This is a genomic window from Methylobacterium sp. CM6257 (genome assembly GCF_054611515.1).
Genome location: NZ_CM137735.1, coordinates 6868387 through 7090269, shown reverse-complemented (window position 1 = coordinate 7090269; position 221883 = coordinate 6868387). Strand labels below are relative to the sequence as shown.

Genomic DNA, 221883 nt, shown 5'->3' with positions numbered 1-221883 from the left:
GTGTTGCCGTTGCCGTTCAGGTTGCCGTTGAAGGCACCGAAGTTGAAGTTGCCGTTCCCGTTACCGTTGAAGGCGCCGGTGTTGCCGTTGCCGTTGCCGTTACCGTTGCCGACACCGACGTTGCCGTTACCGTTGCCATTGCCGCTTCCAATGGAGAAGGCGTAACCCGTCGAGGGCAGAGCAGCGAGCGAGAGCGCGGTGACGGCCGAGAGCAGAATCTTTTTCATCAGATGCCTCCGTTGATGAAATTTCACGGCCTGTTTCGACCGTTTGCGCCGGCGCTCATGGGCGAGATCACGCCATGGCACGACCGACGCACCAAGCATTCACGCTCGCTGTGATGATGTTAATACTGACAAAGAGACTAGTCACATTGGACTAATTCCGCCGCTCTCGACGGCGCAAATTTCCGTTTCCGGTCAATCGCTTATTCTGCGACAACTGTTTCGCGTGGAAATTTGAAAATCAGTATGTTATGGTCATCCCCGTACGAAAAAGACCTGACTTCGGCCGATCTATAGGTAAATTATCAGTCCTTGAGCCGAAAATTTTAAGATCACAGCGGCTTAGATTTGTCTGATTTATTCGATACACAGCGCAACATTCGTGATCGGGAGCACATCATGGGGGCAAGGCCGCTCATACACTTGGTGGACGACTGCGCCTCCATGCGCGCCAGCACGGCATCTCTCCTTGAGGCTGCGAGCTTCGCCGTCCGTGAACATGCCAATGTCGGTTGGATCCTTACCGAGATGGCGCAACTGGATGGCGATTGCCTCCTGACCGACATGCGCATGCCGCGGATCGACGGCCTCGAACTCCTCACGCGTCTCCGCGCGGCCGGCTCCACGCTCCCGGTCGTTGTCATGACGGGATACGCCGATGTCACCACGGCGGTGCGCGCGATGAAGCTCGGGGCCCATGATTTCATCGAGAAGCCGTTCCCTCCGCAGGCTCTGCTGAGGGCCGTCCGCTCAGCCATCCGCTGCCGCCGTGCGCACGGCTATGACGTGAAGCAGGCGATCATCGCGGAGCGCCTCGGCCGCCTGACGAGCCGTGAGCGGCAGGTGCTCGACCGGGTCCTGCTCGGCCGGACCCATCGCGATATCGGCGACGAACTCGCCATCAGCCCTCGCACCGTAGAGGTGTTCCGGGCGCGGATCATGACGAAGATGGAGTGCGAGACGGTTCAGGACCTCGTCCGCGCAGCCCTCGAGGCCGGGGCAGCCTGAGGGTCGGGGCACCGGACCTGCCTGCACCCCGGTGCGCGGCCTAAGGGTTTCCTCGTACGAGCGAAGCCGTACGGTCGCGAGCGAATTTCGGCCGCGGCTCCAGTCTGACACAACTTTGATCGGACGTTTGGCGCAACTCAAGACGCCATCGAACCATCGCCCGCCCGGCTGGGAAACGCCGCGGGCGCAGGAGGCTGGCCATGGGACGCTGGTTCATCAGCACCCTGTGCGCGCCCGCCGTCGCCAGCGATCTGGCTGTCGGCGCGGCGGACACATGTCCGGACGCCTTCCCTTCCGCGGCCGTCCGGACCCAAGAGGTCGGTACATCGGCCGCTGATGAAGGTGCGCCTCGCGATGGCGCCCGATCGGAATGCGACCGGATCGTCGCCGGGCGGGCCGATGCGGCTGAACCGACCCGCTTCCTCGGAGACGGGCTCGAGCTATGACGGAACGCGTCGTCAGTCTCTCCGCGGTCAACCGCACATTCCGGATGGGCGACATCAGCGTGCCCGTTCTGCACGACATCACGTTCGACGTCTTCGACGGCGAATGCGTGGCCGTGGTCGGCCCGTCCGGCTCCGGCAAGAGCAGCCTGATGAATCTGGTCGGGCTTCTGGACCGGCCGACCTCCGGGCAGATCATCATCGAGGGCGTGGATACGGCGCGGTTGTCTGCCGACCGGCGCGCCACGCTTCGCAACCGCCGCATCGGTTTCGTCTTTCAGTCCTACAATCTCCTGGCGCGCAACACCGCCTTGGACAATGTCCAGTTGCCGCTCATCTACGCGGGCGTCGGGAGAGCCGAACGACGCCGGCGCGCGGAGATGGCCCTCGCGGCCGTAGGAATGTCGCATAGGGCCGATCATCTGCCCTCGCAGCTCTCCGGCGGCGAGCAGCAGCGGGTGGCGATCGCCCGCGCCCTGGTGACGGATCCCAGTATCGTCCTTGCGGACGAGCCGACCGGCGCCCTCGACAGCCGAACCGGCATCGAGATTCTCGCGCTGTTCCGCAGCCTGAATCTAGCGGGACGGACTGTCCTCATGATCACGCATGATCTCAGCGTCGCCGAGCGGTGCGGTCGCATTGTCCGATTGCAGGACGGGCGCATCGTCTCGGATCGCCCCAACGTGACGTGCGGTCGGGCGAGGGCCTCGGCCTGATGGTCGCTCAGGCACTTCTGATGGCGCTCCACTCCCTGCGTCTGAACCCGATGCGCAGCTTTCTGACGATGCTGGGCATTGTCATCGGCGTGGCCTCGGTGGTGACGGTCCTGGCCATCGGCAGCGGCGCGCAGGGGCGGGTCGCCGACCAGATCCGCGCGGTCGGCGCCAACGTCCTGATGATCAATCCCGGCACCGCCCGGAAGGACGGCGTCCGGCTCAAGGCGGGGACCCGGCTGACGCTCACCGAGGGCGATGTCGAGGCCATCCTCGCGCAGGTGCCGCAGGTGCGCGCCGCGGCCGGATCGCTGTCGGGCACGGCCCAGATCGTGCGCGAGAACCGGAACTGGAACACCACCGTCAACGGCACCACCAACGGGCACTTCCTCGTGCGCGACTGGCTGCTGGCGCGCGGCCGCAGCTTCAACGGCACCGAGCAGACCACCGCCGCCAAGGTCGCCATCCTCGGCAGCGTCGTGGCCAAGGAGCTGTTCGGGCGCGACAACCCGGTCGGGGCGGAGGTGCGGATCATGAGCGTGCCCTTCGAGGTGGTGGGCGTGCTCGATCCCAAGGGGCCGGACCAGGACGACGTCGTGTTCGTGCCGCTGGAGACGGCCAAGCTGCGCTTCCTGGGCAGCGCCAGCGGGGTCAACCGCGACGCCGTCGCCTACATCATCGCCAAGGCCGTCTCCGAAGAGGCGATGGGCCGAGCGCGCACGGAGATCGAAGGGCTCCTGCGCCAGCGCCACCGCATCGCCGAGGGCCAGGAGGACGACTTCAAGGTCTCCGATCCCGCCGCCGCCATGGATGCCCAGCGCGGCGCCACCCGCACCATCGCGCTGCTGCTCACCTCGGTGGCCGGCGTCTCACTGCTGGTGGGCGGCATCAGCATCATGAACATCATGACCGTCACCGTCACCGAGCGAACCCGCGAGATCGGCATCCGGCGCGCGGTCGGCGCGCGAGGCCGGGACATCCGCCTGCAGTTCCTGGCCGAAGCCCTGGTGCTCTGCCTGCTGGGCGGCCTCATCGGCGTCCTCGTCGGCACCGCCGTCTCGCTGACCGTCGCACGCTCCGCCGGTTGGACGACGATCATCGACCCGAGTGCGGTTGCATTGGCTGTGACCTTTTCCGCTATCACGGGACTCTTCTTCGGCTTTTACCCTGCCCATCACGCGTCCCTGCTCGATCCGGTGGAGGCACTGAAGGCGGAATGACCAGGGGCGGCACTTCTTGGAGAGGCATTGGAGGGAGGCGCAAATGACTCTTACCGACGGAAGACGTCCGGCGATGCAATTCAAGACGCCGATACGTGTCCGGCGTGTCAGACAGGATGCCACCAACCGCCCTGTCGACGCTCCCACCGCCCGCGAGCGCGAACTGATCACGCACATCGCGAGCGGCCTTCCGAATAAACTGATTGCTTACGAAATGAGTATTTCGCCAAACACTGTCCGCGCCCACATCAGCAATGTCATGCGCAAGTACAAGCTGCAAAATCGCACACAGATTGCCACGATGCTGATGCCCATGCTCCGCTCCAGGCTCGATCTCGCAGCGCGCACCAGCCGCTGACGTCCAATCTGGAGACGAGGCAAGAGAATCTAGAATGTCCGTGATGGGCGCGAAGTGGCCGACCGGATATGGCCGGAACAGCGGTCGGGCCGCCCTCCAGCTCACGTCGGAATCTCACATGTTGGGTCCGGCCGCCTCGGTCGGGCTTCGACGATCGAGGCGGCCGCCCCACCCTACGGCACCGCGCAATAGAACGGGCATGGGGCTATGTCAGGCCCCATGGAGGGCTGCCTTCACCTTGGCCGGCGTGAACGGCACGGACCGCACGCGCACGCCCGTCGCGTCGAAGATCGCATTCGAGACCGCCGCCGGCACGATGGCGGCGGACGGTTCACCCGCTCCCCAGGGCTTCTCGGTCGGCCGATCGATCAGGTCGATCACGACTTCGGGCACGTCCGGGAAGGTCAGGATCGGGTAACTCGACCAGTCGAGGCTCGTGACGGCGCCGCGATCGAAAGTGACCTCCTCCATCAGCACCCGGCTGACGGTCTGGATGACGTTGCCGTCGAGCTGGTTGCGCACGCCGTCCGGATTGATGATCTGCCCGCAATCCTGGACCACGAAGAAGCGCGGCACCCGCACCTGCCCCGTGCTGCGATTGACCTCGACCTCGGCCACCCCGGCCACGTAGGTGCGGTTCAGCTCATACTTCACATAGGAGATGCCGCGGCCGCGCAGCACGTCGCCGGATGCGTCCTTCACCGGCGAGGGGCGGGCCTGCCACTTGGCGAGGTCGGCAACCCGCTTCAGCACCTCGATGCCGCGCGGATCCTTGAGCGCGCGCAGGCGGTACTCCAGCGGGTCGGCGCCGGCCACCGCGGCGCATTCGTCGAGGAAGGCTTCGTTGGCGTAGGTGTTCTGCATCCGCCCGGGTGTGCGGATCCAGGAGGGCCGGAGCGGTGTCGAGGCCAGACGGTGGCAGACCGTGCGCACGTTCGGAAAGGCGTAGGGCAGCGCCGAGTTGCCGATGATGTTGCCCGGCGCCATCGTGGTCTCGTGCGGCAGGTCCGCCAGCGAGGCCGCCACCAGCGGCACGTTGCCGGCCGCACCTTCCGGAATGTGGAACTGCGAGGACCAGGCGGCGACGTTGCCCTGCTGATCCAGCCCGGCCTTCAGGTCGATCAGGGTCGGCGGTCCCTTCGGATCCCAGCCGTGCTCGTCCGCACGCGACCACTGGACCCGCACGGGGCGGCCGACCGCGCGGGCGAGGAGCGCCGCATCGCCTGCCGCGTCCTCGTGGCCGTTTCGTCCGTAACAGCCCGAGCCCTCGACGTAGATGCAGCGCACCGCCTCCGGCGCGAGGCCGGTCATCGCCGCGAGCTGCTTGCGCAGCGCGTGCGTCATCTGCGAGGCGGTCCAGCAGGTGAGGAGCCCGTCCTTGAACTCCGCTATGGCGCAGGAGGGCCCGATCGAGCCGTGGGTGTGGATGGCGAAGTCGTAGGTGGCTTCGAGCCTCCGGGCAGCCTGGCCGAGGGCCGCTTCGGCATCGCCCGTGCTGCTCGTCACGTCATCCTTGGTCACCTTCGTGGCGCGCACGTGCTGCCAGAGCTTGTCCTGCTCGGGCAGCCCCTCCCACTTGGACCACGTCGCCTGGAGCTGCTTGGCCGCCTTGATGGCCGCCCATTCCTTCTCGGCGACGACGGCCAGGAAGTTGCCCTGGCGCACGACCGTGATCAGGCCCGGGATGTTCGCGACCGACGCCTCGTCCACGCTCTGCAGATCCGCGCCGATGGCCGGGGGGCGAACCACGCGGGCATGCACCATGCCGGGCACGCGGTAATCCTGCATGTAGGTGAAGCGGCCGGTCATCTTCTCGGGGATGTCGATCCGCGCCACCGACTTGCCCACGAGAGCGAAGCGCGCCGGGTCCTTGGTGGTGACGGCCGGATCGACCTTGAGGTCGAGGCGCCCGTCCTTCACGAGTTCGGCGTAGGAGAGACCTGCGCCGCCGGCCTTCGGCCGCACGGTACCCGCCTCGGTCACCAGCGCGTCGGCCGGCACGCCGAGCCGCTCGCTCGCGCTCTGCACGAGGCGGGCGCGGGCCGTCGCCGCCGCCTGCCGGATCTCGACGCCGCCCTTCTGGATCGAGAGGCTGCCGTAGGTCGGCCCCTGATCCGGCGTCAGCGCGGTGTCGCCCTGAACGATGGTCACGCGGTCGAGCGGCAGGTCGAGTTCCTCGGCCGCGATCTGCGACATCGCGGTTTCGACGCCGGTGCCAAGGTCGACCTTGCCGGAGAAGATCGTGACACGGCCATCGGCACCGAGCGCCAGGAAGCTGTCGACCTGGTCCGGCGCGACGGGCTTCGAGAAGCCGTTGGTCGCGACCGCCGCGAAGGTCTGCGCGCGAGCGCCGCGGCCGGACAGCGAGAAGCCGACTACGAGGGCACCGCCCTGGAGGAGCAGGCTGCGGCGGGAGAGGAGGGGCGCGTTCATGGCAACAACCTCCGTCAGAGCGTGCCGGCCGCGCGCTGGACGGCGCGCACGATCCGCAGGTGGGTGCCGCAGCGGCAGAGGTTCTGGGCCAAGGCCTGCCGGATCGCGGCCTCGTCGGGCTTCGGCGTCTCGTTGAGCAGGGCGGCCGACTGCATGATCATGCCGTTGATGCAGTAGCCGCACTGCGCCGCCTGTTCGGCGATGAAGGCCGCCTGCACCGGGTGCGGCTTGTCCGGGCCGCCGAGACCCTCGAGCGTCACGATCTTGGCCCCCGCCTTCAGGCTCGAGACCGGGGTGACGCAGGAGCGCACCGCCTGCCCGTCGACATGCACCGTGCAGGCGCCGCACTGGCCCAGCCCGCAGCCGAAGCGCGGGCCATGCAGGCCCAGATCGTTACGCAGCACGTAGAGGAGCGGCGTATCGGGATCGTCCACATTCACGTGCGCCGCGTGCCCGTTCACGTCCAGCGATATCGGCTGTGCCATCGGGCGTCTCCCTGGAACCATTCTGGGGTGCCCGCCCTATACCCGGCGTAGATCCGGAGCAACGCGGCGGCGTGACAGCGATCCCCATTCGCTGCCCGTGGCCATGCTGCCCCCGGCGCCGTCAGGAAAGCGCATGCCCTCGCAGAACCGCAGCCGATACACCCTTGCTCTCGTTCTCGCGCTGTCCGTCAGCCCCACATGGGCCGCCGAGCGCATCGCGCAGGACTGGCCCGAGCCGTCGCAGAAGGCCGCGGAGGCCATGGCCAACAAGTACGGCGCACCGCAGGAGCAGACGGCGACCCTGCTGATCTGGCATCGCAACGGGCCATGGATCCGGACTGTGGTGCATAAGGTCGGAGCCGAGCACGACTTCCCGGCCAAGCACAGCGACGTGCTGGAACAGAGCCTGCCCTACAAGGTGCCGCTCAACCTCTTCAGCGCGGTCGCGACGTTCAACGGCAGCGTGATCCCGGATCGGACACGGGGCACCCTCACTGCCTACGGTGCCAGCGAGGCCGAGAACGTCCTGAGCTTGAACTTGGCCCGCGCGGTCGTGCGGGGCGAACTGACGGTCGAGCAGGCCCGTGAGAAACAGGTCGCGGCAGCCCAGCAACTGGCGAAGGGGCAGGTTCCGGACCTTGCCGCCACGTTGACGCTCGACCAGCAGCAGGAAGGTGATGTGTCCGATCCGGATACGGCGATGATCCTGCCGGCCGGCCGAACACCCTAGCCGCTGGGCCAGTCGGTCCGGGCCCAGTGCCGAACCGGCGTTGCAGGTCTCTCGAAACGGCTCGACGGGCGGCCGCTATGCGGCGGCAGCCCCGTGAGGTGTCGACTCGTCAACGGCGACCGCTTCGCTTTCCCCGCCCGGGGGCAGGCCCCAGCCCTTCACGAGCCCGTAGACGGCGGGGATGACGGCGAGGGTCAGCACGGTCGAGGACACCATCCCGCCGATCATCGGCACGGCGATGCGCTGCATGACCTCGGAGCCCGAGCCGGTACTCCAGAGGATGGGCAGGAGCCCCGCCATGATGGCGACCACCGTCATCATCTTCGGGCGCACCCGCTCGACCGCGCCGACCATGATGGCCCGCCGCAGGTCACCGCGGGTGACGGGACGGCCCGCGTGCACGCAACGCGCCCGGACCTCGTCCCAGGCATGGTCGAGGTAGACCAGCATGATCACGCCGGTCTCCGCGGCGACCCCGGCCAAGGCGATGAAGCCGACTGCCACCGCGACCGACAGGTTGAAGCCCATCCACCAGAGCAGCCACACCCCGCCGACGAGGGCGAAGGGCAGCGACAGCATGACGATGAGCGTCTCGGTCAGACGCCGGAAGTTCAGGTAGAGGAGCAGGAACACGATCAGCAGCGTCAGGGGCACCACGATCGTCAGCCGTGCCTCGGCCCGCTCCAGGTATTCGTACTGCCCGCTCCACTGCAGGGTCGTGCCCTGCGGCAGCCTCACCGCGTCGGCTACCGCCTGGCGCGCCTCGGCCACGTAGCCGCCGAGATCCCGGCCTGCGAGGTCGACGAAGATGTAGACAGCGAGCTGGCCGTTCTCGGTGCGGATCGCGGTCGGCCCCCGCGTGAGCACGACCTTGGCCACCTCGCGCAGCGGCACCGTGCCGCCCGCCGGCAGCGGCACCTGCACATCGTCCGCAATGGCCCGTGGGTCCGAGCGGAAGGCGCGCGGGTAGCGCACGTTCACGGTGTAGCGCTCGCGGCCCTCGACCGTGGTGGTCACGGCCTGCCCGCCGAGCGCCGTCGCGACGACGTCCTGCACGTCGCCGACCGTCAGGCCGTAGCGCCCGAGCGCCTCGCGGTCCGGCGTGATGTCGAGGAAGTAGCCGCCGATGACCCGCTCGGCATAGGCGCTGGAGGTGCCCGGCACGGCCCGGATCACCGCCTCGACCTGGCGGGCGACGCCCTCCATGGCCGCCAGGTCGGTGCCGAGCACCTTCACGCCCACCGGTGTACGGATGCCGGTCGAGAGCATGTCGATGCGGGCGCGGATCGGCTGCGTCCAGGCATTCGACACGCCGGGGAACTGGAGCGCCCGGTCCATCTCGGCCCTGAGGCTCGCCAGCGTCACGCCCGGGCGCCACTCCGCCTTCGGCTTCAGGGCGATGACCGTCTCGAACATCTCCATCGGCGCGGGGTCGGTCGCGGTGCTGGCGCGTCCGGCCTTGCCGTAGACCGAGGCCACCTCCGGGAAGCTCTTGATGATGCGGTCCTGGGTCGCGAGGAGTTCGCCGGCCTTGGTCACCGAGATTCCCGGCAGGGTGGTCGGCATGTAGAGCAGCGTGCCTTCGTCGAGCTCCGGCATGAACTCGGAGCCGAGCTGCCGGGCCGGCCACACGGTGGCCGCCAGCACGCCCAGCGCGAGGAGGACGGTCGGGATCTGCGCCCGCAGAACCCCGGCGATGAGCGGCCGGTAGAGCCAGATCAGGAGCCGGTTCAGCGGGTTGCGGTGCTCGGGGACGATGCGCCCGCGCACGAACAGCACCATGAGGGCCGGCACCAGGGTCACCGACAGGAGCGCCGCCGCGGCCATGGCGAAGGTCTTGGTGTAGGCGAGCGGCCCGAACAGGCGCCCCTCCTGGCTCTCCAGGGTGAAGATCGGCAGGAAGCTCACGGTGATCACGAGGAGCGAGAAGAACAGCGACGGCCCGACCTCGGCGGCGGCCTCGACCAGGATCTCGACCCGCGGCCTGCCCGGGGGCGCCCGCTCCAGGTGCTTGTGGGCGTTCTCGATCATGACGATGGCGGCATCGATCATGGCGCCGACCGCGATGGCGATGCCGCCGAGCGACATGATGTTGGCGCCCAGCCCCAGAGCCCTCATGCCCGCGAAGGCCATCAGGATGCCCACCGGCAGCATCAGGATGGCGACCAGCGCGCTCCTCACGTGAAGCAGGAAGACGATGCAGACGAGGGAGACGACGACGCTCTCCTCGGCCAGCGTGTGCCGCAGGGTGTCGATGGCCGCGTCGATGAGCTGCGCGCGGTCGTAGACCGGCAGGATCTCGGTGCCGGCCGGCAGGCTTTTCGCGACCTCCGCGAGCTTCGCCTTGACGCCCTCGATGACGGTCAGGGCGTTCGCGCCGAAGCGCTGCAGGACGATGCCGCCGGCGACCTCGCCCTCGCCGTTCATCTCGGTGATGCCGCGGCGCTCGTCCGGCCCGAGCTCGACTCGGGCCACGTCCCGGACCCGCAGCGGCGTGCCGCCCGAGCTCTTCAGCACGATATTCTCGATGTCGGCGCTGCTCTTCAGGTAGCCGCGCCCACGCACCATGAACTCGAACTCGGAGAGCTCGACCGTGCGGCCGCCGACGTCGGCGTTGCTCGCCCGGATGGCGTCCCGGAGCTTGTTGAGGCTGACGCCCTGGGCGCGCAGGCGGTTCGGGTCGACCACGACGTTGTACTGCTTCACGAACCCGCCGACGCCCGCGACCTCGGCAACGCCCTCCGCGCGCGAGGCCCCGAAGCGGATGACCCAGTCCTGCAGGGACCGGAGCTCGGCGAGCGTCCGCTCCTTCGCGACCACCACGTACTGATAGACCCAGCCCACCCCCGTCGCGTCGGGCCCCAGCGTCGGCGTGACCCCGGCCGGCAGGCGGCTCGCCGCGCCGTTGAGGTATTCCAGCACCCGGGAGCGGCCCCAGTACGGGTCGGTGCCGTCCTCGAAGATCACGTAGACGAAGGACACGCCGAAGAACGAGAAGCCGCGCACCACCTTCGCCTTCGGCACCGTCAGCATGGCGGTGGTCAGCGGGTAGGTGACCTGATCCTCCACCACCTGCGGTGCCTGACCCGGATACTCCGTGTAGACGATGGCCTGCACGTCCGAGAGGTCGGGGATGGCGTCGAGCGGGAGGGTCCTGAGCGCCAGGATGCCCGCCGAGACGGCGAACACGGTCCCGACCAGCACCAGGACGAGATTGCGGGCCGACCATCCGATGAGGCGCGCGATCACGGCGTGCCCCCTGCGTTCGACGCCTGTCGGCCGTCCTTGGGGGCGGCCAGGGCCTGGAGCGCGGCCTTCAGGTTGCTCTCGGCGTCGATCAGGAAGTTCGCCGCCGTGACCACCCGGTCGCCGGCCGACACGCCCGCGCGGATCTCCGTGTAGCCCCCGCCGCGGATTCCGACCTGCACCGCCTTCGGCTCGAAGCGGCCCTCGCCACGGTCGAGCAGCACGACCTGCCGCTCGCCCGTGTCGATGACGGCGTCGTCCGGGACCGCCACCACGGGCTTGGCGTCGCCGGTGGCGATCTCGACGTCGGCATACATGTCGGGCAGCAGCGCGCCGTCCGGGTTCGGCAACTCGATGCGCACCCGCGTGGCCCGGGTCTCAGGGTTCACCTGCGGGTAGACGACCGCGATCTTGCCGGAGAACGTCCGGCCCGGGGCCGAGCGCAGGCGCACGGTCACGGGCTGCCCCACGCGCACCCCGGCGAGGTCGCGCTCGGGCACGTCGGCCAGGACCCATAGGGTTGCGATGTCGGCGATCCGGAACAGGGTATCGCCGGCCGCGGCCTTCATGCCCTCGACGGCACTCCGCTGCAGGACGAGCCCGTCCCGGGGCGAGGACCACGTGATGGCCATCGGCACCTTCCGGGTGCGCTCCATCGCGTCGATGACGTCTTCCGAGACGTTCAGGTTCTGCAGGCGCCGCCGGGCGCCGTCGAAGCCCGGGTTGGCAATGAGCTGGGCCGCGGCCGCATTGATCTCCGGCGAGTAGACGTGGACCAGGGGCTGCCCCTTGCGGACGCGGTCGCCGGTCGTGACGTTCTCGACGTGGTCGACATAGGCGTCCGAGCGGGTCGCCACGACGGTGACGCGCCGCTCGTCGAGCGCCACGGTGCCGGGTACGCGCACCGGCTGGGCCACCACCTGTTGCTCCGCGACCGCGGTCCGCACGCCGGTGCGCTGGACCTTGCCGGGCGAGACCGTCACGACGGTGCCGCCCTCGTCCTCGCCCGCGTAGACGGGGATGTAGTCCATCCCCATCGGGTCCTTCTTCGGCACCGGCGACGTGTCGGGCAGACCCATCGGATTGCGGTAGTAGAGGATCCGACGGGTGTCGCCGGCAGCCTTCGCCGTCTCGCCCTGCGCCATGCCGTGACTGGCCGTGTCCGCCGGCATGGCCTCGCCATCATCGGCGACGTCGAAGCTGACGTCCTCGCCGGCCTGCACCGCCCGGAACGCGCGCCCGTCCTCGGTCACCATCTGCGACGCCGAGTAGACCGGCTTTCCGTCCGGGTCCTGGTAGTAGACCACGGGTCCGTTCGCCTTCGCGGGGGCCGGGGCGGGTATGGCCGCCCGGCCCGTGCCGGCGGGAAGCCACTCGGCGAACTGCGCCTGGGCGCGCGCGACGAGGGCCGGGACAGGGTTCTCCCCGTGCCCGGCGACGTAGCCGACGCCTCCCGCCGCGAGCGCGGCGAGGGTCCCGGCGAGCCATGGCGACCGGCTCATCGGATGGCCTGGAAGACCAGCTTGTCCTCGACCGTGCCGGTCTCGCCCTGGACCTTGGCCCCGAGCGACAGGCGCCAGCCACCGGCCATCGAGAGCTTGGCCTTGAAGCGGTAGATGCCGGGCTCGGTCGAGGGGATCTGCTCGATCCGGGTGACCATCTCTTCCATGCTGTCCGGGGCCATGTCGAGGCGCTTGGCGAAGATCACGGCGTCCGGCACCGGCTTGCCGCTGCGCTTGTCGACGAGCCGCACGGCGACGACGGTCTCGCCGACCTTCGCGTCCTGCTGCACGAGCTGGAACTGGTAGTCCTTGATGTCCGCCAGGGCGGGCACGGTCGCCGCCGACAGGACGGCGCCGAGCAGCGCGGCCGGCAGGGCGCGCGCGAAAGGGGTCTGGGTCACGGGTGTGGTCTCCTGAACGCGAGGGAAGGCGACGCGCGAGGGCGCGTCACCGGGCCGGCGCGCGCGCCGGCAGCATCGGGTTCAGGCTCGGGGAGGCTCGGGTAACGGCGCCCCGTGGACGCTGGCAAAGGTCGCGGGATCCGGCCAGGCAACGCTCACGCGCCGCGCGGCGGGCACTGGGACCGGGATCGCGGCCGGCAGCAAAGAGGCCACGCTCGCCAAGCACAGGGCCATCAGCGGGCAGCCCTTGGCGCAGTCCGGCTTGGCGGTCTCGGCCTTCGGGCAACACGGCATGTCGTCCATGTCCATGCCGGTCATGTCGGCGGCCGCAGCGTCGTGATGCCCCACATGGGCATGGTCCATCCCGGGGCTGCGGTGGTCGCCCAGGGCCGCCGCGTGATGGCCGTGGGCCATCGAGGCGTGCATGCCCGTGGTGGCCGCGGGAGCGGCCGCCGGCGTCAGGGCGAGACTGAGAACCGCCAGCAGCGGCAACAGTCGCCGGAGGGCGAGCCAGAAGTTCACGACGCCAAGATGCCAAATTCCGGGCCGGCGCGGAAGCCTGCCCGACAGGTCATGGAACGGCGCGCACCGGGTAGCCGGCGTCGCCGATGGCTCGGGCAATCCGCTCGGACGGCCCCACAGCGCCGGACACGGTGACGAGCTTGGCCCCGAGGTCGACCTCGACGCTGGCATTCGGCTCGATGGCCCGGACGGCCCGGGTCACGGACTTGGCGCAGCCGCCGCACCCCATCTTGTCGACCTTGAAGCGATGCATGACGCACTCCCTTTGGCTGGCGTCCCGACCAGATGGGGCTTCCCACCGTTGGAAGGTCAAGGGCCGATGGGCGGTGAGCCAGCGTGGTTGCCTCAGCGATACGATCCTGATCGGGTGCGGCGGCAGGCGGCGGGTTTGAACAAGGGGCACCGTCCCGAAGTCCGCCTCATCCTGGGTGGGCTACGCGCTCACGCCGCCGAGTGTGGGAGGTGCCGCTTGAGGAAGCGCGTCACGCGCGCGGCTGCATCGAGTTGCGCAGATCCCGTGAGCCCGTGGCCCTGGCCCTCGTAGATCCTGATCTCGTGCGCCGTGCCCTGCTCGAGGAGGAGTCGCTCCAAGGCCCGTGCCTGCGAGACCGGCACGATGGGATCTGCGCCGCCGTGCAGGATCAGTGTCGGGGGCAGGCGCGGGCGCACTCGCGCGAGCTCGTCCGGCAGGGGGCCAAAATAGTCGATGATCGCGCGCACCCGCGGCTCGGTCGCGGCTGCCGCGAAGGCCAGCGCTGCGCCCAGGGAGATCCCGACGATGCCGAGCCTCTGCGCGTCGGTGCCCGGCCGGTTCGCGAGCCAAGCGACGGCATCGCGCACCGTTTCCGTCCAGACTGGAAAGTCCTGCCGCAGGCGTGCGTAGGCAACGCGCTGATCGCCGGTCCGATCGAGGTAGTGCACGAAAGCCACGTGGTAGCCCGAAGCGGCCAGTGTGCGAGCGGCCAGCCGGTAGCCATCGGCAGAGGTCAGGCCGTCCGCACCGTGCAGCAGCAGGAGGGCAGGCCCGATGGCGCCTTCCTCCATCTTCCCGGCAGAGCCGCCGAAGGCTGCAAACCATTCCACGCCGATCCGCCGCCCGCCACTCGTGAAGTTCTGCATGTTGGGATCTTGGGTCCAGATCTCGGCCGAGCGCCGGTGAAGAGGGAGGGCATCGCCTCCTCGCGCATTGGCCGTGGTCGCGATGGGCCGGTCGAGGGAGATCTCCGTCCCCTGCCGGCGGCCCTAGCGCGGCAGCACCCTCGCCTCTTGCAGGCGTCGAATGGCGGCCACCAAGGCTTCGACGCTGTCGACGCTCTCTCCGAACCCAGCGCGCCGGATCTTGCCCATGTCGGAGACGAGGTCGAAGTCGCTGTGGAACACGAAGTCGCCGAAGCCCCATCCGACCGCCCTCTCGTAGGGCATGTCGCTCAAGCCCTGCTCGAAGACCAGTCGCTTCCATACCGCCCCCTTGTCCGCCATGTGGGTGGCCAGGCGCATCGGAACCGGTGGCCCCAGCGGCAGATCGAGCGCTGCGGCAAGCTTCTCCCAGACACGCCGCCACCGGAAAGGCTCGTGCACGTAGTTGAAGGCCTCGCCGCGCGCGGCGTCGGACGTCGCGGCCCAGAGGCTCGCCCGGCCGAGGGCGCGGGAGTCTGTCACCTGGGCAAACACCCCCTCGTAGACGTGCGCCGGCCCCGGAAAGCGGAACGCCGCCCCTTCCGCCCGGCACAGGGCCGCGTAGGCGCCGATCACCATGGCGATGTTCATGGCGTTACCGGCTGCGTCGCCGACCACCACATCCGGACGCAGGATCGACCAAGCCGCACCCCCGCGATCCGCGCGCGCCCGCAACTCGTCCTCCTGCGTGAAGTAGAAGTTCGGCCCGATGTGGCGCGGGTTCTCATCCTCGTAGAACGGGGCTGGAACCGGCCCGAGATGGACACCGTAGACCTTCGCGCCCTGATACAGCACCACGCGCTCCAGCGGCGCGCCGACGGCCTCAAGCCCGTCGAGGAGGTTGCGCAGCATCGCGCCGTTCACCCGGTCCTCTTCGGCGAGGCTCGGCTGCGGCGCGAGAGCGGCGTAAAACAGATGCGTGGTGTCGCGAGCCTGGACGAGCGCGGCTCGAGTCGCTTCAGGATCCGTCAGATCCGTCGCGATGGCCTCGCCCGATCCGTGCGGCCGACGCGAGAGGGCCCGCGCGTGCCAACCTCCCGCGGCCGCGAGTTCCTGCATCAACCCCTTGCCGATGATGCCGCTTGCGCCCGCGACCAGGGCTGTTCGGAACTCTGCCATCTTCGCTCGTAGGGTGCTTTGGGAATGAAGGGCCTTGCCGCGCCCCTCTGGTCCAGGTGGGACCCGGGGCTGGCGTGCGGTCAACCCACCGGAGCGCGGTCTGTTCGGGTGCCGGCATCGCCCGGCGCCTCACCGCGGAAAGCGCGGACCGGGGCAGACATCCTGCGGGCCGGCTTCGTGCACCGCAAAGGGCAGCCCCATGATCGGGAGCGGATACGGGTCTGGGCTGCAGATGGCCGGCTTCCACGACGTCCCCCTCGGCACGACCTGAAGGTCGAAGACGATTCAGAAATTGCTGATCTCTGGACCGAAGCGCGTTTCGCCGTCGGGCGGTCCTGCGGTGGCCGACTGAACCGGCCACCGCTGTGATCCGCGCGGCGCTCACTGCCGCGTGACGATGACCTCCAGATAGGCGCTGGGTACGACGACCGATGCATCACCCGATCGGTTGAAGCGCCCGACGAGTTCGACGATGTCTTGCGCCAGTGCTTCCTGGCTTGTGGCGTCGAGTGCCTCGAAGGTCTTGAGCATGGGACCGTAATAGGTGCGGAAAACATCCAAGAAGTGCTGCGCTGAGCGATAGCGGAACACAAAATGGCGGGACTGCGCGATCAGCGTAGACGCTTGGGCTCCGAAAGCTTTCTCGATCCACTCTCGGGTGCCCCACAATGCCGGAGATTTGAGGCCGGCGGGCGGCGGACGATAGCTGCCGATGATCTTAAACATTTCGCCGATGAAGCCGTCAGGCGTCCAATTCGCGAGCCCGATGCGCCCTCCCGACCGGCACACCCGCAACATTTCGTTGGCCGTACGGCTCTGGTCGGGACTGAACATGGCACCGAAGGTGGACGCGACCGCATCGAACGCCTCATCGGCGAACGGGAGTTCCTCGGCGTCGGCCTTCTGAAATTTCACCGCGAGGCCCTCGGCTTCGGCTCGCAGCCGTCCATGGTCCAAGAGGCCTTCAACGTAGTCCGTCGATGTCACGTCGCACCAGCGCCGAGCGGCAGCCAGCGTAAAGTTGCCGTTGCCGGCAGCGATATCGAGCACCGCCTGACCAGCCCGCAGATCCATCGCCTCTGCGAGTTGCTCGCCGACGATCTGAAGCGTTGTGCCGACGACGGCGTAATCTCCCGACGACCAAGCCAGTTGCTGCTTGATCTTGATCCCGTTCAGATCCGGGACGCTCGCGGGGGGGCGGCAGTCGATGACGACAGTCATGTTACCTCCGACGTCGATGAGTAGCGACTTGCCGCGAACACGACAGGGCTCCATGTCGCGGCGCACTATCCACTACTGCCGCTGAAGAGCGGATCGAATGACTGCGCTACCGGAGTTCTTGCTCAGGCGTCCAAAGCGATTAAGGTCTGCCGGAAGTCCGATTCGAGGCGTCGTTTCCGAGCGGCGGCCATCTCGGGTTGCGAGGCGGTGAGAGGCTGATGGCCATGACGGCCGACGTCCTTTCGGAGGTCCTATCGGCAGTTCGGTTGACCAGCTCGGTCTTCTTTGACGTTGCAGCAGCGGCCCCCTGGGTCGCGGAGGCCCCCCCGTCTGCACAGATCGCAGATGCTATCTATCCCGGGGCCCAGCACGCGATCGAGTATCATGTGCTTGCTCGCGGATCCTGTTGGATATCCATTGTCGATGGTGCGCCGTTTTCGCCAGTTCGGCTGCATGAAGGTGACATCGCCATTCTTCCGCACGGCGAGCCGCACGTCGTCTCCAGCACACCGGGCCTGCGCGCCGAGCCGAATTTGGATGTCCACCGCCGGCCGAACGATGACAGCCATCTGCCCTTCAGGCTGAAGACCGGACCCGACGGTGGGAGCGATGCGCACCTGATCTGTGGCTTCTTCACCTGCGACGTACGGCCGTTCAATCCTCTGTTCCAGGCCCTGCCGCGGTTCATGCGTCTGGGGCGCGAGACATCCCCGGCGACCAACGGCCTACTGAGCCAATTTCTCCTTCTGGTTTCGGAAGAAGCCAGAGACCGGCGCGCGGGCGCGCAAAGCGTCCTCAACAAGCTGTCCGAGCTTATGCTGGTTGAGGCGGTCCGAACCTACATGGATTCGCTCGATCCAGAGGCGGCCAGTTGGTTGTCTGCGCTCCGCGATCCCCTGGTCGGGCGTGCCCTCTCCCTGTTGCACGCTGAACCGGCCCGGTCCTGGAGACTCGACGAGCTTGCTGCGGGATGCGGCGCGTCGCGTTCGGCGCTCGCTGACAGGTTCACGCGCATGACGGGCTACCCGCCCATCCAGTATCTCACCCGCTGGCGGATGCAGCTTGCCGCCAAGCACCTGACTGAGCGGGATGCCAAAGTCGCCGCTGTGGCTCAAGAAGTCGGCTATGAGTCCGAGGCCGCGTTCAGTCGCGCGTTCAAGAAGTTTTCCGGCCTGTCACCGAGCGACTGGCGATCCTGATCGTGCGCCCGACGGAGGCTTTCCCCCGGGTAACAAATCGAGAGCGGACTGGACGGGACGACTGGTTCTGTCCCGGACCGGAAGTTCAAGGAGCGCCTCCATCGGTGCGGTCTCAAGGTCGACGAACGGCGTGTGGCACCAGCGCCCGATGCTCCAGCGGGCATGTCCTCGGACTCGCGGGGCGTCCAACCTTGGCCTGCTGAGGGATCGTCCTCTCTTGGTCTCGGCTGCCGTGGCCCGAGCTTGCTGAGCAGCAGCCCACACGGCCAAAGCCTCTTGGAACGCCCGGCAGCGTCCATGCTCCAGCTCCGATACAGTGCACGTTCGCGGACTGCGGGAGTGTGCTCGGCGGTTTTGCTGGACGGACCACCGCCATCGGACGGTGATCTGTGATATGCGTCCGTGACAAAGCCTCTGTTTGCGCTGATACGACCGTCACGCGCAGCCGCGACCGCAGGAGGAGCAGATGGGCTTCTACGAGCGGCACATCGGTCCCCGTTTCGTGCGTTGTGTCTGCGCAATGGCTAACATTGCCGCCGAGCGCGAGAAGATCGTGCCGCGTGCAACGGGCACGGTGCTCGAGATCGGCTTCGGCCCCGGCCTGAACCTGCCCTTCTATAATCCTGCCCGGGTCTCGCGCGTGATCGGCGTCGATCCGAACGAGCCGTTCCTGAAGCTCGGCGCGGCGCAACGACGAGCGGCCAAGATTCCCGTCGAAATTCGGTGTGTGCCGGCGGAGAGCCTGCCGCTGGAGGACGCCTCCGTCGACACGGCAGTGATCACCTACACGCTCTGTTCCGTGCAGGATCCTATGAGGTGCCTGTCGGAAGTGCGCCGCGTTCTCCGTCCTGGCGGCCAAGCGCTGTTCCTGGAGCACGGGCTGTCAAACGACGCGAAGGTCGCTCGCTGGCAGCATCGGCTGAACCCGCTCTGGCGGCCGCTGGCGGTCGGCTGCAATCTGAACCGTCCGGTCGCCGCCGCCTTCCGAGCAGGAGGCTATTCGCTTGCCGAACTGGAGGAGTACTATCTGCCTCGTACGCCTAAGCCGGTGGGCTTTCTGAGCCGTGGTGTCGCACGCGCCGTCTAGAGGATAACCGAGCAAGCCGAAGCGCGCGTTCAACCCGGCCCAGGTCAAGTGACGCGAGGGCGCGGCCCCACAGGAGATCGTGCGTAACGTCTGCCACGCAGCGATGGGTATCAGCGGGGTGACCACGACCACCACCCACGTTGCGAGCGCGACGGAGGGAACCGGAGCGGCAGCCAGTCAGGTCCCGGGGGCGACCTCCGAGGTGTTACGCCAGTGCGAGCAGCTCGCAGCGGAGATGAGCCGCTTCCCCGCACCATTCGCCGGGCTGAGGTTGCTATGGCCGAGATCCACATCCGGCCCGCTCCCCCTTTCCGGTGCAGCCCCCTTCCACACGGACTTGATCGGCTGCGGCTCACAGGACCACTTGAGGCCAGCAGTCCGCATGTCACTTGTCCGACGGTGCGCCACTTGCGGACCTTTGCGTTCAACGTGCTCGGGTTCAGCCAGCGCGTTCCGCCTTCTCGTGCGGCTGCGGAACGCGCGGCCGGCGCGAGCGGCTCGGGCCGCCACGTCTCGCCAAGGCACAACAACGCAGCCTCGACCTCGTCGAGCCGGGAAGCCCCTGCCTCCGCCATACCTTCAGACGGAATTCATTGCCCGATCATCCGGAGTGCAGGACATTCGCCACCCAATCGAGGCCACGCTCGACCATGAAGTTGCGTCGCGCCATACTCTAGATGATCAGCCCCCACCGCATGGAGGCTGATCAGGTAACGCCCCCAGATCGGCACATTCGATGGCCATTGCGGAGGGATCTGCCCCGATCTGCTCTGCGGTCCGTACGCGGGTATCCCCCCTGGTTTCCGGTTCGAGGCCGCGACATCAAATCGCCCAACAATCACCGATAGCAGTATAACCACATCCGCCATTTTCATCTGTCTGTCGGGCACAGGGGGTCATCCATGCTTGCGCCATCATAAATAAATCACTATTCACTGCTGATATGATGGATGCAAATGGCTAGGTACATTTTACGGGCGTCCGAACCTCTTTAGTGGTCCGGCATGCTGAGGTGATCAAATATCAGAGCGGTCCGGTCGGCGCTGAAACTGCATGGTTCCGGTTCGCATCATGGAAGGTGGGCTTGCGGATAATGACTGAGGCAGAGGTTATACGGTTCCTGAAGGAGGATCTGGCGGTGCGTGAGCCGAGTATAAATCGGTCTACATCATTATTCGCCAGCGGTATCATTGATAGCTTCTCCCTCATCGCCCTTATGTCGGAAATTGAAAACAGGTCCAACATAATGATTTTGCCGGAAGAAATAAATCTTGATAATTTTGACTCCGTCGAGCGCATCATATCGTATATCAGCAGCAAAACGAAATAGATAATATTCCGATGGCTGCGTCGAGTTACTCCCGGGACGTAAGCCATCTTTGAAGCTGGGTGACTGCCCTGAGTGGAAAGATGCTGGAAGATGTTCCCGACGAATCCGAAATTCTGCCTCGTCAGCAATCGGAATTTGACGCAATTTATTTCGGCGGCCATTATGGGACCATTCACCGGCCCAAAAATTTACCCGAATCCGGCCTGACGGTTGTTGTCGTCCCGCCGATCGGCAGAGAGGCAACCTGCGTCTACCGGCCGTTCTTCGAATGGGCGGAAACACTGGCCGCACGCGGTATCCGGGTCTTGCGGTACGATCCTCTCGGAGAGGGAGACTCGCTGGGGGTCGCACCCGATACCGAGCAATGGACCTGTTGGCTCAACGGACTGGAACAGGCGGCCGCGGTCGCTCGCCGCGAGACAGGGGCACGATCCCTGGTCCTCGCAGGTATGCGGATCGGCGCATCGCTCGCTCTCGCAGCCGACGCGTCCGTGAGGCCCGATGCACTGATCCTGTTCGCCCCGATCATGGATGGAAGAAGTTGGTTGCGGGAGCTGAGGCTTTCCGCCGAGCTACAAGGTCAGCCAGTCCAATCGGACGGGATATGCATCGACGGCGTGAGGCTCAGCGCGTCCACGGTGCACAGGCTGTCGAGCCTCGACCTTACGGGGCTTCAACCGACGGGTCGCAACGTGTTCCTGGCCGGCACATACAGTAGAAAGCAGCTGTCCGGCTTTTGCGAAAGCACGATCCGGTCAATGCCGTTCGATGGATACAGCAAGCTCTTCAGAGACCCGCATCTGAACGAGAATCCGCATATTGTCCTCGGCGCCGCGACGTCATGGCTGGAGGACCTTGGTCGCACGAGTCCCTCCGCTGCGGCTGACACGAAGTCTGCTGCCGCCCCCGAGAGGCCCCCCGCCACGCGCCTGCTCCAGGCCGAGTGGAGCGAGGAGCCGGTCACCTTTGGCGCGGGCCTGCGCGGCGTGCTGACCCGTCCGCGACACCCGAGCGGTTCGCAAGCGGTGATCTTCGGCAACACCGGTGGCGATCCGCGGGCCTCGTGCGGAGGATTTACGACGCTCGCCTGCCGCGCCCTGGCGAGCCGCGGGATAGCGGCCCTGCGCTTCGACTTCCGCAGCCTCGGCGAGAGCGGGCCGGTCGGGAGCGCGCGGATCCACGTGTACGAAGCCTGCCATGTGGAGGAGTACCGCGCTGCAGCGGGCCTGCTCGCGCAGTACGATCTCACGGACATCACCCTGGTCGGGGTCTGTACGGGCGGCTACCACGCGCTGCGCGCCGTGCTCGCCGTGGACGAGTTCCGCCACGCGATTGCGATCAACTCCTGGCTGGTCTGGCGTCCCGGTACGCCCCTCGGCTTTCGCGCCGTTCGGATGAGAGACGTCCTGCACTCCAAGAAGTGGGGGGATCGGATCAGACGCCTGGCTCGAGGAGAATTCGATCTTTCGGCAAAGCTGTCCGGCATTCTATATCGACTCAAGCAGATACAGAAGATCTACTTCGAGGACGCTGTGTGCCGAGCCGTGCGGCTGGATCTCGAGCGGGCGTCGAAGCGCGGGAAGACGTTTGACCTTCTGATCTGGGATCAAGACCAGGTGGCGGATGATCTAAAAGCCGATTTCGGCCGAAATTTCCGTCGGCTCGCCCATATCAAAGGTTTGAATATCGGCCTAATCCCAAATATTGACCACTCAATGCGCTCTGATGAGAGCAAGAGAGGCGTACTGACTGAACTCGTTAAGGTCTTGCGCATCCGAGATGTTCAGGGCGAGCGAACGAACGCTGACGAGGCAACCGACCGCGTGAGCAAGACCGGTGGAACGGCAGGACACGCCGCGGATTCGAAACGCGTCCAATCGCCTGTGATTTCCGTCCGAGAGTCCCCCGCCCCGGTTTGGAACGCGGGTGAAACATAGTCCTTTTGATCGAGAAATGTGGATCCATGCTCGACATGTACGATGACCTGCTCGCGACCGCGGCGGAATTCGGAACTCCAGTCTACGTGTACGACATGGATGCGATCGTCTCGCGAATTGGCGAGCTCCGATCGTTATTTCAGGGGCAGTTCGGAATCAGCTACGCCATAAAGGCCAATCCGAACTTGGAATTGTTGCGCCGCATGGCGTCTCACGTCCAGACCTTCGATGCATCCTCCTATCAAGAGGTCGTCCGCGCCCGCTCCATCGGATGCGCCGCCAGTCGGATCACGTTCTCAGGGCCGGCTAAGCGAAAATTTGAATTGGCCGGCGCGGTGGCCGATCGGATCGGGGAGATCGTGCTGGAATCGGTCGCCGAGGCCGACGCGGTCAACGAGATTGCGGCCGGCAAGAATGTAATACAGCGCGTGTTGATCCGTATCAATCCCACCAATGGACCCAAAAAATACGGCGTGAGCTTTTCTGGCCGCGCATCGCAATTCGGCATCGACGAGGAGGTCCTTGGCGAAGCGATAAGGCACGTGGCCGACCTGCCGCACCTCGAGCTCGCGGGGTTTCACGCCTACACGGGTACGAATAGTCTGGACATTGAAGCGCTGGAGGACAATTTCTCGATCTGCATCGATCTGTTCCGGCGTGCGGCCGAGGCGACAGAGCAACCGATGCGCAAGCTGATTTTCGGTGCGGGCTTCGGCGTCCCGTACGGCGAAAACGACGCGCCCTTGAACCTTCCTGCATTGGCAGCGGGGATCGTGCCGAAGGTCAGCGCTTTGCGGGAGGAGGCACGTTTCAGGGGCGTCGAATGCCTGCTGGAACTCGGTCGCTGGATCGTCGCTCCAGCGGGATGGCTGCTGACGTCGGTGGTCAGCGAGAAGCTAAGCCGCGGCACCGAATTTCGATTGTGCGACGCCGGCTTCAACAACCATCTTGCAGCCTGCGGAATGATGGGAACTGTGATCCGGCGAAACTGGCGGATCAAGAATGTGTCGAATGCAGGTGGTGAGAAGCAAAAATACACGCTCGTGGGGCCGCTCTGCACCAGCATTGATGTCCTCGCGTCGGGAATCCACCTACCCGAGACCCGGGTCGGGGACATCCTCGCCGTCGAAAATTCGGGTGCATACGGCCTCACTGCCAGTCCGACACGCTTCATCAGTCATCCTGAACCAGCTGAGGTGATGATCTCCGGCGGCCAAGCGATTGAAGTCTCGGAAGATCCGGGGAGCAGACCTCGCCCGCTCCGCGCCCCGGAGTGAAACCATCATGGAGCGGACTCTCTGGCAGGTCTTCGAGGATGTTGCGCGGCAGCGTCCCGATGTCGTTGCAATCGCCCAGGGGGAGCAGCGCGTCACGTTCGCCGAGCTTCGCGATCATGCCGTGCAGATCGCGTACGAGCTGATCCGTCATGGCGTCGCACCGGGTGACCGTTGCCTGATTTGGGCGCCGAACTCTCCCGCGCTCGCCGCGTCCCTCCTCGCGAGCTGGCTTGTCGGCGCGATCGTGGCCCTTGTGAATGACGAGGCGCCGATAAACCACCTCGTGCACGCCGAAACGGTGACAGAACCGATTCTGGCGCTTGTCAGTCAAGAGACCACCGACGCGGCCGCCACGGCCTTGAAGTGCCGCATCCTCCTGCCCCCGCAGCCCCGCGGCCGCCCCGTCGACCCTCTCACCGCGCGAGGGGCGACCGCGCGCGATCCGGCCTCAATCTTCTTCACGTCCGGGTCGACCGGCGCCCCGAAAGGCGTCGTGCAGTCGCATGGAAACCTCCTGGCTGGGTGCCGGATGGTCGCAGGACATCTCGGACTAGGACTGCAGGATCGGATCCTATGCCCGATACCGTGGTCGTTCGACTATGGCTACGGTCAGCTGCTGTCCACGGTGCTGCTCGGAATCCCGCAGGTCCTGCCGGCAGCGCGCAACCCCTTCTCGCTCTGCGAGGCGATCGAGATGCATCGCCCGACGGTGTTCGCTGGGCTTCCATCGATCTTCGCACTGCTTCTGCGCGGAATATCGCCGATACGTGTCACCGACCTGAGTTCGCTTCGCCTCGTAACGAACACCGGAGGGAGCATCCCCAGAGTCGTGTTCGAGGAGATGCTAAAATTATTTGAGCACTGCGACATCTCGCTGAACTATGGAATGACGGAGACTTACCGCAGTGCGGGCCTTCCGGTCTCGCTCGCGATCGAGCGCCCTGAATCCGTGGGATTCGCCTATCCCGGCGTCTCTCTCTCCATCATGCGCGACGATGGCACTGAGGCGGAGGCTGGCGAGGTAGGCGAGATCGTCCACCGCGGCGTCGGCGTCTTCCTCGGCTACTGGCGGGCGCCGGAGGCGACGCTGAAGACCCGACGCCCGGATCCGTTGAGGCCGGCGGGCACCAACGAAGCCGAACCGGTCGTCTTCACCGGCGATCTCGGCTGGAAAGACACTGACGGGTTCCTGATGATCAAGGGCCGACGCGATCGGCTCATCAAATCGATGGGCGTCCGTATCAGTCCGGATGAAGTCGAGGGGCTTATTCGGTCGTCGGGACTCGTTCGTGACGTGGCCGTGGTTGGCATTCCCCACGTCATCATCGGCCAGATGGTCGCGGCCGCAGTCGTCCCTACGTCGGATAATCCCGAGGCGTTGGAACAATTGAAGCTGTACGTGCGGCAGAACATGTCTGCATTTATGCAGCCGCGGCTCTTCCAGGCCGTCTCGTCCATGCCCCTCACACCTAACGGAAAGACGAACTACAGTGCAGTGAGCGAGTTGCTGGCGAAACGCCACGGTTCGTGAGGGTCGGAAGGGCGGTATTCTGCTGCAAGAGGACGTGATGATCTCATCAGAAACGCGTAACCCTGTCGAACTGGCACGAACGCTGGGCGTGCGCGTCGGCGTTGAACGGGGTCGATGTGATGAGAAGACCTACGTAGACGCGCTCCTAGCGCAGCTTCGACGGGACCGGTTGATCTGGGCGCCGGCCAGCACAGAAATCGGTGGCTTAGGCCTATCCGTCCGTGACTGCGCGCGCGTCAATTTCCACGTGGGGCGGCTCTCGGGATCTGCCGGCTTGATCTACGCGATGCACCTGTCACAGGCCCTGACGCTGATCCGCCATGGCAAGAAAAATTCTCATTTCTCGCGTCTTCTTACAGCGATGGTCGAGGACCAGAGTCTTGTCGCCAGCGGAACGTCGGAAATCGGCGTCGGCGGCGACATCTTCAGCTCGATTTGTACGATCGAGTGCGAAGGAGAAGATGATCTCAGGCTGTTCAAGCGGAGCCCGAATATTTCTTACCTTGATCAGGCCGGAGCCGTGCTCATCACGGCAATGCGCCGGATGGACGACTCAAAGGACGAACAAGTCCTGATCGCCTTACCGACGGAATCGATAGAGTTCTCTCCCGGATCTCAGGCCGGATTTGCCGGGATGAAAGGTATCGTGAATCGTCCATATGATATGCTGGCGCATTTTGGGAGCGATGCCATCTTCGAAGAGGCCTATCCCAAGATCGCCCGCGCGACAATGACGCCGGCGTGCCATATTTTCTGGGCGGCGCTCTGGAGCGGAATTGCCGCTCGCTTGCTGGATATTGCCCGACTTGCTGTTTTCAAGAAGATTTCGGGTGACGTACCGGGGAGCGAAGCCATGCGGCATGACTTCAGCCGGCTCGTCGATCAGCACCATACAATGAACGCCCTGATCCGCGACGCCGTTGCGGATTTCGACGCCGCTCAAGAGCCGTGCTCCGGGAGCGGACTTAACCTCAAGTATAGCGCTCGCATCAAACGCCTGAAGGTCGTCTGCTCGGAGCTTCTCTCGCAAATCGCCAACGGAGCGATGGGACTGGTCGGCATAAGCGGCTATGCCGAAGCTGGTCCTTTAAGCTTGTCAGAGCCGATACGCGACGCCATGAGCGCGCGCGTTATGATTTCGAATTACCGCCTGACGGCGGCGAATGTCGGTGTGGAGCGCTACATCGATGAGGAGCTGTGACACTCCTCGCAGCGCGCGTGGCCAGCTCGGATCGATGACCGGCTTCGGCGAACAAACTTGGCTTCGGCGGGGACGCGGCCTGTTCCGCTTCGCGCGCCTCACAAGCCGGATCCGTCTCTACTCTACGGCCGCTGGGCCCGCTCCTCGCGAGCGCGCACGGCGTCGCGGGCTGTTGGGGCCCTATTCGCGATAGGAGGACACTGCGCGTGCAAGGACTTATCGTCCGACCCGCTTGTGACGGCGACATCGGCTTTCTGGCCGACGTCATGCATGCGGCTACGGTGCCTGGACCCGGCCGAGGCCTGTTCGACTCGGTGCTCGAGGGAACGGGGACCGATCCCGTAGACTTCAACAAAGCCCTGCTCGCTTCCGCCGCCAGCAATTGGGGTCAATTGGATTCGTTCCTCGTACTACAGGATCACGAGCGGGGGCCTATCGGGGCGGTGGGAGGCTTCACCTCGGATCGCGCTGATCTACGCCCCCTGACACCGGAAGGTTTGAGGGCAGTGGCGGCCTATCTGGGCTGGTCGAATGATACCGCTTCAAAATTCTGGAGGCGGTATGTGGGTGTCTTTGGTCTGTTTGGGAATGCGCCGCAACTGGCTCAGCCGGGAGAATATGTGCTGGAATATGCGGCGCTCCGCGCCGATGCACGGGGGCGTGGTCTCTACCGCCATCTCCTTTCCGCTCACTCTGAGCGCGCTCAGCAATGCGGATACCGAACGCTCGGACACGCAGCCATGATCGGCAATGATGCGGTCCTGAAGGCACTTTTGAAGTTCGGCTTCCACGAGCACAGCCGATTCGACGCCGCCTATTATCGCGGCCATTTCCCTGGCCTGATTCGGCTTGTCTATACGCTGTGATTTCGGGTTGTAATCTATGCAGTTTGTCCGGCCATTTCCGTGCGCCGCCTCTGATCGGGCTCCCCTGGAAGCGGCTCACCCTATCGACGGGACGCAGTCTCAATATCAAAAATTCCTCTGATCGATCTTTTGGCGCGGACAGACAGCGCTGCCGCGAGCGCTCCTGCCTTTATCTGATGCTTCTTCGGCTCCCAGCATCATGAACAGCTCAGAAAGGACAATCTGCTTGCTCTGAGGCGTACGGATCGGGTGGTCAATATTGGAGATGAGTCTTATATTGACCCCATTTATTGTCGACAATCTTTGAAATTTTGTCCCGAAATCGGCCCGCATATCATCCGCAACCTGATCCTGGTCCCACACCAGAAGATCAAACGTCTTGCCGCGCTTCGATGCTCGTTCGAGATCCAGGCGCACGGAACGGCTCGCGGCGTCTTCAAAAAAACTTCTCCATACCCGCTTAGTTCGGACTAATATTTCGGATGCTCTCGACCTGAAATCAATTTCGCCTTGAAGCAGGCGTTTGATGCGCCTCGCCCACCTGTCCGCCCACCTTGGAGTGTGGAGGATGCCCCTCCTCCGAACGGCGCGAAAGCCGAGGGGCGTACCGGGACGCCAGACCAGCCAGGAGTTGATCGCAATCGCGTGGCGGAACTCGTCCACGGCGAGCACGGCGCGCAGCGCGTGGTAGCCGCCCGTACAGACCCCGACCAGGGTGATGTCCGTGAGATCGTACTGCGCGAGCAGGCCCGCTGCAGCGCGGTACTCCTCCACATGGCAGGCTTCGTACACGTGGATCCGCGCGCTCCCGACCGGCCCGCTCTCGCCGAGGCTGCGGAAGTCGAAGCGCAGGGCCGCTATCCCGCGGCTCGCCAGGGCGCGGCAGGCGAGCGTCGTAAATCCTCCGCACGAGGCCCGCGGATCGCCACCGGTGTTGCCGAAGATCACCGCTTGCGAACCGCTCGGGTGTCGCGGACGGGTCAGCACGCCGCGCAGGCCCGCGCCAAAGGTGACCGGCTCCTCGCTCCACTCGGCCTGGAGCAGGCGGACGTCCGACGTTCTAGCGGCCGCGGCGGCGGGCGGGGTCGCGCTGGCAAGCTCCCTCAGCCACGTCGTCGCGGCCCGAAAGACGCCGTGCGGCGTTTCATTGAGATGCGGGTCGCTGAAAAACTTCCTGTACCCGTCGAAGGGGATTGCTTGCAGAGCGCCGCCTCGGAGGCCAGACACCTGCTCTTCGCTGTAGGATCCGACCAGGAGAGTATTACGGCTCGTGGCTCGAAGCTTCGATAGCTCCAGCCTTGAGAGGCGCCTCACGGTCGATGGATTAAGCGTGACCCCGTCAATGCATATGCCGTCGCCTCGCACCAGTTGGCCCTGCAGCGCGGCCGACAGTCTCAGCTCATTCAGCCAGGATTGACCCTCCATGATCGGCGCGAACAGGATCGAGCCATCTGGCTTCACGATCTTGTCCGCCGCGAGAGCCAGCGACGCGCCGATCCGCATTCCCGCGAGCACTAGCGATCGTGCCCCCGTCTCGTGTCTCGCGATTTCTGCGGCTTGTCTCAGCCCATCGACCCAACAGGACCATTGTTCGACATCGGGTGCTGTACCGATCGAGTCCCCCTCGCCAAGAGGATCGTAGCGCAGTACCTGAAGTCCATACGCGGCCAGGGCTTCTGCCCATTCGAAGAGCGCCCTACAGGCGCAGCTCGCTTCTCGGCCGATAGGCGGGACAATGACGACCGCGAGCCCGGATCTGGGCTTGGCCTTGGGTCGGTGGATAGTTCCGTAGTGACCGCCGAAATAAACAGACGTGATCTCTGTTTTCAAGCCAATCGAATCTCCGCATTTTATCCATTCTCTTACTGACATACAGCGCCTCAGAACATTCGACCGCCTGAGTCATATGGAAAACTTACTCGATTTCTTATTTATCACTTATAGCAGAAACCAGACCGATTTAATGAATCGATATCCAATAATTGTTCACGATTCAACCTCGCATTGATGGGTTCGGATCGGGATAATTATGATGATCTACCAGGACTGCGCACAGGTAAGTCCCGGAGGGATCTGCCGGCGCGCTACGACCCTGCCGGGTCTGTATCGAACCGGTTCTATCGGCGGCTTTGACGCTTCAGCGGCAGGTCACCATGAGGCCCGCACCGGATACACGGGGTCTTGCGAGCGAAAGTCAGTACAGCCTTTTCTTAAATTGAGAAATTGATACCTGAAATCACGACAACTGTTACGGACAGGCACCCCAACTGAATGTTATACGTCGAACCCCGCTGCAGATACTTCGGGCAGAATCCGGAAGCATCGGCTTCCCCAGTCCCCTCATCGTCAAGCACTTCGCTGGATCTGAAGCGGAGCTATAGCGGGTGTCCGCCACTCACCTGAGCTGCGGCATTCGCCGGCCGAACGCCCCCTGCAACTCCGGCAAGTTGTCGATTCGGGTCGCCTCACTGGTTACCCCGCCGCCAAACACGAGCAGCAGCTTCTCCATGAGATGCGGATCAACGAGCGCCTGCACCTGCACGTCGCCGTCCCGTATCATCCTGACCTGCGGTTCGCGGGCAGTATCACCGATCATCGCGATGATCTGATACACATCTGCACTCATGGAGATCACGTGCATTCATGGAGGTTACGAGCTCCTTGGGATGCATATCAGCCCAATCGCAAAGGCGTAGCGCAATGTCGCTACATATGGCCCCAAACCGTGCGCAAGCGCGCCTCGACGGGCGTCGACGGCCTCATGTGCTGCAGCGAACTTCCACTGAGGTTCGGGGTGCTCGCATTCACTCAGAAGTGCGCCACGCTTGCCGCTTTGACTGAATTGGTCCGTCGCGGCCATCTCGTCAGCCATAGGCGCGCGGTCGTTATCCAACTGATGGCCCTGATCGTTGCGGCCGGCTTCCTCACACAGCTTGGCGACGTAACGCTCGACGGACACAGTCAGCGGCATCTGAATCAGAACCTCCGCATGCGCCAGGGACACGGCGCTGCATGACGCGGCCCGTCGAAAGTTCGTCTCTGCGCAAGGCGCGCAGGACCTCGCCGAGGCCTCGTGCACTGACTCAGACGGATGGTGCAGCCTGGCTGTTTAGGATGGCAGCGGCGGGCTTGGTCCAGATGAAGGGATCAGGGTCCCCTCCAGCACGTTCAGCGCGGCAAACAGCGTCGTGGCGCCATGACGGACATGGTCGTGGGTGCGCGTGGCCGTCCTGGTGCGAGCGAGCGGTCGGGCCGGGTGCGCTCAAGAGCGTGGATCTGGCTCTTCTCGCCCACGGACAGCACCACCGCATGGCAGGGCGGGTCCACGGGGAGGCCGACGATATCCTCGGCCTCTTCGGCGAGGACAGGAGCAGCGGAGCGCTTGAAGGCAGGCGCCCGGTGCGGCTGCAAGCGGTGTTCCTGCCAGATGCGCTGGACCGAGCGCAGTAAGATCCCGGTCGCGGCAGCGACGGCACGATCGGTCCAGTGGGTGACCTGCCGGGCGGTTCGGAACAGGTGAGGGCCAGCACCTCCGCAACGGTGCCGATGGAATGGGGCGGCTTGCCGTGCGGGTCTTGTCGTGCCGCAAGCCGTCGACACCCGCCGCGGCGAAGCGCTGCTGCCGGCGCCAGACGGCGGGTCGGCTGGCGCTGGCCTGGCGGGCGACCTCGAGGACGGACAGGCGTTCGGCCGAAAGCAGGACGATGCGGGCGCGCCTGCCGAGGCTTGAGACATGCGATCCGCAGATGCGGGCATCGTGCGCCTCGATGAGTCCAAAGAAAGCCGGGACGATGGGGCAGCCGGACGAACACGGGAAGCGCTGTCAAGGTTTGTGCGATACCCCGCTGAGCATGATCCGGTCTGGAAAATGCATGGAACGGCCGGCCGACACGGCCGGTTCGGACCTCACGGCACGCCGCGTTGGCGAGCCGACGACCAGGGTTACCGCTATGGCTACCGGCACCGTGAAATGGTTCAATGAGACTAAGGGCTACGGCTTCATCCAGCCCGACGACGGCGGCAAGGACGTGTTCGTGCACATCTCCGCTGTCGAGCGCGCCGGAATGCGCAACCTCATCGAAGGGCAGAAGATCTCCTACGACGTCGAGGCTGACCGGCGCAGCGGCAAGGAGAGTGCCGCCAACCTGAAGGCGGTCTAAAGCGTAGCAGGCCTACCCAGAGAATGATGACGCCGCCTCAGCTGTGGCGTCATCCGGTGTGGTCTGGCATAGCATGCCGATGGCCGACGACGTCCCGCACCCCTACTCCATCGAGGTCTCGCCTCTCACCAAGCCGGAGGGCCACTTCCAGTGGGCAATCCGCCGGAGCGGCAAGTTGATCGAGCGCTCTGACCGCCCCTACCGCAGTGAGGCCAAAGCCTTTGAGAGCGCGATGGAGGCCGTCGAGCGGGCCATGAAGCCGGGAAGCGACTTCCGGAGGCGCTGATCGCGAGCCGCGACCGCGCCGGAAGAGGATCAGCAATTTGACAGGCGCCTGCGTCCTCCGGGTCCCCTGAACGGGGGATGCGGCCCAGCTTGCGCAACGCGATCGAAGGCGTTCCCGGGACTTGATGGGGGAGCTTCGCCTCATGTCTCCAGCCAAACGCGACGACAGCCGCTCGACCCGGCGCGGGTCCAAGTCTGAGCAACCGCCCGCTTCACGCCGCAGACGCGAACACCGGGTCGTGCGCTGGATAGGGGCCGCCAAGCGCCGGTCCAAGAAATCGACCGAGATCACTGCGGTGGAGACACGAACCGCTCACATCATCCGGCTGCGCTGTGCCGACACCTTCAGTCGCCCGGTACGCCTTGAGGTGGCCGTCGGCGGGGCACAGCTGCTGCCGTTTCAGGGTTGGCGTAGCGCTGACGGCAGCCCCCGCTGCGCCTGACCAGGGATCAGCCGTGCCTAGCGGCCTTCCTGGTCTTGCCCCGATTGGTGCGCCCGCCTGCTGACCCGAGGCCGATTGCCTTAGCGAGCGCAGAGCGGCGCTCGGCATAGCCCGGTGCCACCATCGGGTAATCGGCCGGCAGGCCGTAGCGCTCGCGGTAGCTGCGCGGGTCGAGCCCGTGGCTGGTCAGGTGGCGCTTGAGAGTCTTGTAGGTCTTGCCGTCGATGAAGCTGACGATCCCGTCGTGCCGGACCGACTTGCGGATCTGGGTCGTGCTTAGCTGCTCAAAGCCGTCGGTGTCGGCCACAAAGGCGGCTGCGCCTGTGCTCAGTCCAACGACGGTCTCGTGAACTTTTGCGATCAGCGCCGGCAGCTCGGCTGCCGGAACCGGGTTGTTCGAGACGTAGGCGGCGACAGTCTCAACCGCCATTTCTGTCGATTTCTGCACACTGCAGCGTTGTCACAAGCTAAGCGTCGCGCGATAGTTTGGAGTGTCTCTAGACTAAACAGGTTAGCCGTTGCGGCACCATCAGGAACGGTGTCCCGGCGCGCATGCCGAAAAGGGATACGCTTCACGGCGCGCAAACTGCGTCGCGTGAGGACTGCCCCACTCTCGCCGAGCCGCCGCTTCATGCCCCGCTTTTTCATCGACGTTCACGACAGCGCGGAGGTGGTCCGTGACAGGGAAGGCTACGAACTCCCCGATCTGGACGCGGCCGGCGCTCAGGCGGTGAGGATCATGACCCGGATCGCTCAGGGATTCACGGACAGTCCTGGGCGGCAGGATTATGTCGACGCCGTCAGCGATGCCGATGGTGCCGTGCGCTGCCGTTTCAGGGCGTCGCCCGACGCGGGGCCTGTCGGCCGATCGGGCCGTCCGCCGTGTGCCACAAAGCACTCCCCAAGCGTGACGCCCAGCCTACCCCCAGAGGCAAGACGCCGTCAAAGCCTACCAAGGCTGCGGTTTCCTTCTGGAGAGGATCATGATGATCGGCAGGAACGGCGAACGATTCGCCGACGTCGTGGCCGAGAACGTCGCCACAACCTGCGAGTGGTTCCGCGACGGGAGGCGGCTCCCCGAAGACGAGCGGACGCGCATCATCGCCAAGCTGGTGCGCGAGATCTCGGCCGCCATGCCGGACGGTTCCGGCGCGATCCTCGCGCGGGCCTGCAATCGCATTCTGTCGCGCGTACCAGATCGCGGGGTACCGGTGCCGCGAGTTGTCGGCACCGATATGGACGAAGGGCTTGTCAGGATCCGGCCTGCACAGGCTTCCTGAGGCTGAAGGACTGCGCCGCTGAGACCTGCGGTCTAGCTCACGGTGCGGCCTCAGTGTCATCGGACCGCACGCCCCCATCGAGATGGTTGGGCGCGGAGCACGATAGACGCCGCCCCGGGCAACCGGGCCGGCAAAGAATGAGTCAGGCCACTTCGTGCTTCCGGAGGCGGAATCGCAGGGATGCTGCGCGACGCTCTGTAAGCTGCCCTCATGTGAATGGCCCGCTGTCGAAACTGCAACACTGCGCGTCCGCTACGGAGGGGCGTACGAGGCTCTTTGAGTGACCGAGATGGGCGCAAAGCTGCATGTCGGCTTCGGGCGGCACCTCAGGACGGCTGCCTTGCCGCCGTCATCGAGGAGATGACCCAGCGTAGCGCGGCGATGTCACCGACCCGTTGGCCCGCGCGCTAGCTCAGCATCAAGGCAGCATGATTCCAAGGACCATACCTCTCCGCCAACAGTGCGGCCAGTGGCTTGAACGCCACAGTCGTTGAAACCTGTGCCACTTTCACTGGAACAAGGAGCGCTTGATAACAGCAACCAAGCGAAGTCATACGAGCGTAAAGTCGGAAATTCATCCCGAAGTGAGGTCCAAGCTGGTCCGCAAATCTTCGCAGTCGTTTATTGATAGGATGTCGGTTCTTTCGGGCAATATTCATAAGATTTCATTACAGAACCCGTCGGCGCGTCTTGGATGCGGGTTTTCACTCTTCACTGTCCTTGTACTGCGCACGTGAGCGAGGTCACAGAAGCTCACCGGGAAAGGGGGTTTCGTTCGCGCGCGGCCAATCAGGGCTGCGACTGCGGAGAACCACCATGACACTGCATCGTCCCCTCCTCGCCTTGGGCGTCGCCGTCCCTCTGGCGCTCACTGCGGCCGCTCCGGCGTCCGCTTTCGGATTCAGCGACCTTAACCCTGTCAAGATCGCGAAGGGCGTGGTGAAGGAAGCGAAGAAGGCCACCAAGACCGTTGGCAGGGCGGTCGAGAAGAGTGCAAAGGCTGTCGGCAAGACCGTTGAGAAGGGTGCGAAGGGCCTTGGTCGCGCCGCTGAAAGCGTTGGCCAAGATGCCATTAAGACCGTGAAGGCTGCGCCGAAGACGTACATGAAGGTCGCCAAGCCCGTCGGTGCGGCGATCTCAACATATTATCATCAGGCCGGGAAGGTCATCGAGAACACGCCTCTAAAGGTTTTCAAACCGCTGGCCGATGATGTCGCTAAGGCAGCGCGTACGAAGGAAGCCAAGATCGGCGCAGCGGTCGGCGTGGGCCTGCTCACCGCCGGCGGTGGATCGGCTGCGTTGCTGCACAGCGGCGGTACGGCTGCTGGAGCTGGCGCGATGACTGCCTATTACGGAAAGCAGGTGTACGAGAAAGGCCGCGAGGCCGCCAAAGACTACCGGCAGCATGGGATGAAGAAGGCCAGCGATACGGTCATGAACTCCTACGAGGAGCGGCGGAAGGAGATCAGAGGCATGCAAGACTACAGCCGGCGCTAAAGCGGTGCCGACCTAGCGGGCCCCTCGGAGAGCATCCGAGGGGCACTGCAGGCTACAGTTATTGTCAATAAACTGCTGATATGTTTTAATGACACGGAGCGGGTCAGTAAATTCACTGCCGGAAAATTAATCAAAGTGCCTATGGCTCGTCGTGGCTTTCCGTGCCGCCGGGCGCGTTGTGCTGTTCTGCGTGTTTCGGCGTCGAAATGACAAGGTGTGGGTGGGTCTGCGGATCGCACCCTGGTTCTCCCCGATCGCGGACCCGAGTGGTGCGAGGCTAACGCTTGGCGCCCGCGTTGTGCGGCCCGGATGATGCGATCCGGGCCTGCGGCCCAGACGAATGGCTTCGGATTCCGTCGTTCTCGGCGATGAAGCGTTCGACGGCCGCCTAAACCTCGACCAGTGATCCGAACACACCCTGTCGCACGCGGCACTTCGCGAACTCGGCAAACAAGCCCTCGACGGCGTACAGGCAAGCGGAGGAACTCCTGATGCCGCCTGTCCGCGGATCGGAACAAGCCTCAGCGGACAGGAGCTTAGTCCGTTCAGCGCCGGCCGTAGAGGTATACCCCAGAGGTCAGTAGCCCCTCTTTGGGATCGGCAGCCGTTCGCGGCTGAGGCGCTAGCGAGGCCTTCCGCACTTCGTCCGCGGAATAAGCCACGGGCGCTCGGCTTCCTCTTGTTGGTCAGGCGAGGATGCATGCACGACAACAGCGCCCATAATGTCAGCCCCCGACGTAACAGCGGGAGCTGGTTAGCTCCCGCCCTGATCGGGTCGGCAGCCGCCCTGGGAGCCGCGGCCGTCTATGCCGCGGCAAAGGCGCGTGGGGCGGAGCGCCGCTACCCACCCATCGGTCACTTCATGAGCGTGAACGGTGTGCGCCTGCACTACATCGAGCGTGGACAAGGTGAGCCCTTGGTGCTCATCCACGGCAACGGCACCATGGCCGAGGACTTCCTGGTCAGCGGCATCGTCGACAAACTCGCCGCGCGCTACCGTGTGATCATCATCGACCGGCCCGGCTACGGCTACAGTGAGCGTCCAAGGGCGCTCTGGACGCCACGGGCACACGCGACGCTCTACCAAGCAGCTCTGGAGCGTCTTGGCGTGTCACAGGCGGTGGTGCTCGGACATTCCTGGGGCAGTTTGGTTGCAGTGGCTCTAGCGCTGCAGGCGCCGCAACTCGTGAGGAGTCTCGTGCTCGCGTCGGGCTACTACTTCCCGACGCTTCGGGCCGACGTCTTCCTGTTCTCCCCACCCGCTATCCCGGTGGTCGGGGATGTGATGCGCTATACCGTGTCACCGGTGATCGCACGGCTGATCCTGCCGGGCGTGATAAAGGCCATGTTCGCGCCAGCCGAGGTGCCAGAGCACTTCGACCAGCTGTTCCCGAAAGCACTGATGCTCCGCCCCTCGCAGCTACGTGCGGCTGCCGAGGACGCGGCCCTGATGACGCCCGTCACCGTCGAGCTTCAGAAACACTACCGCGAGCTGAGGCTGCCGGTGGTGATCATCACGGGCGCGGACGATCAGATCGCGGATGTCGCCCGTCAGTCGGAGCGGCTGCACCGCGAGGTGGCGAGTAGCGAGTTCATCACCGTTCCGGGGGTCGGCCACATGATCCATCATCTTGCGCCCGAGGCGGTGATCAGAGCGATTGACCACGCGTCAGAGAGGGCTAGGGCTGTTTGAGAAACGCCTGGCTGTGCCAAGGGTGCAAACCCTTTACCCAGCCGCATCCCGCGCCAGCACCCGCTGGGCTTCATCAGCGTATCCGCAGCAACTCTGGTGAACACGGAGCGAATCGCCTGATCGGCACGCGTGCTGCCTGGGCGAAGCCGAACAAGGTGGAAGGGATCATTATCTGCCGGCAATCGGTGATCTTGTGATCGTTGTGATCGCCTCCTGTAGGGACGCCCTGAAGCAGGGACGTGTTCGCAACCGGAACTGTGAGTGAAGCCAAGGATGAGGCGAGCTACACGTTTGAGAGGTCTCGGTCTTGCTGCTTGTGCGCTTGCGCTGATGCACCCTTAAAGGGGATCCATACTTTTCCTCCAACGTGGGGGTGGCCTCGCGTGGTGAGTGCACACCAGCGATGCAGAAAAGGCCCATTTTCGTCAGCGATGGCGAGAGGGCGAAGGCGTTCAGGTACGACCAAGTCCCGCCGAAGTGTAGTTCATGCCTCTGATCGGACTCTGGATCGGTTCGGTTGCAGGAAGTCTGATCGAGCAGACCTGGGCGGCCGGGGCTGGCCGACAGCTGCCTGTCCACGTCGGAGCGACTGGGACGAAGAAGCGGACAAACTGGTTCCGATCCAACTCGGTGGAACTGGTGGCGATCGACGGCTCCTCATCGGAGTTCAGGTCCTCTTTGTGCGGTTCCCCACCAGGTCGCAGAGGACTGAGCCTAGACAAATGCGCTCGACTAGCGGCACCGCTGCCACGCCTACGGCGCGCAGGGGTACGGCTTGGACGAGTTCGCTCGCGGCGCCGGATGCTTCCACTGCCATGGCTCTCACGGAGCCTCATGGTGGCGGGGCGGAGGCGGCCGCGCGGCGTGCGGGTTGGTATCGTGGAGCGGCAGGATGCGGCCCGGTCCGCCCAGGCGGCGGGATCACCCCGCATCCGGACCGGGTCCGGTCGCGTTCAGGGATAGCGGACCGGCTTGGGGTCCTTGGGCAGCGGAATGAACTCGGGATCGCCCGGGACGCTGTCGAAGCGAGCCTGGCGCCAATCCTCCTTGGCCTGCTCGATCCGCTCGGGCCGCGAGGACACGAAGTTCCACCAGAGGTGGCGCGGGCCGTCCATCGGCTCGCCGCCGAGGATCATGAAGCGGGAGGCCTGCGTTGCCCGCACGCTGATGCGGTCTCCGGGCCGGAATACCAGGAGCTGCCCGGGTCCGAACCCGTCGCCGGCGATCTCGATCGCACCGGCCACCGTGTAGATCGCCCGTTCGTCGTAGGCCGGGTCGAGTGGCAGGACGGCGCCGGCGTCCAACGTCACATCGGCGTAGACCATCGAGCTGGACGTCCGCACGGGGGAGCGGACTCCGAAGGCCTCCCCGGCGATCAGCCGCACGGTCTTGCCCTCCCCCGTCAGGACCGGCAGCGCCGAAGCGTCGTAATGCTCGAAAGCCGGAGGGCTCTCCTCGTCCTGAGCGGTCAGGGCGACCCAGCTCTGGATGCCGAACAGCTTGGAGCCGGTCTGCCGGAGGTTGGCACCCGTGCGCTCCGAATGCGTGATGCCGCGGCCGGCCGTCATCCAGTTCAGCTCACCCGGACGAATGGGCAGCTCTGTGCCGAGGCTGTCCCGATGCATGATCTCGCCGTCGAACAGGTAGGTAACGGTCGAGAGGCCGATGTGGGGGTGGGGACGCACGTCCATGCCTTGACCGAGCAGGAATTCGGACGGCCCCATCTGGTCGAAGAAGATGAAGGGGCCGACCATCCGGCACTCCGTCGAAGGCAGCGCCCGCCGCACGGCAAACGAGCCGAGATCGCGTGAGCGTGGCACAATCAGGGTTTGGATCGCGTCACAGGAGAAGTGGTCACCCGGGATTGGGTCATCGGCACTGTGCCAGCTCATCGCGCATGCTCCTTCTCCGAACGGGACGCACCACGGCGAGCGGTCAGGGAGGCACCTTCGCACTGAAGGTTGGCCGCGTCCCGAAGCTGGTGCGTTGTCGGAGGCAATCTTGTAGCAGGAGCGCTGGCTAGGGAACTGAAACAATCGAAACATATCGTTTCGATTTTTGATACACCGGATCGCGACCAGCTTCGATGGCGCCCGAAACCGGGCCGTGCAGACCGCGATCCTGATCCCAAGCCGCCTCTAAGCTCCGCGTTCGAGCGGATCGATCGGGACGGCATGGGTCGGTCACGTCGCCGGCCTCCAAGACGTCATCCGCCGAGGGTAAGCGCCCTTCTCGGCCGATGATTGCAGCAACGACTTCGAGGCGATCGGCTACGCGGCGACGCTTATGCTTCACACCGGTAGGTGTCGGATCTAGGTTTGGGATGTGCGGCGAGGCCATAAGCGTCCTGAGGCGACTTCAGAGGTGAAGCGCCACGCTCCTCGGAAACTGGCGGTGTGTCGCACAGTGGAGTCCTATGGTCGGCTTGGGCCGCTGCGGACGGGGAGCAAGCGTGCGTAAATTGGCGCTTCCTGGCGGCCGCGAGGCATTACTCACTCTGGGATTGGCGCTCGTGCTCGTCCTGATGGCCGCTGCGGGGGCTCGTCTTACGCGCGCTTCGACCCTGACCATCGCGGTAGCCCCGAGCGGCGGAACCGAACCGGCTCTTCTGCGGGCCTACGCCGATGAACTCGTCCGTGGGAATGCTGGCATCCGGCTCAAGATTTTAGAATTCGCCGGCGTGCGCGAGAGCGCGGATGCCCTCAAGACCGGCGGGGCCGACCTTGCGGTGGTCCGGCCGGACGTGTCGATGCCCGGGAACGGGATGACCCTCGCTGTCCTACGTGAACTCGCGGCCTTCGTTGCGGCGCCCGCCAAATCCGGCATCGAGAGCGTCCCGGATTTGGCAGGCAAGCGGTTGGGCATGCTGGCGGGCCGAGATGCGGACAGGACGCTCCTGCGCGATCTGGCCACCCATGACGGGCTGGAACTCCTCACCGACCCCGTAACCGGTCCTGTGGCCGCCAAGGCCATCATCCTCGTCGCACTGGAGGAAGCGGACGTGGTGGCCGCGCTCGGCGAGGGACGCATTGACGCGATGGCGCTGGTGACGACACCGGCCTCGCCGTCTGCACGGCGGGTGGTCAGTCTCGTCCGCGACGCGAGCGCGGACGGCGATGTCGTGCTTCTCGGGGTTCCCGATGCCGCAGCCGTGCTGGCGCGCCGGCCGCGTCTTCAGGCGGTGACGATACCGGCCGCCCTGTTCGGCGGCAATCCACGCCTTCCTGCCGAAGACGTCGCGACCGTGGGCTCGTCCTACAGGTTGATGGCCCGCGCCGGCCTGTCGCGCAGTGTCGCCGCCGAAGTGACGCAGCATCTCTTCGAGATGCGTGCGGCGCTGGCCGAGACCGTGCCGGCCGCGGAGAATGTCACTTATCCGGCGTACGACGACACGGCGGACGCCACCACGGCCCGTTTGCCGATCCACCCGGGTGCCATCGACTACTACGAGCGTGAGCAGCAGACGTTCATCGAACGCTATGAGAGCTGGATCTACCTCGTGGCCATCCTGGGCGGGGGCGTCGGCTCGATGATCGCTTGGCTGCGGCAGCGCCTCGGGCGCATCCGTCGGCAGCGGATCGAGGTCGCGACAGCGCGACTGCTTGAACTCCGCTCGGAGGCCCGGCGCGAGACCGACCGGAAGCGTTTGGATGCCATCGCGGGAGAAGTGGATGATCTGGCCGCGAGCATCGCCCGTCATGCCCTGAACAGGCCGACCGAGCCTCGAATGCTCGGCGCCGCCAGCGTGGCCATTGAGGCCGCACGCTCGACGGTCCGGCGCGCCCTGGGCCGCAATGACATGCCGGCTTGCTGAAAGAACCCCAAGGAGGCGCTCTAGGATGCCGAGCCTTTACCGCCTGTCGGCGCGCCAGACATCGCGCTGAATCATCTACGCCGAACCGCCGCTTGCCGGACCCGCGGCCTTGCTCACCCCTGGTGCAAGCGTGGATTCTCGGTGTCCCGCCCGATCAAGCGACACGCGCAAAAACTGCCATGATGTGCAAATTTGATGGACTGAAGGCTGAACTGAGAAATCCTGAACATGGCAGATCATCGAGCGAGCCTGAATTTCCGAGCGGAATGCCCAGCACCCTGAACAGGAACTTCGACCCCGATCCGGATATTGCTCAAGATGACAGATCGAGTAATTTTGGACCTAAGATTGGATTTCTTGAACGATTTAATAAATTTAATTTCATATTTGAACAGTGTTTGAATCTACTCAACCGAACTCACTCGTGGTGAGTAGGGCGCATGCACAATCTACGGCCACAATCCACATCAATGAAGGCCGACGCAACGTCTTGGTCCGAAGGCCGCTTCGGCAGTCGGCTCCATAAATTTGGGCGTGGTCTATTTACGGAGCTAAAGCACATCAGTGGAATTTTCGCATACTTATGGATTATCTTCGGGATCCTGATTCTCCACGAACACGCCGTTTTGTCACGCCATGGCATTGCATACAAGTTCTATGGTCTGGCCTTCATCAATGCGTGGATTCTGGCGAAGATCATGCTCGTTGCCGAGCATCTGGACACCCGCCCGCATCTCCAGGGCAGGCCCTTGATCTATCCGATTATCGCCCGCTCATGCGTCTTCGCATTCCTCCTAGTCTGCGCCTACACACTTGAGGAAATGGCAATCGGGCTTTGGCGGGGAAAAACATTGGTCGGGAGCATGCCGGTGATCGGCGGGGGGGGCATCTTCGGCGTCGGGTCAGTGGTCCTCATCCTAACCGTGGCCTTGCTGCCATATTTCGCGTTTCGAGAGCTTGCCCGGGTGCTTGGCCCTGAGCGGCTGCATGCGCTCTTGTTTCGCGATGGGAGCCGCCTCGAGGTCCCGGCCCAGGGGGATGCCGGCAAGGGCTGAGGCATCGGGAAGGCAGGTACCCTCTTTGGGAAGGCAGGTACCCTCTTTCGCGACCGGCGCACCCGAACGGACCTGCCATCGCACGCGGCGACTCATTCGGAATGGTCGTTGACATTCGGAAGCGAGCCGAGCCGGGCCAATCCTGTATCAAATTGCGTGCAACGGGGACTGCGTTTCAGCCTGGGGGCGTCCCGCTCGATCAAGCAAAAAGCCTGGAAACTGCGAAAATGGTGCCCCGCAGCCTCATGAAGGTGCGGCGAGGCTCGGCCATGATCCGCTTGCTCCCTCTTCTGCTGGCTATCCTGCTGACCGTAGGCCTCGGCCCCTCGGTCCGCGGTGAGGGGGATCCCGGTGCGGTGCTGACGGTCGGAACGGTCACGGCGCAGCGCAAGGCTCTAGACAAGGCACTGGACTTCGTCGGCCGGGTCGAGGCGGTCGGACGCGTCGAGGTGCGCGCCCGCGTGACCGGCTATCTTGAGGCCGTGCTGTTCACGGAGGGCGATCCGGTCAAGGCAGGAGCCCCCCTCTACCGGATCGAGCGCGACCTGTTCGTGGCCGCGGTCAAGCAAGCCGAAGGCGCCCTGGAGCGCAGCAAGGCGGCTGAGGCTCTGGCCGCCATCCAGCTGCAGAGGGCGCAGGATCTGCTCGATCGGAATTCGGGGACTGTCGTTGCCCGTGACCAAGCACGCGCCGCGCTCGATCAGGCGAAGGGCGCCGTCACGGGCGACGAGGCCAATCTCCAGACCGCCCGCATCAATCTCGGCTACACGGACATCACCGCCCCCATCGCCGGCCAGATCGGCCGCACGAGCGTGACGAAGGGCAACGTGGTCGGGCCCGACAGCGGCGTGCTGACCACGATCGTCAGCCAGGATCCGATCTACGTCACCTTCCCGGTGAGCCAGCGCGAATTCCTGCGCTATCAGCAAGGCGCGAAAAGCCCGGATCGCAGCAAAGCCGGAGTCAAGATCCGGTTTCAGGACGGCTCGGAATACGGCCAGGTGGGCCGGGTCGATTTCGTCAACATCAGCGTCGACCGCACGACCGACACGGTCCTGGTGCGTGCCGTCATGCCGAACCCGGCGGGCGTGCTGCGCGACGGGCAGCTGGTCCGGGTCGCCCTTCAGATCGGCGAGCCCGAGCTGAAGGTCCTCGTGCCGCAGGCGGCGCTCATCGCCGACCAGGGCGGCGTCTACGTCTTCGTCGTCGAGGACGGGCGGGCCGTGATCCGGCGCGTCAAGCCCGGTTCCGGCGGTACCGGCCCGGACGCCGTCATCGACGAGGGCCTGTCGGGCGGGGAACTCGTCATCGTCGACGGGCTGCAGCGGGTGCGGCCCGGGATCGCCGTGCGGGCGAACCCGATCGCCCAGTCGGCCAGCAGGATCTGAGGCCATGTTCTCGGCGATCTTCGTCGACCGGCCGCGCCTCTCGGTGGTCATCGCGATCGTCACGGCGATCGCCGGCGCGCTGGCGCTGTTCACCATCCCGGTGGCGCAGTACCCCGACATCGTGCCGCCGCAGGTCTCGGTGACGACGACCTATCCCGGCGCCTCTGCCGAGGTGGTGGAATCCACGGTCGCACAGCCCATCGAGTCTCAGGTCGTGGGCGTCGACAAGATGATCTACATGAAGAGCGTCAGCGGCAACGACGGCAGCTACACGCTCACCGGGTCCTTCGAGCTCGGCACCGATCCGGACATCAACGCCGTCAACGTCAACAACCGGGTCCAGATCGCCCTGGCCAAGCTGCCCGAGGACGTTCGCAAGCAGGGCGTCACGGTCAAGAAGAAGTCCTCCGCGCTGCTGGGCGTGCTGGCGGTCTACTCGCCCAAGTCCGTGCAGGACCCGCTCTTCATCTCGAACTACGTGACGATCAATCTGCTCGACCGCATCAAGAGCACGCCCGGCGTCGGCGACGCGACGCTGTGGGGGCCGCAGGATTACGCGATGCGGGCGTGGCTGCGGACCGACCAGCTCACCGGCCTCAACATGACGACGGGCGACGTCATCGCGGCGATCCAGGCGCAGAACGTGCAGGCGCCCGTGGGGCGGATCGGCGCTCGCCCGATCTCCGACGAGCAGCAGCTCCAGCTCAGCATCCAGACGCAGGGGCGCCTGAACTCCGCGGACCAGTTCCGCAACGTCATCCTGCGCACCAACCCGGACGGGTCCGTGCTGCGGCTCGGCGACGTCGCCCGGGTCGAACTCGGCGCCGCCAATCTCGACCGGGAGACGCGACTGAACGGCAGCCCCGCGACGGTGGTGGCGATCTACCAATCCCCCGGCGCGAACGCCCTCGCGACCCTGAAGGAGGTCGAGGCCCGGGTCGGCGCCCTGGCCAAGTCCTTCCCCGAGGGGCTCGCCTGGAAGGTCACGTACGACCCGACGACCTTCATCACCGAGACGGTGCATGAGGTCCGCAAGACCCTGCTCGAAGCCTTCGTGCTCGTCGTGGTGGTGGTGTTCCTGTTCCTCGGCAGCCTGCGCGCGACGCTCATCCCGACGCTTGCCGTACCCGTGAGCCTGATCGGGACCTTCATCGCTCTGAAGGCGGTGGGCTACTCGGCGAACTCCGTCTCGCTCCTCGCCCTGGTGCTGGCCATCGGCATCGTCGTCGACGACGCCATCGTGGTCGTCGAGAACGTCGAGCGCGTGATGGAGGAGCATCCCGACCTCTCGCCGAAGGAGGCCACCAAGCGGGCGATGGCCGAGATCACGGCGCCGATCATCGCCATCACCCTGGTGCTGCTCTCGGTCTTCGTGCCGGTCGCCTTCGTGCCCGGCATCTCGGGCGAGCTCTTCCGGCAATTCGCGGTCGCCGTCGCGGTCTCGATGTTCATCTCGGCCATCAACGCACTGACCCTGTCGCCGGCTTTGTGCGGCGTGCTGCTGCGGCCGCATCACGGCCCCCGCCGCGGGATCATGGGCGTCATCATGCGGGCGATCGACCGGGTGCGCGACGGCTACGGCGCGGCCGTGGCGCGGATCGTCCGCCTCTCGGTGATCGGCCTCGTGCTCACCGGAGCGGCCGCCTACGGCACGCTGCAGCTCGCCAAGATGACACCCACCGGCTTCCTGCCGGAGGACGACCAGGGCGCCTTCTTCGTCGTGGTGCAGCTACCCGAAGGCGCCGCGGTCGGGCGTACCTCCGAGGTGGTCGCCAAGGCCGAGGAGATCCTGCGGCAGGAGCACGTGGTCGCCGACACGACATCGGTGATCGGCCTGAATTTTATCGACAACTATTCGCAAGGCAACGCCGCCTTCCTAGTCGTGACCCTCAAGCCCTTCGAGGAACGCACCGGCGCCGGGGACGGGGCGGCGGCCGTCATCGCGCGGCTGGGTCAGCAGTTCCGGGAGATCCAGGGCGGGACCGTGGTTCCCCTGGCGCCGCCGCCCATCATCGGGCTCGGCACCGGCGGCGGCTTCGCCTACGTCCTCGAGGACCTGCGCGGCGGTGATCCGAAGGAACTCGCCCAAGTCGTGCGCGGGCTGATCGTGGCGGCGAACGACGAGCCGAAGCTCAACCGCGTCTTCAGCACCTTCTCGGCCACCAACCCGTCGGTGTTCCTCGACATCGACCGCAACAAGGTCCAGATCCTCGGGGTACCGCTGGACAACGTGTTCCAGGCGCTGCAGGCCTCGCTCGGCGGCTACTACGTCAACGACATCAACCTCTTCGGCCGCACCTGGCAGGTGCAGGTTCAGGCCGAGGCCGCCGATCGCACGCGGATTGACGACATCTACCGCATCAACGTGCGCAACAAGGATGGCGAGATGGTGCCGCTGCGCTCGCTTGCGGAGGCGCGGATCGTGGTCGGGCCGCCGGCGCTGATCCGTTACAACAACCTGCGGGCGGTCACGGTGCAGGGCTCTCCGGCGCCCGGCGTCTCGTCGGGCCAGGCGCTCGCCGCCATGGAGGCGGTCGCCAGCCGGACCTTGCCGGCGGGGTTCGCGGGCGAGTGGACCGATACGGCCTTCCAGGAGAAGCGGGCCGAGGGCAAGACCGCCATCATCCTCGGCTTCGCGATCCTCTTCGCGTTCCTGTTCCTGGTCGGCCTGTACGAGAGCTGGACGATCCCCGTCCCGGTGCTGCTGTCGGTCACCGTCGGGATCCTGGGCGCCTACGCGGCGATGGTATGGGGCGGCCTGACCCTCGATCTCTACGCGCAGATCGGCATGGTGGTGCTGATCGGCCTGGCGGCCAAGAACGGCATCCTGATCGTCGAGTTCGCCAAGGAGCAGCGTGAGCGGGGCGTGCCGCTCCACGAGGCGGCGACCGAGGGCGCGCGCCTGCGCTTCCGCCCCGTGATGATGACCTCCTTCGCCTTCATTTTGGGCCTGTTTCCGCTCGTCATCGCAACCGGCGCCTCGCAACTCGCCCGGCGCAACGTGGGGACGCCCGTCTTCGGCGGCATGATCGCCGCGTCCTTCCTCGGAATTTTCGTCATCCCGCCCCTCTACGTGCTGTTCCAGAGCCTGCGCGAGCGGGCCTGGGGCCTCGTGGGCAGGACAGGCGCGCGGCGCGGCGCGCCGGCGGAGCCGGCCGGAACGCAGGAGCACATGCCGGCCGAGTGACCGCGTGCGGTCGTGCCGGGCAGGACGGGGAGGCCGAGCCATGATGGACGATGCAACGCGGATCCAGGAGCCCGAGCAGGACGACGAAGCCGTCGACGGCGGACAGGCGAACCCCAAGCTCAAGCGCAAGGCATACGAGCGGGAATTGCGCGCGTTGCAGATTCAGCTCTGTCATCTGCAGGATTGGGTCAGGAAGACCGGCGCGCGCATCATCATCGTCTTCGAGGGGCGCGACGCCGCCGGCAAGGGCGGCACGATCAAGGCCCTCACCGAGCGGGTGAGCCCACGGGTGTTCCGCGTCACCGCGCTGCCGGCCCCCTCCGACCGGCAGAAGACCCAGATGTTCATGCAGCGTTACATCGAGCACTTCCCGGCGGCCGGCGAGATCGTGATCTTCGACCGCTCCTGGTACAACCGCGCGGGCGTCGAGCGGGTGATGGGCTTCTGCAGCGACGCGGACCACCGCCGCTTCCTCGAACTCTGCCCGCAGATCGAGCGCTTCATCGTCGGCGGTGGAGCGCAGCTGATCAAGTTCTGGCTCGAAGTCGGCAAGAAGGAGCAGAAGCGCCGGTTCCTGGCCCGGATCGATGATCCACTCCGGCAGTGGAAGCTCAGCCCCATGGATCTCGAGTCTTATAGTCGCTGGTATGACTACTCGAAAGCGCGCGACGAGATGCTTGCCGCGACCGACATCGACGAGGCACCCTGGTACATCGTCCGCTCAGACGACAAGCGGCGCGCCCGGCTCAACTGCATCGCCCATTTGCTCCACCTGATCCCCTACAAGGAGATGAAGCGCGAGGCCGTGACCTTGCCGAAGCGCGTCAAGGACAACGCCTACGACGATACCCTCAACAAGGGCCATTTCGTTCCGGAGCTGCACTGAGGGGGCGACCCGCGCCCGAAGACCCGCGCCCGAAGACCGGTCCGTCAGAGCCCGAGCCCGGCCTTGAACTCCTCGAGACGGGCGATCGAGACGTCGAATCTGGCCCGCGTCGCCTCGTCGCGTGTCGCATCCCGCTGCGTCTGAAGCTGCAGGATCTCCGCGTCGATCTGATCGCCGGTCAGTTCCTCGACGGAGAGGACCCGCTCGGCGAGGATCGTCACCCGCTCGGCCGTGACCTCGGCCAGCGCGCCCCGTACGAAGGCCCGGCGGCCGGTTCCGGCGGCATCGATCGCGAATACGATGCCGGGATGCAGCGCCGTCACGAGGTGCTGGTGGCCGGGCATGATCGTCATGTCACCCTCGACGCCCGGAAGGACGACAGAGCGGACCTCGCCCGCGAAGACGACCCGCTCGGGAGAGATCAGTTCGGCGAAAAGGTCCGCCATCGTGCCCCACTCCGTCGCTCGCGGGCGCGCCGTCAGGCGCTCCGGTGCGCGTCACGCCATGATGCTGAGGCCGCCATCCACGTACACGGTCATGCCCGTCAGGTGGGCGGCGTAAGGGGTCGTCAGGTAGGCCGCGGTGAGGCCGACATCGTCGATGTCGACGAGATCGCCGATCGGTGCGCGCTGCACGGCCTCGGCCAGCAGGAGGTCGAAATCCTTGAGGCCCGAAGCCGCCCGCGTCTTGAGGGGGCCGGGCGAGACCGCGTGGACACGGATCGCCTGTTTGCCCAGCTCATAGGCGAGATACCGGACGGCGCTCTCCAGCGCCGCCTTCACGGGTCCCATCAGGTTGTAGTTCGGGACGACCTTCGTGGCGCCGTGGTAGCTCATGGTGAGGAGCGTACCGCCGTCCCGCATCAGGGGCGCGGCGAGCCGCGCCATGCGGATGAAGGAGTGACAGGACACGTCCATGGCGACCTTGAAGCCATCGGACGAACTGTCGACGAGCCGTCCCTGAAGGTCCTCCTTCGGCGCGAAGGCAATGGAATGCAGGGCGATGTCGAGGCCGCCCCAGGTCTCGGCCACGTGGCGGAACACAGCCTCGAGCTCTCCCTCCCTCTGGACATCGCAGGGGACTAGGATCGACGCTCCGAGCTCCCGCGCCAGGGGCTCGACGAACGGCTTCGCCTTCTCGTTCAGGTATGTCAGGGCAAGCTCCCCCCCGAGCTGGCGGAAGACCCTGGCACAGCCATACGCGATGGAGTGCTCGTTCGCGACGCCGATCACGAGGGCGCGCTTGCCGGCCAATGCGTTGCCGTCCGGGATCCGTGTCATCGGTGAGCCCTCTGCGACCTGCCCGGGCGGGTGTGGCGCCCGGGCGCATGCGTTGTGGCGCCGGCCGCGGCGACCGGCGCGGGAAGGGGTTCCAGCGCCAGCACGCGTCGGAACTCGGGCATCAGCGTCTTCTGCGCGCCAGCGAAGTCGACGTGCTCCACGAGCCGCTCCAGAATCTCCAGGAGCCGTCGACGTTCCTCGGCCGTGCGCACGAGGGTCGGGAGTGTCGCGAGCGCGCGTTCAGGCTCATGCTTGACGATGTAGGATTGCCGCCGAACGATCTGGCGTGCCTCGTCGGCCGGCTGACCGAGGAGGCCGATCTCCTGGCCGACGAGTTCGCGGATGCGTTTGGCGGTCGAGAGCCGCTTCTCGCGGCTCCCGCGGCGGGCGATGAGCAAGCCTGCCCGCACTGCGGCTTCGGCCAGTCCGCCCTCCTTGATCCGGACGAGCGCCTCCTCGACGGCCGATGTTCCTCCAGCGGCACCCGATTCGGGACGCGCTGCCGGTTCGGCAGGAGCCACGAGGCTGATCGGGCCGTAGACGTTGTAGAACGTGTTCTCGACCGCCGCGTCACGCAATTGCCGATACAGGTCCCACGCGGCCGACACGCCGGCCGCCACGAGCCGCTCGGTCGCGACGCTCGGACCGGCCTCGTCGCGAGGGGTCCGGTGCGCCCGCGCGAACTCCGCCCAGCCCTTCACGGGCGCCAGCCATGGATTCAGGTCCGAGATCGCCCAGCGGCGCGCCCGGAGCGGGTGGAACGCGTGCGCGAGCCGTGCCGTCTCCGGTGGCACGAGGGCCGAGAGCACCGGATGGGCGAACGTCTCGTAGAGCGCGGCATTCACGCGAGAGATCCGCTCCACCGCGCCGAACGGAATCTCGTCCTTGCGGGCGTATTTCTGCAGTGTCTGCAGATCTTCAACCCGCCGCTCTGTCAGCACCACATCGTACTGAGACGCTCCATTCGAGCGCGTCTCCTCGATCCGCATCCCGTACAGGCCCGGCGGCAGGTGCTCGATATATTCGAGCAGGTCGACGATCTGGGCATGCTCACGCCGCGCGACGCCCGCCGAGACGAAGATGCCGAGATGCCCGACGCTCTCGTGCATCAGCCCCACGATCACCTGACCGCTCGCCTTGAGGTCCTTCGTCGTCGGGAAGAGATCGGCGATCCAGTTGAAGGCCTGCTGGGGCGGCGTGATGTTGTCGCCGAGCGACGCGAACAGGATGATCGGCGAGCGGATCGCGCGCAGGTCGAACGTCCTGCCCTCGGCCCACTCGGCGCGGCCGGAGGCGAGCCGGTTGCCGACGAAGAGGTTGTCGACGATCCAGCGGATCTCTTCCCGGTTCATGAGGAAGTAGCCCCCCCACCAGCGCTCGAAGTCCAGGTAGCGCTCCGGTTCGGTGTCGATCTTGGAATAGAGATTGTAGTTCTTTCCGAAGAACGTGTTGGCCGGGTTCAGGTATTCGAAGTTCTCGACGAGGTAGGCCCCGTCGAACTTGCCGCCGCCGAGGTCGCTCGCGAGCAGCGCCGGCCAGCTTCCGCCGAGCATGCCGCCCACGTAGCGCATCGGATTCTCGGCATCATTGCCGGCCCAGTAGGACATCGGGGCGCCGTTCACCACGATGGGACCTGCACAATCCGGATCGAGCGCGCCCACCAGCATGGCGGCCCAGCCGCCCTGGCAATTGCCGACGATGACCGGCTTGCCGCGCGTGGAATGCCGTGACCGCACGATGCGCAGGAACTCGGCTTCCGCCTGCGCGACGTCGGCAAGAGTCTGCCCATCGACCGGATCGGGAAAGAAGATGACCACGTAGACGGGATGCCCCGCCTTGAGCGCCACCCCCACCTCGGACTCGGCCTTGAACCCCCCGATCCCGGGCCCGTGGCCGGCCCTGGGATCGATGATCACGAAGGGCCGCTTATCGGGATCGAGACGCGTGCCCGGCGGCGGCGCGATGCGCACGAGCGCGTAGTTGACCGGTCGCGCGAAGGTCCGGCCGTCGGCCACGATCTCCCAATCGAAGGCGAGGAGGGGCGGCTTGCCGGCCTTCTCGTGGTCCAGCCACATGTTGCCGCGCTGCCGGAGCGTGTCCCAGAACAGCAGCGACCGCTGCGAGAAGTCGGTCCAGTAGCGCGCGGCGTCGCTCCAGGCCTGAAGCGGCGAGTGCGGCCGGGCCGTGTCGAGCCACGTCTGAGCCGCCCGACCCATCGTATCGAGGTAGCTCTGCGCGGCGGCCATGCAGCGGCCCTGGTACACCTCTGCGATGTGTCTCTGCAGCCCGAGGAGACTCGGAAGTGCAGAGGGGTCGCGCGCATAGGCGTGGGTCGGTGTCTGCTCTTCGGTCATGATTGCCGTCCCGACCCCTCTTGGAAATCACACGTGGAGCTTTTCCCAGGTGAGGAAGAAGCCCACGTCGCCCGGCATGCCGTCCGGCCAATCGACGATCATCGCCGCCAAGCCGTACCCGAGGGGACGCAGACGCTCGCGCCAGAACTCGTAGGCCTGACGTGGTCGCCCGGTCAGGGTGTCGGGCCAGTCCGCCTCTGTGTTGTTGATCGCCCGCCCGCCGTCGCTGCACATCGCGTTCGGGAAGCGCATCACCAGCAACTCGTTCTTGCCCTGCTCGGCCGCGACCCGCAGCTTGTGCAGGAGCGGCCGCGTGATCTCCTGGACCTTCTCGGGCGTGAGCTCGATGGTCTTGGACAGAGTCTTGATCAGCTCGGCCCGCGCCTTGCTCGCTTGGTCTTCGGCCTTCAGGTCCTTCAGGGCCTTGGCGGCCTTCAACTTGGCCGTGTAGGCGCCGAGTTCTGCGGCGGACATGAAGGTCTCGTCGGCGAGTTCGAGGTCGGCCGGCGGTCTCGTTTTCAACGCTTCCATGGCGATCTCCCGTTGCTCATAGGGCCGGCTGCGGCCGGCTGCTGCCGTGCTGAGACAGCACCGCGCGCGTGCCGCGCGCGATCATCAGTTCCTCATCGGTCGGAATGACCCAGGCGGCGGGCCCGGGGCCGCGCGTCACGCGCGGGCCGCCGGCTGCGTTGGCCGCCTCGTCGAGGGCGAACCCCGCCCAGGCGGCGCCCCGCAGAACCTCGGCACGGGTGGCCGCGTCGTTCTCGCCGATGCCCGCCGTGAAGATCAGGGCGTCGACGCCGCCGAGCGCCGCCACCAGGGAGCCGAGCTCCCGTCCGATCCGGTAGACGAACAGGTCGATGGCCCGGCGGGCATCGGGATCAGTCGCCGCGACGCTGCGCAGAATGCGCATGTCGTTCGAGATCCCCGAGACGCCGAGCAGCCCCGACTGGGTGTAGAGCATGCGCTCCGCCTCGTCGGGGCCGAGCTTCATCTCGCGCAGCATGTAGAACACGACGCCGGCATCGAGGCTGCCGCAGCGCGTACCCATGGGCAGCCCGTCGAGGGCGGAGAAGCCCATCGTGGTGGCGACGCTGGCGCCGTGGTTCAGGGCGCACAGGCTGGCGCCGTTGCCGAGATGGGCCACGATCACGCGTCCCGCGGCAAGGGCGGGGTCGTACTCCGCCAGCACCGAGGCGATGTAGGCGTAGGACAGGCCGTGGAAGCCGTAGCGCCGTACGCCGCGCTCGATCATCGCGTGCGGCACGGCGAAGAGCCGGGCGATCTCCGGCTGGCTGGCATGGAAAGCCGTGTCGAAGCAGGCGACTTGGAGCACCTCGGGGAGGTTTCGCTGAAGGATCCGGATCGGCTCGAGGTTGTGCGGCTGGTGGAGGGGGGCCAGCGGCACGAGACGCTCCAGGGCTTCCAGAACGTCCGCATCGACGCGCACGGGCTCGGAATGGGTTATTCCGCCGTGGACGATCCGGTGCCCGACGGCGGCCAGTTGAAAGCCGCCGCTGTGCGCGCGCAGCCAGGCGGCCACCTGCAGGAGCGCCCCTTCGTGGCCGAAGGCCGCGCCGCTGCCGAATTCCTCGTCGGCCACAACCGCGCCGGTCCAGTCCCGGATCCGCAGATGGGGCGCGCCACCCAGCCCCTCGAACAGGCCGCGGAAGACGCGATGCGGATCATCGCCATCGCCGAACGCGAAGACCTGGAACTTGAGGCTCGACGAGCCCGCATTCAGCACGAGCAGGACCGGGGTCATCGGCTAGACCTCGGGCAGCAGACGCGCGGCCCGCTGCGCTGCGGCGAACAGGGCGGCGACGGCGCAGGAGGCGAGCCGCGTCAGGCGCGAGTCGGCCCGGCTTGTCAGGATGATCGGGACCCGCGCCCCGAGTACGATGCCGGCAGCATCGGCGCCGGCCAGGAAGGTGAGGCTCTTCGCCAGCATGTTGCCGGCCTCGAGATTGGGTACGACGAGAATATTGGCTTGGCCGGCCACGGGTGAGCGGATCTTCTTGATCCGCGCCGCACCGAGGTCGATGGCGTTGTCGAGCGCGAGCGGCCCGTCCAGTAAGGCACCGGTGATCTGGTCCCGGTCGGCCATCTTGCAGAGGGCCGCGGCATCGAGCGTGGAGGGCACCTTCGGATTGACGGTCTCCACGGCCGAGACGATGGCGACCCGCACCGTCTCGACGCCGAGGGCGTGCGCGAGATCGATGGCATTCTGCGTGATGTCGCGCTTCTCTTGAAGCGTGGGCGCGATGTTGATTGCGGCGTCGGTCACGATGAGGGGCGTCGCATGTTCCGGCACATCCATGACGAAGCAGTGGCTGATGCGCCGGGCGGTCCGCAGGCCGCTGTCCGGACGGACCACGGCGGCCATGAGTTCGTCGGTGTGGAGGCTGCCCTTCATCAGCGCCTCGGCTTGGCTGGCGCTCACGAGGGCGACCGCCTTGGCGGCGGATTCGTGGCTGTGCGCAGCCTCCACGCTGCGGTACGCCGTGATGTCTGCACCGAGGGACGCCGCGGCCGCACCGATCTTACCCGGCGGCCCCACCAGGATGGGCTCGATGAGCCCGAGCGTGGCGGCTTCGAGGGCGGCCCCGAGCGAGGCTTCATCGCAGGGATGGGCAACCGCCACCCGCAGCTTCGGCAGCGCCTTCGCGGCTGTGATCAGCCGGTCGTACTTCTCGTGGCGGCGCGTCTCGGCCGGTGGCGGCTCGGGAGCCAAGGTCGGCACGGTCATTCCTCCTGGCACAACGAGAGACGTACGCCGTTTCGGCAGCGGGTCTCTTGAGCGACATCAAAGGACCCAGCGCCCAAAGGACCCAGCGCCCAAAGGACCCAGCGCCCAAAGGACCCAGCGCCATTGCCGCCGAAAGCGCACCGCAGTGTATGGCCTCAGATGTTGCCCGCTTGATCGGGCGAGACAGCGTGTCGTCCCTATCGGCTCGCAATCCTTGTCCCAGGGTCGGTTTCGGGCGCAGCCGAAGCAGCGTCGCCGGCTTGCCCCGGATCTATGGCATTCGCGCGGTGCGCGAACGCCGCGCTGAGCGGGTTCGCGGTCAAGCCATGGGCAAGGATGCTGAGGACGATCGTGGCCGCGACCGTCGTCGTCAGGGTCTGACGTCCCGGAAGATCGGCGGCGAGCACGATGACGGCGAAGACGACGCTCGCAAGCCCTCTCGGGCCGAACCACCCGATAAACAGCTTGCCGTCCGTACCCAGGCTCGTGCCCGTCAAGGCCAGCCAAACCGGAACCATGCGGATCGCGGTGAGGCTCAGGACGGCGTAGACCACCACCGCCCAGGTCAGCCGCTGCGGGACCTGGGTGATCACGACTGCCCCGAAGAGGACCCAGGTCGACAGGGCCATGACGTTGCCGGCCCCCTCCGCCGCGAGCAGCAGCTCGTGCTTCACGACGCGCTGCCGGGCCATGCCACCGGCGACGAGGCCGCCCACGAAGGATGCGATGAAGCCGCTGCCGCCCAGCGCCTGCGCGGCCGCGAACGCCGTGAGGGCGAGCGCGACTGCGGGAAGTTGCCGCCAAGCAGAGGCGAGCCAGCCGTGATGGCCGGCAAACCGCATCGCCCAGACGCCCGAAACGGCCAGCCCCATACCCACGACGAGGCCGACTCCGATCTCCGTCCCGAAGTGGTGGAGCGCGAGGTCCAGCGTACGCCGACTGGGGTCGGACTCCGCGGCAAGCGCGAGGAAGATCAGGAGGACGGGGACGCAGATGCCGTCATTCAGGCCGCTCTCCACGTTCAGCCCCTCGCGGACCGGCCCGGGGAGGCCCGCGTTGGTCACCACCGCCTTTCCGAGCGCAGCGTCCGTTGGCGCCAACATCGTTGCGAGGAGGGCGCATCCGAGAAGGCCCAGTTCCGGGAATAGGAGGGCAGCGACCAGGAAGCCGAACAGGATCGTGAGCGGCAATCCGATGAGGAGAAGACGTCCAGGAATCGCGTAGGAGCGCCGCAGCACTCCGAGGTCGGCATTGGCAGCGTCCGTGAACAACACGAGTGCGAGGGTGAGTTCGGCCAGCCTCTGAAGGATCTGCGCCTGGGCGTTCGGCGTTATGATGTGCAACCCGGCCGGGCCAACAGCGAGGCCGAATGCCGCGAACATCAGAGCGCCCGCGATCGGGCTGCGCTCCAGCGGCACCGCCAAGAGGCTGTAGGCGAAGACGAATGCGAACAGGACAGCGACGGTTTGGTACATGGTCAAGTCCGTTGGGCTAGTCGTTTTCCTGCGACGCCAACCGCTTCCGCTCCACAATACGCACCTTTGAGCTCTAGATTCATCGCTCAATGAAGCGATCTTCTTGCAATATTGCATTGAGATAGATCAATGCTACAGCTCTACGCGCACCAGCACGACTTCATCCGTGCAATGGCCGAGCTCGACTGACTGCCGACCAGCACTTCCCCGCCAAATCGCGGTACGAACGCCATTGCTGCTGCCGAGGGGCCTAGCCGAGGAAGCGGACGGTTCCGGCCACCGTGAGCAGCGCGTCTCCTCGTGCGCTGAGGCATTCGGAGGGGTCGCGTCGGGCGTGCGCCATACGAGCCTGAGGCATGGCTCAGACTGTCTGCGTGATGCACAACGAGGCCGAGCAGGCACGGCTGCGCGCGATCAATGACGGCGACACTGACGACCAAACTTGATTTTACGACGCGGTGAAAAGGCGCCCTGAGCACCTCCGTCAACATCCTCCTGAACGCCGGATTGGCCGGTCGTACTCAGGAGAGGTTCCATGAACAGCAAGAGCGCTCACTCCATCGCGGAGGTCATCGAACGCGCCGGATCAAGTCGGACCACCATCTACGCGGAGATCGCCGCTGGACGCCTGAAGGCGCGCAAACTTGGCCGCCGTACCCTTATCGTCGACGAGGACTTGGAAGGCTGGCTGGCGACGCCGCCGCTCGCCCGTAAGTCTGCCGTATAACAGAACCGCCGCCGCCCCGAGAGTTCGGGAACCGGCAGCGGGCCTAAATACAGCACCTGAAGAACGCCGCATTAACTGACCCTTCGCGTCCGCACAACCGGATTCTCGGCCAGTATCTCATTCGAGGTACTAGAGGTGGGACGGATGGAACACTTTCTGCGCACGTCCGATGGGACAGTTGGGACGCATGAGACAAGTGGGACAGTGCAGAGAAATCGAGATGGCGCAGTCGAGGATCGCCGGCGCGGTCAACGCGACCTACGCTCGCTTTGAGGCCGCCACGCGTGAGGACGATGCTATCGTCGCCGGTTGGCCTGCCGCTCCTTTACCCGCTGACGGTGGGACGGGAACTCCGGCAGGTTCGAGGGGATCATCTCTGGCTTTTTAAGTGGCTCTAAGATGCGGAATGGCGGCGGTTCATCGCGTGGCGCGGATCTGGTGACAGTCTGAGCTTCGACGGGCCCCGCGTGTTCGTGCCGCCGCTGCCTGGGAATTACGGAGAACCCCAAGCAGAGGAAGATACTCGCCAAACCACTCAGGACGCTTGCGACCGACGGCCCTGGTTGGAGCATCATGAGAATGAGCCCGCCCAGGCCGGACATGGCCGCTGAGAGGCGAGGCATCGGGAGAGTCGAGGTCATCCCACGAGAATTGCCGAGGATGCTTACCGCCTCGTGAAAATGGGAGCGGCCCACCCTCAACCCGATTAGCTCGTCAGATTGCCAGCTATCGAGACGGCGAAGAACTTAAACGGGTCCTCGATTACCCTGCCCTGCGCATCCATGGCGTCAGCGCAGTGCTGGCTCTCAATCGGCGTCGAGAGCCGGTGTGTAAAGGTCGCATCCGGCGCCTCCGCTCTGGCGGTCTGGATCTGCTTTTCGATCTCGCCCTCATGGGTCGAATGGCAGAGCATCCACGGCTCGCCGTCCTTCTCGATGGTCACGTAGGCCATACCTACCTCCTCCGGTTCGGAGGGGGTAACGCAGCAGAACGTGATCGGGCCTCTAGCCCAGCCTCGGCTTTGCCCGCCGGTCCCTCAGCGGGCCTTGTTGCACCGGCTGATCTCGTGACCGACGTGCAAATGATCCCCCAAGGCCGCTGGATGGCGTACCGGGGCGCGCGCCATCATAGGTCTCGGCGTCACCGCCATCACCGGCGTATGTGGGGGAATTGAGCCTAGCTGGAGCAGCTTCGGCTGCTTCTTAGCGGCTCCCGGAGCTCTCGACCGACCGACACGGTGAGGGCAATGTTGGGACGAGATCTGCGACGAGATCGGTGGGCCCGCAGTTCCGTCTCTGATCGAGGTTCATGTCGGCTGCTTCCGCAGGGCAATTGGCCGCGGAACGACATCGAGCGGCGTCCCGTTCTGATGCCGGTCAGAACGGGAGATGATCCTTGCTCAAGAAGCTCATCGCAGCCGTCCCACTGCTTGCCCTTGCCGTCGCGCCCGTCTCCGCAACAGCGCCGGAGCACGGCAATAAAGAGCTTCAGCGGTACTGTTCTGGCGACGCTGCTACCTTCTGCGGCGACGTTGATCCGAGCAGCCCTAAGATGAACGCCTGCTTCAAGGCCAACATGAGCCAGCTCTCCGAGAACTGTCGCCGCGCGATCACGGCCTACAAGCGCGGCGGGCGGTGAGTAAGGCTGCTGGCGAGCGATTAATCTGTCGACAGCCGCTTCCCGAGGAAACCTTCTGACGGTGCAACCGTAACCTTAGCGTCGCTGGCTGGCGTGGAGGCAATCATGCTGTCGTTGGGAACTTTCTTTGTTGCCGCCGGTGCCAGTATGGCAGTCGCATCCCTGAACCTCCCCCGCTACCGCGCCGTCCTTGAAGTGATCGGCGGGAGCCTGTTCGTAGTTGGGCTCGGTTTGGCGGGTGCGATCCTGACCCTGGCTTGCTGATTGCCTCACGCGCGATCTTCAGGGTACGGCAAACAATAACGAAATGCATGAATTTCTGTTAAAATATATTTACCAATTCTACATTCCCGGATGAACCTGTAGATCGCAGAGTTCGTAATTACACAACTTAAAGGAGAGTGGGCATTCTGGAGGTAAATTGTGTCTCATTGCATCTTCGTCCGCGAATATGTTGGGCCTAAAGCACGTCCTCCCGTTTTGCTGGCACATGACATTCCCGACCGCACTGATGCAGAAGCGCTCGTGCAGAGCATCGCACGGTCTTACTCAGTCAACGGCATAGATCCCGGCAGGAATATTTACTGGTTCTATCAAGGGGGTAGGCGCCACGAGATCTATACGTGGCCTCAAGGTGGATCTGTTGCCGTAGCCGCCGGTTCATCCGCTCACCAAGTCGAGGAGCGCCACGCTGGCCGCCGTGAGCACGTTTCCGCGCCCACCGCAGGGCAGCGGAGACATGGGCTCCGTCGCCACTTCGGGTAGCACGGCCCCGGGCGCCTCTGCCTCGCGGTCTTGATCGTTCCGCACCGGATGCGCGAGCGCGTTTGTGGGGGTCAGCCCATTGGCTGACTGGTCAAGCTATACCGAACGGTCGAAGGTTTGCCGTGCTGGCGTTCTGCTGGCCTTCCACGCCCGCCCGACACCCCATGAAGCTTCACATGGGCGGGCGTGGGTGCCCTCGCCAGCTTGGCGAGCCCCCGGCTGACTATTGGGCTGAACTCGCACTCATGTTGTAGCGCCGATCTGCCGCGGGTCACGCCGACAGCAGTGGCGTCCAGATGCCCGCAGCATCTGCGGCCATCGCGCAGATCACCGCATCGTCGACCGAGCGGCGAACCTCGACGACGTGCGGTACCCCTGTAACTAGGGGCATCGCCCGGCCGAGATCAAAGTCATGACGGCCGTCACCCACCCCTGCCGCCGCAATGTCGGCCCGGTACTCTGCGGCCACGGTCATCGCCACGATCCGACCATCGACCACCATGTCCAAGCACACTGGAGCGTCAGGTTGCGCTGCGTCTTGGGCCCAGCCGGCCACGCGGGTGCCGTCACACCGATCAAGCCACGCCCGCACGGTTCCGAGTTGCATCGGTTCGGCCGACGGGCCCGCACGCAGGATCAAGCGCCTGCGCAGCGCGGCCAGCTCAGGGCCAAGTCCGATGCGTGGGGCGTCGGGTACGGCGGTCTCGTCCGCATCGAGGGCTTGGACACCGTCGAAGCCAACGCGCACGCCAGGGGCGGCCAGGAAGCTCTCCGCAGGAGTGTTCTCGGCCAGGAGCAACTCGTGGCTATCCAGTGCGATGTGCCAATAGGTGAGGTCCCGGATGATCTCTCCGCGGGTGATGCTCGTGCCGTTCACCAGATGGCCGGCAGCGACGAATAGGTCGTACAGCCATAACGCGTGGTCGGGCGAGACGAGTAGGTCGCGGGCAGGTACGCCGTCAGAGAGTGACAAGATCGACCAACAGGCGTTCGTCGCCGCGTCGCTTTCGGCAATCGCCAGTTGCTTTCCGCTCCCGACGACTGACGGCTTGGGCGAGGCCATAGCCGGCCGACCAATCCGATTTCGACGCATTCGCGGGTAGCGAGGTGCATGATAGGCTTCGACTTCTCTCGCCTCGTGGAAGAGGCCTTGAAGGCGAAGCGACCGTAGGGATGCGAGCATATGCGCTGGGGGCGAACGAAGCGTAGACTACCCGACAGCCTGACTCAGCACTTGTCGGACCCGAAGATCGTGGCCCTGAGGCCCCGAGCCCGTCGGCTTCGCCCTTATCAAGGTTCCGAGATGGCGAAGAAACTCGCTGTTTCAGCCGTGACCCTTATCGTCATCGTGCTGGCGGGTGGGCACCTAGTGCACGCTTGGTGACCCCATCCGCTGCTTCGCGAGAGAGCGGCCAGTCAGGGCTGTGTTGCCTGCGCGATACTCACAGATCCGTTATTCCCAGACACAGCCAGGAAACGATGCTCAACCAGTCTCGAAGCTGAGGGAGCTGATGGGTTTTCGGACAAAACACAAGAAACCCGTACCTGTGCGATTGATCGAGCGCTGCTCGTCGCGACCCTCATCGCACTCGGGTTCGGCATGGTCGCGATGGTGAGCGGACCGCTGAGGTAAGCAGCTCCGGTCTGAACCCATCCCCCGCCTCTTGGACGAGGCGCTGAACGCGAAGCGGCTATCAGGGGTTGGGAGTAGCTCTGGGAACGGCAGGGACGGATCGCAGCGGTCAAGAGCACGTCGCAGCCGGTGAGTGTCAGCGATCTACTCCAGGCCAAGACGATCACAGGGGCCGACCTCGTTGCCGCGGTCAACGCCTTCCTCGCCAATCCCAAGACTGGGCCGTTCGAGCTGAGGCTCGGCTGTTTCGTGAACCTTGCCGCAGCGGTGAAGGCAGATCGGCACGCGACAGCTATCCTCAAGAAACCGACCGCTCGGCTCGGCAGCAAGCGAGCTGCCGTCAGGTCCGCGCTCCTGCTGGCGCGACCAGTTGAAAGCCAAATCCAGCCTCGTTCGCCAAAAGCACCTCGTGGGAGAGGCACTAAAGGCGGGCGCCATAATTGCTCCACGGATCGGTCGTCTCCTCACCCGTGTTCACTCCCGGGAGGAGCGGTCATGCCTTATCTGCCGAGCCACCATCGGGGACAGCGGAAGACAAAGGCGGCCAGAGGGACAGCCCACCACGAAGGCGCGCAGAGCATCTGGGTGCGCGTAGAGGCTGAGCGGCGCGCGCTCGACGCTTGGACGATGCAGCTGAAGACGCTGCAACTGGTGCGAGAGAGCGCCCAGGCCTGACGGTGACCCACTCCAGCACCTCGAAGCGGCCGGCATCATCCTCATCGAGGAGAACGGCGAGGGGCCGGAGGTGATCACGGGCCCGCGGTTCCGCGCAGCACGCCTATTGCTCGATTGAGGTCCCACGGAACTTGCCAAGCGGGCGAAGGTGTCGCTCGGATCCGTGTTGGGAGCCGAGAGCAGCCCCGGTGAGCCGGTGATCACGGTCGCGCAGCCTAACGCCCTGACGCAGGAGCCGCGCGCCGCTGGCGCCAGCTTCCCGCCCGCTGAGATTGAGCCGGACGACAGCGAAGACCAGCCATGAACCGTGTTCCCGATATTCGCCCTGAGCCGTGAGCGAGCAACATCCGCGCCCCGTGCCACTCGACCCGCACACCCCTGCGGCGTCCGCGCCGGTGTGGCGCAGGAACATCCACGGGCGGCCCACGCTGTCAGGTTTTTGAGACAGGAGGTGTCATGTCCGTCCGGACCTTCGCTGTGGTGTCTGGTGTTGTGTTCCTGTTGGCCGGAGTGTCCGGCTTTATCCCGGGTTTGTCGCCCGAGCACGCGCACCCCGGCACGATCGTGACGTCCGAGTCTCGGCTCGCTCTCGGGCTGTTCCCGGTCAACGTGCTGCATAATCTTGTGCACTTGGCGTTCGGGGCCTGCTGGCTGCACGGACTGTGGCCAGCTCAGTCGTCTACGCCAGGGGTGTCGCCCTCATCTACGCCCTTCTCACCATACTGGGGCTGATCCCAGCCACGAGCACGACGTTTGGGCTCGTCCCGATCTACGGCAACGACGTCTGGCTGCACGCGGTACTCGCGACTGTGGCGGCGTACTTCGGCTTCGTCCACAAGCCTAACGCGGGCAGCTATTCGCGGGTCTGAGCTACGAGGCCGCACTTCGCGATAGGTCGGGCGGCCGCATCATCGCAGCTCGCCCGGCTCGCACAGAGAGACGCCACTCAAAATGACGGCCTCTGATCCATTTCAGCGCATCAGCCCCCGTCTGGCACATCAGCGCGTCCTGATCGCCGGCACCGCCCGAGCAGCCAATAGCGCGGCAGGGAAGCGGCAGGAAGCAGAGTATTTAAAATTTGCACGGTGGGACGCCACACATTCCTAACCCGGAGCTGTCATGAATCACTGTCGATTAGCGGCTCGCTTCAGGCAGAAAGTTGCATGCGTCCCAGGCGCAAGTTTAATGAAGACACCTCCGGAAGCAGTGCCGTTGAATTCGCACTTTTGCTGCCTATCCTGGTTACTATTATCTTCGGCATCATCGAGTTCGGCCTGATCATTTACACGCTGAATACCGCACAAAGCGCAGCCCGCGACGCAACTCGCCAGCTCGCGACCAATCGGATTACAGCATCTCAGGCATCGGGCGTCGTTCTACAGCAGTTGCCACGGTGGGTTACGGCTGGAACAAGCGTGTCGGTGTCGCAGACAGCCCCCTCAAACCCGAGCAATAATCTTTTCACCACGGACGTGTCTTTCGCTGCCAAAGCCGCAACGCCCACCAGTCTGCTGAGCTGGGCTTACGGCAGCACGATCCTGCACGCCAAAGTCAGCATGCAGCAGGAGCCTGGAACATGAGATCGTTCCTCAAGGACCGCTCTGGGCAGATGACGGTCATGGTGGGGATGCTTTCGCCCGTCGGGTTAGGCGTCGCAGCGTTCGCGGTGGACCTCTCGAATGTGAAGCTGATTGATAACCGGTTGCACATTGCGGCCGATGCCGCAGCGCTGGCAGCGGTTGCCGCCCTGCCGGACACGACAACGGCGCTCAATCGCGCGCTCTCCGTTGCGGCTGCGAACACTCGTCCGAGTGATGGGACGGTCACCACTGCGTCGGACGTCCAGTTCGGAACCTACGACGCAAACACGAAAATCTTCACCCCAAATGCGACGCCGACAAACGCCGTTCGCGTCACCGCATCTCGCACAAGCAACCGCGGCAACCCGATCACCCTAGCCTTTGCCAAGGCCCTCGGCTTCACGACAGTCGACCGATCCGAGAGCGCAGTGGCGGTGCGCTTCTCGCCTGCCTACTGCTTCCTGGTGCTCGATCCCACCGCATCGGGCGCGCTCAACGTTTCCGGCACGGGCAAACTGTCGGTTCCGAATTGCGGCGTACAGGTCAATTCGACATCCGCGACAGCTGCCACCGCCGGCAACAACAGCACCGCTCAAGCGCGTTCATTCTGTGTCGTCGGCGGCTACTCGGGGACGAGCTTTACGCCAACGCCCATCACGAACTGCGCAGCAGCACCAGATCCACTGGCGGCGCTTCCGGAGCCTTCTCCGCCCACAGCTGGCTGCTACTATAACGGGCTGAACACGGGCTCCAGCACGACGCTTCCATCCAACGTGACGTATTGCGGCAACATCACTTTGAACGGCAACGGAAATTTCTCACTCCAGCCGGGGCTGTACTACTTTCAGAACGCGACGGTGAAGCTGCTACAGAATTCCTCCCTGAGCGGCTCGGGCGTAACCATATTCCTCGATGCAAACTCAACGATCCAGTTCTCGGCATCCGGGACCGTCAATCTATCATCTCCCAGCACCGGAACTTACAAGGGCGTGCTGATCTTTCAGTCGCGCGGCGCAAGCGCGGCCACGACAAACGTTGTCCGCGGCAGCCCGAACATTTACATGGACGGCACTATATACACGCCATCCTCAACGCTGAGCATGACTGGCTCTGGGAGCATCAGCGACGTCGCAAAGACCGGGTATGTGATCGCCGGACGGGTTTATTACAATGGGTCTGTAACCTTCAATTTTGATGCTTACTCAAACGTACTTCCTGTTGGATTCAAGTACTCATCGGGACTTGTAAACTAGGAACGACCGGCTGCCCTCAGCGAATACCTCGAAGCGCGGTTTTACCATCCTTCGCATGATGCAAGCGCACCGCCGGGCGGCGCAGTGCTGCCATCATGCCGATCCGGCCCGGGCACCGCTTCTTCTGCCCTATCGATTGGCCGCAGCTCTCGGCTGTAATCCGATTCCGGCGGCTGGCATGTGCTGTGAGAACTGCCGACGGCCGCACGGGCGAGTGATCTGCCACCTCGGCGACGGGCCTGGTGAGACGCTGAGAGCGCCTCCTGGCGCGACGGGCGACGCCGGCGGATCCGGTTAAAGGCCGGGGCAGCCGACGTACTCCGGATGGCTCGTGGGACGCAGACGGCCTCGCCGACGCCCTTTGAACTCGTGTGCGGGCGGCTGCTGCGCACCCGCGCTGAGGACAGCTCGATTATGGCCGCCGCTGTTAGGCGGCCTCAGCAAGCATGTGCAGCCAGCCGAAATCCACCGGGTAGCCCAAGCTGTGCAGCATCTTCACCCGCCTCCACGAAGCGGAGCGGGCCGACGCTTCTGCGCGGCCGGCTTCAATCTCCGCAGCCTCCATGTCCTGCAGCTCACGGGTCAGCGCCTCGCGCAGGCCGTCCGACTTCATGTTGCCGAGCGCCGCCGTGAACGCCTGCTCGGTGGCCTTCACCTGATCGCAAATCTGACGTACGTCCATCGATTTTAACCCTGTCGGCGCAGCTAGACTGCCGTTGTATCAGTACGAATGTAGCAGCTTAGGGTGCCGCTAAGCCGGCGACGCTGGGACGCCGACAATTTTATCTAGGCCCTTAGTTAAGTCAGAAACTCAAGGCGGACCGCTGAAATGAGGTGAGGCGCCGAGCATCGTCGCGCGCCAGCTGACATTACCACTTTTTCACTCGGCAGTTAGCCTCTCTGAAACGCGGTCGGCTGCGTTCCACTTAGGAGAGCCCGCTGCAGGGGTTGATGCCGCGGCCGTCACCATCCTCGACCCGATTAGCGGGACGCTGGCGACGATTACCCTACCGCGTGCGCGTCCAACCGCTTGATCGTGTCCGGCCGAAACAGCCACCCGGCCTGATGAGGCGCGAAGTGACGAAGCGTCCCCGGATGGGTCTCACACAATCCGGGGTCCGGGCCGGGCGGGTGACCGCTCGGTTGGGCGATGCGGTCTGCGGCGGATCTGGAACGGCAGCTGCCGCCGCCAACGGCCTCTTGTCCGCTACCGTACCGCGCATGCCACTTCCAGAGTGACGCGGATGAGCGAGTGGCTTTCCGCCTGCTCTACCGCAGCGCCAAGCCGAAGCCGTCGTGTCCGAAGACAAACCTCAACCCGCCCGGTTCGCCGCGGCGGGCCTTTTCGTGCGCTCAGACGGCCAGATCGGCCAGTTCGATAACCTCGCAGGTATCGGCTCGCACCCGCCAATCGACGATGCTGGCGCCCGACAGAACAGCGCCTTGACGGCGTCGGCCGCGGCTTCCCCGTAGCGCGTGCACCCCAGTTCAAGCCCCCGTCGATTTTAGATCTGCGTAGGGCAGGCCGCCCTAATCCAGTGCAGGAACGCTGCCGCGTTGAACGCCGCCACAACGCCCCCGGCCGATCCGAGCGCCCCTTCCGGTTGCGGCAACCATCCCGCCCTAGCCCGGCCGGCATGTCCGACATCCCGCCCGCCGTCGCCTCCTGGCGCGATCAGTTTGACGCCCCGGCTCGGCTGGAGTGGAAAGCCAACCGGCCGACCATGCACACCAAGCTCAAAGCCTTTACGCGCCTCTCGCCCGAGGCGGGCCGCAACTACTTCACAGCTGCCGGCTACAAGGATGATGCTTGTGCTTCAGACTGATCGGGATCTGCTCTAGCCGCTGCCTCAGTTAGCGCCTATCTGCCGAAGACGAATGCGTCGTCAGCCGCTCCACTTAGGCTTCGCAATGGAGGAGCGCGAAGATGAGCCGGGCGAATATAGGTTTGTGCCTGATATTGTTTGGAGCTTTTCACTCCGGAGCGCTGGCCGCCCCATATTTTAGCCGGCAGTGTGCCGAATGCAAGAAGAACTGCGCCGAGACCCGCCTACGGATCAAGTCATTCTGCTGTACACACAATGGCGGAATACAGCGAGATCCGTATTCATGCTCCGATGTTAAGAACGAGTCTCAATATATACTGTGCCTCAAGGGCGGAGAAAGAGACGAAATAAGCTGCTCTGACGACTGCAATGTAAATCTCGAATGCAACGCCCGTTAATCACTGGCTTGTCGCGAACTTGAGATCGGGCTGCAAAAGGGCCTCTGCCTCTCCGCTTTCACGCCCTGTTCGAGACGGCAGATCCAAAGCAACACGCAAGCAACTGGTTCTGCTCACGCACGGTCCAGGCGCCGGCAAACACGAAGCCCTCGCGCAGCCGAAGCATGCCCTTGAAGCCACATTCTTAGGGAACCGGCCGCGTGTCAGCGGTGGATCTGGAACGGCAGCTCTCGCAGGCAACAGCACCTTGTCCGCCCCCGCACCGCGCATAGTGCCTCCGAAGGGACGCTGATGAACAAGTGAGTTGCCGCCCGTCCGGTTCGCCGCGGCGGGCTTTCTTTTGCACCCCCAAATGAATGATGCGCCCCAAACAAGGAAGTCTTAGCCTCCGCCATGTGATCGGCATGGAGAGGCAGATGTCAGATCTAACACAAATTGCAATCCTCCGCGAAGAGGCTAGGAATATTTTGAGCCGTGCCGAGGAAATCGTTCGAAATCTCGGCAGTGGCGGCGCATGTGAAGGGCGCAATTTGATGGCCGCTCAGAATATTGCAGCACTCAGACGCCTTAACCTGATCCTTGAAAGACATCACAGCCGCTTGGCATGTGAAGCTACTCCCGACGCTGTGGATCGGCCGCTTCCGATCCGGCGGCACTGGTGGTCCGCGCTGCGGTGGGGGATGAGAGGCCAGGGCCACGCCTTCGAGGCTCGCACCTGACCGAGTCGGAAACGTGTTCCCGGTCTAGGTCTGCCCTGCCGCTCGGCACGATGTTCTTGTGCAAGGCCGAGTATACTCGATCCGCCAATGCCAGAGAGAATGTCTTTCATAAGTTAAAATCAGCTGCAATCCTAAAGGACCCTCGTCATGCCATCGATAATTCGCATCGGTGAGGTTGCCACGTTTGCAGCAGGCGCAGCTGCGGTGGCCGCTGCCGGTCAAGTTCTGCTGATGCATCGGTTTCGCACATGGGAGGCTGAGCTCATCGCGGTGCTAATGCGCGAACTGCCGCGGTTATGATTTGTCCTGTTCTGGTCTGCGGCGACAAGATCCGCCTCAGGTTGCTCCTCAACACGCTTGCGTGAGATCAACGGTCCATTTGAGCTAGATCAATATCGGGCCGCACAATGGTGTCAGGCTGGAATGCCAGTTAGAATGGGGAAAGTGCTTTTTATCCCCCTTCACGAAGCGCCTTGGGCGGATCCACGAAAGCGGCCACGCCTGCAAAGACCCGTGGCGGGCTGAACTCGCAACTCGATGCCGCTCCACCAGCGACAGTCAGGCGTTGGCGAGCGTCGCAATGACCGCGAGGAGGCCCATCAAGGCCAGGAAGGCGGCTAGGTCCGGTGTGGGGATCGGCGTGTGCATAGGCGCCTCCGTGGGCTCTAAGGACAACGCGCTACTCGACGGTTCGGAACCGCGTCGGTGGTAAATCAGAATCAGGTGTCGTCGCATCGCGCCTATAGAAGCGCGGCCGGTCGCCGGTCGCGGCCTCAGACAGCCCGTCGATTGCGTCCACGATGGCTTCCGTGGCCTTGGCCGCCCCGGATTAGGTAGTCCGGCTGGTGGACGTTCGACGAGCATGGCCGTTGATATGATGGGATGCGGGATTGCCCCAGCTGCCGTTCGGCTCGGCTGTATGGGAGGGGGAGCTTTGCTCGCCCGCACCGCCGAGCCCTCTCCAAAATCCTGAACCGGTTCCCACGCCCCATCGGGCCAGCGCGGCTTCGGCCGGGTCCACACGGATGCCGCGAGCGGTCTGTCTGTGTTCGATTTCACTTGGAAGCGTGGCATCTACCGACGGGTTTACCGATCAGATATGAGAGTCTTCGTGGTCCAACGGTGAGCGGGCCGCCCTTATCATCTCCAGGGGGGCAGCCCGTTTCCGTATCTATGGCAGCGCCCCAACGCCCTTGACTCGGACCGCACCGATCACATCATACCCTCGCTGGCTGAGACGCTTGAGGAGGTGACGGCAGAGGCTCGCGAACGCTTGGCCGCCGCCGAGAGCGCACTCGTCGAGTATGAGCGCACCGTGCACGACGGGCTTCCCCTGTCGAGACGGCGGGGCCGTGGGCCCTTGGGATGCGCGTTCCCGGTCCCGCCAACCTACTCCGACCTGGCTTTCTCAGGCTCAACCCAGCTGAAGATACTCTGCAGCTGCATCTTTTTGAGTATCTCCCGAAGACGCTCTAGTTCCTTGGCATCTGGCATGCCACATTTCGTCTTTATGTACTGCAGGAAGTCAGCATCAGATTGGGTCACGGCATTCTCCCTTGTCGGACAATGCTCCAGAGACATGAGAACGAACCGGACGGGATGCGGTTGCATCAGATGTGAGACAGCCCCCGTTGCATCCAGATGACCTGCAATTGACCACCCTTGGTCGTCGGCTTCGCACGCTGTTGGTCCTTTTCCAGACGGAAACACAGTCTCGGCCGACCGGTTTACAAGTCAGGCATGGGTATCCTTGTCGTCAAACGGGCGAGCGGGCTGCCCTCGTCTCCTGGGGGCAGCCCGTTCTCGCGTCTAAAGCCGAGCCTCGACGCGCCGGACCTGCGTCGCGCTCCACAACCCGCGTTGCGCCGCCGGTATCCCGCGCGTTGAGCGCCACTGCGGTACCGCCGAGGCTCATGACGCCGACCTACGCGGGCACGCGGAAGCCCAGCAACTTCCTAGCGCCAGAAAATTTCTCCCCATTTCGTTTGGTTGACCCGACGAGGGAGAAGAATGCTCTACACACTTGGGCAAATGGCGGATGAGACGAGGCCGGCGCCTGAAACCGGCTTGCCGCGCGACAGCGCGTCCATACACACCTGAAGCAGAGCCTCCCTTCGCGGCGCAAACAGATGGAAGCGGCATAGCGAAGAACATAGCGAAGAAATCAGGCGATCTGTGTTTGAGACCGCTTGCGGTCCTCGAGCGACGCAGCAAGCGCCGTCACCATGGCCAGAGCTGCCAACAGGGTCATCACGTCGCTTGCAGCGCCCAACACGGCTTGCTCGCTCACTCCCACCGTACGTCCGTGAACACCCGTGGCCAGCTCCACACGCCATGCGAGCAACGCGGAAGCAGCCGCCACCCCTGTTGCCGTGCCGAATGCCCGCATTAGGTTCAACAAGCCGCCCGCCTGTCCAGCGTGCTCGGCCGGTGCGGCCGCCAGGGTGGCGCTGTTGTTCGGGGCGATGAACAAGCCGAGTCCCACCCCATACATCGCCAGCAACAGCATCATGGCCGGCTCACTGCTGGGACTTCCAGTGAGCGTTTGGCTCAGCCCGATAGCGGCAGCCGCGCACAGCCCCATACCGCCCTTCGTCACACGCGGCCATTGCTTCGCGAGATTGCCGCTGAATGGCGCCACCAATCCGAGCGCGGCGGGTATAATGGCGAGCCGCAGCCCCGCCGACAGCGGCGCGTCGTGGTAGCCGCGCACCAGAGCGAACGACATGGCAAAGAACATCCCGTACAGCATCGCGTAAGACAGAAGCACGGCCGCTGTCCCGCCGGTGAAGGCGCGCGACTGGAACAAGCCCAGGTCGATCAGTGGAGCCGGAGCCCGGTTCTCCCACCAGGCAAATCCTGCCAGCAAAACGACTGCCGACGTCGCGCAGGCGAGCAGCGCGGGCGAGAGCGGCCCCCAGGCATTCAGCTCGGTGAGCGTCATCATCAACCCACTCAGGCCTGGGATCAGCAGAAGTGCGCCCCGCCAGTCGAACGCAGTCTCCTTGCTGAGCCGCGTGCTCACCGGCACGAGTACCCAGCCCAGCACTGCCCCGAGAGCCGCAACCGGCACGGTCACCCAGAAGATCCAGTGCCAGCTGAGATTATTCAGCAGCAGGCCGCCGAGTGCTGGTCCCGTACTCACACCGATGGCCTGGGCACTGGCGAACAATCCCATCGCGCGTCCTCGCTGCGCTTGATCTGTGGCAGCCACAAGGATGACGATGCTGTTTGCCCCGAGCAGGGCTCCGCTCATGCCTTGCAGCACGCGAAAGGCGATGAGCCAGGGCAGGCTCGGCGCCAATCCGCACAGCGCGGAGAACAACCCGAAGAGCGCAAAGCCGAGGAGGTACATCAGCTTGCGCCCGGCGATCTCGGCCAGCCGCGCATAGGCAGGGAGCACGGCAGCGAACGCGAGGCTGTAGCCCACCGCGACCCAGCTTACCTGATCGAGCGACGCGTCGAAGGCCTGCTCCAGAGCTGGCAGCCCGAGCTGTACGATGCTGGCATCGACTTGGCCGGCAAACGCTCCGAGGCAGGTGATACAGACCACCAGCCAAGGGTAGACACCGAGCCGGGCAAGAGAGCTGATCGGAGCCGGCTCCCGTAAGAAAAACTTGGCGCGCTGGCCCTTCACTTCTGGAGCGACGGGAACCTGCCTCTCCATGCTGACCTCCCGACTCAAGCTCGGGCAGTAAACATCAAGAAGGCGAATTCCTCCAAGTTTGAATCCAGTGACAGCTTTCCATTATAGGCCCTGGAAAGGCTTCCGCGAGGTGAGGCTGAACCGCGGTAACGCGATGCAGCTCGCCTTCCGGGAAACCTAGCTAACGTTCTGAGGCGACCGCGGTCGGCCGTCGGGTCGATGTCGCACGAGGCCCGCGCCCCGCATCCGTCCTGGGGCGCGGGCCTTGTCGCGTCTGGATAGCGCCGGTGGCCTGACCGGAGTTAGGCCAAGGCTCGCCGGCTCACCATTCCGAGCCTCTCGGCAAGGACCGCGCGGGCTCGGCTGACCCGGCTCTTGGCCGTGCCGACCTCGCAGCCCATGACCTCAGCCGCCGTCTCGTAGGTCAGCCCCTGCGCGCCAACCAGCAGCAGCGCCTCCCGCTGCAGCGCAGGCAATCTGCCGATGTGCTGCCAGACCGTTTTCAAGTCCGAGCTGGGCTCCTGCCCCGCTGGAGCGGTCATCTGGGCCGCCATGACCCCGTCCGCGTCCTCCACCTCACGCCTGCGCTTGCGGATCTCGGTGTAGAACTGGTTGCGCAGGATCGTGCACAGCCACGCTTTCAGGTTCGTGCCCGACGCGAACTGCTCCTGCTTGGCCCAGGCTTTCAGCAGCGTCTCCTGCACGAGGTCATCGGCGCGCGTCTCGTCGGGGACCAGCGACATCGCGAACGCCCGCAGTCCGGGAAGCGCCTCGATCAAGCCCTGGCGGAAGGCTGCGGCACGGGTGCTGTCCTGGCCAGCCAATGCGCTGTCGAGCCGCGCGATGAGATCGAGCAGGCGCTGCGGCGGCTGAGCCGTGATCAGCGCGGCGTAGGCCATCTGCAACTGACGGCCGAGATGGTCCCGTACCCCGGCGGGCAGCGCGACTGGCCCTGCCTCCAGGTGGTCCGAACTAAGCTCCTCCGCGACGAGCATGTTCTTCAACCCATGGCCTTCTGCAGAGCGGTTTGCCCTGCCGTACGGAACTATAACTGTGCGGTCTAGCTTGCGGGTCCCTGACGGCAGGCGACGCTCGGCGCGTCACACTGCGTAGGGTAACTGAGCGGCTACCCGCATCCGCCAATTTCCGGTCTTGGAATGCCCGACGTCCTGAAGGTCCAGTGAACACTTAACCGCAACCATGGGCCGGATCGGTTGCTGCAGCCTGCACGTTGCGGGCAGCGTTTGTCGGCCAGCACAGGCGAGGTGATGGCAAGGCCGGTGACCTACAGCATCGTTTGCTGTCCAGACGGACGGTTCGCCGTTGTCGCTGAATTGGCCTCTGGTTCAGTGCACTGGCATGGGGGGCTGCTGACGCTTGCGGAGGCAGAGACGTGCGTTGAGACCCTGCGAGTCCTGATGGAAGCTTGCGGCGCGCCGCTGGTGCTCTGGGAAGGTGACATGTCCAGTACAGATCAAGCTCGCACCGGATGACGCATTCAGGGGCGCTCGCACTGCCCGAGCGGACGGCGCGCGCCCTGATCCCGTTGATCGCCGGCGGGCGGTCGGACGAGCAGCCCTCGGATTGCCGGCGTTCGCTGATATTCGTCGCAATTCAGCGAGGCCGTCGGGGTGATAGTTGGGGCGTCGCGCTTGCGAGCAACAAAAATGCCAAAAGTATCCGCTACTTAGCTGGATACACCGGCGGAGAGGGGGCGGGGACTGTACCCCCCAGTTCGCGCTTTCCCTAGGCAAACGGGGCTCGCGGCGCCCGTTTTCGGAGCCCGTGTGTACCACCGCCGTGTATCCCTCGCCAGCACGACGTTCATCGATCCACCGTTGGCGTGAGCCGGGGCGATGTCAGCCGACCAGAAGGCGCCGGAGCCTGACTTCGGTAAGCGGAACCTGCTCGGAGCCGTCGCCCTGCTCGCGGCGCAGCCGCCAGAAGGATGGATGACCGGCCAGCGCGACGCGCTGCAGAAGACGCTCACCGACGAGGTGCTGCCGCAGATTGCGGCGCTGGCGAAGATGGTGGGCGACCAGACGGTACCGCGCCATCTCGTGGGTCGCGCGGTGACGAAGGGCGCAGAAGGCAACTCGGGCTTGTCGGATGCCCCGTCAGCCGAGGCGACCCGCGATCATCTCTAAGATGGATCCGGAGGCGCGCAGACTTTCTGATCAAGATCTCGCATCAGAACCCGCAGCAACTGTCACTCGCACGCTGAGGCCGGCAGATCCGCCATTTCGCTGGACCTCGTCCACTTGGATGGCAGTGGACTAGGGCCTGTTGGGAATCATCTTGAGGCGATGACGGCAGCAGCCAGATGGATTATGGCTGCAAAGCTTCGATCGGTTTTATCTGCACGCATCGCGATGCGTTTGAATTCCTTCAGCTTGCAGAAGAAATTCTCGATCAAGTGTCGCCATTTGTACATCTCGCCATCAATGTCGCGCGGCTTGGTGCGGCATGGATGCTGTGAGATCACGATCTTGGCCCCCCGCTGATCGAGGCCCGCGACGATCGCGTTGCTGTCAAAGGCCTTGTCGGCGATCAGAGCCTCGAAGCTCACCCCGTCGATCAGAGGCGGTAACCCGACCGTATCGTGGCGCTGACCCGGCAACAGCACAAAGCGCACGAGATTGCCCAGAGCATCGGTCAAGGCCAGAACCTTCGTGGTCATGCCGCCCTTGGAGCGACCAATGGCTTGGCTTGAAGTCCCCCTTTTGCGCCCTGGCCGTGGCGATGGACCTTCACAATGGTGGCGTCCACCATCGCATACTCCATGTCTGGCTCGTCCGAGACCGCTTCGAACAGCCGCGTCCAGACATCGGCCCTCACCCAGTCGCGGAAGCGCGAGTAGATCGAGTCCCACTTTCCGAACCGCTCCGGGATGTCGCGCCAGGGACTACCCGTGCGCACCACCCACAACACCGCTTCCACGAAGCGACGGTTGTTCTCGCCACTGCGACCCGGATCCCCCGGCTTGCCCAGGCAGTGCGCTTCCATCTGTGCCCATTGGGCGTCCGTCAGTACGTCGCGGTCCATCGTGAGCTTGAATCACACGCTCACCCGCGCCAACAACCCTGATACCCAACAGGCCCTAGCGTAGGACGCCTTCGGCCAGTGCGCGCTGAATGCCCCGCACGTCCGCTCCCTTCTTCAAGGTCCGCTCGATCGGCTGCGCCGCGCCCGAGACCCAGATCTTCAACTCGGCGTCGAGATCGAACGTGCCGGCTGTCTCAACCGAGAAGCGCACGATTGCTCGGTACGGCACCGACATGAACTCGACCTTGCTCCCGGTGACCCCCTGGACGTCGATCAGGATCACGCGGCGATCGGTGAACACGAACACGTCCCGGACGATCTTGAACGCAAGCCTCGCCGTCTCGCCGTCGATCAGGATGCCTTCAAGCCGCCGCTCAAGTGAAGCCGCGTCAACGGCCGTGCCGTGTCCGAGCAATCCGTTCAGCAGGCCCATGACCGGTTGCCTCTTGCTGTTCTGCGTCGGAGCGGAGCATGCCGTTTGACCATCGGCGCGGCAACCGCCGGATGAATTTCGACATTGGTCCCGTTTGCCTGCGACCTCGAGCGGCCTTTCTGCTCCCGACCCATGTCGGCCGTTCAGCCGAAGTGCGTAGCATCTCCGAAGCGGACGCTTCGGCCGCGCAGGGATCCGGATGTCCAACGGATTTAAGTGTTCTGAGCAGATGTAACCGACGGTATCAAAGCGTCGAAGTCTCGCTCGGTGCCACTAAGGCACAGAACGAGAGGATACTGAAATGCGCTTTCCGTTCAGCGTGATCACAGCCCTCCTTGCCTCTACAATGGTCGTGGCTCCTGCCTACGCCGCTGAGTCGATGCACAAGGATGCCATGCAAAAAGATCCGATGAGTAAAGACGTTATGCACAAGGTTCCGATGAAGAAAGATTCTGTGGGGCAGGGTGCCAAGGGCAAGGATGCCATGAGCAAGGGCACCATGAAGAAGTAGAGTGGACCCAAAGCATGGGAGGTCGGCCATTTTCGGCTACCGAGCCCGTTCGGGTCGAGGCTGGCGGCCGCCGCAAGACGGCGCCCTCAGAAATGGTCGGAGATGTGCCGTCCGCGCTCGTGGAACAACTCCTGCAGCCGGCGCAGCGACACGCCCATCGCGGCGGCGAGCTGTGGCGGGTCCAGGTTCGGGTCGCCGAGGTTGGCCTCGACATAGGCCTTGGCGCGCTGGACCGTGACGTTGCCGTGGACAGAGCGAGGCACCTCCTGCGCCATCCGTTCGGCGAGGCTCGCCATGATCAGGTCGACGCCGATCGACGCCATGCGCGCGGCCGCGTCGGGGGGTGAGGCGATCGCTCATCCGGACCAGTTCCCGAATGTACGAGCCCGCCAGGGTCGTCGAGGCGAGGTCTGCTCCGGCCGTGAGTGCGATGAATAGCCTGGACGGACCCAGCTGGGCCTCGAGATGCTGGCGCGGCAACTCGATGACCAGCGAATCGCCGGTCTCTGCATCGAGCACGGATGCACTCGAGTCGAGCATGACGAGGTCGCCCGGCCGAGTCCTCGCTTCCCGGTCACCCTGCTGGACAGTATCCCGTCCGGAGAGCTTCAGGAGCGCGAAGAACTGATCGTGGTTCCCGTGGCGTCGCGCTGCGGCGGCCGTGACCTTGGTCCGCACCTTTGTGTGCCAGAAATGCCAGACCGGCACCGAGCCGATACGCGTCACCTCCAGGCGCCCCTGGAAGGGGAGACCGTCCGGAGTCTCGATCTCGGCCGGCACGAGCCGTTCGTTGACCATCTCCCGCCATCGGCGGATCGCGTTTCAAGGATCCAGGTGTCGATTGTATACAATCCGTCAATACAAAACTGGTTTACCAGGAATGGGCCCGGACGCGACGTCCGCATCCAAGTCCCGCGCGTCTCGGGCAAGGGCGGCATCCAGGCCGCGTGGTGGGCGATCACCGGCATCAACGTCTCCGGGATGCGCATCGGCGTCTCCGGGATGCGGACACGTGGTGGATGAACACCCGGAACACGCAGGGCCGGCTGATGTACCTGAAGGGGCCGGACGAGGCCTCGCCGACGCCGCAGTCGCGACAGAGCTGGATGGCGCACACGCCGGCCTCGGCACAGTCCGGGCCGGTGATGTCCGATGCGCCCGATCCGCAGGCTCTGTTCTGGAAGCCGGGCTCGCAACTGGCCCTTTTGGATACGGGCGCCGATGCGCGGCAGCTGGCCGCCGCCGAGGCCGAGGTCGTGGCTGCGGAGGCGGAGGTTGCCGCGGTTGCGGCCCGGGGCGGGGCGGCGGTCACCTCGGAGACGGAGGCGGGCGCTGCCGGGGCCGAACTCGGCCCGCTGGAATGGGGCCTTGCGGCGGTCGTTATCGGCGGGACGGTGGTCTACGGCGGGTACCAGCTCTACCGCGCCCGGCAGAAACTCGCGGAGGCCAAAGTCAAGCTGGAAGCTCTGAAGGAGAAGGAGCGAAAGCCGGCAGCGGTCGGACGGAGGGAGGCCGACGTCAACGTGTCCGGCACGACGAAGAGCGCCTGTGACGAGATCTGCGAGGTTGCGTGCCTATGTCGGAAGGACGAGGGAGATGCCCATACGTTCACGGCCTGCATCTCGGCGACGCTGCGTGAGAGATACTACGACCCGAACGGCCCGAAATGTCCCGATGGTTCGCCTCGCCGTCCGAGGGCGCCCGCGGCCGACGGGCCTCGACCGGAGGTGAGCTACAAGCAGGATGAGCATGGGATCTATGGTGGAGAGCACCAAGCGCTGGGCCGGACGGCTGGAAGCCTCTCATGGATCCTGCGGGCTGGGCGCGCTATCCGAGCCGGGTGCGGAAACGATGGACGATGCGTACTACTATCCCTGGCTGATGCAATATCCAGGCCTCGAATACGATGCCATGGGCGATTATTTTTCTGAGAGTTGGAAGAACGAAGGCTATAAACAGCCGCGTTCCTCGAATTCAGCTGATCCCCTGCGGCCAGGGCGTGCTTATCCGGACCAGTGAACTGCCCACCCTCGGCGACGCGGCCAATGTCGGTATCCCTGATGGCTACCGCACCATCGCCAGCATCATCAAGCAGATCCGCTTTGAGGGATATCAGTTCGGCGTGATCAAAGAGCCGATCCCGGTCAAAGGACCAGAGGTCACTTTGCAGTGGCTTCGCCGCTTTGATTGAACAGCCGCGGACGACGACACGCCCGCTCACGGCGTCGTCGCCCTGGCCGAGCGCGGCGACAGGGGCGCGCACCACACGCGCTACTCCGTCCTGGTGATGCCGGCGCTGCACCGCCTGCGCTTCGGCTCGGATTGCCGGATCTTCCAGGACAAGAGCGTGCCCGAGATCGTCGAGGCGGTGCTGAAGGAGAATGGCGTCACCGCCTTCCGCCTCGCGCTGACCGAGCCGCACGGGACGCGCGAGTACTGCGTGCAGTACCGGGAGACGCACCTCGCCTTCCTGGAGCGGCTCTTGGCCGAGGAGGGCATCGCCTACCACTTCGAGCACGCCGAGGGCGGCCACACGCTGGTGCTCACCGACGCCACCCGGCTCGCCCCGGACGCGCCGGGCGCCGAGGCGATCGAGTACAACGCGCTGCCGGGCGGGAGCGTGAAGGGCCCGCATGTCGGGCGGTTCACGTGGCGGGAGGTGGTGGCGCCCTCGGACGTGGTGCAGCGCGACCACTTCTTCCGCAACCCGACGGGAGCTGCGGCGAGCGAGCGCGGCGGGGTTCGTGCTGGAGAGCACCTGGGACGCGGCGGGCCAGCTGGTGCGGCAGGTGGGCGGCCGGGGTCGGGGGTCCGGATCCGGGGCGGGGAAGGCTGGGGCGGAGAAGGTTCTGGAGCGGGTGTACGGCTGGGACCGGGCGTACGCGCCGGTGTCGGTGGCCGACCTGCGCTGGGGCCGGGGCGGGTGCCGGTACGACCGCAACGGCCAGGTGGTTGAGGGTCGGCACGGGGATGGCGCGGCGGAGCGGTACGGCTACGACGCCGCCCTGAACGTGGCCGGGTTCGCGGAGGTGGAGGCGCCGGCGGGTGGACTGGCCCAGGCGGCGTCGTACGGGCGGGATGCAGCCGGCCCGATGCGGGCGTGGCGCTGTTCGGCCGGGGGGCGGGTGGAGGCTGCGCACGGTCCTGCGGGCGAACGGGTGGCGTACCGGCACGACGTCTGCGGGCGCGTGATCGAGCGGGTGGTGGAGCGGGACGGGTTCCGGCCGCGCGTGTGGCGGCATGCCTGGGACGGGAAGGATCGTCTGGTCGGCTGCACGACGCCCTCGGGGGAGCGCTGGGCCTTTGGCTACGACCTGTTCGGGCGGCGGCTGTGGAAGCGGCGCGAGGATCCGAGGGCGGACGCTGCGGCGGGCGGCGGTGTCGTCGGGACGGCGTATGGCTGGGACGAGGATCTGCTGAGCGCGGAGTCGCCGCTGGGGCCGGACGGGTCAGCGGACTGGGCTCGGGCGACAATCTGGCACTATGAGCCCGGGACGTTCCGGCCGCTGGCGCGGGAGGGCACTGATGAGTCGCTGGCCTGTGTGGTGACGGATCGCCTGGACCCGCCGCGGGAGCTCGTGGACGCCGAGGGCGCAGGGCACAGCCAAGATTGCAACAGGCAGTTAGCCCAGGATTGAAGTGGGGACAGCTCGTTAAACTGGCAACATCGGGAAGACGATGGTTTTTCAGGCACATAAACCTGGCGGGTTTGTGTGTCGGACAATCAAATTGTAGCGGGTCAAGCCAAGTCGGCTGGCCACCCTTCGCATAAAGTCGGCTTGCGGAACGTAGCACAGGGCGCTGGCGAGCGGCTGCTCGCGACCAAGCCCAATCACTCAACCGACTTGGACGACTGCCTGTAAACGGACGCTACTGGCCACACGCCCTGCCTGTACTCACGCGGGCTCATGCCGTAGCGATCCTTGAAGCGGCGGGCGAAATGCGCCTGGCTGCTGAAGCCGCAGCCGTAAGCCAGCATGCCGATGGATAGGTGTGCGCAAGAGGGGTCTGTCAGTCGCTTGGCGGCGGCCGCGAGGCGGCGCTCCCAGATGTAGTCGGAGATGTGCCGACCGCGCTCGTGGAACAGCTCCTGCAGCCGGCGCAGGGACACACCCGTAGCGGCGGCGAGCTGGGGCGGGTCGAGGCTCGAGTCGCCGAGGTTGGCCTCGACATAGGCCTTCGCACGCTGAACCACGAGGGTGCCGTGGATGGGCCGGGGTGCCTCCTGGGCAATCCGCTCGGCGATGCTGGCCACGATCAGGTCGACCCCGATCGACGCCATGCGCTCGGCGGCCTCGGGACCGAGCAGCCCGCCGACCTCGATCAGCTGCCGGAAGAACAACGTCGTCAGGCTCGCGGAGGCCGAACCTTGGCCGATCGTGACGGCGGTGAACAGCCGGCTCGGCCCGAGCATCCGCTCCATGCGATCGCGCGGCAGGTTCACCAGCAGGTGGGTGCTTTCCTCGGTCACGTACACGGCCGGCCGCTGATCAACCACGGTAAAATCGCCAGTCTGGCAGACCGCCTCCCGATCATCATGCTGCAACCATGATCGGCCTTCGAGATTGAAGATCACCCCAAGTCCGTCCTCGGCGCTACGACCGCGGGATGAGGCCTGGGCAGAGACGACGCGCATGGATCCATGGAACATCCGCCCGAGCATCAAGGGGCCGTACTGGGCTTGCTCCAGGCAGGACTTGAACGGCTTGTTACTAAGCATTTCAAGTTTGACGTCCGGGTAATACGTGCACATGGCGTCGCGCCAGCGCTGGAACCTGACCTGAGGACGCATATCGTCACTTGAAAAAATCGTCTTCATAGCAATGTATACTTTTATACAACGTCACGCCGCCGATATATTAAAATGCCAATTATCATGTATTGTCTACAATCGAAGGACTACGGAAAGGCCCTACTGGGTTAGGTCGCCAGCGATTGCTCGTGTCGGCCATTCGTCACGTCGCAAATTATGTCCGAGAAACAACGGCTTTCTCGACCTGCCCAAGCGGCAGATTTCGACCCGTTGCGGCCATTTGATGCCCACGACGGTACGCCCGTGAGCAGACGTTGGAAACGCCGCTACGCTTGATAGGCTGGCGGAATGTCTCTCCGCCTCACTGTCCCGGAAAGGCCCTCAGCGAATGACCGGGACGCCGTGCTTAGGCCGTTGATCGCTTTCAACGATAGCAGGGCAGGAGATCCCCGGGTTCAGCCTATCTCTATTTTGCTGACAGATAACAAAGGCAATCCTGTTGGCGGACTTTAGGGCAAGATCTCATATGATTGGCTGATCATTGAGCTTGTTGCGGTCCCCGAACAGTATCGAAAAGGCGGCTACGGTAGCAAATTGATGGTTCGGGCCGAGGAAATTGCCCGAAATAACGGCTGCGCTGGGATTTGGCTCGACACGTTTGAATTGCAGGCTCGAGGATTTTACGAGAAGCTTGGCTTCGAATTATTTGGCGAGCCACCAAACCATCCTAGGGGACAGAAGCGTTTCTTTCTGCGCAAAATTCTACGCTAACGGCAGGCTTGATCGAGCCAGCACAGCAAAGCGGACTGGCCGTTTTCCACCCTGAGCGATCATCCAGCTGTATCAACTGCTATGTACGGAATACGATCATTTTTCCGACGATCGCTGGGCACGCAGGTTGGACCACCAGATCCGGGAGTAGTCCTGTCGGAAAAACGTGCCGCCTATTCAACCATCGGTAAAATGGATGCCCTTGAGATCGATGGCGCGGGCGGGGCCACGTCCAGTTCAGCGCGTTGCGCCCCTGGATCCGGGCACACGGCTATCGACCACCTACTGCCGAGGTTCAAACGTCTGCTTCCTCGATCGTCCACTCGGGAGCAGCCAGTCGCAAAACCACCCTTAGCAGCCGTTCGCCCGGTCAACCCGATCGCGTTTGAGCCCCACCATGGCCGACGACATCCAAGTCCGCTTCGGCGGCGACGCGGGCGGCATCCGCACGGCGGCCGATCAGGCCAAGGGCACGATCCAGGGTTTCGCCACGACGGCCCGCGGCCTGAACGCCACCGCGCGCCAGAGCTACAACGAGCTGAAGGCCGCCATCGACGCGGCCAACGCCTCGCTGCGGCAGATCCAGGCGAGCGCCGAGAACACCTCCACGCTGGCCACGCAGGCCCGCGCCGTGACGGTGCCCTACTTCGACCCGGGCTCCAGCGCGACCATTTCGTCGGTCGCCTTCGAGGTCGTCGGGTGGCTCGCCGGAACCGCCGGCCCGCTCGGGCAGGATGCTGACTCGGCCGCTCTCGTCTCGGACTTCCTGGCCAACGCGCAGTATGGCGTTGGCCTGCCGGGCTCCGCGCTGAGCGGCGCGGCCCTGTTCGGCGCGTCGGGGGACGGCACCTACCAGACCTACTGTGCGGCCCTCGGGCTCGGGCTGAGCGCGGCGCTCACCGACGCCGAGACCGCCAGCGCGATCCTGGCACGCTGGCTGAGGCTGACCAACAGCGCGGCGGTGTGGTCGGGCGCACGGCTCAGGATCATCCCCTACGGCGGCCAGCCAGTGACCGGTATGACCCACTCGGGCGCCAGCATGACCTACGTGCCCGACGTCACGCCCGTCTACGACCTCACCGGCGACTTCCTGGTCGCGGACGGCGACGATCCGGTGCGCATCGCGCGCAGCGATCCCTACGGCCCGCCCAATGGCCAGCGCGTCGAGTGCTCCGATCGCAGCCGCGGCTACACCGCGACGACGGTCGAGGCGCGGGATCAGGGCGCCATCGAGCGCTACGGCCTGAAGGTCGGGGGGACCATCACGGCCCGGGAGATCTGCGCGTTCTCGATCGGGCGGCTCGTGGCGCAGCTCGCGCTGCAGCGCGCTCTACATCCGCAACATCTTCACGTTCCGCCTGTCTTGAGAGTTCTGCCTCCTCGAGTCGATGGACCGTCGTGACCCTGACCGACGCGGGGCTCGGCCTCGCCCGGGCGCAAGTGCGCATCACGGCCATTGAGGAGGACGAGGACGGGCTCCTCACCGTCACGGCCGAGGAGTTCCCGCGCGGTACCGCGACCGCGGCGGCCTACCCGGTGGTCGGCGCGACCGGATCCGCCATCGACCGCGACCGGGCGCCCGCGCCGGTCGACGCACCGCTGATCTTCGAGCCGCCCGCCGCGCTCACGGCGGGCGTGGCGCAGGTCTGGATCGCGGCGTCCGGCGCCAACGCCGACCCGTTCTGGGGCGGTGCGAACGTCTGGGTCTCGCGCGATGGCGCCGCCTTCGTCGAGATCGGCACGATCGCGGGCTCAGCCCGCCAGGGTGTGCTCACCGCGGATCTGGCCGCCCCGGCCGGGCCGAACCCCGATCTCGGCAACACGCTCGCTGTCGATCTCGGCCGATCCGGCGGAACGCTCGCCTCCGCCAGCGAGGCCGACGCGCGGGATGGCATCACCCTCGCCCTTGTCGGTCAGGAACTGGTGCCCTTCGCCACCGCGACGCTCACCGCGCCCCACGCCCTGACCTACCTGGAACGCGGGCTCTACGGCTCGCCGGCCGGCGCGCACCCGGCCGGGACGGCGTTCACCTGCCTCGACGAGTCGGTGTTCCGCTACAGCGTGCCGGCGGCCTATATCGGCACCCCGCTCACCCTGAAGCTGCAAGCGTTCAACATCTTCGGTGGCGCGGCCCAGGACCTCGCGACCTGCACGCCCTACCCGCTGACGCCGATCGGCTTGGGACGGTTCGGTCCGGTCGCCGAGACCCTGGCCGTCGGCAGCGGCCCGGATCTGGGACTCGCCTCGCAAGCCGCCACGCAGAGCGACAATTTCGGCCTTGCCTCCGACCCCTACCCCGACCTCTTCGATCTGGGGCTCGCCTCGTCATGAGCGTGCGCACGCAGTGGCTGAGGGACGCGTGGTCATTCCTCGCGACCTTCGTCGGCAAGCCGGGCGAGTTCGTCGTCGACACCACGAAACGGCGCCTCGTCGTCCACGACGGCACGAGGCCCGGCGGCCACCCGACCGTCTCCGCCGGCGACCTGAAAGCCGGTGTGCCGGTGCTGGGCATCAACACCGCCGCCGACACCACCAACCGCCTCGCGATGAAGTCCGAGGCCGCGCTGCTCTCCTGGGACGACGTCACCCCAGGGGCCGGCAACATGCGCCTGACCCTCGACAAAGGCTGCGGCCAACGACGGCGGCTTCCTCCTTCAGACCGGCTACGCGAGCCGGGTCCTGTTCGGCACGCTGGGCAGCGACGACCTGACCCTGAAGACGAGCACGGACGGTGCCGCCTTCCGGACGGCCCTGACGGTCGCGGCCGCAACGGGCTATGTCGGCCTGTCGGGGGTGACCGAACCGAGTGCGCCGCTGCACGTTCTGGGTTTCAGCGCACAGCCGATCGTCCAGTTCGAAGCTTACGGGGCGATGCGACCGGCAACCGAGGGCCGCTCGCCAGCTGCAGCGCCCGCGCCGCGCCGGGGGCACCGCTGCCGATCAGGGCGGCCGACCAGCTCTTCGGCCGGTTCGGCGCCGGCTACCACGCGGGCGGCGCGTACACGGCCGACGCCGTCGTGCTCCTGGGCGTCGCGGAGGAGGATCTCACGCCGACGGCGCAGGGCACCTGTCTCGACCTCCAGACCACCGCGCCCAGCACGGCCGCGCGTCGGTCGTGAAGGTCCGCGGCAATGGTGCGCTGGAGTTGCAACCGCTGGCAGCGGAGCCCGCGGGCGGCGCACAGGGCCAGATCTACGCGGACAGCACCCTGACGGCGCTCAGGTGGCACAACGGCGCCTCCTGGAGCCGTATCACCAACTTCGCCAAGGCCGCCGCGTCCACGAACCTCGACAACTACATTCCCGCGGATGCCTGGACGAAGGTCCAGTTCAACAGCACGGAGAGCAAGGACCAGGGCGCCTTCGACGCGGAGAACAATCACTTCGTGGCCCTCGAGGCCGGGCTGCACGGCTTCGACGTCTCGCTGACCTACAAGAGGAACGGGTCGAGCGCCCCGACGGCGCTGGAGGTGCAGCTCTACCGGAACGGTGCGGCGGCCGGGCGCGGGCGCGCTACCGCGAGCGGCGCGCTGGTCGATGGCGTCAGCGCGGTCAACCTCGCGTCGGTCCTCAAGCTGGCGGCGAAGGACACCGTCGAGGTCTTCGCTCGGTTCACCGGCGCCGACGGCTACGTGGCTGCGGCCGATTCCTTCTTCGGAGCCCGACAGCTGCCGTGATCGCGTCCAGCCGCGAATAGGGCACCAGTTCCCATCCGGCGCTGAAGCCCGGGCCCAGGCCACGGTTGCAGCCACGCCTAAACAGGAGTCTTCCATGGACCTCTCTCCCCTCTGACGCGCGGCCCTGGCGGCGAAGGCTGCCGGCTGCGCGCCTACCGCGACAGCGTCGGCGTCTGGACGATCGGTCGGGGCCACACCAGTGCAGCGGGGCCGCCCGCCGTGATGGACGGCCTGAGCCTGACCCAGGCGGAAGCCGACGCGCTCTTCGCAGCTGATCTCGCGCCCTACGTGGCGGCCGTGCGCGCCGCCCTCGCCAAGCCGGTGCCGCAGCCGTCCTTCGACGCCTGCTGCTCGCTCTGCTTTAACATCGGCCAGCCGAACTTCGCGCAATCCAGCGTCGTGCGCTTGGCCAATGCAGGCGACGTGCCGCGGGCCGTCGAGGCGTTTCTGATGTGGAACCGGCCGCCCGAGATCGTCACCTGCCGGCAGGATCAGCCGCACGACTGCATGACTGCCTTCAGGAGCGCGCTTCGTCTACACAGGAACAACAGCCGGGCGCATCGGCAACGAGGCATATCTGCAAGGCTTGAGCTGTAGGCGCTCTTGGTTGAGCCGGATATTCCAACCACCGAGCCTGAGCGTTCTGATCGGGAGGATGGTGTCGGCGGACTGGTCGAGGGCCAATCGATGTCCCTCGGCGCTGGCTCGCGCTGCGAGGCTCGATGGCGCGAATCGATCGGGTCGGTGCCTACCACTTAGAGCCGTTCCCGGTCAGGTAGTGACGGCCAAGTCGTTCTCGTAGCCGGCTGCGGTGAGGTCGTTGCGGCACTCCTGCGGAGTGAAGCGCGTGAAGGCCTGGCGGATCGCCGCCCAGAGATCCGGGATCGTGCGGGCGGCCGCGCTGCGCAACAGCGCCTTCAGCTTTGCGAAGGCCTGTTCAATCGGGTTGAAATCAGGGCTGTAGGACGGAAGGTAGAGCAGCCGCGCTCCTGCGGCCGCGATCGCGTCCTGCACGCCGGCGACCTTGTGGGCTGGCAGGTTGTCCATGACGACGATGTCGCCGGGCTGCAGCACCGAGACCAAGGTCTCGGTGACGTAGCTGCAGAAGCGCGTGCCGTTCGTGGGGCCGTCCAACAGCGCGGTCGCGCACAGTCCGCTGGTGCGCAGGGCGGCGGTGATGGTCGTTGTTTTATAATGCCCAAACGGGGCTGCGAGCCGGCAGCGCTCGCCGCGCGGGGCCCAGCCGTAGCGCCGCGCCATGTTGGTGGCCGCCGCTGTCTCGTCCAGGAACACCAGCCGATCCGGATCGAGCTCGGGCTGTGCCTCAAACCACGCCTCGCGCGCCGCCCTTACGTCTTCACGCCCCTGCTCAGCTGCGAACGTCGCCCCCTTTTCTGGTGATCGCGTGTCGGGCAAAGAAGCGCGACAGGCCGCTCGTGCTGGTCTACACGCCCTGCTCAGCCAACCGGTCGCGCAGCTCGCGCAGGAAGAGACGCGGCTCCTGCTCGGAGGTTGCGAGGATCAGCGCGGCATGCGCCTCAATGCGCTTCGAGGTGTGATCGCCGCCCATCGGCTTGGGCGCGACATGGCCCTCCTGGTGGGAGCGCTGCGACCAGCGGCTGGCGCTCGAGACGCTGACCCCGAAGCGAGCTGCGGCCCGATGACACGAGGCACCTGCCGCCACGGCAGCCACGACACGCTCGCGTAAGTCGACGGACAGAGGTGAAGGCATCGGCAAGCTCCTTCACCCGTCAACGCGCCACCCGCTAACCCGTCGCAAGCGGCTCGGGACGCGCTCTAGAGCGACACCTTCGCCGAGGCTCGGCGAGCGCGCCGATGGGCACGCCGCCGTAGGTGGTCACGCCTGCACAGCCCGAAGAAGCTGACGGACACCAGCGCCGAAGCTCCAAAGAATCGGAGCCCAGAGGAGCAGGTTTACGATGAGTGCCGCGGCGCGGAGCCAGAATGGAAGCCGGGCGTGCTGAAGGCGTAGCCCCCGGACGGGAACGGGCTCCTGCTCAGCGAGCCAAGCGTTGAACCGCGTTTCGGGCGTGGCTTTCGGATCGAGCGCCAGGGCTTCAGGGCTACGCTTGCCAACCCCATCCGCCCGATGGTTTACCATTCGCTGGTGCGGCGAATGGTGGGGTAAGTCACGCTTCAGCTGGAGAAAGTCTTACTAATCAGAGATAACTGGCGGAGAGGGGGGGGACCCTCTGCCATCGCGATCTAAGTATCTGATTTTTCAACAAGCTCTTGAAGACGCTTCACTTTGCCCGGCTTTCCGCTACAAAGTTTGCTACAAAATCGTGCGGGCGGGGAGCGATGGCGGGAAAGGTTCGGCACCTTCTAGAGCGAGGCGGACGTTACTCGGCGCGCGTAGCAGTTCCAGCAGCTCTGCGCGAGACCCTCGGAAAGCGCGAGCTGCTTCGCGCGCTCGGACCCGATCGGGTCCTGGCCCTGCGCAAATTGCCCGGCGCGGTCGCGGACATGCAGGCCGAGCTGGAGGCTGCACGGACGCACATGAAAGCGAGTAAGGCAGCTCGCCAGCCTGTGCGACGAGGAAAGCCGCTTTCGGCGCAGCAGATCGCCCAGCAGCATTACCGGGAGCAGATCGCCTTTGACGAGGAGATGCGCCAGGCGGACAGCCGATATGCCCAGGGCTTCGTAGACGAGTTTTACGTCGACGATCTCAAACGTGCCGTGTCCGGCGCCGCAAGCAACGACGAGTTGCGAGCCGTCCTGGGTCGTATCGTGGACCGGTTCCGCCTGCACGGACACACGACGGCCCAGCCCGGCGACACCGAATTTCGCAAAGTTGCGATGGCGCTTGCGGTCGCGGAATTGGAGAGCCTGAAGGTATCCGCGGCGCGCGATGAGGGCGACTCGGTTGCAGCTACAGCGCACCCGCTTCTCGTCAAGGAACAGCCCGAGCTAGGCCGCGCCCCGACCTCTCCGAGGATCCTGGGGCGACAAAGCACGCAACCGCTCTCAGAGCTCATACCGATGCTAGCGGAAGAGAAAGGCGCCCGCCCGGGCACGATCAATGAGTATAAAGTTGCAGTACGAATGTTCGAAGAGTTTATGGGCGAGCCTCGTGCCGCATATGCGATCACCCGACAAGACGTCATTGGCTACAAGCGCGCACTGATGGAGACTCCCGCGAATTATACTAAGAGGTTCCCGAACAAAACGCTGCCTGAAGCCATCAAGCTCAATAGAGCTCGCGCAGCACCGTTCCAAGCACTGAGCGCGAAAACAATCAATGACAAGTGGCTAACGCATCTGCGGGCAATATTAAACTGGTGCGTCAGAAACGACGTGATCCCTGATAGCCCCGCCTCTGGCGTGAAAGTCGAGCAAGTAAAGGCCACGTCCGCGGCACGCCTTCATTTCTCTCCAGGGGACCTGTCAAAGATTTTCGCGCCGCCGCTCTTCAGTTCGGCAAAGAACTACGGCGAGCGTCAGTGGATGTTGCTGACCGCGCTCTTCACTGGCTTCCGAGCAAGTGAAATCGCGCAACTCCGGCTTGATAGCATCCGGCACGAGCGCCGTGTCCTGGTTTTCGCAGTGGAGGAGGAGACGAAGAATCAAGCCTCCAAGCGACTGACGCCGGTGCATAGCACGCTCTTACGTCTCGGGCTGGAAGGCCGGGTGGCGAAGCTTCGCGCAGCTGGGGAGACACACCTGTTCCCAGAGTGGTTCAAGGCCGCCCAATCCATGCTTACGGCCGAGGATGGCCGCGACGTGAACCAGCCGTACTCGCAGTTTCTCCCGCGCTGGTTCAACCGCACTTACCTACCAAAGGTAGGCATCCACGATGAACGCAAGGTGTTTCACAGCTTCCGGCACACGCTCAAGACTGCCCTCGCTAGAGCCGGCGTGCCACGGTCGGTTAGCGATGAGATTACTGGGCACGACGACAGAACATCTGGCGCAAGGTATGTTCATGAGACCTCGATTGAAGCCATGGAGGAGGCCATCGAAAAAATTAATTTTGATGGATTCAATTTATAGGTACTATTTCATCAAGTTCTGGGAATGTTATATGCGTAGTATAGCATATGCATATAATCACGCTCAGGTCGAGAATAAAAATAAATATTGACCCGCAATTTGTTTTGAACTATTAAAAACTTTGCTCAAAGCATTTGCAGCAGCGATTTTGATACCCCAGCCTCTTCTGGAAGCAAGCCATCGCAACCGTCGCCGCGGGCTGCGCCGGGCTGCGTGGAACGCCACGCATCTTTTTTTGCGAGAGAACGCAAAACCCAGCGCCCGCTCGCTATAGCTAACCTGTCGAAAACAAATGCCTGTTGGAGCAACCATGACCTTCTCCTACCATTTCTCTGTCTGCAGTCTTGATCGCGAGCTTAACAAGGTCTCAGAGTTTCGCACAAAGTGGAAGGCTGAGATGATGCGCCGCGCTCTGGCGAACTATTACCGCCAGGGCGGGTCAGATTTCCCGTGTCCATATTTGTCACGCATTGTTGAGCACAGGAAGGAGCGCTATGCCTATTTGGCTAACTCACGCGGAACGCTTGCCGTTTACCGCATCAGGAGCGAGAATAGTTTCTATCGACGCGCCATGCGGTGGCCCAGGGCGATTGAAGAACAACCAGTCTCCCGGAGAGCTCTAGCATATTATTGCGCTCTCAAGCGGGCAGGACTTGTAGATCATCATAGTGGGACCCAATCGTTGCCGAGCAATCGCACCAACCTGGAGAAGGCGCAGAAGAAGGGCGTCGAGGCAAACACGGTATTTGCTCAGGAGCAGATCCGCGCGCCGGCGTCGGTCGTCCGAGGGCTGCGAGATGCCGGTTAGACGGCCGTGGAAGAGATTGGCGCGGACCTAAACTTGAAGGGCCTGCGCACGCCTCAGCGCAAGACCTGGACCGGCAGCAACATGCGAAACCTACTCGACAAGATCGCCGAGCTTGAGGAGGCTCGGAAGCCGGCAGAGGACCGCACGAACTCAAACTGGGGAGTTTGGTGATGGACCGCGGCAAGCCAGACGTCGAAGTCCTAGAAGATGCCGGGTCTGCCCAGAGCCCTGCCTTCTGGGCTCAAGCTGGATCCGCACCGGCCCTTGGGAGTGGACATCCTTGGGGGACAGGACTCTCCTCGGATCGCATTCGAGCGTCGCTGACCGGCCTTGCGCATAAGCTGGCCTCTACCGGCCCCTCATTGCCGCCTGGTCTCCCAGGCCCTTCCAGGCAGCGGCTGATCCTGTCCCGCATCTTGGCCGCGGCGGTCACGGGCGACGCGAAGAGCTTCACCGCGGATCTGGGCCTTATCAGCTGGGCCGGCGCCTGGCCCGAGCTCTTCCGCGAGATCGTGCGAGTAGGGTTCGTGCACCCCTCCGCCCGCGCAGCTTTCTGCGAAGCTTGGTGCGGCAGCGACGACATGGTCAGCGGCTCCGACATCCTTGCGAAGCGCATGGGCTGGTCCTTGACCCGGGACTTCGCTGGGCAGCCTGACCTGCTGGTTGCCGGCCTGCGGCTCTTGATGCCCGAGACCGCCGTCACACGCCCGGTATACGCGCTCTTCCGGGGGCAGAGCCTAGCTGAGCATCAGGCGGGTCGGCACGGCTGCTGGTGGACGCCCGAGCCGGTCCACGCCGAACTCTTTGCCCTGATGCCTAACCGCACGCGATCGGGGCCGGGCGCCGTGGTCGTCGCCTTCGCGCCCGAGGACGCTATCATCACCGCGCTCAACCGTACCGAGTTCCTGATCGATTCGCGCCGGCTGGAGAACATCATGCTCGTGGCCGAGCTGCCGCCTCGCCGACTGGCCGACGGCGAAGATCCTCTCCGGGCTTCTCAGCTCATTGGCATCCCATCCGGCTACAGCTTCGAGGACCTTGATGCGTGGCTGGCGGCCGGTTTCTCAGGGAGCGGGTTGGCTGCCTGAGGCGCTGCCTCCGAGTTTTTTCAACACAATCCGCTACGATCGGATCTTGGCTCACAGCCGCGAAGCGGACTTTCAGCTTCTCGCCCATCTTGGACATTCAACATTGCACTTCACGGCCCGCCTTCCACGCCACTTGCGTGGAAGGCGTCTCCGTTCGCATCAGCAGTCCACGCCCCGAAACCCCGACCGTCACGTGCTCGGCCGGTGGGCCCAGAACCGGCACAAGCTCGTCGGCATGCGCGCCAGCGTTGAAGGTGAAGTGGGCGATCAGGGGCAGGATATTCGAGAACGAAGGCAGTCGAGGCCAGCGCAATTGAGGCCCAGGAGGTTGGGTACCGGAACACACGACCGGAAAGCTGAGGGGAGTGGGCACGGAGATTGCGGCGGAGATGCCCGCCAAGGCGGGCCCGGATAGGCTTGCGACCTTCCGGGGCAGCGGTGTCAGTCTGAATTGAAATCCGTGTTGGTATCAGGACGGCTCTCCCTGCGGCGACCGATGGCGCCGAGGATGGCGGTGTCGAGCGCCCTCCATATCTCCGGCCGTTCGTGCTCGCACGCGGCGAATAGGGCTTGGATCTCCTGCGGCTGGGCGGCGCCACGCATCCGTTCGCCCACCTCGGTGAGGGTCCAGCCCACACCCGTCACGAAGCCGAGAGTCTTGGTCTGGGCACGGTCGAGCGCGTAGCGGCCGGCGAGGCCAGCGCGCACTTCATCCAGGATGGCGCCGTCCGGCGACGCGCTGTCCTCGCGCAAATGGGCGTAGAGCCATGCGTCCGCTGCCATCTCACGGCCATGCAAGGCGGCATCGAGTGCGGCTTCGAGCGAGCCAGCCGGCCACCCCCGCTCCGACTCCATGCCGATCAGCACGAGACTCGTTTTCGTCAAAAGCCCGAACAGCGCCTTGCTTTTACGTAGCTCGATCCGGAGCGTGCCGGCACGCTCGCTGCCTAAAATCGCTGCCTTCAGCATCGCCCTCGCGAGATGGTCGACAGCTACCTTCTCAGCGCCAGCGTAGGGCGCGTCGTTGCCGGGCAGCAGGCTCTTCTTGGAGAACAGAGGCGCGCCGAAGAGGACGGTCTCACTCGGGGTCGATGCAATATTGATGCTGGACGTGGCGAGCAGTGCGACAGTGGAGAGCGGCATGCGATTTCGGTCAAAGCAGAAGCGAGTGCAATGACGGTGCCACGTGGCCACCGAACGCGCAACAGCCAAGCTCCGTTGTTCATAAATGAATGCGCGAGAGGCGACATAACAAAAGTTTAAGGCAGGTCGGCACCAACCACACAGGTAATGTCCGCCGCTTCCTGCATTGCTCGCGAAGCGGACGGGCCGCAATCGGCCAGATGCGGTCCCATCAGCGAGCGTTGCTGAATGGCCGGACAGGGTGGGAGAACGAACCCGCTCGCGCGGGATGGGTGGCAGCTATGAGGTCCGCGGATTGATCCGAGCGCCCTGCGCCGATTGAGGGTCGCCCGACCTGAGCGGACGATCCCGGCTCCCTTCCTTCGAGCGGAGCCGTCCCATGACCGTCCTTGCCGTTCCCGCCGCTGCAGGCGGCTCGTTGCGCCAGCGCCTGATCGACGACATGACCCTGCGCCGGTTCTCCCGGGAGACACAGCGCAACTACCTCCGCGACGTCGGGCGGCTGGCCACCTTCCTGCGGCGATCACCCGATACCGCGACCGACGACGACCTGCGCCGCTTCCAGATCGCCCAGCAGGAGGTCGGCCTCGGCGTGCCGACGATGAACGCCATCGTCTCCGCCCTACGCTTCTTCTTCGTCCATACGGTCAACCGCCCCGATCTCGCCCGCAGGCTGGTCCGCCTCCAGCATCCGCGCGCCCTCCCTGATGTCCTGAGCGCCGACGAGGTCGGGCGTCTGCTCGATGCCACGGTCTGCCTGAAGCATCTCGCCGCCCTATCGGTCGCCTACGGCGCCGGACTGCGCGTGGCCGAAGTCGCCACGCTCCGGATCGGCGATATCGACTCGACCCGCATGATCCTGCGGATCGAGCGCGGCAAGGGCTGCCGCGACCGCAACGCCATGCTGTCGACCGATCTCCTGGACCTGCTGCGGCGCTGGTGGAGCGAGGGCCACCGGCAGGGCGTCCTGCAGCGCCAGGGCTGGCTGTTCCCCGGGCAGGACTTGGCACGGCCGATCAGCACGCGCCAGCTTCACCGCGTCGTCGTCGAGGCGGCGCGCTCGGCCGGGATCGGCGGCCATGTCGAGGGCTGCGACGCGTGCGGCCACCTGCGCGTCGCCTACAACTCCTGCCGCAACCGGCACTGTCCCCGGTGCCAGGGCGCGGCGGCGCGCGACTGGCTCGCCGCGCGCGAGGCCGACCTCCTGCCGGTCGGCTACTTCCACGTCGTCTTCACCCTGCCGGCCGAGATCGCCGCCATCGCCTTCCACAACAAGGCCGCCGTCTACGACCTGCTGTTCCGGGCGGCGAGCACCACCATGATGCGGATCGCCGCCGACCCGAAGCACCTCGGTGCCCGCATCGGGCTGACCGCCGTGCTCCACACCTGGGGCTCGGCCATGACGCACCATCCGCACGTCCACATGATCGTCCCCGGCGGCGGCCTCTCACCGGACGGGACCCGCTGGATCGCCGCGCGCCCCAGCTTCCTCCTGCCGGTGCGGGTGCTGGGCCTGCTGTTCCGCCGCCTGTTCCTCGAAGGGCTCACCGCCCTCCATCAGGCCGGGACGCTCGCCTTCTTCGGCACCCTGGTCCGGCTCTCGGACGCCGGAGCCTTCGCCCGAGCGCTCGCCCCGGTGCGCAAGAAGCGCTGGGTGGTCTACGCCAAGCCGCCCTTCGCCGGGCCGAAGGCCGTGCTCGCCTACTTGGCCCGCTACACCCACCGCGTCGCCATCTCCAGCCGACGCATCCTCGCTTTCGACGGGGCGAGCGTCAGCTTCCGCATCAAGGACTATCGGCGCGACGAAGCCGGACGGGCGCGGGTCATGACCCTGTCGGCCGCGGAGTTCATCCGGCGCTTCCTGCTTCATGTCCTGCCGCGCGGCTTCCACCGCATCCGGCACTACGGCTTCCTCACAGGCTCGAACCGGAAGGTCGGTCTGGCCCACATCCGCACCATCCTCGGCGTCCCGGCCCCGCCTCGCTCCACCGCCGACGCGCCCGATCCGCAGGACAGCCCCGGCAAAGCCCGGCCCCCTTGCCCCTGCTGCGGCGGTCCCATGACGATCGTCGGCTCCTTCGCGGGCTGGCATCAGCCCCGTGGGCCGCCGTTCCGCTCCACGTCGAGCCGGGCGTGGGCGCCATGACCCGGCACGGGATGACGCCGCCAACCACCCGAGGAACCGCTCCCCGGGACATGCCTCACCGTGTGCCGAACGCCAGGATGAGCCTCACAATCGAGGCCGTCGAACCCTGGGTCGCTTCGCCAAGCCCTGGCGACCCGGCAGTCCGGGAGCCTCCAGGCACTCAAACGACGAAGCCGGCCCGCCATTGATCCCCCCACTGGGGACCACGCTCAGCTCAAATCTCCATAGTGCACCGATCGCCATCCCGCGGGTTCATTCATCCACGACTTTCGTACGCCTCGCGGCGACCGAAACTCTTCAGGTTTTGCGACCGTCTGCTTTCGGACGCCGAATTCAAAAAGCGGACACGCAATGTAAACAAGGCATCTCCCCTCTGCTCGCCACACCCGTTTCGGTCGTTCAGGCCGGGTTTCGGGGCGTCGTCGGAAACTCTAGCGGGAAGTTGTTGAGCACGCGCCACAGCTCGTAGCCGAGCGAGACGGTCTCCATCCTGATCCAGCCCCGCACCTTTGCTCCCAGCGGAATGAAATCGATGTTGGGCCACGCGGTCCGGTCGGGGTCTTGCTCGACCAGCACGCGAAACAGGCCGCTCGACTGGGCCGAGGGGTCGACAGTTCGCACCCGACCATCGAACATGCCATGGGCCACCGAGGGCCAGCCGCTGAACTGGATCGCTGGCCAGCCCTCGAAGTCGAGGCGCACGCTCTGGCCGGGCCGGATCAGGGCGACATCCCGGCCGTCGACCATCAGTTCGACGACGCGGGCCGGCGCGAGCGGCGCGAGGGTGGCCAGGGTGTCCCCCGCGTTGACCAGCGTGCCGGCGGCCGCCGCGTTGATGTGCAGGATCCGGCCGTCCCTCGGCGCGCGAACGAGTTGCGCCGATTGGCGGTTCACGGTCACTTCGAGGCGGCTGAGCTTGGCCTTGGCCTCGGCCAGTTTTGCGCGCTGCTCCGCCACGCGGATCTGCGCGGCCTCGAAGTTGCGCCGGGTCACGAAACCCTTCTCTGCGGCCTCGCGCGTCTGGCTGACCTGGCCCTCCGCCACCTTCACGGCTTGATCGGCCGCCTCGATCTCGGCCTCGATCTGCTCCCGCTCGGCGGCAAGGCGCTTGAGAAGGAACGGGTCGTTGTCGACGAGGCGCGCGATTGGGTCCCCGGCGCGGACCCGCTGGCCATCCTCGACGTACCAATGCTCCACCCGGCCCTGGACTAGAGCCGTGACCGTCTGGACCCGGTCGGCTGGGTTAGGCGCGATGACGCGCCCGGTCCCGGCCGAGGTCTGCACCCAGGGCACGTACAGGAGGATCAGGACTGCGACGACGGTTCCGATCCCGATGATCCAGCCGAGGACGACCGCCGCACGCGGAGGCCGGATCGCGGTCAGGGTCGGAAAGCGATGGAGGTGTTCAGGCCGCGACAGCATGGGTCCTCTCCCGCAGCATCGTCTTATCGAGCAGTTCCTCACGTTCGGTGGCGCGCCCATAGCCGTGGGAGCCCAGCCGGATCTGGTCGTCGTGGACCCGCATCGGGGGGTGGCGGGTGACATGCAGCACCGTCGTGCCCGCCTCCCGGAACCCCGCGAGCGCTGCCGCGACACGATCCGGAGGCAACAAGTCGAGGAGCGTCGGCAAGACGACGAGCTTTGGCGGCCGCAGAAGCGCGGAGGCCAGCTTCAGGGCGACGGCCTCGCCCGTGGAGAGCGGCGAGCCGGACGCGGACAAGGGGGTGTCGAGGCCGGAGGGCAGGCTCCGGATGCGCTCCGCCAGCCCGACACGCTCAAGGCACTCGTGCATTCGAGCGGGGCATGACACGTCGCCGCCCGACAGGTGCTCGCGGATTGTTGTCTCGGCGAGCGTCGGCCGACCCAGGACGAGGATCTCCGACCGCAGCCCCTCCGGACCGAAGGCCGCGATGTCGGCTCCGCCGAGCATTACCAACCCGCGCTCCGGCCGGACCCTCCGCTCGATGAGGGCCGCAAGCGCCCGCTCGACACCTTCGTCGGCGGCCACGGCGAGGACCTCCCCGCTCTCGACAGAGAAGTCGAAGCGGAGACCGTCGGCCTCGACATCGCGCAGGCGCAGGTTCCCATTGGCGGGACTAGGGCCGTTCCACCCGTCGCCGTCAGCCTGCTCGATCCCCTCAAACAGCGACAGCTCGTGGAGCGCCGCGACGAGGTCGTAGAAGGTCCTCGCGTGGGAGCCCAGTTGCGAGATCCCGTAGAAGGCACTCGACAGGACGAGTTCCGCCGCCACGAGTTGCCCGAGCGATAACTGCCCTTGCAGGATCAGCCACCCACCCATCGCCAAAAGGCCGGCGCTCGCGACCGCGTAGACTATGAGGAATCCCACCGTCTGTGCGAAAGTGTGGCGGAAATGGCGGCGATGCACCCCCGCGTAGGTGGCGGTCAACGCCTCGGAACGGGCAAGCGCGGTCGTGAGCCGGCCACCGTGCCTGTAGAAGCCGTTCGAACTGCCGACGCTCTCAAGCCAGCGCGCCGTCTCGTGCTTGGCATGGCTCAGCGCCGCGCCGGACCGGACCGCCGGCCCCGCCCAGAGGAATGCGATGCCGACGAGCACGGCGGCCACCACCAGATTGAAGGCGAGGAAGAACGGGTGATAGAAGCTCGTCAGGACGAGGCCGATCCCTGATTGAAGGAGGATCGCGAAGCCGCCGACCAGAAGATGCGGGACCGCCTTCTGGACCGTCATGAGATCGAAGAAGCGGTTGAACAAGTCGCCGCGGCGGGCGTCCTCGAAATGCGGGTTCCTGGCATGGAGGGCGCGCAGGGTGATATCCGCGACGGTTCTCGCGAACACGCGCCGCTCGAACAGCGCCAGGATGTAGATCCGCGCGGCGCTCAGCAGGGCGGCGGCGAGCAGCAGGCCGAGGAGTAGCCCGGACAGGACGAACAGGGGCGTCGGCAGCGCCGTGTTGGCCACCGAATTGATCAGGAGCTGCACCGACACCGGCACGGCGAGGCCCAGGAGCGCCACGGCAATCCCGTAAACGACCGCCGTCCAGACGAAGCCGGCCTCCGGCCTGAGGAAGCGGCCGATGAGCCTGCTGGCTTCCGCGAGCGTCAGCGGCGTGTGTTTCGTCGCATCCATTGGGCGAGGACCTTCAGACCGGAACGAGGGCGTGCGAGGACGACGGTATTAGCCAGGGGCGGAGTGCGGCCCCGGAGAGAAGTGAAAGCCGTGGTGGCGCGTGTGGCGCAGGAACGCGGAACCGGCCCAGGGTGCCCGGCTTGGCGGAGCTCGATCCTCACGGGGTTAGATCGAAGCGATGGGGCGCCGCCGCTGGGCGTGCGGCGGATGCCCTGAAGGCCGGGATCGCAAGCGCAGTCCGCCATGAGTGGTGGCACGGCGGACCGCTTTGGCGACAGCGATTGCCGGCTATCCGGACGGCTGTCGGGTCGAGGCAGGGCACCCGCTTCAGCAGCGGTAGCCGCCCGACGTCTGGCCGTACTGCTGCACCGGGAAGTGCTGCTGATCGGCGTTGCCCTCCTGGGCCGAGCTCCGGCGGCAGCCGCCGACGGTGGGGGTCAGGATCTCAGCCGGAAGGATCGAACCGGTCGAGAGCCCGTCCCAAGTCGTCTGCGGGAGAGGCCGCGATCCTGGACCTACGCGCAGATCGGCGAACGCGGCGGAGAGCGGCGCGACGCTGAGCGCGGCCGCGACGGTCACGACGGATAACTTCTTCGACGCCTTCATCGCTTGTCTCCAATCAAGTTTGCGGTCGTGAGGACCTGTCCATGCATCAAAAGGCTGAAGCGAACCCGCATCTGCGGCTTTCGTTCGCCTCAGCCACGCAACTGATTTGGAGTAATGAGCGTCGCTTTACAATTTCCGTCCTTCAATGGAGATCATTGCAAAAACAAATGCCGCTCAATTCCGCGGCTATGAAACTGTCTGTTTAATCCTTATTCGCGACATCCGCTCAATAGGCGATGTGTGTTTCGTCACATAGCGCCATTACGATCCGTCCCGGCTTGGTGGATTCTCGATCCGGAAGCTTGAGATCCGGCCCATGTGACCTGACGTCAGGTCGATGCCCGGGCCGTCCTTGCCTTTCGACCTCGACCTGCTGCGCACCTTCGTCGCCATCGTCGACAACGGGAGCTTCACGCGCGCGGCCAGCAGGCTGGGCCTGACGCAATCGACCGTATCGCTGCAGATCAAACGGCTGGAGGACGGCCTCACACGTCGCCTGTTCGACCGTGACGGTCGGGAACTCAAGCTGACGTCCGAGGGCGAGGTGCTGCTCACCTATGCACGGCAGATCCTCAAGCTCGGCGCCGAGGTCCTGTCCAGGATCGTGACGCCGGAACTGACCGGCATCGTCCGGCTAGGCACGCCGGAGGATTTCGCGACCACGCACCTGTCGGAGGTTCTGGCGTGCTTCGCCCGCGCCCACCCGCAGGTCGCGCTCGAAGTGAATTGCGACTTCACGGTCAACTTGCTCGATGACTTCTCCAAGGGCCGGTACGACTTGATCCTGTTCAAGCGGGAGCCACAGGGACCGAGCGGCGGCACCAGGGTCTGGCGGGAGGTGCTCGACTGGGTCGCGTCGCTGCGTCTGGTCGCAGAAGGCGACGGTCCGATCCCGCTCGTTCTGTCACCCGCGCCGGACGTCTATCGCAAGCGCGCGCTTTCGGCGCTCGACGCCGCCGGCCGGGATTGGCGCATCGTCTACACCAGCCCGAGCCTGGCCGGATTGCAGGCCGCCGTGCAGGCCGGGCTCGGGGTGACTGTGTTGCCGACGGAGATGATCCCCGACGGCATGGTGTCGGTCTCGGCTCGCCTTCAGCTGCCGAAGCTCTCCGATACGGAGATCGTCCTCTACCAGGCTCCGGGCCACGTCTCGCCGGCGGCTGAGCTTTTGTCGACGACGATTGTCGCGGCGTTGGAGCGGCGCGTCGCCGTCCCTGCGACCGTCGTCCCCTGAGGTTGATTGGGCCTTCGCCTGTTCCGAAGGCTCACGGTCCACGCGCCGTCAATACGCCCCTTCATCTGGAATGTTCAGGATGTTGCCGCAGGCCTTGCAGTGCACGGCGTCCGGCTCGTGGCGCTGCAGTCCGCAGGCATCGCAGGGGAAGCGCACCTTGTAGGGGCGGAACACCACCTGCGCGAGACGGAAGAACAGCGTCACGCCGCAGATCATCACGAACACCGACAGCAGCCGGCCGGTCGGCCCCGGCAGGGTGATGTCACCGTAGCCCGTCGTCGTCAGCGACGTGACCGTGAAGTACAGCGCGTCGACCGGCGTCTGGATGGCCGGGTTGAAGCCGTGCTGCGTGGCATAGACGATGCCCGTCATCGTGAACACGAACACCACGAGGTTGGTCGCAGCCAGGATGGCGTCCTCGTTGCGGCGGAACAGGCCGCTGTCCTGCCGCAGGCGCTCCAGCAGGTGGTAGGTGCGCAGCAGGCGCAGCGTGCGCAGGATGCGCAGGAAGCCGACGCCCTCGACCAGCAACGGGGCGAGGAACGAGGCCACCGCCACGAGGTCCGTCCAGGTGCTGAGGTGCCGGAACTCGCGCAGCGGCGCGCGGCTGACGAATAAGCGGGCGGCGAAGTCGAGCAGGACGCACAGGCCCACCGCCACGTCGCAGGCGATGATCCAGGGGCTCAGCGGCAGGAACGAGGTGACGATCACGAAGGCGATTGTCGCCACGTCGAACACCAGCAGGGCATAGCGGAAGCGGTGCGCGCGTCCCGTGTCCTCCTCGTAGAGCTCGCGCAGCGTGGCGGTGGATGTCGTCATCGGTCGTCGGGCCGGAAGGGGGACAGACTCAGGAATCCCGCGTCAGCACGTACGCGGTCAGGGCGCCTTCGGCATCACCCGACAGCCACGACAGCAGCAACAGGACGCCCATCCCGAGGAGCAGGACCCCGGTGAGGGCGAGGACAAGGTCGGACAGACGCCCCTCGATGACGCCGGGGCGACGCCTTGGAAACTGACGAGGCATGATGCTTCACCCGGTTCTCGGAGGTCGAAGGAGGCGCCGCGCACCATCGAGGCGCGGCCGGTCCCGGCTCAGCGGTGGGACGGGCGAGCCGGGGCGAACCGTAGGACCAGCGCCCCGGCGCCCATGCAGGCGAGCGATCCGAGCAGCACGCCGACCTTGGTCTCGGCCTCAAGCTCGGGCGCGTTCGCGAAGGCGAGCAGGCCGATGAACAGGCTCATGGTGAAGCCCACGCCGCACAGGAGCGAGACGCCGTAAACCTGCCCCCATCCCGCATGAGCCGGCCGCTGCGCCAGTCCGAGCTTCACGGCGGCGAGGACGAGGCCGAACACGCCGACCTGCTTGCCAACGAACAGGCCGAGCGCCACGCCGAGCGTCACCGGGTCGAGGAGCATGCGCGGCGTGATCCCCGCCAACGACACGCCCGCGTTGGCGAAGCCGAAGACCGGCAGGATGAGGTAGGCCGACCAGGGATGGACCGCGTGTTCGAGGATGTGTAGCGGTGAGGTCGGGTCGTCCGGCTTACCGACGCTCAGGCGCAGCGGGATGGTCAGGGCCAGCAGCACGCCGGCGATGGTCGCGTGGATGCCCGACGCGAGCACGAACACCCAGAGGACGACGCCGAGCAGCAGGTAGGGCCACAGGCGCGCCACGCCGACCTTGTTGAGCCCGTAGAGCACGGCCAGCGTCACGGCTGCTCCGCCTAGCATCGGGAGTGACAGGTCCGCGGTGTAGAACAAGGCGATGATCAGCACGGCGCCCAAGTCATCGATGATGGCGAGCGCCGTCAGGAAGATCTTGAGGGAGACCGGCACGCGCGGGCCGAGCAGCGCCAGCACGCCGAGGGCGAAGGCGATGTCAGTGGCGGCCGGGATGGCCCAGCCCCGCAGCGTCTCGGGCGAGTTCCAGTTTACCGCGGCGTAGATGAGCGCCGGTGCGGCCATGCCGCCCAGCGCGGCCAAACCGGGCAGAACCCGGTCGGGCCATGTGCGCAGACGCCCGTCGAGCACCTCCCGCTTGATCTCCAGCCCGACGAGCAGGAAGAACACCGCCATCAGGGCGTCGTTGATCCAGTGCAGGACCGAGAGCGGGCCGAGATGGCTCTTCAGCGCGGCGAAGTAGGCGTCGCCCAGGGGCGAGTTCGCCACCACCAGCGCGAGCGCGGCCGAGGCCATCAGGACGAGGCCGCCGCCGGCCTCGCTGACGAGCATGTCGCGTAGCGCCGACAAACGATGGCGAGGGGGCCGCGGAACGGCATGGGAGTGCAACGACACGGGCACGGGTCTCCGGCGCTGGCGGCCCGACCAGCGCTCGACCTGCCGGTCCGACCGACGGACCACGCACCCACCGCGGGCTATCGCATCGAAATCGAGCGGCCACAACCCACGCCTGGGTGCGTCGCCAACGGGAGGAGGTCCAAAGGGCAACCTTCGACACGAGACCATCTGGAAGGAAGGTAGGGTCGAAAGGCAGTCGTCCGCCGGTCGCAGGTTTTGTCTGCTTTGGGGATGTCGGCGGGGGCCGCTCAGTGGCTGGGTTGGGTCGGAAGGAGGCTGTCCGCTTTTCCGGCCGGCCTTCTCCGAAGCGGCCATTCCGCTTACGGCCACTATCAGTCGCTCTGACCCACATAATTGGATCAGACCTCCCGGAAGTGGACGTTCCGATGGCCCGGTTCGGGTCAAAACTCGCCGGTCAATAAGGACCAATTCGCCAAAAGGCCGCGGCGGAGCAAAAGCCGAAATCAATTACAATAGGTCCCTAAAAGACCGCAGGACTGGTCTTTAGTTCATGTCGAGTGAGGGAACACGATCATGCCCACCTTCATTCGCATTCGCTTGCATGCCCACAAGCGACTCGACCGCGAGAGCCGCTCGAATCGCCTTAACAGCCCTAGGAACACGCCTAGCGACTTCGAAATCCATCCGACTCATGTGGCAGGCGTCGCGTTCTATGCCGAGTTCCCGGGCAAGCAGCTCATAGGCGGTGTCCCGATCGAGAAGGCCCTCCCTCCAGAGGGGATCGAAGAAGAGGTGAGCGTCCCGTCTAGCGCGGACGCGCGTGATATGAGCCCGATGACCAGCCTCGTCACGTAGCGGCTTGCTGCCCCTGGACCACAGACCACACGGTTCACAGCGGCTCTTCAAGCCCGTCGGCTTTAGCGTCTGGGTCGCCGGCTGACCACAACGAGGGCAGATCGGGATGGGTTTCACCACTTCCTCGCTCCTCTGACTTGTCCGACGGCCGGACATGCTGTCCCCCAGGCGTCCGCGCAGATCCAATACGACCAATTGGCGATGTACCCCAGATGTCCCCCTGGCGTCCCCCGGATGTCCCCTAGATGTCCGATTGATTCGTAATTTTTCACTGAAGCGGACAAATCGACAAAGCTTCGTGTGGAGGCATACACTAGGCGAGAATGCTCGCATACACCTATTCGCGTTTGATCGAATGCGAGAAAAACCTGTTTCGCCCGCCGCGTCGAACGTTGCGCACAACGAGCCCGGCGCTCGCCTTGGGGCTCAATCGAACCGCGTGGCCAAAGCTTGGTGATCAAATCTGATGCTTGCTAATCGCTCCCAAGGTCCGCAACGGGTGGGAAGCAGAAGCTCAGGCGGCATGTTTCGGATGTCTGGTCTGCTCTCGTAAGCGGTCCTTCGCTGATGAGACCCAGACGGCTGCTCAGACTCTGAAGCGGCTATGAAGTCAGGCTTGTTTAAGGCTCACCCGAAAAGCACCGCCTCGACCGGCCGAGTGGGGTGAAGAGCGGCCTTCGATCAAAACGGCAAAAATGGACGGTCAGAGTAGAGCCAGAGCGCTGGTTTTTGCGGCCGCCAACGCTGCGGACGTTCCCCCCTGATGAGGCTGGGTCGAGCGGTCTCAGCCGTGAGGATGCCCACCCCGGGCAAGCATCAAGTGATGTTCTTGGTGGTGCATGCCGTGCGTCATGACCCCGATGAACCCAAGCGCCCTGACTTTGGCCAAGTCGGATGCAGGGACAATAACAGTGAGCGATGCACCATCCTCCGTCTCAGCGGCGCTGAACTTCCAACCGTCCATGCCGTTCATGGTCGCTGCATGCGCGCTGACCATACGTCTGATCGAGTCCCGAACAGGCCCGCGCCCCCTCACCGTAAACTGAACGCCAGCCTCGACAGGAACGGCGGTCACATCCGCATCCAGGGTGACGTTGTTCATGTCGATCAGGTGCTGGCGAAGGCCCTCGATGTCTACCTTGGACCAGTCGGCATGAGGATCTGCTTCGAGTATCTGCACGATCTCCTGGATGGCCGCGAAGGCGGACTGTCCAGGCTCCTTCGGGACGGACGAACGGGCCTGAGACGCCACACCATGGCTCATCGCAGCATGATCGTGGTGCCCACCAATCTCCGCTTCCTGAGAGAATGCGGGTCCTGAGGCCAGCAGAAGGGCAGCGGCAGCAATCCGCAGCATTGGGCTACCTCCATTCACACTTGACCACGCGCTAAGCCATACCTGAAAGCAAGCCGCCCCGACAGCGCCACCCTGAAACGGCGGGCTCTGGTTTCAGAGCGCGCCAGATCAGTCCAGCGGTGGTCGCAAGCAGCCCCTGAACGTCCTAATCGGATGGGCAGCAGCGGTTCGGTGATGACGAGGCGAATGATCGGATCGAGAGCCGAAGCCGCCTCTCACGATCCGGAAACGGTGAGGTGAGAGCCGAGCTACAAGGACGTGGCTATCATGCGCACGGCCGAGGCCAGCAGCAGGGCCGCCAGCAAGAGCCGCAGGGTGCGCGGCCGGAGGTGACGCGCTCCTAACCACGAGCCAGCCAAGCCACCACCACCGCCACAAGCCAGCCAGAACGGCAAAGCCGCAGGTAGCGCAGGCATGGTCGCCCATGCTCCGGCGAGGGCGGCGGCTGAGTTGATAAGGTTGAAGGTGGCCGAGATCGCGGCTGTTTGCCGTGTGTCGGCCCAGCCAAGCGTCAGGATGGCGGGGGCTAGGAAGATCCCGCCACCGACGCCGGTCACACCCGAGACCACCCCAATCACGCCACCCATCAGAAGTGCCGCTAGGAAGGGCGGCGGGTGCAGCCCTGTTTTGTCGACTGCAGTTCGCGCTCCCCGCAGCATCTGTAACCCCGCCGCCAGCAGCAGCGCCCCGACGACGGGTTGGTAGGTGGCAGACGGCAGGTGCAGCGCTCCACCGAGCAGCGAGAACGGCAAGCCCAGGACCCCGAAGGGATAGCAGGCCCGCCACGTCAGCAGCCTCGCTCGGTAGAAGCGGATGCAGGCCAGCGCTGCCACAAGAATGTTGAGCGCAAGGGCGGTGGGCTTGATCGTCTCAGAAGCGAAGCCCGCCAGCCCCATCAGGGCGACGTAGCCGGTGCCGCCTGCTTGTCCCACAGCCGAGTAGAGCGCGGCGACAACCGCGATGGCAGCGGCAAAGGCAAGGTCGGGCATCGGCTCAGCTTACCATGCGCTGTGCCATGTCCGCTTCCCATCAACTCCGGTCATTGCGAGCGGCAAGCTCGAAGGTCCGAGTGGGGTCGGAAGCGGTACTTGGGGTGAGCATTAAGCCTCGGGGTCTAACTACTCGGGGCCTGCAGGTAAGTATAGTAAGTGATCATGCCTCCTGCCGTTTCGACGCCTGCTAGTGCGCTGATGCCAACAAAAGGTACACTCCGCGGGGCAAATTCCGACGTCTATCTAGCGGGCTAGCCGAAGAGTACGTGGTGCGTTCGTCCGCGTCTGTGCACTAGCCTCACAGCCATTTACATGGCCTCGGCACGCGCACCTCTATGTAGCGCAACTTGCAAGGGCGAACGGCACAATTTCACCACCCGTCAGGGCATCGGATGGCTTGAACCTCTGGTCGGGCAAGAGCGCGAAGCCCCCTCCCCTCAGTAAGTAGGCCTCTCCTCGTCCACCAAGCCCCAGCCTTTCGGCTGCCGAATGGATCTGTATGTCACGGCTGCTCAAGCAGCTTCGTCACGCCGCTGCGAATCCGAAGCCGAAGCCGAGTGCAGTTGGGCGCCAGACCATCTCCTGGTGTGTCACCTCAAATTCCACATTAGAAAGTGGCGTGCCTCCCATAAAAAATTTCAGAACATTCAGCGAACAAACTCGTCTAAGATGTTCTGGGCTTGTCACGCGCTTGGGCAACCTTCGAGCGCAACATAGCGGATTTCGTTCAACGGCTTGGCGGAACATGACGCCGGCTTATGAGGTGCCGCACCGAACGGGTATCAGCCCGAGCGCTCCCCAGCAGAGATGCTGGACGCCTCGAGCGGGTTGCTCCGGCAGTCAACACGGCTGCGAATGCACAAACTCAAGATGGAAGCTCTGCGTCGCCGCACCTTCCACTCAGCGCGCCGTAGACGGCTAGCGTGCGCTGAGGCATCAGGTTCACCTGATAACCGCGTGGTCCGCATGGACCGGGGATCGGAACTACCTGCTCGGTCAATGGACGCCACCGAGCTGCAGCCTTGGTCGGCTGCTGGGTTCTTCGCCACTTCGACGGGAAGTCGAACTCGTTCTCCTCCACCTACTGGTTCGACGAAGGGATTCGTCATTCCGGTCGTGGGGGAGAAAGCCTTCTCTGGGAAGTTCAGTCACGCTGGGCTTCAACACAAGGCGGCCGAAGCTCGAGGCGACGGGCGGAGCCCGGAGCGAGAGCTGAGAGCCGCCCCGAGCCGAAGGCGAGGTCTTCGGCGTGTCGAACGCCTGCGATTGCTGACGCTCAGCCTGGAGCTATGCGAGATGTTGGGCGACGAAGGCAGTCAGGCGGCGCGGTAATCAGGGCTCGCAGTAATCACGGTCCCGTCGCGGAAGATGACGCCGGCCATCACCTTCGGCGACCGGCTTTCGTCCTTCAAGCGTTACCAGGTTTTCGAGGCCGCAATCACGAGCTTGGACACCATCAGCTTGGCGCTCATGGACGAGAGCGCACCGTGAGTTCGCATCGTCTGATGCCGGCAGAGTGGCGAACGCGCTCTCGATTGGGTGCGAGGTGCGCAGGCGATCTCAGTGTTCGGCGTCGGAGTCGGAGAACGTCAGCGGCGCCTCTTGGTCTTTGGTGAATCAAACGGCGACGAGCGATTACTTCGCCCGCACTCCTCGACGAAGACACACAGGGCCACCTCGACCTTCGGGCGAATCGGCGCGCCCTGGATCTCGCGCAGATCTGGCTTCATCGCCGGCTGGACGGACTTCGGCACCCCCAGCGCCTGCCAGAAGCCGAGTGCGCCGGCGCCGACCGTGATCTCAGGAGCGAACGACGGCCCGATCCGCTTCACGTCGACGAGCAACTCCCGCCATCTCCGGGCACTCTCACGCACGCCGACTTGGAAGCCAACAAGGTCCTTCCTGCCCTCCGATGTAGCCCTGATGAACACGAGCATGCACTCGGCCTGCTCCTCCATCCGGGCCTGCAGGTGGCCAGCGCCGTCCAGCGTCAGCACGGCATGGACGCAGGGCGCAACGCTGCGGCTGATCTCGACCGGACGCTGGCTCGTCGCCTCACTGGCGCGGTGGGACACGACGATACCGGCGCCCTTGCCCTTGTCGGGACAGATCGCGCCGAAGGTGTAGGCGTAGGCCGCGTGCCGGCCCTGGGCTGCCTAGGACCGTGTCTGGCGCCCAGCGCCAAGGCAGGATGCTCTTCTAGCCGACGCGGGTCCCTCCTACCACCACAACTCAACCGCTGTGCTCGGCAGCAGATGCTTGCAGATCACCGTCACCGCAGCGGGCGCCGTAAGCTCGGCGCCAAAAAATTCACGTCTCAAAATGCGAAATCCCAACCCCTGGTCGCTATAGTCAGAGCACCCTGACAACAACGCGAGGAGAGAAGAGCCCATGTCGACCATCACGCCGGAGCAGAGCCAGGACCAGGCTCGCTTGGAAAGTCGTGCCCTTGCCGCCTATTACCGCGCTGGCGGAAGAGTACATCCCGAACACAGCTTGACCGGTCATTACGTGCTCGACAGCAAGCCGATAATTCTTGATGACGGCTCTAAGGTAGTCAAGGGCATAAGTTACATCCGTCTCGCCAATTCCAGCGGGACGCTGGCCGTATTTTCGGTGAATGATTGGGACGAGCTTAGGCGATTGAAGAGATGGCCTCAGTCTATAGAAAGCGGAACCGCCAGGACAGAAGCTCAGTTCAATACTGAAATTGATGAAATTCTAAATCAACCCGTCAATCGCAGTTCCGGAAGCAATGATGATGAAGCTGAGTCGATTTTGAACGAGCTCGATGGAGTTATTTACGACACGTAAACGCAAATCTCGGTCGCCACAAAGGGAACTGACGCAACAAATGAAGGAAATTCTCGTTATGCCCACGACCGTGCGGAGAGAGATGTACTCTCGAGAGTGGCATGAACGCCGCGCCCTAGCCGCTTACTACAGATCTGGTGGAGCGGAGCATCCCGATCACAATTTGACTCGCCACTACGTGATTGATCGAAACCCTAATGGACGAAACTTTTTCTCCTATGCGCTTGGATGCAACAAGTACATCAAGCTTGCGAATGAGTCCGGCACGCTGGCCGTGTTCGTGATGTATGATAAACATAAGCTAAGAAGGCTGGAGAGGTGGCCAGAAGCCGTCGAGAATGGAACTGCCGAGACGGAATCGAAGATGTGGGAAGATTTAGACGCTGAGTTAGATGCTGAAATTGCGGGCTGATCCACCCACACATGTGGCCATGATGCGGCTCGCAACTCGTCTGGCGGCAGGACCCGCGACCCAGAGGAAGCCGCTAAAATTCTCGCCAGACCCGCGTCCAGGCGGCATCGGGCCGGCGAGCCGCCGCCCCTCGCACTGGGTCCTTGAGCGCGTGGCGGCCCGCTCGGCGCGCCTGTCCCGCCTCGTCGAAGGTGGCGCGATCCGGATCGCGCTGGATGGCAAGCTGCAGCCGGCGGAGCTTCAGCGACACGCCGTCAGCGAGGCCGACCTCAACGAGGCTCTACGGCAAAGCGGGCTTGAGGATGCTACGGGCGCACGACGGGTCGTCTTGGAGCCGAGCGGCAGGATCAACGTGCTGAAAGCGGGCTGACCTGTGCTGACCGAACAGATCAAGCAACTGACGGTATTGCTGGCGACCGCGACCGAAGGCGTTGCCGGGCTTGTGATCGCGGTGGCCGTCATCGAGGCCGCGGCACGAACCGCCTTCGTGTTCGTGAGCTTCGCCAAACCCAGAGACGCGGTGGCGTCGCACGAAGCCAAGGAGGAGGTCCGGTTACGGCTCGGCCGTTGGCTTGCGCTCGCGCTGGAGTTCGAGCTTGGGGCTGACATCCTGCGCACCGCGGTCGCCCCGACCTGGTCCGAGATCGGACAACTGGCGGCGATTGCCGCGATCCGGACCATCCTCAACTACTTCCTGCAGCAGGAGATCGACAAGGCCGCGGTCCGGCGCGTGACGTCCGGCAGCCAGGCCGAGCCGCGCGTCTGACGATCTGCCTGTCGAACAACGGCGCACCCGAGTGGAAGGGCGGGATGGGCGCCCGGCGCGATACCTCCGTCCCCGCAGCCGGCTCTGAAAGACCGGAGCGCCGAACGCCGCCATGATGGCCAGCAGCTCGGCGACGCTGGGGGCCGCCTCTGCACGGGGCATCAAACCCTCGCGCCGGAATACCTTGTTCGGCGAAATGGTCGCCACGACGTCGAATCGCCTGTCCGGCTGAATCGCCTGTCTGGCCTGTCGGTCACGCGGCAGCTCACGGGTCTTCCCATCGTCCTCAATCCCGAATGTGGGAAGCCTCCTGCCGCAACCCTTCCATCCTCGGCGACACTGCAACGCGCTGTCGCCTCAGACGATTGCGTCAGCCCTTTGGATGCACTTCCCCAGGGTCCGCCGTGCGACGAACCCGAGGGTCGAGCCCTGGACGATGACGGAGAACAGGACGTCCGCCCAAGTCGTCGGCCGCAGGAACTCGCGCCAGCGGCGCGTCGACATGGCGAGGCGCGAGGCAAAGTCGGCGGCCACCGCCACTCCGATCACCACGTCGAGTCCCTCGACCAGCAGCTGCTGGGGCATGAACGAGGACACGACGATGAATGCGAGGGTCTTGAGGTCTAAGACCAGCAGGAGGTAGCGGAACCGGTGCGCGCGGTCGCTGTCGCCCTCGTACAGGTCCCGCAGCCTCTCGGTCAGATGTGTCATGCGCGAAGGAACGATAGCTCGAGATACGGACGCCGGAAATCTTACGTCCGACACGGTCCCTACGATCCGGCGCGAGCGAGGTCCCTGTCCTCCTTCCCGGAGATCGGGGGAGACGCGGGTTGTGCCTGCCGGGCTTCGGTGCGGTAGCCCGGGCAGGGTGCTTGGTCCATCAATCGAACCGGCATGTCGAGCGCTGGTCGGGCCGCCAGTGCCGGAGACCCGTGCCCGTGTCGCTTCATCCCCGCACCGTTTCGCTGCGCGCCCGCCCCGTGTCGGCTCTGCGTCAGCGGCATGGGATCAACCGCTCACCGTCCGGCAGGGCCCGCGGGCGCATGTGGTTCGTTCTCCATGGGAACGGGCCTCCGGTGTGAAGGGCTGGGTTGACACCTCGGCCGGCGCTCTCCCCCGCTTAGGGTCCGCCCCGGTCGGGCACCAGGTAGAGGTAGGCGACGACCGGCAAGCGTTCGCGAACCCGTTCGTAGGCTCCGGCGAACGTCGCGTCCCTGTCCTCGGCGCTTAAACCATCCCGGAAGGCGAGAACCATGGCGAGCAACACGCCGTCCGTGCCAATCTGAAGACTGCGCACGTCCACGATGCGCGCGATCCGGTCATCCATGCCGACTAGGTCGCGGGCCTGCGCCAGCAGGCGCGCGGAAGCACCCTCGCCGATGAGCAAGCTGCGCGTCTCTCGCGCGAGCACGACGGCGACGGCGACCAGCAGCACGCCGATGGCAAGCGAGGCCACGCCGTCCGCCCGAGTCTCTCCGAACTGGACCGAGACCGCGACGCCAATGGCGGCGAGCGCCAGGCCGGTCAGGGCCGCACCGTCCTCCAGGATCACAGTGAAGGTGCTCGGGTCCTTGGAGCGGCGCAGGGCTGACCACATCCCGGTGTCGGCATGCCGCCTGCGCATCTCCCGCCACGCGACGCTGAACGAGTAGCCCTCGAAGACGACCGCGAGGCCCAGGACCGTGAAGTTGACCCAGGCGCTGTCTATGGGCTCGGGGTGCCGGACCTTCTCGATACCCTCGTAGATGGCGAAGGCGCCGCCGAGGCTGAAGATCAGCAACGCGACGACGAAGGACCAGAAGTAGAGTTCCAGGCCGTAGCCAAACGGGTGGGCCTCGTCAGGGTGCCGCCGCGCTCGGTGCATTCCATAGAGCAGAAGCCCTTGGTCGACCGTGTCTACGAGCGAGTGCAGCGCCTCCGTGACCATCGCGCTTGACCCGGTGTAAAGCGCGGCACCGAACTTCGTGATGGCGATGGCGAGGTTACCCCCGAGCGCCGCGTAGACGACCGTGGTCGAGCCTTCCCGCTTCATGACGCAGCCGTCCGCATGGCCGACGAACCAAGACGAAATGCACGTCGCATGACTCCTCCTCAGGTGGCAGCGTCCTGCGGCCGATCCGAGAGGGTCTGGCGCGCGACCATGCCGAGGGTCGAGCCCTGGACGATGATCGTGAAGAGGACCACCTCGTAGGTCGCGGCCAGGATCGCCGGTTTCGCCCCGCTTTCCGGGACCGAAAGAGCCAACGCGACCGAGATGCCTCCGCGCACGCCGGCCCAGGTCAGGAACGGCACGTTGCGCGCCGAGAGGTAGCCGCCCCACTGAAAGGCCAGGAGCGGCGCACTGACGGCAGCAAGCCTTGCAACCAGCACGATGGGGACGGCGCAGGCCGCAAGCACCAGCCCATTCGCTTCGAAACGAAGCACCAGGACTTCCAGCCCGATGAGCAGGAACAGGACCGAATTGAGCACCTCATCGACCAGGGTCCAGAGCGAAGACACGTAACCCTGCGTGCGCTCGCTCATTGCGTCGCGCGGTGCTCGGTCGCCGACCAGCAGCCCGGCCGCGACCACCGCCAGGGGGCCGCTGGCCCCGAGCTTCTGGGCGAGCGCGTAGGTGCCGGCGACCAGCGCAAGGGTGATCAGCACCTCGACGGGGAAGTCGTCGATGGCCCGCATGGCGCGGTAGGCGACGTAGCCGGTCACCATACCGAGCGCGAGGCCGCCTCCGGCCTCCTGAAGGAGGAGCTTGGCAATCCCGCCTGCACTGGTCGCCTCGCCCCCAGACCCTGCCGCGAAGGCGAGCAACACCGTGAACAGCACGATCCCGATGCCATCGTTGAACAGGGCCTCGCCCTGCATCTCGACCTCCAATGCCTCGGGCACCTTCACGTTCTTCAAGGTGGCAAGCACCGCGACCGGATCGGTCGGGCTGATCAGTGCCCCGAAGACCAGCGCCCAGGGCAGCGGGACAGGTCGTCCGATGGCCTGGGCCGCTGCCCAGAAGGCGCAGCCCACCACGGCCGTCGAGATCAGCGTTCCGACGAGGGCCAGCGTCGCCACGGCCCAAGCCCGGTCGCGCAGTGCCCGCAGGTCGAGGCTCATTGCGCCGGCAAACAGCAGGAAGGCCAGCATGCCGTTCATCACCACCTCGGTGAAGTCGACTTGCCCGAGCACGCGCGTGAGGTCCTCGTAGAGGTGCTGCTCCGGGAACGCGAGGTCGAGGCCGACGAGGGCTAGAGAGGCGAATAGCCCCATGACCAAGAGGCCGATGGTGTGCGGGAGCCGCAGGAAGCGATGGTTGAGCCAGCCGAACAGGGCCGAGAGGGTCAGGAGCAGCGCGGCGAGGTCGAAGACGGAGATCACGGGCATTCCTTATCTGCGCGGCAATTGCCGGCGACGGATTGAAAGGGGATGGTTCAACGCCGCTCAATCCGCTCGGCCGCTCCCGCCGCGGCCAGCACCGTGTTGGCCGCATCGACATCCCCCTCCTGCTCCTGCGGAGGGAGCTTTCCGCCTCCGCTGGCCTGGCGACAGAGGCGGACGAGGTAGGGGAAGTGATCCGAACCGAAGGCCGCGAGACGTTCGACGGACATCGCCGCGAAGCCGCCCTCGTGAAAGACGTGGTCGAGTGGCCAACGCATCCAAGACGACTTAGCGTTCCAGGTTGCGACGTAGCCGTACCCGCGACGCGGGTCGGTTAGTCCGGCCAGCCGCTGTGTGCGCTCGACCGCGATCTCCCACGGCGTGGCGTTGAAATCGCCTGCGAGTACGCCTGGCTCGACCCGCTCGCGCAGTACGTCGGCCGCCGCGTAGAGCTCGGCATCCCTGCCGCGAGCGGATTGCCAGGGTTGCGGAGGCTTCGGGTGAACACCGACAAAATCGATGACCTCACCGGTGCGCAGGGTCACGCCGGTCACAACGGCCGGCGTGTCCTGTCCGGCGAGATGGCGGATCTGGGCGTTCGTCAGAGGGAGCCGCGAGAAGAGGTGGATGCCGTAGTACGAACCCGTGATCCGCTGCAGGGCGTGGGGCATCGACGCGAGCACGGGCTTCAGCGCCTCGTCCCACCAAGCGTCGGTCTCCATGGCGAGGAACAGGTCGGGCTCGACGCGCCCGATGGCCTGAACCAGCGGACGAGCATCGCGATTTCCGAGCTGAACGTTGGCGACCAGCACCGAAAGCCGACGCTCGGCTGGGCATTCGTCAACTGAAAAGCTTTGAGGCGGTAGATACGGCCAAAGGATCCAGGCGTCGACCGCCAGCGCGACCGCCACAAGGACGAGTGCCGCTGCAGCCGGTCTAGGGACTTCTCGAAGGAAGAAGAGGAGTCCGATGCCGGCCGCGACCAGCGCGGCGGCAAGCTGCAGGCGCGGGAAATCGAGCAGCCGGATCGCCCACCACTCGGTCGGGATCAGCGGGATCAGGCTCGCAGCCGCCAGGACCGCGGCGAGCAGGACGAGCGCCCAGCCGGCGACGGCCTTCACGACCGGCTCGGCATGGGCTGGCTCGCCTCCGGCCGCAGAACGCCGGTCAAGCCATCTCCCTGGTTGGACAGGGACTTGAGTACGCTGATCGAGCCGTCGGTCTCAAGCACGACTGCCGCGGCCTGCGAGAGGTCGTCCAGCCCTTCCGAGCGCAGCGCGGAGAGGACGTCGTCCCGGGTCATGCGCTGACGGCGCATCGCGCCCTCGACCAAGCACCCTCTGTGGGCGAGCAGGGTCGGCTCGGCTTTGACCAAAGCCTTGACCCTTGGCGACCGAACGCTCGACCACGTGATCAGGTACTGCAGCGCGATCAGCGTCGCGAGGGCGAGGATGCCTTCGAGGAGCGCCACCGACTTCGACAGGATGATGGAGGACAGCGTCGAGCCGAGCGCCACGGTCACGACAAGGTCGAAAGCGTTGAGCTTGGTCAGGGTCCGCTTGCCCGAGATCCTCAGGAACAGAATGAGGGCCACATAGGCCAAAGGCCCGACTACGACGACCCGCAGCAGGCCAGACCAGGTATCGAAGAACATTGCGGGCGTCCTCCTGGAGACGCTCGCCTGAGCGCGGCGACCGTCAACGCATGTTCGTGATCAGGCGCGCGACCCAAGCAGTCGGGCTTCCCTGGCATTCGCCAGCCGCCGAGCTGCCGGCCCGCCTGGGCATCGGGAGCTGTCGACCGGCAAGCCCCGGCCTGCAGCCATAGTTCCTCACAAGAAGGGCCGTCCGAGTTGCTGGGGCGACATATTGCTGCCCTCCGAACCTCGGGGCTTGCCGACGCGCGTGTGTTTGCAGCTCGCTTCGACAGTGCGCGGCCGCAGTTAGCAGACAGAAAATGCAAGCTTTTCTGCGCCCGGTAGGGTGATCTGATCAGATCAAGCCCTGCCAGCTTCTATACATTCGTGTCAGGATCCTCCCGACATCAAGCCACCGCTTCTCCGGACTCGTTCTCCGTTCGAGCGGGCCCACCTGACCCCCGGCGCCGGCAAATATCGCCTCACCGTCTTCCAAAGCGGTTCAGTGCGGCCGGAAGCTAAGGCACAAGTCAACTCACGCCACGGAGGAAGATCATGCGTTCTTTAGCGCTCGCTCTACTCGGCTCCTCGGCCCTCTTCGCGTCGGCCGCGATGGCTCAATCCACGACCAAAAGCGCGGCCGATACTCACCAGAACCAAGCTGGTCTTGCCGATTGCGACCAGTTGATCACGCTTCTGGACCAGCACAAGCCGAATGATGCCAAAGTGAATGCTGACACCGTCCGAGGCTGGAAGCGCGACAACAACGCTGACGCTTGCCACGACACGCTTGCGCGGCTCGATCCGAACTCGGCCAATCAGCAGGCTCAGGCGAACTCCCCGTCCGGCAACGCGCGCATCACTCTCCAGGAAGCGGCTCCGCAGATCCGTGTGCAGCAGGGCCAGCCGACCGTTACCCTGCATCAGATGCAGCCACAGATCACCGTGCACCAGCCCGCGCCGACTGTCACGGTCAACATCCCGAAGCCTGAGATCACGATACGCATGCCGCGACCGGATGTCGACGTGTCGCAAGCTCAGCCCAAGCTGCAAGTTGTCCAATCTCAGAACCAGAACCAAGCCGACGTGAATGTGCAGCGGCAGGGTCAGGCCCAGCCCCAGATCCAGTACAGCCAGGAACAGCCAAAGGTCAGCGTCAACCAGGAGCAGGGTCAGCCAAACGTCAAAGTCGAACGGACAAGCCAGTCCGACCAGGGAAAGGACCGTGGCGCCCGAACCACTGACCAGAGGCGCGCCTACGAACAGGAGTTTGGGAGCATCGACACCACCGCCAGCACGGGAACAGGTGTGGGTGCGACACACGCCATGCGCGTCAAGCAGCTCGACGAAATGGACGTCTACAATGTCAAGGGCAAGAAACTCGGCGAAGTCGACCGGGTGATCATGAGCCAGAAGAACAACAAGCGCTATGTTGTTGTCTCGCATGGCGGGTTCTTAGGGATCGGCGAGGATAAGGTCGCGTTCCCGCTCCAGCGCTTTGCAGTCAAGGGCAACGACAGGCTGGTGATCCGTGGCGTCAGCGAGCAGGACGTCGAGAACATGGACAACTGGAAGAACGACGTCTCCGACTACCGTAAGCTCGGGGACGACGATCAGGCGAACCTGTCCGTGATGCAGTAATTGCCGTTCACACTACGTCTGATCATCGCGCTCGATTTCTGCAGGATTGTACCATTCGTAGAAATCCTGCGCTACTAAGGTTTGAGCATGACCATGAAGCATTCGATCTTTGCCTCCGCGCTCCTCGCCGGGCTCGGCATGGGGGCAGCCCCCCTACCGTCGCAAGCCATGCCGATTTCCAATACGGGCATTGGGACCTCACCTCGTGTGAATATTATCCAGGCTCGCATGTCCCGCCGCCACAGGATGAGACAGGGCTCTGCGAGCCGCGGCAATGCTGGCATGCCGTCGCGCGGTGCCGGCGGACAGCAGTATGGTCAAACCACAGGCGGTCGTCGCCGGTAGTCCTTCAGGGCTGGTCTCAGAAGGTGATACTGGCCCACGACGACAGAATGAACCCGCCGATGGCAGCACTGCCCTCGGCGGCTTTCTCATGACTGCGGATGCCAGATGATCTTTTCGGAAGCGCTCGGACGCCTAGAGCAACTCGGCCGCTCGACCGCCGCGCTCCTGCCGGGGCTTGCTGTCGCCCTCATCCTGTTCGGCTTGGGGTTGCTGATCGCCCGAGGCGTGCGGGCCGCCGTTCGCAGGGCAGCCGCGCTGCGGGACGCCTCACCGGGCTCCGCTGCGGTGCTCGGGCGCATCGCTGGCGGGGTGACCATATTGATCGCGTTCCTGGTGGCCGCCTCGGTGGCCTTCCCGTCCGTCTCGGCTGCCGATCTGTTCAACTTGCTCGGGATCGGCGGCGTTGCCATCGGCTTCGCCTTTCGCGACGTCCTACAGAACCTGCTTGCCGGCATCCTGATCCTGCTGACTCGCCCCTTCGTCATTGGCGACCAGATCCGGGCCGGTTCGTACGAGGGGACGGTTGAGGACGTCTGGGTGCGGGCAACCGTGCTGCGCACCTACGACAACGAGCGGGTGCTGATTCCGAACGCCACACTATTCGTCGACAAGATCACCGTCATCACCGCCCACGATAAGCGCCGGCTCGCCTTCCCGCTGACCATCGGGAACGGCGACGACATCACCGAGGCGCGCCGCATCATCGTCGAGACGCTTCGTGGGACGGAGGGCGTGCTGGCGGATCCGCCGCCCGAGGCGCTGGTCACGGGCCTCGGGGCGGCCGGAGTCGACATGACGGCGCGGCTCTGGATCGACCCGCCTCGGCGCCGCGACGCGGTCGACGCGCTTGACCAAGCCATCTCGAACGTGAAGGACGCGCTCACGGCAGCCGGCGTCGACCTGCCGTACCCGACGAGCCAGATACTGTTGCACGACCAGACGGAGGAAGCCGACGGCGACCGCACCCGTCAGCGTGAGGGCTGGCCGGCCGGCGATAGCCCACCACGCGCACGGTGGCAGGTGCTCCGCAATGACGACGAAGTTCCTCGCCACGCGGAGGAGCGGGCATGAGGGCGCGCCTCCAAGCCTGGGTCGAGTTCCTGGGTGACCAGTTCTGGCTTCGCCCGGCCGTCATAGTCCTCGGCTGTCTGGCGCTGGCACAAGTCGCGGTCTGGCTAGAGACGGCGCAGGTCGCTGGCTACGATGCTTCCTCACCCGACAAAAACTGGGGCTACTCGGGCGGGGCGGAGGGCGCGCGCGCGCTCCTGAGCGCGGTGGCATCCTCCACCATCGGCGTGGCGGGGACGACCTTTTCCATCACCATCGCGGCGCTGACGCTGGCCTCGGGACAGATGGGGCCCAGGCTCCTGCGCAACTTCACCCGGGACGCCCGCAACCAAATCGTGCTCGGCATCTTCCTCGGAACCTTCGCCTACGCGCTGATGGTCCTGCGCACGGTGCGCACGGTCCAGGAGAGCCCGTTCGTCCCGCACCTCGCCATCAGCGGCGCCATCGCATTGGCCCTTCTGTCACTGGGCACCCTGGTCTGGTTCGTCCACCACATCGCCACCAGCATCAACGTCGAGACGGTGATCGACGCCGTCCACCACGACCTGCGCGACGCCGTCGAGGCCCGCACTCTGGAGGCGGCCGACGTCCAGGCTCCGGCCGAGCTGCCCGGCGGCGGCCCAGTTGCGATCGCGGAGGGCGGCTACCTCCAGGCGCTCGACACGGCTGGTCTGGCGGATTGGGCGCACGAGCGCGGTATCGTCATCGTGCTGAGGATCCGTCCCGGCGACTACGTCCCGAGTGGCTTCCCGGTCGCATTCCTTTCCGCCAGCGTGGAAGGAGCCGGTGATGCCGTCGCGCGCGCGCTCACCTTCGGGCGTCGTCCGGCCGCCTTGCAGGATCTGGAATACTCGGTGCGGCAGCTCGTCGAGATCGCCGCGCGGGCGCTCTCGCCGGGGATCAACGATCCGATGACGGCCGGCAGCGTGCTCGATCACCTGGGCGACGCCCTGTGCCGGATCGCGCCGCGCCACCTGCCCACGGGGGCGGTCACGCGGGATAGGCGTGTCGTCCTCGTCCACCCGGTCACCGACTACGACGGGCTGTGCGACGCGATGTTCCACATGATCCGCCAGAACGCGACCGGCTCGGTCCACGTCCTCGCCCGCCTGCTCGACGTGCTCGCCCGCGTCGCTGAAGTCGAGCGGCTGGCCGACCGCCTCGTCGTACTTCACCGACACGCCGATCTCGCCATCGCCGCCGCCCGGCGCGATGTCGCCGACCCGCACGACGTCGCCGATCTGGAGGAGCGGCACGCCCGCTTTCTATGTGTCCTAGAGGATCGCCACCCGCACTGACCACCCGATCTGACAGGCTTTCACCAGCTCCACCCCGCAGGAATTCCGCAACTATCTTACTGCAGCTGGCTACGAACACGACTTGGCCATCGCTTCTTGACCGGGAGCAGCACTACACCTCAAGCTATCGTCCCAGGAAATGTCATGCCGCGGATGGACCTCACCGAGCAGGAGCGGCGCGACATCGCCGCTTACCTCTACACGTCGCGATAGGTGAGCTCGCCACCGCACCATTCGGCTATGTGCCGAGAATGGAACGTGCCGGTGTTCAGAACCAAACATCGTTGGATGTCGGCCGCTTCGGCCTGACGAGACAATACCAGCCCCGCCCTTGACCGTTCCATTATGGGAAGCCTCATCTGGATGGGGCGCCACTTAGGGTAGAGCGTCATGATCTGCCCCAAAATCGATGAGATGGGATACGGCGGCTCCGCAAATCCTTGACTCGCGCCATCCAAGCCATCGAGCTGAATACCCGGATCGAGATGGACCTAGGCGCCAAGCTCGTAACGGTATCGAGCACTGGCGGCCCAGCAGATCGTATCGCCTTGACCATTACTGCAGCCGGATATCCGGCCGAGGTGCTGCCCGCGGTGGCTTGAGACGCGCGGCGGCAACCAAACCTTCACTTCCGCATTCACGTCCTATCTTCGGACGTGGTCCCGCCCCCGGAAACGGTGCAAGCCAGACCTCATGAGCCTCGACCGGAAAATCGTGCGCCTGATGGCGGCGATGATCCTCGCGATCATCGTCTACGTCGCGCCGTCCGCCGTCCAAGTCCACGAAGGCTACGCTCACCACGGCCACCACCATGCCGCGGCGACACAGCCGAACGTCGCCCCGCCGGCGGCCAAGACCGTCGCTTCTGCGATGACCGCCGCGCCCTGGCTCTTGGCTCAGGCCGCCGTGCCAACTTGGTCCAAGGTCGCTTTGACCATGAGCGGCGGCGCCAGCATCAAGCCGAGCGGGGACGATTGCTGCCCGGTCGGGTGCAAGACTCACTGCTGCAGGACAATGGGTTGCTGCGCCACCGGCATCTTGTCCGGTCCCTCCGCGCTGTCGCCGCCCTTGTTCCGGACCACGACGTTGATCCCAAGCGATGTCGCCGACCGCGCCGGCATCGGCCCCGAGGCTTTGCCCAAGCCCCCACGAACCCTCGCGTGAAGTAGGGCGCGCCTGAGGCGCGCGACGCCCGGAACGCGCCCGCAGTCGTGGCACGTCCGGACTTCCTAGCGCGAGTATTCCCGCCAGCATTCGGAGTGTCTGTTTTTGAACATCTCCGAACACTGAGGGTTTACACCTAAGGCATTTGCTGGACGACTTGATGCGGATCGAGTCAATTCTCCAGATATGCCGTTCTCAAGCCAAAATCGAAATGGAGAATTTGGATGCCCCAGATGTCGAGAGAGATGCAGTCCTGCATCGACGAGTGCCTGCGCTGCTACCAGACCTGTTTGGGAATGGCCTCGAACCACTGCTTGCCGACCGGCGGGAAGCATGTCGAGCCGGAGCACTTCCAGCTGATGCTCGCCTGCGCCGAGATCTGCCGGACCTCGGCGCATTTCATGCTGCTCGGGACTGCGCACCACAAACACACCTGCGCCGAGTGCGCCGACGTCTGCGAGGACTGCGCCCGGAGCTGCGAACAGGTCGGCGACATGCAGCACTGCGTCGAAGCCTGCCGCCGCTGCGCTGAGAGCTGCCGGAAGATGGCCGCCTGACCAGATCACCGAGAGACCTGACCGGGAGGGGCACCGCCCCTCCCGCCCAACGAAGAGGACGCCCATGGCATCGGCTACCACCCGCAAAGCCACCCTCTACCGCATGGTGATGCCGCAGCACGTCTGCCCCTATGGATTGAAGGCCAAGGATCTCCTGGAGCGCCGCGGGTTCGGCGTCGAGGACCACTGGCTCACCACGCGTGAGGCGACCGACCGCTTCAAGGAGGAGCACCGGGTCAAGAGCACACCGCAGACCTTCATCGACGGCGAGCGCGTCGGCGGCTACGACGACCTGCGCCGCCGCTTCGGCCTGGCCGTGAGCGATCCCAACATGACGAGCTACACGCCGGTCGTCGCGGTGTTCTCGATGACGGCGCTGATGGCGCTCGCCGCGAGCTACGCCGCGTTCGGCACGCCGTCCACGATGCGCGCGGCCGAGTGGTTCATCGCCTTCAGCATGTGCGTGCTCGCCCTCCTGAAGCTGCAGGATGTGGAGAGCTTCTCGTCGATGTTCCTGGGCTACGACCTGCTGGCCCGGCGCTGGGTTCGCTACGCCTACGCCTACCCCTTCCTGGAAGGCATCGCCGGCATCCTCATGGTGTCGGGCGCCCTGAACTGGCTGTCGATCCCCGTGGCCCTGTTCATCGGCACGGTGGGCGCGGTGTCGGTCTTCAAGGCCGTGTACGTCGACAAGCGCGAGATCAAGTGCGCCTGCGTCGGCGGATCGAGCAAGGTGCCGCTCGGCTTCGTCTCGCTCACCGAGAACCTGATGATGGTCGCCATGGCCGTCTGGATGCTGGTGATGCATCACTGACCGAGGCAGCCCGCATGTTTCCCACTTGGCTTCACGCGCTCGCGGTCCTGGCCCTGCTCCTGGGAGCCGCCTGCTCGGCACTGCTGTCCGTGCATGTGATCCGGCACCCGCAGCACATGACGGTGATGAACGTCGTCTGGCCGGTCAGCGCCCTGTTCGGCACGGTGGTCGTGGTCTGGGCCTACTTCCGCTACGGCCGCCTCGCGACCATGGAGGCGCACCACTACGCCAAGGCGCGGGGTGAGAAGCCGCCGAACATGACCGACACGCCGTTCCCCGCCATGGTGGCCAAGGGCGCGCTCCACTGCGGCAGCGGCTGGATGCTGGGCGATGTCGCCGCCGAGTGGCTGGCCTTCCTCGTTCCGGCGGTGGCGGTCTGGCTGGGCTGGCACTCGCTCTTCGGAGAGAAGACCTACGCCGTGTGGGTGCTCGACTTCATCTTCGCCTTCGGGCTGGGCATCGTCTTCCAGTACTTTGCCATCGTGCCCATGCGCGGCCTCTCACCCGGCGAGGGCCTCGTCGCAGCGCTCAAGGCCGACACGCTGTCGCTGATCTCCTGGCAAGTCGGCATGTACGGCTTCATGGCGCTGACCCAGTTCGCCCTACTGCCGGCGCTGGGCGCACCGCGAGCGGAAGTGGACACAGCCGAGTTCTGGTTCCTGATGCAGATCGCGATGGCCGCCGGCTTCGTCACGGCCTACCCGGTGAACTGGTGGCTCATCAGCGTCGGCATCAAGGAGCGCATGTAAGACCGCTTGGCGGTTGACGCAGGGACGAGGCAGTTTGGCACGCGTCGTGGGACTAAACGCTCGCCGATGATCTGGCCAACCCGCGTCCAGACAGGCCACCGCATAGTCTGTCGCGGGCCGAGCCCACCATGGAGGCCGACACGTTCGAGGTGCACGCTAGGTTCGCGCGAACGTTCCTGGCCCCCTGGTCGGCCTACCTCATCCTGCCGGTCTTCGGCTTCGCCAATGCGGGCGTGTCGCTCGCGGGCTTCGAGTCGCGGACACTGCTGGATCCTGTGACGCTCGGCGTGGCCCTCGGGCTTCTAATCGGCAAGCAGGTCGGCGTCTTCGGCTTCGTGCTCGCCGCGGTAAAGCTTGGGCTGGCGCAGCGGCCAGCTCATGCGGGATGGGGGCAGGTTTACGGCGTCTCGCTCTTGTGCGGCGTTGGCTTCACCATGAGCCTGTTCATTGGCCTGCTCGCCTTCGCGAACGCCCCCGCGCTGGAAGCCGAGGTCAAGGTCGGCGTGCTCGTGGGTTCCGTCGCTTGCATGTTGGCAGGCGCGCTCGTCCTGCTCGTCGCGGCGCCTCAGGAACCGCACCCTTAGATACCGCTTGCTTCGCAAGCTTTTGGCGACGTTCGGTGGCAGGCTTGGTCGGAAGCTGCTTCCCCGAGTTTCGCCATTCCACCGAACGCCGTGAATACCCCTATGTTGCTCGACGCCACCGCCATCTCGCTCACGGACATCCTGCTCCGGCTCGGAGCGGCGACAGCCTGCGGCTTGGTACTGGGTTTCGAGCGGGAGCGAAGGGGCAAGGACGCCGGCATCCGCACGCACGCCCTGGTCGCCTTGAGCTCGGCGGTCATCACGACCTCCGCGCTGAGCCTCTATGCCGAGGTGCAGGCGCGCGGTGGCGACGCCGACCCGTTGCGCGTGATCCAGGGGCTCGCCCAAGCCATAGGCTTCATCGCCGCCGGCACGATCTTCGTCGCCGGGAGCGATCCCGAGCGCCGGGTCAAGAATCTCACCACCGCCGCAAGCGTATGGCTCGCCGCCTCGGCCGGCATCGTGGCCGGGGCGGCCCAGTTCACGCTGCTCGCGGCGGCAATGGGATTCGGGCTCGCCATCCTCATCCTGATCACGGCCCTGAAGCGTCTCGGGCTTGCCCGGGAAGAGCCGGACGAATGACGCCAAACCCGCTTCTAAGGCCTGCCCGGCTCGATGCGGGTGCCAGCCTCGACCACACGCGCCAGTGACGACGCGAAACTTGACGAGCCTGCCGTCGGGCACGCCGGACAGGTCTCAGGTGTCGAGCCGCGTACTCAGCAACCGTCGTTCTTGCTCGCTTGGTCACCGAGCTTCTGGTTCGCCCCGGCATTGTTCAGGGCTCCGACGGTACCAGGCGAGGCCGGTTGCGGACCGCCCGCGAGATTCTTGCTGGACGTGCCCACGCCCGCACCCTGGTTGATGTTGGCTTCCGAGCCGGGCTTCTCACCGAGTTTCTGGTTGGCGCCAGCGGCGTTCATCGCGCCCACGGTACCGGGAGAGGCGGGCTGCTGGCCGCCCGCCAAGTTCTTGCTCGACTGGTCAACGTCCGAGCTCTTCGGGTTCACGTGCTGGGGCGTTGGGTCCTTCGCCTTGATCGTTCCTGTGCTGCAGGGCCCGGCGAGGCCCGGGACGACCGTGGCCAAGAGGAAGGGGATTGTAAGGTTCAGAACTTTCATTGGTTTTCTCCTAGTCTGATTCCATCGAAGATCATCGGTGAGATCGCTTCGCATGGAATGCCGCGCTGATCCCGCTCGAAGCTCGATGTCCGTGCCGGCAACGCCGACTCGGTCACCTGCCTGCCGCGTGGCTCAGGGCCAGATGGCGAGGCTTCGAACCATGCCACCTGGTACGAACAGCTCATCGCGCTCCGTTGGCAGCCGTCTCCTCTGCGAAGCGCAGCATTCCGGCCTTGTCGATGACCAGCTTGCCGTCTGGGCCCGGCTGCCGGCCGTACCCCGAGCCGACCACGCGGAAGCCGCAGCGTTCCGGGCAGTCGACCCGTAGCGTGTCACCGGAGGCGACCTTCTGCTTGCTCTCCATGGCGCCGCGGTCGACCGTGACCGTGTGCTCCTTAGTGTCTTGGTTGGCGATGGACACGGCGAAGGCGGGCGTTACCAGGACCATCAACATGCCCCCCCCGCGGCGAGGCCAGTATTGAAGCCGAATCTTCGCTTGATGACTGCATGTGACATAGGTGCGTTCTCCCAATGGTTCTGGTGAGGCCGACGGAAGTAGCGGCATTACTCGCGACCGCCTCCTCTTTTCAGGTTCCAAAAGTCCGACCCCCAGGAACTCTGACGCTTGCCAAGGCCAAGATCTCAGGCGCGCGAGTGCCGCATGGAGGCAGATGGCGAAGGCTTAGGTGCCAGTCCTTCGTCTAGGTCGCGATCAGCTGGCGGAGCGGACCTGAACTGTCCTGCCGGGATCGAGTTCGGTCTGCTGCTGACCTTTCTTCCATTCCGGCATGGCCTTGATCTGCTCGTCGCTGAGATCCCGGGTGACAAGGCGGTCGCCGCGCATCACGACATTGCTCAGCGGGATCGCGACCTGCTTCTCGCCGAGGCCGAGGAAGCCGCCCTTGCCGATCACGATGCTGTTGCGGCCCTGACCGTCCGACACGACGTGCTCGACATCGCCGAGCATGTCGCCGTTGGCGTTGTACAGGTTCATGTCCTTGAGCCGCGACACGGCGAGCGCATGCTGGTCGCCCTGTGCCGCCTTGCCCGTGCTGCCGGTCGCGTCGATGGCCTCGAAAGCGGAGAAACCGTGTGGCCCTAAGGTCATGACGACTGGATTGCCATCCTTCGTCTTGGCTTGCACCACGTAGGCTTGGGCGACCACCTTGACGTTTGTGAAGCCGGCGTTCTGCAGGTCCTGCATCAACTTCTTGGTGGTGAGCAGGTTGTCCGCCGATGCCTGCTGGCCGCTGGCGGCCCCCTTGGCGGGCATCGAGCTGGAGGACGTGTTGGCCGGATTGGAAGGGCTATTGGTCGACTGTGCCGATGCCGCGCCCGGAAGAACGAGCGCACTGGCGCAGAGGGCAGCAAGATGCAGCTTCATGTTCATCTCCTTCTGAGCTCGCATCCGGAGGTGAAGGGAATTCACCCGAAGATACCAAGCGGCTATGCTTGAGCGGTGCCGTTGATGGCGGACGGGAGATCCGTATCGACCGCAGGAAGGAAAGTGGTTGGTCGCTGGTCGAACAGGAGTCGGGGCACTCCGCAGAACACTGTCAGGGCGATCCTGACAGCGATACCCGTCGGCCCGACTGAATACTTGGAGTTGCCCCGTGCCTTTATCGGCTCACAGGCTTATCGGCCCATTCGGCGTTCGAGAGCGCGGGCATACGGCATGAGACTGGCAATCAGGCTTTTTCGCCAGCATCTTGTCTCAGATTGGCGTGACCGTGGATATTTCGGCCTCAGCATCCCGAGATGCCCCAATTGTCACGCGAGAACCGGGAGAACTTGGGGGTAATTGGGCGCCCGCGGAGGCGACGACATCGGTGAGGTCGCGCTTCGGCTCCGATGGGGAACCTGTGGTGCTCCGCCTGTCGGAATGATGGTCCATGCCTATGCCAAGCCGAGAGCGACGGACGAACTGCCCTTCACTCCATCCGGTCCTCTGCAGTGAAACGTACTACTTAAGGGCGGACGACCAAGCCTTCAGCGACACCTCCGGGCATCGGATTTCATAGGCACGCCAGCCGCTGCGAACGTGCCATCGTGTCCGGTTGTCCGCCGCAGCTCGGAGGACTCTCAACCATTCACCGAGCGACGGCTGGCGGCAGTTCGCGCCCGAGGATTGCGGCCGCGCGACCTCGCCTGAGCATCGCCTTGATGCGAAGCTCCCGGCTCATGCGCCTTAGCTTGCAGGCTACGGCTTGTTTCTCCGTGCCTCCATGATTTGTCGCCGCCCGCACCAAGGCGTCGGCGATGTTGTCGAGTGTCATAGCCTCGCGGACGAGAGGTGTGATACTTTCCTGCATGGGTCCTCAACCTGCATCCGTGACGCTCGAGTGGCGCGCAGACTTCTTGCACAACAATTTATCCTTCGGCAGCGGCAAGATGTCGTTTGTAGACATTAGCGCACGGTGAGTGCGTCGAGCCAGCCATGCGAGGCGCCATAGCGGATGATCTCCGCGCGTGTGCGCAATCCGAGCTTCTCGGCCGCCCGGGCCTTGTAAGTCTCCACGGACTTCACGCTCAAGTCGATGCGCCTCGCGATCTCCTTGTTGCTGAAGCCTTGCGCGATCAGCCGCAGCACCTCCGTCTCTCGTGGGCTCAGTGCCTCCCCGGTCTCGCCTGGGCCGGCGCCAGCGGCTGTGGCGGATGGATCCCCTAGGGCATGACAGGCGATAGATGGGTCGAGGTAGATGCCGCCGGTGGCCACAGCCCGAACGGCGCGGAGAAGGTCGTCCGCGGCCGAGCGCTTCAGGAGGTAGCCCCGGGCACCCGCCTTGAGGAGCGGCTGGACGTAGGCCGCGTCCTCGTGAACCGTCAGTACGAGAACCCGGGTGTCTGGGCATTCGTTCGCCACCCGCTCGGCCAATTCGAGGCCGTTCAGGCCGGGCATTGACACGTCGACGACAGCCACGTTGGGCCCGGATGAACAGATCATCGGAAGCGCGTCGCTGCCGCTGGTCGCCTCACCGACCAGCTCGATCTCCGGATCGGCGTTCAGGAGCGCCCGGATGCCCGCGAGGACGATCGGGTGATCGTCGGCGAGGACGACGCGAATGCGATCCGTGATAGGTTCCTCCCGCGACATCAGGCGAGCTGCTGTGGGTACGGTATCCGGACGAACAGCGTGGTCCCCGACCCCGGCGACGTCTCGAGCGTGAGGCTGCCCCGCAGCAGGGACAAACGCTCGCGGATGCCGGAAAGGCCCAGCCGCGGTTTGGCAGGCGAGCCATTTGTGGGTGGGACGGGTGCCGCCTCGGCATCGAAGCCGACACCGTCATCCTCGATGATCACGCGCACCTCCTCTGGGCGCTGCTCCAGCGACACGCTGACCGCGGAAGCTTGTGCGTGCTTGAGGACGTTGGTGAGCGCCTCCTGCACGATCCGATAGATGGCGGTCTCGACCGGTGCCGGAAGGCGGACACTCTCGCCGATGACCTGGAAATCTGACCGGATATCGTGACGCAAGGTCCATTGGCGCAGCAGGGTGGCGAGTGCCTCCCGCAAGCCGAGGTCGTCGAGCGCGGTCGGGCGCAAGTCGACGGCGGCCCGGTGGATGTCGCGTCCGATCTCACCCGCGAGCGACTGCAGCCAATGCACCTGACGGCAGGCATCGGACGGCGCTCGAGCGCTTTCTAGTAGTGCTTCCAGGCTCTTCAGGCCGAGCGATAGGCCAGTGACCGTCTGCCCGACCTGATCGTGCAACTCGCGCGCGATCCGGCGTTGCTCGTTTTCCTGCGCCTCTCCGAGACGGCGGAGGAGTTCGGCGCGCTCGGCCTCGGCGGTCTTACGCGGCTGGATGTCCGTCACCACCCCGTAGATCAGGCCGGCGGGTGTTTCCTTTTGCAGTTGCGGCACGCGACCGGTCATACGGATCCAGCGCGGGCCGGAGCCCGGAGCGACGACCCGGAATTCAACGTCGAGAGGGACACCGTCGGCTAGGCTCTGCCGGAGAGCATCAGACAGCGGCTCGCGGTCATCGGCGTGGACCGCGTTCAGGACATCCCGGGCATCCGCGTCGCTTTCCCGACCTTCCGGGATTGCCGCGCTCCATCCGAGGAGTCGGGCCGCGCGGGCAGAGCCGGTCACCTTTCCCCGCGCGGTGTCCCAGCGCAGGGTGCCGAGTTCCGCGGCCTCTACGGCCACGGCGCCCTGCTCCTCGCTGGACCGCAGGGCCAGGGCGAACCGCGCCTGCTCGCCGGCCCGGCGCTGCGCCATGTCGCGGCCCACGAGACCGACCAGCGCCAGGCCGAGGCCGATGCTGAGCACACTTCCGCCTGCCAGCACGAAATAGGAGCGCGAGACTGGTGCGTTCAGCGTGGCGGCCGGCATCCCGAAATGCACCGACCAGCCGCCCGTAGCCTTGAGCGTGCGGTACACGACCTCAACGTTCGAGCCCTCCAGCGTTGATCCATTGTAGAAGCCCTGCGGAGCTCGCCGGATGGCTGACTGTAGGGCGGCGTTCGCAGGATGGCCGAGTTCCTCCGCCTCGGCACGGGTGCGAGCTATCGTGTTGCCGTCCGCGTCCACGATGGTCCCGACCCAGCCCTCCGGTGCGCCGGCGTCGCGCAGGATCGAGCTGACCGCGTTGGTGGCGAGCCCGACCGAGAGGACGTAGCGGAGTGTCCCGTCTCGAATGACCGGCACCCGAAGGGCGACCAGGCGCTTGCCGGAGATCGATCCCACTGGCCCGATGCCGCCCACCACGGGACGCTTGGACCGCACCACTGCGTCGAAGCTCTTGCGGTCCGCGGTCGGGCCGAGTTCCTTGTCGAGGGAGCGGAGCAGGTTGACGACCTGCACGCCGTCGGGATTGGAGAGCTCGACGGTCTCCCACAGCGGGTGTGCTTGCCTGAGCCGCTCGGCTTCAGCGTAAAAGGCGGTGAGGTCCGGCTGGTCGAGGCTGGCCGAGGCCGCCTCGGCGCCGAGAACCGCGATCTGGGCGGCGATGTCGGAGGCGACGCGCTCGGCCACACGGGTTGCGCTCGCAACGGCGGCATCCCGTGTGAGGTCACGCTGCTGCTGCGCCATCAGCGTCGCGACCCAGCCGCTGAGCAGCAGGACCGGGATGGCGGCCGCGAAGGCCAGGGCGACGAAGGTGCGGCCACTGCCGCGGTTCAGGTGATCTCCGGGTGTTCGATCGCGGTCCTCTGGTCTTTGGTCGTTCATCAGCAACCGCTCGTACAGGCCTGCGGCCGACGGACAAGGAAGCGGTCGCAGCTTCGTAGCCGTGCAGCCTGCCTTTGTTCCCGACCGCAGACCAGCGGCGAAGGCTCGGGATCCTAATGACGGACCATCAGGCGGCCCAATCGTTCGTCCGGTGAGTCTCCGAGCTCCGGCAACGGATCCCGTTCGGACGAGGCGCACTCGTCCGTGTCACCCAAGAGGCGGCGCCCCGACTCGATAACCTGAATGGCCTGAGGATCGCCTCGGTCCTCCCGCACGCTACGTTCCAGGCGTCGCAGCCGGCCGATCAAGTCCGGCGGCGCCGCTGCTCCGGCGGTTAGCTGTGCCTCCACCAGAACCGTCACGATCCGCTCCAGGCGGCCCATGGATTGATCTTCTAGTCTTTTCAAGGTCTTCCGTCTCATGACTTCGACCTCTCGCTCTCCGCCCGGTCTGACGGCTTGGCCGACCCCCAGCCGGATCACGCATTAGCGGCGACCGGGACGAGGGGAGAAAGTGTAGCCGTACCCTCCGCCTCAAGCATGTCGGGAGAAGCACCGACAGCGGTCCGGCTCAGCAGACGCGCGGTTTGGGGGCTTGGCTTCCGTCGCCTCACCGACCTCGGGCTCAAGGCGAAGCCTGCGGCAAGGGCGACCCCGTGCCATCACCGGTGCTAGGGGCGCCGATATCCGGGAGCAGCCGAGCCGGATGAGGCATCCGAAACGCCATCTCCCAAGAGGAACCGTCGTAGCCCTCGAACCAAGCCCTGCGCTCACGAGAGTCGCCGGGATACGGACACGCATCCCGCGGCCGACCGGAAACCCTTGCGCGGGCACCTTGCTTGATGATGGCCATGAGCATGTGCGCTAATCTTCCAGTAGGCTTGAAACTTCTGTTCGGCTATGCTGATTAGCGCCCAAGTTCTATCATCCGGCAAGCAGTTTGCGCCCACATGCCGTTTTCACTGACACGTGTCAGGGTCGCCCCGACATGCCACTGTCGTAGCGAACACTGTCGTAGCGAAGCTTGACCGCTGCTCCGGGGCCAGCCCAAGCTCGCCCTTCCTGAGTGGCGATATCGGAGCGAGGGCTTGGCGCAAGATGGCCGAGCCCTCGCAGTGAGGTGGTCAGGTATTCTTCTTGTCGTACTTGAATTCGGGCGCGTTCTTGACCGTGTCCTTGTCGGCGTCGACCATGGCCTTGAGAGACCCGTCGGCGCGGTGGAGGAAGATCGTCGAAGGGTCGACCAGCACGTAACGCTCGCCCATACCGAGGAAGCCGCCGACGCTGACGACGACACCGGTCACCGTCTTGCCGTTCTCTATGACGAGGTCCTCTATCTCGCCGACCGTCTCGTTCTGCTTGTTGTAGAGGTTCTTGCCCACGAGCTTCGAGGAGGTCACCTCGGCCGGCTTGGCGGTGACGAACCGGATCTTGACGGCCGCAGTATCGGCCATCGTCATGCCTCCTGAACCGTTAGAGCTCCCGCTGGCACTGTTCGGGGCAGCCGGCATCGCAGTACCCGCCGCCGGAGCTTTCATCGGGGCTGTCTGCGCGTTCGACGGTTGCGCCTGCTTATCCTGGGCGAATGCGGGAGCCGCGAGCATCGCGCTGGCGGCGAGGGTACTGAGAACGATGTACTTCATGGTGCTGTCCTGACTTTCGTGTGGAGGGCACGGCACCGGCAGCGGGAAGGAGGGCCTTGTGCCAACCAGGTCCGTTTAATGGGAAGGAAACCCGGGCGGCATCCGCGACGGGGCGTCCCGTGTTCATGCTCGTCTCAGTAGCCGCAGCCGTAGTAAGGCCGACCCACGCCGTAGCCGAAGCGGTAGCCGACCGAGGCGTAGGGGAAGCCGTACCCGTAGGAGGTCCCGTAGTAGGCAGGCCTGGCGGTCGCTGCGGCTAGGCCGAGGCCCAGGCCAGCTGCGAGACCGAGCCCGCGATAGCCGCGGCGGTAGCCGTAGTGGCCGTAGTGGCGTCCGTAGCCGTAACGGGCCGGACGGAAGCCGACGCTGCGATAGCCACGGAAACCGCGGTAATGGTGCCGGAGGCCCGCAGCCCTGAAACCGCGGAAGCCGTGGTGGCCACCCCGGAAACCGTGGAGCCCGGCATGGTGACCGGCAAAGCCGTGACCCCTGCCGAAGGGCCGTGCCTCGCTCGTCGGCGAGAACAGGACGAGGCCGGACACCGCCGCGACGGCCACTGCAAAAGGTTTCATCATCTCGACTCCATGGTTGCCGGGAACGGACGGCGTGGGGCGCGAAGGTCGGCCGCGGGGCGGCCTCGACGGTTCGACAGGCCGACCGAGAGCCTGGAGTGCGGACTTTTCGTGAGGGCGTGCCGCATGGGACCGGTCCGGACCGGCGACGACCCGTTCATCGCCGTCATGGTCTTGGACCGAAAGGACTGCCCGGCTCACGCGGCAGTACCCATCCCGATTGCGCAGTGATTTGGGGCGCGGGGCGCAGTGCAGCAGTCAGAGAAGACCGAACTCCTGTCGGGGCAACCCTGACACCGCATAGGCGCGTCCTCGTGAAGGGCTTGGCTCGGCGATGGCCGTTTCACGAATGGTTAAGCAGGATCCCCAGAACCTCCGCAGAGCACCCGGGACAATGCCCGGGGTCTCCGCAAGGGTGAGGGTCGAGGATGGCGTCCACATGCAGATCGCCGGCAGGCACCTCGATGCGACCGTGCAGGCCTGCGCTGCAGCGGTCGAACCGGCAAGGAGCGGCATGAGGACGGCATTGGCACGGACGGCGCGGCTTGCGCGTACATGGCGCGGTCGGCGGGAGAAGCGTCTAGGACCGCGTTTATCGGCGGCAGCCGGACAGCGACCTTCCCCATCGGCCCAGGAAGGCTCCATCGAGGACTGGGCGCGATACGGCGGCGGTCTCAGCGAGCCCGACCTCTGCGAAGATCAAGTCTCGGGCGACCTTGTTGGGATCGGCGCGAATGGGCGATGCTCCGGCCATGTCGTGCCGTCATCAGCCTGACGCCACGCCGTCGGGAGACTACGAAGAGGCGCCCTCCGGCTGCCGCAGGTGGCGGCGCTGGCCGAGCGAGCTACCAAGACCCGCGAATGACAACGGCGCATGCCGGGCCGGATGGGCGCTCGGCGTCGTTGCTTGGGCGACCGCAGGCCTGCTCGGCGTGTTGGGTGCCCTGATCTCTCTCGCATCCTGACCCGCCCCGGGGCGTTCGGCATAGCGGGAGTCAAGTCATTTTTGCCAATCATTCCAGCCGCGCAGACGGAGGCTGACCTTGCCGTGTTCGCAGATTCGAACTCGCCGGCTTAAGCAACTCGCGTTCGGTGGTCAAAGCCCGGGCGTGCCGCGCACGTCCGACCTCGTCTTAGGCATTATCGGGACAGCGATGCTCGGCGCATTCTGTTTGATGATGGCCGCCAACCTCGTCGCCGGCGTCTTGGAGGCAGCCGGCTGACCTCCGTGGACTTTGACGCCCCCTGCGGCACCTAGCTGCCGGGGGCGCCATTCGCATCAGGTGATGCCGCGGTTCACTGCCCTGCGGGTTTCTCGGCCGGGGGCGTGACGGGCGGCGTCGACGAGGCGGGGGGAGCCGGGTTGGCCGCCGCCGGCGCGGCGCTGGGAGCCGGTGGGTTGGCCGGTGGTGCCTCCACCTTCTTCTCGTCCTTGCAGGCGGTGAGCGCGAGCAGGCCGACGAGCGGCACGAGGGTGCGCAGACGCATGAATATCCTTCGGGTGATCGTATCTTCAGGGAGACCGGCCGCATCGTGACGCCGGAAACGAGAGTCGCGCTGGGTTAGGTAGGAGGTCAGGGGCAGGGATGACGTGCGCCGTCGTTGCCCAGATAAGTGCCGCTTGCCGCATCGTAGGAGCGGAACCGGCGGGCGCAGGCGGCGACCGCCTCGGCGTCCGCCGCACCTCGGGTGGCTTGCGCCTGCGAATTGGCGATGGCGCCGCCGATGAGCGCCCCGGCGGCCAAACCTCCGATGCCCGCGCCAACGGCCGCGCCGACACCAGGGCCCCTGCGGTAACCGTAGCCGCGCCGGTAGCCGTAGTGCCGGCCATAGCGATGGTGGCGATGACCGAAGCGGCGATACTGGGCGTAGCTCGTTGGAAGGGCGCCGGCGGATAGCGCCTCGGCCGGGTTCCCGAGCGGCTTGGCGGTGGCGGGCTGAACAAAGAGGATTGCCGGGATCGTGCTGGCGAGGGCGAACCAAAGCCTCATGTTCAAAGAACTCCTTTTGATGCTCGGGGACGAGATAGGGGCGGCCGAGAATAGGTTGACGGCCGCTTTCGGGTCAGGGAACAACGGACTGACTAGCGCTCACATTCCCATTATATTTAGAGAACTAGTGATTCATCTGCCGCAAAGTCAGTGTCGCGTAGGTGCGCACGGGAGCGTTCCTGAAAGTTGCGGCCGTCATGCAAAGTAGCGCTATGACGGCCTCTGCAAGCAACACTCTTGGAATGGTCATCGCCGGACCATCTCTGTCAGGTAGCTTTTAGAGCCGCCCGCCCCGCTTGGGCGGGCGGCCGTCGCATTTCCTCACCTAGACTTTTTGAGGGCTTGGGACTTGTCGTCCTCCTTCGGTTCGCGTTGCCGGGAACCGTTTGCCGTGCCCTCCTCGGCAAACCCGGGGTATGTCATTCTTGGCATGCACCGGTCCGCTATGGCAGCCATGCCAGCGGATGTTGCTCGGAACTGGTGCCATAACTCCGGCCCACGCGAATGGCGGCTAATGGCTGTACAAGCATGACGTGCGAAGCGACGTTAGAAGTTCGTAGGTCAGGCTGCCGAATACGAACTCGCGCATCTTCGAGTGCCCGTAAGCCCCAGCCACTACGAGATCTGCCGCCTCATCACGAGCGAGCCCAGCCACCGCTTCGGCGACATATGTCGTCGCCGGCAACTCAACTCGTTCGCATTGAACATCGTGGCTCTTCAGATACGACTCAATCGCCTCGGCGTTCGTTTCCGTTTCCGTTGAGGCGACAGTCAGGAGAAGAACACGTTCCGCGCTCTGCAGCAGCGGCAAGGCGTCCGCAACGGCACGCCGAGCCTCACGCGTATCCCTCCACGCGATGACGACGCACTTGAGAGGCAGGTCGTCGTTGTTCGAGGGCGTAACGAGCACTGGGCGTCCCGCACGCAGGATGATTTCGGCCGGACTTAGCGCTTCGATGATTTCGGTCGAGCTCGGATCATCGGGTCCTCGCGCGACCAAGAGATCGCACCGTGCGCACTCCGAGATCACGCATTCGAGAGGCTCCCTATCGTACGCGCGCAGCTGAGCTTTGTTGTAACCGCTGGTCATATCACGGAAGACCGCTTCTTGTTTATCGAGCTCTTCGCGTGCGTTGGCGGCGGCCACCCCGATGATATGGTGATCTAAGTACGATCCTTTCCCATAAATCGAGATTGGCAGGGGATCCTGCGCCGCCACCCCAATCAGCTTCGCATCGAAACGTTTCGCCAAATTGCAGGCTAGCCGCACCCTTCCGGGGGTGCTGCTGCTGGGTAAGCGCTGTCTGGGCGGCACCTTCCGGCAAGCGGTGTGAAGGCGACATACGGAGCGGAATGGGAGCTCCGTCACATGTCGATGCCAGGGCGTATGGCTATGTCGGAGCCGATCCGGCGCCTGGAGCTGTTTACCGGGGCCGGCCGGCGGCGGACGTGGTCGGATGAGGAAAAGGCCGCCATCGTCGCCGAGAGTGATGGGCCGGGCACCTCGATCAGCGCGGTGGCACGCCGACACGGACTGAGCGCCTCGCAGCTGTTCACGTGGCGGCGCTTGGCGCGTCAGGCTGGGAGGCACGACGACCGCACAGTACGGTTCGTGCCGGCCGTCCTGAGTGTGGGCCCGCAGGAGCCGGTGTCTGCGCAGACGGGCTCCGGGCTGCGTGAGCAACGCGGCTGTCACGGCATCGAAGTTGAGATCGCAGGCGCCACGGTCCGCATCGCTCAGGGCGCGAGCGCGGCTCAGATCGCCGCGGTGATCCGGGCGCTGAAGGCTCCCCTATGATCGGGCCCTCCGGCGCGGTGCGCGTGATGCTGGCCACACGGCCGGTGGACTTCCGCAAGGGCATGGACGGGCTGGCCGCTCTGGTGCGCGACGCGATGGGCGCGGATCCGTTCTCCGGCACGGTCTACGTGTTCCGGTCAAAACGCGCCGACCGGGTGAAGCTCCTGGTCTGGGATGGAAGCGGGCTGGTCCTCGCGACCAAGCGTTTGGAGGCTGGCCAGTTCTGTTGGCCGAAGATCGAGGACGGCGTGGTTCGGCTGAGCGCGGCGCAGCTCGCGGCGCTCGTCGAAGGCTTGGACTGGAAGCGCGTCCATGCGGCTCGTGCCGTGGGCGTGCCGGCGGTTGCCGGCTGAGCAAAAAGACTGGCGGACAGGCTTAATCGCGGTAGTAAGTCACTGGCGGATCTGCTCTCATCCGCTTCGTGGCCGCGCCTGCTTCGCCCTCGTCCGACGATCCCGAGACGCTCAAGGCGCTGCTCGCCGAGGAGCGCGCCGAGAACGAGCGGCTGCGCCAGATCATCCTGGCCATGCAGCGCCACCGCTTCGGCCGCCGCGCCGAGAGCCTGCCGGAGGATCAGCTCCTGCTCGGGCTGGAGGAGGCCGAGCAGGTCGAGGCCGCGGGCTTTGCCGCCGAGGAAACGGAGCCCGCCAAGGAGGCCCAGAGGGTCAAGCGGCGCACGAACCGTGGGGCACTGCCCGCCCACCTGCCGCGGGTCGAGTGCGTGGTCGACGTCGACAGCCTCGCCTGCCCGTGCTGCGCGGGTGCCCTGCACCGGATCGGTGAGGATGTATCCGAGCGCCTCGACGTGGTGCCGACGCAGTTCCGGGTGCTGGTGATCCGCCGCCCGCGCTACGCCTGCCGCGCCTGCGGGGACGCGGTCGTGCAGGCCCCGGCACCGGCGCGGCTGATCGAGGGCGGCCTGCCGACCGACGCTCTCGTCGCGCAGGTGCTCGTCTCCAAATACGCCGACCACCTGCCGCTGTATCGACAGGCGCAGATCTTCGCCCGCCAGGGCGTCAGCCTCGACCGCTCGACGCTGGCCGACTGGGTCGGGCGCGCCGCCTTCCTGCTCCGGCCCGTGCACGAGCGGCTCCTGGAGACGCTCAAGCGCTCGGGCAAGCTGTTTGCCGACGAGACCACGGCACCGGTGCTCGATCCGGGCCGCGGCCGCACCAAGACCGGCCAGCTCTGGGCGTATGCGCGCGACGACCGGCCCTGGGGCGGGACCGATCCGCCCGGCGTCGCCTACGTCTACGCCCCCGACCGCAAGGCTGGACGACCGATCGCGCATCTCTGCGGGTTTGCAGGCGTGCTCCAGGTCGACGGCTACGCGGCCTACGAGAGCTTGGCCAAGGGCGGCGCGGTGCGGCTGGCCTACTGCTGGAGCCATGTGCGTCGGCAATTCTATGATCTCGCCGCCGCCTCACCGATCGCGACGGAGGCGCTGTCGCGCATCGCCGCGCTCTACCGGATCGAGGCCGAGATCCGCGGGCGCTCGGCCGAGGAGCGACGGGCGGCCCGGCAGGAACGAAGCCGGCCCGTGGTCGAGGCGCTGGAGGCGTGGCTGCGGGAGAAGCTCGGCCTCCTGAGCCGCAAGAGCAACTTGGCGGATGCGATCCGCTACGCCCTGAGCCGCTGGGCGGGGCTGAGCCTGTTCCTCGACGACGGGCGTGTGGAGATCGACTCCAACACCGTCGAGCGCGCAATCCGGCCTCTGACCTTGAATCGGAAGAATGCCCTATTTGCTGGTTCGGACGGCGGGGGCGAGCACTGGGCGGTGATCGCCTCGTTGGTCGAGACCTGCAAGCTCATCGAAGTCGAGCCGCAGGCCTACCTGGCCGACGTCATCACCCGCATCGTCGACGGCCATCCGCAGCGGCGCCTCGACGAGCTTCTGCCCTGGGCCTACCCGAGCACACCCACGCTCCAAGCGGTCGCCTGAGAACGCTGCAGCCCAGGCGCGTCAGTCGGGCCGCGTGAACAGGGTCCGAAACAGCGCCTCGGATTGGCGCAGTCCCTCGTCGGTCAGCACCACCGACTTGGCGCGTCCGACCGGATCGGCGATGAGCCCCTTGGCGTGGAGACGGCCAAGCACGGCCCAGTCGAAGCCCTTCCAGGCCCGACGCCCGTCGTGGAGCGTCAGCCACAGAAGGGCGAGCACCGCCTCGTCGATGCGCTCCTCGTCGACCGCCATCCGAGCAGATTAGCACGCCGCGCTCAGACCGGGCGTGGTCCCAGCCGATCGGTTACGCTGCTGGCATCAAGGCTGACCATGATGTTGGAAAGCGTCATGACGACCTGCCGTGAAATATGCCATTTGCCCTGTTCGGCCTTTAGCTGCATCGATGCGTGGCATCGGTCGAGGCTAAGTCGCCACAACTGGAAACGTGTCTCCTTGCGTATGTTGAGGCGGAGACGGTGACTCGCTGCACGTTGAAGGGAGGCCGATATCCTACCTTCTCGGATCTACGCATCGAGTCCGTGCGAACCCGACCCTTTGTCAGGACAATCCCTACACGAACCCTCACGAAGTGCCGACCAGCAGGTCGCCCGAGCCGTCGATCGATGGATTGGTGGCCATAAGGGCGGCCTCCGGCACGTCGCAGCGGCCGGCGATCGGGCTAAGCGTAACTTCCGGCTGGATCTGGCATCCTTCCGGCCTGGCAGTCCGCCTCCTGCGCGAACACATGGCCGCCAGTCTGAAAGCGCGTTCCCGCGAGAGGATCAGGGCAGTCGTGCTCCATATTCCAGGTCCCGCAGCGAATTCCAGGTCCTGCAGCGAGGCGGGTCGGCGCCTGAGAGTCACGGCGCTCAGGATCGCGGCTTCGGCGCCCTCGACATCGACCGACAGGAACGCGATCGGGAAGCGGCTCGGCACGTAGTCGCCGGACCGCACGCGCAGGCCGACGGTGCTGCCGCGATCCGCCGCCAGCTTCAGCGGTATCCTCTGCCTCGCGGCCGCCCTCGATCACCTCAGGTGACGAAAGACCCCGGAGGACGCCAGCCATCGCTTGTCATCCGAGGAATTGTATTCAAAACTCAAACACCCGATTCCGCACGGGATACGGGCAGCAGGTCGGAAAACCGGCCGCGTGCAAAGCACTCGGAGGAAGCGTCGTGAAGCTTTTCAGGACGACACTGCTCGTCGCCGCGCTGGCGCTCGTGACGAACACCGCGATGGCCCAGGTTGAGATCAAACTCGGCCATGTCGGCGAGCCCGGCTCGCTCTTCGATCAGACGACCGCCGAATTCGCGCAGCGCGCGAATACGAAGCTCGCCGGGAAGGCCAAGGTGGTCGTGTTCGGCTCTAGCCAGCTTGGCAGCGACGACGAGATGCTGAAGAAGCTCAAATTGGGCACCCTCGATCTCGCGCTGCCTTCGACGGTCATGACGACGGTGGCGCCTGAGTTCGGGCTCTTCGAGATGCCCTATCTGGTCAAGGACCGCTCGCATGCGGCCAAGATCCGCGACGCGATCATCAAGCCGGTCCTCGCGCCCATCGCCGCCAAGGCGGGCTACACGATCATCGCCACCTGGGAGAACGGGTTCCGCCAGATCACGAACAGCAAGCGCCCAATCAAGGAGCCGGGAGACCTCAAGGGGATCAAGCTCCGGGTGCCCAAGGGCGTGTGGCGCGTGAAGATGTTCCAGGCTTACGGCGCGACGCCGAGCCCGATGGCGTTCTCGGAGGTGTTCGTGGCGCTCCAGACCGGCGTGATGGACGGCCAGGAGAATCCTCTGGCGCAGATCTATCCGGCACGCTTCCAAGAGGTGCAGAAATATCTCTCGCTCACCGGTCACGTCTACACGCCGGCCTATCTCACCGCAGGGCGTCGCTGGAAGAGCCTGCCCGAGGATGTGCGCAAGGTGCTGGAAGATACCGCCGTCGAGATGGAGCCTCGGGCGCTCGAGATCGCCGCCAGCCTCGACGACGATCTGCTCGGCAAGCTCAAGGCTGCTGGCATGCAGGTGAACGAGGCGGACAAGAAGGCCTTCATCGAGGCCTCGAAGCCGGTCTACGACGAGTTCTCGAAGGACGTCCCCGGCGGCCGCGAGCTGATCGACAAGGCGCTGGCCCTCGGCAACGGATCCTGATCCGCTTCCTCACCGGATACCGATTCCAGCACGTACCGGTCCCGGCCGAGCGGGATCGCGCGGGAGCTTGAGACGCACGCATGCAAACCCTCCGCCGCTGGTTCGATCGCTGTCTGGAGGCCGTCGCGGCGCTCCTGATGGCGGCGCTGACGCTCATCCTCGTCCTGGGCTTCGTCTACCGGTTCCTGGGCATGTCCCTGGTCTGGTACGACGAGGTGGCCTCGATCGGGCTCGCCTGGCTCACCTACTACGGCAGCGCGCTCGCGGCGCACCGGGGGGCGCATATCGGCTTCCCCGGCATCGTCAACGCCTTCCCGCCGGGGCTGCGCGTCGCCGTCACCCTAGTGGCGGAGGCCATCGTGATCGGCTTCTTCCTGCTGCTGGCCATCTACGGGACGGAGGTCGTCATGGTCCTCCAGGGCTCGACCCTCGTGTCGCTGCCCAACGTGTCTCAGATGGTCACACAGTCGGTGATCCCGATCGCCTCCGTCCTGTTCATCGTCGCCGAGCTGCTGCGCCTGCCAGAGGTGATCCACGATGCCCGGACCGGAGGGTTCGAGGACCATGAACTGAAGGAAGCGCTAGGCTCCGCCGATCCCGCGCTTGAGCCCGCACTCGAGAAGGCCCGGTCATGACCGCACTCCTGGGCTACATGTTCTGCGGCCTGTTCGCGATGGTGCTCCTGAACGTGCCCATCGCGGTGGCGCTGGCCGTGGTGGCGGTGGCCGCCATGTGGTTCACGCAAGGGGCCGATTCGCTCCCGAACGCCGCCCTCGTGATGTTCGAGGGAGCGACCAACTTTCCGCTGCTCGCCATCCCGCTGTTCATCTTCGCGGGCGGCATCATGAACTCGTCGTCGATCTCGCGGCGGCTGGTGAACCTCGCTTCCGCCATGCTGGGCTTCGTCCGCGGCGGCCTCGCGATGGTGACGATCGGCGCCTCGATGTTCTTCGCCGAGATCTCCGGCTCGGCCGTGGCCGGCGTGGCCGCCCTGGGAACGCTCCTGATTCCGGCGATGAAGAGCCGGGGCTACTCGAAGGAGTTCTCCGCCGCCGTATCCTCGTCGTCGGCGAGCCTCGCGATCATCCTCCCCCCCTCGATCCCGATGATCCTCTACGCCGTGATGGCCCAGGTCTCGGTGGTGAAGATGTTCATCTCCGGCCTGCTGCCGGGTCTGCTCGGCGCGTTCGGCCTCGCCGTGGCGAGCTACGGCTACGCGCGCAAGTACGACTTCCCGGTCGAGCAGCGCTTCTCGCTGACGATGCTGGGGACGGCCCTGCGCGAGGCCCTGTGGGCGCTGATGCTCCCCGTCATCATCCTGGGCGGGATTTTCGGCGGCTTCGTCACGGCGACCGAGGGGGCGGCCGTGGCGGTCGTGGCGGCGCTGCTGATCGCCACGCTGGTCTATCGCGAGCTCTCCCTGGCGGACGTCTACAAGGCGCTGGTCGACGCGGCCATCCAGACCGCGGTCGTGATGCTGCTCGTGGCCGCCTCGGCGCTGATCGGGGTGCTGCTCACCGAGGCGCAGGTGCCGCAGGCCCTCGCCCGGTCGATCCAGACCTACACCACCAATCCCTATCTGGTGCTGCTGCTGCTCAACTTCCTGTTCCTGATCCTCGGCATGTTCCTGCACTCGGCGGCCGCGATCATCCTGACGGTGCCGATCGTGCTGCCGCTGATCCAGCAGGTCGGCATCGACCCGGTCCATTTCGGATTGGTTCTCACCCTGAACTTAGCGATCGGGCAGCAGACCCCGCCGGTCGCCTCGGTGCTGATCGCGGCCTGCGCCATCGCGAAATCGGACATCTGGGAAACCACCAAGGTCAATCTCGGCTATATCGGCGTGCTGCTCGTGGTCCTGCTGATCTGCACCTACCTGCCCTGGCTCGCCCTGGCGCCGATCCACTGGTTCTACGGCGAGGCCGCGGGGGGCTGAGCTCCGCCAGCGCCGCCGCCGCCGGGGCCTGCCGGCGTCGGCGTGCCCAGCGGACAGGGCCTGAGCGTGACCGGATCCGCCTGCATCCCGACGAGATCGGACATCGGACGGCACCGCGTGCCGCGGCAAACCTGGTAATCGGCGGTGTAGCCCGAGCGGCGCAGCACGACCTCCGGGAGCACCGGCAGGCGCGGATGCCAAGTCCAGCTCCCGTCACGCAAGACCGCCTCGGGCGGCGGGTCCATGCCCGCCCCCGATCCCCGGACGCGGGCGGCATCGAGGGTGAGGCCTCCCGGAACCTCCCGCCAATCCTCCGCCCAGAGGATCTTCTCCACGGAGTGGCGCCACGTCAGGGTCAGGGCGCCGGTGCCGAGATGGGCCACGAGGGCGCCCGCCAAGAGGCACAGCATCTCCGGGCCAGCCCCTCAGGTCGGGATCGCCGCCCCGCGGCGCCGGCGGTAGAGGTGGAAGCCGATCACCACCGCCGCCAGGGCGAATCCGATCTCGTCGGTGATCGGCAGCGCGAGGACGAGGCAGAGGGCTGCGGCGACCGCGATGAGGCGCTCCCAGATCAGCAGCCGCCCCGTGAGGAAGCCGGTCGTCGCCGCGCCCCAGAGCAGGATCGCGAGCCCGGCCTTGACGACCATGTAGGCCACGGCGAACGCGAAGCCCACGCCGGAGGCACCGGCGGTGGACTGCATCATCAGGGCCGGATCGTAGACCGCCATGAACGGTACGACGAAGCCGGGCAGCGCGATCTTGATCGCCTCCAGACTGATCCGGAAGCCCGATTCCTTGGCGATGGGCGCCGCCGCGAAGCAGGCCAGGGCGACCGGCGGAGTCAGGTCCGCCATGATGCCGAAATAGAACACGAACATGTGGCTGATGATCAGCGGCACGCCGAGTTCGAGCAGGGCCGGCGCGGCGAGCGAGGACGTGATGATGTAGTTCGGGATGGTCGGGATCCCCATCCCGAGGATCAGGCTGACAATCATCGTCAGCACCAGCGACGTGACGAGGGATCCGCGTCCGACCGAGACGACCCAGTTGCCGAAGATCGTGCCGACGCCGGTGAGGGTCATGGTACCGATCACGATCCCCACCACGGCGCACGCGAGGCCGACCGGGAGGGCCTGCCGCGCGCCGTCGGCCAGCGCCTTCAGGCAGATCGCCAGGGTCTCTTGGCCGCCGCGGGAGAAGTAGGCCACGAGGACGGTGGCGAGGACCAGGACGAGCACCAGCGCCACGCCGAGCCACAGCGAGACCGCCGCGATCAGGCCGAGCCCGATCCAGAACACGACGCGCACCGCCTGCGGGCCGATGTTGAGGGCGATGCTGCCGCCGATGATCAGGAGCGCCGTCAGCGCCAGCCCGACCGACCCAGCAAAGAGCGGCGTGTAGCCCGCGAACAGGAGGTAGATCAGGACACCCAGGGGCAGGACGAGGTACCAGCGGCTGCGGAAGGCGGCGACCGGGTTCGGCAGCTCGGCGCGCGGCAGCCCGACGAGGTCGCGGCGCCCGGCCTCGAGATGCACGGCGAGGAACGCGGAGGCGTAATACAGGATCGCCGGGATCAGGGCGGCCTTCACGATCTCGACGTAGGGGACGTCGATCGTCTCGGCCATGATGAAGGCCACCGCGCCCATCACGGGCGGCATGATCTGGCCGCCCATCGAGGCGGTCGCCTCGACGCCGCCCGCGAAGGCCGGACGGTAGCCGAAGCGCTTCATCAGGGGGATCGTGAACTGGCCTGTGGACACCACGTTGGCCACCCCCGAGCCCGAGATCGTGCCCATCAGGCCCGACGAGAGCACGGCGACCTTGGCCGGCCCGCCGCGGGCGCCGCCGACGAAGCCCATCGCCACGTCGGTGAACAGTCCGATCATCCCGGCCTGTTCCAGGAAGGCGCCGAACAGGATGAACAGGAAGATGTAGCTCGCCGAGACGTAGATCGGCGTGCCGTAGATCCCTTCCGTGCCGTAGGCCATCTGCTCGACGACCTGCTCCAGCCCGTAGCCGCGGTGATCGAGGGGCGCGGGCAGGTACTGTCCGAGCAGGCAGTAGGCCAGGAACAGGCCGGCAACGATGACGAGGGCCGGGCCGAGGACGCGCCAGACGAAGTAGAACAGCAGGGCGATGAGGCAGACGCCGGACGCGACGTCGAGCCCGTCCAGGTCGCCGACCCGGTCCAGGAGCGCGTCGTAGAACCACCACTGATAGAGGCCGATCGCGAAGCCGGCGACGGCCAGCGCCCAGGCGCCCCACCAGCGGACGGTCGATCCCGCCCGGTGATTGGCGAGGAGGCCACCGGCGAGGAGGCAGAGGAAGCCGACATGGAGCGCCCGGACCACCTGGCTCGGCAGGCCGCCGGGGAATTTCGAGACGAGCCCCGTCGTGATCGCCAGGGCAAAGATCGCAAGGGCCTGATCCTCGCAGGGTTCCCCGCGCAGGCGCCGGAACACGACGAGGGCCGCCCCGAGGCCCAGTCCGGCCCAGATCAGCAGGATCGGGGTCAGTCCCGGCAGGATCGGCCGGTCGAGGGGCACGCCGAAGGCTGTGACGATCTGGAAAGCGGAGAAGGCGACGGCAATCCAGAACAGCAGCCGTCCGGATCGACCGGTTCCGAAACTCTCGGGCAGACCGTGCTCCGGATTCTGCAGCTCTGCCTGGTCGACGCGCGCGGTCATGGGGACTTTCATCGATGACGCGAAGGGGCGGGCACGGCTTTGAGCCGCCTGCCAGTGGGGTGAAGGCGCCGCGTAATAACCGGATCAGGCGCCGCCCTGAGGCTCGCCAGGTCAGCCGGCGCGCCCTCGAGAGGCCTCAGGCGGACCGGCGCCGCCGAAGCGACGCGACCTTGATCAGGTCACCACACCCTTCTCCTTGAGGAAGCGCTCGGCGCCGGGATGGAGGGGCACCATCATCCCCTGCGCCGCCGCCTTGAGCTCGATCGCCTTCGCTGCGCTATGCGCGGCCTGAAGGTCCGGCAGGCTCTCGAAGATCGCCCGGGTCATGGCATAGACCAGATCATCGCTCAGGCCCGCCCGCGTCACGAGGTAGTTGATGACGGCCGCCGTCTCGACCGCCTCAGTCTGGCCCTCGTAGGTGCCGGCGGGGATCTGTTTCTTGACGAAGGGAGCGCCGGCCTTGTCGACGACGGCCGACGGCACCGCCACGACGGTGATCGGGACCGACGCGGCGAGGTCGCGGATCGAGGCGACACCGAGACCCGCCGACTGAAGAGTCGCGTCGAGCTGCCGGTTCTTCATCAGCTCGACCGATTCCGAGAAGGGCAGGTACTCGACTTTGCCGAGATCGGTATAGCCCATGCCGGCTGCGGCAAGGATCGCGCGGGCGTTCAGCTCGGTCCCGGATTTCGGTGCGCCGACTGACAGGCGCTTGCCCTTGAGATCGGCCAGGGTCTTGATGCCCGAGTCCTTGGAGGCGACGATCTGGATGTAATTCGGGTAGATCGCCGCCATGCCGCGGAGCTTGTCGGCCTTGCGCTTGAAGCCGGCCTCCTCATCGCCGTTCCAGGCGGCGGCCAGGCTGTCCCCGAGGGTGAAGGCGATCTCGCCCTTGCCCGCCTGGAGCAGGTTGAGGTTCTCGACCGAGGCTTTGGTTGCCTGAACGGTGGCGCGCGCGCCGGGAACCTTCTCTGAGAAGATCTTCGCGATCGCGACCCCGAGCGGATAATAGACGCCCGATGTACCGCCGGTCAGGATCGATACAAACTCCGCCGCGCGCAACGGAAGCGTGGAACTCGCCAAAGCGGTCGCTGTACCGAGCAAAACGGAGCGGCGATTGCAAGCTGTCCGCACGTGAATTCCTCTCCCTATCTTCGTTGGGCCGGAGACAGAGCAGATTTCACCGGAGCTGTCGATGCGGGACCAGCGGTTTCCGGTACCAATCGCTCGTACATCGCTGCGTCTTCGAACGTCCGGCCCACCGGACGGAAGCCGACTCGGCACGCGAAAATGCGCCATGGCGGCTTAGCGGAGCCCGGTCCGTTTGCGCGACGCTCGGGCTAGGCTCTAAGGGACGTCGCGGGCGCAGCCCCGCCGGGGCGCGACGATCCGGAGAGCGTGACGGCATGCAGCATTTCGACGGGTCGGTCCTCGGCTTGGCCTGGATCGCCCCCTTCGCGGGCCTGCTCCTCTCCATCGCTATTCTCCCCGTCGCCGCGCCACGGTTCTGGGAGCATCATTTCGGCACGGTGGCGGCGTTCTGGGCCGCCGCCTTCATCCTGCCGTGCCTCGTCCGTTTTGGGGTCGGCACGGCCGCTGGCGCGGTCTGGCACACGGCCATCCTCGAGTTCCTGCCCTTCATCATCCTGGTTTTCGCGCTGTTCGTGGTCGCCGGGGGGATCCGGATCGTCGGCAATCTCGTGGGCACGCCGATGACGAACGCCGCGATCCTCGCGATCGGCACCCTCGCGGCCAGCGTGCTCGGCACCACGGGGGCCTCGATGCTGCTCATCCGCCCCCTCATCCGGGCCAATGCGGACCGGCCGCGCAACGCTCACGTCTTCGTCTTTTTCATCTTCCTGGTGGCCAATATCGGCGGCTCACTCACTCCCTTGGGCGATCCGCCGCTGTTCCTCGGCTTCCTCAAGGGGATCGATTTCTTCTGGACGACGCGGGCGCTCGCCGGACCGATGGCAGTCACCAGCGCGATCCTGCTCATCCTCTTCCTAGCGATCGACTGGATCGCTTGGCAGTCCGAGCCGGCCGCGCCCCGGAGCCACGTGCCCCGCCAGATCCGGATCGAGGGTCTGCACAACGTCATCTACCTGATGATCATCGTGCTGGCGGTCCTCGGGAGCGGCCTCTGGAAGACAGGATTCGCCGTGCCGATGGGCGGAGGCATCGCCGTGCCCCTCGAAGGGCTGGCCCGGGATGCCATCCTGCTCGGCGTCGGCATGCTGTCCTGGCGCACGACCCGACGCAGCATCCGCATCGAGAACGCCTTCGCCTGGACCCCGATCCGGGAAGTGGCGATCCTCTTCGCCGGGATCTTCATCACCATCATCCCGGCCCTGGCGATTCTTCAGGCCGGGGAGCGCGGCGTCTTCGCGCCGGTGATCAGGCTGGTGACGCGCAGCGACGGTACACCGATCGAGACCGCGTATTTCTGGTTAGTCGGTGGCCTGTCGAGCGTCCTCGACAACGCGCCGACCTATCTCGTGTTCTTCAATCTCGCCGGAAGCGATCCGCAGGCCCTCATGGGTCCGCTCGGCCGAACCCTCGCGGCCATCTCGGCCGGCGCAGTGTTCATGGGCGCCAACACCTATATCGGCAACGCCCCCAACTTCATGATCAAGGCGATCTGCGAGGAGCACGGCATCAGGATGCCGAGCTTCTTCGGGTACATGGTCTGGTCGGCGACGATCCTGCTGCCGATCTTCTACTTGGTAAATTGGGTGTATTTCTAATAATGGCAAATAATTCCTGGCCACCTGCGTGAGAAAAGACGCTTGATCAGTCTGATCTGCTGCGCTTGGCGCGCGAATTGGCGGCTAAAGTGGAGTGAAGCGGGCCGTTGGATCAAATGGAATGACGTGCGGCGCCACTCAAGCAATCGAATGGATGTCGAGCTCAAGCTGATCGCGTTGTCAATGCTTGTTACGATCTGCCGACGTCGGACAGCAGTCCACTCGCTTCCGGGGAACAACAGCCTCGAACCCGGCGCAGAGCTCCAGTTCATTGATGGACACGCGAGGCCGTCCCAGGTGCACGGAGGGCCGCCATTCGCAGAATGGGCGGAACGCTGATTATAAGCCACTGGGGGGGGGAGCAAGTCAATACTGACTTACCTCTAACAATCATGCCCATGAACTGAAACTTTACTTTCCACATGCAGGCATTCAATCCCGCGAATATCGCCGATAATCGGATCACTGGGGAACTGCCTTGCGCAAATTTTCTATGCTAGTCCAGGATCGTCACTCGGTACGATTGGAGCGGCTTCGAATTGTAAGACACGTGATAAGCGGTCCTGACGATGAGAGCTGTGATGATGGTCGATCGCTCCAGCGAGATCGCGGCGATCGTGAGACGAGCAATCAAGCCCTCGGTCCCGCCGTCGTGGAGAACCCTCTTCGAGGCAAAATGGAGCCCTCAGTTGTGGCTCCCCGAAACATGATCGCTGCCGACCAGAAGCGCTGGGTGGACCTCCGTTTCAATGTGACTGATGAGGAGCGCGACGAATTCAGACTGGACGCCGCCAAGCGGAAAATGGGCCCCAAGGCGCTGTTCCAGAAGGTCATGCAGCTCTGCTACAGCTACACCGACCCGCTATCAGAGCGCATAGTTCCTCGGAGCCGGACCAGGTCCAACGGTGAGCGCTGGAGGGGCCTGTCGTTCAAGGTGAGCCCGGAGGAAAGGGACGAGTTCATCCTTGAGGCCGCTAAGCGGAGGATGAATCACACGGTGCTGTTCCAGGCTGCGACGCAGCTATACCGTGACACCTACCCGGTACCGGCACGATGAGCGGCCAAGACCCACACTGCTTGATGATAGGTCATGAGCTCGGGGCGGCGAGCCCACCACCGCGGCCAAATCACTCTCTGGCCCCGCAGCCAGCTACAAATTCACAGCCACAAACAAACTACAAAACATGGCACATATGCCACGCTAAGTCGCTAAAACCACTACAGAAAACTAAGTGGCGGAGAGGGGGTCCGTCATACCCAAGCACGTGGAAGTCTGTAGAAGTTCATTATCGCCCTATCTCGACTACGCAGATAGATGAGTTTGTGCTTCCGACATTCGCCTACGTTTGCTACGATCCGCGTCGCCTGTTGGGGTAAATGTTGGGGTAAGCGCTAGTGGCTCGTGCGGTGAAGAGGCTCAGCGCGCGCACCGTCGCCACCGAGGCTAAGCCTGGGCGCCATGCCGACGGGGATGGCCTCTACCTCGTCGTGGATGCCTCAGGCGCTAAACGGTGGCTGTTTCTGTTCCGCTGGCAGGGCAAGCTCAAGGAGATGGGCCTCGGCGGCCTCTCGACGGTGTCGCTGGCCGATGCGCGCGAGCGGGCGGGCGAGGCGCGCCGGGTCCTGAAGAGCGGACAGAACCCGATTGAGCAACGCCGTCTCGCGAGGGCTGAGCCTGAGGCGGCAGTCACGTTCGGTGTCTTCGCCGATCAGGTCGTGGCTGACCTCTCGCACGGCTTTCGCAACGAGAAGCACAAGGCGCAGTGGACCTCGACCCTGGCTACCTATGCCGCCTCGCTGCGCTCAATGCCGGTTGACGCGATCAGCACGGCCGAGATCTTGGCCGTGCTCACCCCGATCTGGCGCAGCAAGGCCGAGACCGCCTCACGCTTGCGTGGGCGCATTGAACGGATCCTCGACGCCGCGAAGGCTAAAGGACTGCGCAACGGCGAGAACCCGGCGCGCTGGCGCGGTCACCTCGATAAGTTGCTGCCGGCGCGGCACCGCCTGACCCGGGGGCACCACGCCGCCCTACCCTTCCCGGAGGTCCCGGCCTTCGTCGCAGAACTGCGCAAGCGCGAGGCCGTGGCGGCGCTGGCGCTGGAGTTCTGCATTCTGAACGCGTCGCGCTCTGGTGAGGTGCTTGGCGCTCTATGGGATGAGATCGACTGGGAGACCCGCATTTGGACCATCCCAGCAGAGCGAATGAAGGCCGGCCGCGAGCATCGCGTGCCGCTGACTGAGCGCGCCCTTGCCATTCTGGATCGCGCCGAGACCATCCGGTCGAGTGAGTACGTGTTCCCGGGCCAGAGGAGCGGTCGGCCGCTCTCGATCATGGCGATGGAGATGCAGTTGCGCCGGATGAAGGTGCCGGTGACGGTACATGGCTTTCGTTCGTCGTTCCGGGATTGGGCCGGCGAGTGCACGGACGCCCCGCGGGAGATCGCCGAGATGGCGCTGGCGCACGTGGTGGGCGATACCACCGAGCGTGCCTACCGGCGGGGAGACGCACTCGAAAAGCGGCGTGCGCTGCTGGAGGAGTGGTCGCAGTTCTGCAGCCGAGGGCAGTGACATGGGACATGGTGGCAAACGGCCCGGCGCTGGCCGACGTCCTCTCGTAACAGAGGAAGATCGTATCAAAATCGCACTCAGGTATGAGGAATTTGTCGACAGGCTGAACAAATGCAAGCTTGCCAGAGATAAAGCCGAGTATAAAGACGTGTTCAGGCTGTCGAAAGAACTGAAAGATATGAACACTTTTAATCACAGATCGTATCATATCAACGAGAAACTGATATGGAAGATTGTTTGCAACGAGGGCTACCCACGATCAAGCGTCATCAAAAGGTCGCTCGACAAGGAAACGCCAATCGGTCAGGGCGCAAGCAAACTTGACGATAAAGTCGATCAGATCAGGGGAATTGTAGAGGAAGATCTCAAAGGAAAACGGCTCCTACGGTTCAGCGGCCCGACTGGCTTCAGGAAGCGTTTATTCAAAAAGATTGCGGATAGGTTCACAGCTTCGCTCGGTGTCGAAATCTCACCTTCGTATGTCAAAGCATGCGTTGACCAATTGAGGCACGAGGTCAAAGGGCAAGATGACGCCGGCACTGACGAACAAACTTGATTTTACGACGCGGTGAAAAGGCGCCCTGAGCGCCTTCGTTAACATCCTCCTGAACGCCGGATTGGCCGGTCGTACTCAGGAGAGGTTCCATGAACGGCAAGAGCGCTCACTCCATCGCGGAGGTCATCGAACGCGCCGGATCAAGTCGGACCACCATCTACGCGGAAATTGCCGCCGGGCGCCTGAAGGCGCGCAAACTCGGCCGCCGTACCCTCATCCTCGACAAGGACCTGGAAGACTGGCTGGCGACGTTGCCGCTGGCCCGCAAGTCTGCTGTCTAACGAAGCCGCCGGCCCCGAGAATTCGGAAACCGGCGGCGGGTCAAAATACAGCACCTGAGAAACGCTGTATTAGCCGATCTCGCACGTCAGAACAACCGAAATCTCGGCCGGTATCTCATTCGAGGTACTGCCATGAAGCACAAAGCACTCTGCACGACAGCGCTCAGCATCAGCGAACCTGCCGCCGATACCAGCACTCTACAGGCGATCAACAACCGCCGCCTCGCACGCCGTCTCGGCGTCTCCCTGCACCATGCCGCCGTGATAGCCGCCCACAACGGCATCGGGCCAGAGGCGCGGCAGGATACTGTGGGAGGCCGCCGATGACCGAGCCCCTCACCGTCACCGAGTTCGTCAAGAACAACGTCGAGACGATCCGCGTGGCCCTGGTCGAATACGGTGGGCATCAACTCTGCGATGTCCGGATCCTGGCCGACTATGTCGGCGCTCGCGGCGAGCGCCAGCCGATGAAGAAGGGCATCTGCCTCAGTATCGGGCTGCTCCCGACCCTCATCGCGGCCCTGCAGTCGGCACAGGAGACGTCGCGATGATGGACCTCCGCATGGCCGCCCGCGCGCTCGGGGGCGAAGTTGTTGGCCGGGGCATCATCTGCCCCGGTCCCGGCCACAGCGCCCGTGACCGCTCTCTCAGCGTGCTGTTCAGCCCGTCAGCGCCAGGGGGCTTCGTCGTCACCTCGCATGCCGGCGACAACGACCTTGCCGCAAAGGACTACGTCCGCGCACGGCTCGGCATCGCGGCGGGAATGGCCCTAAAGCTGGCGCAACTCGCGCCGGCCTGCCGCGAGCAGGACCTCACGAGAGTGCAGGATCGCGCATCTGACGGCGCCGCCTTCGCCCTGAGGATCTGGCGCGAAGCTCAACCGGCGGCCGGCTCGCCCGTCGAGGCGTACCTCGCCCGCCGCGGGCTCAGTCTGGCCGACGATGCGCAGGCGGTGATCCGGTACGCGCCGGCCTGCCCCTTCGCGGGTACCCGCACCCCAGCCATGATCGCGCTCGTCCGGAGCGTCACCACAGACGCACCGCAAGCGATCCACCGGACCGCACTCACCCTCGACGGCCAGAAGGCTGTCGTGAATGGCCGCGACCGGCTCGCCCTCGGCAGCCTCCGTGGCGGTGCCGTGAAGCTGACGACCGACGCCGACGTCACGTACTGCCTCGGGATCGGCGAGGGCATCGAGACTACGCTCTCACTCCGGCACCTGCCCGAGTTCGGCAATTCGCCCGTCTGGGCGCTCCTGAACACGAGCGGCATTTCCGGCTTCCTGCCGCTGCCGGGCATCGAATCCTTGTGGCTCGCCGTCGATCACGATCCCGGCGGCGAGAAGGCCGCTCGCGCATGCGCCGGCCGCTGGCGCTTCGCGGGCAAAGAAACCTTTCTCGTCACACCCGACGAACCCGGGACCGATTGCAATGACCTGCTGACGGAGGCGCTCGATGGCTGACATATCCGGCTACTCAATCGAGCACGGGATTCCCGGCGGCGACCCCGTGTTCGAGGAAGAAGCGCCCAATCAGGGCCATGCCGCCACACCCAGAGCCTCCCGCCGCACAGCCACACCACCCGTCGAGGTGGTGATCGGCAACGCCGCGGACTTGCGCCAGATGACGTTCCCACCGATCCGGTACGTGGTGCCAGACTACATCGCCGAAGGCTGCACCTTGCTCGCGGGCCGGCCCAAGCTCGGCAAGTCCTGGCTCGTACTGGAATGTGGGTTGGCCGTCGCACGCGGTGACAGCTGCCTCGGCAGCATCGCCTGCGAGCAGGGTGACGTGCTGTACCTTGCCCTTGAGGACAACCGCCGCCGGCTGCAGCGCCGCATCGACAAGCTGCTTGGTCCGTTCAATCCCGAGTGGCCGGCCGCCTTCGAGTACGCGACGGAATGGCCTCGGGCCAACGAGGGCGGACTCGACAAGATCAGGGCGTGGATCCTAGCGAGGGCCAACCCGCGTCTCGTCATCGTGGACGTGCTGGCCATGTTCAAGCCGGTGCGTGGATCCAGTGAGACCCTGTACGAGGCCGATTACGCCGCCATCAAAGGGCTGCAGGCACTGGCTGGGGAACACAGCGTCGCGGTGGTGATCGTGCACCACACTCGGAAGTCGGGCACGGAGAGCGACCCCTTCGAGAAGGTGTCCGGCACGCTGGGACTGTCCGGTGCCGCCGACACGACGCTGATCCTCGACCGCGACGGCAATGGAGCGACACTCTATGGCCGTGGTCGCGACATCGAGGAGATCGAGAGCGCCGTCGTCTTCGACAAGCTCGGTTGCCGCTGGCACGTTCAGGGCGAGGCGGCCGAAGTCAGGCGCACGGACGAGCGCGGCGCCGTGTTGGCGGCCTTAGAGGATGCTGACGAGCCGATGAGCCCCGGCGAGGTTGCGGTCGCCACGGGCCACCGTCGGAACGCAGTCGACCAGTTGCTCTTCAAGATGAGCAAGGCCGGCGAGGTGCTGAAGGCGGGTCGCGGCCGGTACGTTCACCCGGGCCGGTCCGATCTTATCCGGACCGCTGCTGATACCCCCCATAAGAACGGTAAGAAGATAAGAAGTTCGACGGACGCACAGGGGGATGGGGATCAGGACGGCGATGCGGATCTTACCGAGGATCCCGAGCCAGTAAGAAACGAGGGGGTGCCGGTAAGAAACGAATGTGCGTCCGAGCCCTCCAGTCAGAGCGCGGATCCGACCGCTTCTTATCTTCTTACCGATCTTACGGGGGGTAAGGATCAGCCGGCCGAGTGCAGCGCGCAGGGCGTGACCTTCGAGCAGATTATCACGCCGATGCTCGATCACATGCTGGAGGTGGCAGATCGGGCGAAGGTCCGCGGAACCATCGTGGCGTCAGAGCCGAAGCGCTTGTTTAAGCGCACCAACAAGCACGTGGTGACGGTGTTCACGGTCTCCGCCCTCTCGCGCGGCGTGAAGGCCACCGTTGGCCCACTGATGAGCCTGGAAGACAAGCTCGACATCAAGCCCCCGCACAAGCGCTTCATCAGAGCCGACCTGCTGGGCCGCGAGGAGCGCACCGTGGTGGGCCACGGGGGTGACTGGCCCTGCTGGATCACGGTTGTCGAAGGCAGCCATAGCCGCTGCAGTTATCCAACCGACCCCGAATCCTTCGACGTTTGGTTCCGGGATTACACCGCGACCAAGGGCATGACGGTCCTCGGTGATTGGCGCGAGGAAGCACAGGCTGACGGTGCGCTGGATTGGTTGAAGCGAGAGGCGGCGGAGTGACCGCGCTCGGGCCGCAGCCCAGCACCATTCACGAGCAAAGATGGGCCGCACGGAAACCGATGACCTCACTGGACCGAGAGGCTGCGTCGGTGCCGCAGCCTATGGCAATCGCCCTCACCGCTTCGTCCTGAGCATAGACCGGCGGGGGCACGTGATCTTGTCGAGCAAACAGGGGAGCAGAGCACGCCATGCAAGTAGCCAATCGCAACGAGCCGCTGAACGAAACGGAAAGTCTGGTCGAGAACATACTGGACGACCTCATAGCTGAGGCAGCCCTCGACGAAGGACCCGATGGGCCGCTGGACCCGCGCGTGGTGCTGATCGAGATGGCCGCCCGCGCCATGGCTCGCGCCGTTCTCAAGCACGAGGTCTATCCGCGAGAGGTCCAAAGGATGACCCTCGGCCGTCTTTCAGCACTCCTGACGGAGGCGCTTGAGCGTACCCAGGCTCGCTTGCCGCCCGAGCTGAGTGTGGTGAAGTAGCCGCTGAAGGGCCGACTTGTCGCTCTCCCGGTCTCTATGAGGGCTGGCACTCAGCCGCTTGCAGGCTCGCGGCGAAGTCGTCCGGGATCCCGCCCCACTGGCCCCAGGATCGTGATGCCTTCCAGTTCGCCGGTCTCGTCATCAGCCACGACCTTCAGCGCCGCGCCCGGTCGGGGCCGGCCAGCGTGTTTCCCGTGATGCGGACGCAACAACAAGAGGCCCCGCATCGTCTCCGCTGCGAGGCCTCACGAGGGATGGGTCAGGTTACGAGGCGGCGCTACGGGCAGGGATGCCGGCGGCCATCATAGCCGAGGTAAGTCCCAGAGCGCGGATCGTACGACCGGAAGCGCTGGGCGCAGTAGCTGCCGGAGTTGCCGGACGGCATGACATCCGTCTCGGCCACGCCCAGGGCTGGCCCGTACTCGACCGGCGCGTAGCCATAGCCGTAACCGGCAGGTCCGTAATCGGCTCCGTAGTAGTCATCACCGAAGGCGCCGTAACCGTAGCCCAAGCCCGCGCCGGCGAGACCTAAGCCTACACCGAGCCCCAGACCGCCGTAGCCGTAGCCCCGGCCGCGGTGAAATCTGCGTCCAGCAAAGCCGCGATGACCGACGAAGCCGGCGCCGCGGAGGCCTGGATTGCCGACCACACCCCGGTTGGCCAAGCCAGTGCCCGCCACACCGGCTCCGCCGACGCCGAGACCTCGCCCGACTCCGCGTCCGGCGAAGCCGCCTCGGTGAAAGCCGCCGCCGTACCAACCACCGCCACGGAAGCCACCGACACCCCCGCCGGCCAGAGCATTGCCGTTGCCAGCAGCGCCATGGAAGCCGCCTCCGGCAAAGCTGCCGTGAAGACCGCTCCCGACAGCGCCACCGCGAAAGCCTCCTCCCGCGAGGGCGCCGCCCGCGTGGAAACCACCCCCCTGGAAGCCACCGCCCACACCGCCGCCAGCCAGAGCATTGCCGCCGACCGCGCCGCCGTGAAAGCCGCCGTTGGCGAAACCTTGGGCATTGGCCGTTGCCGGCATGAGCGCCAGAGAGCCCACCACCGCAGCCGCCGTCAGAAGTGTCCGGTTCATCACGCCCTACCGATCCTGAATGAGGAGCATCTGGTGGGACAACGCGGCATCGCGCCCGTTGGCGCTGCTACACTCTGTCCGTGTGCCGCCCTCGCGCTTTCGGCCTAGCCACCCTGCAGGCTCTCAGCGAAATCGTCCGGCACCTCGCCCCAGTGCCCGAGGAGCGTGATCCCCTCCAGCTCGCCCGTCTCATCGTCGGCCACGATCTTGAGCGCCGCCGCGCCGGCATGCGGCCGGATAAGGCCTCCGCCTTCTTGCAGGCGCCGAACTCGGTCTGCGCCGGCTCCTGGCGCGCCGGCCGCAACCGCTTCCGGTGCAACTCGAACGGCTGCACGAGGTAGGTCGTCTTCAACGCCATCTTGGTCTCTCGTCTGCCCAGGCCTGCCTCAAGTTCTTTACCAACCGTGCGCGCCCCCTAAGATCTCACCGCGATTGGCATTTTCGGGCCGAGTTCACACTCGTCCACCGACGCGGAAGAAACACCTCGCCCACAGATTGAACCGACCCCGCATATGAGATTTGTTCTGCATCTGTTCTAACACGGCGGAGCGCAGGGTGCACCTCAACCGGATCGACGAGCTGCTGATCCATAGCCCCGATGCCGTCGGCGTGCCGCTGATTGGGCAGGCGCTGTCGCGGGCTTCCCCTCCCCGGCTGACGACTTCCTGGAGGGCGCACTTGAGCTGCCGCGCTGGCTCGTGCCGAACCCGCCCGCCACCTTCCTGTGGCGGATCTCCGGTTCATCCATGGAGGGCGCCGGCATCTACGACCGCGACCTCGCCTGTGTGGATCGCAGCCTGAAGGCTGGCCACGGCAGCATCGTCGTGGCGGCAATCGAGGGCCAGATGAGCTGCAAACGCTTGGTGATTGAGGGCAATGTCGCCCGGCTCGCCTTCTGCAACCCAGAGCTACCCGCCTTTTCCGTCGATGAACTCGGCGAGGGCGTGATCTGGGGCGTGGTGCGCTTCTCGATCCGCTGGCACGCGGCCCGCGGGCAGCTGTCGTGAGCGCGCTGGAGCCGCGCCTGCGCGACCGGACCGGTGGCGCGCGCGCGGTGGCGCTGATCGACGGCAACAGCTTCTACTGCTCCTGCGAGCGCGTGTTTGATCCGAAGCTTACCGCGGTGCCGGTGATCGTGCTGTCGAACAATGACGGCTGCGCCATTGCCCGAACCAGCGAGGCCAAGGCGCTCGGCATCAAGATGGGCGATCCATACTTCAAGATCCGGGACATGTGCCGGGCTCAAGGCGTGCGAGTGTTCTCGTCGAATTACACGCTCTACGGCGACATGTCGGGGCGTACCAACGGCGTCTACCGGCAGTTCAGCCCGCAGGTAGAGATCTACTCTATCGACGAGAGCTTCCTGAACCTGTCGGATGTGGCGCCCGCGTTCCGGGTCGAACGCGCGCGGGATCTGCGCGCGACCGTTCGGGCTTGGACGGGGATCCTGACCTACGTCGGCATCGGGCCGACCAAGACGCTGGCTAAGCTGGCGAACCATATAGCCAAGACTGTGCCCGAGCTGGCCGGCGTGTGCGATCTGACGGACCCGACGGCTTACGCGCACTGGCTGTGCCGGATCGATGTTGCCGACGTCTGGGGCATCGGCCGGGCCTCGCTCGCCAAGCTTCAAGCGATGGGTGTCGAGATCGTAGCGGACCTGCGCGACCTCGACCCGCGCCCGGTGCGCAAGGGCCTGACGGTGGTGGGCGAGCGCATCATCCACGAGTTGCGCGGGTTGGCCTGTCTGCCGCTGGAGTTGGTGCCGGCCCGACGCAAGGGCTGTGCGGTCACGCGCTCATTTTCGAGCCGCATCACAGAGCGTGCGGCATTAGAGGAGGCGGTGGCGGCGCACGCAACCCGTTTGGGTGAGAAGCTGCGGTGCGAGGGGCTCGGCACCGACCATCTCACGATCTTCTATCACACGAGCGAGCACGACCGGGACGATCCGATGCGCTCGGTCTCAACCACCGTCAGCCTGCCCGAGCACACGGCTGACACACTGGCGCTGATCAAGGCCGCGCGGCACGGGGTTGCCAAGACGTGGCGCGAGCCGGGCACGCGGCCGTGCCGGTACGCAAAGGCGGGCATCATCACCAACGACCTCGTGCCGCTGTCGCACAGCCCACGGGCGCTGATTGGGCAGATGAATCGCGAGCGGTCGGGGCCGCTCATGGAGGAAATGGACGCTTGCAACGCGCGCTGGGGCCGGGGCGCTGTCGTGCCGGCCCGCGCCGGGCTGGTGAGCAAGCGCGACTGGAACACGAAGTTCGAGATGCGCACGCCGCGTTATACGACCCAAATCAGCGAACTGCCGGTCGCCTACTCATAGACGTGTGCATCGCATCGACTGGCCGCAGCTCTCGGCTGTGATCCGCTTTCGGCGGGCTGGCGGGCGCTGTAAGTGCTGCAGGCGACCGCATGGGCGGATGATCTACCACCTCGGCAACGGCCGCTGGTGGGATGCGGACAGGGGCCCCCATCCGAGGCTCTGGCCGACCCGCTCGCCTGAAATTTGAGCAGGCGGTTTGTGGTGCCGCTCGCACTGGATGCGCGAGCAACGTTCGTGACTGCTGCGACGACTACGCAGAAACCCACATTGTTGCCGCACTGTTGCTGAAGCTTGGCCATACGCGTCACATTGTTCGGACGTGATGCGTGATGGAGTCGCCGCACCCAGGAGAGCCAATGCTGGTCAATCACGAGCACCGCCTGCTGACCAAAGCCGCGCAGTCCACGGACGGACGCATCTCCGTCAAACGTCAGCCGGATCGAGCATGGCCCGGTGATCACAGTCGTTTGCGCGGCCTTGAGAGCCGAGGCGATCTCGTGTGGCTGGGAGAACAGGCTGGCCCTCATCTGGGTGGCACCTTCGCAATCTGGCAGATCACTCCAGCGGGTCTGGAGCAGCTCGAAGCGATTGAAGGCCGAAGCGCCTGATGGCCTCGGTCAAAATCCGCGTCTCTGAGGACGGCACCTTTGCGGTCTACCGCGACGGCACCGCCATCGTGTCCAATCTGACCCGTGCTCAGGCCGAACGCTTCGTGACGGTGCTCGGCTGGATCTCGCTGGTCGAATAGAATCGGACCTCTCGCTCGCACTGGATTCGCGAGCGGCGTTCGTGAGGGGTGGCTGCGTCGCCGGTTCGTCAGTCCGCCAGAACCGGAACGGCGCTCACGGGGAGCGGTTGGCCGAGCAAGGACCTGACCCAGATCCTCGCAGGCGGAGATCCGCGCGTGAAAGCCTCAAGCCTCACCATGGCCGTCGCCGGCAGCCTCGCCGTTGCTGGCACAATACACGCCGCCTTCGCACAAGGTGTCGGTTCTGGCTCGGCCCCCGGAAGCGGGAGCGGCAGCGGCTCAGCCCCGGTCGCCGGTAGCACGTCGCCTTCGAGCGGCAGTGGCTTGGGTGAAGGTGCAGGAGGTTCGAGCGGCCGCGGCGGGGTTGGAGGAGGTGCGGCTCCGTCCGGTGGCGTCGGTGCGCTATACGGCGGCAGTGGCCCGCCGAAGCGCGCGGATCCAGCCTCGCCGACTGGGGCAGTCGCGCCGAACGGAACGGGTGCAGGTCGAGGGGACATGAGCAATCCCCAAGGAGGTACGTCGGCGGCCAGAGGCACGGGCAATCAACCCGCTGGGCAGAGCGCCACCAGCAGTCCAGCCGGTTCCGCCATCGGCGTCCCGCACTAAGGGGCTGCCCGCACCAGACGCGCGAGCCGCATTCGTGAAGGCGGAAATCGGCCAGCAATGCAAAGCCGCCATGGTGTGCCTTGCCGGCATCGCGCCGACCTCCACGCCCTCTCAGAGGCTCATTGCCCTCAGAGCCGATGAGGGGCGTGGATGCCTCGGCCAACTTGGCGAGCCCCCGGCTGACCGTTGGGCTGAACTCTCACTCATGTTTTAGCGCCGATCTGCCGCGGGTCACGCCGACAGCAGTGGCGTCCAGATGCCCGCAGCATCTGCGGCCATCGCGCAGATCACCGCATCGTCGACCGAGCGGCGAACTTCGACGACGTGCGGTACCCCTGTAACTAGCGGCATCGCCAAGCCGAGGTCGAAGCCGTGGTGGCCGTCGCCCACACCCACAGCCGCAATGTCGGCGCGGTACTCTGCGGCCACGGTCATCGCCACGATCCGACCGTCGACCACGATGTCCAGGCATACAGGGGCATCAGGGTAGGCCGCGTCCTGCGCCCACCCTGCCACGCGAGTGCCATCGCACCGGTCCAGCCACGCCCGCACGGCGCCGAACTGCGTCGGCTCGGTCGGTAGACCGGAGCGCCGGATCAGGCGCTTGCGCAGCGCTGCCAACTCGGGCCCGACTTCGGTACGCGGTGCGTAGGGCATTGGCGACGCGTCCGCATCGCTGTTGGTGCGGTAGCCGTCAAAGCCCGAGCGCACGCCCGGGGCGGGCAGGAAGCTTTCTGCCGGGGTGTTTTCGGCGAGCAGCAGGTCGTGGCTGTCCAGCTCGACGTGCCAGTAGGTCAGGTCCGCCACTACTTCGCCGCGGATGATCGACGTGCCGTTGACGAGGTGACCGGCAGCCACGAACAGGCCGTCGACCCACAGGGCGTGGTCGGGGGAGACTAGCAAATCGCGCGCAGGCACGCCGGGGCCGATGGCATCGGCCCTGATGCGCACGGGTCTGTCGTGCTTGGGGGTGGTGAGGTCGGGATAGCCCCGGCTGCCTATCCAGCGGATGGGACGCGGCTTGCCGGCGCCCGTGATGGCGAGGTCCCCCACCGCCAAGCGCTCCACCGGTACATCCGAAACCACTCGGCCGCGCAACACGCGGATGCGCGTGCCCGTGACGTAGCAGGGTGCCGGATTGGACGGTTGAGACGGGTTCGTGGGATTGGCGGGTGCGGCAGCGCGAATGATCGTGTTGCCTTGGCCATCCACCGTCGCCGTGAAGCTGGTCGTGCGCGGCGACGACAGCACGAAATTCTCGCTCACCTGCCCACCGCCAGAACGGGTGCCGGTGACGGTGATCGAGCTATTGGAGCTGTTGTAGCTGACGCTGGAGTTGGTCAGGCCGGCGAGCGCGAGTTCGTTGCCGGAGCCGAAGTTAGCCAGGGTGTTGGTGAACGTGCCGGCGTTGGCCGGCTGAGCGGCTACATCCAGACCCAGCCGGGCGGTGGCCGTGCCTGACATAGTGGCGAAAGTGATCGCGCCCGTGCCGGCCGAGGTCGGCGCCCCTAGGTTCAAGGTGCCGGCACTGATCGTCGTGCCGCCTGAGTAGGTGTTGGCGCCATTTAAGGTCAGGGTTCCCGCACCGGTCTTGTTGAGGCTTCCGGCGGTCCCGTTGTAGTCGTGAAGCTGGTTGGCCAGCGTGACATTGCCGCCGGCAGCCGTGCCAGGGTCAATCGACAGCGAGCCGGCGATGCCAATGCCGCCGTTGAGGGTGCCGGTCGTGCCCCCATTGCTCAGTGTCAGGCTGTTGGTGCCGCCGGTGAAGTCGATTGCGTCAGCTCGGGCACCGTTGCCCGCGTTGGCCAAGCCGCCGGTGATCGTACCGGTGTTGGTGAGATTGAGGTTTTGGCCGGCGATACCGGCTCCACCTTGGCCCGCCGTGCCCGCTATGCCGCCGTGCGCCGCGCCACCCAGGCCGCCATTGCCGCCGGTGATCGTGCCGCTGTTAGCGACCGTGCCCCCGTCGAGGAAGAGGCCGATACCACCGTTGCCCCCGCTTCCTCCGACGCCGCCAGGGCCGCCAGCCGCTCCACCATTCCCACCATTTCCCCCGGTGAGGGTAGCGGTGGTCGTAGCGCTGTACGTACCTGGGGCGACTAGTCCGTAGCCGCCGGCACCGCCCCCGCCACCGCCGCCCGTTCCATTGCCGGCTCCGCCATCGCCGCCGTTTCCGCCGATCCGTGTGATACCGAAGGAATTGTTGGCAGCGTTCAGATAAGTGAAATACGCGTAACTGCCGCCGCCGCCGCCGCCGCCGCCATCACCTGAGCTGGGTCCAGCGAGACCGTTGCCGCCGTCCCCACCTTGGTACGCGACGCCGTTGTACGTTGTGCGTAAGCCGCCCGTTCCCGTGGAGTTCGGTACAGTTCCGCCAAGCGCCGCACCACCGTTGCCGCCCGCGCCGCCTGTATCTCCTGAGCCGCCGCCTGCACCGCCGCCACTGCCCAGAAGCGATGAGCCGCCGTTGCCACCGACGCCGCCGTTGAACCCCTCCGTATCATCCGTGCCGGCCTGCCCGCCGGTTCCGTTCGGATCTGCGCCGTTGCCGCCCCGGCCGCCAGCCATATCTTTATTCCTCTTGGCCGCCGCAAGCGCCGCTCATGCTCTATTCGCGGCAGGCTTTGCATTAGCCTGACGCACTCAAGTCGGCCAGTCGAGCTTGAGGAAGGTCGCAAACCAGTCGTGATGCCCTGACAACCGCCATTTTCCCGGCGCCTGTGCTGCATTCGCTACAGCTGCGCGATGTTCACTCCATCTTGAGCATCGATATGTGGAATTCTCCCGCACCCTGCTCCTGGTTCTCGCGTGCTCCAGCACATCGAGGATCAGCGCTCCAGCCGCCGCGATGACATTCCCGCGGCCGCGCCGAGGCAGAATGACCGCCTCAGGCAGGGATTCAGGCTCAGCAGTCGCCTCAGCCGACAGCACCGACACTACGGTCTTGGGCGCCTCCTCTCCGCGGTTTGCGTCGCTCTCGCAAAGCCATACAACCTAACTGCCAGCGGTGTTCTCGAGCGGGGCCAGCCGAGGCTCGACGTCCCCGCCATCCTCGTGATCCGGATCCCCGTCCATCTGATCGAGCACGGCAATGAAGTGGGAGCCGCACCGGATGCGCGAGCGGCGTTCGTGAGGGGCGGACATCAGCCAGCAACGCAAAGCCGCAATGCTGTGACCTGCCGGCATCGCGCCGACCTCCACGCCGTCTCAGAGGCTCATTGCCCTCAAAGCCAATGAGGGGCGTGGATGCTGTCGCAGCCTTTCGCTCACGGATGAGCAAAAGGGGTGTCCTCAGATCTTACACCCCTCAGCCTGAGGCTGTCCGCCGCATTTGTGGGTCCAGAAACATGCACCCACATTTCGCCACAGAGCTTCCCCACCTTAACCATATCGGCCGCGACTGGGCCGCGGGTTAATCTCCATGGCTTCCGTCAAGATCCGTGCGGCCGGCGACGGCACCTTCGCGGTCTGTCGCGATGGCACCGCCCTCGCCTCCGGTCTGAACCGCGAACAAGCCGAGCAATTCGTCTCGGTGCTCGGCTGGATTAGGCAGGCGGCCTGAGCGCCGGGCTCCGCAGGTCTGGTCTGATCCTCGCCCAAGGCGCGGGTCCGGCCTTTCGGTTCTGAAGCCCGCAAGGGGCGGATCCGGTATGGGGCTTGCTGCTCAGCAGCCGTGGCAGATGCTGCCGATGCTCCGGTTCGTTCGCGCGTCCATTGCCTTCATTCGCGCGTCGAGATCCTTCTTCAGCTTGCTCCGAACCCGCTCGTTCTGAGCCGCTTGGGCCTTCTCATCCGTGTTGTCGGGATGAGCCGGATCGCTGCTCTGCGGCCGCACTGTGGCTGGCGTGGGCTGCCGATGTGCAGGAGCCGCAACCGTCGGGGTGGCAAGGAATACGAGGGCGATAGCGGATCGGATCATCGAGGTCCCTCCGGCATGAGGGGAGACGCTAACACGCCGGGCCCGGCACGTCGGCTGAAAACTCAGCCGGCCTAACCCTAAGATCAGCAGCCCTAGAAGGTCTGGGCGGTATCTCGAACTTAATGGATGACCGTCGCGACGACCGCGAGAACCCCCATTACGGCCAAGAAAGCGGCGAGATCAGGCGTAGGCGTGGGTGCAGGCTTGTGCATCGGGCGACCTCCCCGAGCTCTACAGACAACGCGGTGGGACCTCAAAGATCCGCTCGACGGTCCGGAGCCGCTAGTGTGCTATCTTGCCGCCATGTCCAAGCCCGTGCCGCATCCCTTCACGATCAACATCCAGGCCCGCCGGTTGATGCGTGGGCGCTTCCACTGGGCCATACGACAGGGCGGCCGGATCGTCCGGGAAGGCTCGATCACCTACGAGACCTTCGAAGCCGCCCGCATAGCCGGCAAGGGCGTTCTCGATCAGCTGGTCGAGGGATGGTCGCATAGAGCAGCGTCAAAGCCGCTCGAAGGCACCGCTTAGTCGCCCTCCGGCGGATCCGCCCTGGAATGGGACCTCGTTCGGCTAGTGATCGTCGCAGGCGTCTACGCGGCCCCCAAAGGCATCATGGACCTGCACTAGCGACCTGATCGAGCCGGCTTGGTGCGCTGCAAGCACCTCATTGCAGACCACGCGAGCCTCAGCGGGCGTTGCGTAGGTCTCAACTGGACGCTCAAGGTGCAGTTCACCGTCAGGCGAGAAAATGAGCGCGCGGACGGTGTAAGGCAGGGTGCTCATCGCAGATCCCACGCATCGATATGATCCTAACGCGAGGTGGGAGATCCCGGTGCCGTTTATTCGACGGTACGTCACTTTCCCGGCGGCAGACCCCGCCCTGGCGTCCGCGAGATCTGCTGATGCGGCAGGGCTGGGAACCTTTGGCGTTCATCACCACGATCCACGAAGCTGGGCGCGCCGTCCCCCTTCCCCGCGGCGGCGTCGGCATCCGACTAGATGTTGCTCCCGAATGCTAAGGGCTATTCCGGCCTAAGAAGGCGACCTCGTAAATCGCCCGCTCGGCCCCATATATTGTCTAACCCTTCGCGCAATTCAGTGCCCTGGGCAACGACGCGGAGGATATTATGGCGCGCAGTTCCAACAATGGCACCGCTCAGATGGTGTCGACCGAAGATTTTAATGCTCGTGTGAAGCTTGCCTTCGCGAACAAGACGAACCCGGAGCTGAAGGCTGAGCGCGCGCCTACCCCGTTTCGCGCGAAGTGGCAGGGGCGCAAGTCCTAGGTTCACACATCCCCGGCTCCTCGGGCGACGGCGGGGGAAGGCCATGATGCCGGCCTTGCGCCCCGACCGCACAGCGCCCGAAAATCGGCTTACATTGATCCGCAGAGCCATGGCGAGCACTGTGGTCGCGAGCTCGCCCACTCGGGGCGATCCGTGAAGCTCCTCACCGAGCACCTGAAGGCCAAGGGCTATTTGAAGTGGCGCGGCACCGGCTCGCGATGGGCCTTGGCGGCTTCATCGTGGCAGTTCGTGTCGGTGGGTGTGCTCAAGGCCAACGGCTACCAGAGCGCTACGTTCGTCGTTCTCGCGGCGGCTCTCGTTGCTGGTATCGTCGTCGCTGTCGTTGTCGCTAAGCGACGGTAGCCATCCCCGCCTCTTGGAAGAGGCGCTGAAGGCGAAGCGATCCTGACGCCTTGAACTACCTCTATTCCCCCCGGCCGCCCGATAGGATCCTCCATGTCCGTACTGCCGCCCAACGCTCGCGGTCACTTGGCGACGAAGACAGCCAGGGAGACCGCACGCCAGGAGGACGCGAAGCTCGCCTTGGCGCAGGTCGAGGCGGATCGGCAGGCGGCCGACGAGCGGACGGCGCAACTGCGGGCGATGCGGCTGGCGCGAGACAAGGCCGCCTCCTGACCGTTCGCCAACCAGGGCTACATGCGGCACTGTGAGGATCCGGAAGGCGCTAATTGGGGTAGGGTCGCAGTCGCGACACTCCGATACAGGAGGAGCCGGTGAATTCAGACCTGAAAAATCTTTGTGATGCTGTTTAAGTCGCGTGTGGCAAGGGCGCAATCGAGATTGATTTGAGCGCAGCCGAAAAGATTGTCCACGCTGTCCTTAGCACCTTAAAAGACCCATCAAGCAAAGCGCTAAAGGCTACTGGCTATCTCAAGCCAGATCACGAGCGCTGGGCGCGGGTGGATCTTGCCGCGATTATTGATTATATTCTTATAGAGCCGGGCAAGGCGTAGCCCCCATCCCGCGCCTCGTGGAAGAGGCGCTGAGGGCTAGAGGGGTAGCAGCCTCGATGCCCGCGCCCCGGCGGCTATCTTGCCGGGATGCGCTACGACCTGGGCGCCGCCGGTATCGCTGTCTATAGCCTAACGAGGCCGTGACCTAGGAAGCGCCGGCGGCTGAGCCGGGTGGCTCACCGTCAATCCGAACAGTGTTCCGCCCAGCCGCCTTAGCGGCATAGAGGGCCGCGTCTGCCCGAGCGAAAAGCTCTGCCGGAACGCCGGCACCAGAGCCGGTTTGCCCATACGCGATGCCGACTGACGCGCTAACCCGCAGCCGACGGCCGCCGTGCTCAATCGGACATCCTAGTGCCGCGCGGATGCGCTGCCCCAGCGTCTGCACCGCTCCTTTGTCAGCGGATTGGGCGATCAGAACCGCGAACTCGTCGCCGCCGATACGGGCAACGAGAATGGCATCCGGGCAGATTTCCGCGAGCCGCGCGGCCGAGCGCTGGAGACATAAGTCGCCCACCGCGTGTCCATGAGTGTCGTTGATGTCCTTGAACCCATCGAGGTCGACGAGCAGCAGCGCGCTGATCGGAGCGCGCCCGCTTACCTGCGAAAACCGTTCATCGAAGGCTCCGCGATTGGCCAGGCCGGTCAATGGGTCACGCTCGGCCCGCCGACCGAACTCGGCCAGCCTTGCAATATCCTCGGTGACGTCCCGCTTCATCCCGAAGATCCGGACCGGCCGGCCGCGCTCGATCTCGACGGACGCCATAATCCTGATCCAGCGGTGGTGCCCGCGGGTGGTGACGATCTCCGTGTCGAGGCGGAAATCACCGCCCGTCGTCAGCGCGCGACCGCGGATCGCCGCCAGCAGGCGGTGTGAGGCCGGCTCATACAGTTCGAGAACCTGTGGCCGATGCAGGCGCGCGCCCCGGGGGATGTCGAACAGGTCGTAGACGCCACCAGTCCATTCGAGGGCTTCGTCGCGCAAGCGGCACTCCCATAGCCCCACTGACGCCCGCCCAAGAGCATCCTCACGACGCGCCAGAAGAGCGGCCCGCCGCCGGGGCATGTCTTTCATCGCGAGAATTCCAACCCGCTCGTGCGCGCGAGCTGTTCTTGGCACACAGAACTTGAGTGTTTCTTAACTATCGTAGGTGCGCTGTCCTGCACCTTGAAAGATTTTTTTCACGTGTAGGCGAAAGACTATAACTGTCGGTGAGATGTCCTCTCCCCCGCCAGCCTGTGATCAGACCGGGCAACGGGGTCTAGCTCGCTGGCTCAGCGACGGCTCGAGGCGCCTCATCATGTACTGAATGGCTGCCCGCTCGCGCTGGCTCTCAGGCGTGCCCGCACTCATCCCTCGACCGGGAAGCCCATGATGACGGCGATCATGACCATCGTGCGCCGCAGGCCCGGCGTGGTGGCCTTGTCGGCCAGCAGCTATGGGAACTCCGATTGTCGGAGCCCACCTAAGCCTTTCGGCGTCTTCTGAACGGGTGATGCGGCCCAGCTTGCGGCAGCGCTACGCTTAGCTCCCGAGACCCCGCTGGGGGAGCTTCACCCGTGTCTACAGCCAAGCGTGATAACAGCCGCTCGACCCGGCGCGGGTCCAAGTCTGAGCAGCCGCCGGCATCGCGGCGCGGGCGAGAACACTGGATCGTGCGCTGGATCGGCGCCAAGCGGCGGATGCCAAAGCCGATCATAGAGGTTGCGATTGAGGCGCCCAGCGCCCGTATCATCCCCCTGAGTTGGGCCGACACCTTCGGTCGAGCAGCATGCACCGAACCTACCGGAACGATCCTGCGGCTGCCGCTCTGAGGTCGGTAGAGCGGCACCAACGGGCTGGTCGCGCCTGACCGTCGATTATCTCCCTGCGCGGGTCTTGTGCTGATTGGCGCGCCCGCCCTGGACACCCAGGCCAATCGCCTTCGCGAGCGCGGAGCGCTGTGCGGCGTAGCTCGGAGCTACCCTCGGGTAATTGGCGGGGAGACCGTACCGTTCGCGATAGGAGTGCGGGTCGAGCCCGCGGCTGCTCAGGTGGCGCTTGAGCGTCTTGTCTTGCCGTCGATGAAGCTCACAATCCCGTCGTCTCGGATTGACTTACGGATTTAGGCGGGTGTCGGCTTCTCGGTCTGCGCGTCTGTCGTCGCAGCACCTGGACCATCGGCGCTGGTCAGGCCGGAAAATGCTGAGTGCACCTGTGCGATCAAGGCCGGCAGCTCGGAGGCCGGCACCGGATTGTTCGAGACGTAGGCTGAGACAATCTCGGCAGCTAGCTCGGTAAAGTTGAGGCTGACCTCTAGTGGTTCTTCGTCCAAGGCGTTTGTCCCTGTAGATCCCCTCAGTTTCGGGAATGATGTAGGAGTATCGTAAAAGCAAGTCCCCGTTTTTGTTGTCCGCAATCAATCACCTCTTCGGCCAGTGGGGAAGCTTGTTCGGCTGGCAGATTGCCTTTCTCCTACTCGACCCCGCCTTTTCATAGCCGCCACGCCTGCAAAGACCCGTGGCGGGCTGAACTCGCAACTCGATTCCGCTCCACCAGCGACAGTCAGGCGTTGGCAAGTGTCGCAATGACCGCGAGGAGGCCCGTCAAGGCCAGGAAGGCGGCTAGGTCTGATGTGGGGATTGGCGTGTGCATAGGCGCCTCCTCGAACTCTGAGACAATGCGCTACTCGACAGTCCGCCACTTCACGGGTAGTAGATCGGGACCGGGCGTGGTCGCGTCCCGCTGGTAGAACCTGCGCCGGTTGCCGTTCACGACCTCGGCCAGCCCGTCGATCACGTCAACGATCCCCTCGGTGGCCTTGTACAACGGCCCCTGTGGCTTGGCCCTGGACAGCACGTCGATGTACGTGCGGCGCAACCGGGCAGCCTCCTCCAGGAAGGCGAACTCCTCGGCCCACACGAAGACCCCTCGTCTCGCCATTGGAGCGGTCGGGTCGGAGGACCGAGTACCTGAAGGCGAAGGACCATCTGAAGTGAGGCGCACGCCGTTGCTCTCGGTACCAAATAGGTAGGCGCAATCGAGCCCATGCCCTCAGATTAAAGCCTAAGAATGAGCGGCAACCCGGAGGAGGCGATGCCTCGTCATTTCGCTGCTGTTCTCGCCGTCCTGCTCACCGTCGCACCGATTTCGGCAGTTGGGCAGAACCTCAGCCTTCCGGCCGCGGATGTAGGCTCTCGCATCAATGAGGCATCCGCCCGGCTTGGCGAGCGCATTGACTGGGGAGCGGCAAGTTGCGGTGAACCGCAGCACTTGCCCGGCACATGCGGCTGGAAGCTGGGCCCTCGGCTTTCGCTCACGGCTCACGCGTACGGCTCGCAACCTGCCGCGACGGTCATCATCACTCGGTGGATGCCCGTCGATCTGCGGGACATCACGGCGCGCGAGCAGTTTGACCAAGCGTGTCGAGGGCTGGTGGCGGCCCTGCTACCAGATTGGCCAGCCGCTCAGGTCGATGCATTCACAAGTGCGCTGATTGGTTCGGCCGGGAGAGACCGGTCCGCCAACGTCGCGGCAACAGGGTTCTCTCTCTACATCTATCCGGGGTCCATCACCTGCGAGGCGCAGCGGGCAAATGACTAGCCTTCCGCCGTCCCTGGTCAGCACTACGTCCTTGAACAGGTCTGCCGGAGGGGCCGCGCCGGGTCACCTCACGCGTAGGTGAGCACCACAACCGCTGGTGATATGGACGACCCTCCCGGCCAGCCCGTGATTAGATCGGGCGGCAGGGCAGCGTCGGTTCACGCCGCGTCGCGGCGACCCAGATGCAGGTAGGCCGGGTCGAACTCCGCTATGGCCTTCAACCCGTCCCAGTCGTGCACCGTTAGCCGCCTGCTGCGTAGCGTGATCAACCCCGCCTCTCTCATATCGCCGAGAACGCGATTGACGTGCACCGGTGTGATCCCGAGCGCGTCCGCGAGTTCGGGCTGGGTCATCGGCAGTGGGCAAGTGCGGTCTGGTGCTAGCCCGACGACATCCAGGCGCGTGATCAACTTGCAGAAGAGGTGGGCCATGCGGGCGTAGGCTTCGCGTCGGCCGATGTTCAGCATCTACTTGCGGTAGAGGGCGGCGTCGATCAGCGTCATACGCCAGAATGCGTCGCCGAGGCGGGGATGAGCCCAAAATAGCGCGTGCAGCGCGTCGTGCTGAACGAAGCCAATCCGGCACGGAGTGACGGTGGAGATGCTATTGTCGAGCACCTTCAGGTGCAGACTCTGGAGGTCGGGCACGTCTCCCGGGACGTGATAGGCCATCACCTGCCGCTTGCCCGACCGCGTGCTCTTGTAGATCGCGACGATGCCCTTGAGGATAGCGAAGGATTGAGAGGGACGGTCCCCCTCGCGGACGATGTCCTAGTCGGCGTCAAAGCTCGCCACATGCATCGGCACGACGTGAAGCGCTGCCGTTTCAGTCTCAGACAGCGTGAAGACGGCGATGCTTTGAACCTTGCACGAGGACATGCGCTTCCGTCTGCCGAATTCCACTCATCGCGTTTCTCCCTATGAGGGGAGTACCACGCTCTGCGGCCTGCGGTTGCTGTTATCATCCGCACAGAACATCCATCCCGGGCGGTGGGTTAGCTCACAGGATGTCGGTCACAGCACGGAGGCGCGGGTGCCGCGCTACTTCTTTGATCTTCACGACGGGGAGTTCCACTGGGACGATGACGGAACTCTGTGCGCAGACCTGGATGCGGCACGCAGAGAAGCGATGCTGACCTTGCCTGAGATCGCCCGCGTCGCGATCCCGTCAGGCGGTGACGATCAGGCTTTCACCATGTCAATTCGCGACGAGAGCGGCGCCGTCGTCTACACGGCGAGCCTGACCTTTGCCGGGCTCACGTCGAACAGCGCCGCTGAGCCTGGACCACTCGATCTGACGCCCTGACCGGCAGCTCACCCGCAGTTACCGCTCTCCTCGCGCGGCCCTGATGTCGGACACCCAGGTCGCCTGACACCCAGTCTCGCGGGTCGCTGTCTCTATGCGAGCGCCTGGGGATGCAGCGAGGGCGCGCCTTTGAACCGCGCTGGCAGCAGCGGACAGCCATCGTGGCCTTTGCGATGCACCAGCATCAGTCTGCCCTGTCCTGTGTAATTGCCGTTGATCATTACGACCCCGTGGCAAGCCGGGCAGCGCTTCGGCATTGTTGCGTACACGCCCTTCGCCTCGACGAGGCTGACTGAGCGCCAGACGCCTTCAATTTTTGCTTCGCAGGCCTGCGGATCGGGCGTCGTCATGCCCGCGTGGTGGCACGCCAAGGCGATTGCCGCCAGCCGACGCGCGATCCGGTAGGCAGCCGATATTGATTGCAAGCGGCTGGCATCGCCAAAACAGTGCTGGCATAGCGTTCCGATAGCCGACGAAGTTCCGCACCCCTACTCCATCGAGGTCACGCCGCTCACCAAGCCGGAGGGCCACTTCCAGTGGGCGATCCGCAGAAGCGGCAAGTTGATCGAGCGCTCTGACCGCCCCCACCGCAGCGAGGCCAAGGCTTACGAAAGCGCCATGGAGGCCGCCGAGCGGGCGATGAAGCCGGGAAGCGATTTCCGGGGGCGTTAAGCGAGTTGCCATCTGCCTTACCCCCAGATGAGATCGGCACGCAGCCATGTTGTTAGCCCAGCCGTCTACGACTTCACGGCGGCCAACTCCTTCAGAGTGAGGTCTATTGCGCGGACGAGCCGCTCGGCAGTTTCGGCAACGGCAGGGTCTTGGGACATCGCCATAGCGGCTCCCTGGAGCGTGCGAAACTCCCGAAGGCGCGCGACCGGATCGAGCCCTCGAGCGATGGCGGATTGCACGAGGCCCTGGACGAACTCACGCACGAAACGCTCATCGAGGCCCGGCAGCGTCTGGGCCTTCGCAGTTTGATCGCGAGCGCCAGTAACGTCTGCTGCGCCAGCAGGGGTCTGCCCTTGGCGACGAGGCTGGCCAGACTGCCTGTTGGGCGGTCGCGTCATTGTAGCTCGCCGCCGATCAAGCCTCGCGAGGGGTTGCCACTTATGTACCCTCGATCCGCGCGAGATGCGCCTCGTGCTGCGCCTGGAGATCCTCGAAGTTGGCGAGGAGGGTCTCAGCCTCTGCGATTGGGAGGCCGTCTGCTCTCAACCGAGCTACGAGCGCGCGTTGGTTAGCAACATGGGCTGCGCCTTGGCGAACATGCCGCCGCGTCATCTCAAGTTCGGTCTCGTCCGCGCTCGACGGGGACATAGCAGGCGCCTCATTGAACAGCGCTGACCTTTATCTATGTTAACACATCTGCCGTAGCGCGTCCCGCCAGCCCGTGATCGGAGCGGGTGGCGGGGCAGCAGAGGCCAGCCGCGTCACGCCTCGCGATGGTAGCGCTCGGAGTAGAACTTCTTGAGCGCGGCGAACTGGCCCTGCATCTCCAGGATCTTGACCCGGTGGCCGCAAGCGACGGTGAGCATGATGTCGGCGGCGGCCTCGTCGGGCGACGCCTCGGCAGCCCGGACCAGTTCTTCCGCCACCACCTCAAGAACAATAATACCGCTGCGGAGGGTGTTGAGAAAACTCAGCATTTCGAGGCGCATGGCCCGGCCTCTCTTAGGTGGTCAGGCCAGAATGGGGCACCTGAGCAGTGCCGTATCACGCCTCTGGATAAAACCGGACGGTGTATCGCTCGCGTAGCACGGCGAGCCTACACTGGCGGCCGAACCTGATGCTTGGTCGCCTCCAGTAGCTCGCGTGAGCGCTGGATCACCTGACGGGCGTTTCGGATGATGCTCCTGTCATATTCCGTAAGCATGGCGCGTCCAGCGATATGGACAAGAACTCTGCCATACTCAGCACGAGTGAGCGGCTTGTGATCGGGATCGGGCATAGGGGTGCTCCGCGCGATGCAGGCGGGAGCACACATCTCTCTCAGCCACCAGCGCCTACGGGTTCGAACCGGCCGGTGATCGCCACATCCTGCGCCCGTTCGACCAGGATGTCTAATCGGGACCAAAACGGCCCTTCCCCAATGGAATTGTCCAGTACCAGACCCAAAACAGGCTTTCTGACATGTGTGGGGGCGGGACGGCGCAGTCCGGTTCACCAGCCGTGGTTTGGCCGATCATGTCTGGATGTCGATGTGTGTTCCTGCTGTTGCCCAGTCTGGGCGCTGCGTCTTGGTGGTCGAGGACGAGTACCTGATCGCCATGGACCTGAAGTGCTGGCTTCAGGCGGCCGGGTATGAGGTGCTCGGCCCGGTGCCGAGCGTGGGGCAGGCGCTCGACCTGATTGAGGAGCACTGCCCCGACGCGGCGGTGCTCGATATCAACCTCGGCTACGGCGACAACTCTTACCCGGTCGCCGAGAGGCTGGGTCTCCTGAGCGTGCCGTATCTGTTCGCCACGGGCGACATGAAGCTCGCCGACACGTCGGCCTACCGGGGCCGGCCGCGGCTAGAGAAGCCGGTCTCGGAGGCGGAACTGGTGCGCATGCTGGCCGGTCTGATCGCAGCCGCGTAGCGCTCTCCTGGCCACGAGACCTCCTCAGCCTTCCCCTCGCCCGGCCTTGATCTCGGACGCCCGCGCCACCTGCCGCCCGGTCTCCTGTGCAGCACATAGTCGATGTCGGGATTGAACGACCGCTCCTTGAAGGGCTGAGCCCTATCTTCGCAGACATCCGCAACTGTCGCGGCATGCCCAGAATACGCGTGCCGTTGCCTCATTCCTCGAAAATGAGCCGATTTCAGCGTATATCATCGCTCCGATGAGGGAAAAGACGTTTGTTCCCGGTCATCGAAGCCAGTCCGACGCAGCGAGTTCGTGATGACGTTGGCGAGCGCGATGGTTCCCTTAGACCTGGGATCGTGTTCGTCGGACCGGCTGCATCTCGCATGTGACCTTCGAGCAGTTCGATGCTCACTTGATCGGCATCGCCGCGCGCGAGGCTTTGCCTCGGCGCTTGTACGGCCGCGGCTCCTACATCAGTCAGGACGCTGTCGCCTCCACTGCAGCGCGCCTAGAGCACGAGTTGACCGCCATTGAAACGGAGTTCCGTCGGGCCTGCGGGCGACAACAGAGCAATGAGTGGCGAGCAGCGCGCCAGGATCCTATGACGTTCCTGACGCAGCAGCCCCGAGCAGCCGATCTCATCGTCCTCAGCCGCTACAACGATGAAGGAGCCGAGGACTGGTGTTCCTGCATCGACCCGGGGGAGGCGATCCCGCAACTGGGTCGGCCTGTCCTGATCGTACCCCCAGGGATCAAAACCTTCGCAGCACGGCGGATCGTCGTAGCTTGGAAGGAGACGCGCGAGGCCCGGCGCACTCTCATGGATGCGGTGCCGCTGCTTAGGGCCGCCGATGAGGTGCTTCTGGTTGAGATCGTACAGGAGGGCGATGGCGCTATCCGTGATGTAAGTGGGTACCTCGCCCACCATGGCGTTTCCTGCACGCTGCTCAGGAGACCCGCTTCGGCATCCGGGATCGCAGCGGAGATCCTCCACGTCGTGCATGCGGAAGGCGCGGATCTCGTCGTCGCTGGCGTTTATGGCCACTCGCGTATGCGAGAAATGATTTTTGGCAGCGTGACCCGAAGCCTCCTGGAGCGCACGCCGGTCTGCTGCTTGATGAGCCACTGAGAGCCAAAGCTCACCCTCGACGTGAAGGATCTGCGCGAGGACCCAGAGGGCCTGCGGGTGCTGGTGCGTCGGTCCAAGACAGGTCAGGAGGGCAGGGGGCTGGAGAAGGCGATCCCGCACGGCCGGTTCATTCGCCCGGTGGCCATGCTGCGCGAATGGCTCGACGCAGCGGGGATCTCAACAGGCCCGGTGTTCCAGCCGGTCAACAAAGCGGGCAGGGTCGGGGCGCGTCGCCTCGGCGTGAAGATGGTCGAGCGCGTGATGAAGCACTACTGCGCGGCCGCCGGCCTCGATGCCTCGACCTTCGGGGCACACTCGCTGCGGGCCGGCTACATCACGACGGCCGCCGAGCGCGGGGCCGACCTCGCCCGCATCATGGACCAGTCCGGCCACCGCGACCCGCAGACAGTGGTCGGCTACATCCGGCGGGCGAACGCCTTCAAAAGACACTCGGGGAGCGGGTTTCTGTAGCTTTTCAGCCGCCATAAAATCCCACTTAGCTGGAACTGCTTAGGAGGCGAGAATGAGATCGGCTTCTCGCACAGCACGTTCGCCGCTTGCGGATTTGATCCGATATGTTGGCTCACCAGACCGGTCGTCCGGCATGAGCCGAACTACCTCGAAGCGGCCGTCGATGATCGTCTGCTTGCCGGCGTAACTGGTTCCCAGTTCCCGGACGCTCTGGCCGACCTTAAATTTGTGGGACATCTCTCGTCCTCCAGAGTATTGGCGCTGTGCAGACCGAGACCGGTCTACCGGCGGACCTTGGCCTTGCGGGCGGCAAAGCGCGCGTCGCGCGCGGCTTTCTGCTCGGCAGCGAGGGCCGCCTGCCGTTCCGCCTTCTCGGCAGCCTGACGGACGAGTTCGGCCTCTGCACGCTCTCTTGCAGCAAGCGCCTCGGCCTCACGTTCAGCCTCGGCTGCGAGACGGGCTGCCTCCCGCTCGGTGATGCGCACCTCTCGCGCCTGAACGACAGTGCGCCGCGCAGCCTGCCGCGCGAGGACGGCCGGATCATCAGCTGCAGGGCGTGCCCGGAACCGGGCCAGTGCTGCCTGTCGCGCTTTGGCGACCGCCTCAAGACGATCAACGAGCTGATTGGTTTTGAATTGGCCCACGTATATTCCTTATGCACACCACGGCTCAGCCAGGGTGCCGAAAAAAAGATGAAGCCGCTCCCAGGGGAACGGCTTCGAAACTCTTCGGAGGCGGATGAGCGAGGCTCAAGCGGCCTGGAGCTGGCCGGCGGACTGCTTACCGCTGCGACGGTCAGTCTCCATCTCATAGGAAATCTTCTGCCCCTCGACGAGGTTGCGCATCCCGGCGCGCTCGACGGCGGAGATGTGGACGAACACGTCCTTGCCGCCATCATCCGGCTGGATGAAGCCGAAGCCCTTGGTGTCGTTGAACCACTTAACGGTGCCGATGCTCATAGGTATTCCATATCATTTTAGGCAAGAAAATAGGTCGAGCGCATGCACCGCACGCACTCGGTCGCTGGTCGTCGAAAATGGGAGAGATGCAGAGCGCTCGCCCTGTTCAGGCGATACGGCCGAATATCTGGCCAAAGATCGATCTACGATTTGTACGCTATCGGCGAGATAATCACAACCACAAATCTGGTTCGGGGAAAATCTGCCCCGAGGCTCCGATTTGTCAGGCTCACAATCCGCGGTCCAAGTCCTCCAGTTCGACGCAGGCGTTCATGAAAATTGTGCGTTCAGACGGAGCGTGGCGTTGACTGCCGGCGCTCAATCCTCGGGCGTGACGCAGGTCCCCATGAAGGCCTTCCGCTCCGGCCCTTCCTTGAGCTTCTGATCGTCCGCCCGCTGGCCACACCGGTCGAGCACCGCCGGATCAACGGCCGACGCAGTCTCCTCGCCAGGGGATGCCGTGGCTGAGGCGGGCTTCCGGGGCGGCTCGGACGTGCTCTGTGCACCTCCTGTGGCAGGAAGGCAGGTGAGGGTAGCTAGAGCGGCGAGAAGCGCGAGAGAGCGTCGCATGGGTGTCCGCGGGTGCTTCGAGTGTCGAGCCAGCATCGTGAGCACCATCTGGGGCGAAGGTGCCGCTTGCCGTAGCGCCAACTCTATCATGCGGGCCAGAAGGCCCTGCCTGAGCAGCTCGACGGCATCCCAGAAGCTACTCGGGCGCGACTGGCCGTCTACCTCTACGGTCGCGGCCACATGCGCCAACTCGGGGTGCGGATCGCGGCTACTTGCGAGGGCGTCAGCCTACGTCGAGCAGCCGGCTTCGTTGGGAACGCGCCTCACACCCTGTCCGGGCAGAAGCCGGCCACGTGGTCCTACGGAACTCTTTAGACCGGTAGATTGAAGCAGGTCAGCCGGAGGGGTCGCGCGGCATACTCACTGCGCCCAGACCGACCCGCGCTGCGGCTCGATCGTACGAAGACGGCGCTTGCCGTAGCGGTCATCCGGGAAGCCGTCGTTATTGGGCTTGGGCGCCGACGGCATCCAGGCCACGGCGAGCAGCTGGTCGCCGGCTCGCCATGACAGGAGCTATCGGCGGCGCTCCTGCGTTGAGCCCCACGTGTCCTCAGCAGCGCGGGGGTGAACCATGGCGGTCGATGTCCGGTCCGAACTGCGTCGCCCCGTAGCCTTCAGCTTCGCCGTGGTCGCGGCCGTGCTGCTGGTCTGGCTGCTCATCGTCACCGCCGTCCATTCCAAGCACCGCAGAGCCTTCGAGCAGCAGATCAGCATGCTCCAGACGGAGCAGGTCCGGCTGCAAAGCGAGCTTGCGCAGCAGCAGCTGGCCACGGGCACGCTGTCGGCTTTGCAGGCTAAGATCGCGGCGGCGGAGCAGCAGGGGCGCCAAGCCACTCAGGACGTCGAGCAGCTGCAGGCCCGCCTCGTGACACTGCGCCAGGAGCAGCAGGCGGCCGAGCAGAAGACGGGTGCAGCGACTAAGGAGCAGCAGGCGCAGACACAGCGCCTCAGCGATTTGCAGACCCAAGTTCAGCAGGCCGAGCAGAAGATCGCGCCGCTGCGTGAGGCCGCGGACAAAGCCGATCAGGCTGCTAAGGCTCGCACCCAGGATTTGGCAAATATCGGTGCGCGGCTTGAGGAGGCGCGCCAGCAGGAGGCTAAGCTGCGCGGCGACCTCGCGGCCCTGACGCAGGAGAGCGCCGCTAAAACGGCAGAACTCGCCCAAGCCGAGCGGAACCAACAAACAGCTCGCGAGGGGGCTGCCGCCGCGCAGAAGGCCCTCTCGGAAGCGAAGGCTGAGACCGAAAAGGTGTCGAAACAGCGCGCTGACTTGGAGCAGGCGATCAGCGGTCTGAGCGCGAACCGGGACAAGCTGACGGCCGACGTCGCTCGAATCGACCAGCAGCTTCAGCAAGCACGGGATAGCCTTGCCTCTGCGCAGAAGGATGCGACTACCGCTCAGGCTGACCGGGATCGTGTCACCGCTGAGCGGAGCCAAGCTGAGGCCGCGCTCAAGAAGCTCCAGGACGCCCGAGACGGATTGAACGCCGAAGTGACGGCTCTGCAGAAGCGGCAAGCTGACGCTCAGGCTCAGCTCTCCACTCTGAGCGACAGCTTGGCTACACGAAACAAGGAGCTGGCCGAACTCGACAGGCAGGTACAGTCGGCTCGCCAGGAGCTAGCAGACCTTCAAAGCCAGCTGGCGGGTAGTCGTAAGCAGCTCTCTGATCAACCTGCGCCCGCAGCGCCGGTGCAGGCTCCAGGTGCCGAGCCGAAGCCGCAGTGAGCTACTAACGCCAAACCGTTGGCCCCCGCTGCGTCTCTGGGCCGCTTCACAGCATGCCCTCCCGGTGCATGACGCTGGTCGCCCACTCCAGGCGATCCGGAGCCACCGTCTCGCCGGCTTCGAGCTGACGCAGCACCCCGATGACACCCTCCAACTCCTCGTCGGTCATGCGCTCGGGGCCGGGCTTCAGGTCGGGGTAGAGCTTCTCCAGGCGCACCATGCGGGCCTTCAGTGTCGTGGACACAGCCGGGCCTCCATCTCGATATAGCGCTCGCGGACGTCGCGATCATACGCCCTGATCTCTGCAATCAGGGCCCGTTCCTCCGGGTCGGTTGCGGCGTCCCACTCCGCCATCAACTCGTCGACGCCGCCAGCCGCGGTCGCCATCTTGTGCAGACGGTCAAACAGCACCTGCTCGACCTCCTCATAGGACAGGTGATCGTACCGGCCGGTGCCATGCTGCGCCTCTAGCCGGGCGAGGCGCGCTTCTAGCGCTCGGAGCCTCATGTCCCTCGCGCCTCCAGTGCCGCCATCCGTCGGTGCAGTTCGGTCGCCTCAATGGCTCGGACATGTACATCGAGGGTCTTGCTGATCTCGGCCGCTTCGGCGGGGGTCAGCTCGCCCGCAGCCACCGCAGCCACGATGGCGCCCGTGGCTTTCGGCAGATCGTCTGTGGTCACGATCTCTGGCAGGTCGAAGCTAATCGGCCGATCCTTGCGAGGCGGCAGTATCCGGTCGAGGCACAGCCGTAGCGCCGTCGGGTCGCCCTCCTGCGCCATCTCCACGGCCTTCCGCAGGATGCTTTCGGCGTCGCCGTCGAGGATCTTCTCTAGGGCCACCGTGGCGCGGTTGCGCGAGCCCTTGGGCCGCCCCGCAGGGTTGCCGGACTGGCCCTGTACGAATGGTTTCCCTTCACCCGGCATACTCAGGTCTCAGCGACTGGCTTGGCTGAAAACAAGAGCGATGAAACAGCCAGGATAGCCCGTTGATGAAAGAATATAGCACTGGCTATGAGATTTCACGACTGCGTCTTCTTGGCCGGCCGCGCCAGTGTCTGCAGACCTGCCGCAAGTCTCTGGAGCGCGGCGGCTGCGGTCTGCTGGCGAGGCTCGCCGCTGCTGCGCCAGTCGTCCAACCGCGCAAGCGTCGCGTCAGACCCCGCCGACCCCATCAGGTTGATGAACGAGCAAACCTGACTGGGTTCACGACGCCGGTCGCATCCTCCTCTCATCCGGTCCGGCAAGGTTCGGGCCGAGGCTCTCAGGAGGTCGTGTCATGGTGCGGTCCAGGATGCTCGGAATGGCCGCGGTGCTCGCGGCAGGTCTCGCCACCGCCACGACAGCGAATGCAGCGCCGTTCGGGTACGGGCGGCCTGACGGCGAGGCGCTGATCGAGCGCGTGGCCGGTGGCTGCGGCCCGGGCTTTCACCCGAGCCCGTGGGGTCATTGCCGCCCGAATGGTTGGGGGTGGGGCGGTCCGCGCGGTCCCTACGGTGGTCGGCCCGACTATGGATACCGTGGCAGCTACGAACGCGGCCCTGGCGGCTACGACGGCCCGCGCCGGTTCCATGGCGGCTGGTGACCTCAGCGGTGGGGCTGGTCAGGGCACCATCCAGATAGCCCGGTCCAAGCCTCACGGACAAATGCGAGACGCCGCTCAGCGCGAGCAGGGTCGGCGGCCGTAACCTGATGCAACACCGCCTTCATGGCCTTTGATCCACCCAGTGCCGTCGGGGTCTCACCCTGGCGGCGCATGGCGGAGCGGTGAGCCTTCATCACGGGTTTGGCCTTCCCGGCCTCGATGGCCTCCAGGGTGGTGATCAGGGCCGACACGATAGGGGCGACCTCGCACCAAGACGGCGCCGCTGTCCGCTCGGGCTGGGCCGGATGCTCCTGGCTCGGTGCCGGTGCAGAGAAGCTGGTGGTCGGCATGCGCTTCACGCGGCGGCCCTCATGATCTGCCGCGACTAGCCTCAAGTCCCGAACGCCTGACCTTTCCAGGGATTGGTTTAGAGGCAGGAGGGCACCATGGCCCACGACCAAAGCAGCCGCGCTCACGCATCCGAGAAGACTGGTTGGAGGCGACGTGGTGAGGACGGTCACCCGCAGACGCCACCCACACCTAAGCTGCAGGATGCGACTAAACGGACGAAAATGACCGTGACAGCGCATTGACAAGCACGAGGGGGAACCTTGCCAAAACTGAAAAGCCACGCTTAATCTTGGCCGTTGCATGTTTTTCTACTTGGCAGTTGCCATTCCGTCGAGTTTTATACTAAATATTGTCCCGCTTAACTGCTTGAAGTTTCGCCGGCTACCCTCTCTGCCGCCAAAGTTTTCTCCTCAGCGCCGCGGAACCAAGCTGGACAGACATCGACATCGATTGACATCGATTTAAATATACAGTATTGAAGGAATTTTCGACTGGAATGCGCCCGACTCGGAGTGCGTTCGATGAAAAAATTTCATTTAATGGTGCATTGTTTCGCTATATTACTGTTGTTTCATCCAACTGTCTCTCTACCCACGCAATCGTCAGCGCAGAGAGTTGACGAGGCTCGGCTTCCGAGTGAGACCGATATCAATGATATGCCAGATACCAATCCAATCACGATCAGCGCACCTGACGTATCGGTTATAACTCGCGACGCCTATGGAATAGTTGATGAAGCCATTCGACTGGTCGTGGATATTGTTGCTCAGAATGGCGTCAGCATTAAGGCTATAAGATTATTCGGCCTTCCACCAGACATGCTCGTGACCGATTTAGATAATGAATTTTCATCTCGCGATAATAGTTACGCCGTAGATGTAAGCTCATGGGACCTCCATAAAATCTATATCGCACAGCTCGGGAAGCGCGAAAACAGCTTCGAACTTATAATCTCTGCGCTTTGGTCTCGGGAAACTGATGGACGTTCAGAGACATCCTCGAGCAAGTTCAATGTTACATTTTCCGACCCAAATCATAACCTCGGCACAATACGCAAGAACAACGAGATGAGGGAAAATACTCCAGCAAAGCAAGTGGAAACCGAAACTCAGACGAAGACACTTGTACGCCGTCCATCCGCTGGTGCAGATCCGTCGCCCCCAGATGTTTTCCTGGCTGAAGCCCCGCCCAGACCTCAACGCCAGGATGCCTCAAGCGTCGATCATGGAGCCTCGGCGGGCGCCGGCAGGGCGCCAAACGCTGAGACACAGATTGCAACCTCTCCGCAGGGCACGATACCTCCGCGTCCGCCGAAAGAGGTCGATCCGCTCGTGGAGCGGGCCAAGGGCCTGATCCGCCTCGGCGACATCAGCGGCGCCCGGCTCCTGCTGGAGCGCGCCCAGGCGCGCAACGCGCCGAATGCGACTTTCCTGCTGGCGCAGACCTGGGACCCCGCGATGCTGCGGGCCTGGAAGGTGCGCGGCCTGCGCGCGGATCCGGACCTCGCCCGGAGCCTCTACGCGAAAGCCGCCGACCAGGGCCATGTGGATGAGCGACGGCTCGCCGCGACGGAGCGTTGAGCCGCCATGGCGGATCACGCCTTTCTGCTCTGCGCCATTGTTGCCGCTATTGGTTGGGCACTGTCACGGCTGTCCCCAAGCTCCGGCGTCGTTGCAACACGTGGGACGATCCTGCTGACGTGGAGTGATGGGTTCGCCCGGCTCGTAGCCGTCCCGCCGCAGCCTCCGCCTCCAACTCATGGCGGGCGGTCTCAACGCGGGCGCTGAAGGCAGCGCGCTCACGCAGCACCATCAGCCAAGGCTTAGCCGAACGGGAAAAACCCCACCGCGTGTTGAGATCACGGCAGGACTTCCCAAGAGCGAACGGGGGACGTGTCCGTTCGAGCTGCAGGCTGATCCGGCATGGTTAACGGTTCGTTGCAGAGAGGCGAGCCCCATTGCTGCGCTCGGCATCGGACCTTCGGTGCCCTTCGCGGTGTTGGTCTCGGGTACGGAGATCGCCCGATGCCGGACAAACCGTCGAGCGCAAACACGCAGGTTCTCGCCGACACCGAGGACGACGCGGAGCGCTGGGCTCGGGTCGGTGCTGAGCGACAGTCCATGCCCCCAATCGACCCCAAGGCGCCGTCGGACCCGGCTGAGGGCCCGGAAGTCGGCCTGACGCAGGAAGGCACCGACGAGGACGCCATCGTTAAGCGCGAGACCGAGGTCTGAGCGCCAGCTCAGGAGTTCTCTACAAGCGATCCGGTCCAGGGCGCGGCGCTCGGCGGACGGGCGGCCGGAGTGAGGCGGTCGGTCGGGATCAGATCTTCGGGGCAAGATGGCTCCTCTCAGGCTGGTCAGAAGGCGGCGGAGACGGGCAACAGCGGCGCCAGTCTCGATGCCGACCGCGTGGGCGCTCGACGAAATTGACTTGGAGCCGGGAGCGCGCCGCCAGCTCAATCGGCAAACCATTGGATGCTGGAAACCACGTCATTGGCGGGTCCTTAATACCCTGCTACGTGGTTATGCCCCGGCTGTTAGTCTGTGTATTGAGTTGTTATGGAAACCAAGAACGGTCCGCCGGCGGACGATACTGAATTGGCGCTCGACATGGTCGGCCGCGCCTACTTGGCACTGGCGATCCTCTTCGAGACCGCCCACTCCGGTGAGTTTGAGAAGGCGCAGGCCAAGATCCACGCCCTCGTCGAGACCAATCTCAGGCTCAGCGCGGAGACGAACGGCGCGACGCAGGCGCCCGGTCCTGACGGCGTCGCGGCGCGGGTGAACACCATCCTCACGGATGTGGAGCGGGAAGTCGCCGCGATGATCCGATCGCGCGGGAAGCGTGGCGACTGAGGCCCGAGCTATGCCAGCGGCAGCATCGGCTGTTGCAGCTTGGCCATATGAATGTGAAATGCCACCGCAGAAGCGGGCTACAGCCTTGGCGGCACACTTCTCGGATCGACAGTTATCCACAGCCATGTTAGGCCGGAACACTCTCAGATCGGCAGAACAAGAACAGCGATGAATAATATCGGTCGGGACGAGGCAAACGATATCGCACTCAAATTGATGGCGCGTGCTTATCACGCCTTGGCGATATTTTACGAGATCAAGAGCCCAGACGATTACGATTACTTTGCTTGTCGTATCATACCGTACTTGATTGAGACCACGCGCGCCGACGGGATCCACGACGCGAACGACGCCTCGCGGACCATGAGAGCCGTTGATCGGGTCCGCGCGGTCCTGACCGAAGTTGGCCGCGACGTCGCGGCGATCCGCAGCCAAGTGCTGGTTGAGGGCTAGGCGCTCGGCCGACGTGCGGCCGGGATGGGACGGCCGGCCATCAATTGGGCGAGGCATAGCGGCTCTTTCACCCAGCGAGAAGATCGGCCCACGCTGCGGTGAGCACAGCTTTGCGGCGGTCGCGGTTGGCCGGATCCATCGCCGCGATCTCGTCGATCAAAGCGGTGACCTGGGCGGGGGAACCGTCGAACCACGTCGCGGCCTCCCTGAGCCTGCGCAGTGCGTCGGAGCGCGCAGCTGGCGCCGGCGCGTCGTTGGTGGGGGCGAGAACAGCAAGAGCCGAGACGATGCTGACCGCGGCTGGCGCGGTCTCCTCAGCAGAAACATGCCGTTCGATGAGGTCGCACACAGTGTCGAAGAGATCGCGGGGCATGGGCCCCCTCCAGGCTCGCGCGGTCGCGACCGCGTTGCGGATCAGGCTGAAGTGCTCTGAAGAGCCCCCGGAGTGGTGAGGATCCAGGGACTAAGATCCATTGGCATAAGCTGCTGTTCCAGGGCCATCCGGCGCATGGCTGCAGGAACTGGTGTTTACCATCAGGATGTCGAAAGGCGCTCCAGAACACGGATGACCGCCTGCGCGTGCCATCGACCACCCTGCGGCGTCTCTGTCCCCGGTGGTTAAGCTCTACCGCCATCGCCCGCGCTGAGAGCCCAGCCCCCTGCAGTTCGCTGAGCACTGGCGCGAGAGCCTTTGCCCGCTCGGCAGCCTCGGCCTTGTAGGCTGGCGCGAGCCGCTCCGCACCATTCCGCCCCAAGCGCCTCCCGCGTGCCTTTGCGGCCTGCAGCGCAGTCTTCGTGCGCTCTGAGATTAGCCGTCGCTCCTTCTCGGCCAGCGCTGCATACACCCGAGCGGAGCTGGGACTGGCCTGCCCCAGCGCCTGCCCGACCTCGAAGCTGAACCCGAGGGCATTCTCGGCAAGCAACTAGAACCCTCGCCCAAGGCGGCGTCAACCGCTAGGGCAGCTTCCAAGTCGCCTTGTGCGGTACAATTGTCATTGGTCGAGCACCCTCGGGCACTTTGACCGATTGGAAGGTGTAGTCGGCCGATCCCGTAATGCCCTGGTACTTGCCTGTACCGCCGACGAACACATGGCGGCCGCTTTTGGCGTTCGCCTCGTAGGTCGAGAATACCTGATCGCCGTCCTTGTCGGTGTCGATGCAGCTGCCACGGTTGACCACATCGTTACCGTTGACCTCGCGCATCCCGATGCAGCGCGTACCCATGTCATTGAACGGGGCCTCTCCCGCGTCATTGCGTGTAATACCGGCACTCTCATAGATGGATGCACTCCGCTCACCCATCTTAATCGGCGTAGCGGAGACATTGACGTAGTTAGTCGTATACGACGCGGTGCCTTGTTTTGGAAAATCCCCTGCCATCGCACTACAACAGGTGCTAGCCATCATGATTAGTGCCCATTTTATTTTTGTCACTAACGCCTCCCGTTATTCAGAGGAAAATTTTTTATTGAATTACAAAATAGACTGACTCGCCTCCATAGGGCGGCTACTGATCATGCATGGCACCGACGGTAGATACAAGCCAGAAACATAGGCGCGCTCCTCTGCATTAGAACACGCCGTCGGGGCGTCCTTCGCCGCGCTGCACCCGTGCGAATTTCTGCAAGGCCTGATCGGCTGAGGCCGCCCGCTATCCCTCAGCAGCTTCCCGACGTTTCCGCATCCGCCGCGTGTAGTCCCGCGGTAGGAGCGTACCGGCTCGGTAGGCGCGCCACTCGCGAAGGTAGGCCCGCGTCATCCAGGCCAGGGCGGCGAGCGCGATGGCGGCGACGGTGGGGGCGAGCCACAGTGGGTTGTCGGGCGACATGGGGACCGCCTCATCGCCGCTGCATGCGCTCAAGATGGCGAGCGCGAAGGCTGGTGTCGAGGCTGTCAGGTTTCCAGCCACCCTCGCGCTTTGCTGTTGACGGAGTGACTACGTAGCTCGCCGACGCCGAAATTTACGCATATACGTAGACTGCATTCGTGACGCTGTTCCGCCCCAATTCGGGAAAATTTAATGGCTTGTTAACCACTGCCGGCGCTGGTTCGGCTGGTGCAAAGGAGCCTGTTCCATGATCTCAACCGGTCTCCTCGTCGTGATCAGTGCAGCCCTCAGCGCGGCCGCAGCGGGCGCTGTGAGCGACCCGAACGCGCGCGGCAGATAGCGCCGCTTTGCTAAACTTGGCGGGGTGTGACGCCCTCGCGACAGATCCGATTTCTCGCATTCAGGGCCTACGGTGGCCCTCGAACCGGCACAGTTCAGCTGCCACACTGACCGGACTGCACGTCGCCTCCGGTCCACCCGATGTTCACTGCCGTCCGCACGTTCGTTTCTAAGCACCGGGAGGAGAGCGCGGTACTCGCCTCGTCCGGCTTGTTCTTGACCGCTGTCTACGTCCTGACGGCCGTCCTTTACTGAGGCCGCCATCGCGGTCCGGGCCGCCGTGAACGGCGCCTTCATATTCACGACGCAATAGGGCCGAGGACAGCGATCTCGATAAAGTGATCCTGTCAGAACTACTTCCTCTGCCTCTCGCATTTGACATTATTTAAACAACGCGATTTGTATAGCGTGTAATGGACATCAGCAGCGATACAAAAGCTGATCAGCCAAGTGGTCATGTTGGCCGCCGCGAAGAACGCAGAGAGACGAACTGGATCGCACTGATCCGTCTACCCGACGGGACCGAGATCCCAACAACCGTGAAGGACATATCCCCCTCCGGCGCCCGGCTCGTGGTACCGAGTTCTTACGCGCTGCCTAAGAGCTTCATGTTCAAGGTGATCGGGCGCGATTTCGTGTGCGCGGTGCAGTTGGCTTGGCGCCGAGGCGATTATGCCGGCGTTCGCATCGCGCGAGTTGGCAAGCTCACCTCAGACCCAAAGAAGGCACCTACACCAAGCGTTGAGCCAATTGCCGCGCTACGTGCTCGTCGCAGCCGCTTCTCGCAGATCTGAGACCTTCCGAACGACAACGGCGCAGCAACCCGGAAGGTCACTGCGCCGCAGGATTGGGCCGCCGAGAGGGAGAGGACGCCCTGCTGGGCGCATCCTTGCCGCTCTACAGCGCTCGGCGAGGTGTCGAGCGGCCTCTGCCGGCCTCTCCATGCGTTAAATTTCAACATGTTGGTGGAGGCCGCACGATCCTGCTTGTTGTCGGGACTTGATCCAGCTACGAAGCGCACCCTCAGACAAGAAAAAGGCCGCCCTCAAGGAGCGGCCCGAAGTCTAGGGAGGAAACGCCCAAGAAGGGCTGCGGGACGGCGACGCCATCGCTGTCCCGCAGTGCCCACCTAGGCATTTGCGACGCAGCTCGCAATCATTCAGAGCCGCAGTAGCCGCATAGGGTAGGCTGGCGAAGCCACTCATGTGCGCTTCCACACCATGGCCCGGCTAATCTACACGTCGGCTTTAGACTTCAGCTCGGCTCGTCGCCGCCGCAACCGCAGCGCCAAGATCAGCGCTCCAGGCCAGAACACGAGGCTGAGCACGGCAACCGGCACGATGGCGCGGCCCTTCCACCATGTGATCGTGACCGGCAGGAATAGCCCTAACACCGCGACCGCGAGGATCGCCCAGAACTCCAGGTCGGACATGTCCATGTGCGTTCCATAGAGCACTTCTACCGTTACGCTTTCTTCACGACGGGTGGCACAGTGCGGCCACCATGCCGATCCGGCCCGAGCATCGTTTCTTCTACCCCATCGACTGGCCACAGCTCTCGGCCGTGATCCGGTTTGGCCGCGCCAAAGGCTGCTGCGAGGGCTGCGGACGGCCGCACGGGCGGATGGTCTACCACCTCGGAGACGGCCGCTGGTGGGATGCTGAGGCCGCTTCCTGGCGCGATGGGCAGGGTAGGCGGATCCGGCTTAAGGCACGGGCAGTAGATGTTCTCCGCCTCACCCGCCGAACCCGAGTAGTCCTAGCCGCCGCCCATCGCGATCACGACACCTCGAACAACGCAGACATCAACCTCGCCGCCTTCTGCCAGCGGTGCCACCTGATCCATGACAGGCCCGAGCATCGACGTCGACGTTGGCGCACGATGTTTCAGCGTAAGGCCCTTGGTGACCTGTTTAGCGGTCCCTACGGCTGATCGCGGAGATCCTGGTGCTCACATGATGGGGCCAGGACCGACCGGATCCCCGGGTACCAAGTCTGGTCCAGCTGGATCGCCGGGCACTGGATCAGGCGGTGGTGCCGGCATAGGCGGGTCGCCGGGTACAGGTTCAGTCGGTGGCGGCTCACCCGGCGTCGGCAGATCAGGACTGCCCGGATCAGGGATGTCAGGGTTAGCCATCAAACAGTCACCTCCGCGGCGCGGGAGACAGTGGGCGGTCATGCCGTCGAACTGTCTCTATTCATAGCAACCTTCCAGGCTCGGCATCCATGAGGCCGACAGCAGCACCGATTAGGGCGGAGGAGCGTGATGAGGACATGGTGCATCGGCTGATCGGCGAGGTTCACAAGCTGGCTGCCTGTGCTCAGCGCTTTCCTGAGTGGCTCCTGACGAGACCATGGTCACCCCCTTCCTAAGTGTCTCGTCTCGGCCAACGCCCCGCAGGGCTGGCAGGCTAAGACCAAGAACAAGGGCGAGCTGTTCCGCGAGGTGAAGCTGAACCGCGGCCACGCGATGCAGCTCACCTCCCAGGAAGCGTAGCTGTACAGTTTCGAGGCGACCGCGGTCGGCCCATCGGGTCGATGTCGCATGAGGCCCGTCCCCGCGTTCGCCCCGGGGCGGGCTTCTTCTTGCGGCTCTGCTCGACCAGCCGCCGACAGGTGCGCTCCTAGTAATCCCGGTGGCTGCTCGTGCTCATGCGCCTCGGGATGTAATCGCCCGAGCGGGACTGTTGACCGAAGGCAAGCCAGCCGAGACCGAGGCCAATCGCACCCGCTACGAGCCAACCAGTCATCGTGCCGCTGTCCACATTGCTGACAGCGCGACTGCCTTGCCGATAGTAGCGGGAGCCGTAGCGCGAGGCGTTGTCCCAGGCGTCCGAAGCGCTCTCGCTCGCGTTCCGCAGCGTGTCTCTGGCCTGATCGGCGAAGCCAGCACCACCGCCGGTTGCTCCGCCGGTCTGGCTTGATCCTGGACGGTGGTCGGATCGCTCGTGTGGGCGGTTGTCTGCCATTGTCGGGTTTCCTCCTGCGCTCTGCGTAGGCGCACGAGGAGAGAACCCCTGGGTGGTGGATGTGATCCCAAACAGGTGGGCTGGCTCCTCTGGCCCCCGAGCGTACAGTCTGGTCACGATCTCCCAGAAATCTGGGCACTCACCCGCATGCGCCTGCAGCCGCGCGTCGGTGACCCGCCGTGCTACCTGAGCAAATTCCTGAACGTGTTCTGACGGGACTTCCAGCGGGTCGGCTATGACAGAGCCCTCGTGAACGGATGTTACGCTCGTTCACATGAACACCCGCGCACGGTTTCTCGATCCAGACACCGTTCGTCTTATCGTCCGCCCACAGATCATCACCGCATAGCTCGGCTCGTCCCACCACCCGCGAGAATTCTTGTTCGCGCTGATCGGTCGAGGTCGCTCGCTACCTGTCGGCAGCTCTTTGAGGGCTCCCCCAGCTCCTGCACGGTCCTGTGGAACTCTCAGGTTGCTGGCGTTCGCTGGCGTTCGCCGCAATCCAGCAGGAATGTTGGGGTAAAAGTTGGGGTTTTGCGGTTGCGCTCGGCGCGATTGCCAACAGTCCCAGATACTTAGCGGGATGTACTGGCGGAGAGGGGGGGATTCGAACCCCCGATGCCCTTGCAGGCATGCCGCATTTCGAGTGCGGTGCATTCAACCGCTCTGCCACCTCTCCGCGAGGTGCCTCGATGAGACGGGCGGTGCCTAGCACGCGCGGTCCGGCTTCACAAGCGATCTCGGCACACCCCACGACGGGTCAGACCACCACGGTGATCGCCTGCGCGGCGCGGGTCAGGCCCGTGTAGAGCCAGCGCGCCCGGTGCTCGCGGAAGGCGTAGGATTCGTCGAAGAGCGTCACCCGGTCCCATTGCGAGCCCTGCGCCTTGTGCACCGTGAGGGCGTAGCCGTAGGTGAACTCGTCCGTCTCGCGGCGCAGGAACAGCGGGATCTCCTCGTCCGTCCCGGTGATCATCGCGCGCAGCACCTTGATGTCGGTGGGACGGCGACGCAGGGCCGGGTCGTCCTCGGGCACCACGTCCAGGCGGATCAGGTCCGGCCGCGGCGGGGCACGCAGGGACTGGACGGTCCAGGTCGAGCCGTTGAGCAGGCCCTTCACCCGATCGTTGCGGAGGCAGACCAGCTTCTCGCCCACCGCCGGCATCGGATCCGTGTGGCCGGCGAGTTCCCGGAGCCGGGCGTTGTAGAGGCGGCGCGTCTTGTTCAGCCCGACCAGAACCTGGTCGCATTCGAGCACTTCGGCCGGGTCCAGGGCCCGGCGGGACACGACCCGGCTCTGCCCGTAGCTGCCGAGTTCCAGCCGGCCGCCCTCGCGCACGGTCATGGCCATGCGGACGATCGGGTCGTCCTTGGCCTGCCGGTGCACCTCGGTGAGCATCACGTCGGGCTCGGCCTCGGTGAAGAAGCCGCCGCCACGCACCGGCGGCAACTGCGCCGGATCGCCCAACACCAAGACCGGCCGTTCAAAGGACAGGAGATCGTTGCCGAGATCGGAATCCACCATCGAGCACTCGTCGATGATGATAAGGTCCGCCTTGGCGGCCGGACCGGACCGGTTCAGCGTGAAGGTCGGACCGCCCTCCTCCGCCTCCTTGGTGCGGTAGATCAGGGAGTGGATCGTGGCGGCGTCGTAGCAGCCCTTCTGGCGCATCACCGAGGCTGCCTTCCCGGTGAAGGCCCCGTAGACCACAGTGCCGTCGACATCCTCGGCGATTCGACGGGCGAGCGTCGTCTTGCCGGTGCCGGCATAGCCGAACAGCCGGAACACTTGGCTTCCACCCTCCCGCCGCCACGCGGCGATCGCCTTCAGCGCCGCGTCCTGCTGCGGAGCGTAGGCGGCCGGCAGCCCCGCGCTCACGGCCAGCGCACGGTTGGCGGCATTGAGGACAGGATCGACGCGACGTTGCCGCCCGTCTTCAGGCCGAAGATCGTGCCCCGGTCATAGAGCAGGTTGAATTCCACGTAGCGCCCGCGGCGCACCTGCTGCTCATAGCGGTCGGCCTCGGTCCAGGCGGTGCGGACATTGTCGCGGACGATCTTCGGATAGGCCTCCAGGAAGGCCTGGCCCACCTCGCGGGTGAAGGCGAGGTCCGCCTGCGGATCGCCGCTCCAGTGATAGTCGTAGAAGATCCCACCGATGCCGCGGGGCTCGTCCCGGTGCTTGAGGTGAAAGTATTCGTCGCACCACGCCTTGTAGCGGGCATGGTCGATCCCGTGCGCCGTGCAGGCCCGCTCCAGGCAGGCGTGGAAGTGGCGGCTGTCCGGGTCTTGCTGCGTGCGGCGCCGGTCCAGAACGGGCGTGAGGTCGGCGCCCCCGCCGAACCAGGCCCGCGTGGTCACGACGAACCGGGTGTTCATATGCACCGTCGGCACGTGCGGGTTCCAGGGATGGGCGATCAGCGAGATCCCGGTGGCGAAGAAGCGCGGGTCCTCCGCGGCGCCCGGCATCTGCGCGCGGAACTCGGGGGCAAACTCGCCGTGCACGGTCGAGATATGCACGCCGGCCTTCTCGAACACGCGCCCCTTCAGCATCGCCATGGTGCCGCCGCCACCGGGCCGGCCGGTATGGTCGGTGCGGTTCCACGGCGTCTTCACGAACGTCCCCGGCCCCTCGGGGGCGTCCGGATGGAAGGGACCCTCGGCCTGCGCCTCCAGGCCCTCGAAGGCCGCCAGGATGCGGTCGCGCAGGGTCTCGAACCACGCGGCGGCTTCGGATTTCATGGCCGTTACATCGGCCTCGGAGGGAGGGGCAGCCAGGGCTGCGCGGGCTTCATCCGGCATCGTCATGACACAGGCTTTCCCATCGTGCCGACCGGCCGTCAATTCGGCATCGGCGGGACACGGGCGCCCAGGGCCTATGGACGGGCCGGCCCGTCGCCCACCGGCTTGAGCAGGCCGGTGGCGCTCGCCACCGGCTCCCCCGCCGCGTCGCGGATCTCGGCCTCGCAGAAGATCACCGAGCGCCCGGCCCGGGTGACGCGCCCTTCCGCGACGAGCACGCCGCGGCCGGGGCTGAGAAAGCGGGTCTGCATGTCGAGGGTCACCACGGGGCGGCCCGCCCTGAGGCGGGCGGCAGTCCCCAGGGCGACGTCGAGCAGGGTGCAGAGGATACCGCCGTGGGCGATGCCGAGGTTGTTGGCATGCTCCGGCCGCAGGGCGAGGCGCAGGCGCGTACACCCCTCCCGCACCTCGAGCGCCTCGATCCCGCAGAACGTCACGAAGGGGATATGGGCCCCGAAGATGGTGCCCGGCTCCGATTGCTGGTCCACGCCGATGTCCCGGATCTCTCCCCGCCGGGAACGTTATGGCCCAGCCGGGTCCGCAAGCCCAAGACTTTCCGTTCGACATTGTTCGAGACGCGCCCCGTCCGATGGTCGGACGCCGCGTGAACTCTCGCGCCTCTCGTCTGGACGGAAACGGATCTTCTCAAACGAAGACACCGGCTGAATGGCAGCGAATGGCGTATCGGTTGAGACGGCGGAATACGCCAGGGCGTGCAAGTGCGCCGCGCGGCAACGGGATTGCTCAGGCGACGATTTCAGCTCCACCGGGCGCTTGAATAATATGCGTGTTCACGACCGGGGCGTTGTGTAGGGAAAACCTAGACGACGACTTGATTTTGCTGCACAGACGGTCGAACCGTGTGACCACCGTCGGATAGAGGGAATCATCGATGGACGATAACGCCACAGAACAGCAGCAGACCTTTATCGAGCAGGCATCGGACATCGTCTCGGCGTATGTCTCGAACAATTCCGTTCCGATCAGCGAGCTGCCCGGGCTGCTCGCCGGCGTGCACGCCGCCCTGACGAAGCTCTCCGCGCCTGCCGCGACCGTTACGGAGACGGCCGACAAGCCCACGCCCGCCCAGATCCGCAAGTCGGTGACGCCGGACGCGCTGATCTCCTTCATCGATGGCAAGCCGTACAAGACGCTCAAGCGCCACCTGTCGCGCAACGGCCTGACCATCGAGCAGTATCGCGAGCGCTTCGGGCTGCCTCGGGACTATCCGTCGACGGCGGCCAGCTACTCCGCCCAGCGCTCCGAACTCGCGCGCAGCCTCGGTCTCGGCCAGCAGCGCCGCAAGTCCGCGGCGGCGCCGGCCGCGCCGGAGCCTGCTCCGGAAGCCGCCGAGAAGCCGAAGCGCGCGAGCCGTCCGCGCAAGGCCAAGGAAACGGCCTGAGCCCGGGCGTTCCGGCTCACGGATACGGAGGCGGCACGCGGATCGCGTGCCGCCTCCGTCACGCGAAATCGGCGAGATTGTCGGCGACGTCCCCGGCGGCGATCTCGGTCTTGGCCCTGTCGCGCTCGGTCTTCTCGCGCGGGGGCTCGGTGTCGGACCGCGGATCCGGAGAAGCCGGCCGCTCCTCCTTCGGCGCCCCGTCGCCGCCCTGCCCGTCCGGGGATCGATCCGGCCTCCGATTCGCCATGCTGCACGCTCCCTGCCGACCCCACGGTTGCGGATCAAAGCCCTGAGCGCAGCGCGCGTTCCGACTCAGGAAGGCCGGCGCCGTGACGCCTCCCCCCGACCCGAATGACGCAGGGCTTCAGCCTTCGCGAGAAAGGTGGGACGAAGGCGCCGGAACCGCGATCGGGAGCAGGATTTGGGCAATCGCTACGGGCTGGAGATCCGCGCGGCCGCGGGACCGGACGCCGCGGGCCTCGCGGCCCTGCTGGGGGAGACCGGCGTCGCGGTCGGAGCAGGGGACGTCGCGACCCGACTCGAGGCCCTTCAGCGCGCCGGCGGCACCGCGCTGGTCGCCATGGAATGGGGCCCGCCGAGCGGCCTCATCGCGGTGAGCCCCATCCACACGCTCGACGCGGCCCGCCCCTTCGGCCTGATCTCGATTCTCGTGGTCGCGGCGGACTCCCGGCGCCGGGGGATCGGGCGGGTTCTGAAGGCGGCCGGCCGAGCGGCGCGGCAGGCTGGCTGCGACCGGCTGCTCCTGAGCGTCGGACCGGATCAGGACGCGCTGCGCGCCTTCTGCGCCGCAGCCGGCTTCACCGAGGACGGAACGGTCCACGCGCGTCCGCTGCTGAAGCGCGGATCCTGCGAGTCTTGAGGCCCGCGACATCCTGACCGCAGCCGTAAGCGGCCCCAGGCGTTGACCGAGACACGCTGGAGCCACGCCGATGACGCTGCGATCCGAGACCCCGCCGCCGCCCGCGAACCTGCCCTGCGATCCCCCGCCGGATTCGGACACGCCGACGGCCGCCCAGTTGAAGGCGGACATCGACAGCGGCCGCACCGCCGACAAGACTCCGCACATGGACGTCGGTGCCGCGCCGCTCGGGACCTGCGAGGAGGCCGGCGGGACGCCGCCGACGTCGCGGGAGGTCCGCTTGGCGCGGCAGAACGAGCGGGCCGCTTCGGAGAAGGCGGCGGCCGGCTACGTGCACCAGAGGCAGCCCTGGGTCCTGCCGGCCTATATCGGCTTCATTGTCCTGGCGGCCGTGGGGCTCGGTGTCGCGCTCTGGCTGATGCGCTGAGGCGGCGGGGCGCCGCGCCAGAGCGCGTCGCGCGGAAGCCGGAGCGGGTCCCGTCTTGCCGGACCTCATGGGTGCCCGGTGGTCCGGCGACGGCGCACGCCGCGATGATGCAGGACGGCACGGTGGCGGCGCGGGCGGCTTAAAGGTCGATTCACGTCGATGCGGTTAGCGTGGGCTTACTGCAGTCCTGCGTAAACCGATCCTCCATGCCCCCATCCGTCGATGCTCCGCCGGACCTGTCCGGGCTCCTCGAACTGTCACGCATCGAGAATCTCGATCTCAAACCGGTCATTCTCCGGGTGCAGACTGATCTGTTCGTCCGGACGCCGGGCCGGGACCGGAGCGCGATCGAGATCTTCGAGTCGCTGGCCTGCGGCCTGATTCCCACGGTGGACGACGAGACGGCCCGCGTTGTCGCCGGCAAGCTCGCCCCCTGCCCCGAGACGCCGGCGGCGGTTCTGGAGGCGCTCGCACTACGCGGGGGTGCCGCCCGCGACGCCGTGGTGGAGCTGGCCCCCGCCCTGAGCCACCGCCTGATCGAGGCCGCCCTCTCCGACGGCTCCGACATCGCCGCCCGCATCGCCGCCCGGGCGGGCCTGAGCCGCGAGGCGGTGGACGAACTCTCCCGCGAAGGCCGCCCCGAGATCGACCGCGCGCTCGCGGCCAATCTCGGCATCACGCTGCGCGGGGCGGCACTGGCCCGCCTGGTCGGCCGCGGCCGCAGCGCGGCCGATCTCGCGCGGCTGCTCCTGATCCGCCCCGACGTCTCGGCGGCCGACCTCGTGCCCCTCTACCTGCATGCCGACCCGATGCGCCGCGAGGTGATCGGCCGGACCGTCGAGGCGACCGCGGCCCTGCGCCCCTGCCCGCCGCCGCCCCGCGGCCTCGGTGAGACCCTCACCCGGCTCTCGGCCGCCCACGACGTTCCGGCCTTCGTGGCGACCCTGGCGGACGGCCTCGGCCTCGCCCGCGATTTCCTGACCGTGGTCGCCGATCCCGGCGCCCGCTACGACCTCCTGACCCTCGGTCTGCGCGCCGCCGGCCTGCACGAGGAGGAGGCAGTGTACATCTTCCTCACCCTCAACCAGGGGGTGGCGCGCTCCGCCGAACGGGTCGCCGATCTCGTCCGCCTGTTCCGCACCGTGAGCCGCCCGGCCTCCCGGGACCTGATCGCCGCGATCCTCGACCGGCCGCTCGCCGAGCGCGGGCGCAGCGACGCGCACCAGCCGCTGCACGGGCCGGAATCCAAGCTGCGCCAGGGTGCCGAGCGCACCGCCGCGCAGCGCCCGCCCCTGCCGGCGCGCACGCGCCGGGCCACGGGCGGAGAGACGGGCTGAGACGGGCCGGTTCTCAGCGCGGCCCGACGCCGCGCCAGGCCGGCTGCCGATCGGACTCCTCCAGCGTGTCGTTCGAGGCCGGAGGCTCCGCGGCCCGGCGGCTCAGCTCCGCCATCAGGCCCCGGGCCAGGACGGCGCGCACGGCGCGCTCGCGGGTCTCGGGCGGGACCGCCTCGAGGGCCGCCGGAAGCGCCGACGGGGCGCCCGCCACGGAACCCACGAGCTTGCGGGCCTCGGCCGCCGGATCCGCACCGTTGCGCATCAGCGCGAAGTACGACAGTGCGCTGATCACCAGCACGGCGCGCAGCAGGAAGGTCATCGGACAGCTCCTCCGCTCCATGTCGGACGTGACGATTCAACGGGTTTCGTGAACCGAACCTCAACCGGTTCCGGCTTTCACGCACGATGGTGAACGAAGCTTGGCCAGATCCATCCGGTTACCTTGCGGAAAGCATCCTGGACGGTTGGACCAATCCCGCAACACTCGTTTAAGCCGCCTCTGCGACCGTCCGGAAGTCGTTCGAAGTCGAACCGGAGGCGTGATGGGTGCGAAAACGCATACATCGCGGCGCGTGTCAGCCTTGCCTATTAAAAATGTCCTGACTTCCTTGATCGACGACCGTCTCGCGGGGCTGGTCCACGAATCCGTGGTCGACGATGCGGGATTGCGGGCGCGCCATCAGCGTTTCCTGGTGTCGCGCCTCGCCACGGGCGCGGTGATGATGGCCGCCCTGCCCCCTTACCTTCTCTGGCGCGGTGTTCCCTCGGGCATAGAGGTTCTGGCGGTCGTGAGCCTGCTGCTGCCGGTTCTCGCGGCGGTGCTGCTCGCCCGCACCGGGTCCCTCTGGCTCGCTCACGCCGTCTCCTCGTCGGGCCTGACCGGCCTCGTCGTCGCCCTGGCAGGCATCACCGGAGGCGTCTCGTCCCCGGCTTCGGTGTGGCTGGTGGCGATCCCCCTGGAGGCGCTGGTCTCCGGCTCGCTGCGCGCCACGGTCGCGGCCTCCGTCATGGCGGTGCTCGGCGTGCTGGCGGTGGTCGGCCTCGATGGCTGGGCCGGCGCCCCGCCGGCGGTGGACATCCCGGCCGCCATCGCCCTGCCGGCCTTCGCGATCACCGCCATCGGCCACGTCGCCGCCCAGGTGCTGGAACACATGCGCAATGAGGGCGCGTGGCGCGCCCGGCTGCGCGACAACGAGGCGCGCGACCGGCTCCTGCTCTCGGCGATCGACGATCTCGTCACGTGGCACGACCGCAACGGCCGCGTGCTGGACGCGTCCGTCTCGGCGATCCGCCTCGTCGGCAGCGATCCGGCCCGGCTGCACGGCCACGGCCTGCTGGAGCGGGTCCACGTGGCTGACCGTCCGGCCTTCCTCAAGGCCGTCAGTGACGTCGCGTCGACCGGGCGGCCCGCCACCCTGCCGCTGCGCCTGCATGTGGAGCCCGAGGCTGGCCGTCCCGACGGCGCGCGCCTGATCCACGCCGAGATGCGCGCCCATCGGATCGCGCACGGTCCCCACGACGCCATGGCGGTCGTGGCGGTGACCCGCGACATGACCGAGCACCATCGTCATGCCGAGGAGCTGGAACGCGCCCGCGCCGAGGCCGAGCGGGCCGACGCGATCAAGGGCCGGTTCCTGGCCAACGTCACGCACGAGCTGCGCACGCCGCTGAACGCGATCATCGGCTTCTCCGAGGTCCTGGGAGGGGAAGGCGCGGTCAGCCTCGGCCCGGACCAGGCGCGGGAATATGCCGGGATCATCGGCGCCTCCGGTCATCACCTCCTCGGGGTGGTGAACACGCTCCTCGACATGAGCCGGATCCAGAGCGGCAACTTCGACTACGCGCCGGAGACCTTCGACATCGCGGCGCTTGTCCAGACCTGCTGCGACCTGATGCGCCTCAAGGCCGAGGCGGCCGGCATCACCCTGGCCACATCCGTGTCGGGCCCAGTCGAGATCACCGCCGATCCCGGCGCGTGCCGGCAGATCCTGATCAACCTCGTCTCCAACGCCGTGAAGTTCACGCCGCGCGGCGGCCGGGTCGACCTGTCCCTGCGCCGCGGCGCCGACAGTCTCGATCTCGTCGTCGCCGATACCGGGATCGGCATCGGCGCGGATGACCTGCCCAAGCTCGGCACGCCGTTCTTCCAGGCGGGGAACGGTGGCTACAAGCGCTCGCACGAGGGGACCGGCCTCGGATTGTCGGTGGTCCAGGGCCTCGTCGGCATCCATGGCGGCGCGATGCTCATCGAGAGTGCGCCGCAGGCCGGCACCGCCGTCACCGTGACGCTGCCTCTCGCCAGCCGGGCGGCCGCCACCGGCCCGGCCCCGATCCGCACGGCCGTGCGGGGCGCCCCGGCGCCGCGCCGCGTGGTCCGCCTGCCGCTCGGCCTGTTCGACGCGGAGCCGAGCCCCGCCTCGGCGCCCGCCGGCCCGGTCCTGCGTCGCGCCGGCTGAGCCCCAGATCCCCGGAAGGAGACACGATGTCAGGCTACCGCGAGATCACCGTGCCCGGCGAAGCCAACCGCGTGCGCCGTCCGGCGCCGCGTCGCGCCGCCGTCCAGGGCGATTGGCGCACCGTGCTCGTGAGCGCGCTGAAGGCGACCGGCACCACGTGCCGGAACAGCCCGGGCACTGTCCTCGGCAGCCTCGTGGCCGCCGGCGCCGCAGGCTTCATCTGTGTCAACGCGCTGGGCCATCAGGCCGGGCGTCATCCGGCGCCGATCCTGCCCAAGCTGGCCCAGAAGGCTCCCGCTCCGCGTGAGGTGGCGGCCGCCGCCAAAGAGCCCGCCAAGGAGCTCACCAAGGAGCCGACACGGGATCCGGCCCGCTCCGAGCCCGACCGGCCTGCCGCGCCCGCCCCGGCCAAGCCGGCAGCCCGGGACGCGATCGGCGAGCTGATCCGCTCCGATGAGACCACCGCCTCCGTGACCCCGAAGGCGTCCCCGCCCCGGGCCACCGCGAAGCCGGCAGCCCCCAGAGAGGCGTCCAAGGCGGCCAAGCTCGAGAAGGATGCGGATCCAATCCTGCGGGCACAGAAGGCGCTGTCGAAGCTCGGCTACGCGGTTAAGGCCGACGGCGCGATGGGCCCGGGCACCCGCGCGGCGATCGAGAAGTTCGAGCGCAGCGCCAAGCTGCCGGTCACCGGCGAGGCCACGGGCCGGACCCTGCGGGAGCTGGTCGCCCGCGCCGGTCACGGTTAACGGTATCGGTCGGGATGTGCCGGGGACTCCAACCCGCTCCCTCATCCTGAGATGTCGGAGCGCGGCGGCCGCCTCGAAGGAGCCTTCCAGCTCGCCGCGCGGATCCCTGGAGCCCCCTTTCGAGGCCCGCTGACGCAGGCACCTCAGGATGAGGTGGCGTATGGGACGCGCTCATTCCGTCCAGTGGCAGCCCGCGCCGGAGCAGCTCCCGCGCGGGCACCGATCATCGGTAGGTGCCGGCCGCGCAGCCCTAGTATTGCGTGCCGGTGAAGCGGCAGATCGTCTTGCAACGCGGACCGCCATTGGCCTGCCAGGATTTCGCGTGGCCGATCGAACCGCTCATGTCCTGTGTGGGATTTCCGCCCGGCCGCAGCACCACGATGTTGCAGGGAGTGCGCGGCGTCGGCTGATAGCGCGGGCAGGACGCGGAGCCACGGTGACCCAGTAAATCCATGAGCGTCTCCGAACGCACGCCGGTCGAGGGAATGAGAACGCACAGGCAGGCGGCGGCCAGCGTGGCAAGCGAGATCATTCTCCGCATCGGAGTGCTCCTAAAATCATCGTGACTTGCGAATTTGGGCGCCCTTTGCTCAGTTAATCATCAGGCAATACTGTAGATGTGCGAAATCACACAACATTCATTCGGATTTTAATCCCGAAAAATGCACGATTATTGCAAGGAATATTCGAACTGCTGAACCGTGCTGAACTCCGGAGGGCAGATCCGGCGGCGCGGCGATCGGCGGCACGGCACGGCCGCGTGCGCTCCCCGTTGCCAGGGCCGCCCCTTTCGCGCATGGCGGACAGGTTTTCAGAGGGCCACAGACGAATGCGCCTGCGCTCCGACTTCTGGGTCTCGGCCCACCTGCGACGCCTCGATGTCGCGGGAATCCCGGCCGTGCTGCGCCGGCGCGGGGCCGCGGAGGCAGGTGCAATCTTCGTGAAGGTCGACCGCCTCGACGGCAGCGCCGACCTCTACGGGCCGGCGCCGCAGGCCCTGTTCGAGGCCGAGGAGAGTGGCGATCGCCGCTTCACCGCCGTCATCACCGGCGGCAGCCCGCTCGACGTGGAGGAGCGCCTGACCAAGGAGATCCGGTTCGATTCCGATCTCTGGATCATCGAGATCGACGACCGACAGGGGCGGCACTTTCTGGACTTGGCGGAGTAGCCTTCAGGGCGCGCGGCATGGTCATGCCACGCGCAGGATCGGTCAGCCCTCGATGATGCGTTCGTCGAGCTTCCGGTCCACGATCTCGACCGTGCGGTCGATCTCGGCGCTGGGCTCGCCGAGCTGGTGCGCGATCAGTTTCACGAGCAGATCGACCCGCTCGATGTAGGGCGCGCCGTTCGCCACCGCCCGCGCGGCCGAGGACGGCTTCAGCAGGCTCTCGGCGGCCTTGGCGTATTTCTCGAACGGCACCTGATCGGCCGGATCGGCGCCGAGCTTCCGGGCGATTGCGTCGACGTGATCGTAGATCGCCCGCGAGCGCGCCAGATCGCCGTGGACGGCGTCGTGGATCGACTGCGGCTCGCCCGGGGTGATGCAGCGGTAATTGCCGGTCAGCAGCATCGACCACTTCGCCAGCGGCACGAACAGCGAGTCGAACACCTTGAGCTTGACCGGCACGTCCTGCCCGTCGAGGCGCACCGCGTCGATGTCGGCCTCCAGCTCCCGGAGCATCCGGTTGTGCGCCGCGTCCGCGAAGGTCGCGGCCTTGAAGTTCGTCGGCAGCCCGACATGCAGGACGTTGGCCTCCTCCTCGGGCGGCCGGAAGGCCTGCGGGTCGGGGGAGCAGAGCGACATCAGCCCCGGCTCGAACCGGTCCCAGACGCCGGCATTGGTGTAGGCGTCCTCGAGGTCCATGGCGGCCAGCGCCGGGATCCGCTTGAGATAGGGCAGCGGCGGCATGTTCATGATCGACAGGCACGGCAGCTTCGCCGCCGCGATCTTGATCATGAGGACGCGGATCGTGTGGTTGTTGTACTGCGGCTCCTGCATGGCGAGACCGACGAGGTCGTAGCGCGACACGTCGACGTCTTCCGGCGGCATCGCGTCGAGCTTGCCGGGCAGGTCGCGCGACAGGATCGAGCGGTGGTTCGGCTCGTCGCGCAGCTTGATGCGGACCTCGGTGCCCGCCCGGTTGATCAGGTCGGCGGTCTTGCGCCGGCAGACCAGGGTCACGTTGTGACCGGCCATCAGGAGCTTGGTCCCCAGCAGCGAACCGTAGGAAGCCCCCAGGATCAGGATGTTTCTGGCCACGTCGTTCCTCCCCAGCATTGGTCTTGCTGTTGGTCTTCTGGCTGCTGGGTACGGCGCGTCCGCGCCACGCCCCCCATCGCACCGCCGATGGATGGCAGCCGGCCGGGCGGAACGCAAGCCTTCTGGTATATCTGATCCCAAACCCGATGTGGCGTCGGGTTAGTGACAAGCCGCGCGATTCCTATCCCCACAGCTCCGGTGTGGGCGGGTGCATCAGGCTGCCCTCGTAGCGGAGCGGCGGCTCGCGGTCGCGGGCCAGCAGCAGCGGCCCGTCGAGATCGACGAAATCGGCCATGTCGGCGAGGAGCGCGGCCGGCGCCATCCCGAGCGAGGTGCCGAGCATGCAACCGATCATGATCGAGAGGCCCCGCGCCCTGGCCTCGCGGGCGAGCAGCACCGCCTCGGTGAGGCCGCCGGTCTTGTCGAGCTTGATGTTGATCGCGTCGTAGCGCCCGGCCAGCGCGTCGAGGCCGGCGCGGTCGTGGAGGCTCTCGTCGGCGCAGACCGGCACGGGATGCGCGATCTCGGCGAGCAGCGAATCGGCATCGGCCGGCAGCGGCTGCTCGATCAGCGCGACGCCGGCCCTCAGGCAGGCGTCGAGGTTGGCCTCGACGGTCTCGGGCCGCCACGCCTCGTTGGCGTCGACGATCAGCCGGGCCTCCGGCGCCCCCTCCCGCACGGCGGCGATCCGCTCCGGGTCCCCTGCCCCACCGAGCTTCACCTTGAGGAGCGGACGGTGGGCGGCCTTGCGGGCGGCCTCGCCCATGCTCTCCGGCGTACCGAGGCTCAGCGTGTAGGCGGTGATGGCCGGCTGCGGCGCCGGCAGCCCGGCGATCTCCCAGGCGGGACGGCCCAGGAGCTTGGCTTCGAGGTCGAACAGCGCGCAGTCGAGGGCGTTGCGCGCCGCGCCCGCCTTCATGCGCGTCATCAATTCGTCCCGGCCGATCCCGGCCGCGATCGCCCCCGCCTGCCCCTCGACCAGGGCGCTGACGCTCTCGACGCTCTCGCCGTAGCGCGGATAGGGCACGCACTCACCGCGCCCGACCCGATCCCCGTCCGTGATGGTCGCCACCACGACGGCGATCTCGGTGCGGCTGCCGCGGGAGATCGTGAACGCACCCGCGATCGGGAAGCGCTCGACGGCGAGGGTCAGGCGGCGGGCCATGTCAGGCTCCCGGGAAGTCGGCGACGATCCGGTCCACCAGCCCGTCGACGCCGAAGCGCACCGGGTCGGTGGCGGGCAGGTTGTGCTCCGCGGCGAGCGCGTCCAGCAGCGCCCGCGCCTCGGCCTCGCCGAGCGCCTGCGTGTTGACCGCGATGCCCACCGGCTTGATCCCGGGGTTGGTCAGGCTTCCGAGCTGCATGGTGAGGTCGATGACCTGCCGGATGGTCGGCAGCGGGTGTTTCACGCCGCGCATCGTGGTGCGGGTCGGCTCGTGGCAGACCACGAAGGCGTCGGGCTGGGCGCCGTGCAGCAGGCCGAGGCTGACGCCCGCGAAGGACGGGTGGAACAGCGAGCCCTGGCCCTCGATCAGGTCCCAGTGGTTCGGGGCGGCCTCCGGCGAGATCGTCTCGACGGCGCCGGAGATGAAGTCGGCCACCACGGCGTCGATGGCGACGCCCCGGCCGGAGATGAACACGCCGGTCTGGCCGGTGGCGCAGAAATCGGCGTCGAGGCCGCGCTCGCGCATCCCGCGCTCCAGCGCCAGGACGGTGTACTTCTTGCCGACCGAGCAGTCGGTGCCGACGGTCAGGAGGCGCCGGCCCGCCCGCTTGGTGCCCTTCCCGGTGGGGAAGCGCTCGTCCGTGTGGCGGACATCGTGGAGCTGGCGGCCGCGCCGCGCCGCGGCCTCCGCGATGGCCGGGATCGTGCCGAGCTTGACGTGCAGGCCGCTCGCCACGTCGAGGCCGGCCTCGATCGCCGCCACGATCTCCTTGATCCAATGGTCCGGCAGCACGCCGCCGGCGTTGACGACGCCGATCACCAACGTCCGGCAGCCCTTCGCCAGGGCCTCGGGCAGGGTCATGTCGGGGATGCCGAGGTCGGCGGCGCAGCCGGGCAGGCGCATCTGGCCGACGCACCATTCGGGGCGCCAGTCCTTGATCCCGTAGGCGGTCTTGGCCGCCAGCGTGTCCGGCACGTCGCCGAGGAACATCAGGTAGGGCGTGGCGATCTGCATCGGTCGAGCAACCTTCTCCGGAGGCCGGCGGATCGTCTATGCGGGATCGCGGGCGCCGGACGCAATGCATGAGGCCGGCCAGGGGAGTGGACGCGGCCGCCGTTTCGGACATGACCGGGTTGCGCCATCCGGAATGGACGCTCCTCCAACGCTCTCCCTCATCCTGAGGTGCCGCAGCGCAGCGGAGGCCTCGAAGGAGGGCTCCAGATGCCGCGCGATCCCTGGAGGGCTCCTTCGAGGCGGCTGCGCCGCACCTCAGGATGAGGTCGAGTCTGGGAGAACCGTCCTCAACCTCAGCGGCCGAGGGCCGTCGCGCTCAGGCGGCGCGTCGTCGCGCCACCCCCGCCTCGTTGGCCACCGCGCCCACCGGCGACAGCACGCCGGTCGCCCGGACCAGACCGTCGGCGCCTGCCAGCGCGCCCAGGCGCAGCTCCAGCCCGAGGAAGCGTTCGCGCTCGAACGGCCCCGGCAGGGTCAGACCCTCCGCGAGCGCCCGGTCGAAGCCGAAGCGCGCGTAGTAGGGCGCGTCGCCGACCAGCAGCACGGCGCCGTGCCCGAGGGATTCCGCCCGGCCGAGGGCCGCCTGCATCATCACCGAGCCGAGCCCCTGCCCCTGGATCGCCGGATCGACGGCGAGCGGGCCGAGCAGCAGCGCCGGGCGGGCGAGCCCGGCCTCGACGTGCCACAGCCGCAGGGTGCCGACGAGCCGCCCGGCCCGGATCGCCGCGAAGGCGAGGCCGCGGGCCGGCAGACGGCCCTCGCGCAGGCGCTCCGAGGTCTTGGCGCGTCGGTTGCCGGGAAAGCACGCGTCGAGCAGGCGCTCGCGCGCCGGGACGTCGTGGAGATGCTCCGCGCGGATCTCGATCATGGCTGTGCCCTCCCCGGGCCGGCAAGCGGGAGAAGCGGTGGATTCCGACGGACGGTCGAGCCTGATCCGTCGATGCGGCAGCGGACGATCGCTCCCGGCAGCCAAGGGCTGCCGGGACGTTCTGCAGCAGATCAGATGACGATCTGCTGAAGGGGCGGGAAGCCGTTGAAGGCCACCGCCGCGTAGGTGGTGGTATAGGCGCCCGCGCCCTCGATCAGCACCTTGTCGCCGATCGAGAGCGAGACCGGCAGCGGGTAGAGCTGCCGCTCATAGAGCACGTCCACCGAGTCGCAGGTCGGCCCGGCGATGACGCAGGGCTCGGTCGCGTCCCCGTCCCGCGCGGTGCGGATCGGGTAGCGGATCGCCTCGTCCATGGTCTCGGCGAGACCGCCGAACTTGCCGATGTCGAGGTAGACCCAGCGCACCTCGTCCTCGGCCACGGACTTCTTCGAGACCAGCACGACCTCCGCCTCGATCAGGCCGGCATTGCCGACCATGCCGCGGCCCGGCTCGATGATCGTCTCGGGGATCTGGTTGCCGAAATGCTTGGTCAGACCCCGGAAGATCGCCTCGCCGTAGCTCTCCACGCCCGGCACCGCCTTGAGGTACTTGGTCGGGAAGCCGCCGCCGAGATTGACCATCGACAGGCCGATCCCGCGCTCCGCGCATTCGTGGAAGATCCCCGCCGCGGAGGCCAGCGCTCCGTCCCAGGCCTCGGTGTTGCCCTGCTGCGAGCCGACATGGAACGAGATGCCGTAGGCCTCGAGCCCCTGGCGGTGGGCGTGCTCCAGCACGTCCGCGGCCATCTCGGGCACGCAGCCGAACTTGCGCGAGAGCGGCCAGTCGGCGCCCGCGCCGTCGCACAGGATGCGGCAGAACACCCGCACCTCCCCGGCCGGCACGCCCGTCGCCTCGGCGGCCCGGGCGATCTTCTCGACCTCGGCCTGGCAGTCGACCGCGAACAGGCGGATGCCGAGCTTCAGGGCGCGGCCGATGCAGCGCTCCTTCTTGATGGTGTTGCCGAAGGAGATCCGGTCGGCGGTGGCGCCGGCGGCCAGCACCATCTCCATCTCGGCCACCGACGCGGTGTCGAAGCAGGAACCCATCTCGGCGAGCAGGCGCAGCACCTCGGGGGCCGGGTTCGCCTTCACCGCGTAGAAGACGCGGGTGTCCGGCAGGGCGCGCGCGAAGGCGGTGTAGTTGTCACGCACGACCTCGAGATCGAGGACCATCACGGGGCCCTCGTCCTGACCGAGGTCGCGGCGCACGCGCAGGAAGTCACGGATGCGGTCGGTCATGGTCGTCTCCCGGCACAGGTTCGCGTGCGCCCTACGCGGGGCGCGCTGTCGAAGGTGACGGCCAGGACTGGCCGCCGGCGTCAGGGGGCGATGCGTCGCGCAGACCCACGCGCTTTGGAGACGCGTGCGTCGGAGCGGGCGCAGAGCACCCGGAAGCTGCCGTGGATTGGAAGGGAGGACCCCCACCGCACGCCGGGCAAAGAGAAACAAGCCTCTTCGGTGCCGGCCTTTGGAGGGCCGACGAGACCAAAAAAGCCCGTTCGTCGTTGCTTTAAGCTGCGTCCCCCGTGGAGAGCGGGGTTCGCCGGTTTCGCCTCCGGCTGCCGGTTGTTGTCGGGGTCCGGTGTCGCCACCTGGATGCCGGCCGTAGGGATCCACCCTTGCGACCATCGATCCTTTAAGACCCCTGGCGGCTGTCCGGCAGTTGACCGGATGCCCACCAACCGACACGCGGCCACAGGCACGTGCGAAATTGGGCACGGCGCATATACGGAGTAAAGCCCGGCGCGACAAGGGGAATGTGCCCCGGAACAGCTCCATTTTCGCGCCAAATCCACAGCCGGCGCAGTCCGTTGCAAAAACAGCGCATCTTGAATGCGCGCCGGAGGCGGCACGGGCTTCCCAAGCCGGGCGGAAGCGGGCATCTGACCGCGGGGGGCAGAGTACTCAGGCGAGCGAGTGATGGCGGGGCCGACCAGATCCACCGCGACGGCGCGGGCGTGAGCGCCCCCCTGCGCCATCCTGTCGGCGACGGGCTCCCGGAGCCGATGATCCGCGCCGCCACGCTCGCCGATCTCGACGCCCTGGTCGCGCTGGAGCACGCGGCCTTCGCCACCGACCGGGCCGAGCGCCGGGCGATCCGCCACGCAATCCGGTCGGCCACCATGGACGTGCTGGCGGCGCTGATCGACGCGCCAGACGGGGAACGGGGCCCGGTTCTCGTCGGCGCGGCGGTGTTGGAGCGGCGGCGCAACAGCCGAATCGCCCGTCTCGTCTCGATCGCGGTGGCGCCGAACCGGGGCGGCCTGGGGATCGGCGGCAAGCTCCTCGATGCCGCGGAGGACCGGGCGCGCAGCCATGGCTGCGACCGCCTGCGCCTGGAGGTCCGGGCCGATAACGGCGCCGGAATCCGCCTCTACGAGCGCCGGGGCTACACGCGCTTTGCCGTGCGGCCCCAGTATTACGAGGACGGCATGGAGGCTTGGCGCTACGAGCGCGGGCTGTAGGAGCGCCGCCCCGTTCCCGCCCGGTTAGGGGAGTTTTACGGGTCCCGCGCTACATCGCGCGGATTGCCCGAGAAAGACTCCGCCGCTCATGAGATGCCGTCCATGGCCGTGATCGCCGCCTTCATCATCAATGCGGGGCTGAACTTCGTCCTCGGGCTCCTGATCGCCAAGCTTCTGGGACCTGCCGATTTCGGCCGGTTCGCGCTGGCGACCACCGGGGCGATCGTGCTGAACACGGTTCTGTTCGAGTGGCTGCGGCTCTCGGCGACGCGGTTCTATTCGGGGCGCGTGCGCGTCGACGAGCCCTGGATCCGCCACGGGCTCGACCGCGCCTATCTGCGCATCGGCCTGCTCCTGCTGGCCGCTGCGGCCCTGTGCGGAGCCTTCGGCTTCGCCGGCGGCGCGGACGGCCGCGAGGCGGTGCTGTGCGGCACGGGGCTCGCGGCGCTCGGGATCGGCGTGTTCGACTACCACGCGGCACTGGCCCGGGCGCGGTTCGACGGGAAGCTCTATCTCGGCCTCGTCGCGGTGAAGAACCTTCTGTCCTTCGCCATGATGGCCGCGGCCGCCTGGTGGCTGCCCCAGCCGGCCTGGGTGCTGGCGGCGGCGGGGATCAGCCAGCTCCTCGCGGTGTTCCTGCTGCGCCACCCGCTCCGAGACCCCCGGATGCCCTTCGAGCGGCCGCGCCTCTCCGCCACCTGGCGGGTCTTCGCCCGCTACGGCCTGCCGCTGATCGCCGCCAACACGGCCTACCAGTGCCTCGCCTTCGTCAACCGCGGCGCCATCGCGGGCCATGCCGGCTTCGCGGAGGCCGGCTACTTCGCGCTGGCGGCCGACGTCACCTCGCGCTCCCTGATGACCCTGGGCACCGCCCTCGACCTGCTGCTGTTCCAGCTCGCGGTCCAGGCCGAGGAGCAGCACGGCCGCGCGGCGGCCGAGGCGCAGGTCGCCGCGAATGCCGGCACCGTGTTCGCACTGCTGGCGCCCTGCGCGGTCGGGTTCTGGGCCGTGCTGCCGGCCCTCCAGGGACTGGTGGTGCCCGACGCCTATCGCGGCCCGTTCGAGAGCTACAGCGTCGCGCTGATGCCCGGCCTGTTCTGCCTGTCGATGATGTTCTTCGCCCTCAACCCGGTTTTCCAGATCCGACGCCGGACGCTTCCCGTGATCGCCGCGGCCCTGGTCGGGCTCGCGGTCAACGGCGCCGGCCTCCTGCTCCTGCCGGACCTGCTGGGCGGGATCGGGGTCGCCCTGGCGCAGACCCTCGGGCTCGCCGCCGCCGGGCTCTGGCTCGGGTGGCGCGCGCTCACGGGTCCGCAGCGCGTCGTCCTGCCCTGGACCGAGATCGGCACCGCGGCGCTGGCCTGCGCGGCGATGGGACTGGCGCTCGCCCCGTTCCGCCACCTGCCCCCGGCCACCGCCCTGGCAACCCTCGTCCCGACCGGGATGGTCCTCTACGGGGCGCTGGTCTGGATCTTCGACATCGCCGGCCTGCGCCGCCAGGTCATGGCACGGCTGCGCCCGGCGCGGGCGGTGGCGGCGGAGTAGGTTTCGATCACGATGACCGGGCGTAGCACCGGCCCCGCAGAGGAAACCCAGCCGCTGAAACCCCGCGACTCCACCCCCGCTTGAATCCACCGCCCGTTCCGGCGACACCCGTCCTGGAATGGATACAAACAGGACCGGGACGGAAACGATGGGGGTCTACGAGCCCGGCACCGAGGCGGAGGCCGGGGAGATCGTGCAGGCGGCGGCCGGGCGTGGTGAGCGCCTGCGGCTGGTCGGCGGCGGCACGGCCGCGGGGCTCGGCCGGCCCGCGCAGGACGCCGCGACTCTCTCCGCAAAGGCGCTGACCGGCATCACGCTCTATGAGCCCGCCGAGATGGTTGTCGGGGCCCGGGCCGGCACGCCGCTCGCCGAGGTCGAGGCGCTGCTCGCCTCCCGGGGTCAGATGCTGCCCTTCGAACCCATGGACCTGCGCGGCCTCTACGGCAGCATCGGCGAGCCGACCCTCGGGGCCGTGGCGGCGATCAACAATGCCGGTCCGCGCCGGATCAACGCCGGGGCGGCCCGGGACAACCTGATCGGCGTGCGGTTCATCAACGGGCGGGGCGAGGCGATCAAGTCGGGCGGCCGGGTGATGAAGAACGTCACCGGCCTCGACCTCGTGAAGCTCATAGCCGGCGCGCACGGCACACTGGGCCTTCTCACCGAGGTCATCTTCAAGGTGCTGCCGGCCTGCGAGCGGGTCGCGACCCTGGTCTTCTCCGGGCTCGACGACGCCCGCGCGGTCACGGCCCTGTCGGAAGCGCTGGGCTCGCCCTTCGAGCTGACCGGCGCGGCCCATCTGCCGGCCGGGTGCGGCGCCCCGGAGGCGCGCACGCTGATGCGCCTGGAGGGGTTTTCGGATTCCATCGACTACCGGCTCGGCGAATTGCGGCGCCTGCTGAAGCGCTACGGACAGCCTGACATCGTGGACGGCGAGGCCGGCGCCGCCCTCTGGCGGTCGGTGCGCGACGCGAAGTCCCTCGCCGAGCCCCGCGACGCCGCGCTCTGGCGGATCTCGACGGCTCCCACGCACGGGCCGGCCCTGGTGGCGGCGATCGCGGCCGAGCGCGACGCGCGCTGGTTCTACGACTGGGGCGGAGGCCTGATCTGGCTCGCCACCGGCGCCGAGGGCGATGCCGGCGCCGAGCTGGTGCGCAGGGCCGTGCGGGCGCAGGGCGGTCACGCGACGCTGGTGCGCGCGCCCGACGCCGTGCGGGCCGCGGTGCCGGTGTTCCAGCCCCTCGCCGAGCCGCTGATGCGCCTCACGGGGGGCATCAAGACGGCGCACGACCCCGCCGGGGTGCTCAACCCGGGCCGGATGTACGCCGGACTGTAAGCTTCAGATTCCGCCCCTCCCCGGCCGCGGGGAGGCGAGGCGCCGAGGATGTGACCCGTGCAGACCAACTTCAACCCCGCCCAGCTCGCCGATCCCGCCATGGCGGCCTCGGAGAAGATCCTGCGAACCTGCGTGCATTGCGGCTTCTGCACAGCGACCTGCCCGACCTACCTGCTGCTCGGCGACGAGCTCGATTCCCCCCGCGGCCGGATCTACCTGATCAAGGACATGCTGGAGGGCGGCAAGCCGGCCTCCCAGGAGGTGGTCAAGCATGTCGACCGCTGCCTCTCCTGCCTGTCCTGCATGACCACCTGCCCGTCGGGCGTGCACTACATGCACCTCGTCGACCACGCCCGGGCTCATATCGAGAAGACCTACGCGCGGCCCGCCGGCGACCGGTTCCTGCGCGCGATGCTCGCCCAGGTCCTGCCCTATCCGAACCGCTTCCGCCTCGCGCTGATCGCCGCCAAGCTCGGCGCCCCGTTCCGGGGCGTGGTGGCGCGACTGCCGCGGGTGGGCAACCGGCTCGCCGCCATGCTCGACCTCGCCCCGGCGCGCCTGCCCGGCCACGAGCCGACGAACCGGCCGGGCCGGTTCCCGCCGGCAGCGGGGCAGACGGCCAAGCGCGTCGCCCTGCTGCGCGGCTGCGCCCAGAGCGTCCTGCGGCCGGACTTCAACGCGGCGGCGATCCGGCTGCTCAACCGTCACGGGGTTGAGGTGGTGCACGCCAACGAGGGCTGCTGCGGGGCGCTGACCCACCACATGGGCCAGGAGCATTCGGCCCACGCCCACGCCAAGCAGACGATCGACGCCTGGGACGCGGAGATCGCCAAGGGCCTCGACGCGATCCTGGTCACCGCCTCGGGCTGCGGCACGACCATCAAGGATTACGGCTTCATGTTCCGCGACGACCCGGCCTATGCCGAGAAGGCGCGTCGGGTCTCGGCGCTCGCCAAGGACGTGACCGAGTTCGTGGCGCAGCTCGACCTCGCGCCGGTGGCCGAGAGCGACCTCGTGGTGGCCTATCACTCGGCCTGCTCGATGCAGCACGGCCAGGGCATCCGGACGGAGCCGAAGGCGCTGCTCAAGCGCGCGGGCTTCATTGTGAAGGACGTGCCCGAGGGCCATATCTGCTGCGGTTCGGCGGGAACCTACAACATCCTGCAGCCCGAGCTGGCCCTCAAGCTGCGCGCCCGGAAGGTCACCAATATCGAGCGCGTGCGCCCCGACGTGATCGCCACCGGCAACATCGGCTGCGCCACGCAGATCGGGAAGGGCACGGACATCCCGATCGTCCACACGGTGGAGCTGCTCGACTGGGCGACCGGCGGCCCGAAGCCGGCCGCCCTGGCCGATGTGGCGCCACGGCTCGAAGCGGCCGAGTAGAAGGCGCAATCCTGCCAGAGTGCGGCGCTCCGTCATCGCGCGCGCAGCGAAGCGGCCCAAGGGTCTGCCGAGGCCTGAGATCGCGCGCTGCACGGGGTCGCTGCGCTGCGTTCGCAGGGGCGGCTGTCCTTCGACAAGTCCCCGTGACGAGCCCGTGACATCAGTTCACGGTTGACCCTTGCCAAATCCGCGCAGCGGTCTGTAATGATACCGACCCCTTTCCGGTCCCGCCGGCCGCCGCAGCGGCCCGCGGACGCGGCCGAATTCCTCGTGAAAACGGACGCGGCGTCGCGGTGGGCTCTGTCGGCCCTTCTGGCGGCGGCGGGTGTCCTCCCCGATCGGGCAGGTGTCGCACGACGCGGCGGATCCTCCGCCGCACCCAGGAATTCACGGCCGGTCCGATCCGGCCGAGATTGTTTCGCGAGGTCGGGACCAGGATGGACGGACGCACGGCCCAGCAGAGCGCTGCGCGTGCCCCGGAGGCGCAAGAGGTGCGTCGCACCGGTCCGTCCCTTGACCCGGCCAGGTTCAACCCCAGGCGCCTACGGCGCCGACCGGCGGTTGACGGCAATTTCCCCTCGAACCCATCCGCCTCGGCGACGAGGCCGGCACTGCGCCCGACAGGTTTGATGTCGGGCGAGGCGCCGCCGGGACCACGGGCACGGAGAACGACGTCGGCCGCCATGCCGAGAGTCCGACATGGCCAACAAAATGCTGATCGACGCGATGCACCCGGAAGAGACCCGGGTCGTCACGGTCCACGGGTCTAGGGTCGAGGAGTTCGACTTCGAAGCCGCCAACCGGCGCCAGCTGCGCGGCAACATCTATCTCGCCAAGGTCACCCGGGTGGAGCCGTCGCTCCAGGCGGCCTTCGTCGAGTACGGCGGCAACCGCCACGGCTTCCTGGCCTTCAACGAGATCCACCCCGACTACTACCAGATCCCGCTCGCCGACCGGCAGGCGCTCCTCGAGGAGGAGGCCCGCGACGCCGAGGAGCACCGGGAGCGCGAGGAGCGCCGCCGCCGGTCGTCGCGCCGCTCCCGCGGCCGCCGCGCCGAGGCCCGCGCCCGCAACGCCGACGAGACGGTGAGCGCCGAGGATGCGTCCGAGGCGCCGCAGGCTGAGGATCAAGCCGAGATCTCCGCCGAGGCTGGGATCGCCCCCGCCGGCATGCCCGACACGCTCGCCGAGAACCCCGAGGCCGTCCAGGAGGCGCTCGCCTCCGAGACCGCGGCCGGCGACATCCCCGAGGCGGAGGCCGAGCCGGCGCCGGCCGCCGGACCCGCCCCCGAGGCAGAACGCTCCACTGGAGCCGAGACGCAGCCCGACCAGACCGCCCCGGAGCATCCCGGCGCGCCCGAGCCCGAGGCCCGGATCGCCGTGGCCGAGGCGCTGACCGTGGCCGAGGAGCCGGCCGAGACCGTCGCGGAGGATGACGCGGAGGCAGCGGCCGCGGATGCTTCGCCCGCGGGCGAGGCCGACGATCTGTCCGACGAGGAGGACTCGGAGGACGACGAGTCCGACGACGACGAGGATGAGGACGAGGCGGAGGACGACGAGGACGAGTCCGACGACGAGGGGGATGACGAGTCGGACGAGGAATCCGACGATCCCGACGCCGAGCCCAAGATCGCCCAGGTCGGCGGCAACGGCGACGCGCTCGCGGAGATCCCCGAGCGGCCCCGCCACTACCGCCGCCAGTACAAGATCCAAGAGGTGATCAAGCGCCGCCAGATCATCCTGGTGCAGGTGGTCAAGGAGGAGCGCGGCACCAAGGGCGCGGCGCTGACCACCTACCTGTCGCTCGCCGGCCGTTACTCGGTGCTGATGCCCAACACCGGCCGCGGCGGCGGGATCTCCCGCAAGATCACCTCGGCGGCCGACCGCAAGCGCCTCAAGGAGGTCGTGCAGGACCTGGAGGTGCCGGAGGGGATGGGCGTCATCCTGCGCACCGCGGGCGCCTCGCGCTCCAAGCCCGAGATCGCCCGCGACTTCGAGTACCTGATGCGCCTGTGGGAGTCGGTCCGCGAGCTGACCCTGACCTCGATGGCCCCGGCGCTGGTCTACGAGGAGGGCTCGCTGATCAAGCGCGCCATCCGTGACCTCTACAACAAGGATCTGGACGAGGTTCTGGTCGCCGGTGAGGACGCCTACCGCGAGGCCAAGGACTTCATGCGGATGCTGATGCCCGGCCAGTCCAAGGTCGTGAAGCCCTACCGCGACCCGACACCGATCTTCGCCCGCTACGGCATCGAGCAACAGCTCGACGCGATGTTCTCCACCCACGTCTCGCTGAAGTCCGGCGGCTACCTCGTCATCAACCCGACCGAGGCGCTGGTCTCGATCGACGTGAACTCCGGCCGTGCCACCCGCGAGCACGACATCGAGGACACCGCCCTCAAGACGAACCTGGAGGCCGCCGAGGAGGTCGCCCGGCAGCTCCGGCTGCGCGACCTCGCGGGCCTGATCGTCATCGACTTCATCGACATGGAGGAGAAGCGCAACAACCGCGCCGTCGAGAAGAAGCTCAACGAGTGCCTGAAGAACGACCGCGCCCGCATCCAGGTGGGCCGGATCTCGCCCTTCGGCCTCCTGGAGATGAGCCGCCAGCGCATCCGGACCGGCGTGCTCGAATCCTCGTCGATCCCCTGCGCCCATTGCGGCGGCTCGGGCTTCGTGCGCGCCACCTCGTCGGTGGCGCTGCACATCCTGCGCTCCATCGAGGAGGCGCTGCTCAAGTCGGCGAGCCACAACCTCGTCCTGCGCACCCGCACCGAGGTCGCCCTCTACATCCTCAACCAGAAGCGCGGGCACCTGCGCGAGCTGGAGATGCGCTTCGGCGTGACCATCACGATCGCGGCCGACGAGCGGCTGGCCGCCACCGCGGCGTTCCAGCTCGACCGGGGTGAGCTCGCCCAGCGGGCCGAGGGCCCGGTGACGGGCGTGCGCGCCCAGGCGATCTCACCCGCCATGGAGTTCGAGGACGAGGACGAGGAGGCCGACGAGGTTGAGGCGGAGGTCGAGGGCGAGGCCGAGGAGGGCCCCGCCGAGGCGCGGGAGGACGGGTCGCGCGAGGAGGGCGAGGGCCGTCGCCGTCGCCGTCGCCGCCGGCGGCGCGGTGGTCGTCAGGAGGGTCGCGCCGAGGAGGAGCGCCAGGACGGCGGACGCCAGGAGGAGAACGGTCGGGACGAGGGCTGGGACGGCGAGGAGCCGGCCGGGACCGAGGAGCCCGTCGGCGAGCCCGCCCAGGCGGCCATCGCGGCCGAGTCCGAGGAGGGCGGGGAGACCGTCGCCGATCAGGACGAGGCACCCCGCGGTGAGGACGAGGGCGGCCGCCGCCGCCGCCGCGGACGCCGGGGCGGACGCGGGCGCGGCGAGGGCCGCACCCGCGAGACCGCCGAGACGGAGGAGGCCCCGGAGGCGACGGACGATGTCCACGCGCTGCCGGCGGAAGAGCCGGTGAGCGCTCAGGCTGTGGCGGAAGCGGTCGAGTCCGCACCCGCGGCGTCCCGCGACGAGACCGTCCTGGACCTGCCGGTTGCACCCGCCCCTGAAACAACCGCACCGGAGCCGCGGGAGACGGCCGCAACCCCGGCCGCCCCGGCGCCCGAACCCGCTGCGGTGCCGGCGCCCGAGCCCGTGGCGGTGGTGCTGACGCCCCCCGCCGATCCGGACCGGCCGAAGCGCGCCGGCTGGTGGTCCCGCACCAAGGCCGCATTGACGGGTGAATAAGGCCGTGCCCCCGGATGATCGTCAGTCCGGGGGCACCGCGCGCCAGCATTCGGTGAGCCGGCCAAAACGCAGACCTTTGATCGATCGCGGAAGGGGAAGTTTACCTTTCACCATTGATTGAAGATTTCATGCGAGTTTCATCCCCGACGTGATTTTTGGGAGGGAACCGGCATGTTCAGTTTGCGCCGCAAGCGCCACGATCCAGGCGCAGCCGGCTCCCCGGCGACAGTCAGCGCCCCGGTCGAGGCGCCCGTGGCGGCGCCTGCGCATCCGGACCCGCTGCCTGAGACCGCTCCGGCCTTCGATCGCGAATGGCTGTCCCTCATGGCGCGGCTTTCGGCTGCGGCGTCGGATGCCGGGACATCCATCGGCTGGATGACCCATGACGCTTCCGGCACCGCCGAGCAGGCGCGCCTGATCGCGGCCGCCAGCGAGGAACTCGCCGCCACGACGGGCGAGATCGCGGCCCGCTCCTCCTCGGCGGCCGAGACCGCCGAGACCGCCCGCGCCGGCATCGCCACCTGCGTCGGCGACCTCCATCGCGCCACCGAGGGCATGCGCGGCATCGAGGAAGGCACCGAGGAGATCGGCAGCCGGCTCGACAGCTTCTCCACGGCGGCCCTGCGGATCGAGGAGATGGCCGGCACCATCGCGGCGATCTCGGCCCAGACCAACCTGCTGGCGTTGAACGCCACCATCGAGGCGGCCCGCGCCGGTGAGGCCGGCCGCGGCTTCGCGGTGGTCGCCGCCGAGGTGAAGACGCTCTCGGCACAGACCGCCAAGGCGACCGACGAGATCCGCGCCCGCGTGAACGGCCTGCGCGAGGAGATGGCAGCGATGCAGGCGGCGGTCACCCGCAGCCGCAGCGCGGTCGAGACCGGCGCGGCGGCCATGATGCGGGCCAATGCCCGGGTCGAGGCGGAGAGCGGCGCCGTCGCGAACGTCGCGACCCAGATGCGCGAGGCCTCCGAGATCCTGGGCCAGCAGATGCAGGCCACCGGCGACATCGCCCGGAATGTCGGCCGCATCGCGGAAGGCACCGACAAGGCACGCCGGGAGATCGGCGATGCCCTGGCCCAGCTGGAGCAGATCGAGGATCTCGGCCGCACCCTGCTCGATCGGCAGAAGGGGGACTCGGTAGAGCAGCGGGTGGGCCGCCTCCCGGCCGACTGCGCCGCTTGGCGCCGCGCCATCGCGGCGACCCTGGTCGGCATGCGCTCGGCCGACAAGCCGCCGGCGGGCGTTGCCGCCGATCCGACCCGGCCGGCTGCCGTGGAGGCCCCCTTGGCGCGGGCCCGCGAGCAGGCCGCGGCCCTGATCCGCCACGTCCGCGCCCAGGCCTGGGACGAGGCGACCACCGCCTTCGTCGCCTTCGAGGCGGCCATCAAGGACGCACGGGCGGCCATCGCGGCCGCCTGAGCCTCCACGGTCTCAGACGTCGACGAGGCGGTCCAGGCGCATGCGGGTGATCTGCGCCACTTCGTCGAGGGCGGCCGCCTCCTCGGCCGCCTGATCGCGGCCGAGCCGGGCCTCGAACACCGAGAGGATCTCGGCCCGGCTCCGCCCCCGGACCGCGATGATGAAGGGAAAGCCGAACCGCGCGCGATAGGCCGCGTTCAGGCGGTCGAAGGCCGCCGCTTCGGCCTCGGTCATGCGGTCGAGGCCGGCGCTGCCCTGCTCGCTCGCCGAATCCGCCGTCAGGCTTCGCGCCCGCGCTTCCGGGCCGGCGAGCTCCGGGTGCCCGTTGAGAAAGGCGCGGCGCGTCCGTGCCGGCGCGGCGCGCACCGCCCCCATCATCGCCCCATGCAGATCCGCCACGCTGGCGAAAGGGCGCCGCTCCCAGGCGTCACGCGCCACCCAGGCGGCATGCTCGAACACGCCCCCGAGGAAAGCCTCGAAGGCGTCCGCCTCCATCCGGTTGATCGCCGCGAGGTCCGGCACCGGTTCAGCTGCCGCGGTAGGTGGTGAAGCTCCCGGGGGCGCACAGCATCGGCACGTGGTAGTGCTGCGCCGGGTCGAAGATCGCGAAGCGCACCACGGGATTGTCGATGAAGATGTCGCTCTCGGCAGTTCCGGCGCGGCCCCTGAAGTAATCCTCGACATGGAAGGCCAGCTGGTACTGGCCGATCCTGGCCTCGTCGGCCGCCAGGATGGGCTTGTCGGTCCGCCCGTCCGCGTTGGTGACCACGCTCTTCACGAGCCGCCACGTCTCCCCCTCCAGGACGGAGAAGTCGATCCGGATCCCGGCGGCGGGCCGCCCGCGATCGGTGTCGAGGACATGGGTCGAGATGCCGGCCATGGACTTGGTATCCTGGAAGGATGCGGCGCGGGGCGGATTCAGCTGCCGCGATAGTAGGAGTAGCCCCAGGGCGTGAACAGCACTGGCAGGTGGTAGCGCTGGCCGGCGTCGCGAATCTGGAAGCGGATCGGCACGAGGCTGAGGAAGGTCGGGCTCGGCAGTTTCAGGCCGAGCGCCGCGAAATAGGCCTCGACATGCATCAGCAGCTCGTAATGGCCGGCCGTGAGGGCGTCGTCCACGAGGAGCGGCTCGGCCGGGCGGCCGTTGGCGGCGGTGACGACCGTCTTGATCGGCCTGTAGGCCTCGCCCGCGCGCCGGGACAGGTCGCAGACCATGCCGGCGGCGGGCGTGCCATGGAAATTGTCGATGGCGTGCAGCGTCAGCTGCGGCCCGAGGCCGGGCTGCGAGACCGGCGCGGATGTGAGCGCAGCGGGCCTGCGCGGGGCCGACGGCCCGGGTCCTGCCTGGGCCCGGACGCCGCCCGCTGAGGCGGCGGCACCGCCGAGGCCGATTCCGGCGAGGCTTCGACGGGTCAGGGCGAGCGGCTCCACGAAGGGATCCCGGCGCTCGGGATCCAGGAGTGACGGGCTGGGGCAGAGCCAGGGCGGAGGGCAAGCGGCGGCCACCGATAGGCTCCGGCGGTCTCGCATCCCGCGAAACGACGCAAGGAGCAAGCCAGAGCCGGCAGGGCGCTATTGCGGTTTCGGGTCGGGCTTGGACGATTCCAGCGCGTCGGCGGCCATCCGGCGTTCGCGCTCCTTGCGCAGCTCCCGCTCGGCCAGCAACCAGAACTCGATTTCGAACCCCTCGGGCCGGTGATTGCGCTCCCACAACTCGTAGGCGCGTTCTCGGATCTGCTCGAAGGTGATGGCGTCCGGCGCCCGGGCCGGGGAAGGCGCGTTCTTGTCGTCTGGCACGGACGATGACCCGGGAGGATGGGGCTGGTTTCCCGGGGCCGAGGGTCCCAGGGAGGCATGGGAGTCGAGCTTCACGTCGATGCCGCCGGCCGTATCAGGAGGCCGGCTTGTCGAGATAGGCGGCCACGCTGGTGATCCGGCTTCCGACCATCGTGACCGCCTTGCGCAGCTGTTGCTCGCTGACCCCGAAACGCTGCGCCCACGCCTCACGCGTGGCGCGATCGTAGATGTCGATATGCGTCTTGCCTCTGGAGTCGATCGACATGCTCTGCCTGCCTGAAATCTCGATGCGCCGCGGCCCCGCCCGGCTGTCTGGAGAGACAACCGGATCTCACCGAGTTCGGTTGCCACCCCGCGAGGGCGTGGGCAGCCGCCATCCGCGGACGATCAGTGCGCCGTCGGCGCGGGCTGCGGGACCAGGTCGAGCAGCGCCTCGGGCTGCTCCACCTCCCGCGGGACCCGGGCCGCCACGAAGGCGGTCAGCAGCGGCACGAGCAGCGCCGTGACCACCACGCTCGCCGCCACCAGCACGGTGGCGGGGCCGGCCGCCTCCGCGTAGGCCGGGTTGGCGGCCGCGATGATCGCCGGCACGGCAGCGGCATTGCCCGCCGTGGAGGCGGCGGCGACTCCGGCGACGCCGTTGCCGCCGGTGAGCCGGTCCGCGACGAACAGGACCGCACCCGTGACCGCGACCACGGCGGCCCCCAGCCCGATCCCGAGAAGGCCCGCCTGCCAGATCTTGGCGAGATCGAGCCCGAAGCCGAGCGCGAAGGCGAAGAACGGGATCATCACCGGCGCGGCGCCCGACAGGAAGGCGCGCATGTCGCGGTCGAGGTTGCCCAGCACCATGCCGATCAGCAGCGGTAGGATGCTGCCCACCAGCGTGGGCCACGGGAAGGCCGACAGGCCCGCCAGCCCCAGCGTCACCATGGTCAGGAACGGGCCGGATTCGAGGCTCATGATCGCGTAGGCGCCCGCATCCTTCGGGCGGCCGAACTGGCCCATGAGGGCGAGGTAGAGCCCGCCGTTGGTGTCGTTCATGGCGGCGACGATCGCCAGGGTGGAGAGCCCCGCGAAGGCCCCGCCGACCACGGGCGACTCACCGAGGACGTGGCCGAACACCACGCCCATGATGGCCGCGACCCCGACCTTGGCGGCCAGAAGGACGCCGCCCTTGCGGGCGATGGCCGGGGTGGCGCGGAAATCGATGCCTGCGCCCATGCAGACGAAGAACACCGCCAGGATCGGCAGCGCGCCGTTGAACAGCGCGCCGGTGAACGAGCCGAAGAAGGTCGCGGTGTTGGGGAAGAGCGTGTGGAGGATCGCGCCGAGGAACAGCGGCACCACCATCAGGCCGCCGGGGACGCGCTCCAGCGAACGCTTGATCGGAATCTGCATGGGTCGTCCTCTGGTGTCGCCCCTGTCCCGAGCCTGACACCCGCCGTCCCCCCGGGCGCCTGCTACAACCTTTCGACAAGTGGGCGCAATACTGGGCTGCAGCCGCCAACTTGTTGACAAGGCGGCGCCTTCATCGCTGACTTCGCTGAGCACGCACGGAGTCGGTCTCGGATGTCGTCAACCCTGCCATGCTCAGGGGAGGCCGCTGGCCTGGAGGGAGGCGTGCCGGCCCCGGCGAGGCCGGCGGCCCTGGCCGACGGCATCTATCAGGCGATCCTCACGGGCATCGCGAACGGACTCTACGGCCCCAACGCGCGCCTGCCCAGCGAGCACGACCTTGCGGCCCGCTTTCAGGTCTCGCGCCCGGTGGTGCGGTCGGCGCTCGACCGTCTGCGCCGCGAGGGGGTGATCGTGTCGCGGCAGGGGGCCGGCAGCTTCGTCCGGCCGCGCGAGGCGAGCCGGGCTCTGGGCTTCGCGCCCGTGGAGAGCATCGCCGACATCCAGCGCTGCTACGAGTTCCGCCTGACCATCGAACCGGAAGCGGCCTTCCACGCGGCGGCCCGCCGCGACACGGCGGCCCTCGGCCGGATCGAGGCCGCGCTCGATCTGCTCGGCGTCGCCACTCGCCAGGAGCAGCACCGGGACGACGCGGATTTCGCCTTCCACCACGCGATCGCGGCCGCCTCGAACAACCACTACTACGCGGCCTCGATGCAGGCGCTGCGAGCGCATATCGCGGTGGGCATGAGGATCCACGGCCTCGCCCTGCTCGGCCCGGATTCCGGCCTGCACACGGTCTTGGAGGAGCATCGCGGGATCTTCACGGCGATCCGCGACCGGGACGCCGAAGGGGCCCGCGCCCGGATGGCCGCGCATATCCGCGGTTCCCGGGACCGTCTGTTCGAGGGACGGCTCCTCGATCTGTCGCTGGAAACCGGACCAACGGCGCAACGTGCTTGATCGCGGGACCGCATCGTCGGTATGGGCTCTGATAACTTTACAACAAGTTCCGGATCAGAACCGGGTAGCGCTCCCATCACCCTGCTGCCATGACCCGCCTGCGCCTCATCGCCGACGACCTGACCGGCACCCTCGACACGGCGGCCGGCTTCACCGGCCTGTGCGGGCCGATCCCGGTGATGTGGCCGGAGATCCTGCCGGAAGGTGCGTCCGGGTCCCTGGCGATCGATTCCGGGACCCGCGAGCGCAGCGCGGACGCGGCGGCCCGGATCGTCGGGGATCTGGCCCCGCGCCTCGACGGGGCCGACATCGCCTTCAAGAAGGTCGACAGCCTGCTGCGCGGTCCCTGGGCGGCGGAACTCGCTTCGGTGATCCGGGCCGGCGGCTGGGAACGCTGCATCGTCGCGCCAGCCTTCCCCTACCAGGGTCGCCGCACGGAGGATGGGCGCCAGCTCGCCCGGCGCGACGGTGGCTGGCCCCCCGTCTCCGGCGACATTGCCGAGTCGCTGCGGGCGGCGGGGCTGCCGGCGCGCCGGGCCTCGGTCGCCGACGGTCCCGTGACGGGGGTCGCGGTCTACGATGCGTCCAGCGACGACGACCTCGGCCGCATCGCGGCACTCGGCGGCGACGGGCCGGTGTTGTGGTGCGGCAGCGGCGGCCTGGCGGCGGCCCTGGCGCGGAGCGTGGATGCACCGAGCGACGATCGGCTCGCCGGTCCGGTGCTCGGCCTGTTCGGCTCCGACCGGCCCGAAACCGCTTCCCAGCTCGCGGCCTGCGGCCGGCACAGCTTGGTCCTGCCCTCTCACGAGGGCGACCATGCGGCATCCATCGCGGAACGCCTCGAACGCGACGGCGTCGTGCTGGCGAGCCTCGCCCTGCCGGACGGCACCGCCCGAGAGGCCGCGGCGGACCAGATCGCAAGGACCTTCGCGGGCGTGGTCGGCCGCATCGCCAAGCCCGGCACGCTGCTGGTGGCCGGCGGCGAGACCCTGAAGGCGCTCTGCCTCGCACTCTCGGTCGAGCGCCTCGACGTCACCGGCCAGATCATCCCCGGCCTGCCCCGCTCGACCCTGCGGGGCGGCCGCTGGGACGGGCTCGCGGTGATCTCGAAATCCGGCGCCTTTGGAACGGACGGCGTCTGGCGCGATCTACTTCAACGCAATGGTTTGACGCCCGACAGGAGCGATCCGTGACCCCACATCTGGCCATCACCATGGGCGATCCCGCCGGCATCGGCCCGGAGATCATCGTCAAGGCCGCCGCCCGGCTGAAGGACCGGATCGCCGCCGGGACCTTGCGCCTCATGGTCATCGGCAGCGCCCCGGCCCTGCACCGCGCCGAGGAGGCGCTCGGCCTTCTCCCTGAGCGGATCCCCGAGGTCTCGGAGGACGGCGACTGGCCGGCCCTCTGCTGCCTCCAGGCGGATGCGGAGGGTGCGCCGATCGAGCCAGGCCGGCTCTCCGCCGATGGCGGGCGCTTCGCCTACAAGGCGATCGAGGCCGGGGTGCGCCTCGCGATGGCGGGCCGGATCGGCGGCATCGTCACGGCACCGCTCAACAAGGAGGCCCTGAACAAGGCCGGCTACCACTATGCCGGCCACACCGAGATGCTGGCGGAGCTGACCGGCGTGCGCGGCTCGGTGATGATGCTCGCCCACGGCAACATGCGGGTCTCGCACGTCACCACCCACGTGGCCCTGGAGGACGTGCCGAAGCGCCTGACCCCGGAGCGCCTGCGCCTGGTCATCGATCTCACCGACAAGGCCCTGAAGGGCCTGGGCCTCGCCAAGCCGAAGATCGCGGTCGCCGCGCTCAATCCCCATGCCGGCGAGGGCGGCCTGTTCGGGCGCCAGGACATCGATGTCAGCACCCCGGTGATCGAGAAGGCCAACGCGGATGGGCTCGACATCCACGGGCCCGTGCCGGGCGACACGGTGTTCGTGAAGCTGCGCGCCGGCCAGTACGATGCGGTCGTCGCCATGTATCACGACCAGGGGCACATCCCTGTGAAGCTGCTCGGCTTCGAGATCGACCCGGCCACCGGCAAGTGGATGGACCTCTCGGGCGTGAACATCACCCTGGGGCTGCCGATCATCCGCACCTCGGTCGATCACGGCACCGCCTTCGACATCGCCGGCAAGGGCATCGCCAACGAGCGCAGCCTGATCGAGGCGATCGAGTTCGCCGAGCGGCTCGCCGCCAACCGCCAGGCCGCGTGAGGATCCGGACAGCCTGGAAGCGGCTGTCCAATCCATCCTCCCCGCCCTGAGGTTCCTGCTTGGAGGCCTGTCTGGCTGGCGCCCCGAAATGACAGGGCGGCACATCGACCTCACCGCGCCCTGTTTCACGTGAAACAAATCAGGAACGTACGCCGCCTAGCGCGCCTCGGCCCGGGGCTCCTCCCCCACCGCCTCACAGGCGAAGGGCGAGGGCGGCGCCTCGACGCCGCGCCAGCGGGCATAAGTCCAGGGGCGGTGCCAGGCCGCCCTCTCCGGCAGTCGCTCCGGCACGAGGTCGATGCCGTGGGTGCCGAACGGTCCGCAGCGGCAGATCCGAGCGAAGCCCATCCAGCCGCCCGCCCAGAGCCCATGCCGGGCGATGGCGGTGTCGGTGTACGCGGAACAGCTCGGCCAATGCCGGCACTGGCGGCCGATCAGGCCCGATAGGGTGAGCTGATAGGTGCGGATCGCCCAGTGGGCGGCGCGCCGAATCATCGGCTCAGGCAGCAGCCTGCCGCTTGGCGGCGATCTGGTCGAGGGCGTCCACCACCGCGTCGAAGGTCAGAAGCGTGGAGGCGTGACGCGCCTTGAACTCTCGCACCGGCTCCAGCACCGCGAGGTCCGCCCAGGTGCCGTCGGGCGCCGGGCCGTTCTCCTTGAGCATCGCCCGCATGGTCTCGCGGACACCGCGCAGCTCCTCTTCCGTAGCCCCGACGACGTGCCGCCCCATGAGCGACGAGGAGGCCTGGCCGAGGGCGCAGGCCCGAACTTCGTGGGCGAAATCGGCCACCCGGCCGTCCGCACCGAGGACGAGATCGACCGTCACGGTGGAGCCGCACAGGCGCGAATGCGCGGTGGCGCTGGCATCCGGCTTTTCCAGGCGGCCAAGCCGCGGGATATCAGCGGCGAGTTCGAGGATACGGCGGTTGTAGATGTCGTCGAGCATCGGGTCCTCGGCCGGGAGCGCGAATCCCATCGGGAATCTGCCGCGCGGCTCGCGCATTGCGCGTTGCCCCGCGAACGATGATATAGGCCCCCTAGGGCCGCTTCGCGAGGAGGCGGGCCGTCGACCAGGGTCGCGCCCACGGCCAAGGTGGTTCCGAAGGCTCTAGTCCACCCGGGGCGCCGGCTTGAAACCTTTTCGAGCCCGGGATCTTCCCTCCAAAGCCCGACGCGATCCGACGATGTATGCCAAGCCCGACAGCACCCCGATGAAGTCCCGCATGGCGCGGGCCGGAGATGCCATGGATGCCGCGCTCAAATCCCTCTCTTACCAGAGTGACGGCCAGGGTTTCGACCGGAACGGTCTCGACGGGCAAGGTCTGACAGGTATGCGCAATGACAATCGGCCGGTGGATGACGGCCGTTCCGTAGAGATCGCGCCGGAGCCGGCGTCCGCCACCCGCGTCCCCGAGGGCATCGAGACCGGCCGCCCGAGCCGCGCCGAGGCCGAGGCGGCCGTCCGCACGCTCCTGCGCTGGGCCGGCGACGATCCGACCCGCGAGGGTCTGCGCGACACCCCGGCCCGGGTCACCAAGGCCTACGAGCAGCTGTTCGGCGGTTACGGCGTGAATGCCGAGAAGCTGCTGGAGCGCGTCTTCGAGGAGGTCGAGGGCTACTCGGACATCGTGCTGGTGCGCGACATCCCGTTCCACTCCCATTGCGAGCACCACATGGTGCCGTTCATGGGGCTGGCCCACATCGCCTATTACCCCACCCGGGGCGTGGTCGGTCTCTCGAAGCTCGCCCGCGTGGTCGACACCTTCGCCCGCCGCCTGCAGACGCAGGAGACCATGACCGCCCAGATCGCCGACGTGATCGAGAGCATCCTCAAGCCTCGTGGCGTCGCCGTGATGGTGGAGGCCGAGCACCTCTGCATGGCGATGCGCGGCGTGCAGAAGGCCGGCGTCTCGACCATCACCAGCCAGTTCCGCGGGGTGTTCAAGGACAACGCCAACGAGCAGGTCCGCTTCCTGACGCTCGTGCGCGGCGGCGCCAAGTAGCCTATCGCCAAGTAGCCTATACGGCCCGCGAACCAGAGGTCCCGACGTCCGCGCCATGACCGCGAGCGACAGCGCTTTCGATCTCCCCGGCACCCGCGCCGAGGTCGAGGAGGGCACGGCCTTCACGCCGCGCTTCGACCGGGACGGACTGATCACCTGCATCGCGGTCGACGCGCAGGACGGGCGCGTGCTGATGCTCGCCCACATGAACGCCGAATCGCTGGCGCGCACCATCGAGACCGGCGAGGCCTGGTACTGGTCGCGCTCGCGCCGGGAGCTCTGGCACAAGGGCGCCACCAGCGGGCAGATTCAGCGCGTCGTCGAGATGCGGGTCGATTGCGATCAGGACGCGCTTCTGATCCGCGTCGAGGTCGGCGGCGACGGCGGCTGCTGCCATACTGGCCGGCGGGACTGCTTCTACCGCAGCGTCGTCCGGGAGGCGGACGGCCGGGTCGTCCTGAAGGCCGCCGGGCAATGAGCCGCCCTCTTGCCACCCGGTGGCAAGACGAGTCCGCCGAGCCCCGTTTCCTCCCCGGCACCGTCGAGCCGGTCCGGCCGCCACCCAGCGCCGGGCCGCGGGTCGGGCTCGCTTTAGGCGGCGGATCGGCCCGGGGATGGGCCCATATCGGGGTGATCCGGGCGCTGGAAGAGGCCGGCATCCATCCGACCGTGGTGGCGGACTGCTCCATCGGCGCGGTGGTGGGGGCGTGCTACGCGGCCGGCCGCCTCGACCGGCTCGAAGCCTTCGCGCGGGCGCTGACCCGGCGCCGGGTCGTGGGGCTCATCGACCCGCGGCTGCCGGGCTCCGGCCTGATCGCCGGCAATCGCCTGCGCCAGCGGCTGGTCGCGGATCTCGGTGAGCGCCGGATCGAGACCCTGCCCATCCGCTTCGGCTGCGTCGCCACGGAATACGGCAGCGGCCAGGAGGTGAACCTCACGGAGGGGCCAGCGGTGGAGGCGGTGCGCGCCTCCTACGCGATCCCCGGCCTGTTCCCCCCGGTGGCCCACGCGGGGCGCGTGCTGATGGACGGGACGCTGGTCAACCCGGTGCCGGTGGCCCTCGCGAGGGCCCTCGGGGCCGATCTGGTGATCTGCGTGAACCTCAACGGCGACACCGGCGGCCCGGTGGTGCACGAGGTGCCGGAGCCGGCCCCGCGCCGAAGCTTCCTCCGGATGATGCGCGGGCGCCTGGCGGGCTTCGACCGGACCGAGTCCGAGATCCCGGTGCCCGGCATCGCCCGGGTTGTACTCGGCGCCTTCAACATCACCCAGGACCGGATCTCCCGGGCGCGGCTGGAGCGGGACCCGCCGGACGTGGCCATCGGCCCGGACGTTGCCGGCTTCGGCCTGTTCGACTTCCATCGCGCTGCCGAGGGCATCGCCCTCGGGCATCGGGCCGCCCGGGCCGCCCTGCCCCGGATCCGGACCGTGCTGGAGGGTGCCGCGGCGCGAGCATAGGAGCGTCATCCGGTTGTCGCGGCCGCCTGCCATGGGCGCCCGGCACGCAAGAGGGCTTCCAATGTCTGCGAATCGCCGCCAGATCCTGCTCTCCGGAGGCGCTGGCCTCGTCGGGCTGGTCTCCGGCCTCGGGCGCCCCGGCCTGAGCCGGGCCGCCGACCGGCCGGTCCTGACCCACGGGCTTCAATCAGGCGACGTCGGCACCGACTCGGCGGTGGTCTGGGCGCGCTCCGACCGGCCCGCCCGGGCGATCATCGAGTGGGCCACCACCGAGAGCTTTTCCGAGATCCGCGGCGGCGTCTTCGCCGACGCACTCCCTGAGACCGACGGCACCGTGAAGGTGGCGCTCACCGGGTTGCCGGCGGGCCAGGACGTGTTCTACCGGGTCCGTCTCCAGGACATCGCCGCGCCGACGATCCTCGGCCAGGGGCAGGTCGGGCGGTTCCGCACCGCGCCGGCAGACCGACGCGCGGTCTCGTTCTGCTGGTCCGGCGACACGGCCGGCCAGGGCTGGGGCATCGACGAGGCCCGCGGCGGCATGACGATCTATTCCGCCATCCTGAA

Annotated in this window: 225 protein-coding genes, 1 tRNA gene and 14 pseudogenes (2 of these 240 cut by a window edge); 129 read left to right on the top strand and 111 right to left on the bottom strand. The window is 66.1% G+C overall.

Features of this window, described 5'->3' with window-relative positions; all coding sequences use genetic code 11:
- Window positions 1–227, bottom strand: the 5' portion of a protein-coding gene (locus ACYCO6_RS34685) for a hypothetical protein (RefSeq protein ID WP_459767964.1). The gene continues 160 nt to the left of window position 1, outside the view; only the first 227 of its 387 coding nucleotides appear in the window; its start codon is at window positions 225–227; its stop codon lies off the left edge, out of view.
- Window positions 228–623: 396 nt separating this feature from the next.
- Between ACYCO6_RS34685 and ACYCO6_RS34680 the strand changes: the two genes are divergently transcribed.
- The 5 genes from ACYCO6_RS34680 (at window position 624) to ACYCO6_RS34660 (ending at window position 3966) form a co-directional block, all read left to right on the top strand.
- Complete coding sequence (locus ACYCO6_RS34680) at window positions 624–1232, top strand: response regulator transcription factor (RefSeq protein WP_459767962.1); 609 nt, start codon at window positions 624–626, stop codon at window positions 1230–1232.
- 200 nt (window positions 1233–1432) lie between these two features.
- Window positions 1433–1678 (top strand): hypothetical protein, encoded by a 246-nt coding sequence (locus ACYCO6_RS34675; protein WP_459767960.1) that lies wholly within the window; start codon window positions 1433–1435, stop codon window positions 1676–1678.
- A complete protein-coding gene (locus ACYCO6_RS34670) occupies window positions 1675–2391 on the top strand; it encodes an ABC transporter ATP-binding protein (RefSeq protein WP_459767958.1) in 717 nt (238 codons plus the stop codon). The genes ACYCO6_RS34675 and ACYCO6_RS34670 overlap by 4 nt, the downstream gene beginning before the upstream one ends.
- Entirely contained in the window at window positions 2364–3608 is a 1245-nt protein-coding gene (locus ACYCO6_RS34665) for an ABC transporter permease (RefSeq protein WP_459767956.1), read from the top strand. Before ACYCO6_RS34670 ends, ACYCO6_RS34665 begins: the two co-directional genes overlap by 28 nt.
- Window positions 3609–3651: 43 nt before the next feature.
- Window positions 3652–3966 (top strand): response regulator transcription factor, encoded by a 315-nt coding sequence (locus ACYCO6_RS34660; protein WP_459767953.1) that lies wholly within the window; start codon window positions 3652–3654, stop codon window positions 3964–3966.
- 210 nt (window positions 3967–4176) lie between these two features.
- On the opposite strand, the gene ACYCO6_RS34655 is transcribed toward ACYCO6_RS34660, so the two are convergent.
- Window positions 4177–6399: a xanthine dehydrogenase family protein molybdopterin-binding subunit gene (locus tag ACYCO6_RS34655; RefSeq protein ID WP_459767951.1), complete on the bottom strand. Its 2223-nt coding sequence runs from the start codon at window positions 6397–6399 to the stop codon at window positions 4177–4179.
- A 14-nt stretch (window positions 6400–6413) separates the two neighbouring features.
- A complete protein-coding gene (locus ACYCO6_RS34650; protein ID WP_459767949.1) occupies window positions 6414–6884 on the bottom strand; it encodes a (2Fe-2S)-binding protein in 471 nt (156 codons plus the stop codon).
- Window positions 6885–7017: 133 nt separating this feature from the next.
- Here ACYCO6_RS34650 and ACYCO6_RS34645 point away from each other — a divergent pair, with 133 nt between their 5' ends.
- Complete coding sequence (locus tag ACYCO6_RS34645; RefSeq protein ID WP_459767947.1) at window positions 7018–7614, top strand: hypothetical protein; 597 nt, start codon at window positions 7018–7020, stop codon at window positions 7612–7614.
- 75 nt (window positions 7615–7689) lie between these two features.
- Here the strand turns inward: ACYCO6_RS34645 and ACYCO6_RS34640 are convergent, their stop codons facing one another.
- The 8 genes from ACYCO6_RS34640 to ACYCO6_RS34605 all read right to left on the bottom strand — a co-directional run bounded on the left by ACYCO6_RS34640 (window position 7690) and on the right by ACYCO6_RS34605 (window position 16801).
- Entirely contained in the window at window positions 7690–10863 is a 3174-nt protein-coding gene (locus ACYCO6_RS34640) for an efflux RND transporter permease subunit (protein ID WP_459767945.1), read from the bottom strand.
- Window positions 10860–12362, bottom strand: a complete 1503-nt coding sequence (locus ACYCO6_RS34635; protein WP_459767943.1) for an efflux RND transporter periplasmic adaptor subunit — start codon at window positions 12360–12362, stop codon at window positions 10860–10862. The genes ACYCO6_RS34640 and ACYCO6_RS34635 overlap by 4 nt, the downstream gene beginning before the upstream one ends.
- A complete protein-coding gene (locus tag ACYCO6_RS34630; protein WP_459767941.1) occupies window positions 12359–12763 on the bottom strand; it encodes a FixH family protein in 405 nt (134 codons plus the stop codon). Before ACYCO6_RS34630 ends, ACYCO6_RS34635 begins: the two co-directional genes overlap by 4 nt.
- An 81-nt stretch (window positions 12764–12844) precedes the next feature.
- Window positions 12845–13285 carry a hypothetical protein gene (locus ACYCO6_RS34625; RefSeq protein ID WP_459767939.1) on the bottom strand — a complete coding sequence of 147 codons (441 nt, stop codon included), beginning with the start codon at window positions 13283–13285 and terminating at the stop codon, window positions 12845–12847.
- 49 nt (window positions 13286–13334) lie between these two features.
- Window positions 13335–13538, bottom strand: a complete 204-nt coding sequence (locus ACYCO6_RS34620; RefSeq protein ID WP_459767936.1) for a heavy-metal-associated domain-containing protein — start codon at window positions 13536–13538, stop codon at window positions 13335–13337.
- Between the two features lie 188 nt (window positions 13539–13726).
- Window positions 13727–14404 (bottom strand): dienelactone hydrolase family protein, encoded by a 678-nt coding sequence (locus ACYCO6_RS34615; protein ID WP_459767934.1) that lies wholly within the window; start codon window positions 14402–14404, stop codon window positions 13727–13729.
- 123 nt (window positions 14405–14527) lie between these two features.
- Window positions 14528–15580 carry an SDR family oxidoreductase gene (locus ACYCO6_RS34610; protein ID WP_459767932.1) on the bottom strand — a complete coding sequence of 351 codons (1053 nt, stop codon included), beginning with the start codon at window positions 15578–15580 and terminating at the stop codon, window positions 14528–14530.
- Between the two features lie 381 nt (window positions 15581–15961).
- Entirely contained in the window at window positions 15962–16801 is an 840-nt protein-coding gene (locus ACYCO6_RS34605) for a class I SAM-dependent methyltransferase (protein WP_459767930.1), read from the bottom strand.
- 224 nt (window positions 16802–17025) lie between these two features.
- Here ACYCO6_RS34605 and ACYCO6_RS34600 point away from each other — a divergent pair, with 224 nt between their 5' ends.
- From ACYCO6_RS34600 to ACYCO6_RS34565, 8 genes are all read left to right on the top strand, one after another.
- Window positions 17026–18000 carry an AraC family transcriptional regulator gene (locus ACYCO6_RS34600; protein ID WP_459773863.1) on the top strand — a complete coding sequence of 325 codons (975 nt, stop codon included), beginning with the start codon at window positions 17026–17028 and terminating at the stop codon, window positions 17998–18000.
- A 466-nt stretch (window positions 18001–18466) separates the two neighbouring features.
- Entirely contained in the window at window positions 18467–19087 is a 621-nt protein-coding gene (locus ACYCO6_RS34595; RefSeq protein ID WP_459767928.1) for a class I SAM-dependent methyltransferase, read from the top strand.
- A 1012-nt stretch (window positions 19088–20099) separates the two neighbouring features.
- A complete protein-coding gene (locus ACYCO6_RS34590) occupies window positions 20100–20417 on the top strand; it encodes an acyl carrier protein (protein ID WP_459767926.1) in 318 nt (105 codons plus the stop codon).
- 80 nt (window positions 20418–20497) lie between these two features.
- Window positions 20498–22354 (top strand): alpha/beta fold hydrolase, encoded by a 1857-nt coding sequence (locus ACYCO6_RS34585; protein ID WP_459767924.1) that lies wholly within the window; start codon window positions 20498–20500, stop codon window positions 22352–22354.
- Window positions 22355–22380: 26 nt separating this feature from the next.
- Window positions 22381–23631, top strand: coding sequence for a type III PLP-dependent enzyme domain-containing protein (locus tag ACYCO6_RS34580; protein WP_459767922.1), 1251 nt, complete (start codon window positions 22381–22383; stop codon window positions 23629–23631).
- Window positions 23632–23638: 7 nt separating this feature from the next.
- Window positions 23639–25162 (top strand): class I adenylate-forming enzyme family protein, encoded by a 1524-nt coding sequence (locus tag ACYCO6_RS34575; RefSeq protein ID WP_459767920.1) that lies wholly within the window; start codon window positions 23639–23641, stop codon window positions 25160–25162.
- A 37-nt stretch (window positions 25163–25199) separates the two neighbouring features.
- Window positions 25200–26363 (top strand): acyl-CoA dehydrogenase family protein, encoded by a 1164-nt coding sequence (locus tag ACYCO6_RS34570; RefSeq protein WP_459767917.1) that lies wholly within the window; start codon window positions 25200–25202, stop codon window positions 26361–26363.
- Window positions 26364–26569: 206 nt separating this feature from the next.
- Window positions 26570–27229 carry a GNAT family N-acetyltransferase gene (locus ACYCO6_RS34565; RefSeq protein ID WP_459767915.1) on the top strand — a complete coding sequence of 220 codons (660 nt, stop codon included), beginning with the start codon at window positions 26570–26572 and terminating at the stop codon, window positions 27227–27229.
- 105 nt (window positions 27230–27334) lie between these two features.
- Here the strand turns inward: ACYCO6_RS34565 and ACYCO6_RS34560 are convergent, their stop codons facing one another.
- Together ACYCO6_RS34560 and ACYCO6_RS34555 are read right to left on the bottom strand one after the other, a co-directional pair.
- Window positions 27335–29059: an alpha/beta hydrolase family protein gene (locus ACYCO6_RS34560; protein ID WP_459767913.1), complete on the bottom strand. Its 1725-nt coding sequence runs from the start codon at window positions 29057–29059 to the stop codon at window positions 27335–27337.
- Window positions 29060–29624: 565 nt separating this feature from the next.
- Window positions 29625–29855 (bottom strand): hypothetical protein, encoded by a 231-nt coding sequence (locus tag ACYCO6_RS34555; RefSeq protein WP_459767911.1) that lies wholly within the window; start codon window positions 29853–29855, stop codon window positions 29625–29627.
- Window positions 29856–29954: 99 nt separating this feature from the next.
- Between ACYCO6_RS34555 and ACYCO6_RS34550 the strand changes: the two genes are divergently transcribed.
- Window positions 29955–30245, top strand: a complete 291-nt coding sequence (locus ACYCO6_RS34550) for a hypothetical protein (protein WP_459767909.1) — start codon at window positions 29955–29957, stop codon at window positions 30243–30245.
- Window positions 30246–30374: 129 nt separating this feature from the next.
- Here the strand turns inward: ACYCO6_RS34550 and ACYCO6_RS34545 are convergent.
- Window positions 30375–30941 (bottom strand): annotated as a pseudogene (locus ACYCO6_RS34545) (transposase); the annotation flags it as partial.
- Window positions 30942–31179: 238 nt separating this feature from the next.
- Between ACYCO6_RS34545 and ACYCO6_RS34540 the strand changes: the two are divergent.
- Together ACYCO6_RS34540 and ACYCO6_RS34535 are read left to right on the top strand one after the other, a co-directional pair.
- On the top strand, window positions 31180–31389 hold the full coding sequence (locus tag ACYCO6_RS34540; RefSeq protein WP_459769078.1) for a cold-shock protein: 210 nt from the start codon (window positions 31180–31182) through the stop codon (window positions 31387–31389).
- 79 nt (window positions 31390–31468) lie between these two features.
- Entirely contained in the window at window positions 31469–31675 is a 207-nt protein-coding gene (locus ACYCO6_RS34535) for a hypothetical protein (protein WP_459767907.1), read from the top strand.
- A gap of 449 nt (window positions 31676–32124) precedes the next feature.
- On the opposite strand, the gene ACYCO6_RS34530 is transcribed toward ACYCO6_RS34535, so the two are convergent.
- Complete coding sequence (locus tag ACYCO6_RS34530; protein WP_459767905.1) at window positions 32125–32547, bottom strand: Ros/MucR family transcriptional regulator; 423 nt, start codon at window positions 32545–32547, stop codon at window positions 32125–32127.
- 201 nt (window positions 32548–32748) lie between these two features.
- Between ACYCO6_RS34530 and ACYCO6_RS34525 the strand changes: the two are divergent.
- From ACYCO6_RS34525 to ACYCO6_RS34510, 4 genes and pseudogenes are all read left to right on the top strand, one after another.
- Window positions 32749–32940: pseudogene (locus ACYCO6_RS34525) on the top strand (DUF6894 family protein); the annotation flags it as partial.
- A 160-nt stretch (window positions 32941–33100) separates the two neighbouring features.
- Complete coding sequence (locus ACYCO6_RS34520) at window positions 33101–33397, top strand: hypothetical protein (RefSeq protein ID WP_459773893.1); 297 nt, start codon at window positions 33101–33103, stop codon at window positions 33395–33397.
- A gap of 816 nt (window positions 33398–34213) precedes the next feature.
- Window positions 34214–34894 (top strand): hypothetical protein, encoded by a 681-nt coding sequence (locus tag ACYCO6_RS34515; RefSeq protein WP_459767902.1) that lies wholly within the window; start codon window positions 34214–34216, stop codon window positions 34892–34894.
- Between the two features lie 700 nt (window positions 34895–35594).
- Entirely contained in the window at window positions 35595–36587 is a 993-nt protein-coding gene (locus tag ACYCO6_RS34510) for an alpha/beta fold hydrolase (protein WP_459767900.1), read from the top strand.
- Between the two features lie 953 nt (window positions 36588–37540).
- Here the strand turns inward: ACYCO6_RS34510 and ACYCO6_RS34505 are convergent.
- Complete coding sequence (locus tag ACYCO6_RS34505; protein WP_459767898.1) at window positions 37541–38479, bottom strand: pirin family protein; 939 nt, start codon at window positions 38477–38479, stop codon at window positions 37541–37543.
- A 632-nt stretch (window positions 38480–39111) separates the two neighbouring features.
- On the opposite strand from ACYCO6_RS34505, the gene ACYCO6_RS34500 reads away from it, so the two are divergent.
- The 5 genes from ACYCO6_RS34500 to ppk2 all read left to right on the top strand — a co-directional run bounded on the left by ACYCO6_RS34500 (window position 39112) and on the right by ppk2 (window position 46917).
- A complete protein-coding gene (locus tag ACYCO6_RS34500) occupies window positions 39112–40401 on the top strand; it encodes a TAXI family TRAP transporter solute-binding subunit (RefSeq protein WP_459773862.1) in 1290 nt (429 codons plus the stop codon).
- Window positions 40402–40871: 470 nt separating this feature from the next.
- Window positions 40872–41456, top strand: coding sequence for a hypothetical protein (locus ACYCO6_RS34495; protein ID WP_459767896.1), 585 nt, complete (start codon window positions 40872–40874; stop codon window positions 41454–41456).
- Between the two features lie 269 nt (window positions 41457–41725).
- On the top strand, window positions 41726–42844 hold the full coding sequence (locus tag ACYCO6_RS34490) for an efflux RND transporter periplasmic adaptor subunit (RefSeq protein WP_459767894.1): 1119 nt from the start codon (window positions 41726–41728) through the stop codon (window positions 42842–42844).
- Between the two features lie 4 nt (window positions 42845–42848).
- Window positions 42849–46031: an efflux RND transporter permease subunit gene (locus ACYCO6_RS34485; protein ID WP_459767892.1), complete on the top strand. Its 3183-nt coding sequence runs from the start codon at window positions 42849–42851 to the stop codon at window positions 46029–46031.
- A gap of 40 nt (window positions 46032–46071) precedes the next feature.
- On the top strand, window positions 46072–46917 hold the full coding sequence (gene ppk2 / locus ACYCO6_RS34480) for a polyphosphate kinase 2 (RefSeq protein WP_459767890.1): 846 nt from the start codon (window positions 46072–46074) through the stop codon (window positions 46915–46917).
- A 44-nt stretch (window positions 46918–46961) separates the two neighbouring features.
- Here ppk2 and atpC read toward each other — a convergent pair whose 3' ends face one another.
- The 7 genes from atpC to ACYCO6_RS34445 form a co-directional block, all read right to left on the bottom strand.
- Window positions 46962–47363, bottom strand: a complete 402-nt coding sequence (gene atpC / locus ACYCO6_RS34475; protein WP_459767888.1) for an ATP synthase F1 subunit epsilon — start codon at window positions 47361–47363, stop codon at window positions 46962–46964.
- 51 nt (window positions 47364–47414) lie between these two features.
- Complete coding sequence (gene fabI / locus ACYCO6_RS34470; protein WP_459767886.1) at window positions 47415–48197, bottom strand: enoyl-ACP reductase FabI; 783 nt, start codon at window positions 48195–48197, stop codon at window positions 47415–47417.
- Window positions 48194–50551, bottom strand: coding sequence for a DUF3141 domain-containing protein (locus ACYCO6_RS34465; RefSeq protein WP_459767884.1), 2358 nt, complete (start codon window positions 50549–50551; stop codon window positions 48194–48196). Before ACYCO6_RS34465 ends, fabI begins: the two co-directional genes overlap by 4 nt.
- 27 nt (window positions 50552–50578) lie before the next feature.
- Window positions 50579–51082, bottom strand: a complete 504-nt coding sequence (locus tag ACYCO6_RS34460) for a hypothetical protein (protein ID WP_459767882.1) — start codon at window positions 51080–51082, stop codon at window positions 50579–50581.
- A 16-nt stretch (window positions 51083–51098) separates the two neighbouring features.
- Entirely contained in the window at window positions 51099–52316 is a 1218-nt protein-coding gene (locus tag ACYCO6_RS34455; protein ID WP_459767880.1) for an acetate/propionate family kinase, read from the bottom strand.
- A gap of 3 nt (window positions 52317–52319) precedes the next feature.
- Window positions 52320–53300 carry a phosphate acetyltransferase gene (locus ACYCO6_RS34450; RefSeq protein ID WP_459767878.1) on the bottom strand — a complete coding sequence of 327 codons (981 nt, stop codon included), beginning with the start codon at window positions 53298–53300 and terminating at the stop codon, window positions 52320–52322.
- A 197-nt stretch (window positions 53301–53497) separates the two neighbouring features.
- Window positions 53498–54775, bottom strand: coding sequence for a cation:proton antiporter (locus tag ACYCO6_RS34445; RefSeq protein WP_459767876.1), 1278 nt, complete (start codon window positions 54773–54775; stop codon window positions 53498–53500).
- Window positions 54776–55310: 535 nt separating this feature from the next.
- On the opposite strand from ACYCO6_RS34445, the gene ACYCO6_RS34440 reads away from it, so the two are divergent.
- The gene (locus ACYCO6_RS34440) at window positions 55311–55502 is read left to right on the top strand and encodes a helix-turn-helix transcriptional regulator (RefSeq protein ID WP_459767873.1); all 192 of its coding nucleotides are present in this window, start codon (window positions 55311–55313) and stop codon (window positions 55500–55502) included.
- 706 nt (window positions 55503–56208) lie between these two features.
- On the opposite strand, the gene ACYCO6_RS34435 is transcribed toward ACYCO6_RS34440, so the two are convergent.
- On the bottom strand, window positions 56209–56454 hold the full coding sequence (locus tag ACYCO6_RS34435) for a hypothetical protein (RefSeq protein ID WP_459767871.1): 246 nt from the start codon (window positions 56452–56454) through the stop codon (window positions 56209–56211).
- A 443-nt stretch (window positions 56455–56897) separates the two neighbouring features.
- Here ACYCO6_RS34435 and ACYCO6_RS34430 point away from each other — a divergent pair, with 443 nt between their 5' ends.
- Entirely contained in the window at window positions 56898–57140 is a 243-nt protein-coding gene (locus ACYCO6_RS34430) for a cysteine rich repeat-containing protein (protein WP_459767869.1), read from the top strand.
- Window positions 57141–57245: 105 nt separating this feature from the next.
- On the top strand, window positions 57246–57404 hold the full coding sequence (locus tag ACYCO6_RS34425) for a hypothetical protein (protein ID WP_459767867.1): 159 nt from the start codon (window positions 57246–57248) through the stop codon (window positions 57402–57404).
- A 772-nt stretch (window positions 57405–58176) separates the two neighbouring features.
- Here ACYCO6_RS34425 and ACYCO6_RS34420 read toward each other — a convergent pair.
- Window positions 58177–58968: a Hint domain-containing protein gene (locus ACYCO6_RS34420; RefSeq protein WP_459767865.1), complete on the bottom strand. Its 792-nt coding sequence runs from the start codon at window positions 58966–58968 to the stop codon at window positions 58177–58179.
- Between the two features lie 1065 nt (window positions 58969–60033).
- Here ACYCO6_RS34420 and ACYCO6_RS34415 point away from each other — a divergent pair.
- The 4 genes and pseudogenes from ACYCO6_RS34415 to ACYCO6_RS34400 all read left to right on the top strand — a co-directional run bounded on the left by ACYCO6_RS34415 (window position 60034) and on the right by ACYCO6_RS34400 (window position 63046).
- Window positions 60034–60213 (top strand): hypothetical protein, encoded by a 180-nt coding sequence (locus tag ACYCO6_RS34415; RefSeq protein WP_459767863.1) that lies wholly within the window; start codon window positions 60034–60036, stop codon window positions 60211–60213.
- 456 nt (window positions 60214–60669) lie between these two features.
- Window positions 60670–61082: pseudogene (locus ACYCO6_RS34410) on the top strand (DUF4383 domain-containing protein).
- A 294-nt stretch (window positions 61083–61376) separates the two neighbouring features.
- Window positions 61377–61793 carry a TadE/TadG family type IV pilus assembly protein gene (locus ACYCO6_RS34405; protein ID WP_459767861.1) on the top strand — a complete coding sequence of 139 codons (417 nt, stop codon included), beginning with the start codon at window positions 61377–61379 and terminating at the stop codon, window positions 61791–61793.
- On the top strand, window positions 61790–63046 hold the full coding sequence (locus ACYCO6_RS34400; RefSeq protein WP_459767859.1) for a TadG family pilus assembly protein: 1257 nt from the start codon (window positions 61790–61792) through the stop codon (window positions 63044–63046). Before ACYCO6_RS34405 ends, ACYCO6_RS34400 begins: the two co-directional genes overlap by 4 nt.
- A 427-nt stretch (window positions 63047–63473) precedes the next feature.
- On the opposite strand, the gene ACYCO6_RS34395 is transcribed toward ACYCO6_RS34400, so the two are convergent.
- A complete protein-coding gene (locus ACYCO6_RS34395; protein WP_459767857.1) occupies window positions 63474–63701 on the bottom strand; it encodes a hypothetical protein in 228 nt (75 codons plus the stop codon).
- 982 nt (window positions 63702–64683) lie between these two features.
- Between ACYCO6_RS34395 and ACYCO6_RS34390 the strand changes: the two genes are divergently transcribed.
- Window positions 64684–64872 carry a hypothetical protein gene (locus ACYCO6_RS34390; protein WP_459767855.1) on the top strand — a complete coding sequence of 63 codons (189 nt, stop codon included), beginning with the start codon at window positions 64684–64686 and terminating at the stop codon, window positions 64870–64872.
- 456 nt (window positions 64873–65328) lie between these two features.
- Here ACYCO6_RS34390 and ACYCO6_RS34385 read toward each other — a convergent pair.
- The 3 genes and pseudogenes from ACYCO6_RS34385 to ACYCO6_RS34375 form a co-directional block, all read right to left on the bottom strand.
- A pseudogene (locus tag ACYCO6_RS34385) lies at window positions 65329–65448 on the bottom strand (IS6 family transposase); the annotation flags it as partial.
- 2705 nt (window positions 65449–68153) lie between these two features.
- Window positions 68154–69656: an MFS transporter gene (locus ACYCO6_RS34380; RefSeq protein WP_459767852.1), complete on the bottom strand. Its 1503-nt coding sequence runs from the start codon at window positions 69654–69656 to the stop codon at window positions 68154–68156.
- Window positions 69657–69937: 281 nt separating this feature from the next.
- A complete protein-coding gene (locus ACYCO6_RS34375; protein WP_459773861.1) occupies window positions 69938–70630 on the bottom strand; it encodes a sigma-70 family RNA polymerase sigma factor in 693 nt (230 codons plus the stop codon).
- Between the two features lie 861 nt (window positions 70631–71491).
- On the opposite strand from ACYCO6_RS34375, the gene ACYCO6_RS34370 reads away from it, so the two are divergent.
- Window positions 71492–71782 carry a hypothetical protein gene (locus ACYCO6_RS34370; RefSeq protein ID WP_459767850.1) on the top strand — a complete coding sequence of 97 codons (291 nt, stop codon included), beginning with the start codon at window positions 71492–71494 and terminating at the stop codon, window positions 71780–71782.
- Window positions 71783–71928: 146 nt separating this feature from the next.
- Here ACYCO6_RS34370 and ACYCO6_RS34365 read toward each other — a convergent pair.
- Together ACYCO6_RS34365 and ACYCO6_RS34360 are read right to left on the bottom strand one after the other, a co-directional pair.
- Window positions 71929–72641 (bottom strand): annotated as a pseudogene (locus ACYCO6_RS34365) (IS5 family transposase).
- Window positions 72642–72735: 94 nt separating this feature from the next.
- Entirely contained in the window at window positions 72736–73113 is a 378-nt protein-coding gene (locus ACYCO6_RS34360) for a PH domain-containing protein (protein WP_459767848.1), read from the bottom strand.
- Between the two features lie 301 nt (window positions 73114–73414).
- Here ACYCO6_RS34360 and ACYCO6_RS34355 point away from each other — a divergent pair, with 301 nt between their 5' ends.
- Window positions 73415–73624 carry a pentapeptide MXKDX repeat protein gene (locus ACYCO6_RS34355; protein WP_459767846.1) on the top strand — a complete coding sequence of 70 codons (210 nt, stop codon included), beginning with the start codon at window positions 73415–73417 and terminating at the stop codon, window positions 73622–73624.
- 86 nt (window positions 73625–73710) lie between these two features.
- Here the strand turns inward: ACYCO6_RS34355 and ACYCO6_RS34350 are convergent, their stop codons facing one another.
- Together ACYCO6_RS34350 and ACYCO6_RS34345 are read right to left on the bottom strand one after the other, a co-directional pair.
- Complete coding sequence (locus ACYCO6_RS34350; RefSeq protein WP_459773891.1) at window positions 73711–73947, bottom strand: hypothetical protein; 237 nt, start codon at window positions 73945–73947, stop codon at window positions 73711–73713.
- Between the two features lie 73 nt (window positions 73948–74020).
- Window positions 74021–74422, bottom strand: a pseudogene (locus tag ACYCO6_RS34345) (AraC-like ligand-binding domain-containing protein); the annotation flags it as partial.
- Between the two features lie 36 nt (window positions 74423–74458).
- Here ACYCO6_RS34345 and ACYCO6_RS34340 point away from each other — a divergent pair.
- The 5 genes and pseudogenes from ACYCO6_RS34340 to ACYCO6_RS34320 all read left to right on the top strand — a co-directional run bounded on the left by ACYCO6_RS34340 (window position 74459) and on the right by ACYCO6_RS34320 (window position 77262).
- Window positions 74459–74647 (top strand): hypothetical protein, encoded by a 189-nt coding sequence (locus tag ACYCO6_RS34340; protein ID WP_459767844.1) that lies wholly within the window; start codon window positions 74459–74461, stop codon window positions 74645–74647.
- Window positions 74644–75555, top strand: coding sequence for a hypothetical protein (locus ACYCO6_RS34335; RefSeq protein ID WP_459767842.1), 912 nt, complete (start codon window positions 74644–74646; stop codon window positions 75553–75555). Before ACYCO6_RS34340 ends, ACYCO6_RS34335 begins: the two co-directional genes overlap by 4 nt.
- Complete coding sequence (locus tag ACYCO6_RS34330; protein ID WP_459767840.1) at window positions 75531–75815, top strand: type VI immunity family protein; 285 nt, start codon at window positions 75531–75533, stop codon at window positions 75813–75815. The genes ACYCO6_RS34335 and ACYCO6_RS34330 overlap by 25 nt, the downstream gene beginning before the upstream one ends.
- A 30-nt stretch (window positions 75816–75845) precedes the next feature.
- A pseudogene (locus ACYCO6_RS34325) lies at window positions 75846–76580 on the top strand (contractile injection system protein, VgrG/Pvc8 family); the annotation flags it as partial.
- A complete protein-coding gene (locus ACYCO6_RS34320) occupies window positions 76573–77262 on the top strand; it encodes a hypothetical protein (protein WP_459767837.1) in 690 nt (229 codons plus the stop codon). The pseudogene ACYCO6_RS34325 and the gene ACYCO6_RS34320, both read left to right, overlap by 8 nt.
- A gap of 194 nt (window positions 77263–77456) precedes the next feature.
- Here the strand turns inward: ACYCO6_RS34320 and ACYCO6_RS34315 are convergent, their stop codons facing one another.
- Window positions 77457–78443, bottom strand: coding sequence for a helix-turn-helix domain-containing protein (locus tag ACYCO6_RS34315; RefSeq protein WP_459767835.1), 987 nt, complete (start codon window positions 78441–78443; stop codon window positions 77457–77459).
- Between the two features lie 453 nt (window positions 78444–78896).
- Between ACYCO6_RS34315 and ACYCO6_RS34310 the strand changes: the two genes are divergently transcribed.
- The 6 genes from ACYCO6_RS34310 (at window position 78897) to ACYCO6_RS34285 (ending at window position 83421) form a co-directional block, all read left to right on the top strand.
- On the top strand, window positions 78897–79148 hold the full coding sequence (locus ACYCO6_RS34310; protein WP_459773860.1) for a GNAT family N-acetyltransferase: 252 nt from the start codon (window positions 78897–78899) through the stop codon (window positions 79146–79148).
- A gap of 397 nt (window positions 79149–79545) precedes the next feature.
- Window positions 79546–80550, top strand: a complete 1005-nt coding sequence (locus ACYCO6_RS34305; RefSeq protein ID WP_459767833.1) for a phage tail protein — start codon at window positions 79546–79548, stop codon at window positions 80548–80550.
- On the top strand, window positions 80547–81479 hold the full coding sequence (locus tag ACYCO6_RS34300) for a GTA baseplate fiber-binding domain-containing protein (protein WP_459767831.1): 933 nt from the start codon (window positions 80547–80549) through the stop codon (window positions 81477–81479). Before ACYCO6_RS34305 ends, ACYCO6_RS34300 begins: the two co-directional genes overlap by 4 nt.
- Window positions 81476–82267, top strand: coding sequence for a hyaluronate lyase N-terminal domain-containing protein (locus tag ACYCO6_RS34295; RefSeq protein WP_459767829.1), 792 nt, complete (start codon window positions 81476–81478; stop codon window positions 82265–82267). The genes ACYCO6_RS34300 and ACYCO6_RS34295 overlap by 4 nt, the downstream gene beginning before the upstream one ends.
- Window positions 82264–82824, top strand: coding sequence for a hypothetical protein (locus ACYCO6_RS34290; RefSeq protein WP_459767827.1), 561 nt, complete (start codon window positions 82264–82266; stop codon window positions 82822–82824). The genes ACYCO6_RS34295 and ACYCO6_RS34290 overlap by 4 nt, the downstream gene beginning before the upstream one ends.
- Window positions 82825–82935: 111 nt before the next feature.
- Window positions 82936–83421, top strand: coding sequence for a lysozyme (locus tag ACYCO6_RS34285; protein WP_459773859.1), 486 nt, complete (start codon window positions 82936–82938; stop codon window positions 83419–83421).
- A gap of 174 nt (window positions 83422–83595) precedes the next feature.
- Here ACYCO6_RS34285 and ACYCO6_RS34280 read toward each other — a convergent pair.
- Window positions 83596–84556 (bottom strand): annotated as a pseudogene (locus ACYCO6_RS34280) (IS630 family transposase).
- A gap of 521 nt (window positions 84557–85077) precedes the next feature.
- Here ACYCO6_RS34280 and ACYCO6_RS34275 point away from each other — a divergent pair.
- The 3 genes from ACYCO6_RS34275 (at window position 85078) to ACYCO6_RS34265 (ending at window position 88734) form a co-directional block, all read left to right on the top strand.
- The gene (locus tag ACYCO6_RS34275; protein ID WP_459767825.1) at window positions 85078–86838 is read left to right on the top strand and encodes a tyrosine-type recombinase/integrase; all 1761 of its coding nucleotides are present in this window, start codon (window positions 85078–85080) and stop codon (window positions 86836–86838) included.
- A 310-nt stretch (window positions 86839–87148) separates the two neighbouring features.
- On the top strand, window positions 87149–87646 hold the full coding sequence (locus ACYCO6_RS34270; RefSeq protein ID WP_459767823.1) for a hypothetical protein: 498 nt from the start codon (window positions 87149–87151) through the stop codon (window positions 87644–87646).
- A gap of 416 nt (window positions 87647–88062) precedes the next feature.
- Window positions 88063–88734 carry a hypothetical protein gene (locus ACYCO6_RS34265; RefSeq protein WP_459767821.1) on the top strand — a complete coding sequence of 224 codons (672 nt, stop codon included), beginning with the start codon at window positions 88063–88065 and terminating at the stop codon, window positions 88732–88734.
- Window positions 88735–89175: 441 nt separating this feature from the next.
- Here ACYCO6_RS34265 and ACYCO6_RS34260 read toward each other — a convergent pair whose 3' ends face one another.
- The gene (locus ACYCO6_RS34260; protein ID WP_459767819.1) at window positions 89176–89877 is read right to left on the bottom strand and encodes a hypothetical protein; all 702 of its coding nucleotides are present in this window, start codon (window positions 89875–89877) and stop codon (window positions 89176–89178) included.
- A gap of 379 nt (window positions 89878–90256) precedes the next feature.
- On the opposite strand from ACYCO6_RS34260, the pseudogene ACYCO6_RS34255 reads away from it, so the two are divergent.
- Window positions 90257–90523, top strand: a pseudogene (locus tag ACYCO6_RS34255) (phage integrase N-terminal SAM-like domain-containing protein); the annotation flags it as partial.
- 27 nt (window positions 90524–90550) lie between these two features.
- Window positions 90551–92023, top strand: a complete 1473-nt coding sequence (locus tag ACYCO6_RS34250; RefSeq protein WP_459773857.1) for an IS91 family transposase — start codon at window positions 90551–90553, stop codon at window positions 92021–92023.
- Between the two features lie 399 nt (window positions 92024–92422).
- Here ACYCO6_RS34250 and ACYCO6_RS34245 read toward each other — a convergent pair whose 3' ends face one another.
- The 3 genes from ACYCO6_RS34245 to ACYCO6_RS34235 all read right to left on the bottom strand — a co-directional run bounded on the left by ACYCO6_RS34245 (window position 92423) and on the right by ACYCO6_RS34235 (window position 95735).
- Complete coding sequence (locus tag ACYCO6_RS34245) at window positions 92423–93445, bottom strand: efflux RND transporter periplasmic adaptor subunit (protein WP_459767817.1); 1023 nt, start codon at window positions 93443–93445, stop codon at window positions 92423–92425.
- The gene (locus ACYCO6_RS34240; protein ID WP_459767815.1) at window positions 93429–95129 is read right to left on the bottom strand and encodes an ATP-binding cassette domain-containing protein; all 1701 of its coding nucleotides are present in this window, start codon (window positions 95127–95129) and stop codon (window positions 93429–93431) included. The genes ACYCO6_RS34245 and ACYCO6_RS34240 overlap by 17 nt, the downstream gene beginning before the upstream one ends.
- A gap of 327 nt (window positions 95130–95456) precedes the next feature.
- Complete coding sequence (locus ACYCO6_RS34235; RefSeq protein ID WP_459767813.1) at window positions 95457–95735, bottom strand: hypothetical protein; 279 nt, start codon at window positions 95733–95735, stop codon at window positions 95457–95459.
- Between the two features lie 337 nt (window positions 95736–96072).
- Here ACYCO6_RS34235 and ACYCO6_RS34230 point away from each other — a divergent pair, with 337 nt between their 5' ends.
- Entirely contained in the window at window positions 96073–96969 is an 897-nt protein-coding gene (locus tag ACYCO6_RS34230) for a LysR substrate-binding domain-containing protein (protein ID WP_459767811.1), read from the top strand.
- A gap of 48 nt (window positions 96970–97017) precedes the next feature.
- Here ACYCO6_RS34230 and ACYCO6_RS34225 read toward each other — a convergent pair whose 3' ends face one another.
- The 7 genes and pseudogenes from ACYCO6_RS34225 to ACYCO6_RS34195 form a co-directional block, all read right to left on the bottom strand.
- The gene (locus ACYCO6_RS34225; protein ID WP_459767809.1) at window positions 97018–97788 is read right to left on the bottom strand and encodes an ion channel; all 771 of its coding nucleotides are present in this window, start codon (window positions 97786–97788) and stop codon (window positions 97018–97020) included.
- A gap of 28 nt (window positions 97789–97816) precedes the next feature.
- Window positions 97817–97993, bottom strand: coding sequence for a hypothetical protein (locus ACYCO6_RS34220; RefSeq protein WP_459767807.1), 177 nt, complete (start codon window positions 97991–97993; stop codon window positions 97817–97819).
- 68 nt (window positions 97994–98061) lie between these two features.
- Window positions 98062–99201 (bottom strand): Na+/H+ antiporter NhaA, encoded by a 1140-nt coding sequence (gene nhaA, locus ACYCO6_RS34215; RefSeq protein ID WP_459767805.1) that lies wholly within the window; start codon window positions 99199–99201, stop codon window positions 98062–98064.
- Between the two features lie 570 nt (window positions 99202–99771).
- On the bottom strand, window positions 99772–100239 hold the full coding sequence (locus tag ACYCO6_RS34210; protein ID WP_459767803.1) for a zinc-finger-containing protein: 468 nt from the start codon (window positions 100237–100239) through the stop codon (window positions 99772–99774).
- A 628-nt stretch (window positions 100240–100867) separates the two neighbouring features.
- Complete coding sequence (locus ACYCO6_RS34205; RefSeq protein ID WP_459767801.1) at window positions 100868–101440, bottom strand: hypothetical protein; 573 nt, start codon at window positions 101438–101440, stop codon at window positions 100868–100870.
- Window positions 101441–101688: 248 nt separating this feature from the next.
- Window positions 101689–102429 carry a TSUP family transporter gene (locus tag ACYCO6_RS34200; protein ID WP_459767798.1) on the bottom strand — a complete coding sequence of 247 codons (741 nt, stop codon included), beginning with the start codon at window positions 102427–102429 and terminating at the stop codon, window positions 101689–101691.
- Between the two features lie 1319 nt (window positions 102430–103748).
- Window positions 103749–104462, bottom strand: a pseudogene (locus ACYCO6_RS34195) (transposase).
- A 361-nt stretch (window positions 104463–104823) separates the two neighbouring features.
- Here ACYCO6_RS34195 and ACYCO6_RS34190 point away from each other — a divergent pair.
- From ACYCO6_RS34190 to ACYCO6_RS34175, 4 genes are read left to right on the top strand one after another with little or no spacing between them, the layout of a single operon-like run.
- Complete coding sequence (locus tag ACYCO6_RS34190; RefSeq protein WP_459767796.1) at window positions 104824–105246, top strand: hypothetical protein; 423 nt, start codon at window positions 104824–104826, stop codon at window positions 105244–105246.
- 40 nt (window positions 105247–105286) lie between these two features.
- A complete protein-coding gene (locus ACYCO6_RS34185) occupies window positions 105287–105658 on the top strand; it encodes a hypothetical protein (RefSeq protein WP_459767794.1) in 372 nt (123 codons plus the stop codon).
- 19 nt (window positions 105659–105677) lie between these two features.
- The gene (locus ACYCO6_RS34180; protein WP_459767792.1) at window positions 105678–106028 is read left to right on the top strand and encodes a YetF domain-containing protein; all 351 of its coding nucleotides are present in this window, start codon (window positions 105678–105680) and stop codon (window positions 106026–106028) included.
- 3 nt (window positions 106029–106031) lie between these two features.
- Window positions 106032–106424 (top strand): DUF1622 domain-containing protein, encoded by a 393-nt coding sequence (locus ACYCO6_RS34175; RefSeq protein WP_459767789.1) that lies wholly within the window; start codon window positions 106032–106034, stop codon window positions 106422–106424.
- Between the two features lie 357 nt (window positions 106425–106781).
- Here ACYCO6_RS34175 and ACYCO6_RS34170 read toward each other — a convergent pair whose 3' ends face one another.
- The 5 genes from ACYCO6_RS34170 to ACYCO6_RS34150 form a co-directional block, all read right to left on the bottom strand.
- The gene (locus tag ACYCO6_RS34170; RefSeq protein WP_459767787.1) at window positions 106782–107135 is read right to left on the bottom strand and encodes a hypothetical protein; all 354 of its coding nucleotides are present in this window, start codon (window positions 107133–107135) and stop codon (window positions 106782–106784) included.
- Window positions 107136–107544: 409 nt separating this feature from the next.
- Window positions 107545–108456, bottom strand: coding sequence for a cation diffusion facilitator family transporter (locus ACYCO6_RS34165; protein ID WP_459767785.1), 912 nt, complete (start codon window positions 108454–108456; stop codon window positions 107545–107547).
- A gap of 59 nt (window positions 108457–108515) precedes the next feature.
- Window positions 108516–109787, bottom strand: coding sequence for a cation:proton antiporter (locus ACYCO6_RS34160; RefSeq protein ID WP_459773856.1), 1272 nt, complete (start codon window positions 109785–109787; stop codon window positions 108516–108518).
- A 53-nt stretch (window positions 109788–109840) separates the two neighbouring features.
- Entirely contained in the window at window positions 109841–110908 is a 1068-nt protein-coding gene (locus ACYCO6_RS34155) for an endonuclease/exonuclease/phosphatase family protein (protein ID WP_459767783.1), read from the bottom strand.
- A complete protein-coding gene (locus ACYCO6_RS34150; protein ID WP_459767781.1) occupies window positions 110905–111441 on the bottom strand; it encodes a DUF421 domain-containing protein in 537 nt (178 codons plus the stop codon). Before ACYCO6_RS34150 ends, ACYCO6_RS34155 begins: the two co-directional genes overlap by 4 nt.
- 537 nt (window positions 111442–111978) lie before the next feature.
- Between ACYCO6_RS34150 and ACYCO6_RS34145 the strand changes: the two genes are divergently transcribed.
- The 9 genes and pseudogenes from ACYCO6_RS34145 to ACYCO6_RS34105 all read left to right on the top strand — a co-directional run bounded on the left by ACYCO6_RS34145 (window position 111979) and on the right by ACYCO6_RS34105 (window position 120225).
- Window positions 111979–113064 carry a PRC-barrel domain-containing protein gene (locus ACYCO6_RS34145; protein WP_459767779.1) on the top strand — a complete coding sequence of 362 codons (1086 nt, stop codon included), beginning with the start codon at window positions 111979–111981 and terminating at the stop codon, window positions 113062–113064.
- A 450-nt stretch (window positions 113065–113514) separates the two neighbouring features.
- Window positions 113515–114480 (top strand): mechanosensitive ion channel family protein, encoded by a 966-nt coding sequence (locus tag ACYCO6_RS34140; protein ID WP_459767777.1) that lies wholly within the window; start codon window positions 113515–113517, stop codon window positions 114478–114480.
- On the top strand, window positions 114477–115775 hold the full coding sequence (locus ACYCO6_RS34135) for a DUF2254 domain-containing protein (RefSeq protein ID WP_459767775.1): 1299 nt from the start codon (window positions 114477–114479) through the stop codon (window positions 115773–115775). Before ACYCO6_RS34140 ends, ACYCO6_RS34135 begins: the two co-directional genes overlap by 4 nt.
- Window positions 115776–116468: 693 nt before the next feature.
- The gene (locus tag ACYCO6_RS34130; RefSeq protein WP_459767773.1) at window positions 116469–116939 is read left to right on the top strand and encodes a hypothetical protein; all 471 of its coding nucleotides are present in this window, start codon (window positions 116469–116471) and stop codon (window positions 116937–116939) included.
- A gap of 224 nt (window positions 116940–117163) precedes the next feature.
- A complete protein-coding gene (locus tag ACYCO6_RS34125) occupies window positions 117164–117496 on the top strand; it encodes a four-helix bundle copper-binding protein (RefSeq protein WP_459767771.1) in 333 nt (110 codons plus the stop codon).
- Window positions 117497–117560: 64 nt separating this feature from the next.
- Window positions 117561–118310 (top strand): MauE/DoxX family redox-associated membrane protein, encoded by a 750-nt coding sequence (locus ACYCO6_RS34120; RefSeq protein WP_459767769.1) that lies wholly within the window; start codon window positions 117561–117563, stop codon window positions 118308–118310.
- A gap of 14 nt (window positions 118311–118324) precedes the next feature.
- On the top strand, window positions 118325–119059 hold the full coding sequence (locus ACYCO6_RS34115; RefSeq protein ID WP_459767767.1) for a DUF4396 domain-containing protein: 735 nt from the start codon (window positions 118325–118327) through the stop codon (window positions 119057–119059).
- 83 nt (window positions 119060–119142) lie between these two features.
- Window positions 119143–119643 (top strand): annotated as a pseudogene (locus tag ACYCO6_RS34110) (Na+/H+ antiporter NhaA); the annotation flags it as partial.
- A 102-nt stretch (window positions 119644–119745) separates the two neighbouring features.
- Window positions 119746–120225, top strand: coding sequence for an MgtC/SapB family protein (locus ACYCO6_RS34105; RefSeq protein WP_459767765.1), 480 nt, complete (start codon window positions 119746–119748; stop codon window positions 120223–120225).
- A gap of 134 nt (window positions 120226–120359) precedes the next feature.
- Here the strand turns inward: ACYCO6_RS34105 and ACYCO6_RS34100 are convergent, their stop codons facing one another.
- From ACYCO6_RS34100 to ACYCO6_RS34045, 12 genes are all read right to left on the bottom strand, one after another.
- Entirely contained in the window at window positions 120360–120761 is a 402-nt protein-coding gene (locus tag ACYCO6_RS34100) for an exopolysaccharide production protein YjbE (RefSeq protein ID WP_459767763.1), read from the bottom strand.
- A gap of 181 nt (window positions 120762–120942) precedes the next feature.
- Window positions 120943–121215, bottom strand: coding sequence for a hypothetical protein (locus ACYCO6_RS34095; protein ID WP_459767761.1), 273 nt, complete (start codon window positions 121213–121215; stop codon window positions 120943–120945).
- Between the two features lie 258 nt (window positions 121216–121473).
- Window positions 121474–122145 (bottom strand): PRC-barrel domain-containing protein, encoded by a 672-nt coding sequence (locus ACYCO6_RS34090; RefSeq protein ID WP_459767759.1) that lies wholly within the window; start codon window positions 122143–122145, stop codon window positions 121474–121476.
- A 1023-nt stretch (window positions 122146–123168) separates the two neighbouring features.
- Window positions 123169–123855: a response regulator transcription factor gene (locus ACYCO6_RS34085; protein ID WP_459767757.1), complete on the bottom strand. Its 687-nt coding sequence runs from the start codon at window positions 123853–123855 to the stop codon at window positions 123169–123171.
- Window positions 123855–125936 (bottom strand): ATP-binding protein, encoded by a 2082-nt coding sequence (locus ACYCO6_RS34080; protein WP_459767754.1) that lies wholly within the window; start codon window positions 125934–125936, stop codon window positions 123855–123857. The genes ACYCO6_RS34085 and ACYCO6_RS34080 overlap by 1 nt, the downstream gene beginning before the upstream one ends.
- Before the next feature lie 113 nt (window positions 125937–126049).
- Window positions 126050–126319, bottom strand: coding sequence for a hypothetical protein (locus ACYCO6_RS34075; RefSeq protein WP_459767752.1), 270 nt, complete (start codon window positions 126317–126319; stop codon window positions 126050–126052).
- A gap of 241 nt (window positions 126320–126560) precedes the next feature.
- Complete coding sequence (locus tag ACYCO6_RS34070; RefSeq protein WP_459773854.1) at window positions 126561–126788, bottom strand: ribosome modulation factor; 228 nt, start codon at window positions 126786–126788, stop codon at window positions 126561–126563.
- Between the two features lie 271 nt (window positions 126789–127059).
- The gene (locus ACYCO6_RS34065; protein WP_459767750.1) at window positions 127060–127389 is read right to left on the bottom strand and encodes a PRC-barrel domain-containing protein; all 330 of its coding nucleotides are present in this window, start codon (window positions 127387–127389) and stop codon (window positions 127060–127062) included.
- 323 nt (window positions 127390–127712) lie between these two features.
- Entirely contained in the window at window positions 127713–128153 is a 441-nt protein-coding gene (locus tag ACYCO6_RS34060; RefSeq protein WP_459767748.1) for a hypothetical protein, read from the bottom strand.
- Between the two features lie 1293 nt (window positions 128154–129446).
- Complete coding sequence (locus ACYCO6_RS34055) at window positions 129447–129638, bottom strand: hypothetical protein (protein ID WP_459767746.1); 192 nt, start codon at window positions 129636–129638, stop codon at window positions 129447–129449.
- A gap of 86 nt (window positions 129639–129724) precedes the next feature.
- Complete coding sequence (locus ACYCO6_RS34050; protein ID WP_459767744.1) at window positions 129725–130141, bottom strand: BA14K family protein; 417 nt, start codon at window positions 130139–130141, stop codon at window positions 129725–129727.
- A 511-nt stretch (window positions 130142–130652) separates the two neighbouring features.
- Complete coding sequence (locus tag ACYCO6_RS34045; protein WP_459767742.1) at window positions 130653–131393, bottom strand: universal stress protein; 741 nt, start codon at window positions 131391–131393, stop codon at window positions 130653–130655.
- 141 nt (window positions 131394–131534) lie between these two features.
- On the opposite strand from ACYCO6_RS34045, the gene tnpA reads away from it, so the two are divergent.
- The 3 genes from tnpA to tnpC all read left to right on the top strand — a co-directional run bounded on the left by tnpA (window position 131535) and on the right by tnpC (window position 133881).
- Window positions 131535–131939, top strand: coding sequence for an IS66-like element accessory protein TnpA (tnpA, locus tag ACYCO6_RS34040; RefSeq protein ID WP_459764273.1), 405 nt, complete (start codon window positions 131535–131537; stop codon window positions 131937–131939).
- Entirely contained in the window at window positions 131936–132292 is a 357-nt protein-coding gene (gene tnpB, locus ACYCO6_RS34035; RefSeq protein WP_042671684.1) for an IS66 family insertion sequence element accessory protein TnpB, read from the top strand. The genes tnpA and tnpB overlap by 4 nt, the downstream gene beginning before the upstream one ends.
- A 68-nt stretch (window positions 132293–132360) precedes the next feature.
- Complete coding sequence (tnpC, locus tag ACYCO6_RS34030; protein ID WP_459764270.1) at window positions 132361–133881, top strand: IS66 family transposase; 1521 nt, start codon at window positions 132361–132363, stop codon at window positions 133879–133881.
- 21 nt (window positions 133882–133902) lie between these two features.
- On the opposite strand, the gene ACYCO6_RS34025 is transcribed toward tnpC, so the two are convergent.
- Together ACYCO6_RS34025 and ACYCO6_RS34020 are read right to left on the bottom strand one after the other, a co-directional pair.
- Window positions 133903–134133, bottom strand: coding sequence for a DUF6429 family protein (locus ACYCO6_RS34025; RefSeq protein WP_331327277.1), 231 nt, complete (start codon window positions 134131–134133; stop codon window positions 133903–133905).
- Window positions 134134–134463: 330 nt separating this feature from the next.
- Window positions 134464–134817, bottom strand: coding sequence for a hypothetical protein (locus ACYCO6_RS34020; RefSeq protein ID WP_459767740.1), 354 nt, complete (start codon window positions 134815–134817; stop codon window positions 134464–134466).
- A 299-nt stretch (window positions 134818–135116) separates the two neighbouring features.
- On the opposite strand from ACYCO6_RS34020, the gene ACYCO6_RS34015 reads away from it, so the two are divergent.
- From ACYCO6_RS34015 to ACYCO6_RS34005, 3 genes are all read left to right on the top strand, one after another.
- Window positions 135117–136034, top strand: coding sequence for a TRAP transporter substrate-binding protein (locus ACYCO6_RS34015; RefSeq protein ID WP_459773852.1), 918 nt, complete (start codon window positions 135117–135119; stop codon window positions 136032–136034).
- A gap of 80 nt (window positions 136035–136114) precedes the next feature.
- Window positions 136115–136669 (top strand): TRAP transporter small permease, encoded by a 555-nt coding sequence (locus tag ACYCO6_RS34010; protein ID WP_459767737.1) that lies wholly within the window; start codon window positions 136115–136117, stop codon window positions 136667–136669.
- Window positions 136666–137970, top strand: a complete 1305-nt coding sequence (locus tag ACYCO6_RS34005; RefSeq protein WP_459767735.1) for a TRAP transporter large permease — start codon at window positions 136666–136668, stop codon at window positions 137968–137970. The genes ACYCO6_RS34010 and ACYCO6_RS34005 overlap by 4 nt, the downstream gene beginning before the upstream one ends.
- On the opposite strand, the gene ACYCO6_RS34000 is transcribed toward ACYCO6_RS34005, so the two are convergent.
- The 3 genes from ACYCO6_RS34000 to ACYCO6_RS33990 form a co-directional block, all read right to left on the bottom strand.
- Window positions 137946–138380, bottom strand: coding sequence for a DUF1850 domain-containing protein (locus tag ACYCO6_RS34000; protein WP_459767732.1), 435 nt, complete (start codon window positions 138378–138380; stop codon window positions 137946–137948). The two genes, ACYCO6_RS34005 and ACYCO6_RS34000, sit on opposite strands and share 25 nt — an antisense overlap.
- A 15-nt stretch (window positions 138381–138395) precedes the next feature.
- The gene (locus tag ACYCO6_RS33995; protein ID WP_459767730.1) at window positions 138396–140657 is read right to left on the bottom strand and encodes a TRAP transporter permease; all 2262 of its coding nucleotides are present in this window, start codon (window positions 140655–140657) and stop codon (window positions 138396–138398) included.
- A gap of 174 nt (window positions 140658–140831) precedes the next feature.
- The gene (locus ACYCO6_RS33990) at window positions 140832–141761 is read right to left on the bottom strand and encodes a TAXI family TRAP transporter solute-binding subunit (protein WP_459773850.1); all 930 of its coding nucleotides are present in this window, start codon (window positions 141759–141761) and stop codon (window positions 140832–140834) included.
- Between the two features lie 302 nt (window positions 141762–142063).
- Here ACYCO6_RS33990 and ACYCO6_RS33985 point away from each other — a divergent pair, with 302 nt between their 5' ends.
- The 10 genes from ACYCO6_RS33985 to ACYCO6_RS33940 all read left to right on the top strand — a co-directional run bounded on the left by ACYCO6_RS33985 (window position 142064) and on the right by ACYCO6_RS33940 (window position 150551).
- A complete protein-coding gene (locus ACYCO6_RS33985; protein WP_459767728.1) occupies window positions 142064–143404 on the top strand; it encodes a sodium:proton antiporter in 1341 nt (446 codons plus the stop codon).
- Window positions 143405–144110: 706 nt separating this feature from the next.
- The gene (locus ACYCO6_RS33980; protein ID WP_459767726.1) at window positions 144111–144461 is read left to right on the top strand and encodes a hypothetical protein; all 351 of its coding nucleotides are present in this window, start codon (window positions 144111–144113) and stop codon (window positions 144459–144461) included.
- Window positions 144462–144799: 338 nt separating this feature from the next.
- On the top strand, window positions 144800–145975 hold the full coding sequence (locus ACYCO6_RS33975) for a tyrosine-type recombinase/integrase (RefSeq protein ID WP_459767724.1): 1176 nt from the start codon (window positions 144800–144802) through the stop codon (window positions 145973–145975).
- A 1-nt stretch (window position 145976) separates the two neighbouring features.
- The gene (locus tag ACYCO6_RS33970; RefSeq protein ID WP_459767721.1) at window positions 145977–146531 is read left to right on the top strand and encodes a hypothetical protein; all 555 of its coding nucleotides are present in this window, start codon (window positions 145977–145979) and stop codon (window positions 146529–146531) included.
- Between the two features lie 89 nt (window positions 146532–146620).
- Window positions 146621–146812 (top strand): helix-turn-helix domain-containing protein, encoded by a 192-nt coding sequence (locus tag ACYCO6_RS33965; protein ID WP_459767719.1) that lies wholly within the window; start codon window positions 146621–146623, stop codon window positions 146810–146812.
- 132 nt (window positions 146813–146944) lie between these two features.
- Window positions 146945–147139, top strand: coding sequence for a hypothetical protein (locus tag ACYCO6_RS33960; protein WP_459767717.1), 195 nt, complete (start codon window positions 146945–146947; stop codon window positions 147137–147139).
- Window positions 147136–147363 carry a transcriptional coactivator p15/PC4 family protein gene (locus ACYCO6_RS33955; protein ID WP_459767715.1) on the top strand — a complete coding sequence of 76 codons (228 nt, stop codon included), beginning with the start codon at window positions 147136–147138 and terminating at the stop codon, window positions 147361–147363. Before ACYCO6_RS33960 ends, ACYCO6_RS33955 begins: the two co-directional genes overlap by 4 nt.
- On the top strand, window positions 147360–148274 hold the full coding sequence (locus ACYCO6_RS33950) for a DUF7146 domain-containing protein (RefSeq protein WP_459767713.1): 915 nt from the start codon (window positions 147360–147362) through the stop codon (window positions 148272–148274). Before ACYCO6_RS33955 ends, ACYCO6_RS33950 begins: the two co-directional genes overlap by 4 nt.
- Complete coding sequence (locus tag ACYCO6_RS33945; protein ID WP_459767711.1) at window positions 148267–150069, top strand: AAA family ATPase; 1803 nt, start codon at window positions 148267–148269, stop codon at window positions 150067–150069. Before ACYCO6_RS33950 ends, ACYCO6_RS33945 begins: the two co-directional genes overlap by 8 nt.
- Window positions 150070–150257: 188 nt before the next feature.
- On the top strand, window positions 150258–150551 hold the full coding sequence (locus tag ACYCO6_RS33940; RefSeq protein ID WP_459767709.1) for a hypothetical protein: 294 nt from the start codon (window positions 150258–150260) through the stop codon (window positions 150549–150551).
- A 277-nt stretch (window positions 150552–150828) separates the two neighbouring features.
- Here ACYCO6_RS33940 and ACYCO6_RS33935 read toward each other — a convergent pair whose 3' ends face one another.
- Complete coding sequence (locus ACYCO6_RS33935; RefSeq protein ID WP_459767707.1) at window positions 150829–151062, bottom strand: BA14K family protein; 234 nt, start codon at window positions 151060–151062, stop codon at window positions 150829–150831.
- Window positions 151063–151155: 93 nt separating this feature from the next.
- Here ACYCO6_RS33935 and ACYCO6_RS33930 point away from each other — a divergent pair, with 93 nt between their 5' ends.
- Entirely contained in the window at window positions 151156–151737 is a 582-nt protein-coding gene (locus tag ACYCO6_RS33930) for a hypothetical protein (RefSeq protein WP_459767705.1), read from the top strand.
- On the opposite strand, the pseudogene ACYCO6_RS33925 reads toward ACYCO6_RS33930, so the two are convergent.
- A pseudogene (locus ACYCO6_RS33925) lies at window positions 151734–151987 on the bottom strand (hypothetical protein). The gene ACYCO6_RS33930 and the pseudogene ACYCO6_RS33925 sit on opposite strands and share 4 nt — an antisense overlap.
- Window positions 151988–152184: 197 nt before the next feature.
- Here ACYCO6_RS33925 and ACYCO6_RS33920 point away from each other — a divergent pair.
- The 4 genes and pseudogenes from ACYCO6_RS33920 to ACYCO6_RS33905 all read left to right on the top strand — a co-directional run bounded on the left by ACYCO6_RS33920 (window position 152185) and on the right by ACYCO6_RS33905 (window position 154709).
- Window positions 152185–152636, top strand: a pseudogene (locus ACYCO6_RS33920) (LexA family protein).
- Entirely contained in the window at window positions 152633–153961 is a 1329-nt protein-coding gene (locus ACYCO6_RS33915) for a Y-family DNA polymerase (RefSeq protein ID WP_459767702.1), read from the top strand. The pseudogene ACYCO6_RS33920 and the gene ACYCO6_RS33915 overlap by 4 nt, the downstream one beginning before the upstream one ends.
- A gap of 356 nt (window positions 153962–154317) precedes the next feature.
- Window positions 154318–154569, top strand: coding sequence for a hypothetical protein (locus ACYCO6_RS33910; protein ID WP_459767700.1), 252 nt, complete (start codon window positions 154318–154320; stop codon window positions 154567–154569).
- Entirely contained in the window at window positions 154569–154709 is a 141-nt protein-coding gene (locus ACYCO6_RS33905) for a hypothetical protein (protein WP_459767698.1), read from the top strand. Before ACYCO6_RS33910 ends, ACYCO6_RS33905 begins: the two co-directional genes overlap by 1 nt.
- An 837-nt stretch (window positions 154710–155546) precedes the next feature.
- On the opposite strand, the gene ACYCO6_RS33900 is transcribed toward ACYCO6_RS33905, so the two are convergent.
- Complete coding sequence (locus ACYCO6_RS33900) at window positions 155547–157883, bottom strand: Hint domain-containing protein (RefSeq protein WP_459767696.1); 2337 nt, start codon at window positions 157881–157883, stop codon at window positions 155547–155549.
- Window positions 157884–158736: 853 nt separating this feature from the next.
- On the opposite strand from ACYCO6_RS33900, the gene ACYCO6_RS33895 reads away from it, so the two are divergent.
- The 6 genes from ACYCO6_RS33895 to ACYCO6_RS33870 all read left to right on the top strand — a co-directional run bounded on the left by ACYCO6_RS33895 (window position 158737) and on the right by ACYCO6_RS33870 (window position 161497).
- A complete protein-coding gene (locus ACYCO6_RS33895; protein ID WP_459767694.1) occupies window positions 158737–158877 on the top strand; it encodes a hypothetical protein in 141 nt (46 codons plus the stop codon).
- Window positions 158878–159519: 642 nt separating this feature from the next.
- Window positions 159520–159765 carry a hypothetical protein gene (locus ACYCO6_RS33890; RefSeq protein WP_459767692.1) on the top strand — a complete coding sequence of 82 codons (246 nt, stop codon included), beginning with the start codon at window positions 159520–159522 and terminating at the stop codon, window positions 159763–159765.
- 599 nt (window positions 159766–160364) lie between these two features.
- Window positions 160365–160523 (top strand): hypothetical protein, encoded by a 159-nt coding sequence (locus ACYCO6_RS33885; RefSeq protein WP_459767690.1) that lies wholly within the window; start codon window positions 160365–160367, stop codon window positions 160521–160523.
- A gap of 153 nt (window positions 160524–160676) precedes the next feature.
- Entirely contained in the window at window positions 160677–160886 is a 210-nt protein-coding gene (locus ACYCO6_RS33880; protein WP_459767688.1) for a hypothetical protein, read from the top strand.
- Between the two features lie 93 nt (window positions 160887–160979).
- The gene (locus ACYCO6_RS33875) at window positions 160980–161159 is read left to right on the top strand and encodes a hypothetical protein (RefSeq protein WP_459767686.1); all 180 of its coding nucleotides are present in this window, start codon (window positions 160980–160982) and stop codon (window positions 161157–161159) included.
- A gap of 170 nt (window positions 161160–161329) precedes the next feature.
- Complete coding sequence (locus tag ACYCO6_RS33870; protein ID WP_459767684.1) at window positions 161330–161497, top strand: hypothetical protein; 168 nt, start codon at window positions 161330–161332, stop codon at window positions 161495–161497.
- 145 nt (window positions 161498–161642) lie between these two features.
- On the opposite strand, the gene ACYCO6_RS33865 is transcribed toward ACYCO6_RS33870, so the two are convergent.
- Window positions 161643–162479, bottom strand: a complete 837-nt coding sequence (locus ACYCO6_RS33865) for a diguanylate cyclase domain-containing protein (protein WP_459767682.1) — start codon at window positions 162477–162479, stop codon at window positions 161643–161645.
- Between the two features lie 575 nt (window positions 162480–163054).
- On the opposite strand from ACYCO6_RS33865, the gene ACYCO6_RS33860 reads away from it, so the two are divergent.
- Window positions 163055–163309 carry a hypothetical protein gene (locus ACYCO6_RS33860; protein WP_459767679.1) on the top strand — a complete coding sequence of 85 codons (255 nt, stop codon included), beginning with the start codon at window positions 163055–163057 and terminating at the stop codon, window positions 163307–163309.
- A 45-nt stretch (window positions 163310–163354) separates the two neighbouring features.
- Here the strand turns inward: ACYCO6_RS33860 and ACYCO6_RS33855 are convergent.
- Both ACYCO6_RS33855 and ACYCO6_RS33850 read right to left on the bottom strand, forming a co-directional pair.
- A pseudogene (locus ACYCO6_RS33855) lies at window positions 163355–163809 on the bottom strand (Ros/MucR family transcriptional regulator).
- A 350-nt stretch (window positions 163810–164159) separates the two neighbouring features.
- On the bottom strand, window positions 164160–164417 hold the full coding sequence (locus tag ACYCO6_RS33850; protein ID WP_459767677.1) for a hypothetical protein: 258 nt from the start codon (window positions 164415–164417) through the stop codon (window positions 164160–164162).
- 129 nt (window positions 164418–164546) lie between these two features.
- On the opposite strand from ACYCO6_RS33850, the gene ACYCO6_RS33845 reads away from it, so the two are divergent.
- Entirely contained in the window at window positions 164547–165077 is a 531-nt protein-coding gene (locus ACYCO6_RS33845; protein WP_459767675.1) for a hypothetical protein, read from the top strand.
- 158 nt (window positions 165078–165235) lie between these two features.
- Here the strand turns inward: ACYCO6_RS33845 and ACYCO6_RS33840 are convergent, their stop codons facing one another.
- Together ACYCO6_RS33840 and ACYCO6_RS33835 are read right to left on the bottom strand one after the other, a co-directional pair.
- The gene (locus tag ACYCO6_RS33840) at window positions 165236–165544 is read right to left on the bottom strand and encodes a Crp/Fnr family transcriptional regulator (RefSeq protein WP_459767673.1); all 309 of its coding nucleotides are present in this window, start codon (window positions 165542–165544) and stop codon (window positions 165236–165238) included.
- Window positions 165545–165844, bottom strand: coding sequence for a Crp/Fnr family transcriptional regulator (locus ACYCO6_RS33835; RefSeq protein WP_459773848.1), 300 nt, complete (start codon window positions 165842–165844; stop codon window positions 165545–165547).
- A 265-nt stretch (window positions 165845–166109) separates the two neighbouring features.
- Between ACYCO6_RS33835 and ACYCO6_RS33830 the strand changes: the two genes are divergently transcribed.
- The gene (locus ACYCO6_RS33830; protein ID WP_459767670.1) at window positions 166110–166382 is read left to right on the top strand and encodes a DUF6894 family protein; all 273 of its coding nucleotides are present in this window, start codon (window positions 166110–166112) and stop codon (window positions 166380–166382) included.
- Window positions 166383–166474: 92 nt separating this feature from the next.
- Here ACYCO6_RS33830 and ACYCO6_RS33825 read toward each other — a convergent pair whose 3' ends face one another.
- Window positions 166475–166732, bottom strand: a complete 258-nt coding sequence (locus tag ACYCO6_RS33825) for a hypothetical protein (protein WP_459767668.1) — start codon at window positions 166730–166732, stop codon at window positions 166475–166477.
- 115 nt (window positions 166733–166847) lie between these two features.
- On the opposite strand from ACYCO6_RS33825, the gene ACYCO6_RS33820 reads away from it, so the two are divergent.
- A complete protein-coding gene (locus ACYCO6_RS33820) occupies window positions 166848–167054 on the top strand; it encodes a hypothetical protein (protein WP_459773847.1) in 207 nt (68 codons plus the stop codon).
- Window positions 167055–167119: 65 nt separating this feature from the next.
- On the opposite strand, the gene ACYCO6_RS33815 is transcribed toward ACYCO6_RS33820, so the two are convergent.
- Window positions 167120–167317, bottom strand: coding sequence for a hypothetical protein (locus tag ACYCO6_RS33815; RefSeq protein WP_459767666.1), 198 nt, complete (start codon window positions 167315–167317; stop codon window positions 167120–167122).
- A 199-nt stretch (window positions 167318–167516) separates the two neighbouring features.
- Between ACYCO6_RS33815 and ACYCO6_RS33810 the strand changes: the two genes are divergently transcribed.
- Window positions 167517–167729, top strand: coding sequence for a hypothetical protein (locus ACYCO6_RS33810; RefSeq protein WP_459767664.1), 213 nt, complete (start codon window positions 167517–167519; stop codon window positions 167727–167729).
- 86 nt (window positions 167730–167815) lie between these two features.
- On the opposite strand, the gene ACYCO6_RS33805 is transcribed toward ACYCO6_RS33810, so the two are convergent.
- A complete protein-coding gene (locus ACYCO6_RS33805) occupies window positions 167816–168043 on the bottom strand; it encodes a hypothetical protein (RefSeq protein ID WP_459767658.1) in 228 nt (75 codons plus the stop codon).
- Window positions 168044–168583: 540 nt separating this feature from the next.
- On the opposite strand from ACYCO6_RS33805, the gene ACYCO6_RS33800 reads away from it, so the two are divergent.
- From ACYCO6_RS33800 to ACYCO6_RS33790, 3 genes are all read left to right on the top strand, one after another.
- Complete coding sequence (locus ACYCO6_RS33800) at window positions 168584–168964, top strand: response regulator (RefSeq protein WP_459767651.1); 381 nt, start codon at window positions 168584–168586, stop codon at window positions 168962–168964.
- A 373-nt stretch (window positions 168965–169337) separates the two neighbouring features.
- Window positions 169338–170081: a universal stress protein gene (locus ACYCO6_RS33795; RefSeq protein ID WP_459767649.1), complete on the top strand. Its 744-nt coding sequence runs from the start codon at window positions 169338–169340 to the stop codon at window positions 170079–170081.
- A 21-nt stretch (window positions 170082–170102) separates the two neighbouring features.
- Window positions 170103–170552 (top strand): tyrosine-type recombinase/integrase, encoded by a 450-nt coding sequence (locus ACYCO6_RS33790; RefSeq protein WP_459767647.1) that lies wholly within the window; start codon window positions 170103–170105, stop codon window positions 170550–170552.
- Window positions 170553–170591: 39 nt separating this feature from the next.
- Here ACYCO6_RS33790 and ACYCO6_RS33785 read toward each other — a convergent pair whose 3' ends face one another.
- From ACYCO6_RS33785 to ACYCO6_RS33770, 4 genes are all read right to left on the bottom strand, one after another.
- On the bottom strand, window positions 170592–170789 hold the full coding sequence (locus ACYCO6_RS33785) for a hypothetical protein (protein ID WP_459767645.1): 198 nt from the start codon (window positions 170787–170789) through the stop codon (window positions 170592–170594).
- Window positions 170790–170833: 44 nt separating this feature from the next.
- Complete coding sequence (locus ACYCO6_RS33780; RefSeq protein ID WP_459767643.1) at window positions 170834–171196, bottom strand: DUF6481 family protein; 363 nt, start codon at window positions 171194–171196, stop codon at window positions 170834–170836.
- Between the two features lie 105 nt (window positions 171197–171301).
- A complete protein-coding gene (locus tag ACYCO6_RS33775) occupies window positions 171302–171511 on the bottom strand; it encodes a cold-shock protein (RefSeq protein WP_459767641.1) in 210 nt (69 codons plus the stop codon).
- A gap of 318 nt (window positions 171512–171829) precedes the next feature.
- The gene (locus ACYCO6_RS33770; protein ID WP_459767639.1) at window positions 171830–171928 is read right to left on the bottom strand and encodes a PsiF family protein; all 99 of its coding nucleotides are present in this window, start codon (window positions 171926–171928) and stop codon (window positions 171830–171832) included.
- A gap of 724 nt (window positions 171929–172652) precedes the next feature.
- Between ACYCO6_RS33770 and ACYCO6_RS33765 the strand changes: the two genes are divergently transcribed.
- Window positions 172653–173807 (top strand): chromosome partitioning protein ParA, encoded by a 1155-nt coding sequence (locus ACYCO6_RS33765; protein ID WP_459767637.1) that lies wholly within the window; start codon window positions 172653–172655, stop codon window positions 173805–173807.
- 46 nt (window positions 173808–173853) lie between these two features.
- Here the strand turns inward: ACYCO6_RS33765 and ACYCO6_RS33760 are convergent, their stop codons facing one another.
- The 3 genes from ACYCO6_RS33760 to ACYCO6_RS33750 are packed head-to-tail and all read right to left on the bottom strand — an operon-like array spanning window position 173854 to window position 174730.
- On the bottom strand, window positions 173854–174051 hold the full coding sequence (locus tag ACYCO6_RS33760; protein WP_459767635.1) for a hypothetical protein: 198 nt from the start codon (window positions 174049–174051) through the stop codon (window positions 173854–173856).
- Complete coding sequence (locus ACYCO6_RS33755) at window positions 174036–174314, bottom strand: hypothetical protein (RefSeq protein WP_459767633.1); 279 nt, start codon at window positions 174312–174314, stop codon at window positions 174036–174038. The genes ACYCO6_RS33760 and ACYCO6_RS33755 overlap by 16 nt, the downstream gene beginning before the upstream one ends.
- Window positions 174311–174730: a DUF5681 domain-containing protein gene (locus tag ACYCO6_RS33750; protein WP_459767631.1), complete on the bottom strand. Its 420-nt coding sequence runs from the start codon at window positions 174728–174730 to the stop codon at window positions 174311–174313. The genes ACYCO6_RS33755 and ACYCO6_RS33750 overlap by 4 nt, the downstream gene beginning before the upstream one ends.
- 352 nt (window positions 174731–175082) lie before the next feature.
- On the opposite strand from ACYCO6_RS33750, the gene ACYCO6_RS33745 reads away from it, so the two are divergent.
- Window positions 175083–175388, top strand: a complete 306-nt coding sequence (locus ACYCO6_RS33745; RefSeq protein ID WP_459767629.1) for a GCG_CRPN prefix-to-repeats domain-containing protein — start codon at window positions 175083–175085, stop codon at window positions 175386–175388.
- 2 nt (window positions 175389–175390) lie between these two features.
- Here the strand turns inward: ACYCO6_RS33745 and ACYCO6_RS33740 are convergent, their stop codons facing one another.
- Window positions 175391–175738, bottom strand: a complete 348-nt coding sequence (locus ACYCO6_RS33740; RefSeq protein WP_459773845.1) for a hypothetical protein — start codon at window positions 175736–175738, stop codon at window positions 175391–175393.
- A 522-nt stretch (window positions 175739–176260) separates the two neighbouring features.
- Between ACYCO6_RS33740 and ACYCO6_RS33735 the strand changes: the two genes are divergently transcribed.
- The 4 genes from ACYCO6_RS33735 to ACYCO6_RS33720 all read left to right on the top strand — a co-directional run bounded on the left by ACYCO6_RS33735 (window position 176261) and on the right by ACYCO6_RS33720 (window position 179050).
- The gene (locus ACYCO6_RS33735) at window positions 176261–177319 is read left to right on the top strand and encodes a hypothetical protein (protein WP_459767627.1); all 1059 of its coding nucleotides are present in this window, start codon (window positions 176261–176263) and stop codon (window positions 177317–177319) included.
- Window positions 177320–177763: 444 nt separating this feature from the next.
- The gene (locus tag ACYCO6_RS33730) at window positions 177764–177973 is read left to right on the top strand and encodes a hypothetical protein (RefSeq protein WP_459767625.1); all 210 of its coding nucleotides are present in this window, start codon (window positions 177764–177766) and stop codon (window positions 177971–177973) included.
- A gap of 327 nt (window positions 177974–178300) precedes the next feature.
- Window positions 178301–178597 carry a hypothetical protein gene (locus ACYCO6_RS33725; protein WP_459767623.1) on the top strand — a complete coding sequence of 99 codons (297 nt, stop codon included), beginning with the start codon at window positions 178301–178303 and terminating at the stop codon, window positions 178595–178597.
- 168 nt (window positions 178598–178765) lie between these two features.
- Window positions 178766–179050 carry a hypothetical protein gene (locus ACYCO6_RS33720; protein ID WP_459767621.1) on the top strand — a complete coding sequence of 95 codons (285 nt, stop codon included), beginning with the start codon at window positions 178766–178768 and terminating at the stop codon, window positions 179048–179050.
- A gap of 67 nt (window positions 179051–179117) precedes the next feature.
- Here the strand turns inward: ACYCO6_RS33720 and ACYCO6_RS33715 are convergent, their stop codons facing one another.
- From ACYCO6_RS33715 to ACYCO6_RS33705, 3 genes are all read right to left on the bottom strand, one after another.
- A complete protein-coding gene (locus ACYCO6_RS33715) occupies window positions 179118–179423 on the bottom strand; it encodes a hypothetical protein (RefSeq protein WP_459767619.1) in 306 nt (101 codons plus the stop codon).
- A gap of 581 nt (window positions 179424–180004) precedes the next feature.
- Window positions 180005–180430 (bottom strand): hypothetical protein, encoded by a 426-nt coding sequence (locus ACYCO6_RS33710; RefSeq protein WP_459767617.1) that lies wholly within the window; start codon window positions 180428–180430, stop codon window positions 180005–180007.
- Window positions 180431–180701: 271 nt separating this feature from the next.
- Window positions 180702–180878, bottom strand: a complete 177-nt coding sequence (locus ACYCO6_RS33705) for a hypothetical protein (RefSeq protein ID WP_459767615.1) — start codon at window positions 180876–180878, stop codon at window positions 180702–180704.
- Window positions 180879–181630: 752 nt separating this feature from the next.
- Between ACYCO6_RS33705 and ACYCO6_RS33700 the strand changes: the two genes are divergently transcribed.
- Window positions 181631–182011: a PilZ domain-containing protein gene (locus tag ACYCO6_RS33700; RefSeq protein ID WP_459767613.1), complete on the top strand. Its 381-nt coding sequence runs from the start codon at window positions 181631–181633 to the stop codon at window positions 182009–182011.
- A gap of 440 nt (window positions 182012–182451) precedes the next feature.
- Here the strand turns inward: ACYCO6_RS33700 and ACYCO6_RS33695 are convergent, their stop codons facing one another.
- Window positions 182452–182655: a hypothetical protein gene (locus ACYCO6_RS33695; RefSeq protein ID WP_459767611.1), complete on the bottom strand. Its 204-nt coding sequence runs from the start codon at window positions 182653–182655 to the stop codon at window positions 182452–182454.
- 65 nt (window positions 182656–182720) lie between these two features.
- On the opposite strand from ACYCO6_RS33695, the gene ACYCO6_RS33690 reads away from it, so the two are divergent.
- Window positions 182721–183149: a hypothetical protein gene (locus ACYCO6_RS33690; protein WP_459767609.1), complete on the top strand. Its 429-nt coding sequence runs from the start codon at window positions 182721–182723 to the stop codon at window positions 183147–183149.
- 1625 nt (window positions 183150–184774) lie between these two features.
- Here ACYCO6_RS33690 and ACYCO6_RS33685 read toward each other — a convergent pair.
- The 4 genes from ACYCO6_RS33685 to ACYCO6_RS33670 all read right to left on the bottom strand — a co-directional run bounded on the left by ACYCO6_RS33685 (window position 184775) and on the right by ACYCO6_RS33670 (window position 187475).
- Window positions 184775–184864 (bottom strand) — tRNA-Ser (locus ACYCO6_RS33685).
- 81 nt (window positions 184865–184945) lie between these two features.
- Window positions 184946–186064, bottom strand: coding sequence for an ATP-dependent DNA helicase (locus ACYCO6_RS33680; protein WP_459767607.1), 1119 nt, complete (start codon window positions 186062–186064; stop codon window positions 184946–184948).
- The gene (gene hemF, locus ACYCO6_RS33675) at window positions 186061–186993 is read right to left on the bottom strand and encodes an oxygen-dependent coproporphyrinogen oxidase (RefSeq protein ID WP_459767605.1); all 933 of its coding nucleotides are present in this window, start codon (window positions 186991–186993) and stop codon (window positions 186061–186063) included. Before hemF ends, ACYCO6_RS33680 begins: the two co-directional genes overlap by 4 nt.
- 68 nt (window positions 186994–187061) lie before the next feature.
- Window positions 187062–187475 (bottom strand): PaaI family thioesterase, encoded by a 414-nt coding sequence (locus ACYCO6_RS33670; RefSeq protein ID WP_459767603.1) that lies wholly within the window; start codon window positions 187473–187475, stop codon window positions 187062–187064.
- 404 nt (window positions 187476–187879) lie between these two features.
- On the opposite strand from ACYCO6_RS33670, the gene ACYCO6_RS33665 reads away from it, so the two are divergent.
- Window positions 187880–188389, top strand: coding sequence for a Ros/MucR family transcriptional regulator (locus ACYCO6_RS33665; protein WP_459767601.1), 510 nt, complete (start codon window positions 187880–187882; stop codon window positions 188387–188389).
- A gap of 58 nt (window positions 188390–188447) precedes the next feature.
- On the opposite strand, the gene ACYCO6_RS33660 is transcribed toward ACYCO6_RS33665, so the two are convergent.
- Entirely contained in the window at window positions 188448–188636 is a 189-nt protein-coding gene (locus tag ACYCO6_RS33660; protein ID WP_459767599.1) for a hypothetical protein, read from the bottom strand.
- 174 nt (window positions 188637–188810) lie between these two features.
- Between ACYCO6_RS33660 and ACYCO6_RS33655 the strand changes: the two genes are divergently transcribed.
- The 3 genes from ACYCO6_RS33655 (at window position 188811) to ACYCO6_RS33645 (ending at window position 191033) form a co-directional block, all read left to right on the top strand.
- Complete coding sequence (locus ACYCO6_RS33655) at window positions 188811–189269, top strand: N-acetyltransferase family protein (RefSeq protein WP_459767597.1); 459 nt, start codon at window positions 188811–188813, stop codon at window positions 189267–189269.
- Between the two features lie 70 nt (window positions 189270–189339).
- Complete coding sequence (locus tag ACYCO6_RS33650) at window positions 189340–189696, top strand: hypothetical protein (protein WP_459767595.1); 357 nt, start codon at window positions 189340–189342, stop codon at window positions 189694–189696.
- 206 nt (window positions 189697–189902) lie between these two features.
- A complete protein-coding gene (locus tag ACYCO6_RS33645; protein ID WP_459767593.1) occupies window positions 189903–191033 on the top strand; it encodes a DUF2336 domain-containing protein in 1131 nt (376 codons plus the stop codon).
- Between the two features lie 13 nt (window positions 191034–191046).
- Here the strand turns inward: ACYCO6_RS33645 and ACYCO6_RS33640 are convergent, their stop codons facing one another.
- Window positions 191047–191352 (bottom strand): hypothetical protein, encoded by a 306-nt coding sequence (locus ACYCO6_RS33640; RefSeq protein WP_459767591.1) that lies wholly within the window; start codon window positions 191350–191352, stop codon window positions 191047–191049.
- 253 nt (window positions 191353–191605) lie between these two features.
- On the opposite strand from ACYCO6_RS33640, the gene ACYCO6_RS33635 reads away from it, so the two are divergent.
- Together ACYCO6_RS33635 and ACYCO6_RS33630 are read left to right on the top strand one after the other, a co-directional pair.
- A complete protein-coding gene (locus ACYCO6_RS33635) occupies window positions 191606–193489 on the top strand; it encodes a sensor histidine kinase (protein WP_459767589.1) in 1884 nt (627 codons plus the stop codon).
- Between the two features lie 26 nt (window positions 193490–193515).
- Window positions 193516–194235 (top strand): peptidoglycan-binding domain-containing protein, encoded by a 720-nt coding sequence (locus ACYCO6_RS33630; RefSeq protein ID WP_459767587.1) that lies wholly within the window; start codon window positions 193516–193518, stop codon window positions 194233–194235.
- 250 nt (window positions 194236–194485) lie between these two features.
- On the opposite strand, the gene ACYCO6_RS33625 is transcribed toward ACYCO6_RS33630, so the two are convergent.
- A complete protein-coding gene (locus ACYCO6_RS33625; protein WP_459767585.1) occupies window positions 194486–194776 on the bottom strand; it encodes a hypothetical protein in 291 nt (96 codons plus the stop codon).
- Window positions 194777–195064: 288 nt separating this feature from the next.
- Between ACYCO6_RS33625 and ACYCO6_RS33620 the strand changes: the two genes are divergently transcribed.
- Window positions 195065–195403: a DUF1491 family protein gene (locus ACYCO6_RS33620; protein WP_459767583.1), complete on the top strand. Its 339-nt coding sequence runs from the start codon at window positions 195065–195067 to the stop codon at window positions 195401–195403.
- Between the two features lie 42 nt (window positions 195404–195445).
- Here the strand turns inward: ACYCO6_RS33620 and ACYCO6_RS33615 are convergent, their stop codons facing one another.
- From ACYCO6_RS33615 to ACYCO6_RS33595, 5 genes are all read right to left on the bottom strand, one after another.
- Window positions 195446–196495, bottom strand: a complete 1050-nt coding sequence (locus ACYCO6_RS33615; protein WP_459767581.1) for a ketopantoate reductase family protein — start codon at window positions 196493–196495, stop codon at window positions 195446–195448.
- Window positions 196496–196676: 181 nt separating this feature from the next.
- Window positions 196677–197660 carry an N-acetyl-D-Glu racemase DgcA gene (gene dgcA, locus ACYCO6_RS33610; protein ID WP_459767579.1) on the bottom strand — a complete coding sequence of 328 codons (984 nt, stop codon included), beginning with the start codon at window positions 197658–197660 and terminating at the stop codon, window positions 196677–196679.
- A 1-nt stretch (window position 197661) separates the two neighbouring features.
- A complete protein-coding gene (gene dgcN, locus ACYCO6_RS33605) occupies window positions 197662–198675 on the bottom strand; it encodes an N-acetyltransferase DgcN (RefSeq protein ID WP_459767577.1) in 1014 nt (337 codons plus the stop codon).
- 316 nt (window positions 198676–198991) lie between these two features.
- A complete protein-coding gene (locus tag ACYCO6_RS33600) occupies window positions 198992–199543 on the bottom strand; it encodes a GNAT family N-acetyltransferase (protein WP_459767575.1) in 552 nt (183 codons plus the stop codon).
- A 131-nt stretch (window positions 199544–199674) separates the two neighbouring features.
- A complete protein-coding gene (locus tag ACYCO6_RS33595; protein WP_459767573.1) occupies window positions 199675–200841 on the bottom strand; it encodes a type III PLP-dependent enzyme in 1167 nt (388 codons plus the stop codon).
- A 767-nt stretch (window positions 200842–201608) separates the two neighbouring features.
- Between ACYCO6_RS33595 and ACYCO6_RS33590 the strand changes: the two genes are divergently transcribed.
- From ACYCO6_RS33590 to ACYCO6_RS33565, 6 genes are all read left to right on the top strand, one after another.
- Window positions 201609–202067 (top strand): GNAT family N-acetyltransferase, encoded by a 459-nt coding sequence (locus ACYCO6_RS33590; protein ID WP_459773844.1) that lies wholly within the window; start codon window positions 201609–201611, stop codon window positions 202065–202067.
- 102 nt (window positions 202068–202169) lie between these two features.
- Window positions 202170–203612: a lipopolysaccharide biosynthesis protein gene (locus tag ACYCO6_RS33585; protein ID WP_459767571.1), complete on the top strand. Its 1443-nt coding sequence runs from the start codon at window positions 202170–202172 to the stop codon at window positions 203610–203612.
- Between the two features lie 148 nt (window positions 203613–203760).
- Complete coding sequence (locus ACYCO6_RS33580; protein WP_459767569.1) at window positions 203761–204948, top strand: FAD-binding protein; 1188 nt, start codon at window positions 203761–203763, stop codon at window positions 204946–204948.
- Window positions 204949–205005: 57 nt separating this feature from the next.
- Window positions 205006–206334: a glycolate oxidase subunit GlcF gene (glcF, locus tag ACYCO6_RS33575; protein ID WP_459767566.1), complete on the top strand. Its 1329-nt coding sequence runs from the start codon at window positions 205006–205008 to the stop codon at window positions 206332–206334.
- Window positions 206335–207033: 699 nt separating this feature from the next.
- On the top strand, window positions 207034–210066 hold the full coding sequence (locus ACYCO6_RS33570) for an Rne/Rng family ribonuclease (RefSeq protein ID WP_459767564.1): 3033 nt from the start codon (window positions 207034–207036) through the stop codon (window positions 210064–210066).
- A 171-nt stretch (window positions 210067–210237) separates the two neighbouring features.
- Window positions 210238–211485: a methyl-accepting chemotaxis protein gene (locus ACYCO6_RS33565; RefSeq protein WP_459767561.1), complete on the top strand. Its 1248-nt coding sequence runs from the start codon at window positions 210238–210240 to the stop codon at window positions 211483–211485.
- Window positions 211486–211497: 12 nt separating this feature from the next.
- Here ACYCO6_RS33565 and uraD read toward each other — a convergent pair whose 3' ends face one another.
- The 6 genes from uraD to ACYCO6_RS33535 all read right to left on the bottom strand — a co-directional run bounded on the left by uraD (window position 211498) and on the right by ACYCO6_RS33535 (window position 214680).
- Window positions 211498–212007: a 2-oxo-4-hydroxy-4-carboxy-5-ureidoimidazoline decarboxylase gene (gene uraD / locus ACYCO6_RS33560; RefSeq protein ID WP_459767559.1), complete on the bottom strand. Its 510-nt coding sequence runs from the start codon at window positions 212005–212007 to the stop codon at window positions 211498–211500.
- A gap of 4 nt (window positions 212008–212011) precedes the next feature.
- Window positions 212012–212365, bottom strand: a complete 354-nt coding sequence (uraH, locus tag ACYCO6_RS33555) for a hydroxyisourate hydrolase (RefSeq protein ID WP_459767557.1) — start codon at window positions 212363–212365, stop codon at window positions 212012–212014.
- 38 nt (window positions 212366–212403) lie between these two features.
- Window positions 212404–212991 carry a hydroxyisourate hydrolase gene (gene uraH, locus ACYCO6_RS33550; RefSeq protein ID WP_459767555.1) on the bottom strand — a complete coding sequence of 196 codons (588 nt, stop codon included), beginning with the start codon at window positions 212989–212991 and terminating at the stop codon, window positions 212404–212406.
- Between the two features lie 66 nt (window positions 212992–213057).
- The gene (locus ACYCO6_RS33545) at window positions 213058–213282 is read right to left on the bottom strand and encodes a DUF2934 domain-containing protein (protein WP_459767553.1); all 225 of its coding nucleotides are present in this window, start codon (window positions 213280–213282) and stop codon (window positions 213058–213060) included.
- A gap of 94 nt (window positions 213283–213376) precedes the next feature.
- Entirely contained in the window at window positions 213377–213547 is a 171-nt protein-coding gene (locus tag ACYCO6_RS33540) for a DUF3606 domain-containing protein (RefSeq protein WP_459767550.1), read from the bottom strand.
- Between the two features lie 122 nt (window positions 213548–213669).
- Window positions 213670–214680 (bottom strand): 2-keto-3-deoxygluconate permease, encoded by a 1011-nt coding sequence (locus ACYCO6_RS33535; RefSeq protein WP_459767548.1) that lies wholly within the window; start codon window positions 214678–214680, stop codon window positions 213670–213672.
- Between the two features lie 171 nt (window positions 214681–214851).
- Between ACYCO6_RS33535 and ACYCO6_RS33530 the strand changes: the two genes are divergently transcribed.
- The 3 genes from ACYCO6_RS33530 to pdxA all read left to right on the top strand — a co-directional run bounded on the left by ACYCO6_RS33530 (window position 214852) and on the right by pdxA (window position 217858).
- Entirely contained in the window at window positions 214852–215640 is a 789-nt protein-coding gene (locus ACYCO6_RS33530) for a FadR/GntR family transcriptional regulator (RefSeq protein ID WP_459767546.1), read from the top strand.
- Between the two features lie 89 nt (window positions 215641–215729).
- Window positions 215730–216833, top strand: a complete 1104-nt coding sequence (locus ACYCO6_RS33525; RefSeq protein ID WP_459767544.1) for a four-carbon acid sugar kinase family protein — start codon at window positions 215730–215732, stop codon at window positions 216831–216833.
- On the top strand, window positions 216830–217858 hold the full coding sequence (pdxA, locus tag ACYCO6_RS33520) for a 4-hydroxythreonine-4-phosphate dehydrogenase PdxA (protein ID WP_459767542.1): 1029 nt from the start codon (window positions 216830–216832) through the stop codon (window positions 217856–217858). Before ACYCO6_RS33525 ends, pdxA begins: the two co-directional genes overlap by 4 nt.
- Window positions 217859–218014: 156 nt before the next feature.
- Here pdxA and yidD read toward each other — a convergent pair whose 3' ends face one another.
- Both yidD and ACYCO6_RS33510 read right to left on the bottom strand, forming a co-directional pair.
- Window positions 218015–218353, bottom strand: a complete 339-nt coding sequence (gene yidD, locus ACYCO6_RS33515) for a membrane protein insertion efficiency factor YidD (RefSeq protein ID WP_459767539.1) — start codon at window positions 218351–218353, stop codon at window positions 218015–218017.
- 4 nt (window positions 218354–218357) lie between these two features.
- On the bottom strand, window positions 218358–218804 hold the full coding sequence (locus ACYCO6_RS33510; protein ID WP_459773842.1) for an iron-sulfur cluster assembly scaffold protein: 447 nt from the start codon (window positions 218802–218804) through the stop codon (window positions 218358–218360).
- Between the two features lie 385 nt (window positions 218805–219189).
- On the opposite strand from ACYCO6_RS33510, the gene folE reads away from it, so the two are divergent.
- The 4 genes from folE to ACYCO6_RS33490 form a co-directional block, all read left to right on the top strand.
- Window positions 219190–219861: a GTP cyclohydrolase I FolE gene (folE, locus tag ACYCO6_RS33505; RefSeq protein ID WP_459773841.1), complete on the top strand. Its 672-nt coding sequence runs from the start codon at window positions 219190–219192 to the stop codon at window positions 219859–219861.
- Window positions 219862–219916: 55 nt separating this feature from the next.
- Complete coding sequence (gene hisI / locus ACYCO6_RS33500; protein ID WP_459767537.1) at window positions 219917–220339, top strand: phosphoribosyl-AMP cyclohydrolase; 423 nt, start codon at window positions 219917–219919, stop codon at window positions 220337–220339.
- Window positions 220336–221319, top strand: a complete 984-nt coding sequence (locus ACYCO6_RS33495) for a patatin-like phospholipase family protein (RefSeq protein WP_459767535.1) — start codon at window positions 220336–220338, stop codon at window positions 221317–221319. The genes hisI and ACYCO6_RS33495 overlap by 4 nt, the downstream gene beginning before the upstream one ends.
- Before the next feature lie 61 nt (window positions 221320–221380).
- Window positions 221381–221883, top strand: partial view of an alkaline phosphatase D family protein gene (locus ACYCO6_RS33490; protein ID WP_459767533.1) — the 5' portion only. It continues 1069 nt past the right edge of the window; only the first 503 of its 1572 coding nucleotides appear in the window; the start codon lies at window positions 221381–221383; its stop codon lies beyond the right edge, outside the window.

Bases quoted from the DNA above. Each gene is read 5' to 3' on its own strand.
- ACYCO6_RS34680 (WP_459767962.1), top strand. From the start codon at position 624: ATGGGGGCAAGGCCGCTCATACACTTGGTGGACGACTGCGCCTCCATG.
- ACYCO6_RS34675 (WP_459767960.1), top strand. From the start codon at position 1,433: ATGGGACGCTGGTTCATCAGCACCCTGTGCGCGCCCGCCGTCGCCAGC.
- ACYCO6_RS34670 (WP_459767958.1), top strand. From the start codon at position 1,675: ATGACGGAACGCGTCGTCAGTCTCTCCGCGGTCAACCGCACATTCCGG.
- ACYCO6_RS34660 (WP_459767953.1), top strand. From the start codon at position 3,652: ATGACTCTTACCGACGGAAGACGTCCGGCGATGCAATTCAAGACGCCG.
- ACYCO6_RS34655 (WP_459767951.1), bottom strand. From the start codon at position 6,399: ATGAACGCGCCCCTCCTCTCCCGCCGCAGCCTGCTCCTCCAGGGCGGT.
- ACYCO6_RS34650 (WP_459767949.1), bottom strand. From the start codon at position 6,884: ATGGCACAGCCGATATCGCTGGACGTGAACGGGCACGCGGCGCACGTG.
- ACYCO6_RS34645 (WP_459767947.1), top strand. From the start codon at position 7,018: ATGCCCTCGCAGAACCGCAGCCGATACACCCTTGCTCTCGTTCTCGCG.
- ACYCO6_RS34635 (WP_459767943.1), bottom strand. From the start codon at position 12,362: ATGAGCCGGTCGCCATGGCTCGCCGGGACCCTCGCCGCGCTCGCGGCG.
- ACYCO6_RS34620 (WP_459767936.1), bottom strand. From the start codon at position 13,538: ATGCATCGCTTCAAGGTCGACAAGATGGGGTGCGGCGGCTGCGCCAAG.
- ACYCO6_RS34615 (WP_459767934.1), bottom strand. From the start codon at position 14,404: ATGCAGAACTTCACGAGTGGCGGGCGGCGGATCGGCGTGGAATGGTTT.
- ACYCO6_RS34610 (WP_459767932.1), bottom strand. From the start codon at position 15,580: ATGGCAGAGTTCCGAACAGCCCTGGTCGCGGGCGCAAGCGGCATCATC.
- ACYCO6_RS34605 (WP_459767930.1), bottom strand. From the start codon at position 16,801: ATGACTGTCGTCATCGACTGCCGCCCCCCCGCGAGCGTCCCGGATCTG.
- ACYCO6_RS34600 (WP_459773863.1), top strand. From the start codon at position 17,026: ATGACGGCCGACGTCCTTTCGGAGGTCCTATCGGCAGTTCGGTTGACC.
- ACYCO6_RS34595 (WP_459767928.1), top strand. From the start codon at position 18,467: ATGGGCTTCTACGAGCGGCACATCGGTCCCCGTTTCGTGCGTTGTGTC.
- ACYCO6_RS34585 (WP_459767924.1), top strand. From the start codon at position 20,498: ATGCTGGAAGATGTTCCCGACGAATCCGAAATTCTGCCTCGTCAGCAA.
- ACYCO6_RS34580 (WP_459767922.1), top strand. From the start codon at position 22,381: ATGCTCGACATGTACGATGACCTGCTCGCGACCGCGGCGGAATTCGGA.
- ACYCO6_RS34575 (WP_459767920.1), top strand. From the start codon at position 23,639: ATGGAGCGGACTCTCTGGCAGGTCTTCGAGGATGTTGCGCGGCAGCGT.
- ACYCO6_RS34570 (WP_459767917.1), top strand. From the start codon at position 25,200: ATGATCTCATCAGAAACGCGTAACCCTGTCGAACTGGCACGAACGCTG.
- ACYCO6_RS34555 (WP_459767911.1), bottom strand. From the start codon at position 29,855: ATGAGTGCAGATGTGTATCAGATCATCGCGATGATCGGTGATACTGCC.
- ACYCO6_RS34540 (WP_459769078.1), top strand. From the start codon at position 31,180: ATGGCTACCGGCACCGTGAAATGGTTCAATGAGACTAAGGGCTACGGC.
- ACYCO6_RS34535 (WP_459767907.1), top strand. From the start codon at position 31,469: ATGGCCGACGACGTCCCGCACCCCTACTCCATCGAGGTCTCGCCTCTC.
- ACYCO6_RS34530 (WP_459767905.1), bottom strand. From the start codon at position 32,547: ATGGCGGTTGAGACTGTCGCCGCCTACGTCTCGAACAACCCGGTTCCG.
- ACYCO6_RS34520 (WP_459773893.1), top strand. From the start codon at position 33,101: ATGATGATCGGCAGGAACGGCGAACGATTCGCCGACGTCGTGGCCGAG.
- ACYCO6_RS34515 (WP_459767902.1), top strand. From the start codon at position 34,214: ATGACACTGCATCGTCCCCTCCTCGCCTTGGGCGTCGCCGTCCCTCTG.
- ACYCO6_RS34510 (WP_459767900.1), top strand. From the start codon at position 35,595: ATGCACGACAACAGCGCCCATAATGTCAGCCCCCGACGTAACAGCGGG.
- ACYCO6_RS34505 (WP_459767898.1), bottom strand. From the start codon at position 38,479: ATGAGCTGGCACAGTGCCGATGACCCAATCCCGGGTGACCACTTCTCC.
- ACYCO6_RS34500 (WP_459773862.1), top strand. From the start codon at position 39,112: ATGGCCGCTGCGGGGGCTCGTCTTACGCGCGCTTCGACCCTGACCATC.
- ACYCO6_RS34495 (WP_459767896.1), top strand. From the start codon at position 40,872: ATGAAGGCCGACGCAACGTCTTGGTCCGAAGGCCGCTTCGGCAGTCGG.
- ACYCO6_RS34490 (WP_459767894.1), top strand. From the start codon at position 41,726: ATGATCCGCTTGCTCCCTCTTCTGCTGGCTATCCTGCTGACCGTAGGC.
- ACYCO6_RS34485 (WP_459767892.1), top strand. From the start codon at position 42,849: ATGTTCTCGGCGATCTTCGTCGACCGGCCGCGCCTCTCGGTGGTCATC.
- ppk2 (WP_459767890.1), top strand. From the start codon at position 46,072: ATGATGGACGATGCAACGCGGATCCAGGAGCCCGAGCAGGACGACGAA.
- atpC (WP_459767888.1), bottom strand. From the start codon at position 47,363: ATGGCGGACCTTTTCGCCGAACTGATCTCTCCCGAGCGGGTCGTCTTC.
- fabI (WP_459767886.1), bottom strand. From the start codon at position 48,197: ATGACACGGATCCCGGACGGCAACGCATTGGCCGGCAAGCGCGCCCTC.
- ACYCO6_RS34465 (WP_459767884.1), bottom strand. From the start codon at position 50,551: ATGACCGAAGAGCAGACACCGACCCACGCCTATGCGCGCGACCCCTCT.
- ACYCO6_RS34460 (WP_459767882.1), bottom strand. From the start codon at position 51,082: ATGGAAGCGTTGAAAACGAGACCGCCGGCCGACCTCGAACTCGCCGAC.
- ACYCO6_RS34455 (WP_459767880.1), bottom strand. From the start codon at position 52,316: ATGACCCCGGTCCTGCTCGTGCTGAATGCGGGCTCGTCGAGCCTCAAG.
- ACYCO6_RS34450 (WP_459767878.1), bottom strand. From the start codon at position 53,300: ATGACCGTGCCGACCTTGGCTCCCGAGCCGCCACCGGCCGAGACGCGC.
- ACYCO6_RS34445 (WP_459767876.1), bottom strand. From the start codon at position 54,775: ATGTACCAAACCGTCGCTGTCCTGTTCGCATTCGTCTTCGCCTACAGC.
- ACYCO6_RS34440 (WP_459767873.1), top strand. From the start codon at position 55,311: ATGAACAGCAAGAGCGCTCACTCCATCGCGGAGGTCATCGAACGCGCC.
- ACYCO6_RS34435 (WP_459767871.1), bottom strand. From the start codon at position 56,454: ATGGCCTACGTGACCATCGAGAAGGACGGCGAGCCGTGGATGCTCTGC.
- ACYCO6_RS34425 (WP_459767867.1), top strand. From the start codon at position 57,246: ATGCTGTCGTTGGGAACTTTCTTTGTTGCCGCCGGTGCCAGTATGGCA.
- ACYCO6_RS34420 (WP_459767865.1), bottom strand. From the start codon at position 58,968: ATGGCCTCGCCCAAGCCGTCAGTCGTCGGGAGCGGAAAGCAACTGGCG.
- ACYCO6_RS34415 (WP_459767863.1), top strand. From the start codon at position 60,034: ATGCCTTATCTGCCGAGCCACCATCGGGGACAGCGGAAGACAAAGGCG.
- ACYCO6_RS34405 (WP_459767861.1), top strand. From the start codon at position 61,377: ATGCGTCCCAGGCGCAAGTTTAATGAAGACACCTCCGGAAGCAGTGCC.
- ACYCO6_RS34400 (WP_459767859.1), top strand. From the start codon at position 61,790: ATGAGATCGTTCCTCAAGGACCGCTCTGGGCAGATGACGGTCATGGTG.
- ACYCO6_RS34390 (WP_459767855.1), top strand. From the start codon at position 64,684: ATGTCCGACATCCCGCCCGCCGTCGCCTCCTGGCGCGATCAGTTTGAC.
- ACYCO6_RS34380 (WP_459767852.1), bottom strand. From the start codon at position 69,656: ATGGAGAGGCAGGTTCCCGTCGCTCCAGAAGTGAAGGGCCAGCGCGCC.
- ACYCO6_RS34375 (WP_459773861.1), bottom strand. From the start codon at position 70,630: ATGCTCGTCGCGGAGGAGCTTAGTTCGGACCACCTGGAGGCAGGGCCA.
- ACYCO6_RS34370 (WP_459767850.1), top strand. From the start codon at position 71,492: ATGTCAGCCGACCAGAAGGCGCCGGAGCCTGACTTCGGTAAGCGGAAC.
- ACYCO6_RS34360 (WP_459767848.1), bottom strand. From the start codon at position 73,113: ATGGGCCTGCTGAACGGATTGCTCGGACACGGCACGGCCGTTGACGCG.
- ACYCO6_RS34355 (WP_459767846.1), top strand. From the start codon at position 73,415: ATGCGCTTTCCGTTCAGCGTGATCACAGCCCTCCTTGCCTCTACAATG.
- ACYCO6_RS34350 (WP_459773891.1), bottom strand. From the start codon at position 73,947: ATGGCGTCGATCGGCGTCGACCTGATCATGGCGAGCCTCGCCGAACGG.
- ACYCO6_RS34335 (WP_459767842.1), top strand. From the start codon at position 74,644: ATGAACACCCGGAACACGCAGGGCCGGCTGATGTACCTGAAGGGGCCG.
- ACYCO6_RS34330 (WP_459767840.1), top strand. From the start codon at position 75,531: ATGCCATGGGCGATTATTTTTCTGAGAGTTGGAAGAACGAAGGCTATA.
- ACYCO6_RS34315 (WP_459767835.1), bottom strand. From the start codon at position 78,443: ATGAAGACGATTTTTTCAAGTGACGATATGCGTCCTCAGGTCAGGTTC.
- ACYCO6_RS34305 (WP_459767833.1), top strand. From the start codon at position 79,546: ATGGCCGACGACATCCAAGTCCGCTTCGGCGGCGACGCGGGCGGCATC.
- ACYCO6_RS34295 (WP_459767829.1), top strand. From the start codon at position 81,476: ATGAGCGTGCGCACGCAGTGGCTGAGGGACGCGTGGTCATTCCTCGCG.
- ACYCO6_RS34270 (WP_459767823.1), top strand. From the start codon at position 87,149: ATGACCTTCTCCTACCATTTCTCTGTCTGCAGTCTTGATCGCGAGCTT.
- ACYCO6_RS34260 (WP_459767819.1), bottom strand. From the start codon at position 89,877: ATGCCGCTCTCCACTGTCGCACTGCTCGCCACGTCCAGCATCAATATT.
- ACYCO6_RS34245 (WP_459767817.1), bottom strand. From the start codon at position 93,445: ATGCTGTCGCGGCCTGAACACCTCCATCGCTTTCCGACCCTGACCGCG.
- ACYCO6_RS34240 (WP_459767815.1), bottom strand. From the start codon at position 95,129: ATGGATGCGACGAAACACACGCCGCTGACGCTCGCGGAAGCCAGCAGG.
- ACYCO6_RS34235 (WP_459767813.1), bottom strand. From the start codon at position 95,735: ATGAAGGCGTCGAAGAAGTTATCCGTCGTGACCGTCGCGGCCGCGCTC.
- ACYCO6_RS34230 (WP_459767811.1), top strand. From the start codon at position 96,073: ATGCCCGGGCCGTCCTTGCCTTTCGACCTCGACCTGCTGCGCACCTTC.
- ACYCO6_RS34225 (WP_459767809.1), bottom strand. From the start codon at position 97,788: ATGACGACATCCACCGCCACGCTGCGCGAGCTCTACGAGGAGGACACG.
- ACYCO6_RS34220 (WP_459767807.1), bottom strand. From the start codon at position 97,993: ATGCCTCGTCAGTTTCCAAGGCGTCGCCCCGGCGTCATCGAGGGGCGT.
- nhaA (WP_459767805.1), bottom strand. From the start codon at position 99,201: ATGCTCGTCAGCGAGGCCGGCGGCGGCCTCGTCCTGATGGCCTCGGCC.
- ACYCO6_RS34210 (WP_459767803.1), bottom strand. From the start codon at position 100,239: ATGTCCGGCCGTCGGACAAGTCAGAGGAGCGAGGAAGTGGTGAAACCC.
- ACYCO6_RS34205 (WP_459767801.1), bottom strand. From the start codon at position 101,440: ATGCTGCGGATTGCTGCCGCTGCCCTTCTGCTGGCCTCAGGACCCGCA.
- ACYCO6_RS34200 (WP_459767798.1), bottom strand. From the start codon at position 102,429: ATGCCCGACCTTGCCTTTGCCGCTGCCATCGCGGTTGTCGCCGCGCTC.
- ACYCO6_RS34190 (WP_459767796.1), top strand. From the start codon at position 104,824: ATGTCGACCATCACGCCGGAGCAGAGCCAGGACCAGGCTCGCTTGGAA.
- ACYCO6_RS34185 (WP_459767794.1), top strand. From the start codon at position 105,287: ATGAAGGAAATTCTCGTTATGCCCACGACCGTGCGGAGAGAGATGTAC.
- ACYCO6_RS34180 (WP_459767792.1), top strand. From the start codon at position 105,678: ATGATGCGGCTCGCAACTCGTCTGGCGGCAGGACCCGCGACCCAGAGG.
- ACYCO6_RS34170 (WP_459767787.1), bottom strand. From the start codon at position 107,135: ATGACACATCTGACCGAGAGGCTGCGGGACCTGTACGAGGGCGACAGC.
- ACYCO6_RS34165 (WP_459767785.1), bottom strand. From the start codon at position 108,456: ATGAAGCGGGAAGGCTCGACCACGGTCGTCTACGCGGCGCTCGGGGGT.
- ACYCO6_RS34150 (WP_459767781.1), bottom strand. From the start codon at position 111,441: ATGTTCTTCGATACCTGGTCTGGCCTGCTGCGGGTCGTCGTAGTCGGG.
- ACYCO6_RS34145 (WP_459767779.1), top strand. From the start codon at position 111,979: ATGCGTTCTTTAGCGCTCGCTCTACTCGGCTCCTCGGCCCTCTTCGCG.
- ACYCO6_RS34140 (WP_459767777.1), top strand. From the start codon at position 113,515: ATGATCTTTTCGGAAGCGCTCGGACGCCTAGAGCAACTCGGCCGCTCG.
- ACYCO6_RS34135 (WP_459767775.1), top strand. From the start codon at position 114,477: ATGAGGGCGCGCCTCCAAGCCTGGGTCGAGTTCCTGGGTGACCAGTTC.
- ACYCO6_RS34130 (WP_459767773.1), top strand. From the start codon at position 116,469: ATGAGCCTCGACCGGAAAATCGTGCGCCTGATGGCGGCGATGATCCTC.
- ACYCO6_RS34125 (WP_459767771.1), top strand. From the start codon at position 117,164: ATGCCCCAGATGTCGAGAGAGATGCAGTCCTGCATCGACGAGTGCCTG.
- ACYCO6_RS34120 (WP_459767769.1), top strand. From the start codon at position 117,561: ATGGCATCGGCTACCACCCGCAAAGCCACCCTCTACCGCATGGTGATG.
- ACYCO6_RS34115 (WP_459767767.1), top strand. From the start codon at position 118,325: ATGTTTCCCACTTGGCTTCACGCGCTCGCGGTCCTGGCCCTGCTCCTG.
- ACYCO6_RS34105 (WP_459767765.1), top strand. From the start codon at position 119,746: ATGTTGCTCGACGCCACCGCCATCTCGCTCACGGACATCCTGCTCCGG.
- ACYCO6_RS34100 (WP_459767763.1), bottom strand. From the start codon at position 120,761: ATGAAAGTTCTGAACCTTACAATCCCCTTCCTCTTGGCCACGGTCGTC.
- ACYCO6_RS34095 (WP_459767761.1), bottom strand. From the start codon at position 121,215: ATGTTGATGGTCCTGGTAACGCCCGCCTTCGCCGTGTCCATCGCCAAC.
- ACYCO6_RS34090 (WP_459767759.1), bottom strand. From the start codon at position 122,145: ATGAAGCTGCATCTTGCTGCCCTCTGCGCCAGTGCGCTCGTTCTTCCG.
- ACYCO6_RS34085 (WP_459767757.1), bottom strand. From the start codon at position 123,855: ATGTCGCGGGAGGAACCTATCACGGATCGCATTCGCGTCGTCCTCGCC.
- ACYCO6_RS34080 (WP_459767754.1), bottom strand. From the start codon at position 125,936: ATGAACGACCAAAGACCAGAGGACCGCGATCGAACACCCGGAGATCAC.
- ACYCO6_RS34075 (WP_459767752.1), bottom strand. From the start codon at position 126,319: ATGGGCCGCCTGGAGCGGATCGTGACGGTTCTGGTGGAGGCACAGCTA.
- ACYCO6_RS34070 (WP_459773854.1), bottom strand. From the start codon at position 126,788: ATGGCCATCATCAAGCAAGGTGCCCGCGCAAGGGTTTCCGGTCGGCCG.
- ACYCO6_RS34065 (WP_459767750.1), bottom strand. From the start codon at position 127,389: ATGGCCGATACTGCGGCCGTCAAGATCCGGTTCGTCACCGCCAAGCCG.
- ACYCO6_RS34060 (WP_459767748.1), bottom strand. From the start codon at position 128,153: ATGATGAAACCTTTTGCAGTGGCCGTCGCGGCGGTGTCCGGCCTCGTC.
- ACYCO6_RS34055 (WP_459767746.1), bottom strand. From the start codon at position 129,638: ATGCGTCTGCGCACCCTCGTGCCGCTCGTCGGCCTGCTCGCGCTCACC.
- ACYCO6_RS34050 (WP_459767744.1), bottom strand. From the start codon at position 130,141: ATGAGGCTTTGGTTCGCCCTCGCCAGCACGATCCCGGCAATCCTCTTT.
- tnpA (WP_459764273.1), top strand. From the start codon at position 131,535: ATGTCGGAGCCGATCCGGCGCCTGGAGCTGTTTACCGGGGCCGGCCGG.
- tnpB (WP_042671684.1), top strand. From the start codon at position 131,936: ATGATCGGGCCCTCCGGCGCGGTGCGCGTGATGCTGGCCACACGGCCG.
- ACYCO6_RS34025 (WP_331327277.1), bottom strand. From the start codon at position 134,133: ATGGCGGTCGACGAGGAGCGCATCGACGAGGCGGTGCTCGCCCTTCTG.
- ACYCO6_RS34015 (WP_459773852.1), top strand. From the start codon at position 135,117: ATGGCCCAGGTTGAGATCAAACTCGGCCATGTCGGCGAGCCCGGCTCG.
- ACYCO6_RS34010 (WP_459767737.1), top strand. From the start codon at position 136,115: ATGCAAACCCTCCGCCGCTGGTTCGATCGCTGTCTGGAGGCCGTCGCG.
- ACYCO6_RS34005 (WP_459767735.1), top strand. From the start codon at position 136,666: ATGACCGCACTCCTGGGCTACATGTTCTGCGGCCTGTTCGCGATGGTG.
- ACYCO6_RS34000 (WP_459767732.1), bottom strand. From the start codon at position 138,380: ATGCTGTGCCTCTTGGCGGGCGCCCTCGTGGCCCATCTCGGCACCGGC.
- ACYCO6_RS33995 (WP_459767730.1), bottom strand. From the start codon at position 140,657: ATGACCGCGCGCGTCGACCAGGCAGAGCTGCAGAATCCGGAGCACGGT.
- ACYCO6_RS33985 (WP_459767728.1), top strand. From the start codon at position 142,064: ATGCAGCATTTCGACGGGTCGGTCCTCGGCTTGGCCTGGATCGCCCCC.
- ACYCO6_RS33980 (WP_459767726.1), top strand. From the start codon at position 144,111: ATGATCGCTGCCGACCAGAAGCGCTGGGTGGACCTCCGTTTCAATGTG.
- ACYCO6_RS33970 (WP_459767721.1), top strand. From the start codon at position 145,977: ATGGGACATGGTGGCAAACGGCCCGGCGCTGGCCGACGTCCTCTCGTA.
- ACYCO6_RS33965 (WP_459767719.1), top strand. From the start codon at position 146,621: ATGAACGGCAAGAGCGCTCACTCCATCGCGGAGGTCATCGAACGCGCC.
- ACYCO6_RS33960 (WP_459767717.1), top strand. From the start codon at position 146,945: ATGAAGCACAAAGCACTCTGCACGACAGCGCTCAGCATCAGCGAACCT.
- ACYCO6_RS33955 (WP_459767715.1), top strand. From the start codon at position 147,136: ATGACCGAGCCCCTCACCGTCACCGAGTTCGTCAAGAACAACGTCGAG.
- ACYCO6_RS33950 (WP_459767713.1), top strand. From the start codon at position 147,360: ATGATGGACCTCCGCATGGCCGCCCGCGCGCTCGGGGGCGAAGTTGTT.
- ACYCO6_RS33945 (WP_459767711.1), top strand. From the start codon at position 148,267: ATGGCTGACATATCCGGCTACTCAATCGAGCACGGGATTCCCGGCGGC.
- ACYCO6_RS33940 (WP_459767709.1), top strand. From the start codon at position 150,258: ATGCAAGTAGCCAATCGCAACGAGCCGCTGAACGAAACGGAAAGTCTG.
- ACYCO6_RS33930 (WP_459767705.1), top strand. From the start codon at position 151,156: ATGACCGACGAAGCCGGCGCCGCGGAGGCCTGGATTGCCGACCACACC.
- ACYCO6_RS33910 (WP_459767700.1), top strand. From the start codon at position 154,318: ATGCTGGTCAATCACGAGCACCGCCTGCTGACCAAAGCCGCGCAGTCC.
- ACYCO6_RS33905 (WP_459767698.1), top strand. From the start codon at position 154,569: ATGGCCTCGGTCAAAATCCGCGTCTCTGAGGACGGCACCTTTGCGGTC.
- ACYCO6_RS33900 (WP_459767696.1), bottom strand. From the start codon at position 157,883: ATGGCTGGCGGCCGGGGCGGCAACGGCGCAGATCCGAACGGAACCGGC.
- ACYCO6_RS33895 (WP_459767694.1), top strand. From the start codon at position 158,737: ATGGCTTCCGTCAAGATCCGTGCGGCCGGCGACGGCACCTTCGCGGTC.
- ACYCO6_RS33885 (WP_459767690.1), top strand. From the start codon at position 160,365: ATGGCGCGCAGTTCCAACAATGGCACCGCTCAGATGGTGTCGACCGAA.
- ACYCO6_RS33875 (WP_459767686.1), top strand. From the start codon at position 160,980: ATGTCCGTACTGCCGCCCAACGCTCGCGGTCACTTGGCGACGAAGACA.
- ACYCO6_RS33850 (WP_459767677.1), bottom strand. From the start codon at position 164,417: ATGGCGAGACGAGGGGTCTTCGTGTGGGCCGAGGAGTTCGCCTTCCTG.
- ACYCO6_RS33845 (WP_459767675.1), top strand. From the start codon at position 164,547: ATGAGCGGCAACCCGGAGGAGGCGATGCCTCGTCATTTCGCTGCTGTT.
- ACYCO6_RS33840 (WP_459767673.1), bottom strand. From the start codon at position 165,544: ATGCTGAACATCGGCCGACGCGAAGCCTACGCCCGCATGGCCCACCTC.
- ACYCO6_RS33825 (WP_459767668.1), bottom strand. From the start codon at position 166,732: ATGACGACGCCCGATCCGCAGGCCTGCGAAGCAAAAATTGAAGGCGTC.
- ACYCO6_RS33810 (WP_459767664.1), top strand. From the start codon at position 167,517: ATGCGCCTCGTGCTGCGCCTGGAGATCCTCGAAGTTGGCGAGGAGGGT.
- ACYCO6_RS33805 (WP_459767658.1), bottom strand. From the start codon at position 168,043: ATGCGCCTCGAAATGCTGAGTTTTCTCAACACCCTCCGCAGCGGTATT.
- ACYCO6_RS33800 (WP_459767651.1), top strand. From the start codon at position 168,584: ATGTGTGTTCCTGCTGTTGCCCAGTCTGGGCGCTGCGTCTTGGTGGTC.
- ACYCO6_RS33785 (WP_459767645.1), bottom strand. From the start codon at position 170,789: ATGTCCCACAAATTTAAGGTCGGCCAGAGCGTCCGGGAACTGGGAACC.
- ACYCO6_RS33775 (WP_459767641.1), bottom strand. From the start codon at position 171,511: ATGAGCATCGGCACCGTTAAGTGGTTCAACGACACCAAGGGCTTCGGC.
- ACYCO6_RS33765 (WP_459767637.1), top strand. From the start codon at position 172,653: ATGGCGGTCGATGTCCGGTCCGAACTGCGTCGCCCCGTAGCCTTCAGC.
- ACYCO6_RS33755 (WP_459767633.1), bottom strand. From the start codon at position 174,314: ATGAGGCTCCGAGCGCTAGAAGCGCGCCTCGCCCGGCTAGAGGCGCAG.
- ACYCO6_RS33750 (WP_459767631.1), bottom strand. From the start codon at position 174,730: ATGCCGGGTGAAGGGAAACCATTCGTACAGGGCCAGTCCGGCAACCCT.
- ACYCO6_RS33745 (WP_459767629.1), top strand. From the start codon at position 175,083: ATGGTGCGGTCCAGGATGCTCGGAATGGCCGCGGTGCTCGCGGCAGGT.
- ACYCO6_RS33740 (WP_459773845.1), bottom strand. From the start codon at position 175,738: ATGCCGACCACCAGCTTCTCTGCACCGGCACCGAGCCAGGAGCATCCG.
- ACYCO6_RS33735 (WP_459767627.1), top strand. From the start codon at position 176,261: ATGAAAAAATTTCATTTAATGGTGCATTGTTTCGCTATATTACTGTTG.
- ACYCO6_RS33730 (WP_459767625.1), top strand. From the start codon at position 177,764: ATGCCGGACAAACCGTCGAGCGCAAACACGCAGGTTCTCGCCGACACC.
- ACYCO6_RS33725 (WP_459767623.1), top strand. From the start codon at position 178,301: ATGGAAACCAAGAACGGTCCGCCGGCGGACGATACTGAATTGGCGCTC.
- ACYCO6_RS33720 (WP_459767621.1), top strand. From the start codon at position 178,766: ATGAATAATATCGGTCGGGACGAGGCAAACGATATCGCACTCAAATTG.
- ACYCO6_RS33715 (WP_459767619.1), bottom strand. From the start codon at position 179,423: ATGCCCCGCGATCTCTTCGACACTGTGTGCGACCTCATCGAACGGCAT.
- ACYCO6_RS33710 (WP_459767617.1), bottom strand. From the start codon at position 180,430: ATGGCAGGGGATTTTCCAAAACAAGGCACCGCGTCGTATACGACTAAC.
- ACYCO6_RS33705 (WP_459767615.1), bottom strand. From the start codon at position 180,878: ATGTCGCCCGACAACCCACTGTGGCTCGCCCCCACCGTCGCCGCCATC.
- ACYCO6_RS33700 (WP_459767613.1), top strand. From the start codon at position 181,631: ATGGACATCAGCAGCGATACAAAAGCTGATCAGCCAAGTGGTCATGTT.
- ACYCO6_RS33695 (WP_459767611.1), bottom strand. From the start codon at position 182,655: ATGGACATGTCCGACCTGGAGTTCTGGGCGATCCTCGCGGTCGCGGTG.
- ACYCO6_RS33690 (WP_459767609.1), top strand. From the start codon at position 182,721: ATGCCGATCCGGCCCGAGCATCGTTTCTTCTACCCCATCGACTGGCCA.
- hemF (WP_459767605.1), bottom strand. From the start codon at position 186,993: ATGACGATGCCGGATGAAGCCCGCGCAGCCCTGGCTGCCCCTCCCTCC.
- ACYCO6_RS33665 (WP_459767601.1), top strand. From the start codon at position 187,880: ATGGACGATAACGCCACAGAACAGCAGCAGACCTTTATCGAGCAGGCA.
- ACYCO6_RS33660 (WP_459767599.1), bottom strand. From the start codon at position 188,636: ATGGCGAATCGGAGGCCGGATCGATCCCCGGACGGGCAGGGCGGCGAC.
- ACYCO6_RS33650 (WP_459767595.1), top strand. From the start codon at position 189,340: ATGACGCTGCGATCCGAGACCCCGCCGCCGCCCGCGAACCTGCCCTGC.
- ACYCO6_RS33645 (WP_459767593.1), top strand. From the start codon at position 189,903: ATGCCCCCATCCGTCGATGCTCCGCCGGACCTGTCCGGGCTCCTCGAA.
- ACYCO6_RS33640 (WP_459767591.1), bottom strand. From the start codon at position 191,352: ATGACCTTCCTGCTGCGCGCCGTGCTGGTGATCAGCGCACTGTCGTAC.
- ACYCO6_RS33630 (WP_459767587.1), top strand. From the start codon at position 193,516: ATGTCAGGCTACCGCGAGATCACCGTGCCCGGCGAAGCCAACCGCGTG.
- ACYCO6_RS33625 (WP_459767585.1), bottom strand. From the start codon at position 194,776: ATGCGGAGAATGATCTCGCTTGCCACGCTGGCCGCCGCCTGCCTGTGC.
- ACYCO6_RS33620 (WP_459767583.1), top strand. From the start codon at position 195,065: ATGCGCCTGCGCTCCGACTTCTGGGTCTCGGCCCACCTGCGACGCCTC.
- dgcA (WP_459767579.1), bottom strand. From the start codon at position 197,660: ATGGCCCGCCGCCTGACCCTCGCCGTCGAGCGCTTCCCGATCGCGGGT.
- dgcN (WP_459767577.1), bottom strand. From the start codon at position 198,675: ATGCAGATCGCCACGCCCTACCTGATGTTCCTCGGCGACGTGCCGGAC.
- ACYCO6_RS33600 (WP_459767575.1), bottom strand. From the start codon at position 199,543: ATGATCGAGATCCGCGCGGAGCATCTCCACGACGTCCCGGCGCGCGAG.
- ACYCO6_RS33595 (WP_459767573.1), bottom strand. From the start codon at position 200,841: ATGACCGACCGCATCCGTGACTTCCTGCGCGTGCGCCGCGACCTCGGT.
- ACYCO6_RS33590 (WP_459773844.1), top strand. From the start codon at position 201,609: ATGATCCGCGCCGCCACGCTCGCCGATCTCGACGCCCTGGTCGCGCTG.
- ACYCO6_RS33585 (WP_459767571.1), top strand. From the start codon at position 202,170: ATGGCCGTGATCGCCGCCTTCATCATCAATGCGGGGCTGAACTTCGTC.
- ACYCO6_RS33580 (WP_459767569.1), top strand. From the start codon at position 203,761: ATGGGGGTCTACGAGCCCGGCACCGAGGCGGAGGCCGGGGAGATCGTG.
- ACYCO6_RS33570 (WP_459767564.1), top strand. From the start codon at position 207,034: ATGGCCAACAAAATGCTGATCGACGCGATGCACCCGGAAGAGACCCGG.
- ACYCO6_RS33565 (WP_459767561.1), top strand. From the start codon at position 210,238: ATGTTCAGTTTGCGCCGCAAGCGCCACGATCCAGGCGCAGCCGGCTCC.
- uraH (WP_459767557.1), bottom strand. From the start codon at position 212,365: ATGGCCGGCATCTCGACCCATGTCCTCGACACCGATCGCGGGCGGCCC.
- ACYCO6_RS33540 (WP_459767550.1), bottom strand. From the start codon at position 213,547: ATGTCGATCGACTCCAGAGGCAAGACGCATATCGACATCTACGATCGC.
- ACYCO6_RS33535 (WP_459767548.1), bottom strand. From the start codon at position 214,680: ATGCAGATTCCGATCAAGCGTTCGCTGGAGCGCGTCCCCGGCGGCCTG.
- ACYCO6_RS33530 (WP_459767546.1), top strand. From the start codon at position 214,852: ATGTCGTCAACCCTGCCATGCTCAGGGGAGGCCGCTGGCCTGGAGGGA.
- ACYCO6_RS33525 (WP_459767544.1), top strand. From the start codon at position 215,730: ATGACCCGCCTGCGCCTCATCGCCGACGACCTGACCGGCACCCTCGAC.
- yidD (WP_459767539.1), bottom strand. From the start codon at position 218,353: ATGATTCGGCGCGCCGCCCACTGGGCGATCCGCACCTATCAGCTCACC.
- ACYCO6_RS33510 (WP_459773842.1), bottom strand. From the start codon at position 218,804: ATGCTCGACGACATCTACAACCGCCGTATCCTCGAACTCGCCGCTGAT.
- folE (WP_459773841.1), top strand. From the start codon at position 219,190: ATGCGCAATGACAATCGGCCGGTGGATGACGGCCGTTCCGTAGAGATC.
- hisI (WP_459767537.1), top strand. From the start codon at position 219,917: ATGACCGCGAGCGACAGCGCTTTCGATCTCCCCGGCACCCGCGCCGAG.
- ACYCO6_RS33495 (WP_459767535.1), top strand. From the start codon at position 220,336: ATGAGCCGCCCTCTTGCCACCCGGTGGCAAGACGAGTCCGCCGAGCCC.